A 213,554-nucleotide genomic window follows, 5' to 3' on the forward strand; every position below is an offset into this window, starting at 1 on the left:
GTCACGACCGGGAACACGGCGTCGCTCCTGGCCCGCCACAACAGGTCCGCACCGGTGCCGGTGGCGGCCCGCCACAGGTCGAACCCGCGAAAGCCTCGGTCGGCCAGCAGCAGCATCCCCCCGGACAGCGAAGTGAACAACTGCCGGGCCAGCACGGTCTCGTGGACCGCCGGCGGGGCGGCCTCGGCCGCGAACACCGCATGGGTGCCGCACTCGACCAGGGCCGCCACCCGTGCCTGCGGGTAGGCGCTCCTGCCCTGTCCCCGGCAGGTGCCGGGCCGGCCGAAGAACTCCGCGTTCGCCGCCGTGTCCGGCAGGTCGAAGGTGGTGCCGTCCACCGCGACCAGCCGCCAGTCGCGAAACCACGCGCCGACCGTCCCCTTCGTGGCCACCGGGTGGCAGACCCGGTCGAACAGGGCCCGCAGCGGCTCCGGACCCAGCCGCAGCCGGGCCCGACCGATCGCCGCCGTAGTCGGCACCCGCCAAGCCCCTCGCCCGCCCTCCCGCTCCAGGCCCTGGGTCAGCAGCCGCGCGACCTCCTCATAGCCCTGCCCGCAGAACAGGCACATCGCCAGGACGAAGTACACGACCACCCGTGCAGGCAACAGCCGATGACGCCGCTCGACCCGGCCGCACCCAGCAACCACCTCATCAACCAGCTCGGGCGGGAACGCCCGCGTCAGCACTCCCAGCGCGATCCGGTCCGAGAACCGCTCACCCGCCGACGACTTCACCTGTCCAGGCCTTGGCACAACCAGCCCAACGACCAAAGCCACACAAAGTCACCGGTATTGGGCCTAGCAGACCGGAGGCTGGACGAAAATCAGCAGGGCGCGCAACGGCGTGGCACGCGCAACGGCGTGGCACGCGGGACGGCGTGGCACGTGGAACGGGGAAGCGTCCGGGACGGCGGCGCCAGGTGCGCCGCTACTCGGCGAGGCGCCAGTCGCGCAGCTCGTCCGAGGCGTCAAGTGCCCTGGCACAGATGGATCGTGCGCTTTGGCGGGCACCGCTCTGCTCGGCGGCGAGGAGGAACAGTGCCACCCCGATCCGGCCGGGTGCGACGCGCACCCGCACGTGCTCCAGGCGGTCACCCGCCCGGGCGTGGCACCACAGGTGGCCGGTCAGCCACTGCGGAGCGACCACGGTGGCGGAAGGCCCGACGAGTTGAGTCAGCGTCAGGCGCAGCAGCATCGGCTCGTCCGCCGTCCGCCGTCCGCCGTCCGCCGTCCGCCGTCCGCCCCAGCCGTCGCCGGAACCGTCACCGGAGCCCGCGGCGAAGCCGACGCGGCGTGCGGCGTCGCCGACCTGGCCCGGGACGCGGGGATGACGGACCAGCAGATACGTTCCGCCCTGGACGAGTTGGTGGACCTGGCCCTGCTCAAACCCTCGGCCCAGGCCGACGGGACACTCTGGCCGGTCAGGCCGGCAGTCGGCCTGTCGGCGCTGCTGGCCGCCGCCGAGGACGAGGCCGCCGCCAGACAGCGCCAGATCGAGGCGGCCCGGGCGGCGATCGCCGCACTCGCGGCCGAGCACGAAGAACACCGCCAGCACCGCGCCGACACCGCCGTCCGCCTCGACGGAATCGACTCCGTCCGCGGCCGGCTGGAAGAACTCGCCGCCAACGCCGCGACCGAATGCCTGTCCCTCAACCCGGGCGGCGCACACCGACCCGACGCGCGGGCGGCCTCCGCACAGATCAACGAACAGGCACTGCGCCGGGGCGTCGGCATCAAGGCGATCTGCCGGGACAGCTTCCGCAACGACCCCGACACCCTGGCCCACGCACGCTGGCTGACCGACCTCGGCGGACAGATGCGCACCGTCCCGATCGTGCCCACCCCGCTGGTGATCGTCGACCGCGCAGTCGTCATCGTCCCCCTCGATCCGACCGACCCGGGCGCCCTGGAGATCAACAGCCCCGGCATGCTCTCCGTCGCGTGTGTCCTGTTCGACCAACTCTGGTCCACCGCAACCCCGTTCGGCGCGGCCGTCCCCGTGGACGGCCAAGGCCTCACCTCCGCCGAACGCACCCTCCTCGAACTCGCCGCCGCCGACCACACCGACGAAGCCGCAGCCCGCAAACTCGGCATCTCCGCCCGCACCGTCAAACGCCAAATGGCCGACCTGATGGCCCGCCTCGACGCCGACAGCCGCTTCCAGGCCGGCGTCCGCGCCGCCCATCGCGGCTGGCTCTGAAGCCCACAGCAGCCAACCCCTCCGCCGTCCACGGCACAGCCGCCCGCGACCTCCGGGAGCGCACTCGGCGGAACCCGACAGCCCCGGCGCAGCCGCTGCGACGAGGGCCACGCCAGTGAACGCACCGAACCAGCCGCGCCACCCATTGACGATCACACGGGGGGCTCCGCGCCAGCGGCCGGACCGTTTCAGCCACCACCCCCGCCGCCGGGCGCAGCCCCGGTGACGGCCTGCGTCTCCCGCTCGATGATCTCCTGCAGCGGCACGCCGTCGCAGTTGCCGAGGACGACGCCGACCCAGCCGGTGTACGGGTAGACGTTCCAGTTGGCGTTGACACCGGGGTTGGCACCGCCGCGCCCGAACACCCACTGGCCATTGGCGATGCGGACCGGCATGTCGTAGGCCCCGAACGACGAACCGCTGTGGGGGATCTTGGCCCCGGTGAGCAACTCGGCCCAGGGCCGGTCCAGCACCGTCCCGTCGCCCAGCGCGTGCGCGAACCGGACCAGATCCGGCGCGGTGGCGAAGCCGCCGTCCCCGGGGGCGTCGATGAAGCTGCGCCCCGGGTTCTTGCCGAGCATGCCCGGGTACGGGCTGCCCTTGTCCAGGTTGCGGACCGCGTCCACCTGGCTGCCGTCGGCCAGCGTCATGTACGGGTGCGCGAGGTGCTCGTCGGTGAGCCACTGCGGCCTGGTGCGGAACGCCGAGCCGGTCATGCCGCAGCGCCCGAAGATGTTCTCCTGCACGTAGTCCCAGTACGTCTCGCCGCTCACGGCCTCCACGATCAACGCGGGGATGCCGACATCGGCGCCGGAGTGGCTGGTGCGAGTGCCGGGGGCAGCCACCAACGTGGACTGCCGGACCCACTGACCGTAGTACTCGTGCACCTCCTCCCGGCTCCGGAAGACGCGTTGCACGTCCTCCTCCGGAGTGTTCAGCCCGGAGGTGCCGGAAAGCAGGTGGTGGACGGTCACCTGCTCGGCGATGTCGGTGGCGAAGCCCTTCAGGTGGGTGCCCACCGTGTCCGACAGGCTCAACCTGCCCTGCTGCGCCAGCTGCAGGACGGCCACCGCGCCGAACGGCTTGCCCGCCGAGCCGAGGCTGAACGCGATGCCTTCGTGCTGGCGAATCCCCTTCTCCCGGTCAGCCATGCCGTAGCTGCGGGACAGCACCGTCCTGCCGCAGTGCGACAGCAGCACCACGCCGGAGAACCTCCCCTCCGCGGCCAGCTCCGCCACGTACTGGTCATAGGCTCCGCCGGGCCGGGTGGCTGGAGGGATGCCGGAGTCGGCCGGGGCCGGGCCGGTCGGCGCCGGGTCGGTCGGCGCCGGGTCGCTCGGGGCCGGGTCGGCCTGGCCGGGTCGGGCGCCCGCCGGCGGCGCGCCGACCGCCACCAGGCCGGCGGCCGCCAACCCGCCCCACCCCAGCAGCCGCCGCCGATTGATGCCACGTACGGAATCCGAGTCCGAGTCCATGATCACGGTCCTTTCCTGATCGACAAATCGACCGTGGCAGGTTCACCGGCCCGTGCCGTCGGCAACCGATCACCCACCCCTGCGGTCCCAGTGCCTCCACTGAAGCCGGAAGGCTGTTGCCGTGGCGTAGGCGATTTTCGACAAGCCCGCGATACACCGAATCCCCGGCATCAAGAGACCGGAGCAGACCGGCAGCACGACGGCCCTGCCGCCGGCGATCGCGTCAGCAAGCAGCCCGAACTCCCCGAATCCGCGCAGCGGACGATCCGTCATCGCCGCTGCGCCACCGGCGAGGTCCTCCCTCGCGGAGCCGGTCAACGGTTTACTGGGCCCCGCGCGGAGCCGGTGCCTGCGGCGTGCGGGGGAGCCGAACCGTGACGAGGAGTCCGCCGGCGGGGCGGGGTGCGAGGTCGATGCTCCCGTCGTGTGCTCGCACGATGCTGTGCACGATGGCCAGACCGAGGCCGACCCCGGCATGTTCGTCGGTGCGAGTGCGTTCTGTTCCCCGCTGGAAGGGTTCGGTGAGGGTCGGCAGGAGTTCCGCCGGGACCCAATGGCCGGTGTTCTCCACCCGCAGCACGCTCGCGTCGTGCTGCGACTCGGTGTGGACCGTCACGGTGCCGCCGGAGGGGAGGTTGTGGACGATGGCGTTCTGGACGAGGTTGGTCACCATCCGCAGAATGAGCGCCGCAGAGCCGAGGATCTCCGCCCTCTCGCCGGTGACGTCGAGCGTGATCCGGCGCTTTTCGCCGAGGGGAAGCAGCGTTTCGGCGGCTTCCTCGGCGACGAGGGACAGGTCGACCGGCTCGCGGTCGAAGCTCCTGCGGTCGGCGCGGCTGAGCAGCAGCAGGGCCTCGGTGAGGCCGATCGCCCGCGTGTTGACGCTGTGCAGGCGTTCGATGAGTTCGCCCTGGTCGCGTGTGGGGTCGTTGCGGGCGAGGTCGAGGAGGGTCTTCGAGATCGCCAGCGGGGTGCGCAGTTCGTGGGAGGCGTTCGCAGCGAATCGTTGCTGTTCGGCGACGCGGGATTCGAGTTGTTCAAGCATGAGGTCGAACACATCGGCGAGTTCGCGGAATTCGTCCCGGGGGCCTTGCACCCGGACTCGGTGGGACAGCGATCCGCTCGCGGCCATCCGTGCCGCGTCCGCGATCCTGGTGAGTGGGGCGAGCATCCGGCCGGCGAGCATCCAGCCCCCCAGGAGACCGAACGCCAGCAGGAAAACCAGTGCCATGGCCGCGGCGGGGGCGAACATGCGCACGAGGAGGTAGCGGTTCGGCGCGACCCCGAGAAGGCCCTGCGGGCTGTCGGGCACGTAGCGCAGCAGGAACACCCACACCACGGCCAGCAGGAGAACGCCGGCGAGGAGAAGGAATCCGGCGTAGCTGATGGCGAGTTTCAGGCGGGCGCTGAGTCCTGGGCGCCTATTCACGTGTGCTGCCGGGGCGGGTGGTGTCCACGCCGGTGTCGATTCGGTAGCCGATACCGAGCACCGTGGCGATGAGCCACGGTTCGCCGAGCCGTTTGCGCAGCGCGGAGACGGTGATGCGGACGGCGTTGGTGAAGGGGTCGGCGTTGGCGTCCCAGGCCCGCTCCAGGAGTTCTTCGGCGCTGACGACACCGCCTTCGGCCGCGACGAGGACTTCCAGCACGGCGAACTGCTTCCGGGTCAGCGCGACGTAGCGTCCGTCACGGAAGACCTGCCGCCGAAAGGGGTCCAGCCGCAGGCCCGCGATCTCGCTGACCGGGGGTCGGGCGTGCGCGCGCCTGCGGTCCAGCGCCCGCAGCCGCATGACCAGCTCCCGGAGCTCGAACGGTTTGGTGAGGTAGTCATCGGCGCCGAGCTCGAACCCGGACACCTTGTCGTCGATCCGATCGGCAGCGGTGAGCATGAGGATCGGGATGCCACTGCCGGACGCGACGATCCGTCGGGCGACCTCGTCACCCGAGGGGCCGGGAATGTCGCGGTCGAGAACCGCAAGGTCGTAGGAGTTGACGCCGAGCAACTCCAGAGCGCAGTTGCCGTCGCCGGCGATGTCGGCCGCGATCGCCTCCAGCCGCAGCCCGTCCCGGACGGCTTCGGCCAGCCACGACTCGTCCTCCACGATCAGCACGCGCATGCCCGGAGCCTAAGCGGCACGGCATATCGCCGACATATGCTTCCTCACCGAACCCGAACCCGAACCGGACGCGGGCCCGAACCGGACGCGGGCCCGAACCGGACGCGGGCCCGAACCGGACCGGAACCCGACCCGGACCCAGCCCCGCCGTCGCGCGCCGCGACAACCAGAGCCTCGGGCTGTACCCCGTCGAACCCGGCTCACTCTGCGAAACCGGCTCCGCACACTCTGAAGCAGGGCCCCGCCACGACCACCACCGGTGCCCGTTCGCATGACACCCAACAGCGGAAAGGGCGTCGGGACCGGCTGCCGTGTGCCGCCCACGATCAGCACCCCTCCCGGGTCGGCCAGGTGCTCGACCACGTACGCGCACCCTCCCGCCGCTTCGCAGCCGATCCGGTTCAGCAGCCGCTGGATCCGGGCCGGACCCGTATGGCCGGCTTCCTCGGCCACCGTCCAGCCGTTCTTGCGCTCCAACGGCGCCGGCAGACCCCGCATGTACGCCAGCGCCGACTCCCGCGACTCACTCCGCGCGAACCGCTCGTGCAGCTCCGCCGGCCCGTCCGGCCCCCACAGTCACTACAAGCGGCAGTCCCCTCCCCGCCGCGTGATCCAGCCCAACCCGGCGAACCCATGAGGCCAGGGCCCCTGGGTGTCCTCACAGAGCCTCTTGGCGCCCGGAACTCTGAGCCCCGGCGACCTCGCGCGCAAATTTGATCCATGCGTCGGCTGCCGCCGCATACGCCTGCAGCAGGTTCCCCAGCTCGGGAGACATGAATGTCGGGGTCTTGCCTTTTTCCACCTTGGAAGCGTGGTCGAGAACCCGGAGATGGGCAGCTGCCTGCCCCATGGCGTAGTTCCAGTCCGGCAGTTGGGAATAACTGGACATGTAGACCTCCAGACCGCAGGCGAGCATGCGCGTCCTGTCAGTCTCGGGCGCCCGTGATCGAGCCGCCTGTCCGCGTGGGCAGGTCGGGTGAAGCGCTGCGCGAACAACGTCCTCGTGGTAGTGACCGAGACCTGCTCCGGCGAGGGCCCCAACGTGATCACCGACGTGGCCACGGATCCCCGTTCACGCGAGAGTCGAGCACCTGGGAAGTGGAGCCTGTGCGTCCACGGTCATGAGTCCGGAAAGTCTGCTCCGCCGGCGCGAGTGGGCGGTTAGGGTCGCACGGACATGTGGTGCCGTCGGGGGAGGGCGTGGCATGGCGATCGAACTGCCCGGCGAGGTAGTGGAGTTCTTGTCGTTCATCGGTATCAACTGGCCGACGGTGAACGAGGACAAGGTGCGTGAGTTCGGCTCGCACGTGCGGGAGTTCGCGCAGAACGTGGAGTCGGAGGACGCGGGGAAGGCGCTGAAGTCCTTCTACCGCAAGGCCGGCGACAACATGAAGAGGCAGCCGTGGAGACCGAACCCGACTGCCGGGAGAACATCCTGCACGCATTGCCCATCAAGCATCTCGACCCGAACACCCTGGACAAGAACGAGCGGGAGTACGTCGACGCCCTGCTGGAGCTCGACTTCTGATGGGACGCCCAGAACCGGTCGACGGACCCTGACCGTGGTCGCGCAGTGTCGCCGGCGGGCGGCTGAGCACGGTGATCCTCCCCATTCACCGGTGGGTGGCGCACAGGGCGGGCAGTACGGCACGGGGCCGCGCCCAGGTGGCTGTCCCGGGCGCGGCCCCGCTCGGCTGAGGCGCTGTCGTCATCGCGGTCAGCAGCAGCCACCGGTCTCGGCGGATGCCTCGGTCTCGGCGGGCGCGGAACAGCAGCCGACGGTCCCGGCGGACTCCTCGGTTCCGAGAGTGAGGAGCCGCGAGGCGGTGCCGAGGGTGACGACCCCGGGCTCGGCCGCGGGGACGGAGCAGCAGCCGCCGCCCTGGGTGGCGCCGGGGTCGTCGAAGAGGCCGGCTCCGCCGCAGACTCCGGTCTCGGGGAGGGCCAACTCGACGCGGGCGGCGGCCTCGTGGTCGCCCGCGAGGGCGGCCGCGATGGAGCGGACCTGCTCGTAGCCGGTCAGGGCGAGGAAGGTGGGGGCGCGGCCGTAGGACTTCATGCCGACCAGGTAGACGTCCTTCTCGGGGTGGGCCAACTCGCGCGCGCCGTGCGGGTGGACGGTGCCGCAGGAGTGCTGGTTGGGGTCGATCAGCGGGGCGAGGGCGAGCGGGGCCTGGAGACGCTCGTCGAGTCCGAGGCGCAGCTCGTCGAGGAAGGAGAGGTCGGGGCGGAATCCGGTCAGCACGATGATCTCGTCGACGACTCCGCTGCGTCGGCCGTCCTCGGCGATCAGGACGAGCTGCTCGCCGTGCGGCTCGACGGCGACGGTGCGGAAGCCGGTGAGGGCGGTGGCGTGGCCGTCCTCGACGGCCTTCTTGGCGCGCAGGCCGAGTGCGCCGCGCTCGGGCAGCTGGTCGGCGGTGCCGCCGCCGTAGGTGGAGCCGGAGATACCTCGGCGCAGGATCCATTCGGCGTGGGTGCCGGGGGCGTCCTGGGCGAGGTCGGCGAGCAGGGCCAGCGCGGTGAACGCGGACGCGCCGGCGCCGATGACGGCGGTGCGCCTGCCGGCGTACCGCTTGCGCGTCTCTGGGGCGCTCAGGTCGGGGACGTAGTACGAGATCTTCGCGCGCGCGGCGCCCTCGCCGAGAGCGGGCAGGCCGTTGCCGCCGGCCGGGCCGGGGGTGGACCAGGTGCCGGAGGCGTCGATGACCGCGCGGGCGAGGATGCGCTCCTCGGAGCCGTCGGCGTGCTCGAGGTGGACGGTGAAGGGCTGCGCCTCGCGGTCGGCATCGACGATCCGGTCCCGTCCGGCCCGGGCCACGCCGGTCACCCGTGCGTCGTAGCGGACCCGGCCGCCGAGAACATCGGCGAGCGGCTGCAAGTACGTGGCGACCCAATCGCCGCCCATCGGGTAGACGTCGGCGCCGGGGCGGACCCAGCCGGTCGGTGCGAGCAGCTTCTCGGCGGCCGGGTCGATGACCTCCGCCCACTGCGAAAACAGCCGCACGTGCGACCACCCGCGCACCGCCGTGGCCGCGCTCGGCCCGGCCTCCAGCACCACCGGCTCGGTGCCGTACTCGATCAGGTGGGCGGCAGCGGCCAGGCCGACCGGTCCGGCACCGATGACGACGACGGGCAACTGCTCGGCGGCGGAGGCGTTCACGAGGTTCTCCTTTGTTTCGACGCTTGTCGATGAGGTCGTGCGGCTCCAGCATGGCATTTGCTTCGATGGATATCAACATAGACACTTGTCGAAGAAGTGCCTCGCCCGAGTGATTCGATGTATGTCAACATAGATGCATGTCGAACGTGAAGGCGCTGCCGCTGCTGGAGCCCGAGGCCGTCGTGCCGTGCTGCCCGCCGTTGACCGCCGCGCCGCTGTCGGAGGACGACTCGGTGCGGATGGCGGCGATGTTCAAGGCGCTTGCCGACCCGGTGCGGCTGCGGCTGTTCTCCCGGGTCGCCTCGCACGAGGGCGGGGAGGCGTGCGTGTGCGACATCCAGGACGTCGGCGTCTCCCAGCCCACCGTCTCCCACCACCTGAAGAAGCTGCGCGAGGCCGGCCTGCTGACCTCGGAGCGGCGCGGGACGTGGGTCTACTACCGTGTCGAGCCGTCCGTGCTGGCCGCCATGGCCGGCCTGTTGAGCGCCGCCGCCCGCTGACCCGCCCTTCTGGAGCCCGTTCACGTGTCCACGCCCACCATCACCGTCGAGCCGATGGCCGCCGACCACGCCGAGCAGGTCCTGGCGATCTATCAGGCCGGCATCGACGGCGGAAACGCCACCTTCGAGACCGGCGTGCCCAGTTGGGAGCAGTTCGACCGGGCCAAGCTGACGGACCACCGCTTCGTCGCCCTCGACGGGGACGGCCAGGTGCTGGGCTGGGTGGCGGCCGTCGCGGTCTCGGACCGGTGCGTGTATGCCGGGGTGGTCGAGCACTCCGTCTACGTCCACCCCGAGGCCCGGGGGCGCGGCGTCGCCCGCCTGCTGCTGGACGCGCTGATCGCCTCGACCGAGGCGGCGGGGATCTGGACGATCCAGTCCGGCGTGTTCCCGGAGAACGCGGCCAGCCTCGCCGTCCACACCAGGGCGGGTTTCCGGGTCATCGGCACCCGCGAGCGCATCGCCCGCCACCACGGCGTCTGGCGCGACACCGTGCTGATCGAACGCCGCAGCCCGGCGATCGGCTGACGCCGCTCCGCCGCGGATCGCGGCGGCCCCGCCCCGTCCGGGTGTGAAGGTCCGGACGGGGCAGGTTCGGTGAAGGCCGGTCAGGTGAGGAGGGGGACCAGGCCGATGGCGAAGACGGCGTAGAAACCGGCGGCGACGGCCAGGCGGGCGGGGGTGAGCCGGTGGGCGCGCATGGTCAGCAGGAGGTAGACGATCGCGGCCATGGTTATCAGGCCCGACCAGATCAGCGGGCCGTCGAAGTGCCAGGTGGTGAACAGCAGGCCGATGCCGCTCGGGACGGTCGCCTGGATCATCATCGCGCCGGAGATGTTGGCCAGCGCGAGCTTCACCTTGCCCTGGCGGACCCAGATGATCGCGTTCATGATCTCGGGCAGCTCGGTGGCGATCGGCGACAGCAGCAGCGCGGTGACGGTCGCGGACAGGCCGAGCATCGGGCCGATGACGTCGAGCTGGGCGACGAACCAGTGTGCGGCGAAGAAGATCACCACGAGGGTGGCCAGGGTCTGGACGACGACCGCCCAGGTGTCGGGCGAGGCCTTCTTCGGCTGGAGCTTCAGCGCCTCCAACTCCTCCTCGTCCTCATCGCCCTCGCCGTCGGCGGCCTCACCGGCCCGGCTGGAGCGGATCTCGCGCCAGAAGTAGGCGGCGTACGCGGCGAAGAACAGCACGCCGAGCGCGGGCTTGAAGGCGAAGGCGACCAGGCCGAGTGAGACCTTGACGAAGAAGATCGGCAGGAACCAGCTCTGGTCCTTGGCCAGGTGCTTCATCTCCTTCTCGGTGCCCAGCGCCTCCAGGGGCGTAGGCACCGCGGCAGCGGTGACCGCGGAGACAGCGCGGTCACGTCGGCGCTTGATCAGCAGCGCCGCTCCGGTGACGCCGTAGGCGACGGTCGCCAGCGCGAGGGGGCCGCCCATCGCGGCGCCGACCGCGAGGTCCTTCTCCCCGGCGGTGCCACCGGTGGTCGCGGCGACCAGGGTGACCACCGACTCGGGCAGTGCGGTGCCGAACGCGGCCAGGATCGTGCCGACCGCCATCTTCCCCACGTTGAGGCGCTCACCCAGCCACTCCACCGCGTTGACGAACCACTCGCACGAGAGGTAGATCGCCACCGCGCACACGATGAGCAGAACGAAATGAATCACGAAACTCGTCAGGCCTTCCCGCACCGGCGGGAACCCGAGAGGCGAGCGGCACACGGGCAGCACGACCTCGGCCCGCCGACGCGTACAGTCGTCGACAAATGGGCCGAAGGTCTCGCCCGCCCACCACCGTCACCGACGGCGGGCCCGGCCACCGGGAACCCGGCAGCGGGTTCCAGTGTGTCGACGACCGGTTCGCGGGGCTACTCCCCTTCGCAGCCGCACATGCTACCCGACGCCAACCGTAGGGGACTTCACGGCCACCGGCCCGGCGCTGGTCGTCGCCGCACCGCCAACCGGGCGGTCGAGGCCGCGAACAACAAGCTGACCTGCCAGGCGATCGTGGTGGTGGCGATCACGGGCAGCGGGTGGTGCACCCCATCTGCGGTCGGGGGCGGGTCGTTCACCGCCAACGGCGGTGCCGGATGTCGATGACGTCCATGCCGGCGGCGCTCGCCGCGAGGACGCCTTCGTCGGTGTCCTCGTGGGCGAGGCACGCGCCGGGGTGCACGCCGAGCAGGCCGGCGGCGTGCAGGTAGGGGTCGGGGGCGGGTTTGGTGCGTGGCACGTCCTCGCGGCCGACGACGGTCCAGGGCAGGTCGTCGAGATGGATGACGGACAGTCCGTGGCGGACGACGTCGGCGTAGTTGGCGGAGACGACGGCGATGGCGGCGTGGTCCGCGGCCGCGCGGGCGGCGGCCGCGGCGGCGGGGATCGGCCGGATCCGGTCGGTGTGGGAGAACCAGTAGGCCCGGGCGGCCTCGACGAACGTGTCCTCGGGCAGGGCGTCCGGGTCGAGGTGGAGCCGTCGGCGCAGCTGGGGGGCGGTGAAGGCGGGGTCCGCCGCCAGCCGGGGGAGGGGGACGGTGATGCCGTGCGCGGCCAGGGAGGCCTGTACGGCTCGCAGGTTGACGTCGGCGGTGTCGGCCAGGGTGCCGTCGAAGTCGAAGGCGTAGGCGGCGTAGCTGCGCCCGGCGGCGGGTGTCCCCGTGTGGTCGCTCACGAGAAGTCCACGGGCAGTTCGGCTACGCCGTGGACGACGCGCTGGTCGTGGGCGGGGATCGTCCCGGGGTCGGTGGCCAGCCGCAGGTCGGGGAAGCGGCGCAGCATGGTGGTGAGAAGGATGCGCAGTTCGATGCGGGCGAGTTGTTCGCCGAGGCAGTGGTGGGGGCCGTGGCCGAAGCTGAGGTGCCGGTCGGCGTCCGGGCGGTGCGGGTCGAACCGGTCGGCGTCGGTGAAGCGGTCGGGATCGCGGTTGGCGGAGGGCAGGTGGAGGACGACGCGGTCGCCGGGCCGGATGTCCTGGCCGGCGATGGTCAGCGGCTCGCGGGCGACGCGCAGCAGCCCGAACTGCAGCACGGTCGCGTAGCGCAGCGTCTCCTCGATGACGCCGTCCACCAGGTCGGGCCGCTGGACCAGGGTGTCCCACAGGCGAGGCGGCCGCAGCAGCAGGAGGGCGGCCAGGCCGATCACGTTGGCCGTGGTCTCGTGGCCGGCGATGAGGATGAGCTGCCCCAGGGCGGCGATCTCGTCGTCGGTCAGCGGAGTGCCGGCCGCCTGCGCCTGGACCAGGCCGCCCAGCACGTCGTCGGTCGGGGCGGCTCGTTCGGCGTCCACCAGGTTCAGCAGGTAGGCCTTCAACTCCGCCTTGCCGGCCAGAAGTTGGTCGCGTGTGCGGTCGAGGGAGAGGAGTTCCCGGGTGAGCCGGTAGTACAGGTCGCGGTCGCTGAAGGGGACGCCGAGGAGTTCGCTGATCACCAGGGACGGGACGGGCAGGGCGACGGCCCGGATCAGGTCGGCGGGGCGGGGGCCCGCGGCCAGGGCGTCGAGGTGGTCGTCGACGACGGCCTGGATGCGGGGGGTCAGCCGGTTCATCCGGCGCGCCGTGAACTGGCGTGCCACCAGCCGGCGCAACCGGGTGTGCTCGGGCGGGTCGCTGGTGAGCAGGTCGGAGGGACGCAGGGCGGCCATCTCCGCGGCGGAGATGAGGCCGGCCCGCACGTGGGAGTTGAGGTGGGGGCGCCGGGAGCTGAGCCGGGGGTCGGCCAGGCCGGCCCGCACGTCCTGGTAGCGGGTGACGAGCCAGCCGGGCGGCCCGTCGGGGAAGGCCAGCGGCGCCACGGGAAGCTCCTCGCGCAGCCGGCGGAAATCGGCCGGCAGGTCCAGCGGACCGGACCGCTCGACGGGCAGCGCCAGCGGCGCACCGGCCGTGCCGCCGGCGGCGGCCGCGTCTGTCTCGTTCACCGTCGTTCCCCGTCTGCCGCTACCAGTTCCAGTCGCTGTCGCAGCCGGCCAGGGCCAGCAGGGCCCAGATGTCGCCGAAGACCGGAGCGTCGAACAGCAGGGGGCGGGGAGCGACCTGGTCGGGCGGGGCGGTGAACCCGCCGTCGGAGTCCTGGCAGGACAGCAGGTGTTCCACTCCGGCGCGTACGACCGGGTCCTGGTCCACCCGGCGGCCCATGGCGGACAGGGCGAGCAGCGAGTAGCAGGTGCTGGCGATGTCGCTGGGGTCTTTGGGGCGGAAACCCCAGCCGCCGTCGCTGTTCTGCGCCTCGATGAGGAATCGCTCGGATGCGGCGCGGGCCCGCGCGATCCGGTCTCCTTCGGTGGTGCGTACGGGCTCGGGCATCGAGTGCAGGGCCCACATCCCGCGCCAGATCGTGTTGGCCTCGCTCACGCTCCAGCTCCGTTCGAAGGTGCCGTCCGCGCGCTGCGCATCGAGCAGCCAGCGGGCCGCAGCCCCGAGGAGGTCGGCGTGGCCGGGGCCGTTCCAGGCCAGGGCGCCGACCGCGCCGCCGGTCATGCCGACCTCGGAGGGGTCGCCCTTCATGTAGGTGGGGAAGCCGCCGTCCTGGCCCGCGATGCCCCGGAAGTACCCGGCGGCGCGGGTCAGTGCGGCCCGGTGGCGGACGGGGTCCACGGTGGCGAGGCAGGCCGCCGCGTACGAGCTTGCGTCCACGTCGCTCTGTCCCATGTCCGCGCCGAACGCCCAACCGCCGTCCGGCATCTGCTGGGCGACGAGGTAGTCGCACATGCGGTCCAGCAGCTGCGGATCGGCGTTCGCGCGGGCCAGGGCCAGCCCGGCGGGCCCGGTGCTGAACACGTCCAGGTTCGACATGCTCGGCGCACCGCCGTCCGGGTTCACCGCGCCCAGCAGCCCGGCGACGCCTTCGTCGAGCAGCGGATGCCGGGGAGCGAAACGCTGAACGGCCAGCAGCGCGAGCAGGTGCGCGGCCGTGTAGTTCTCCCACACCGGTGCCCGGCTGGAGCCGAGGAGTTCCAGCAGCCGCTCCCGCTCCGCCTCGGTGATCTCCGCGCCCCGGCCCAGGCCGTACGCGACGAGGACCCGGGCACTGAGCATGATCATCTCGATCCAGGTGACCGTGTTGTCCTCGCCGGCAGCCGCCTTGCGGACCGGTCGGAGCATCGACGGTTCGAACGCCACCGCGCCCACGGCCGCCAGATAGGTGTCGAAGAGCAGGCGCTTGCGCGCCACGGAGAAGTGGTCGAAGCCGGCGAGCAGCTCGGCCGCGACCACGTCGGTGCCGACCGTCGTGCCGTGCAGGACCGCCTGCGCCAAGGCCGCGTCGAAGCCGGTGGACTGGGCCCGCGGCGTAGCCAGATAGGCCAGCAGGCGGTCCACTTCCCGGGTGTGGCCACCGCGTTCGCGCAGCAGGACGACCAGCAGCGCCGACTCCAGCGCCCGGCTCGCGCACGGCTGCCGAACCCCGCCGTCGGCTTCGACGAAGGCGCTCAGGTGCGCGGTGACCCGGGCCCGAGCGGTCGCGAGCCCGGCCGGCATCCCCTCGGACGCGGCTCCCGGGCGCGGTCCGGGCGCATCGGTCCTGTACGTCGTCATTGCGCCGCTCCCTGCTTCGGGGCCACCCACCGTGGCGTTGGAAGAATCGTTTTGGCCAACCGGCTGACCGCGCGCCGAAGTTACCCAGCCGCCATCCCGGATACGCAGAACCGGACGTTCGAGCCAGAAGTACGGCCGAAACCCTGCATCCCCAGGCCCTCCGATCACCCGGGCAGGCCGCACCTGCGGCGCGCAATGGCCGGAACACACCCAGGCGCCCGGCCGGCCCGCATACCCGGAAGGCGGCACCGGGTAGGGACACCGCGCCACCCCGGGCCAAGGACGCGCAGCTGCGCGAAGCGGCCCGCGCCGCGTGGCTTTCCCGACGAAAGGAGCGCCGTATGTCGTCCTCGCCTGTTTCCAGGTGTCCTGTGCTCGACCCTTCGGGGCGTGCGTTGCTCGCGGAGGCCGCGGTGCTGCGGGCGCAGGGGCCGGCCGTACTGGTCGAGCTGCCCGGGCCCGTCCACGCGTGGTCGGTCACCCGCCACAGCGTGATCGAGGCGCTGACCACCGACCCGCGCGTCTCCCGCGACTTCCGCAGGCACTGGCCGGGCCGGACCGAGGTGCCCGAAGGCTGGCCACTGGCCGCGATCGCCTTCCAGGAGAGCTTCCTCAACGCCTACGGTGAGGAGCACCGCAGGCTGCGGCGCCGGAACGCCCCGGCGTTCTCGCCCCAGCGCGTCGAGCGGATGCGCCCGAACGTCCAGGCGGCTGCGGACCGCCTCGTCGCCGCCCTCGCCGCGCTGCCGCCCGGGACGAGCGCCGATCTGCGGGAAACCGTCGCGAAACCGCTGACCATGACCGTCATCTGCGACCTGTTCGGCGTCCCCGACCACCTGCGCACCCCGCTCATCGACGCACTGGAGGCCATTCGGGACTACTCGGTCAGCCCGGAGCGCGGGCGAGTCATCCAGGCCGAACTGCTCCACCGGCTCACCGAGTTGCTGCAGTACAAGAGGGAGCACCCGGCCCCCGATCTGACCAGCGACCTGATCCTGCCGTCCGAGTCCGACCAGGAACCCATGTCCGAGCCCGAGCTGATCAGCACCCTCTTCAGCCTGATCGCCGCAGGGTACGAGGCCCCCATCGACCTCATCGCCAGCGCGGTTCATTTCCTGCTCACCCACCCCGACACCCTGGCCGGCATCCGCCAGGGAACCCTCGACTGGGACGACGTCATCGAAGAAACCCTGCGCATCGACGGCCCCGTCATGCACGTCCCGCTGCGCTACGCCGTCGAGGACATCGACCTGGGCGAGGGCGTCGTCATCAAAAAGGGCGATCCGATCATCATTGCCTTCGCCGCCGCCGGACGCGACCCGGAACTGCACCCCGAGAACCCGGACCGGTTCGACCCCGCACGGGCCGGCAAGAAGCACCTCGCCTTCGGCCACGGACCCCACTACTGCCTCGGCGCGTACCTCGCCAGGCTGGAAGCCAGAATCGCCCTGACCACCCTGTTCGCGGAGCTGCCCGACCTCGCCCTCACACACCCCGGACAACAACCGCCCCGGGTCACCTCGATGATCGTCAACGGCCCCGAAAACCTGAACATCATTCCGCGCCCGGCCACTTGAAGCCCGACTCCGTCGGGGATCCGGGAAGAACGGCCGAGGCTGAGCGCGGGAGTCGACGCGATCACGACGGCGCCGACCGATGGGCGCCGATTGGCCGGGATGATCAATGAGCTGATACTCCTTGTCATGCCTACGAAGGCAATGGGGGTATGGGCATGACGGGACTCTCCGACCCGGACGTGGTCGCGGCACTGGCGCGCGGCAGCACCGAGACGCAAGTCCGAATCCTGGAGCAGTGGCCGGACCGGATAGCCGACGAGATGGCCGACGGCTTCACCCGCCGGCACCCGGACCTGGCGGCCAAGTCCGGCTTCGCCCGCTGGCAGCTCGTGGCACTGGCCATCGGCGCGGCCGGCGCAGTGATCGGTGTGGCGCTCGTACCGCTGCTCGCGCTCGCGCTGCTCACCTTGATGGTGACGGGCTACAGCCTGCTGCACGCCGTGATCGCGCTGACCGGCCTGCTGGCGGCGGGTCGCCCCGGCGGCAGGCCCGCGGATCCACCCCTGCCGGAGGCGGAACTCCCGTCCTACACCGTGCTGGTGCCCGCCTACCGGGAGGCCGGGGTGATCGGCGGACTGGTGCGGCACCTGGCCGGGCTGGACTACCCACCCGACCGGCTCGAGGTACTGATCCTGCTGGAACAGCACGACCCGGACACCACCCGGGCGGTGCTCGCCGCCGACCCGCCCCCGTTCGTCCGCGTCGTCCAGCTCCCACCCGGCCCACCCCAGACCAAACCCCGCTCGGTGAACCTGGGCCTGATGCTGGCCCGCGGCGAACTCCTGGTGATCTTCGACGCCGAAGACCGCCCCGACCCCGCCCAACTGCGGTACGTCGCGGCCCGGTTCGCCGCACGCGACCGGCGACTGGCCTGCGTCCAGGCCCAACTGCTCTTCCACAACCCCACCGACAACTGGCTGACCAAGCAGTTCGCCATGGAGTACGCGCTGCGGTTCGGACTCTCCCTCCCCGGACTGGCACGGCTGCGGATGCCGATCCCCCTCGGCGGGACCAGCAACCACTTCCGCACCGACACCCTGCGCAAGCTCGGCGGCTGGGACGCCTGGAACGTCACCGAGGACGCCGACCTCGGCATGCGGTGCGCCGCACACGGCCACCGCACCGAAACGGTCGAAACGGTCACCTGGGAAGAGGCCCTCGACACCATCGGCCCGTTCGTACGGCAGCGCACCCGCTGGTTCAAGGGCTTCCTGCTGACCACGACGGTGCACACCCGCAACCCCCGCCACACACTGCGCCGGTTCCACGCCCCCGGCATCCTGACCCTGCTCGGCATCGTCGCCGCCGCCCCGGTCACGGCCCTGGTCCAGCCCGTCATCACCGCCCTCACCCTAATCGCCGTGCTCGGCTGGAGCTGGTCCTCGACCGGATCCGGCCTGGTGCTTCCAGCGGTGGCCGCGCAAGCCGGTTCGGCCGCCCTGTGGATCGCCATCACCTTCGCCGCCGCCAGGCGCGCCCGACTGACAGCCCCCTGGCACGCGGTGTTCGTACCGCTGTACTCACTGCTGTGGTCCATCGCCGCCTGGCGCGCGGTACACCAGCTGGCAGTCGCCCCCTTCACCTGGGAGAAGACCCCGCACGGCACCGACCACGCCGCCGGCACACCGGAGCAAGCCGTCTGCTCCCGCTGAGCGCACGCAGCCGGTCGCCGGTCACTGGCGTCCCACTGGGGGATGCCCCGGTACTGGCGGGCCATCAGCAGGACGTGGGGCCCGGAGGGTCAGTTGGTGGGCGGTTCGGCGGTGGTCGGGGCAGCCAAGTCGCTGCGGTGGCTCGGACCGGCGACAGCACTGCGCCAGAGCGCGGTGCCGCTCGGCGGTGTGCGCGGCTTCGAGAGGGTTGAAGCCGGCCTCAACGCACCAGCTATAGGCGGCGAGAGCGCGGGCGAGCTGCTGACAGGCCACGCCGTTCGGGCGGCGAGCACCTCGACGGTGTGGCCGGCGGGTGGGATGACGGCCTTGCGGTCGCGCATCGCGGTGTGCTCGCCCCGGGCGATCGGCGCGAGCCGCTCGATCATGAGCTGTGCGCGGGCGGAGAGTTCGAGGTGGAGGCGGTCCACATCGCGTGAGGCGGCACTGACCTCCTGACCGAGAACAGTCATGGGGCTATCGTCGGGACGACCGGCGTGCAGGAGGCGGAGGTCGTTGGTGCTGGGCTGCTCATGGACAGGGTGGGCGCCGGGGCCCACCCTGCGCGTCCTCGATCAGGCCGCTGCTGATCTCCATGCAGGCGCCGGTGATCGCGGCGGCGGCCCGCAGGGCGTCGGCGAGGACGTCGACGTAGGCGTCCGGCTCCATCCCGGCTGCGTCGGCGGCGGCGCGGACTGCCGCTGGCTTTAATCACGAGTTGTGACGTCAGTTGTTCACGAGCTTGGGAGGCACCCCGAACCACGGACGAGTGATGTTCATGAGTTTCGACGTCACCGGGGTTACTTGCCAGGGCAGCAGCGGGGTGCTCCTGGTGAAAGGCGCTGGTCATGCCGAAGATGTCGAAGGTCGAGCTGTACGCCGCAGACTCGCACTCGGTACTCTCCGGGGCGGAGGGCACCGTTGATGCGGATCCGAAAGCGCTTGCCCGGAGCTGCGTGATCGGTATCGACGAGCAGGTGTCCGCGCATCAATCGAAGGCGACGACGAGCCGAACTTCCTCCTCGCCGAAGCGGCCCGCCAGCGCCTTCATCACGGCGAAGACGTGCGGCCATTGGGAGGCACTGCCCAGGAGGCAGCCAGCGGTCAGGGGCTCGTAGTGGCAGCGCAGGTCTCCGGTGCTCCATTCAGTGGGGTGAGTGGAACGGTCGAGGCCGAGAGGTGGCGGGCCTACAGCGTCGAGTACTTCCGGAGGCCACTGGTCGGGTACGAGTTGCTGATGCAGGAGTGAAGACAGGGATACCGTCGACCAGGTCAACCGGCCGGTGTAGTGGTCGGGCGTGGAAGCAGGGTCGAGCCGGGTGATCTCCGCCCAGCTGACCCAGGTAGCGCCGTGGAGGTCCCCGGCCTCCACCCACGGCTCCAGTTCGGCCCGCAGACCACCCGACAGGTCAGGAGGAAGGCCGCGGTCGGCGGCGAGAGGACGGAAGCCTGCGTAGTTGCGCACTCCGAAGAGGCAGCCGAAGGCTGCGTAGTCGCTCTGGTCGTACAGCGGCCACAGGTCCGTCGCCATGACCCACGGCTCGCCGTCGTAGTAGCCGGCGTCGACGCCGGGATGGCGGAATTCGATGCCGCCGTGGATATTCGTGCTCACGGCCGCTCAGGCTAGTGCTCCTCGGGCCGACAGACACCCGGTTAACGCGATCAAGATCGCTGCTGGATGAGGACTCGGATGGCCGGCATCCCGTCCCCACGCAGCCGAGTTCAGCCGTTGCGTGACGTCATTTCTGGTGAACATCCGCAGCGTTCAAGATCGCCAACTGCTGCCCAAATCGCTGATCACTCGCTGCTACTTCACGTGAACGAAGGCGTTGCCGCCAAATCCGTGTTGCTGAAGGAGTAGTCGAAGCCCTCGTCGTCCTCGGTCGGGACGAGCACGGCCTCCGTGTCGGGCTCCAGCGAAGGGATGCCGGCGCGGGTGCAGATCGCGTCCACTGCCGCGGTCAGCTCGGCCAGCGACTCGGTCAGCCAGCCCAGGGCGGAGGCGTAGGAAGCCAGGGCGAACAGACCGACGGGGGTCGTCGGCAGCGGTTCGTCGAGCAGGTCCTCCAGCCGCTCGTTCAGCTCGCCGACCACGCCGGGCCCGGCGGACAACGGACCGAGGACCGGCGCGAGGTAGCAGCGGGTGGCCAGGGTGGCGTGCGCGGCAGTGAGGATCCCGGCGACGGCCTGGGCGGCATCGGTGAGCCGCCCGGCGAGGTCGGAGCGGCTGGGCAGGGCGGTCGTGGTCATCAGCGGGCCTATAGGGGAGTGGCGGTGGGGGGCGAAGCCGGACGAGGCGGTGCTGTACGCGGCGCCGCTCTGGCCTCGGGCTCGCACCGTTCGGGTGGAGCGGGAGCGGGCCGCCTGGACCCGGGCCCCCTGGGCGGCCCGGACGCGGGCCTCCAGCGCCGGATCGGAGCCGGGTGGCGGCGTGTTGAGTCCGGTTCGGCCCAGCCGGTTCTGGGCGGAGCGGTAGACCTCGTACTCGAACCGGTGGCCGGCGGCGACGAGGCAGACCTCGCGGGAGTGCTTGGAGGTGGGCGGCGCGTCGCGGAACTGCACCACCACGGTGGGTGGTCCGCTCGTCGCCGGTGCCGAGGACGATCTTGTGGCAGCCGTCCGGTCGGTCGCCGAGCTGGGAGGCGACGCGCTCGCCATGGACCAACTGCTGCAGGTTCAGCAGCGCCTGGTCCCGGATGGGCGCGGGGAGTTGACGCAGGTCGGCGATGGCGTCGGGGTGCGCGGCGAAGGCGAACTGGGCGCGGCTCACCGCGACCGCCCCCGATCCGGCTGCGCGACGACGGCCGTCGCGGGTGCGGAGGCGATGGGTGCGACGCTCGGCGTCGCCTGGGCGGTGCTGCGGGCGAGGGCGGCGCGAGTTCGTTCGGCCTCGGGCCGGCGGTCTTCCGGTGCGGGCGGCAACGGCCCCGGTTCCAGCCGGTGCCACTTGCAGGCGGCATCCTCGTGGGGAACGCGCCTTCGCGCAGCGTGTAGGTCTCGCGGTCGGGCTGGATCTCTTCGACGAACAGTCCGACCGGGAGTTCGGCGGCCTCCCGGTCGACGACCATGGTCCACGCGTGGGTGTCGTCGCCGTCCAGGCGAAGCCCTTGCGGATCTCGTAGCGGTCGCGGCTGCCGAAGATCCGGTCCTCCTTTTGGCGCGTCAACTCGTTTGCAGTGAAGGCCTGTTCCAGGCGCAGGGCGTCGGGCGGGCAGCCGCGGTCGATCAGCCGCTTCTGGGTGAAGGCCATGGTCGCGTGCCGGGACTGACGCAGGCGGAACGTCCTCTGCTCTCGGTGCCGGACGACAGCGAAGGCAGCGAGGTTGTCCCGCCCCGGGCGTGATCCAGGTCGCCGGGGTGTCGTGCGCCAGGACGTACGAGCGGCCTGCGCCGGCGTCGTGCCACACGAGCAGCGCGAACTCGTCGTGCAACGCCTCCGCGATCTCCGCGGACGCGTTGTCGGACGGGCGGAGACCGTCGAGTTCCAGGTCGAATCCGAACGTCTTTGCCGCGAGCCCCATCTGGTCCGGGCTGGACAGCAGCCGATGGGCGGGCGGGCGGAGTTGGTGGTGCACGCGGCGAACGGGCCGTCCGGGGAACGCAGTTGGGCGATGGCGTGGTCGAGGTGGTCGCGGTGCCATGTCGAAGGCCCGGTGAGGTCGGCTTCCGTGTCGGTGAGCTGCTGCCACGCGAGCCAGAGCCCGTGGAGCCGGGCCACGGCCTCCTGATGCTCGTACCAGCGCGAGCACCAGGGGCGGGTGGAGCTGAGCTCGCGCCCGTGGACCGGCCGGAGCACGTGGGCCACCCAGTCGCCGAGGGCGGTCAGTTCGGCGGCGTACGCCGCGCCGTCCATGGCGAGGATGAACACCGAGGTCGGACCGTCGGGTTCGTCGTCGGGGCCTGTCTCCGGCTCCTTGCCCTCGGGTTCGGCACCGAGGCGGTCGAGAAGGACACCGTGCTGGCGGACTTCGGCGATGGGGCGCGCGAGAGTACTGGCGAGGTCCTCGTCGGGGATGCGGATCGTTCGGGCTCGGGGGTGCCCGTGGTCGGGTCGGACATGACATATCCAGGTGGGTCAGGCGGATGGGGTCGGTTGGCGTCGCGGGTCTTCTGCTGCGGCTCACGGGTGGCCTCCTGTCGTGCGGGCGGGAAGAGAATCTGCGGATCCGGCGGTTTGGTACGGCCGCCAACTCGTGGTCCGCCGAGGACGGTGGCGCGGATGCCCGGTGGCCTCGGTGTCGAGGACGGGCACCGGGTGAGGGAGGTGGGGACCGGCCCGGGCTTCAACGCCGCGTTCCTGGCGCACCGGCTGGGTGTTGGCTCGAGATTGACGAGGCGGTCGCCGGCCTCGCGCGCGGGAATCCGGCCGCCGCAGGGGTGGGCGGTGTTCGGGTGCTGGTCGGGGACGGTGCCGACGCCGTATCGGGGGTGACCGGGTCGATTGGTTGACCGCCACTGCTCGAACCTGGTGACTGCTGTCCCTGTCGCCTGGGTCGGCCAGACCGTGCCCGGGTGGGGTGGTCGTCGCCCCCTCCGCCACCGGCTCACCGGGGCGTCGGACTTCACGCGGATACGTCAGCAGCGCTACCAGGCTCAGCCGGTGGCTGGCTACCCGCCCGGCGACGCCCAGGCGTCGCTCACCGAGCTCAACCCGAAGGTCATCGGGCCCTCCCGGCGGGCCCAGTTCGCCGTCGGCACCGCCCTGTTGGACGCCTGCTACCGGCGCGCCTTATGGGGACATGGCGACGTGGTGGTTCTTCGACACCTGCGGTGCCGTCCTGGGCGACGGTTGACTCCGTGCTGGGTCGGCACGAGTTCGACGTACGCCAGAGTGGACCTGGTGGCTGTGGGAGGATCTACACCGCCCGGCACACCTGGGCTCACCGTCACCACGACCGGCTCCCAAGCGGTGTGGCTCGACGACCCCGACCATCCTTGATGCCCGCCCGCATACTGACGCCGGCGCTGGAGACCGAACCCGAACCGGTGGCCGGCCGCAGCACCGCGCTGGCCGCCAACCCCGCGATCACCGGCTTGCAGGCCCCGCAACAGCACTGAAGCCGGTTATCGGAACGTCCCGGTAGCCGGCTTCACTGTGGATCAGTGGCGATCGATCCATCACATGACCAGGGCGAAACAGTCGTTTCCTGCTCCAGTGGAGGCGCTCTTGACCTCGTGTTCCACGGCCTGCCGCGCGAGCCGGCGGACCCGGCCGGGCTGCGTATCCGACGCTGTCCTTGTGCACGCGGGATAATCCGTTCTTGCCTCGAACCAGTGGCTGGCCCGGTAGCCCGAGGTGCGGGACGAACGCGCCCTTTGTCTCCGGCGTCCGCGAGGCGCGTTCGCTGGCAGGGACGGGGGGCGCCCTCTACTGAAGATGGCCTGGATTCCGTGCCCAACGCCGCCTGGCGGACCACGGGCGCCGGCACCTACCGGACGCGACGGGGTAGACGGTCGAGAGGAGACGCTTCGGCCGCTATGTCTGGTCATCGCCATGGGGGCCACGGGCGAGCGGAACTCAACGGGGAAACAACGGAGTTGACTCCCCATATGTGAACCAGGAGATCTCTGGCCGCCCTCGCCGCGTGTCAGCCGCTGCGGCGACGACGTCCTGGGCGCACGGAGAGCCCCCCGCGAAGCCCAGGAGGAGGCGGACCGAAAGAGGCTGCTCCCCGTGCACACGGGCGTCGCGCCGCCGTGGGAGCATTCATCCACACGCCACCGCCCTTGCCACACCTTCACGGCACCGTTGATCTCTGAGCGCGGCGGCATCGGCACCACCGCGCTTGAACACTGTCAGCCGAGAGTTGGCCCACACAGCCGCAACCCCAGAAGGAGAAGAAAGTTACTTATGCCTGAATCACAGGAAGTGTGTCATTTTCGGGTCGACGGCATGTGACACCGCAGGTCAACGAGCCTGCTCCCCGCCCGCGCGGGGATGGTCCCGGGTCGCGGAGTGGCGGGAGCTCCACAAGGAACTGCTCCCCGCCCGCGCGGGGATGGTCCCAAACAAGCGGAGTGGTATATGTGCCTTGCGCTCTGCTCCCCGCCCGCGCGGGGATGGTCCCGAGGTGCACACGATGCTGGCCGCCGGCACCATCTGCTCCCCGCCCGCGCGGGGATGGTCCCAAACCCATGCAGGGCCTTCCGGCTGAGGAAGCCTGCTCCCCGCCCGCGCGGGGATGGTCCCCCGGCACCGGGGACGGGCAGTTCACCCGGGACCTGCTCCCCGCCCGCGCGGGGATGGTCCCCAGGGCACCCTGAGCGGCGCTTTGGAGTCCTGCTGCTCCCCGCCCGCGCGGGGATGGTCCCCAGGGCACCCTGAGCGGCGCTTTGGAGTCCTGCTGCTCCCCGCCCGCGCGGGGATGGTCCCCCGGATCCCACTGGCTGAGCCCCATTCACTGTCTGCTCCCCGCCCGCGCGGGGATGGTCCCTTCCCGGCCAGCCTCCAGGCCGCGCGCTCCGACTGCTCCTCGCCCGCGCGGGGATGGTCCCGCCGATGAAACCGACCGCCAGCGGTTCCGCAACTGCTCCCCGCCCGCGCGGGGATGGTCCCACCCGCCCTGGGCAGACCCGTTGACCGGCTCCCTGCTCCCCGCCCGCGCGGGGATGGTCCCGCTTCGGCGGGGGGACTGCTCCCGCCGTCGCGCTGCTCCCCGCCCGCGCGGGGATGGTCCCGCTGCTCTCGCCCTCGCCCGTGGCCTTGCGCACTGCTCCCCGCCCGCGCGGGGATGGTCCCCGGTCGGCGTGGAAGCCGGAGCCGTTGTGTTTCTGCCCCCGCCCGCGCGAGGATGGTTCCCTCTTTGGACCGGGCCCGGATCGCGGAGAACATCTGCTCCCCGCCCGCGCGGGGATGGTCCCGCGACCAACTACGGCAAGCTCGCCTGGCGCTACTGCTCCCCGCCCGCGCGGGGATGGTCCCAACCTCGGGCTGGCGCAGGCCGCGTTCCAACACTGCTCCCCGCCCGCGCGGGGATGGTCCCCAGGCCACCGCGTCAACGCAGTGGCTGAGCGTCTGCTCCCCGCCCGCGCGGGGATGGTCCCCACATCCTGTCGGTGGGCCAGATTTACATGGACTGCTCCCCGCCCGCGCGGGGATGGTCCCGAGCGCACCTACAACACCGACATCGGCGCCATCTGCTCCCCGCCCGCGCGGGGATGGTCCCGGCGTCCTCACCCTGCCCGGGGACTGCGACGGCTGCTCCCCGCCCGCGCGGGGATGGTCCCACCGCCGCGCTCGGCCTGTTCGGAACGAAGAACTGCTCCCCGCCCGCGCGGGGATGGTCTGTGGTGCTGTTCCTGCGGGAGCACGGGAAGCCTGCTCCCCGTCCGCAGGGGTGCTCTCTCCCCGGGCATGCGGCAGTTGTGCTGGCGGCTGCTTCCCTCTTGTGCGGTTCTTCGGTGTTGGTCGGCGGAGGGGTACTGGGCTGTTGCGCTCTCTATGATCTGCCATCAAGTCGGGGACTTTTCAGGTGGTTTGGGATGAGAGGGGACAGTGCTTGTGGGCGGCGGTCTGCGTGCACGGTTGTCGGCTGAGGCTCGGAGTGTGTGGGCGAAGCATGATGTGCGCAGCGAGGGGTGGCTGCCGTTGTGGTGTCACATGCAGGACAGTGCTGCTGTGGCGGGGCTGCTGTGGGACCACTGGGTGTCGGCCAGGGTCTGGGCCTTGGTTGGTGGGGCTCTGCCCGGTGGGGAGGGGGACGGGCGGCGGTTGGCGGTGTGGTTGGCGGGGGTCCACGACATCGGGAAGGCGACGCCGGCGTTCGCTTGTCAGGTGGACGGGCTGGCGGATCGGATGCGGGCGGCCGGATTGGAGATGCCGTACCGGGCCGGATTCGGGGTGGACCGGCGGCTGGCGCCGCATGGTCTCGCGGGTCAGGTGCTGTTGCAGGAGTGGCTGGAGCGGCGGGGCTGGCCGGGGAGGGTGACGGGGCAGTTCGCGGTGGCGGTGGGCGGGCATCACGGCGTGCCGCCGGAGCATCCGTCGCTCAGGGATTTGGACGGACGGTGGGATCTGCTGCGCACGCCGGGCGGGAGCGGGAGCGGGAGCGTGTGGCGGCGTGTGCAGGAGGAGTTGCTGGATGCGTGTGCCGCCGAGTTCGGGGTGGAGGAGCGGCTGGCGGGATGGCAGCGGGTGAGGTTGCCGCAGCCGGTGCAGGTGGTGCTGTCCGGTCTGGTGATCATGGCGGACTGGATTGCCAGCAATCCGGACCTGTTTCCGTATTTTCCGGTGGCGTCGGGGTTCGACGGCGGCCGGCGGGTGGCTGCGGCGTGGTGGGACCTGGATCTGCCGGGGCCGTGGCGACCGAAGGTTCCGCAGAGCAGCACGGAGGAGTTGTTCGCGGCGCGGTTCGACCTTCCGTCGGGGTCGGTGGTGCGGCCGGTGCAGGTGGCGGCGGTGGAGAGCGCCCGGGCGATGCCGGAGCCGGGGCTGTTGATCGTCGAGGCGCCGATGGGGGAGGGCAAGACGGAGGCGGCGCTGGCGGCGGCGGAGGTGCTGGCGGCGCGGGCCGGTGCGGGTGGGGTGTTCTTCGCGCTGCCGACGATGGCGACGAGCAACGCGATGTTCCCGAGGCTGCTCAGATGGTTGGACCGGCTGCCGGCCGAGGGAGGGGATCGCCTGTCGGTGCTGCTGGCGCATTCGAAGGCCGCGTTGAACAAGGACGCCGCCGATCTCCGGGCCGGATCGCGGCAGCGGCTCGCGTCGGTGGATGCCGACGGTACGGAGCGGGCACCAGGGTTCGGCGCGGAGACGGCGGCACCGGCGGAACTGGTGGCGCACCACTGGCTCGCCGGCCGAAAGAAGGGGATGCTGTCGTCGTTCGTGGTCGGGACGATCGACCAGTTGCTGTTCGCCGGCCTGAAGGCCCGTCACCTGGTGCTGCGTCACCTGGCGGTCGCCGGGAAGGTCGTGGTGATCGACGAAGCCCACGCGTACGACACGTACATGAACACGTATTTGGACCGGGTACTGGGCTGGCTGGGAGCCTACGGGGTTCCGGTGGTGGTGCTGTCGGCGACACTGCCGGCTGCGCGGCGCCGGGAGCTGGCACAGGCGTATGCGGGTGTGGCCGGGGACGACGAGCGGTTCGCGCGGGTGGAGCAGGCGCGGGAGTATCCGCTGCTGACGGCGGTGAGCCGGGGGACAGTGCCGGTGCTGGAGCGGCCGGCGGTGTCCGGTCGTGGGCACAAGGTGCGGCTGGAACGGCTCGACGACGGCCTGGACGCGCTGGGGGAGCGGCTGGAGACGGAGGTCGCCGACGGCGGGTGCGTGCTGGTGGTCCGCAACACCGTGGACCGGGTGCTGGAGACGGCGAAGGCGTTGCGGGAGCGGTTCGGGGACGGGGCGGTGACCGTCGCGCACGCCAGGTTCATCGACGTCGACCGGGCCGAGAACGACCGTGACCTGCTGGAGCGGTTCGGCCGGGACGCCGCCGCGCGGCCCGGGCGGCACATCGTGGTGGCCAGTCAGGTGGCGGAGCAGTCGCTGGACGTGGACTTCGATTTGCTGGTGAGCGACGCGGCGCCGGTGGACCTGCTGCTGCAGCGGATGGGCCGCCTGCACCGGCATGCGCGGCCGGATCGGCCCGCGGCGCTGCGGGAAGCGAAGTGCCTGATCACGGGCGTGGACTGGTCGGTTGCGGTGCCGAAGCCGGTGCGCGGGTCCGAGGCGGTGTACGGCCGGCACGCGCTGCTGCGCTCGCTCGCGGTGCTGCTCCCGTTCCTCGACGGGGGGCGGCCGGTGGATCTGCCGGGGGACATCAGCGTCCTGGTGCAACAGGTGTACGGGGGCGGCCAGTTGGGGCCGGCGGACTGGGCGCCGGCGCTGGAGGAAGCGCGGCTGGTCCACGAGAAGCTCCAGGCCGAGAAGACCGCCAGGGCGGAGCAGTTCTGCATCGGGGAAGCGGGGAAGGACGGGCGGCCGCTGATCGGCTGGCTGGCCGGCAGTGTGGGGGACGCGGACGACACGCGGGCCGGGCGGGCGCAGGTGCGCGACAGCGAGGAGAGCGTCGAGGTGCTCGTGGTGGAGGAGTTGGAGGACGGTTCGCTGGCGACAGTGCACTGGGCGGGGGAGGGGCGCGGCGGGCTGCCGTTGCCGACCGGGGCGGTGCCGTCGCCGAGGGCGGCGAAGGCGGCGGCGGCCTGCGGGCTGCGGCTTCCGGCACGGCTGGCCAAGCCGTACATCGTTGACCGGGTAATCGCTGAACTTGAGCAGTTCTGTGTCGAAAGTTGGCAGAGTAAAGAAAGCCCTTGGCTGGCAGGGCAGTTGATTCTTCCGATCAGGCCCGGCTGTCACATCTCTCTGGCAGGGTTCCGACTCATGTACACCCGTGAGAACGGACTCGAGGTGTCGAGCGCCGATGCATGACCGCCTCCAACCACCGGTCGAACAAGGGATGTTCGACCTGACGGAGCAGCCGTGGATTCCCGTACTGCTGACCGACGGCCGCGAGAGCGAGCTGTCGCTGCGGGAGGCGTTCGCGCAGGCGGGCCGGATCAGACGCTTGGCCGGTGATCTCCCCACCCAGGACTTCGCGCTCACCCGCCTGCTCCTGGCGATCCTCCACGACGCTCTGGACGGCCCGGGCGACAGCGACGACTGGGCCGAACTGTGGGAGGACCCGGACGCCCTGGCCCCGGCCCTGCCCTACCTGGAGGAGCACCGGGACCGCTTCGACCTGCTGCACCCGCACACGCCGTTCTTCCAGTGCGCCGGGCTGCGGACGGGCAAGGACGAGATCTTCCCGCTGAACCGGATCGTGGCGGACGTGCCCAACGGCAACGCGTTCTTCACCACCCGCTTCCCGGGCGCCGAGCGGATCACGTTCGCCGAAGCGGCCCGCTGGGTGGTGCACGCCCACGCCTACGACACCTCGGGCATCAAGACCGGGGTGGAGGGCGACCCGCGGGCCAAGGCCGGCAAGGCCTACCCGCAGGGGCCGGCGTGGGCGGGCAATCTCGGCGGCGTGCTCGCCGAGGGCGACACCCTGCGCGAGACGCTGCTGCTGAACCTGATCGCCGCCGACCAGTGGAAGACGAAACGGCCGGACCTGCCCGCCTGGCGGCGCCCGCCCATCGGCCCCGGCGCGGCCGACGACCTGGCCTCGCGCCCCGCCGGTCCCCGCGACCTCTACACCTGGCAGTCCCGCCGCATCCGCCTGCACGCCGACGCCGAGGGCGTGAACGGCGTCGTCCTCACCTACGGCGACCCCCTCGCCCCGCGGAACATGTTCGACGCCGAGCCCATGACCGGCTGGCGGCGCAGCCTCGCGCAGGAGAAGAAGCTCGGCCGGTCGCCGGTGTACCTGCCCAGGGAGATGGATCCGGCGCGGGCCGCGTGGCGCGGTATCGGGTCGCTGATCGCCGCCTCCGCTCCCGACCGGGGCCCGGCGGGCGAGCCCGTGCCGGAGCTGCGGCCGGGCCTGGTCCACTGGCTGGCCCGGCTGGAGACGGAGCGGATCCTGCCCCGGGGCCGGCTGATGCGGCTGCGGACGTTCGGCGCCGTCTACGGCACGCAGCAGTCCGTCGTCGACGAGATCACCACCGACACCGTGGCATTCGCGCTGGTCGTGCTCAGCGAGCGGGACCCGAGCCTGGGCCGGGCCGCGCAGGACGCGGTCACCGACGCGGACCTGGCCGTACGCGCCCTGGGAGACCTGGCGTCGGACCTCGCGCGGGCCGTGGGCAGCGAGTCCGACGCCCCACGGGCGAGCGCGCGGGACGCCGGCTTCAGCGCCCTCGACGGCCCCTACCGGCTGTGGCTGGCCGGCATCCGCGACGGCGACGACCCGGCCGAGCTGCGGGCCCACTGGCAGCGCCAGGCGCGGCAGACGGTCGCACGCCTGGGCGACGAGCTCGTCGCCCAGGCCGGAGAAGTCGCCTGGCAGGGCCGGGTCGTGACGGGCAACAAGGGCGAGACCTGGCTGAACACCTCGTCCGCCGACCTGTGGTTCCGCGCCCGGCTCCGGCGCGCCCTGCCGCTCGCCGTGCCGGACACCACCGCAGAGGGAACCGGCCCGGGTCTCATCCCGCCGCAAGCCGACGCCGGCCAAGCCGACGCGGAAGCAGCGGAAGCCGCAGACTTCGACACCGCACCCGACCCTGAAAGGGCGACCGCATGACCACCGACCCACCGGCCCCCGCGCACCACCGCCGCCGGGCCCTCGGCCCGGTCGGCACCCTCACCGGAAGCGAGATCGGCCGCCTGCAGAAGGGCTACCTGGACGACCGCCCCGCCGCAGTCGCCGCCCTCGCCCGCCTGCGCCGCGCAGCGGGCAAGGACGTCGCCACCGTCCCCGACCTGTGGGGCCTGCTCGACACCGAGCCCCTGTACGGCGACCCAATGCTGCGTCAGGACGCCGCGCACACCGCCCTGTACACGGCCGCGACCCTGTACGCCGTGCACCAGCAGTCCCGGCGGCCCGCCCGGATGCACAAGGCCGGCGGCGACGAACTCGGCACCGCCGTACGCAGGCTCATGCCCGGCAACGACATCGACGAGCCGACCCGCAAACGCTTCGTGCGCGCCGGAACCGCACCCACGATCGCCGTCCTGGCCACCCGCCTGCGCGAGATCGTCCTGCTGCTGCGCCGCGAGGAGCTGTCCCTGGACTACGCCCTGCTCGCCGACCAGCTCTACCAGTGGCAGCAGCCCCCGTGGGGCCCGGACGGCGTCCGGCGCTCCTGGGGCCGCTCCCTCCACGCCCACCGCACCACACCGTCCAACCCGGCGGGCGACGACGCCCCCACCGACACGCAGAAGGACAGCGCCCAGTGACGAGCCGCATCATCCTCGACGTGCACGCCCTGCAGAGCGTCCCGCCGAGCAACCTGAACCGCGACGACACCGGTGCGCCCAAGACCGCCGTGTACGGCGGCGCCACCCGGGCCCGGGTCTCCAGTCAGGCCTGGAAGCGCGCCACCCGCCGCTACTTCGACACCATCCTCGACCCGAGCGAGCTCGGGGTGCGCACCAAGCGGGTGGCGGAACTCCTCGCCGAGCGCATCACCGCCCTGACCCCGGACATCGGCGAGGCCCAGGCGCTGGCGCTCGCGGCGGAGGTGCTGCAGACCGCGACCGGCTCCAAGATCGAGCCGCCCAAGCGCAAGGTCGAGCAGGCGAAGAAGAACGGCGACGCCGAGCCCGCGCCCGAGTCGTCGTACCTGATGTTCCTGAGCTCCCGTCAGCTCGACAACCTGGCCGCCCTCGCGGTGGAGGGCGCCGGCGACCTCAAGGCCTTCCTGAAGGACAAGGACAACAAGGCCCGCGCCAAGAAGATCGCCGACGGCCGGCACTCCGTAGACATCGCCCTGTTCGGCCGGATGGTCGCCGACTCCACCGACATCAACGTCGACGCCGCCGCCCAGGTCGCCCACGCCCTCAGCGTGCACCGCGCCGAGACCGAGTCCGACTACTTCACCGCCGTTGACGACCGCAACAGCGACGCCGAACCCGGCGCCGGCATGATCGGCACCGTCGACTTCAACTCCGCCACCCTCTACCGGTACGCGGCGCTCGACGTCGATCTGCTGGAGCGCAACCTCGGCCAGGGCCTCGACGAGAACGAAGCCCCCGCCACCCCGGTACGCCGCGCCGTCGAAGCATTCCTGGAGGCCTTCGTCTCCTCCCTGCCCACCGGCAAGATCAACACCTTCGGCAACCACACCCTCCCCGACGCCGTCATCGTCACCCTGCGCACCGCCCGGCCGATCAGCTTCGTCTCCGCCTTCGAAAAGCCCATCGCCCCCGACGCCGACGGCGGCCACCTGGAGCCCGCGTGCGCCCGCCTCGCCGACTGGGTCCCCGAGATCGAACGGGTCTACGGCGACGACAACGCCCAGACCTGGGTGCTGCGCGTGGGCCCCTCCACCGCCAAGCTCACCTCCCTCGGCGCCGAGGCCCCCCGCCTCACCGGCCTGGTCTCCACCGTCGGCGCCGCCGTGGCCGAACGCCTGGAGCGGCGCGGATGAGCGTGCTCGCTCTGCAACTGGCCGGCCCCCTGCAGTCGTGGGGGGCCTCCTCGCGCTTCGCCAGGCGCACCACCGAGAACGCCCCCACCAAGAGCGGCGTGATCGGCATGCTCGCCGCCGCGGCCGGCATCGAACGCGGCGACGACGCCCGGCTCGCCGAACTCGCCGCCCTGCGCTTCGGCGTGCGCGTCGACCAGCCCGGCACCCGCCTGCGCGACTACCAGAGCGCCCAGCACTTCGACACCGACGAGTCGATGCCGCTCTCCGAGCGCTTCTATCTCGCCGACGCCGTGTTCGTCGCCGCCGTCGAAGGCCCGGCCCCACTCATCGCCCGCCTTTCCGAGGCTGTGCGGGCCCCCGCGTTCCTGCCCTACCTCGGGCGCCGCTCCTGCCCGCCGGCCCGGCCCCTGGAACTGCGTGACGGCCTGTCGGTCCACGACGACGGCGACCTCGACACCGTCCTGGCCCGCCTGCCCTGGCAGGCCTCCGACTGGTACCAGCGCCGGCAGCGGCAGCAGCCCACCGTCGAGCTGGCCGTCCTCGTCGAGACCCCGCCGAGCGACGACGCGCCCGTCCGGGGCGACACCCTGCGCGACCAGCCGCTCAGCTTCGACCCCCGCCACCGCCGCCACGGCCTTCGCACCGTCCGAACCGGCACCGTCACCGTGCCCAACCCGCACGGCCGGCCGCGCACCCCCGTCCCCGTCCCTGCCCACGACCCGACCGCAGCCCTGGAAATCGCCTGATGTACCTCACCCGCTTCCGCTTCAACACCGCGCGGCAGGGCGCCCGGCGACTGCTGTCCTCGCCGCAGAACATGCACGCCGCGGTCATGTCCGCCTTCCCCGAACTCCTGCCCACCGCGCCGGGCACACGCGTCCTGTGGCGAACCGACCACAACGCCACCGCCGAAGTGCAGCTGTACGTCGTCAGCCCGTCCCGGCCCGACCTCACCCACCTCGTCGAACAGGCCGGCTGGCCCGCCGCGGCCGCCACCGGAACAGCCGGCTGGCAGACCTACGCCTACACCCCGTTCCTGGAACGCCTCGACAAGGGCACCTGCTGGAACTTCCGCCTGACCGCCAACCCCGTCCACCACGCCCGCACGAAGGACGGCGCCCCGACCAAACGCACCGCGCACGTCACCGCCCGCCACCAGATGCAGTGGCTGCTCCAGCGTCAGGAAGCGGGTGGCTTCCGCATCGCCGCCAAACCGGAGGAGCGCCGGCACACCGAACACGGCGACGAACACCAACTCGCCGTGCACGGCCAACGCAACGTGACCTTCTCCAAACGCGGCGCCGGCGGCAGGGTCACCCTCACCGCCGTCACCTTCGACGGCCGCCTGGAAGTCACCGACCCCGACGCCCTCCGCCGGGTGCTGACCGGCGGCCTGGGCAAGGCCAAGGCCTACGGCTGCGGCCTGATGACCCTCGCCCCGATCGGCTGATCCGATGAGCACCGTCAGCCGCCGGCCCGTCAGCAGCCCGCGGGAACTGGCCCGCGCCGCCGATCGGGTCTCCTTCCTCTATCTCGAACGCTGCACCGTCCACCGCGACTCCAACGCCCTCACCGTCGAAAGCGCCGAAGGCACCACCCACATCCCCTCGGCGACCATCGGCACCCTCCTGCTCGGCCCCGGCACCCGCATCACCCACCAGGCAATGAGCGTCCTCGGCGAAACCGGCGCCGCCGTGGTCTGGGTCGGCGAGCACGGCGTGCGCTACTACGCGGCGGGCCGAGCACTGTCCCGCTCATCGGCCCTCGCCGAAGCCCAGGCCTCACACTGGGCGAACCGGCGCACCCGCCTGGACGTGGCCAGAGCCATGTACCGGCTCCGCTTCCCGGACGAAGACCCGGCCGGTCTCACCCGGAAGGAACTGCTCGGCCGCGAGGGCACCCGGATGAAGGAGTGCTACCGCGCCCACGCCACCCGAACGGGCATCCGGTGGAGGGGCCGCAACTACATCCCCGGTGACTTCACCTCAGGAGACGCGGTCAACCAGGCCATCACCGCAGCCGCACAAGCCATGTACGGCGTCTCGCACGCCGTCGTCACCGCCCTCGGATGCTCACCCGCCCTCGGATTCGTGCACTCCGGCCACGAACTGTCGTTCGTGCTGGACATCGCCGACCTCTACAAGACCGAGGTCGGAATCCCCGTCGCCTTCGACGTCGCCGCCGAATCGGACGAGGACGTCGGCGCGCGCACCCGCCGAGCACTGCGGGACCGCATCCACGAACTGCGGCTCCAGGAACGGATCGTCGCCGACATCCACCGACTCCTCCGCACCGGAACGGCGGCCGGGGACAAGGACACCGTTACCCTCCAGTCCGACCACGGGCAACAGGTCGCATCGGGCGTCAACTACTCGGAGGGCAACTGGTGACCGTCATCGTCCTCACCAACTGCCCCATCGGCCTGCGCGGATTCCTCACCCGATGGCTCCTCGAGATCTCCGCAGGAGTGTTCATCGGATCCCCGTCGGCACGCGTTAGAGACGCCCTCTGGGACGAGGTCCGCCAGTACGCGGGACAAGGACGAGCCCTCCTGATCCACACCTCCAACACCGAACAGGGCTTCACCTTCCGCACCCACGAACACTCCTGGACCCCCGTGGACCACGAAGGCCTCACCCTCCTCCAACGCCCGAACAACACCCCCACCGCCACCCCGGGGCCGGCCAGGACGGGCTGGAGCAAAGCCTCCCAACGGCGCCGCTTCGGCAACCGATGAGAGCTGGCAAATATGTCCTTTATGCCGGAGTCGATGAAAGCGGGTAACTCCCGCGCCAACGGCGTGTAACGCCCCAGGTCAACGAGCCTGCTCCCCGCCCACGCGGGGATGGTCCCCACCCGCCATGGACACCACCGCACAGCCCGAGCTGCTCCCCGCCCACGCGGGGATGGTCCCTGCGGCGGGCCGTATCCTCCGGATGCCGTCACCTGCTCCCCGCGCGGGCGGGGATGGTCCCACCGCAGAGGGCAGGTCGCCGACCGCCGTGAACTGCTCCCCGCCCGCGCGGGGATGGTCCCCTGGTGAGGCCCAGGAACTTGCAGAGGTAGTAGCTGCGCCCCGCCCGCGCGGGGATGGTCCCGTCGTCTCCACCGTAGCGATCGCGCAGGGCACCTGCCCCCCGCCCGCGCGGGGATGGTCCCTCGGCGACATCGCACAGCCGATGGACGACGCCTGCTTCCCTGCGCCCGCAGGGTGGCTCTTGGTGAGGTCCTGTCAGCTGCGGGTGCTGGAAGGCTTCCAGCTGCGTGGCGGGGGCGGAGCAACTTGGCCAGAGACAGGCCATGGAAAGCCAGATGTGGCGTCCGACCGCCACTTGCCGTGGCAGCATCATGTTTCCTTGGGCGTCCAGCAACCTGTGGGCGGCATTGCCTGGATCCCTTTCGCCGAGGCAGTCCTGACCGACGACGGGCTGACCGTACCGGCCGTACAAGAACTCCGCGCAGCCCGTGCGAAGGCTTCCACCCGCAAGAGCCCCGCCCCTGTCCAGCCGGAACCAGCGCAAGAAGAGAACGCTCCGCGCGAGTTGGCGGGTGACGATCTCGTCGTCGCACTTCGCGAAGCCCTGCACCTGCATGCCCGATGGGGCACCCGGCCGATCTGGAATCGTCTGATGCAGACCGTCGGAACAGACCTCTCCGATCGCAGCGAGGAAGAGCTTCGCACCGTTCTCGCGGCCGTGGACCAGGTCTTCCACCATGACGATCCGGTCCTGTCCGCCCTCATCAAAACGGACACCGGCGAGCCGCTGTCCTGCCTGCAGCAGGTTCTGGAGGACCTCGGAATCGGCCGGCCCTCGTCGAAGGCCCAGCTGAAGCGGTGGTGCCAGCGGGAGGCCGATCGCGCGTTCGCCATGTACGGAGTTCCGGCGCGCATCATGCCGCCCGCACTACCGCTGGACGCGGCGATTCCTGAAGTCACGGCCTTTCTCGACGCGCCGCTCTTCTCGCGACGGCGACGACCGTTCACACGAACGCGCGCTGCCGGGACAACGCCCCACACTGACCGCACCGCATCCGACCGTTCCCGACTGGAGGAACTGGTGGCGGAGGGCCGGGCCTTGGTACGGGCCGCAGCTGGCAAAGCAGCAAGGAAGAGGCTGACCAGCGAAGTCCGCACCGCCCGCCGCTACCTCGAAGGCGTCCGGCAGACGAAGCTCGACAAGCGCGGCAGCCAACTACCGCGGCGCTTGAGGCGCTTGATCGCAGACCTTGAAGCCATCATCAAAACCGAGCGAGGCAATCAGGCACCGAGCTCGAAGCCCGCGCAGTCGGCCAAAAAGCCAACCACAACCGCACCCCCAGCCCGAACCACCACGTCCCCTGCCGCCGCTTCACTTCAGCCCGACCGCCTGCAGGATCAACTGACCGCTGTTGCACGGAAGGGCGGCACAGTCGGCTGGCTGCTCCTGGAAGGCACTGCGAGGAACACGAGCGACACGGAACGCCGTCGTCTGCTGGTGGCTGTCGAACGGCAGGCCGGCCAAGCAGACTCCCCACTGCTGTCGGCCCTCGTCACGGCCGCCGGAGGCCCGCCGCCCAACTTCCGGGGAATCCTGGAAGATCTCGGGTTCGCCGTTCCGACATCCGACGAGGTCCTGCTGAGAATCTGGCAGCGGGAACAGGAACGTGCCCACTCCGCCTGTGCGACACCACCAAGGGCCGTTCCAGCCCGGCTGGTCCCACGCGCCTCCGCCACCAGACCCGTACCACCCATAACACCCGGTGCGAAGACGTGGCACGGTGCCACAAGTCGTTGCCCACGCGGAGATGATCCCTCGGACGAGTCCATCGCGAAAGCGCTTGGCACCCGCTCCCCGTGTACGCGATGATGCTCCCCGCGTACACGGGGATGGTCCCCAGGCTTGATTGAACCAGGCTATTCCATTGCCAAGATCGCGCTTAGGCGACGCTTAGCATCCCGATTCAAGCTGTATACCCCGCACTCGGAGATGCCCATTGCTTTCGCGGCCTTTCGCCCATCATAGCCGAGTACATGAATCAGGATAATTGCCTGATATTGCCGCTTCGGCAGCTGTTTGATTGCGTCAAATAGGCCTGACGGGCTCTCCAGTGTGTCGAATCTGCCGCGGGCCTCCTGCATTGCCCGGTCTAGCATCTTCGACCTGTGCCGTTCGACCAGGGCTGTATCTACGGTAGTGGCCAGAACTTTCCAACAAAAATGCTTCAAGCTCTCCTGCTGTACGGCGATGCCCCAGTGCGCGGCCAGGTCTGCGAACACGTCATCGACCAGCTCTTCCGCTGCGTCCGCGTCACCCAACTTCAGGAAGGCGTACTCCCAGTACGCCTGTCCATGCGTCCGCATCAGCTTAATCAGCTCCCTCGGGAGTCGCAGACTCGTCTCGGCGGGTACGTCGGCAGGGCCTTCAATTGGAACCTGTCGCCCCTCCATGTCGAACTGATTGGCGACGCCCTCTTGTACTTCATCCACTTGAACGATCACATCCACGGTCGCAATATCTCCTTGCCTGATGTTCACTTGATTCTCGAAACGTCGACAATCAAGCACCCTCATGTCAAGCAAACTCGGCAACATTGCAGAACCTGCAGGCTCGGCTGTCGGTGTCAGATATTGTGCATAGATTGATCAGTAAAGTTTCTAGAGTGATCCTGTCAGAGCCTTTATTTGTCCATCCCGGGGCGAGTTAATAGAAACTTGAACAATGCGCTAGTGGTGATGCACTCGCGCTCCTTGCCTCCGGTCTGGAAATCCCATTGATTCCAAGTGGCTGGCGCCGCCGCAGCGTCATGGGATGATTTGCTGAAGGTTCTGCTGCAGGCTCGGTGCTCCCCGTGTCTGCGGGGATGGTCCCATTGCCGAACCGGCAGGCCTGATGCTCCCCGCACGTGCGGGGACGGTCCCCACTTGATCTCGTTGAAGGGCCGGCGGACGTTCTGCTCCCTGCATGCGCGGGGATGGTCCCTCGATGTGCCCAGCCATCTTGAGGAACAGCTCCTGCTCCCCGCCCGCGCGGGGATGGTCCCTCCGAGGGTCACGACAGGTGGCCCTGGTCTGTTTCCGGTGCTGCCACCGGTTGGGGCGGTGCGGTCTTGTGTCCGGCCCTGGGTGCGCGTCACGGTGGCGGTTTCTTTGCGTGAGAGGGGATTGACTATGGGTGAGGAGGGCAAGGGTGGGGTGCAGGACGGTGAGGGTGGGGCGCACGCGAAGCCGGGTGGTCCGGCGATCGGGCCGAAGCCGAGTCCGGATGGTCAGGGTCCGGAGCCGGCCCCCAAACACAAGAAGTGAGCGGCGACGTGGCGGCGGGTGGCCGGGTGGCGCTGGCCGATCGGCTCGCGGGTGCGGGTGTGCTGGACGCCGGGTGGCGGGGGGCGTTCGAGGCTGTCTCGCGGAATCTGTTTCTGCTGTCGGTGTATTGGGAGTTCGTCGACGGTGGTGCGGTGCGGCGTGATCGGGGCGCCGATCCGGAGGAGTGGTTGACCGGTGCTTACCGGGACACGGCGGCGATCACGCAGTGGGACGACGGCGACGAGGCCGGTGGGCGGCGGGACTTCACGTCGAGTCTGAGCATGCCGACGATGGTGGCTCGGATGCTCGGTGACCTCGGTGTGGAGGACGGGAACCGGGTGCGGGAGGTGGGGACCGGGCCGGGCTTCAACGCCGCGTTCCTGGCCCACCGCCTCGGCGCCGACAGGGTGGTGAGTGTCGAGATCGACGAGGCGGTCGCCGGTCTTGCGCGCGGGAACCTGGCCGCTGCGGGGCTGGATGAGGTGGAGGTGGTGGTCGGGGACGGCGCCGACCCCGCGGTCGGAGCAGACGGGCGGACCGATCAGCTGATCGCCACCTGCTTGAGCCTGGTCACCGACCTCCCGGTCGCCTGGGTCGGCCAGACCGTGCCGGGCGGAGTGATCGTCGTCCCCACCGCCACGTTGTTCGGCGGCGGTGCCACCGCTCGCCTCCGGGTCGCCGACGACGGGCAGAGCGCCGGCGGGCGGTTCACCGGGGCGTCGGACTTCATGCGGATGCGTCAGCAGTGCTACCAGGCCCCGCCGGTGGACGCCTACCTGCCCGGTGACTGGCCCGGCGACGCCCGGGCGTCGGTGACCGACCTGGACCCGGAGACCATCGGCGACTCCTGGCTCGCGCAGTTCGCCGTCGGCACCGCCCTGTCAGACATCTACTACCGGCGCGCGCCGTGCGGGACATAGTGACGTGGTGGTTCTTCGACACCGCGGTGACGTCCTGGGCGACGGTCGACTCCGTGCCCGGTCGGCACGAGTTCGAGGTATGCCAGAGCGGACCCCGTCGGCTGTGGGAGGAGATTCCACACCGCCTGGAACGCCTGGGACAAAGCCGGCCGGCCCGGCTACGAACGCTTCGGACTCACCGTCACCATGACCGGCACCCGCACGGTGTGGCTCGACGACCCAGGCCATCCCTGGCACCCGCCCGCACACTGACGCCAGTGCTGGAGACCGAAGCAAGGACAAACGTGAGACCTGCTCCCCGCGTCCGCGGGGATTGTCCCCACACTCCGCATTTCACCGGCAACGGCCGAGGCCGCTCCCGTCCGCGGGATTGTCTCGCTGTTGGCAGACCGTCGGGCACCATGGCCGGCTGCTCTCCGTGCACACGGGCGTCGTACTGTCGTGGGAGCATCCACCCATGTGCTATTGCTCCTTGACACCTCCACAGCACCACTGACCCCCGAGGGCGCGACCCGCCCCAGATAGGGAAGAAAGTCGCTTATGTCTGAATCTGTGGAAGTGGTTCATTTCCGGGTCGATGGCGTGTGACGTCGCAGGTCAACGAGTCTGCTCCCCGTGCACGCGGGGATGGTCCCGGGTGGATCGTCACCTCGCTCGGTGTGTCGGCCTGCTCCCCGTGCACGCGGGGATGGTCCCGGGACATCCTCGAGGTCAACCTCCACAAGGGACTGCTCCCCGTGCACGCGGGGATGGTCCCGGGGCAGCGCAGCACCCGGAGAAGCGCAGAGGCTGCTCCCCGTGCACGCGGGGATGGTCCCGCCGCGTCCACCTGGAAGGTGCGGATCACCCTCTGCTCCCCGTGCACGCGGGGATGGTCCCGATGTGACCGTCGCTCGTTCCGGCGGTTCGTTCCTGCTCCCCGTGCACGCGGGGATGGTCCCAGCTCGGCTGGGCACTCGACCGGCAGGCCCGGCTGCTCCCCGTGCACGCGGGGATGGTCCCATCGGGCTGTTCGGGTGCAGCAGCTTGCCGGACTGCTCCCCGTGCACGCGGGGATGGTCCTGGCTTACGCGGAGAAGGTCTACAAGATCAAGACTGCTCCCCGTGCACGCGGGGATGGTCCCTCGACCTACTACCCGGCGCCGCTCCAGGATTCCTGCTCCCCGTGCACGCTGGGATGATCCCCGTATGTCTCGGACGGCCCTACGCCGCGCCAGGTTGCTCCCCGTGCACGCGGGGGTCAGCCGGCGACGATGGTGTCGTTGACGGTCATGGCGTGGACCACACGGCCCTGCGGCCGCTGCCCCGCACGTCCTACGTGGTCGCGCAGCGGCACGTGCGGCACGTCGGCAAGGACTGCCTGGTCGCCTTCGACGCGAACCTCTACTCCGTGCCCGCCCGAAAGGTCCGCCCGCGTCAACTGGTCGAGATCCGGGCCACAAGGTCCCAGGTCGTGCTCCACTCGACCGTCCCCGACTCGGCCGGCACCACCTTGCTCGCCGTTCATTCAAGGGCGGTGGGCCGCGGTGCCCGCATTGTCGACGAGCGGCGCTGGGACGGCCTACCCAAGGGCGACACCAGGCGCGTCACCACGGGCGACGGGCTTCCCCAGCCCCGCCGCGAACAGGCCCCGGCCGGCGAGGACAGCCCGCTGCGGGCCCTGCTCAACCGGGCCGCCGCCGCCCGTGTCGAGGTCGGCCGCCGCCCGCTGTCCGTCTACGACGAACTGACCGGCACCCGCCCGTTCACCACCAATTACCCGACGAAGGGCGCCCGTTGAGCCAGCTCGTCAGCAACCGAATCCGCACCATGGCCGGTAAGCTCGGCCTGCCCCACCTCGCCGACGGCCTGAACCAGTACGCCAAGCGCGCGGACGAGGCGAAGACGGGCTACCTCGACTTCCTCGACCTCGTCCTGAGCGAAGAACTCGGCGTCCGTGACGACCGGCGCTTCCGCCAGGGCCTGCGGCTGTCGAAGCTGTCGCACTACAAGACCCTGGACGACTACGACTTCTCCTTCCAACCCGAACTCGACCCCCGCAAGGTCAAGGACCTCGCCACCCTGTCGTTTGTCGACGCCAAGGCGAACGCCGCCCTGCTCGGGCCTCCCGGAGTCGGCAAGACCCACATCGCCCGTCGCCCTCGCGGTCGCCGCCTGCCGGGCCGGCTACTCGATCTACTTCACCAGCCTCGACGACATGGTCCGCCACCTTCGCACCGCCGAGGCCACCGTGCGCCTGACCAGCAAAATCCGTACCAACCTGCGGCCGAGCGTTCTCGTGGTCGACGAAGTCGGCTACCAGCCCCTGGAACGCGCGGAGGCGAACCTGGTCTTCCAGGTGATCTCCAAGCGCTACGAGAAGGGCTCGATCATCCTGACCTCGAACAAGGCATTCAGCGAATGGGGCCAGGTCTTCGGCGACGAGGTCCTCGCCACCGCCATCCTCGACCGGCTCCTGCAGCACTGCGAAGTCGTCTCGATCAACGGCAACAGCTACCGCCTCAAGAACCGCCTCCAGGCCATCGACCGAGCCACTGACGTCGCCTGAGCAGGTTGACCCGTCCCCACCGAAGTTTGCCAGCCGTCTGAGCCTGTCAACGCCTTCAGACCGTCACTGGAGTACGGAGGCCGCGTCGTCGCTCTGGGCCTGGTAGACGGTCACGATCGATGCCACGGCATCGACTTCGAGTGGTCCGGTGATCCTCAACCAGACCAGTTCGGGCAGGTCATCGGAGCGTTCGAGTCGGTCGACGGCCTCGGCGGGCCAGGGCGACGGCAACTCGGGCAGGTGGATCAGCGAGACCCCGTCAATGAAGACGGGGGCCAGTTCGGGTTCCCACGGGCGGACCGAGTAGAGGCCGGACAGCGAGATCACCACGTCAGGCTTCCACGGCCCCTCGCACAACCACACGTCCAGGGTGTTGTCCTTGCGGTCCGCGCGGGACTCGTCCAACGAGATGCGCTCGATGGAGTAGCTGATGCAGGACTCCAACGTCCGCGCAGCATTCGTGCATCGGTTCTTGAAGGCGTCGGTTGCCCCATGTTCGTCGACCACGGCACGAGACTACGGTGAACAGAACGGTCCATGAGAGCGACTTCGCCGAGACGGGTCAGTGGTGCACACAACTCGGTACGCGCTGGAGCATTCAGATCAGTACGCGGGCAAGGAGGCGAAGTTCCCGGAGGAGTTCAGCCATCTCCGCCTTGCAGCGCGCCGCGAAGTGAACCCCCATCAAACTGAGCCGCTTCACGACCGTCTCGACGGTAGCCGCGTAGCCGAAAGCCGTGCTCATGTCACCGTCTTCGATGTCCTCCGCGTACTCCTTCCATACCGGCGCGCCCTCGTATGCCTCCGGCGGGGCCCTGATCCAGTCAGCAGCGTCAGCGTCCAGGTTGTGGTCCCCCGCGTTCGCCGCGTCGACCTCGCTCGCCCACCGCGCATCCATGTACTTGTCGTGCTCTCGGAAGATGGTCATGAGCTTTGTTGGAACGTGGTTCCTTCCCCCCACTGATCTCATCCTCGCAGAGATAGAAGAACCACCTGTCGCCCACTCAACTCCCCGATCCGCGCTCCATGAATCCGCCTGGCGAGCATCACGGTTTCGTGCCCGGCAGGCAATGGGGATCACCGTTGCCGGGCTTCGAGGAGCTCGGCCTCGAAGGCAGCGACCCGCTTGTAGGCGAAACGGAGGTTGGAGCGGGCGCCCTCAAGCCGCTCTTGCCGGGTGTGGTGCTCACGGGTGAGCTGCTGAACACGGTGCTTGAGGGTGGTGTTCTCGGTGACGAGTGCCTGCACGGACTCGCTTGGGACTATCGCACCGCCCCGCCCCCGGAGGAGGAGGCGGGGCGATGCGCGCGCTCAGGCAGGGCAGCGCGGCGTCTCAAGCGCCGTAGCTACGGAGCGCTTTACCCGCCCCACTGGCCGACTTCAGGAACCCGTTCTCCGCCAGCAGTTCGACGATCTTCGCCGCCTGCCGGCTGTTGATGGACTCGAGGCCGCCGATCTTCAACATCAGGCTGCCAAGTTCCACCTTCCGAACGAGGAGTGCGGCACCGGCAACCGCAAGGCCGGCACCTACCGCCCCCATGGCCACGCCCCTGATGAGCGCGCCCCGAGCGGACCTGGCCTCAGCCGCCTCGCTGCTGCTGGCGTGACCCGTCTGCTGCCAGTGCTTGTGCAGGTCAGCGAGGTCACTGGTCCCGTATGGGCATGACTCGCATTTGTAACTGATCATCGAGCGATAGTCCCACCCTGAGGCAGAGCGGGCAGGGTGGACGGCGAAATAGCCCCGCCGATTGGCGAGTTGGCCAGCTTGGGTGGTAGTGAGGAGCGCGACTGCTACCCGCCCCACGCGTCGAAGCCAGCGGCGCGTCTTCTTCGCGCGAGCGGGGATGGTCCCTCGACGATGTTGAGGTGGCGGACCTCGGTGGCCTGCTCCCCGTGCACGCGGGGATGATCCCCCGTCAGTAGACCGTTGGGCACCACGGTCGGCTGCTCCCCGTGCACACGGTCGTCATACTGCCATGGGAGCATCCACCCACACGTCGCTGCTTCTTGACACCTTCACAGCACCGCTGAAGGGCGGCGCCACCGCGTTCGAGCGGCGTCGGCCACGAGCCGACCCGGGCCGGCAACGATCCCAGAAAGAGAGGAAAGCCGCTTATGTCTGAATCTCTGAAAGCGCGTCACGCCCGGGTCGTCGGCGCCTAACGTCCCAATGTCAACGAGTCTGCTCCCCGCCCGCGCAGGGATGGTCCCCGCGTACTGCTCGCGCACCGCATGCCATGGCTCTGCTCCCCGCCCGCGCGGGGATGGACCTGACTGTGCCAAGTCCTACATCGTCGGCGCCCCCTGCTCCTCGTGCCCGTAGTGGGATTGTCCCCGCAGGTGCGGGGAGCGGGCGCTCGTGGGTGTTGTCGAGGGTGCCGTCGTGGGTATCGACGCGTAGCCAGCCGCCGTAAGTTGACCGCTACAGGTTGGCACGCCCGGCGCACGACCGGGTGAAGGGCTCACTGCATGACTTCGAGATGTGGATGGTCGAACGAGGTCGGGCAGATGTAGATCTGCATGTTGTAGCCCCTGCCGATCTCCACCATTGGCGGATCGGAGGGGCTGCGCAGGCCGGTGCGCTCCGGGGGGACGCGATCTTCGAGGGGGATCCAGCTGCGGCTTCCACCGTCCCACTCACCGCTGCTGACGGTGAGCAGGGGTCGGTACCCGGTTTCGCAGCTCGGGCAGTGCATGGGCGAGGGGTCGCGGAAGCTCCACGGGCCCCAGCCGCCGATCTTCCAGCCGGGGGCGACCGAGAGCTCGTACTGGTAGTAGGCACCGCCAGGTCCTGCGTCCGGGTCGTCCTCCTGCTCCTCTCCCCAGTCGTAGAGGCGGTTGACGAGTTCTTCCGGGAGTTCGTGCGGTGCGGGGAATTCGGTGACAACCTCAGGGTGCAGGACGCAGGGTTCGGGAACGTAGTGGCCGTAGTGCTCGACGTCGGCGGGCTCCGGGGGGTCAGTGAGCAGCTCGCCGACACTCGCGGCGTTCCGCCAGACGAGGCGGGCCGCGGGAAGCGCTTCGCCGTCGTGGTGAAGGGGGCACCACAGCACTTGCAGGAGGTCGGCCCCCGCCGGGCCCGTGAGTCCGGGGACGTCGCGGAGGTAGAGCTGGGCGACTGGCAGCAGGGCGTTGGGCTCGGTGTGAGGCGGGTGTCCGGCTTGGAGCTCGTCGAGGTACGCGCGCTGGTCGGGGGTGAGGAGGTCCTCGCCCGACTCGCGGTGGCGGAGCCAGGCGGCTTCGAGCAGCGCCCGCCTTCGGCGGACGTCATCGAGCGAGACGGGCGGCTCCCAGTGATGGTGCTCCTGCGCGCAGGTCGGCCACTCCTCGTCCGACGGCCACAGGAGCGGCCCGCCGACGGAGCTGTCGTGGACGGATGGCACACCGGCACGCGGGTGCAGGCGGACGGATTGCCGGGCCAACGGCGCCAGCTCCGGGAACAGGGACACGATGTCCACAGGCCGGGGCGGGGTTGTTCTCGACACCTGTGCTCCTTCAGCAGCAACCTGCGAGTTTGGGGCGGACTCTATACGCGGGATGTGACAGTCCGATCGACTGTCTGGCCAGGCGGCTTTCGCCGACGCCGACGTCAGCGCCGAGTACCAGCGGCCGACGTGCATGCCTTCGCGATCGGTCAAAGTGACAGAGGACATCAGCGTCGGGCGTCGTCGGGCGCGAGGAGGCTCGTCACCTCGGCGATGGCCTCGGGTAGACGGCTTGAAGTACCGACGGACGTTCTCCACCTTCTTGTGCCGGGACTTGGCCATCAGCATCAGCTCGGACGCGCCCCGCTCGCCGAGGTGGGTCAGGGAGGAGTGCCAGTAATCGTGGAGGTCCCAACCGGTACCCGGGCCGGCCAGTGCGGTGTGCTGGTCGAGCAGCGCGCGGGCCTGGCCGTAGGAGAGCGGGGCCAGCATCCACGCACGCGCCACTGCTCCTTGACACCCTCACAGCACCACTAAGGTCTCGAAGGTCGGCATCACTGGCGCCGGTACGCTCGAACGGCCGCGAGCTGGCCCGCACCGGAAAAGTCCCAGAAGAGAGGAAAGTTGCTTATGCGTAAATCTCTGCAAGTGGGTAATTTCCGAATCGACGGCGTGTGACATCGCAGGTCAACGAGTCTGCTCCCCGCCCGCGCGGGGATGGTCCCTCGATCGGCAGCAGCAGCCGCACCATCGCGCCCTGCTCCCCGCCCGCGCGGGGATGGTCCCTACGACGAGAACCAGTGGAAGCGGATTTTCGGCTGCTCCCCGCCCGCGCGGGGATGGTCCCGCCACCGGCCGGAAGTACGTGTGGCTGGACCTCTGCTCCCCGCCCGCGCGGGGATGGTCCCTCACCATGCGGTGGGAGCAGTTCAAGAAGGACCTGCTCCCCGCCCGCGCGGGGATGGTCCCTCGACATGCCGGCGCCCGTCCGTGAACCGGCCCTGCTCCCCGCCCGCGCGGGGATGGTCCCTCGTGGCAGTAGTCCTCCACGAACACGCTCTTCTGCTCCCCGCCCGCGCGGGGATGGTCCCCAGCCGGAGGGGATCTCCTGGGGAACGTTCTCCTGCTCCCCGCCCGCGCGGGGATGGTCCCTCCTCGGGGGCGCGCTCGGAGTCGTCGGTGGCCTGCTCCCCGCCCGCGCGGGGATGGTCCCACGTACCGGCTCAGCATCCAGACCACGAACCCCTGCTCCCCGCCCGCGCGGGGATGGTCCCCAGGCCGACGAGGCCCTGCGGCGGATGCGCGACTGCTCCCCGCCCGCGCGGGGATGGTCCCCCACCCACGAACTCGTGGAGGCCCTGGACGGACTGCTCCCCGCCCGCGCGGGGATGGTCCCACTGTGAACGCTGCGGCCACACTCGGTCGTCTCTGCTCCCCGCCCGCGCGGGGATGGTCCCGAGATCCGGCAGTTCATCGAGTGGCGACTCGGCTGCTCCCCGCCCGCGCGGGGATGGTCCCGGGAGTTGGACCGCAGCAGGCTGACCGTCGCTCTGCTCCCCACACGCGCGGGGACGGTTTCAGAGGGCGTTCGACCAACGAGAACGAGAGTGGACTGGACGCCGACCTGAAGGGTGTCCTGGAACGCGTCGCCCCGCTCTCCGACCACCACCACTACTACGCCCACGACAAGACGCGCACCCCCGACGAACGGCTGCTGCACGGCGAGCGTGACAACGGGCACTCCCACGTCCGTGCCCTGGTCTCCACCCATCCCGAGCTGCACATCCCGATCACCGGTGGCGCCCTGTATCTGGGCCGGTGGCAGACCATCAGGCTGGCCGAGTTCGACGGACCCGGCACCCGGGAGCTGCTGGTGCGCGTGTATCGCGCCTGACCCTCCCGCCCTCCGCCGTGCGCGAGGAGCGCGTACGGCGGAGGCCGCGTACGCTGCGCCCGCCAGTTGGGTTGCACGGGATGCCGTGGGACGGAAGTGGGACGGAAGAAAGAGCGCCGCGTCCCGACCCTGTCTTCTCTTCGCCCGGGTCGGAAGCAGGCCGCTTTCGGCGTTCTCCACGGCGGCGAGCTCGGTGGCGGACTCGGCGGTGACGAGCTCGGTGAGTTCAGGGGGGCCGAGGCCGTGGAGGGCGCGGCCGACCTGGTGCGCGGATTCGAGCGGGCGGCTGTAGAAGGCGACCGTCGCACTGCCGCTGGCAGGTTCGGCTTGGCGATCGCGCCGGTGACCTCGGTGAAGCGCCTGCGCTCCTCCGCGTGGCGCCAGCCCTCGGGGTTGGGCCTCAGCGAGCCGGCCGCACTGGCGGGGTGGGTGTAGGTGCGCCATGCGGCTTCCGACAGGTGGCTGAGCGTGCGGGCCAGGCCCAGAAGCGTGGAGGTGGCGGCTTCGGTGGGAAGGGCGGCAATGCGGGCGGCGAGGTCGCCCTACCCCGACCCTCAGGTGGCGATCAGTTCGCGTCGTACGGGGTCGACGCTGTGGCGGGTCACGAGCCGAACCTCCAGGACCGACACAGTGTCCGTCGCTCTGCTGTGCCCCATTCTGGCCGACGCCGGGTACAGCTGCGAGGAAGTGATGGCACCTCAGGTCCCGTTCGCCGGTGCCGTGTTGGAAAAGGCGGCAGGCGGGCCGCAGCAAGGCGGGTTCCGACCGGGTCTGGGGCTGTCGGGGCGGCCGCGACCAGGATTTTCGCTGGTCAGAGACCGATCTGTGATCAGCTCCGCAGAAGGGTGGCGCGTCTGCGGCCCCTGTCCGACGCTCCCAGCTTGGACGCACGGACACGTACACCGTATTTGCGGGCGTTCGTCCCGTGGACAGCGAAACCGTTGCGGAGATCGAGACGATCTCGACCGAGCTGCACATCGCGGCCATCGGCCTGTCACGGCGTCAATGAGCCGTGCGACCGAGACGCTCAGTGTTGTCCGGGCCTCCACTGCAACCTCGACAAGAACACGTGCGTGAAGTGAGGCTCCCTGCGGGGTGGTGGCGGCTGATCTGGGCGAGGGCGGGGTTCTGCTGGACACGGCACGGCCCGTCGCGGCGTTCGTCAGCCCCACCGTCCTGGAGTACCTCGCCGGCCGTCCGCCGGCCGTTGAGCACCGGGAGCAGTACGCCCGGTGCCTCGACGGCTGGCGGGCGGCCGGTCTCGTCGCGGACGCCGACGGGGCGCCGGCCGGCGGCGATGGGCTCGACGGCCTGCGGGTCCGTGCGGACGAGGAGGCGGTTCAGCGCCCGGTTCTGACGGTGACCATGGCGAAGTCCTGCGGGTTCTGCGCCCAGCTGTCCGCCGACCTGGCGGCGAACGCCGCGGTGTTGCGCGCACTGGAGGCGAGCGTCCTGCTGGTAGAGGACGGGCACGAGAGGGTCCTGGGCGCCCCGCTGGACCGCCGGACGCGGGTGCGGCTGGCTGAGCTGGGCCGTGCGGCGGCGAAGACCGGCACGCCGTCGGCACTGCTGTGCACCCCGGGCCGTCCGGCGCGGAGCCGGCTGGGTTTCCTCGAAGTCAGTGCCGTGTTGAGCGAACTCAGCGGTGCCGACCCGGATGTCACGGTGATGGAGGCGCCCACCACCTGCTCGGTGAACGTCGCGGCGAAGCCCGTGGATGCGCTGGTGGCGGCGCGGGTCGGCGGGCGCAGGGTGGGGATCGCGGTTCGCGGCGCCGAGGCGCTGGAGGCGGTGCGGGGGGTGACGGGTGGCGGCGACGAGTTCGGGTATACGCCCGCGACGTTGACGGTGGAGCGGCCCGGCTCGATGTTCCTGCTCTTCCGAGGCGGTGAACTCCTCGCGCGGGCCCGCAACGCGGACGCCCTGCGCGCGGCCCTGGGAGTTGTTCTGGCGGGCTACGCGCCGTCCGGGCCGGCCGGGCTGAGGTTGTTGGCCGGAGCCGCTGTCCATGAGGGCGGCGAGGCTGTCCTGTTCCCCCGTAACTGGGTGACCGACCTGGTCACTCACGGAACCCGGCTGGAACGCGGCGGCTGGCGGGTGTGTCTGGAGCCGTTCAGCACCGTGCGCCCCGACTCCCGTGGCGGGCTGGTGTTGCTTTCCTGTTCGCCCGAGGGCTCGTCGGCGGTGTCCCCGGTGGCCGGTGTCCTGACGCAGGCGCTCGAACGGCCGGGGCCGCTGTCCAGGGCCCGGCTCCTGGCCCAGGTCACCAACTGGATTGCCCGCCCGACCACTGCCGGTGCGGTGGACACGCTGGCGGCGTCGTTGGGCGAGCTGCCCGTGCACGCGGGTACGTGGCGTCAGGCCGTCGCCCACCTCACTGGCGCAGCCCCGCAGGGGCGTTGAGGATCCGGTGCTGCGGCCCGTCAGGAATCGGGGGCCGCTCGCCTGCCCTTGCCCTTGTTCGTCCCCTTCCGTGACGCGGCCCGCGGGGGAGGCGGGGTGACGACGGGCGTCGGCTCACCCCAGCGGGTGAGGCCGGGCTCGGTCGGGTGCGGAGCGGGACAACTCTCCGACGGCAGACGCGACTTGCGCGCCAGCAGGCACCCGCACAGACCGCACACGGACTTGTCCCGGAGGCCGAGGCCGGCCACGGTCTGGAGCAGAGCGGTGCCCTTGCCCTGAGGACCGGGCCGCAGATGGGGGCAGTGCCCGCAGACGGCGAGCCTGCGAAGCCGGGTCTCCTCGTCCACCTCGACGAATCCGGCGCGGCCCCATCGGGCCAGCGCCTTCGCGCCGTGCGCGATCAGCGCCGCCGCCGACAGGTCACTGCCGGGGACAGACGGGGGATGCCTGAGGAGATGCTGCAGCCGGGTGGGGTCCCGGCAGGTCAGCAGGGCGCGCGCGTAGTCCTCGTCCGCCAGGGCCGCGGTCCACATGCCTTCGGGCACCGGGCCGTCCAACCCGAGAATCCGCCCCAGCTCACTGCGCCCCTGCGGCATGTCCACGCTGTCGGGCGAAGCCTCGTTCATCGTCGCCTTCCCGTCGGTCACCGCGCCGATCGGGCGGTTCGCCAGGCGGATGCCGATCCCGGCGACTCGAACCGCGAACCGCAGTGCGAATGCGAACAAACCTGGTTCGCGGACATGGTCCACCCAGGAGCACACCGAGCCCGGTGGACACGCCTGCATGCTGCGGAAGTCAGGCTCAACGGCGATCTGTTCGGTCGTGTGGGCTGATGGCGGTATCGGCAAGCGCAAGGTCGTGATTCTCTCCGGGCCGGCCCCGGTCGGGCGGATCCACCTTCGTTCCTGCTCTGCGGAGGCGGGCATGGTGCTCCGCGGTTGACGCTTCGACGCGGGCGCGGCCCCTGGCCGGAGGACTGGCCTCGACCTGTGAAGAAGTCCGGTCGGTCACCGCCGGAGGTCTTCCGAGGTTGAGTCGTTCAGTCGGCAATCGCACGGAAACGGCGCATCCCGCCCGGCGCCCGGGGCCTCCCGCCCGCTCGGGTGAATGTCGGCTGCTGGGGCACCGCTCCCATTCGGTCGCTCGGGATGGGGAACCAACCCCTGTGAGCTGTGCCGATCTCCACCTCGCGATCCGGAACGGTGGCCGCGCCGGCCTGCGGGCCGAGCGGGCGGCGGGTGCCCGTACACGCTAGGAAGAGAGGGAAGAACCTTCGACCCAAGGAGTGCACATGAGCGGGATCGGAAACTTCCTGGAGCTTCTCTCCGGAGGGCAGTTGCAGTGGTTCCGACAGCAGTCACCGGCGAAGCAGGCGGCGATTGTCGCGCAGTGGCAGGGCAGCGGCAAGAGCCCGGAGGAGGTCGTCGAGGACAACGGAGGCCCCGCGGCCGAAGGCGGACGGGAGGCCATTCCGGAGGTCGAGCCGGGCGTGGAGCTTTAGAACTCATCTCATTTGGAGAGTTTCGGGGTGCAGATGAGGGCTGTGGCGGCGCGGGCCAAGGCGGCGAAGGGGCCGGCTTTGCGCCCGTAGCGGCGGTGGAGCCGACGGAAGCCGCCGAGCCGGGCGACGGTGCGCTCGATCACCCAGCGGTGTGGGCCCGAGGCGCTGGGAGGAGTCGATCCCGCGACGGGCGAGCCGAGCTGTTCCAGTACAGAAGCCTCGGCCGCGCCTGGCAGTTCAGCCCGTGAGGGTGCTGAGCGAGCCGGTCAGTGGACGGTTGACCTCCAGGGCGGCGACGGGCGTCGCTCACGCCAGCGGGTGAGACCGGGCTCGGTCGGGTGCGGAGCCGGACAACTCTCCGACGGGAGACGCGACTTGCGTGCCAGCAGGTACCCGCCAGGATCGCACATGGACTTGTCCCGGAGGCCGATGCCGGCCACGGTCTGGAGCGGGGCAATGCCCTTGCCCCGGGGCCGGGCCGCAGCCAACTACGGGGGTCAGCCGACGAATCGCATGGAGAAGCAGCCGGGGTTGCCCGCTTGGGCGGCGTAGGAAGTGACGTAGGAAGTGACCTTCGACTGGGCGACTTTGGGGGGCCGCGCAGGTCGCGGATCCGGACGATGCCGGCGCTGTCATCGGCAGTCAGGTTGCCCGAGAAGGCGGCGTCCCCTGCGACTGTGACCGTCCTTCATCACCACCATGGAGCGCAACGGCGTCGGCCTGGCCACCCAGTCCAACGGGTCAACCAGACCACCGGAGCCTACGCGCCGCTGAAGCACCGCAAGGAGGGCGAATACCGCGACGTCCCGCTGCCGGCCCGGACCAAGCACACCATCGAGTGGTACGCCGACACCTACGGCACCGTCGACGGCTACCTGCTGCGCCACCCGCGCGACCTGTTGAAGCCGATGCCGGCCTACCACCTGCAGAACCAGTGGCAGCGGCTCACGCCTGACGGGACGTTCGAGATACAAGAGGGCATGGTGCTGTACGGCTTCCGACACTTCTTCGCCTCGAACTGCCTCACCCACAACACCCCGATCACCGATGTCGCGGAGCGGACGGGCCACCGCAGCATTATTCAGGCCTGGATCTCAGACACCTTGAACCGTGTCCTGGCGTTTCGGCCGCGTCCGAACCGATACCCAAGCAACCCAACCTTCGGCGCCTCTCGGTACAACCACGCCAAGGAGACGTTCAAGTACTCGGCCGTTGCTGGGCTACTCGGCCGGCGGGAGCAGGGGCCCCAGTGGTCCCAGGTCGAGGTTGAGGTCCTGCATTGTCAGTCCGTACCGGGCGCAGAGTTCGGTCATGCGGTCGTGCAGGGCCATGAGGGTGGCGCCCAGGTTCTCCTCCTGGTTCTCGGTGAGATCGCCGGCCTCGACACGGTGGAGTGCCTGGCGTTCCATGAGCTGTCGCAGGAGTTCGACGATGGTGAGGACCAGTCTCATCAGGTCCCGTTCCACGCTCTCAGGGTCGGTGGAGATCCTGTGCGGGACCTGCTGCGGGGAGCCGCGATCCAGGGGCGGGCTGTCATGTGGGGTGGCCGGCAGGATCCGGAACGCGCGGGTGGCGGCTTGGGAGACTTCGTGGTAGCGGTCGGGGTGACCGGGGCGGCCGGCGGTCATGGTGGCTCCGTCCGCCTGGCGGTGTCGGCAACGCTCCAGGGGGCAGGATTCTGTTCACTGATCGACACGATGAGGGCGCGCAGTGAGACTCGGACGAGGTCTATGTCGGCGATGGACAGGACGAGGTCGCCGGTAAGGACCACCCCGCCGCTGAGCAGTCGGTCCAGCAGGTCGATGAGGGCGACCTGCTGCTGTGGTAGGGCAGTCCTGGGTCTGTCCGGGGCGCGGTCGGGGTTCACGGTGTGCTCGTGCCTGCATCGGGCAGGGTGGCGAAGGAGTAGGGGGCCCAGGGGCCGGTGACGTCGACGCGGACGCCGGTGAGGCCGTCGGTGGCGCGCATGACCTCCGCCCGGAAAGCGTCGACGTGGGCGGCCGGCACGAGGTAGGCGTCGTTGCTGACGTTGATTCCCGGTCCGGTTGCCAGCTCGCCTTCCTGGATGCGGTGGCGGGCCCGCTCGACGGCATGAAGGCGGGCGATCGCCGTGATCCGTGCTGCCGCCTGCTCGGCTGCCTGGCGGGCGTCGTTGCGTGAATCCTGCTCCGCGCGGCGGTGGCGCAGGTAAGCGCGCCCAGGGCTGAGTGCCGGTTCAGGAGAAGTCACCTCCGCGGTCGGGGTGTTGTACGCGGGGTCGACGTAGAGCTTGACGCCCATTTCCACGTGTCCGTCCAAGTGCTCCAGTCTTTCCAGGAACAGCGCCTGCCGGTCGTGGAGCATGGCGCGTACCCGGCCCTCGTCGAGATAGACCGTCGCCAGGCGCAGTGGGAGGACGGTGGCGCGTGCCGCGAAAGCCTCGATGACGCCGTGGTGTGCCCGGGCGAGTGCTTCGAGCCAGCCGAGGTCCTCGAGGTGCTCGCGCAGTGCTGTCTCGTTGAAGTCGCCCTCGGGGACGGGGCTGACCACTGCCACCAAGTCGGCGCCGTGGTTGGACGGCACGAGGCGGACGGGTGCGTCGGAGACACCGGTGATGGGCTTCGTCGCTCTCAGTCGGGCGCAGTTCCGGGCAGCGGCATAGACGTAGGTGAGCGACCCGGCGGTCATGTGTCACCTCGGGGAGACCGTGGGCGAGTGGTGGCGCGTGTCGTACGGCGCGGCTGGGACTTCTCGTGAGGCGTGTCGGCGGGAGGCAGTGCCGCGTCGGCACGCATCGTCTCGATCTGTTCGCGCAAACGTCGGTTCTCCTTTTCGAGGGAGGGGCTGTTCCCGGCCCGGGAGGACAATGAGGGATCGTGTTCCCACCAGTCGATGCCCATCTCCTTGGCCTTGTCCACGGAGGCGATGAGCAGGCGCAGCTTGATGGTGAGCAGCTCGATGTCGAGGAGGTTGATCTGGATGTCGCCGGCGATGACGATGCCCTTGTCCAGGACTCGTTCCAGGATGTCGGCGAGGTTGGCTGACGAGGGCTGGTCGTAGGGCGAGGCGGCTCGGGAGGGGAGGGAACCGAGGCGATTGGCCAGGGAGTCTGTCATGGTGTGCTGCCCTCCTCTGCTCGTTGGGTGGGCGCGCGGTCACTGCGCTGAGCGCTGGGCGTGGGCTCTGATCTCGTCGAGACGGTCCAGGAGTTCGTCCTCGCGGCGGTTGAAGGTCTCCTCGTCGATCTGCCCGGCCAGCAGGTCCCTCTCCAGCGCGGCGAGTTCCTTTTCCACGGGAGCGGGATCGTAGTACTCGTTCTCGGCGGTCTCGACGACCCGCTCGACTATCCAGATTGTGCCGCGCACGGGTGCCAGCGGGAGGGTGAGGATCTGGGTGATCAGTCCCATGGTTTCGGCCTCTCAGACGAAGCTGTAGGCGGGCAGGGGGCCGTTCAGCCGGAAGTCGCAGTCAGCGCCCAGTTCACTCGCAATGCCCTTCTCTGCGGCGAGGAACAGCTCCTGATGCGCTTCATCCACCAGGAAGGAGATGTTCAGGAAGTCTTCCCCGGTCGGATCGGACGCCCGTTCCTGTCGGGCGTGGGGGCGCAGTGCCTCGGCAATTCCGGAGGCCAGGACTTCCTGGCGGGCGAGGACTTCGTTGGCGACGAGCTCGCCGAGGGCGAGCGGCAGATCAGGGCTGCCGGTGCCGGCCTTGATGGCGTCGTTAAGCTGTCGGGCCTGGGGCGATTCCTGCAGGATCTGTCGCAGCAGGACATCCTCGTCGATGGAGACCTTGAGGTGGTACTCGGCGCAGTCTTCCAGCTCGGCCAGGCGCTGGATGTACTCGTCGCGGCGCTGTTCAAGAGCGGCGCGCACAGCGTCGTCGTCGGAGGCAGTGAGGCCGAAGCGCAATGGCAGGACCGCACCGTCGGCCATCAGACGTTCCTGGACGGCCTGATGAGCCATCAGGTCGCGGCGTTTGGGGCGCAGTTCCTGGGGCGCGTCGCTGACGACGGCGCACAGCGGGCCCGCACTGACGGCGCGAAGTGCGGTGGGATCGGGGCCTACGGCATCCAGGCCTTCAAGGTTGCGGGCGTGGTCGGCGGCGACGATGGAGTAGACGTAGACGGTCATGTCACTCCTCCCGCCGCTTGCTGGCCCGGCGCGTGGGCCTGGTGCGCTTCGGGGCGGGCTCCGCCTCCTCCTCCTGGTCCTCGTCCTCCTTCTCCTTCTTGTCGCCCCCGAGGTGGAGGGTGTCGGTGACGGCCTCGGCGGCGCCGCTGATTGCGCCCTTGCTCTTGCCGTGTGCGCCGCCCTCGGTGACCTCCCCGACGATGTCGGTGAGCTGGGTGGGGGCCTTGCGCCCGGCTTCCAGGTCGAGGCGGTTGCAGGCCTCAGCGAAGCGCAAGTACGTGTCGACGCTGGCGACGACGATCCGGACGTCGATCTTGAGGATCTCGATGCCGACCAGGGAGACACGGATGAAGACGTCGATGACCAGGCCGCGGTCAAGGATCAGTTCGAGGATGTCGTAGAGATTTCCAGTATTCCCGCTACGGGACACACTGGCTGCGCCTTGCGGCACCACAGTCACGGTGCCTCCCTTCGCCGGGCCCGCCGCCGCGGTGGACTGCGGATGCGTCCGCTTCGTCGCGGCACGGGGTTTGTCAGGTGCGGCGGTCGATCTGTCCACGGGTGTAGCGGCGGATCCGCTCGTACGACTGCAGTTCGCCCGCCTTGTCGAGCGCCACCCGGTAACTGGCCAGGACACTGGTCGTCTCGGGAATGCGTTCCAACTCCACCACCTCTACATCGGCCTGCCAGCCTTCTTCGGTGGGTTTGAGTGCCGACACCGACTCGGGGGCGCGTCCGAGGAGCTCCGCCAGTTGCTCGGAGGCGTTACGCATGGCGCGCCTTGCCGAAACGGGCCTGCCGACCGCATGCCTCGGCGGCTGGCTCGGTGCGCCCTGGGCGGTACCGCGCGAGCGGGTCGAGTGTGCGCCGGCCTTTCTCGGCCTCGCGTCCTCCTGCTTGCCTGCGGCCATGTTCTCGCTCCGGATCGGAGACGACTGCTGGGCCAATCAGGTGCTCATATGCCCGATTTGCCCCAATCCTATCGGTTGGTCGCTCCTGAAGGAAGCTCACCGCACCTGGGGGCGGTGCCACGATCACTGCCACCCTCACGGAAGCTCGCCGCCACTGAGCGTGGGCTTCCCGTTGCTTGGAGCCGTGCCGTGTGCGGGACTTCGCGCCCCAGGGTGCGCCAAGCCGGTGTACTGCCAGACTGGGAAAGGCGGGATGCCGTCGTCACCAGAGCCTGCGACGCGGGCGCGGGACTCGCGGTCCAGGGAGCGGGATCTGGCCCAAGGCCCGAATACTGGCGCGGGCTGCCGCAATTGACGCACTGCGGGAGGGTGCCGCCCGGTGGGGCGAGCGCCGCCGGGCGGAAGTCCTTGCGGTCCTGCGCCCAGCAACGACATCACAAGGGCCCCTTCGTTGGTAACCGATCCCTCCAGAAGGGGCGAGTGCTGGAAAGGGATGACCCATGAACGACGCCACCAAGGTTGCCCTGGCAGCCGCTGTCGCAGGCGGATATGTGCTCGGGCGCGCGAAGAAGGGGCGCCTGGCGTTCGCCGCCGCCACCTACCTCGCAGGGCGCAGGTTCGGACTGGGCCCGCGCCAGCTGGCCGCCGAGGGTCTGCGCAGGCTCAGCGACATCCCGCAGGTCGCCGAGCTGAACGAACAAGTCCGCGGCGAGCTGGTGAACGCCGGCAAGAAGGCGCTCGCCGCAACCGCCGACCGCCGCATCGGCGAGTTCGCCGACACCCTGCGGAAGCGCACCCTCAGCATCGGCACTCCGAAGGATGAGGAACCGGAGCCCGACGAGGAACTCGAGGAAGAAGAAGAGCCGTACGAGGAGTACGAGTCGGAGGAGGGCGAGGAGGAACCGGAGGGCAACGGGCCCGAGGACGAGGAGCCGGAGGAAGGCGAAGAAGTCGACGACGAGTCGGAGGAGGAGAAAGAAGCCCCCAGGAAGGAGCAGCGTCCGGCCAGGTCCGCACGTCGACGCGGGACCACAAGCAGCGACGACGGGCGGCCGCGGGCCTCCCGTGCAGCAGCCGGCAAGTCCGCGCCCAAGGCTGCTCGCAGGCCGGCCAAGAATGCCGCGTCGCCGGCCAAGAAGACGGCCCCGGCGGCGAAGAAGGCATCTGCCAAGAAGGCTCCGGCGGAAAAGAAGGCCGCGGCGAAGAAGGCATCCGCGAGCAAGAGCGCCGATGCCAAATCGTCTACACGTACCCGGCGGAGGTGAGCCATGGCCGCCACGAAAGAGAAGTCCAAGGGTGACAAGTCCACGGACACGTCGGGCGTCGACCGACTGCGCGAAGAAGTCGTCAACTACGTCGGTGCTCAGCTGGAGCACCTGGTGGAGAAGGCCGGCGCCAAGGTCTCCGACCTCACCGACACCCTTGGCGATGTCGCCGAGAACGGTGGCGTTCTGCCCAAGGTGGGTGCCCGTGTCCTGCAAGGCGACTCCCCTGCCAAGGCTGTCATCGGCGAAAAGGCCAAGAGCGCCAAGGACAACGTCGTCAAGAAAGTCAAAGAGACCTTCGGCAGCGGCGGAAAGCCCGGCCGCAAGGCCGGCAAGAAGACCATGAACATCATTGAGACCCTGGACGTCGGTGTACCGCTGCGGACCGCCTATGACCACTGGACCCAGTACGAGGACTTCAGTGACTTCGCCAAGGGCGTTCAAAGCGTCTCCCAGGGCGACGAGGTGACCACCGACTGGAACGTCAAGGTCGGACCCTCGAAACGCAGCTTCAAGGCCACCGTCCAGGAGCAGATACCGGACGATCGCATCGTATGGACCTCCGAAGGAGCCAAGGGCAGCACCCGCGGGGCCGTCAGCTTCCACGAGATCACCCCGAACCTGACCCGCATCGTCCTCGTCGTGGAGTACTACCCCAGCGGCTTCTTCGAGAAGACCGGCAACCTCTGGCGTGCACAGGGCAGGCGCCTACGCCTGGACTTCAAGAACTTCCAACGGCACGTCTCCCTCACCAACGAGGAGGCAGAGGGCTGGCGCGGAGAAATCCGCGACGGCGAGGTCGTCCGCACCCATGACGAAGCCATGGAAGAGGAGGAGGCCGCCCAGGAACGGCCCGAGGACGACGAGTACGACGAGGGCGGCGAACCCGAGGGGGAGTACGACGACGGTGAGGAACCGGAGTACGAGGAAGACGAAGGCGAGGAACCCGAGGACGAGTACGAGGAAGGCGACGAGGGAGAACACGAGGACGACGAAGGACCCGAGGAAGAGGAAGAGGCCCCCGACGACGAACGGGGGTAGGTAGAACGGCGCAGGAGGACCGCATGAGCGCGGGAAAGAAGGCCAAGCACACGGCCAAAACCGCAAAGGGCAAGGTCAAGGAGGCTACCGGCAAGGCGGTCGGCAACGAGAGCCTCGTCGTGAAGGGGAAAGCCGAGCAGGTCAAGGGCGACATGGCGCAGGCCGGCCAGAAGACCAAGGATGCGCTGAAGCACTAGGCCACCAGCGCCTGACCGCGGCGGCACAAGCCGCCGCGGGAGCTCGACCGAATGTGCGAGACGCCGGCGCCACCCTCCAGCAGGCCGATCGCACTCAGCCAGACCCACCACCCAACTGAGGGGACCCGACATGACCACCGACGCCATCGTCCTTCTCAAGGAGGACCATAAGGAAATTCGGCGGCTCTTCCGGGCGTTCGAGTCTGCCGCCGACGATGACGGGGCCGTCAAGGCCGACCTCGCCAGCAGGATCGTGGAGGCCTTGACTGTTCACACCTACATCGAGAACGAGGTCATGTACCCCACCGTCCGCGATCTCGTCCCCGACCTTGAAAGCGACATCCTGGAGTCTCTCGAGGAACATCACGTCGCCGATGTCCTGTGCGCAGAACTGGACGCAATGGACGCGGACGACGAGCGTTTCGACGCAAAGACCACAGTCCTCATCGCGTCGGTCGGCCACCACATCGAGGAAGAGGAGGGCGAGTGGTTCCCCAAGGTACGGGAGGCCCTTGGTCGTAAGGAGCTCCAGGAGATCGGCGCACGCATGCTCGAAGTTCGTGCCACCGCACCCAAACGGCCACAGCAGCCCAGCTCGTTGAAGAAGGCCGCCGACGCCCTCCTGGGATAAGCGCCCGCACCGATCGCGAGCGAAAGCGCCCCCGGAGTTCGCCGTGATCGTCCTCGGAGCTGTCTTGCTCGTCACCGGGCTGCGCCCGGCCCCGTTCCGGCGCCTGGTCCAGGCGGTGAAGTATCGCGGTGGCCGGGCGCTGGACCCGTCCAGGCCCGGCCGGCCGTGGGCCTTGTCCCTGGAGGACAGGCTCCTGCTGGTCGCGGTCTACTACCGGACGAACCTGACGAGGCGTCGGCCGGCGCCGCTGTTCGACGTCTCGTCGGCAGCCGCCCATCGGATCATCGATCGGCACAGCCCGGATTGCCGCCGCAGTTCGCCCACCTGTACACGCCGCTGTTCGCACGCCAGCTGCTGGTGGCCGCCGTCGAGCTGACCGGCCGCCTGAGCGGCTACCCGTCCGCACGTCCTTCACGCACGGTCCGGTGCACAAGGTGGGGCCCGGAGCGCCCGAGAGCAGAGCGCGGGTGAGAGGTGAGTTCGGCAGGCCGGGGTGGTCGTCGTTTCCCCGGGAACGGGTCGGGCAGACGCCTGTTCGGGCGGCAACTCGTGCTGCGCTGTCGCCTGCCATCCCACAGCGGGAGGAAGCCATGACTCAGAGGACCTGCGGCATCACGAGAGCGTGGTCACCGTCGGCGAGCACACCACCATCCACGACACGGCGATCCGCATGCGCGACGCGGACATCGGTGACGTCCTGGTCACCGACGACGACACTTGCGCGGCCTGGTCACCGACCGCGACCTGGTCGTCCGGGCTCTCGCAGACGGCAAGGACCCCGACCACGGGGCCGGGTAGCCGTACCCATGGAGTCCATGCACGTTCGGACATTGCAGGGGAGCGGTGATCGTGGGAACACCACCGAATGACCCGGTACCTCCCAGTCCCACACCGGTTCCGGGGCCGGGCCCGGCGCCGGGTCCCTCGCCCGGCCCGGTGCCCGCGCCCGGTGGTCCGGATCCGGTTCCGCCCGGGCCGCCTCCGCCGGAGCCCGACCCGCAGCCACCGCCCGCGCCGGGGCCGGAACCCCGCCCGGAGCCGGGACCGTTGCCCGGTCCGGGACCTGCTCCGGAACCGGTCACCTGAGCATCTGGACACACTCCGAGGACCGCAGGGGTGAAGCCGTGAAATCCCAGTTCCTGCATCGTCTCTACGAGCCGGACTCTCCGGTCGCATCTGTGTACCTCGACACCTCTCGCGACATCGACGACCCGGACCGGGCGATCGAGCTGCGCTGGCGGCACCTGCGGGAGAACCTGCTGGCCCACGACGCGGACCCGGACACCGTCACGGCGATCGACACCGTCGTCGCGGGTGCCGGCATGGACCGCGGCGTCGTCGGCCGGCACGGACAGGCCGTGTTCGCCGCGGCCGGACGGATCCTGCTGGACGAACGCCTTGCGGAGCCGCCCACGCGGGACACCGCCCGGTACGGGACGCTGCCCGACGTCCTCCCGCTGGTCCTCCAACGCGCCCCGGACATCCCCTACGCCGCCCTCTCCCTCCACCGGGTCCACCTGCCGGGCGGCGCGGGGAACGGTGAGGAGCTCGAGATCGACCACGACGTGGGGCGCTGGCCGGCCAACCGCGTCAACTCCACCGCCGTGCACCGGCGGATCCCGCTCACCGGCTGGGCCCCGGAGGCCGAGCGGATTCTGGGCGAACTGGCGAACGCCGCCCCGGACGACGCCCCCGAACTCGTCGTGATCGCGGGAGACCCATGGGCCGCGAACACGATGATCCGTCTGGCCCCCGGCCACCTGGGGCGCCGCATCGTCAGGCTGCGCGACACCGATCGCCACCGGCCCGAGCCCGGACGGGCGGCCCTGGAACACGAGGTGGCCATGCTGATGGCGGACCGGCTGGCCGGACGTGACCAGCACCGGCTCGACGCCTTCCTCGCCCGGCGTGCCCGCGACCAGGACACGGCCGAGGGACTGGCCGACACCACCCTGATCCTCCAGCGCGGCCAGGCGGCCGCCCTGCTGATCAGCCGCTCACTGCCATCGCTGCCGCCGCTGTGGGTGGGTGCGGCGCCGACCGACGTCGCGCTGTCCGCCGCGGACCTCGCAGCCTTCGGCGTCGGCTACTCATGGGAGGCGGATGCGGCAGACGCTCTCGTCCGCGCCGCCGTGGGGACGAACGCGGACCTGATCGTGGTCCCCGCCGACCAGGCGGCCTTCGCCGAAGGGATCGCCGTGCTGCTCCGGTACCGCGACGCCGGGCACGATCACGAGGACGGGCAGACCGCCGGGAGCGCCAGGAGGGGATGAAGCGGATCACGACGCACCCGAAGACCGACCAGTCGTCCCCGTCTCGAAGGCCATTGCCGGTTGGTCTCGCCTACGCCGATCAGCACCCGATAGTGAGCCGGGGTGCATGAGGAGGCCGACCATGGTTCCGCGCTTCACGAACCGGTACGAGGCCGGGCGGCGGCAAAGGCTCAATCCGAGCCCACGCAGCATCCGTTATCGCTCACCGACCCACCACAAGATCAAATGAGATACGGCCCAGTATCGGAGAGCGGGACGTCTCCTCCGTCCTGGCCGCCTTCGAGTCCCTCGGCGGCGAGCGGCTCACCGACCGCCTCCTTGCGCACCTGCCCCGCGGCTACGCTCTGCTGTTCGGCCGCGCCGACCTTGCCGCCGCTGCTTGAACCCCGGTCGGCCCGGGGCGTTGGCCAGGCGGCGGGCCCCCGACGTCACTGGCCGCGGGCCCGGTCCAGGTCGGCCTCCAGCTCCTCCACCCGGGCCTGGAGTTCGAGCACCCGGCGCGCGCCTTCCGGGGTCAGTCCCTCGCTGATCAGTTTGACCCGGGCTGCGACACGATTGATCTCTCGGCTCGAGCAGCGGCGCCGGCCGCCCGCCGAGCGGATGGGCACGACCACGCCCAGCTCGTCCAGTCGCCGCAGGAAAGCGACCTGGACATGCAACATCGCGGCGACCCGAGACTCACGTTTCATTCCTCCTGCTGAGGCAAGACGGAAGGGATAAGCAGAAGAGGAGGCCCGGCAATGGCACGCGCAGTCGGAATTGACCTCGGGACGACGAACTCGGTGGTCTGCATGCTGGAAGGCGGCGAGCCGGCCGTCACCGCCAACGCCGAGGGTGCGCGCACGACCCCGTCGGTGGTGGCCTTCGGCAAGGGCGGCGAGGTACTGGTCGGCGAGGTCGCCAAGCGGCAGTCCGTCACCAACGTGGACCGCACCGCCCGCTCGGTGAAACGGCACATGGGCGAGAGCGATTGGCGTTTCCCCGAGAAGGGGGACGTGAACGGCAAGCGCTACACCGCGCAGGAGATCTCGGCGCGGGTGTTGCAGAAGCTGAAGCGGGACGCGGAGGCGTATCTGGGTGAGGACGTGACGGACGCGGTGATCACGGTGCCCGCCTACTTCAACGACGCCCAGCGCACTGCGACCAAGGAAGCGGGCGAGATCGCCGGCCTGAAGGTGGCGCGGATCATCAACGAGCCCACCGCCGCCGCGCTGGCGTACGGCCTGGACAAGGAGAACGACCAGACGGTGCTGGTCTTCGACCTTGGCGGTGGCACGTTCGACGTCTCCCTGCTGGACATCGGCGAGGGCGTGGTCGAGGTGAAGGCCACCTCCGGCGACACCCACCTGGGCGGTGACGACTGGGACCAGCGGATCGTCGACCATCTGGTCAAGCAGTTCAAGAACGGGTACGGAATCGACCTGTCCAAGGACAAGATGGCCGCCCAGCGGCTCCGGGAGGCCGCGGAGAAGGCGAAGATCGAACTGTCCGCGGCGACCGAGACGACGATCAACCTGCCCTACATCACGGCCTCCGCCGAGGGCCCGCTGCACCTGGACGAGAAGCTCACCCGCGCCCAGTTCCAGCGGCTGACCGCCGACCTGCTGGAGCGCTGCGAGGGCCCGTTCCACCAGGCCGTCAAGGACGCCAAGATCGAGGTCTCGGACATCGACCACCTCATCCTGGTCGGCGGCTCCACCCGGATGCCGGCCGTCACCGACCTGGTGAAGAAGCTCACCGGCAAGGACCCGCACAAGGGCGTCAACCCGGACGAGGTCGTCGCCGTCGGCGCCTCCCTGCAGGCCGGTGTGCTGAAGGGCGAGGTCAAGGACGTCCTGCTGCTCGACGTCACCCCGCTGTCCCTGGGCATCGAGACCAAGGGCGGCATCATGACGAAGCTGATCGAGCGCAACACCACGATCCCGACCAAGCGCTCCGAGATCTTCACCACCGCCGAGGACAACCAGCCCTCCGTGCAGATCCAGGTCTACCAGGGCGAGCGCGAGATCGCGGCGTACAACAAGAAGCTCGGGATGTTCGAGCTGACCGGCATCGCGCCGGCCCCCCGCGGCCTGCCGCAGATCGAGGTCACCTTCGACATCGACGCCAACGGCATCATGCACGTCGGCGCGAAGGACCTCGGTACCGGCAGGGAACAGAAGATGACCGTCACCGGTGGCTCCTCGCTGCCGAAGGACGACATCGACCGCATGATCCGGGAAGCCGAGCAGCACGCCGAGGAGGACCGCCTCCGCAAGGAGGCCACCGAGACCCGCAACCAGGGCGAGCAGCTCGTCTACAGCACCGAGAAATTCCTCACCGACAACCAGGACAAGGTCCCGGCCGACGTGAAGAGCGAGGTGGAGACGGCCCTGGCGGAGCTGAAGGAGAAGCTCAAGGGCGAGGACACCGCAGCGATGCGCGCGGCGATTGACAAGGCCGCCCAGGTCAGCCAGAAACTGGGCCAGGCCATCTACGCCCAGAACGCCGCTGGTGCGCCAGACGGCGGTGCGACCGGCCCGCAAGGCTCGGAAGAGGAGGTCGTGGACGCCGAGATCGTCGATGAGGACGAGCACAAGGGAGGCGCCGCATGACCACCCCGTCCAAGCTCAACCACGACAACTGAAGCAGCGCCCGCCTGTGGCCATCCGCGACAGGCGGCGCATCGACCCGGACACCTTGAAGCTTCGGCCCGACAGCGAGGAACGGCCCGCCAAGATCACTGACCAGCAGGGCACCGGCGGCCCCGCCAGTGCCCTGCTCGGGGATCACCTGTTCGGCGCGACGGGCGCGCAGGGCGGTGCCACCTCGATCCGCGCGCACCACCACCGCGGCCGGCGCCTGTCGAACGGCGCCGGTCCTCAAAGGGAGCGCCGCGCGGGCGGTCAGAACGCTCAGGTGTGGACGGAATTGTTCAACTGCCTGGCGGTGGTGGGGCGGCCGGCGAGGCCCTCGGACGGTCTCGGAGCGGCCACACGACCAAGATCCACCTGAGCGCTGAAGGCCGCTGCCGGGTGTTGTCCCTGGTCGTCACGCCGGGACAACGCGCCGACTGCACCCAGGTCGAGCGCCGCCGAGACCAGATACGACAAACGCGTCTACGTCTTCCCCGGCACCGTCACGCTCGCCGCACTGACCATCTGGCTCCGCTCGTGATCGCGCGGACGGAACCTAATGCGCCGTCTGGGTGGCGGTGCTGACGGATCGTCGTGCCGTCGCAGCGACACGGGCGTCGATGAGGCGAGGATCGACCGCAGGCCCATCGCCCGGATGGGCCATGAAACGGAGTAGATGGCCTGTGTTGGAACGCGCTCGCGACAAGGACCAGGAAGCGGTCACATTCGTCCTGCCCTCGGACCACCCCGCAGGAGACACCAGTGTGGTCGGGGATTTCAACAGCTGGCGACCCGGTATCCACCGGTTCAATCTGCGCCGGGACGGCTCCCGCGCGGTCACCATCGACCTTCCGCTGGACAGGCAGTTCGCCTTCCGTTACCTGTCCGCGGACGGCTGGTGGTTCGACGAGGAGACCGCCGACGGCCACGACGGCCGCAACAGTCTCCTGCACACCTGAGACTCCTGGCGACCACCTCGGGGTGCCCATTCGTCTCCGGGGTCCGTGGTGGTAGTTCGACGCGCCCCCGAGTAGGGCACGCCAGCCAGGATCCGCGCCGTGGCTTGGCCCCGCTCAAGCTGGAGTATTCCTCGTTGAGGGGCCCGCCTCCCCGCCCTCCTGGGTCGCGTACGCCTCGGGGCCGCCGGCGGTTTCCGGGGCCGGCCCGGTGGGGGCGGAGGCGGTGGTGGTGGGCGCGGGGGCGATGGCGCCGTCCGTCGGTGAAATGAGACGGATGCTGGCGGCGGTCGTCTTGTAGAGGGGCTGTTTGGAGGCCGGGTCCCAGCGGGTGGGCGTGGTCTCGTTGGCGGCTCGCGCGCCCGTCGGGTCGGCCGGCCGGTATCCGGCCGGCGCGTCGAAGTAGCCGTAGTGGAACGGCACGAAGATCATCCCGTCGCGCATCGCGGTGGTCCGGAGTCGGCCCCGAATGGAGCCGCGTGCGGTGGACACCTCGACCAGGTCGCCCTCTGTCAGGCCCCGGGTGGCGGCTTCGGTGACGGACAGTTCCACCCATACCTCGGGAGCGGCGTTGTTCAGCTGCGGGGCGCGGGCGGTCTTGGTGCGGGTGTGGAAGTGGTAGAGCGTGCGGCCGGTGGTCAGTTGGAGCGGGTGCTCCTCGGTGGTGTCTTCGGTCAGCGGCTCGAACGAGGCCGCCCGTAGGACAGCTCTGCCGTCGGGGTTGAGTGCGCGGTAGGCGGATTCGCCGTCGGGTTCGCCGGTGGCCATGTTCTTTCCGTACGACTCACAGGTGTCAGGGTCTGCCCAGGTGATGCCATCGGTGTAGAGGCGTTCGGTGCCACTGGGTGCCTGCCAGTTGCAGGGCCACTGGATGCCACTGGCGGCGGTGCGCAGCAGTCCGTGGCTCAGGCCGGTGTAGTCGCAGGGCCGCCCCGCACTGCACTGCTTCCACGCCTCGAAAGCGCTTGGGGCGTCGTACCAGTGGACGAGCCGGTTGCCGTCTTTGTCGCGGAAGTCCATCCGGTGGGCGTAGTCGAGCAGGATGTCGAGGTCGGTGCGGGCTTGACCGGGCGGTTCGACGGCCTTGTCGGACAGGTGGACGGTGCGGTCGGCGTTGGTGAAGGTGCCGGTCTTCTCGCCCCAGGTGGCCGCGGGCAGGACGACATCGGCGAGCTGGGCGGTCTCGGTGAGGAAGAGGTCCTGGACGACGGTGAACAGGCGCTCGTGTTCGAGGATGGCGCGGATGCGGGGAAGTTCGGGGAGGGAGACGGCCGGATTGGTGGCGCTGATCCACAGCATCCGGAGTCGGCCTTGTTCAGCGAGGCTGAAGATCTCCATGACGTGGGTGGAGGGACCGTCGTGCGGGATCCGGTCGGTTTCGACGTTCCACACACGGGCGAGATCGGCGACGTGCTGTTCGTTGGCCCAGTTGCGAAAGCCCGGCAGGTCACCGTTGGCGCCGCACTCGCGGGTGTTCTGCGCGGTGGGCTGGCCGTTCAGTTGCAGGATCCCGCAGCCGGGGCGGCCGAGCGCCCCGCGCAGCAGGGCGAGGTTGTTGACCTGGACCGCGGCGGCGGTGGCCTGGTGCGACTGGTAGAAGCCCTGCAGCACGGTGCACAGCAGCCGGTGGGACCGGCCGAGGAGTTCGGCGGCCTCACCGATCCGTGCGACGGGAATGTCGCAGATCCGGGCGGCCCAGTCGGGCGTGCAGTCCGCGACCGCGGCGGCGAGCTGCTCGAAGCCGACCGTGTGCTCGGTGAGGAAGTCGTGGTCGATGCGGCCGGTGCGGATGGTCTCGTGGAGCAGGGCGTTCATCAGCGCCAGGTTGGTGCCCAGGCGCGGGGCGAGGTGAACGGTGGCACGTTCGGCGACCTTGGTGCGGCGCGGGTCCACGCACAGAAGGCGGGGAGGATCGATGCCTTCGAGCCGGTCGAGGATGCGCATCCACAGCACGGGCTGGGTCTCGGCCACGTTGTGGCCGAACAAGGCGATCGTGTCGGCGTGGTCGACGTCGGTGAAGGAGGCGGGTTGGCCGTCGCACCCGAAGGTCTGCTTGAGGGCCTCGGCGGCGGTCGCGGTGCACAGGCGGGTGTTGCCGTCGATGTGCGGGGTGCCGATACCGGCACGGGCGATCACGGCCAGCGTGTAGTACTCCTCCAGGAACAGCTGGCCGGAGGTGTAGAAGCCGATCGACTCGGGGCCGTGCCGGTGCAACAGGTCCTTGCTGCGGGAGACGATTCGGTTCATCGCGGTGTCCCAGTCGGTTTCGACCAGGTGCCCGCCCTCGCGGACCAGAGGGGTGGTGAGCCGGTCGCCGGTTGCGGGGCCGGTCCGTGCTGAAGCTCCTATAGATCGTCAAGTGGTCTGGAGGAGCGGTTTCGGTGCGGTCGATGGGCGGGTGAGGTGCTTGTAGACCTCGCGGGCGATGAAGCGTTTGAGGCAGCGCAGGATGTCTTTCTTGGACATGCCTTCGGCGGTGCGGCGTGCGACGTAGTCCTTGGTCCGGTCGTCGTAGCGCATGCGGACCAGTGCGATGGTGTGGAGCGCGTTGTTGGCCTGGCGGTCGCCACCGCGGTTGAGGCGGTGACGGTTGGTGCGGCCCGAGCCGGCGGGGATCGGGGCAGCCGCGCACAGGTGCGCGAAGGACGCCTCGGACCTGAGTCGCTCCGGGTTGTCACCAGCGGTGATGAGGAACTGGGCGGCGGTCTCGGTGCCCACCCCCGGCAGAGCGATGAGCTCCGGGGCCGCCCGGGCGACCAGGGGCTTGAGCCCGGCATCGGCTTCCGCGATCTCCTCGCTGAGGTACTGGTAGCGGCGGGCGAGACGTCGCAGGGCGGTTCTGGCCGCCTGGGCGGGGTCGGCGGCGTCGCCGGCGGGCCGGGAGCGGGCGAGTGTCCTGATCAGCTCGGCCGTGGGCAGTTTCCGCAGTTTCTCGCGGACTTCACCCGGTGCGGTGACGATCAGGGTGCGGATCTGGTTGATGGTCTGGGTTCGGGACTTGACCGCTGAACGGCGGACGACGCGCAGGGAGCGGATGGCCTCCACGATGCCGTCGCGGGTCTTGGGCCGACCGCCGGCGCGGCCGGACAGGACGGCGGTTGCGGCGGCGTAGGCGTCGACGGGGTCGGACTTGCCGTTTGCGCGGCGGGCCCTGCGGTCGGGGCGGTCGACGTCGACCACGGTGACCTTCTCGGCCCTTAGGTGGCGGGCGAGTTCGGCCCCGTATGCGCCGGTGCCCTCGACGCCGACGGCCATCAGGTCGCCGTGCGAGCGCAGCCAGTCCAGCGGTCGCCGGTAGCCGTCGGGGGTGGTGGGGAACGACTCGGTGGCCAGGTGGCGGCCGATGGAGTCGATGACGGCGGCCTGGTGGAAGTCGGTGTGGGTGTCGACGCCGCCGACGACCGCTGTGTGGTCTGCCATGCTTGGTCCTGTTGTCCTTCCGTATGACGGGCGAGGGATGGCACGCGCCGGTCGGGCGGCAGGACAAGACTGTGATGGGACCTTTGGCCGGGCTCCTATGAAGTCACAGGCGCCCGACCGGCCGCGTGCATAGTGACACCGCTCGAACGGTCGACGATTCAACCCAAGGACAGCCGAAGCGTCAGTCAGGCAACGAGTCAGACCCCCAAGCGGTGCCACCTACATCCTCACAGTCAGGCATTTCAGATCCACCGACCGCGGTCACGCGGGCAGGCGAGCGCCCCGTTTCGCTCCGAGCTGCGAGGGCAAGCGCCGGGCATGGACCAGTCTCAGGCACCGGTACTGGAAGCCCTGGCCACCTACCACGTCAACGGCTACACGGCCTTCACCCCACCCGGGCACAAGCAGGGCCGCGGTGCCGACGAGCGGGTGCTACGCACGCTTGGCGAGGACGTGTTCCGCGCCGACGTGCTGGCCGCTGGCGGCCTGGACGACCGCCTGGCGACAAGGCACGTCCTGGAGCACGCGCAGCAACTGATGGCCGAAGCGGTCGGCGCCGAGCACACCTTTTTCTCCACCTGCGGCAGTTCGCTGTCCGTGAAGGCGGCCATGCTGGCCGCTGCCGGTCCGCACGAGCACCTGGTGGTCGGACGGGACGCGCACAAGTCCGTCGTGGCGGGCTTGATCGTGGCCGGCATTCGGCCCCTGTGGGCAGATCCGCAGTGGGATCCCGATCTGCACCTGGCCCACCCTCCTTCCGCCGACGCCTTTGCCCGGGCGCTGGCGGAACATCCGGAGGCGCGCGGCGCCCTGATCACGTCACCCACCCCGTACGGCACCTGTGCGGACCTGCCGGCCACAGCTGCAGCCTGCCACAGCGCGAACCGCCCGCTGATCGTCGACGAGGCATGGGGCGCGCACTTGCCTTTCCATCCCGATCTGCCGAGGTGGGCGATGGACGCCGGCGCGGACGTGTGCGTCACTTCTGTGCACAAAATGGGCTCCGGGCTGGAGCAGAGCTCCGTCTTCCACCTCCAGGGCGACCGGATCGACCCTGCGGTGTTGAAGCAGCGCGAGGACCTGCTCGGCACCACGAGTCCCTCCACTTTGATCTACGCGGCCCTCGACGGCTGGCGCCGTCAGATGGTCCAGTACGGCCGAGCCCTCTACGACCGGACCCTGGCTCTCGCCGCCGAGGCCCGTGAAAGTATCGAGCACCTCGACGGGTTGCACGTCCACGGACGCGAGGAATTCTGCGCCCCGCACCGTGCCGCCGACCTCGACCCCCTTCAGATGATCATCGACGTCGCCGGGCTCGACATCACCGGCTACCTGGCCGGCGACTGGCTGCGCTCCCATCGCCAAGTCGACCTGCACATATGCGACCACCGCCGCATCAGCGCCCAGCTCACCCACGCCGACACCCCCGAAACCGTCGGCCGGCTGCTGACCGCCCTGGCCGAACTGACGACGATCGCCGACACCTTGCGTCCCGCCGCGCAGGTCGACGTACCCGACCCCACTGACCTGCGGCTGGAACAGGTACTGCTGCCCCGCGACGCGTTCTTCGGCCCCACCGAGCAAGTCCCCACCGGCACCGCCGCAGGCCGGATCGCGGCCGAGATGCTCACCCCCTACCCACCCGGCATCCCGGCCGCAGTACCGGGCGAGCGCCTCAACGAAGCCGTCATCGACTACCTTTCCAGCGGCCGAAGGGCCGGCATGCTCATCCCCGACGCCGCCGACCCGGGCCTGGACAGCATCCGCGTCGTCATCGAGGGCTGATGTTGTCCGGCGCCTGCGATGCCCGCCGAGTTGATGACGCGCCTCCGAGAGACCTGACCTCCAACGGACCGGGGTGAACGGAGTCCCTGGAACGGCAGGGGACCTCGCCGGAACGGAAGCCAGCCTGTTCGCAGTAGCCAGTGACGGCCTATGGCCGGGGTGTGCTGTGCCGGCGGTGGCTGGTGTCGCACAGCGGATAGCGGCGGCTGCGGCGGCAGGTGCAGACAGCGACCACCGGGCGGTCGCAGTGCAGTGTGCTCCCGTCCGGCAGCAGCAGCTCCACCGGGCCGTCGATGAGCAGCGGTCCGTGTTCGGTGAGGCGCACCCGGGGCGTCTGCGGATCGTGGTCAGTGGCGGACACCGCGCACCACCGCCAACTCTTCGGTGCGGACTCCCGGTTCGATCAGCCCGATGTCCTCGAACCACTGCGCCCTGGCGGTCATCACCGGGCCGAAGCGCTGCGACTTGCGCGCGATGACACCGACTTGCAGCCCTGCGGCGCGCAACTGCCGCACAGTGGCGTCGGGTTGGGCCAGTGAGGACTGTACGAGCAGAAGTACCCCGCCCGGCGCGAGCAGCAGTGGGACCTGGCGGCACAGCCGGTCGAGCAGCTGCCGCCCGTCCGGCCCGGCGTCCCACGCCACAGCCGGCCCGCGGCCGGGCGGCTGCGAGTCCCGGGCGGGGACGTACGGCGGATTGGACAGCACCAGGTCGAACTGCTCATCGAGGACAGGCCCCGTCAGGTCGCCGCGCCGCAGTCGCACGGGCAGACGGTGCAGGTGGGCGTTCAGCCACGCAGTGGCCAGTGCTCGGCGGGACAGGTCCACAGCGGTGACCCGACACCCACGACGGGCCGCCGCCAGCGCGAGGACCCCGCAGCCGGTGCCGAGGTCCAGACACCGGGCCCCGGGCCTTACGGGCTCGCATCCGAACGTCTCCAGCAACAGCGCGGTGTCTCCTTGCACGGGGTACACACCGGGTGGCCTGAGCAGCACCATGGCCATGCGTATGCCCAGCGAGTGGGTGGCGACACACCCCATCCGCAGCCTCAGCTTCCACCTGCCTGGTCCAAGGTCGGCGATGGCCGCTGCTCGGCGAGGTGAGCAGGCTCGGGGACGAACGGCGGCGGATCACTCGGTCGACTCCTCAGGCAGCGGGGCGCGAAGCGAACTGGCGCCGGTGCGCCAGGCGTTGAGTTGCTGGGCAGCGAGCCGATCCTCGGTGAGGGCGTAGGCGAGCGCGCCGAACGCGATGTCCTCGGCTGGGCATCCGGGTTCGGCGATCAACGGGTCGATGACGGTGCGCCGTACGAGCTGCTCGTGGACGGCGTCGGCGACGACGTGCTCGCGGTAGAACAGGGTGCCGCGCGGCGACGCGCCGAGCCGTTCGAACGCGGCGGCGAGCCGAGCCGCACCGGGCGGCGAGGTGATCTCCAGCGCCGCGAACTGCCCCACCAGTGCGCCCCGCAGCGCCCGGTGCAGTCCGAACAACGACATCGTGTTGACCACTGCGAGTGCCGACCCCGGCACCGCGTCCAGGTACGCACCGTACGCCGGGTCGAGCCCGAAGTCCGCCATCATCGCCGCGAACAGCTCGGCGTGCGCCCGCTCCGGCCGACCCGCACCGTACTCGTCGTACTGAACGGCGACCAGCGCGGCCTTCGCCGGGTACGGCAGCCGCGGCACCGCCCACATCTGCGGGTCGGCCTCCTTCAGGTGGTACAGCGAACGGTGCGCCAGGTATTCGCGGGCCTGCGCCCTGGTCCCGGACGCCAGCAGATGGTGCGAAGGCCCGTCGCCGTTCGGTGGCTCCACCAGCAGATCCGCCAGCACCTCGGCCAGCGGCGCGGGCCGGCCCACCTCGCGGCGCAGCCCGGCCAGGAACACGTCCTCCAGGGCGGCCCGCAGGGCAAGCAGCTCCGGCGACCACTCCCAGTCGTCGTCCACGCCCGCGAATCCTCGGTAGTGCAGCTCGTAGCAGATGTACAGGGCGAGTTGCAGGTCGTCGCCCCACGGACCGGCGGCGGGCTCCGGCGCGGGCAGCGTGTACCGGGCGGAGCCGCGCAGGGCCGCCAGGACCGCAGCCGAGAGCGGGCCGCGCGAGGCCGGCAGCCGCGGGGCGAGGATGCCTGCGGGGGCGGAGGCGTGTATCACGGTGACCTCATTCCGAACGCAGCTCCAGGACGCGGCACTTCGGGCCGCCTCCGGCCTTCCGCAGCTCCGGCACGGCGACCGGCACCGGCCGGTACCCAGCAGTGCGCAGCTGCCGCACCAGTTTCCGGGCGGCTCCGGGCAGTACCACGTGGCTCCCGTCACTGACGGCGTTCAGGCCGAACGCGGCGGTGTCCGCGGCGCGGGCGAGGATCGCGTCCACCGCGAGGGCCTTCCACTGCCGCAGCGCCGCCGTCCGATCCACCGGCTGGGCAGGATCCATCCGCGGGTTGATCGCGTACTCCACAGCGAAGTGTTCCGGCGGACACAGCAGGTACCGCCGTGGGCCGGCACGGCTGTGCGTCCGGGCCGACGCCGCGGACGACGCAAGGGACGACGGCGTGGAAGCAGTTCGTAGCAGGGCCATGGGCGGCGTCTGTCCTGCCCCACCGCCGATGAAACGGCTCCGAACCGACACGGGCTGAACACCGAGCGGTCACCGCGAACGCCCGACCAACCCGCGGCACCGCACCAACAGTGCCCCGGCCCTACGGCTGACCTTGCCCCGGTATGGCGCTCACCGGTCCACACCACCCATCACCGGGTCGATGCTCGCCACCGCGACGACGACGTCCGCGAGCATGCCGCCCTCGCACATCGCGGCCATCGTCTGGAGGTTGGTGAAGCTCGGGTCGCGGAAGTGCACCCGGTAGGGCCGGGTGCCGCCGTCGGAGACGAGGTGCACGCCCAGCTCGCCCCTGGCGGACTCGACCGCCGTGTAGGCCTGCCCCGGCGGGACGACGAAGCCCTCCGTCACCAGCTTGAAGTGATGGATCAGCGCCTCCATGGACTCACCCATGATCTTCCGGATGTGGTCGAGCGAGTTGCCCAACCCGTCCGGGCCGACGGCCAGTTGGGCCGGCCAGGCGATCTTCTTGTCGCCCACCATCACCGGGCCGGGGGCCAGCCGGTCCAGGCACTGCTCGACGATCCGCAGCGACTGGCGCATCTCCTCCAGCCGGATCAGGAACCGGCCGTAGGAGTCCGCGGTGTCGGCCGTCGGGACGTCGAACTCGTAGTTCTCGTACCCGCAGTACGGGTCGGTCCTGCGCAGGTCGTGCGGCAGCCCGGTGGCACGCAGGATCGGGCCGGTGGCGCCGAGCGCCAGGCAGCCGGCCAGGTCCAGGTGGCCGACGTCGACCAGCCGGGCCTTGAAGGCCGGGTTCTTGGTCGCCAGTTTGTCGTACTCGTGCATCCGCGAGCGCAGCAGCTTCACGCCCTCGCGGATCTTGTCGACGGTGCCGGCAGGCAGGTCCTGCACCAGACCGCCCGGCCGGACGTACCCGTGGTTCATCCGCAGGCCCGTCACCAGCTCGAAGATGTCGAGGACGACCTCGCGGTCCCGGAAACCGTAGACCATCAGCGTGGTCGAGCCGATCTCCATCCCGCCGGCGGCGAGGGCCACCAGGTGCGAGGAGATCCGGTTCAGCTCCATCATCAGCACCCGGATCACGCTCGCCCGCTCCGGGACCTGCTCGGTGATCCCGAGGAGCTTCTCCACCGCCAGGCAGTAGGCGGTCTCGTTGAACAGCGGCGTCAGGTAGTCCATCCGCGTCACGAACGTGGTGCCCTGCACCCAGTTGCGGAACTCCATGTTCTTCTCGATGCCGGTGTGCAGGTAGCCGATACCGCAGCGGGCCTGTTTCACCGTCTCGCCGTCGATCTCCAGGACCAGGCGCAGCACGCCGTGCGTGGACGGGTGCTGCGGGCCCATGTTGACGATGATCCGCTCGTCGTCGGCCTGCGCGACGGCCTCGGCGACCTCGCCCCAGTCGCCGCCGGTGACGGTGTAGACGCGGCCCTCGGTGGTGTCCCGCGCTTCTGCCGACTCGTGCTCGCTGCCACTCATCAGTCGTATGACCTCCGCTCGGGTCGCCGGTCGCGCCTGATGCGTCCGTGTCGCGGCGCGTGATCGGGCACGACGGGACCGCGGCCGTCCGAGCGGGCCGACCCTCGGGCCTGCTTCACGGGCGCGAATCGGCAGCTCGGGCTCCTCAAATCCAGGATCGCGTACATCTGCCACGAGCACCCGGCCGGACCGGTGCATCACACCAGCCGCGGCCGTACCACGGAAGAGTCGGGAGGTATACGTGGGTGCCCTCATTCGGGCGTGGCTGCCCGGATAGCCTCACCGTTTCGTGGGCAGGTCCCCACATGGTCATCCCACGGCGTCACGGCGGCTTCCGCCGGTACCGGAGAGCGTCGCGCCGGCCCGGCGGTTCGTCCGCTCGGCGCTGGACGGTGCACAAGCGGGTCTGGCGCGTTGTCGATCGCCGCCGCCTCATGACTGCGCACCCCCGCGGTCAGCGGCCCGGTTGCGCCTCGGCTCCGCCGACCGTTCCAGCGTCTGCCTGTGGACGTGCCTGGATGTCGTCGCGTCGCTCCCGGCGGATGCGAAGGCGTCGGAAGCCGTGGAGCCACGCGATGGTGTGCTCGACTACCCAGCGATGGACGCCGAGCCGTGATCCGTGGGGTACTCCGCGGCGGGCAATCACGGGCTTGACGCCCCGCTTCCACGCAAGGCGCCGGTAGTTGTCGTGGTCGTAGCCCCGGTCGGCCAGCAGCACGTCCGGACGATGCCGTGGCCGACCGACCAGGCCGGCGGCGAGTGGGATCTTCGCCAGCAGGGGCAGGAGCTGGGTGACGTCGTTGCGGTTGCCGCCGGTCAGAGACACCGCGAGCGGGATGCCCTGGGCGTCGACAAGGACGTGGTGCTTGCTGCCCGGCCGTGCGCGGTCGACCGGCGAAGGTCCGGTGTGAGCCCCCCTTCAGCGCCCTGACGTGCGAACCGTCGATCGCGGCATCGTCCATCTCCAGCAGCCCTGCGGCCCGCAGCTCGGCGAGCAGAACCTCGTGCAGGCGCGGCCACACGCCCGCTTCGGCCAAGTCCCGCAACCGCCGCCAGGCCGTCACCCCACTGCAGCCCACCCGCTCGGCCGGAACGTCCCGCCGGCTCACACCCTTGCGCAGCACGTACACGATGCCGCGCAGTGCAGCCCGGTCGTCCGCCGGCAGCCGCCCGGGACAGCGGTGGCGTCGCGGCGGACGTGGCGGCAGCGGCGGAGCCACCCGCTCCCACAGGTCATCAGGCACAAGATCATCCGACACGTGCAGCACTCCGCCGCCCGGACGCCTCAACTGCCAAGCCCCTGAGCCGAACTCATTTTGAAATGATCAGTAAGGCGCAGGGTTTCAGCGCCTGACGGACCGTCAGAAAAGTCAGCAAAAAGTCGGCATTCATCCACCCACAGCCTGCAAAACCTGCCCACATGTGAGAATCGGCGAGGTGTTGGCGATCACTCCCGAGGCCGTGGCCGACGATGCCCGCCGGGGCCATACCGGGTGCCAGCGGCGGTCGCGGAGCGCCGTTCAGGGCTGATCGTTGCGATCGCCACCCCGGTGGCATCGGCGCAGGTCAGAGGCGGTTTCCGCGCGCCTTGAGGGCGACGTTCGGCAGCTCCGGCGCGGGCAGGCGGTCGCCCGGGTAGCCCTGGACCTCGCCGAAGCGCTCCCCCTTCTCCCGGTCGAGTCGTGCTTGCGCGATCTCCTCACTGGACCGGCCGATGAAGTTCCACCACATATCACGTGGTGAGCGTTTCATCCCAGCTCAGAGGCTTGTTCGACCATCCAGGGTCAGCAAACGGTCAGCAAACCTGCCTGGGGGTCAGCAGCAGTGGCAGCGATCAGACTCATCCGCGGCATGGGCAGCTTCTTCAAAACGTGCGAGGACTCCGAGAGCCGGTGGCCGCGGTGCCCGCACGAGTGCACGATCCGGTACCGCAACGCAGCCGGCCGCCAGGTCGAGGAGTCCGGGTTCGCCAACTCGGAGAAGGCGAAGACCCGGCTCGCCGAGGTCCACAAGGAGCGCAAGTGCAACCTGCACAACCAGCGGGCAAGTAGGCGAATGCCGTGCCGGGTTGCGCGACTGTCGATCCAGGAGCGGCCCGTATTCCGAAGAGGACTGTCGGGATTGGCCGTTAACTGCCCGCCTGGCACAATGATTTGCAGAAGAACTTTGCGGTGCGTCCGGTCCAGCTGATGGCTCCGGGACTTTCCGATGGCGCCACCGCCTCCGCGCGTCTTGCCGACGACGCCGCGCTCCATCGCGCCATGCGTGAGACGCCGTCATCATCAATTTCCCACCTCCGTCGAGGAGGACATCATGAACCAGCCCAGCGTGGGCGCAACCCAGGCGGCCGGCGAGCTGGCCGGCGCACTGCAGGCGATGCTCAGCAGCCTCGTGGCGAAGGCCCTGGGCTCACAGGCGTTGACCAAGGACGGCCAGCCGTTGCGTCAGGTCTGTTACATGCAGATGCCGAACGGCACGCCGATCAATCCCAAGGACTTCGCCGATCCGTGGTCACCCGTAGGCACGACCACGGTCGCCGGGGCGGGGAGCCAGGCGGGGATACCCCCCGATGTGGCGGCCGCCGTACCTCCCCCCGGCCCGGTGGGTCCGGCCGTGGCGGCCAAGAAGCCCCCGGTGCCACCGCCGCCGACGGAGAATCCACAACTGGTCCAGTCGCTGAAAGCGGCGTTCAACACGGCAACGCTGGTCGACCAGCGGCTGATGGTCACCACGGACGGCAGCTACCTTCCGTTCCAGGGCTCGGAGATCCTCAGCACCGCCTACGAGGGCCTGGTCATGAAAGCGCAGGGCCTGTCGGCACCGCCGCCTCCCAAGGACGTCCAGGACCGGATCGACAAGGCGCGGCAGGTACTCCACAAGTTCGACGCCAAAGGGAATGACACCGGAAAGATGTCAGACGCGTACATGGCGTACAAGGACGCCGCCCAGAAATGGGCGGATGCTCGCAGCGACTTCGCGACGGCGGAGGCCGAGGCGATGACCGATCCGGTCAAGGGCCAGGTCTGGCCGGTGACGTCGCAGTCACTCCAGCAGAAGGTCGACACCGCCTGGGACGAATGGCGTGCGGGCGGCGATGCCGACACCATCGAGAGTGCGCTCGACACTCTCGAATCGGTGGGCGGAAGTGTCGGGGCATTCTTCGTCAGCCAGGCCCGCACCCTGTACAAAGCATGGAATCTCGGGCTGACCGGTGTGCCCGTGCCCTCGCCCTACTCCGAAGTGATGCCGAGCACCTGGTACGACCCGAACGACCGGGAGAACGGCTTCACCGAACTCGACATCGCCGCCAGCCAGTGGGATTCGTCCGGTGCCACGCAGTCCTCCCAGCTCGCGAACAGCTGGTACCAGGGCCACAGCCAGTCGGTGGGCGGCGGAGGCGAGGCGATGGTGTTCGGGGTCACCTTCGGTGCGGATGCCACCAGCACCTCCAGCAGCGACTCGGCAGGGAGCTCAGCCTCGGGGGGCACCAGTATCAGCTTCAGCAACAGCACGTCGGACGTCGAGATCCACTTCGAGTACGGCCTGTGCACCATCTACCGTCCATGGCTGCTCTCGGAGCTGTTCCTCGTCGACGGCTGGTACCTCCCCGGTGAGCCCCCGAAGTCGATCAGCGACGGAACCATCGGAGGAGCGGTCAAGGCACAGGACGCGCAGACCCAGGACCAGAGCGCGGCTGAAGCACTGCCGATGATCACGACTCAGTTCATGGTGGTCCGGAACGTCGTCATCACGGCAAGCAACTGGGGGGATGCCGGTGACCGGATGAGTTCGTGGTGCCAGAACGCGTCCAGTTCCGACCAGAGCAGCGGCACCAGCGTCAGCGGGAACGTCGGCTACCTGGGCTTCGGCGGCGAGGCCCACGAGGGCAACGTCGACTGGTCCGGCTCGGAGTCCGAATCCGCTGCGGCAAGCGGTAGTTGGTGGTTCGACGGCAACTCCCAGCACGGAAAGCTGTCGATCAACGGTTGCCAGATAGTCGGCTGGATCGGCGAGATCCTGCCCGCCTCACCACGGGTCGACGGGGTGAACCCCCCGGCCGTCGTCGGCGCAACCGACAGCACGACCTCGTCGACCACGACCACGCCGACGGCGGGCGGCTGAGACGGTGATGGTGGACACCTCCAGGCTCGACCAACTCGGCGCGGCACTGTACGACTTCATCGACAGCCAGTTCGCCCAGCCGAGCGACGGGCCGACCACGGTCGCGTTCCTGCCCGGTGCCGTCGCCGTCCGCCCGGACACCTTCTACCAGAACGGAGTGGTCAACCCGGCACTGGTCGGTACCTGGTTGACCACGGTCGTCGACCGGGTCGCCCCGGTGCTCAACAGCCAGTTCAGCGCGGGCGGCGCCACCGCCGGCGACATCATGACGGCAGTGACCCAGCTCGCGGCCCCGGCGGCACCCGTCGGCAGTGACACGGCGAACGCCTTCGTCCGACTCAAGGAGGAGTCCGCCCAGGCGATCGGACCCGTCGGAGCGCCCAAGGAGATCAGGACGGCGCCGCTCGACTGGTACGCCCCCGACAGAGTGGCGAGCTGGCCCGGGTACCAGTCCACCCGCTCCGTCACCGCCCCCGGGCCGGACGCCTCCGACCAGCCCCCGTCCGATGCCGGACCAGATGCGGGGAACCAGTCCCTGTGGTCGTGGCGCCGTGACGACGGATCCCAGAGCGACCAGGCGGCTGCCGCGCCCGCCACCAACGGCTCGGACAGTGACGAGAATCCTCCCGCGGCCTCGCCGACCCCCGTCGGCGCCTCTGCCCTCACCCTGACCATGAACTACTTCCAGGTCGCAATGTCCCGGTCGGGCTGGTGGAACGACGTCCTGCTGAACAGCCCACTGTGGTACCTCCCTGGCGAGAGGGCCGGATCGCTGCTGCCTGGCAGCCTCCCGGTCGGCACGCCGTTCGGTCTGCCGGTGACGATGATCCTCACCGCGAACGTCGAGGTGTCCGGGCAGTGGACAGGGGACGACCTGGCGGCGGCGACCACCAGCACGCACTTCGGACCCTGGCAGTTGCCGACCGATCCGTTCGGGCCCGGTGAGGTGTCCGCGGAGAGCGCGGTGCTGAGCATTCCCGACATGCAGGTGATCGCCTTCGTCTGCCAGATGCTGCCCGTACTCCCGCCGGTGAGCGACCCGGCCCTGCCCGCTGCGCCGCCCCGGCAGTACCAGCCGTTTCCCGGAACTGACTTCTTCTCGCCCGGTCGCCGCAGTTCGGTCATCGCGGCCATGCACAACCGCCTCGTCGCCGTCGGCTGCGGCCGTTACCGGAGCACTGTCGGCGAGGACATCTGGGGGAGCGGGGACCAGGCGTCCTACCACTCCTGGCAACTCACTCTCGGCTACCAGGGCTCCGCCGCCGACGGCATTCCCGGCCAGGCGAGCTGGGACAGCCTGCAGGTGCCGTTCGTCACCCTCTCCCCCTAGCCGACACCTCACAAGGAGGAAGCCCGATGGCCGCACGCAGCGTCCAGATCACCCTGCACAACCACAGCGACCAAGACCTCACCCTCACTTCCAACGACCTCCCGGGTGGCGAGTGGACCACCCAGCCACCGGACAACGTCGGCCCGCAGGCCGACACCACCTGGGCCTCGGAGTCCGACGGCATCGCCACCGGCACCCAGGGCAGCGCGGTGTACGCGATCGGCGGCGACGGCTCCTCCCTGAAGATCGCCTGGGACAACCCCTTCGCCGGAACCAACAAGTACGCCACCGACGTCAGTCCGGGCTTCGCGCTCTACCAGAGCGGATGGTCCGGCGACAACGTGAGCGTGGACTACGTGCTGGAGCCCTCCACGCCGCACAACACCACCTTCCGGCCCTCCCAGCACGGCTTCCCGTTCGACAACAGCTGGACCAGCGCCCCGCTCACCTCGATCGACCTCGGGGTGGCCACCATCCCCATCGGCAACGCCGAGTACGGATTGTGCGGCGGCATGGTCTACGCGGCACTCGACTACTGGGCGGCGTCGCTGCCCGTCCCGCAGGACCGGCCGGATCCGGCCGCCCCCGGGACACCGCTCTACGACTACCTGGTCAGCCGGCTCTTCGACAGCTTCGACCTGCCCTCACTGCCCGTGACCCTGCTCACCATCGGCAACCCCGCGTACCCGGACACCGGAAGCGCCGGAAACCCCTTGGAAGGCCGCTCCCCGATCATCATCAAGGATGCCTGGCCACAGATCCGCACCTGGATCGACAGCGGATTCCCCGCCCCGATCTGCCTGGTGAAGGCTCTGTCCGCCAACCCGATGGACCTGCAACACGACCACCAGGTAGCGGCGTGGGGCTACCAGATGAGCGGCAACCAGGTGACGCTCTGCCTCTACGATCCGAACCTCCCCGGGCGTGACGACCTCACCCTCCAGTTCGACGAGGCCGACATCCTGAACCCGCCCAACATCTCGCCGTCCGACCCGGCTCAAGGCCAGATCTTCTGCTTCGTCACCACGGCCTACACCCAGAAGACACCACCGTCCTGACCCCGCGACGTCGAAAAGAACGCCCTGGAGGCTGCCATGCTCCGACTTCCGCTCCTGGCCGCGTCCCCAGCCGATACGCCTTCGCCGTCCCCCAGTCCCACGCCGGGAGGCTCGGCCGTACTCACCTGGGGGCAGACCCTCGCCGCCCTGCTGATCATCGCCGGAGTGATCATCGCCATCGGCTTGGTCCTCTGGGGAGCCTCCGCCGCGAAGGGCGTGATGGGCAGCGTCGCGCGCAGCTGGATCGCGCTCGCCCTGATCGCCGGACTCCTGTCCGCCACCGTACTCGCGTTCGCGGTCAACGACTCCACCACCCGCAGCACCCTCATCGGCGCCCTCGGCGCAGCCGTCGGCGCGGCCACCGCGTTCTACTTCTCCTCAAAGTCGACCGACCAGGCCCACGACCTGCTCACCACCTCCGTGGGCACCGAAACCGTACCGGATCTGACCGGACGCACCGCGGACGACGCCATGCGGGTGCTGAGCACGACCACGCTGAGACTGATGACCGACCCGACCTCACCCGCCCCTGCCGTCGGCGAAAACGTCGTGAAACAACAGCCCCCCGCCGGCACGGCGGCGTCCAAGGGAACCACGGTCCTGGTGATCTACGGCTGACACGGCTCCTGGGTCGGGCTGTGGGGGCGTGTACGACGGCCGTCTCGGCAAGCACACCGAGGGATGTCGAAGGCGGTACCGTCCACCGCGACCAGCCGCCAGTGGCGAAACCACGCGCCGACCGTCCCCTTCGTGGCCACGGGGTGGCAGACCCGGGCGAACAGCGCCCGCAGCGGCTCCGGACCCAGCCGCAGCCGGAAGCCACCTCATCAACCGGCTCGGGCGGGAACGCCCGCGTCAGCACTCCCGGCGCAATTCGGTCCGAGAACCACTCCACCCGCCGACGACTTCACCTGTCCAGTTCAGCAAGGAGGCACCATCATGCTGAAGGGAATCGACGTTTCCAGCTACCAACCGGCTGCCCTCAGCACCAATGGCCTGTCGTTCGCGTTCGTCAAAGCAACCGAGGGCACCGACTACGTCAACCCCAAGCAGGCCGCCCAGTCGCAGTCGGCCCGCGGCTCGGGGCTCGTCGTCGGCTTCTATCACTTCCTGAGGCCGGGTGACGTGCAGACACAGGCCCAGTGCTTCGTCGAACGCTGCCTGAGCCTGCCGAACGACATCCTCGCGTGTGACTGGGAGGCCGAGGGCGGTACGGCGCCCACCTGCGCGGAGAAGGACCAGTTCCTGGCGGCGGTCAAGCAGTTGCGACCGAACCACCGGATCGTCCTGTACTGCGACGTGGACTTCTGGCACAACCGTGACAGCACGTCGAACTGCGGGGACGGTCTGTGGATTGCCGATTACAGCCATCCGGCGGGGCAGCCCGCTGTTCAGCACCAGTGGCTCTTCCACCAGTACAGCCAGGCCCCCGTTGACCAGAGCGTCGCGAACTTCGAGACCGCTGGCCAGTTGAGGCAGTGGGCGGGGCAGTAGGCCGCCCGCCGGTGTGGCGGGCGGGTTCGGCCCCCGTGTGCGCCGGGCCCTCGGCGCCGACGGCCATCAGGTCGCCGTGCGAGCGCAGCCAGTCCAGCAGTCGCCGGTAGCCGTCGGGTGCAGTCAGGCGTACCTGGCAGCTCGGCAGCGGTCGCTCCGCCGCCGCCACCTTGGCCTGCGTCTCGGCCCGGTCACCCACGCCGTGATCGACCACGCACATGCCCCGGTCGCCGTCGTGCCGCACGGCCGAGACGGCGCAGTGCCTTCCCGGGGATCAGGCACAGGACATCACCGCGCGGATGCCGCGTCCACCTGGTGGGGACACGGCATCCGCGCGTCCGGCCTGCTCCCGGTGCATGGGAAGCGGTGGTCGGTCGTTGGCATGCTGGGTCCGCCCGGTAACATCAGCGCGGACGGGACCGCAACGTCGCCCGTGGATGCCCAACCCGGGCCGTATGAGAGGGGAGACGGGGCCGACTATGACGACGCCATCGATAGGTGAGCAGGAGCCCCAGGCGACTGTGCGTGAGCTTGAGTCGATGCTGGACGCGGTCACCGATCAGGCTTTGATCAAGATCAGCCCAAGTGGGCAGGTGGTTCGCTGGAGCCGCGCTGCCGCGTCGATGACGGGTTACACCGACGCCGAGGTGGTGGGGCGGTCGGTGTCGGTGCTGCACACCGCGGAGGACCGCGACGCCGGACTGCTGGATCAGGAACTGGCCGCGGCGCGCAAAGAGCGTCGGTGGAGTTTTGAGGGCTGGCGGATCCGCAAGGGGGGCGAGCGTTTCCTGGCCAGGGTCGCTCTGACGCCGGTTCTGGGCGAAGAGGGCGCAGTGACCGGCTTCATTCTGGCCCTGCGGGATGTCACTGAAAGTGCGCGGGCCGAGTCGCTGTTCCACGGTCTGCTGGAGTCGGCCCCGGACGCCATGGTGATCGTGGGCCCGGACGGGCGCATCGTACTGGTCAACCGACAGACCGAGACGCTGTTCGGCTTCGAACGCGGGGAACTGGTCGGCCGGGAGATAGAGGTGCTGGTACCGCCGCGGTACCGCGACCGCCACGTAGGCCACCGCAACGGCTTCCTCACCGGGCCCCGGCTGCGGCCGATGGGCGAGGGACTCCAGCTGTCCGGAATGCGCAGGGACGGCACGGAGTTCCCCCTCGAGATCAGCCTGAGCCCGCTCCAGACGGCCGAGGGTCTGCTGGTTGCCGCAGCGATCCGCGATGTCACCGAGCGCAGGGAGACCGAGCAGCGGCTGCAGCGCCAACGCGACGAGATCCTGGAGCTGTCCACGCCGGTGATCCAGGTGTGGGACAAGGTACTTGCGTTGCCGATCATCGGGACCTTGGACACCCTGCGAGCCACCCGGCTGACCGAGGGCCTGCTGGAGAAGATCGCCCAGACTCAGGCGGAGGTGGCGATCCTGGACATCAGCGGGGTGCCCACCATCGACACCCAGGTGGCTCAGCATCTGCTGAAGACCGTCCAGGCGGCTGCGCTGATGGGGGCGGTGAGCATTCTGAGCGGGGTGCGGCCGGAGACCGCGCAGTCCATGGTGCACCTGGGCATCGACATGGGGCGCCTGCGGTCGCGCAACACCTTGCAGGACGCGTTGCAACTGGCACTGGCGCTGCTGGCCGAGCGGGCCGGGACCGCCGAGACCGCCACCCGGGCGCTGTCCATGGGGGGTTCGCTGTGAGCGACGACGTCGTACCGGTGATGCGGATCGGTGACACGCTGCTGGTGGCGTTGCAGGGCGACCTGGACGACACGACCGTGGTCCAGATCGAGGAGCAGCTCACCCGGGAGGTCGCGCGCACCGGTGCATCCGGGATGTTGATCGATGTGAGCCGGCTGAGCATGGTCGATTCGTTCATCGCACGGGTGCTGGCGCGAATCGTGGCGATGATCCGGCTACTGGGAGCCCAAGCCGCGATCGTGGGAATTCAGCCCGCGGTGGCCATCACACTGGTGGAACTGGGTGTCCCGATGGGCCATTTGGACACGGCGCTCAACGCCGAGCAGGGCCTGGCACTGCTGCAGCGGCTGCGCCGCGCCGAGAACGGTGCGGTCCGGCTGTGACCTGGAACACCACAACGGACGCGGAGCCGGCCGTCTTCGCGATCGCCCATGAGGCCGATCTGATCCGGGTCCGCAAGGTCCTGCGTGCCGAGGCCGAGGCAGTGGGTCTGGGCCTGGTCGACGCGACCAAACTGATCACGGCCGGAAGCGAGTTGGCTCGTAACATCCTCAACTACGCCACCGGGGGCCGCGGCCGGATCCGCGCCGAGCAGGTGTACGAGCAGGGGCGCCGGGGAGTGCGAGTCACCTTCGCCGACGACGGTCCGGGCATCGCCGACATCGAGGCGGCGATGACCGACGGCTTCAGCACCAAGGGCAGCCTGGGCCTGGGCCTGCCGGGGTCGCGACGGCTGGTGGACGACCTGACCCTCACATCGGGCGCCGACTCGGGCACGACCGTGGTGATCGTGAAGTGGCAGCGGTGACCGGGGTGCGGCAATGAGCGAGAACGAACACCGCCTCCACGCAATCGAGGCAGAGGAGGACGTGGGCGCCCTGCGCCGGGCGGTCGCCCGGATGGCAGTCGGCCAGCACGGCCTTCCTGCGGGCGTGGCCGAGTTGGTGGCCACCGAGCTCGGCACCAACCTCGTGAGGCATGCCCACCCCGGGGGATACGTGCTGGCCCGCAGGGCCGCAGACGGGATCGAGCTCATCTCTGTCGACCGCGGCCCGGGAATGACCGCGGCGTCCCTCACTCCCCCGGTGGACCTGGTGCCGTCCTCGAATCGTCGTGGCGGTCTGAATGCCGGGTTGGGCGTCGTACGGCGCAACTCCGTCGAGTTCGACTGGTACTCCACCCGGGGAGGCACGGTCGTCTACGCCCGGCTGGGCGCCAACCCCTCAGGCACAGCAGGTCGTTGGTGTTTCGGCGGAGTCAATGTCCCGCTGGGCGGTGACGGCGAGTCCGGAGACGCGTGGTCGGTCACGCCTGGCGAGCGGCTGACCGCCCTGGTCGTCGACGGCCTCGGCCACGGCGCCGGTGCTGCCTTGGCGGCGAGCGCCGCGATCACCACGTTCGAGCACGGCCCGGTCACCGCCCTCGACCACTTCATCCAGCGAGCCCATCAGGCGATGCGCGCCACCCGGGGCGGTGTCCTGGGCGCGTGCGTCATCGACCCCGAGGACGGCGAGCTCAGCTATGCGGCGGTCGGCAACATCACCGGACGGATCATCACCAACGGTCACCGCTCGGTCCATCTACTGGACCGCCCGGGCACCCTCGGTACCCATCTCCCCGTTCCGCGCACACACCTCCAGCACTGCCGCTGGCAACCCGGCTCGACCCTGGTGCTGACGTCCGACGGGATCCGCTCCGGCTGGAACCTGGAAGACCACCCCCGCCTGCTGGAGCACCACCCGGCGATCATCGCCGCGGTCGTGCACCGCGACCACGCACGGCCCTCTGACGACGCCACCGTGCTCGTGGTCCGCGACCGCAACGGCATGTCATGATGATGCCCGGCATATGACGGACGACGGAGGACAGTTGGCCATCGGAGAGCTCCGCGACACCCAGCCCGCCGACAGCGCGGAGCTGATCGCCGACCTGCGCCAGGAGCTCGACGACACCAACCGGGGCCTGATCGCGCTGCACACCGAACTCGAGGCGGCCCAGCGCGCGGCGTCCCGGCTCGCGGCCATCGTGACGTCTTCGAACGACGCCATGATCTGCGTCGATCCTGCGCCCACCCACCTCGTCCAGACCTGGAACCCGGGCGCTCAACGCCTGTTCGGCCATACCGAGCAGCAGATCGTCGGGCAGCCGGCCGACGTACTCCTGCCCGGTGGGGCGATGGACGCCCTCCACGCCGCAGTGGCGGAGATCCGCGCCGGTGGACGCGCCGAGCCGCACGAGACCCGGTGGCGCCGATCGGACGGCACCGAGGTCGATGTGGCCGTCACCGTCTCGGCGATGTCCGGCGCCGACGGCACGTTGATCGGCTTCTCCACCGTGGCACGGGACATCACCGCGCAGCTCGCCGCCCAGGCCGAGCTGGCCGCCGCCCGTGCCGAACGCGAGGTACAGGGGGATCGCGACCGTATTGCCCGCGACATGCACGACCTCGTCATCCAGCGGCTGTTCGGCGGCGCCTTGACACTGGAGTCCACCCTGGGCCTGCTTGCCGACCGGCCGCAGGTGGGTAACCGGGTCCGGCGGGTCAGAGACGACCTGGACGACACCATCCGGGTCATCCGCTCCATGATCTATGCCCTGCGCGAGCAGAAGCAGGACAGGGACGGCAAGGGTCTGCGCTCGCGACTGGTGGCAACCACCGACCGGGCCACCGAGACGCTCGGCTTCGCCCCGGCGCTGCGGATGACCGGCCTCCTGGACACCGACGTGTCCACCGAGTTCGCCGACCAACTGCTGGCCGTGCTGGGCGAGGCCCTTTCCAATGCGGCCCGGCACGCCCACGCCACCGCCGTCGACGTCAGTGTCGAAGTCACCGCCGCGGATCTGTGCCTGCGAGTGAGCGACAACGGCCGGGGCATCGACCCGGCCGTCACGCGCCGCAGCGGACTGGCGAACCTGCGCTCGCGTGCCGAGGAACTGGGCGGCACCTTCGCCCTCGTCGCGAACCAGCCGGCCGGCACCGTTCTCGAATGGATCGTCCCCCTCAGCGGCAGTCACAGCTGACCGGACGTCCCTGACGCGACCGGCACTCGCTGACGATGTGCCGACCACCATCGCGCAACGGCGTATGTTCGCGCACGACGGGGATGCCTCCAGCTGATGGCCCGCAACAAGGGTGGGCACGTCCACCCGCCGCCTACCTAGCCGCTGTTGGTGCGCTGGAAGGTGAGTTCGGACCGCTCGGAATCCGCCCCACCGCGGGCAACTGCTGGGCCGGACAAGGCAGGCCGGATCGGCTGCCGGTGACCGCCGGCAGTCCCCCTTCCCGGGCCTTACATCCCGGCGGCGGGCGGTGGGCCGGGGCCGTTCGAGTGAGGCACAGGACGGGCAGGGACCACCGGCCCGTTCCCCTTGCAGAATGTGGCCTGTTCGGCCCTGCGGAGGATCCGGCCGCGGGGCGACGATGAAGGCCGACCGCCCGCCGGCGGTCGGTGAAGCCGGCAGACTCCGAGGAGAGCGCAGCCATGTCCGACACCCCCAGTTCGGCCCCCGGTGGACCGTCCGACGAGGAGGTCTGGGCGCTCGACGCCCACTGGCGGGCCGCCAACTACCTCGCGGCGGGCCAGATCTACCTGATGGCCAACCCGCTGCTGCGCGAGCCGCTGCGCCCGGAGCACATCAAGCCCCGCTTGCTGGGCCACTGGGGCACCTCGCCCGGCCTGAACCTGGTCCACACCCACCTCAACCGCGTGATCAAGGCCCGGGGCCTGGACGCGGTCTGCGTCTGGGGACCCGGGCACGGCGGGCCCGCCGTGCTGGCGAACTCCTGGCTCGACGGCAGCTACACCGAGACCTACCCGAGCGTCACCCGGGACGCGGACGGCATGGCCCGGCTGTTCCGGCAGTTCTCCTTCCCCGGCGGCGTGCCCAGCCACGTCGCCCCCGAGACACCGGGTTCCATCCACGAGGGCGGAGAACTCGGCTACGCGCTGTCGCACGCCTACGGCGCCGCCTTCGACAACCCAGGCCTGCTGGTCGCCTGCGTCATCGGCGACGGCGAGGCCGAGACCGGACCTCTGGCGGCCTCCTGGCACGGCAACAAGTTCCTCGACCCGGTGAACGACGGCGCCGTCCTGCCGATCCTGCACCTCAACGGCTACAAGATCGCCAACCCGACCGTCCTGGCCCGGCTGCCCGAGGCGGAACTCGACGCACTCCTGCGCGGCTACGGCCACGACCCGCTGTACGTCACCGGCGAGGACCCGCTCACCGTCCACCGGGCGATGGCCGAGGCCATGGACACCGCACTGGAGCGGATCGCCGCCCTCCAGCACGAGGCCCGCGCCGAGGGCAGCACCCGCCGACCGTACTGGCCCCTCATCGTGCTGCGCACCCCCAAGGGCTGGACCGGCCCGGCCGTGGTGGACGGACTGCCGGTCGAGGGCACCTGGCGCGCTCACCAGGTCCCGCTCGACCAGGTCCGCGACAACCCCGCGCACCTGCGGCAGTTGGAGGAGTGGCTGCGCTCCTACCGGCCGGAGGAACTCTTTGACGAGAACGGCCACCCGGCGGCGCCGGTCCTCGACTGCGTCCCCGAAGGCCAACGTCGCCTCGGCGCCAACCCGCACGCCAACGGCGGCCTGCTGCTGCGCGACCTGCCGATGCCGCCGCTGGAGCGCTACGCCGTACCCGTGGACAAGCCCGGCGCCACTCTGCACGAGCCGACCCGGGTCCTGGGCGACCTGCTGGCCCAGGTGATGGCAGACACCGCCGAGCGCCGCGACTTCCGTCTGGTCGGCCCGGACGAGACCGCCTCCAACCGGCTCCAGGCCGTCTACGCGGCCACCGGCAAGGCCTGGCAGGCGCAGACCCTGCCCGTCGACGAACACCTCGCCCCCGACGGCCGGGTCATGGAGATCCTCTCCGAACACACCTGCCAGGGCTGGCTGGAGGGCTACCTCCTCACCGGCCGCCACGGCCTGTTCTCCTGCTACGAGGCCTTCGTCCACATCGTCGACTCCATGGTCAACCAGCACATCAAGTGGCTGCGCACCACCCGTGCCCTGCCCTGGCGCGCCCCCATCGCCTCGCTCAACTACCTGCTCACCTCGCACGTATGGCGCCAGGACCACAACGGCTTCTCGCACCAGGACCCCGGCTTCGTCGACCACGTCCTCAACAAGAGCCCCGAAGCCGTCCGGGTCTACTTCCCGCCGGACGCCAACACCCTGCTCGCCACCGCCGACCACGTCCTGCGCAGCCGCGACTACGTCAACGTCGTGGTCGCCGGCAAGCAGCCCTGCTTCGACTGGCTCACCCTCGACCAGGCCCGCGTCCACTGCGCCCGGGGCGCCGGGATCTGGGAGTGGGCCGGTACCGAGGACGGCACCCGCGAACCCGACGTCGTGCTCGCCTGCGCCGGGGACGTTCCCACCCAGGAGGTCCTCGCGGCCGCCCAGCTGCTCCGTAGCCATCTGCCCGACCTGGCCGTCCGAGTGGTCAACGTGGTCGACCTGGCCCGGCTGATGCCCTCCGAGGAGCACCCGCACGGCATGCCCGACGCGGAGTTCGACGCCCTGTTCGGCCGCGACCGACCGGTGATCTTCGCCTATCACGGCTACCCGTGGCTGATCCACCGCCTCGCCTACCGCCGCGCCGTCCACCCCCACCTGCACGTGCGCGGGTACAAGGAGTCGGGCACCACCACGACGCCCTTCGACATGGTGGTCCGCAACGACCTCGACCGCTACCGGCTCGTCATGGACGTCATCGACCGGGTGCCCGGCCTCGCCGTCCGGGCCGCCGCCCTGCGCCAGGAGATGGCCGACCGGCGCTCCCGCCACCACGACTGGATTCGGGAGCACGGCACCGACCTGCCCGAGATCACCGACTGGACCTGGTAGGGCTGACGTGGAACCAGGGGGGCCGACCGTCAGGAGACCAGCACCGTGGACCTACCCGTCGCCGTCGGAGTGGACGGCTCCGACCCCAGCCTGGCCGCCGCCGACTGGGCCGCCCGCGAGGCGCTGCTGCTCGGCCGCGCGCTGCGCGTCCTGCACGCCCCGCCCCTGACGCCCCAGCTGCTCCCCGGCCGGCCCGCCGGGCGCCTGCCGGACCCTGATGCCCTGTTGCACGAGGTCTGCCATGTTCTGGCGGTGCGGTACCCCCGGTTGGAGATCCGCTCCGACGAGGTCCACGACCTCGCCCCCGCGGCGCTGCTGGCCGCGGGGGAGGACGCCGAACTGCTCGTCGTCGCCGCCCGCGGTACCGGCGGCTTCCCGGATCTGCGGGTCGGGTCCACCGCCCTGCACCTGGCCGCCCGGGCCGGCTGCCCGACCGTGGTGCTGCCGGTGGACCCGCCGGGCCCGGATCCGCGCGAGCAGATCGTGCTCGGGCTGGACGCCCGCCGACCCGCCGAGGCGGCCCTGGAGTTCGCCTTCGCCGCCGCGCACCGCCACGGACTGCCGCTGCGGGTCGTGCACGCCTCGGCCACCGGCCTGCCGGACGACGAGGCCGGACTCCTCGCCCGCGTCCTCGCACCGTGGCAGGCCGCCCACCCCGAGGTCGAGGCCGTCCCGGAGAGCACAGGCGCGGGAGCGGGCCCGGCACTGGTGGAGGCGTCGGCCAAGGCCCGACTGCTGGTGCTGGGCAGGCGGCCCGTGCTCCTGGTCGGCGCGCTCGGCCCGGTCGGCCACGCCGTCCTGCACCACACGCTCTGCCCGGTCGCCGTCGTCCCGGACGCGTGAGCGGGACCTTCGGGCCGTACCGGAGGGCTGCTCGGCCTCTGTGACCGCCCCGGGGCGACCGCGAGTCCGTTCCGGAGACCCCGGGTCGCTCGCAGCCGTGCCGCGGCCGTCGAACGAGGAAGAAACGTCGTCATGACGCACGCCGTAGTGGTCGGAGTCGACGGATCGGAACCGAGCAAGGCCGCGGCCGCATGGGCCGCTCAGCAGGCCGGCCGCTGCGGATGATCCACGCCGGCGCGGCGGAGGCGTTCGCACCCAGGGAGCCCGACGGCGGCGGTGAGTCCCTTCCGCAGCCGGTGCTCGCCATGCGGGACCACATCGCGCGCGTGCTGCCGGGCCTGGAGATCACCTGTCGGCACGTCCCCGGCAATCCGGCGTACGCGCTGGTCGCCGCCGGCGGGCGGGACAGCCTGCTGGTCGTCGGCTCACGCGGATCGGGCGGGCTCACCGGCCTGCTGGTCGGCTCGATCGCGCTGCGCACGGTGGCGCGTGCCCACTGCCCCGTGGTTGTGGTGCGAGCCGGGGCGGACGGAGCGGCGGGCGACTCCGGTGATGTGGTGGTCGGGCTGGACAGCGCTCCGCCCAGCGGCGAGGTACTCGCCTTCGCCTTCGAACAGGCCGCCGCGCGGGCCGCGACGCTTCGGGCGCTCGAGAACCGCACGCTTCCTGCCGGGCCCTACCTGACGGAGGCCTCGGTGGGGCAGCCTGAGATCAGGGACTCCCTGGCGGCGGCGGAGCCGGTGCGTCGCCAGGACGCGCTCGCGCCCTGGCGCGAGAAGTTCCCCCAGGTGCGCGTCGAGGCCGAGGTGACGGCCTGGCCGGCCGGACGGGCGCTGGTGGAGGCGTCGCGGGGAGCCTCGTTGACGGTGGTGGGCCGTCGGACGTCGGGGCTGCACCCGGCCGCACCCTGGTCGGGCGGTGTAACGCATACCGTCCCGCACCACGCGCACTGCCCGGTCGCGGTCGTCCCGCACGACTGATCCGTCCGCACCGAGGTGGCCGTGGTACCGACGCTGGGCGTGGGCGCGGGCAACGTCCCGGCGTACGTCGAGCCGAGCGCGGACCTGAAGCGGGCGGTGAACGACGTCGTGCTGTCCAAGTCCTTCGACAACGGCATGATCTGCGCCTCCGAACAGGCCGTCGTCCTGGATGCGGAGATCCGCGACGCCGCGCTCACCGAGTTCCGCAGGCTCAAGGCGCACCACGCGAGCGCCGAGGAGAAGGCGCTGCTGGAGCGGTACCTGTTCGGCGCCGGCGACGGGACGGCCTGTGCGGGCGGTCGGCTGAACGCGGACGCGGTGGGCCGCTCGGCGGCACAGGTGGCCTCGGCAAGGACCTCCACCTGCGCTTCGTCCTCGTCCCCGGCCTGACGGGGCGCGCTGAGCCGGAAACCGCCGGAGCCGGCGACACCTGCCCCGGCGGGGCGGTGCCGCCGGCTCCGGCAGCGGGGCCTCGGCGTGCGGTGCTTCCGGGACGGCGGTGGGGGCTCAGCGGAGCCAGGCGTGCTCGCGGACGACCGGGAGAGCGGCCCAGCGGCGCCCCAGCCCCCAGGTGTCGCCGGCGCCGAGGGCGGCCAGCGCGAGGAGCAGCAGAGCGTAGACGACGTGGTAGTCGACGAGGGGGTTGTTGGAGCCGCTGGCGGCGCCGTTGGCGAGGTGGCGGGCGGGCGGCCACTCGGCGGCCCACATCAGGGCCAGCAGCAGGGTGCCGCCACCGGCGGCGACGCGCATCCCGACGCCGCCGACGAAGGCGAGGCCGATGCCGAGCAAGCCGAGCATGAACAGCCAGTCGGCCCAGTCCTGCCCGGCCCAGGCGTGGAAGGTGGACTGGAGCGGACCGGCCGAGACGTGGCTGAGGAAGCCCTTCGTCGGGGAGCCGCCGTTGAGCCAGGAGCCGGCCTCTCCGGTGGCGTAGCCGAGGCCGAACGTCTTGTCGAGGAAAGCCCAGAGGAAGACGGAGCCGACGGTGATCCTGGCGCCCGCGACCGCGAGCCCCGCCCCGGTGGTCAGGGCGACGGTGCCTGATGCCTCCCCGGAGCGCCGGGTCGCGACCGGGCGCCGGCCCGTGGTGAGACGGTGGGTGAACCGGGGGAGGTGCGGGTGGTGGACGGCCATGGCGAGCTCTCCTTGTCGATTTCCACGGTGGATCGGTCGTTTTGTGGTGCTGGGACAGGACCATCGGCCAGGCCCCGAGGTGCCGGAGCCGGGTCGTGCGGGTGGATCGGAGAGGCGGTCGGTGCCCGCCTCTCCGGTGTGAGCCGGTCGGGCTACTTGCGGTGCATGGTGTGCAGGGCCTGGCCAAGGACGTGCGGGTCGTGGTCGCCCTTGTAGACGGCCGGGGGCTGCCGGTCGAGGTCGAGGAGCTGTGCGACGGCGGTCCAGGCGGTGCGTACGGAGTACTCGACGGTGAAGACGACATCGTCGGGTACCTCGGCGTACTGGCCGATGAAGGCGAGGTTGGTGGAGCCCTTCGGGACCACCTGGGGCCGGTCGCCGTTGCTCCGTACCAGGAACTGGCTGGTGATGTACGGCATCAGGCAGGGGACGGCGGTCGAGGTTCCCGCGATCTTCTCGGCAGTGTCGGGATCGACGGCCAAGTGCTGGAGGACCTCCTGGAGGATCTCCGCGCCGCTGCACTCCCGCATCGGCTTCTGGACGAAGGTGCCGGGCTTGTCGGGGAAGAGGCCGTAGCCCCACCACACGGATACGTCCTCGGGCTGCTGCTGGTAGACCGGCTGGCGGTTGACGACGACGGTGAGCAGCCACGGGGAGTCGGTGAGGGTGAGCAGGCCGCCGCGGCCGGTCGGGCGGCCGGTGAACGTCTCCATCCAGTCGAGGAAGGCGGGGTCCTTGGCAGTGACGGTGAAGGACTCCCAGGTGGAGTCCTTGGGGCTGCGGTCGAACACCTCGGGGTGGCCGAAGTCCTCGCGCCCGCGGGCGATCCGGTGCCACAGCAGGAAGGAGTCGGGGCTGAGGGAGGTGTCCGGACCGTGCGGCGGGGCGGTGTGGGAGCCGAGGACGGAGTCGGCGGTCATCGAGCCGTTGGTGACGAACACGAGGTCGTCCTCGGCGACGGGGAGGTCGGCGTGCGCGCCTGCGAAGTGGATGCGCTCGACGCTCGTGCCCGGCCCGCTCCGGAAGGCCAGGTCCGCGACCCGGCGGCCGATGTGGATGTGGACCCCCTGCTCCAGGAGCCAGGCCGTGAGCGGCCGGATGATCGAGTCGTACTGGTTGTAGCGGGTCCGGTAGATCCCGGACATCGTCTCGAACTCCGGGAAGAGGTGGACGAAGCGCTTGAGGTAGCGCCGGAACTCGATGGCGCTGTGCCACGGCTCGAACGCGAAGGTGGTGCACCACATGTACCAGAAGTCGGTGGTGAAGAAGCCCTCGTCGAAGCAGTCGGTGATGCGCTTGCCGTCCAGCAGCCGCTCGGGCGTGGCCAGGCACTTGACCAGTTCGAGCCGGTGGTGTTCGGAGAATCCCATGGCGTGTCCGTCGCAGATCTCGCCACCTGCGCGCACCAGGCGGGCGGTGTCGTCCCAGGGGGATTCGTCGTGCGAGTCGAAGATGTCCTGGGTGGCCGACTTCGACGGGTCGTCCAGCGACGGAATGCCGGACAACAGGTCGAACGTGCAGCGGAACTGCGCCTCGAACATCCGGCCGCCGCGCATCGTGTACCCCGCCTCCGGCGTACCGCCCGCGTCCAGGCTGCCGCCGACTTCCTCCTGCCCCTCGTAGACGTGGATGTCGCCGCCGGCGAAACCCGCGTCCCGGATGAGGAAGGCTGCTGCGGACAGGGCGGCGATGCCGCCTCCGACCAGATGGGCCTTGGGCATCGGATGTCTCCTCAACTGTCGTGCACTGAACCGCCATCGGCTGGATGAGTGGCGATCCCGGCGATTGGCGCCGGGCGATCGAGTCCGTCGATCGGGGGTGCGGACGACAGCTTGCCCCCGGGCCGGCCGACGGGTCGTTGGGCCGTTGGGCGCCGGTGGTGGAACGACGGTCCCGATGGCGTCCCGGATTCACGGGACCGGCGGACCGTGACCTTCGGGCCCTACCGCTGGGCAACGTGGACCCTGCCGAACCTCAGTGCGGGAAGGAAGGGCTGATCGGGCGGACAGCTACCTCAGGAGCCGAGGAGGAGACCGATGAACAGTCCCGGACCGATCCTTGCCGTACCCACGCCCGTGCCCGTGTCCGTGCCCACGCCCGTGCCCACGCCCACGCCCGTGCCCACGCCCACGCCCGTGCCCGTGTCCCAGTCCCCGTCCGGGCCTGTGGTCGTCGGCCTCGGTCGCTCCGCGGCCGGCCGAGGAGCCCTGACCTGGGCGGCGGACGAGTCCGCCCGCACCGGCCGGGTGCTGCGGCTGGTCCATGTCCTGGAGCGGCCGCAGACCGATCCGGACGAGGACACCCCGCGACCGCTGGACGATCACCTCCGGGTCGGGGCCACATCGTCCTGGCACAGGCACGCAAGCTCGTCGAGCAGTGGCACCCCTGCCTGGAGACCGGGACCCGCGCGGTCGACGGGCCGCGGGCGCGCGGGCTGCTGGAGCAGGCCGCGGACGCCTCGCTCCTGGTCGTCGGAGCCAAGCGCAGGCCGGTTGTCGAGCAGGTGCTCTCGCTCCCGCCGATCGGCGTCCCGCTCAGCTCCCACGCCCCCTGCCCGGTGGCGGTCGTCCGCGAGACGGCGGACACCGCCGCGAATGCCCCCAGGCCGCTGGTCGTCGTCGGAGTGGACGGATCGCCGGACTCCCCGGCGGCTCTGGAACTTGCCTTCGCGCAGGCCGGGGCACACGGTGCCGTGCTGCGCGGTCCAGGTCTGCCGGGCCCGGTCGGGGCGGACCTCCGCCACGCGCACGGCGGATCCGGGCCGGGCTGAGGCCGAACTGCACCGGGCAACCGGCGAGTTGCGCAAGGGTGATCGAGTCGAGGTCGAACACGAGGTGGTGTTCGGACATTCTGTGGGAGCACTGCTGGGCGAGGCCGCTCGGGGCCTGTGTCTCGTCGTCGGCTCGCGGGGCCTCGGCGGCCTCCGGGGGCTGCTCCTCGGGTCGGTGAGCCACGCTCCGGTCGAGACGCGGAGTGTCCACTGATCGTCGTCCCCCCGCGCAAGGGGCGCTGAGGGGCATGGCGCGGATTCCGGCCTCGGCCGCACACGCGGTCCGGGCGGGACGGCGGCCCCCAGACCGCACCGCACGGCATTCCCTTCGGCAAGGAACTCACGGCCCTGTGCCGGGCAAGGGCCGGCCTGAAGGTCCCGGCCTCCGGACCCGTTCGGTCCTTCGCAACAGTCGCTGCAATGCCGATGGTTGAGACCGACGAGAATACGAAGGAGAAGACACGTGAGCGAGCAGACCGGACCGGAACAGCGGATCGTGGTCGGTGTCGACGGATCGCCGGCATCGGTCGACGCGCTCCGGTGGGCCGTCGGCCAGGCCGCCTGCGGGGCGCCGTGGTGGAGGCCCTGATCGCGTGGCAGCATCCGGTGGCCACCGGGTGGACGGTGCCGATCGAGTCCTACGCGGACTTTCCGGGCATCGCACGGAAGACCCTCGACGACAGCGTCAGCGAGGCGACCGGTTCCGACGCCCCGGTCGAGATCAGGACCTGGGTGCAGGAGGGGGGCGCCGCCGAGCGCCTGCTGGACGCGGCCCGCGGCGCCGAACTCCTGGTCGTCGGCAGCCGGGGCCACGGCGGTTTCACCGGCGCCCTGCTCGGCTCGGTCGGCCAGCACTGCGTCCACCACGCGCCCTGCCCGGTCGTCGTGGTCCGCCACCCCAAGGACTGACGCGCACACCCCGTAACCGCCGCGCGGCCGTGCCGCCGACCTGAAAGGAGCGAACCGACCATGCGACACCGGATCGGGGAGAACTGATGACGTCGGCCGTCGCACGTGAAGCCCGACACCGGCTTCAAGGAGATCGCCCGGCTGCTCGCCGAGCACGACATCACCGCCGTGCCCGTCCTGGACCACGAGGACCGGCCGCTCGGCGTGGTCTCCGAGGGCAACCTGCTGCTCAACGAGGCGGCCCAGGAGGACCCCGCAGGACTGCCGCTCACCCCGGACCCGCCGCCCCGCGAGCGCGCCCGCAGCCGGGCGACCACCGCTGTGGGCCTGATGACCGGCCCGGCCGTGTGCGCGCGCCCGGAGTGGACGGTCGTCGAGGCCGCCCGACTGATACAGAGCGAGCGCGTCAAGCGTCTGCCCGTTGTCGACGAGGCCGGCCGCCTGGTGGGCATCCTCAGCCGCAGCGACCTGCTCCGCGTGTTCCTCCGCCACGACGGGGCCATCCGCGAGGAGATCCGGGCCGAGGTCCTGCGCCGCACCCACCTGCCGGGATCCGGCACCGGCCGCCGTCGAGGACTTCGACGGCGGCCGACCGGTACGTTCGCGCCCGGAGGAAGATCATTTTCCCGAGCCGCCCTCCAAGCAGCACCGATCGGTCGGGGTCCCTCTGTCGCAACTGCCCGAGCGCAGGGCCTCGATTGCTGGAGAAAGCCACCGGCGGGAGGATCGCCCCCAGGCTCGCAACCTGGCCCGACAGTGCCCGGTGTCGGCCTGGCGGGCCGTCAGAAAAGTCAGCAAAAACTCAGCATTCATCCGCCCGCAGCCTGCAAAACCTGCCCATACATGGGAATCGACCTGTGCTGGCAAGCTCTGCGGAGGTCCCCGTCCCCGGTACCCGTCGGCGCTGACGGCCGCGCCGAAAGCGGTCGCGGAGCACCCCCTCGTGGACTGTGTCCGCGACCGTCTGTAGGAGGCGTTTTAGCAGGTCAGAAGCGGTTTCCACGGGCCTTGAGGGCCACGTTCGGCAGCTCCGGAGCGGGCAGCCGGTCGCCCGGGTAACCCTGGACCTCGCCGAACCGAACCCCCTTCTCCCAGTCGGTTCGTGCTTGGACGATCTCCTCACCGGATCGGCCGATGAAGTTCCACCACATGACGATCTGTTCGTCGAAGGGGGTGCCGCCGAGGAGGATCAGGCGGGCGGGGGTGGGGGAGGGGTTGGTGAGGCTGAGGGTGGTGGCGCCGGGCGGGAGGTAGCCGAGGTCGGCGGGGTGCAGGGGGGTGCCGGCGAAGGTGATGTCGCCCTGGTCGACGAGGAGGCCGTGCTCGAAGGCGGGGTCAACGTCGAGGGTGAGGGTGGCGCCCGGGTCGAGGACGAGTTCGGCGCCCAGGAGCGGGCTGAAGGTGGGAACGGGGGAGGTGTCGCCGGCCAGCGTGCCGAGGAAGACGCGGGCCTCGGCGCTGTCGAGGGCGACGGGGCTGGGGACGTGGTGGTGGAAGTCCCGGGCGGTGTGGCGGTGTTCGTCGGGGAGCGCGACCCACAGCTGGACGCCGTGCAGAACGCTGGTGGCGGCCGTGGAGGTCTCGGAGTGGGCGATGCCCCGACCGGCCGTCATGAGGTTGAGCTCGCCGGGGCGGACGAAGGCGTGCACGCCAAGGCTGTCGCGGTGCTCGATCTCGCCGCTGAACAGCCAGCTGACGGTCTGCAGGCCGATGTGCGGGTGAGGGGCGACGTCCATCCCGCCGGTGGTGGCGACGTCGTCGGGGCCGTAGTGGTCGATGAAGCACCAGGCGCCGATCAGGGTGCGCTCGCGCTGGGGGAGAGTGCGGCGGACGGTCATCGCGCGCGGCCCGCCGAGCGGGACGTCCCGCGGCGGGAGGACCCGGACGGTGGCCGGGCGGGGCCCGTTCTCGGTGGTGCTCATGGTGGTGCTCCCTCCCGTGCCGTCCGGAGACCGGAGTCTCCGTGCGGCCCGTTCCACAAATCGTTTCAGCTTCAACTATTATGGAGGGTATCGTCAGACAAATGCCAGCACGCAGGCGGAGGAGCTCCAGGTGACCGAGGTGGCGAACACCACGACCAGCACAACCGGCCGGCGGGTCTACATCGACAAGCAGCACCCGCAGGCCTTCCGGGCCCTGCGGTCCACCGCCGAGACGGTCCGCGAGGTCGCCGCCGAGGCCGGACTCGACCGCCGCCTCGTCGAACTGGTCAACCTGCGGGTCTCGCAGCTCAACGGCTGCGCCTACTGCCTGGACGTGCACACCAAGGCCGCCCTGCAGGCAGGCGAGAGCGTGCAGCGGCTCGGCGTGCTGAGCGCCTGGCGCGACACCGCGCTGTTCGACGAGCGCGAGCGGGCCGCACTGGCGCTGGCCGAGGCGACCACCCACCCCGCCGACGCCACCGCCCAGGACGTGGCGTACGCGCAGGCCCGGGCGGTGTTCGGGGACGAGCAGATCTCGGCCGTGATCTGGGTGGCCGTGACCATCAACGCCTTCAACCGCGTCTCGATCCTGAGCAAGCACCCGGTCCGACCCACGCGCGCGGGCGCGCCCGCCGCTGCGAACGGGCAGGTGCTCATCAAGGGCTGACGTCGCGTCAGCGCTGTCGCTGTCGCTGTCGCTGTCGCTGTCGCTGCCGCTGCCGCTGTCGCCGTCACTGTCGCTGTCGCCGTCGTGGCCGAGGGCGGCGGGTCGGCCGCCGGAAAATGCGTGGCCGGCAGGACCGGGCGGGTGGCAGGGTCGGAGGATGGCCCAGCAGCACAGCTCGCCCCGCCGTCCGTCCCGCCAACCGCTCCGCGGGCCCGTCGCGCCCGGGCGGGTGTCCGAACTGCACGCCGTGCGCGCCGACTTCGACGACAGCACGATCGTGGTCTACCAGGCGTACGCGCCCGCGATCGCCGAACCCGCGCTGCGGGCCGGGCGGTTCGTCGCGCCGTTCTCGTTCCGGCGGATGACCTGGATCAAGCCCTCGCTGCCCTGGCTGCTGCACCGCAGCAACTGGGGCACCAAGCCGGGGCAGGAACGCATCCTGGCTGTCCGGATCACCCGACAGGGCTGGGAACGCGCGCTGGCAGCAGCCGAGTTGACCACCGGGGACCAGCAGCGGCTGGCGGCGGCCCAGGTGCACGTCCAGTGGGACCCGGAGCGGTCGCTGCGTGGCGCGGCGCTCAACCACTACAGCATCCAGGTCGGCCTGGGTCGGGAGACCGTCCGCGCGTACGCCGAGGAATGGATCGTCTCCCTCACCGACCTCACCCCGCAGATCCGGCGCGCCGCCGAACTGGTCCGCACCGGCCGCACAGAACAGGCCCGCCGCCTGCTCCCGGACGAGCGCCGCTACCCGCTGCCCGCCGAACTTGCCTCCCGCCTCTGCCGAGTGTGAAACCCCGCCGGTGCAACGGCCGCCCGGGGGCGGAACGGGCGCGGGTGCGGGGATGGGCGTGGGTGAGGGTGAGCGCTGGCGGGGATGGGCGTGGGTGAGGGTGAGCGCTGGCGGGGATGGGCGCGGGTGAGGGTGGGCGCACCGGGGATGGGCGCACCGGGGATGGGCGTGGGCGGGGAGGTGAACGGGCGGGGCGGTCGGCGCAGCGGCCGGGGGATGGGGAAGGGGAGGGGGAGGGGGGTCAAGCCAGGTCGGAAGGGCGGATCCGGTAGACCTGAAGGTTCAGGTCGTAGTACTTGGTGGTCTCGCCGACCCAGCGCATCCCGAGCCGCTTCGCCACCGCGTGCGCCCGGTCGTTCTTCGGCCGGGCCACCGCGAACACCTCCTCGACGTCCTGGGTGAACGCCCAGCGCAACAGCGCCCGGCCCGCCTCCGTCGCGTACCCCTGGCCCCAGGCGTGCGGGGCGAGCTGCCAGGTGATCTCCAGGTCCTCGTCGTAGGGAGGCAGCGGCCGGATGCCCAGCCCGCCGACCACCTTCTTGTCCTCCCGGCGCTCCACCGCCCACCGCCCACGCGGGGGCAGCAGCCCGGGCTGCTCCTGCGCCCAGGCCTGCAGCACCGAACGCATCGCCTCGACATCGGAGACCCGGGACATCGCCGGTGTCAGCCAGCGGGCGACGTCCGTGGAGCCGTACACGGCCAGCGCGTCCTCGGCGTCGTCGGGCGTCCAGTCGCGGACGACGAGCCGATCAGTGGTCAGGCTGATCCCCATGGCCGGGTCCTCCCTCATTCGATTGGCGGACGTCTCCTCCCCGGAGTGTGCGCCCCCGGCCCGCCCCAGTCGAGCCGAAGAGTCGGCCCTCGCTGTCCGTTGCTGATCGGCTACGCGGCAGGCCCTCGGGCCGGGTGTCCAGCCGTTCGCGGTCCGTTCCTCGGGGTGGGCGGGGCGCTGGGGGGTGGGGTGGGTGGGTGGTGCGGGGGCCGAGATGATCTACGCAGGGATAGTCTCTGCGGGGATGGTTTTCGTCGGGAGGTTTCGAAGGCGATCGGCCGTGGAGTTCATCCCTGCGGAGATAGTCTCCGCAGGGATGAACTCCCCGCGCCGACCGGTTCGGCGGAGACGGCCCACAGCGCAGGTTCAGCGGCGGCCCGCCAGCGGAATGCACAGGCCGTCCGCGCCGCCACCCTCCAGGGCCAGCGCGGTGCCGATCTCCTCGGGCAGCGCCGCCAGGCCCAGCAGAGCCAGCGCCAGTCCGGCGGTGGTGCGGTGCCAGTCGCCGGCCCGGCGCATCAGGGTGTGGCCGCTGCCGAACACCCGGTAGCCGGCCACCCGCGCTCCGTGGTCCCGGGCCCGCAGGGCGAACAGGTCGGTGTCCGCGGGCGGGGTCACCCGGTCGCGGTCGCCGTGCAGCATCAGCACCGACCGGCCCCGGAGGTGTTCGGTCGGCTCGTCCTGCGGGCACCACGGCGCCAGCGCCACCACCCCCTGCACGCACGGGTGCGCGGCTGCCCGCAGCGCCGCCCGGCCGCCCATCGAGTGCCCGATCAGCACCGTCGGCACCGGCCCGAGCGTCTCCGCCAACTCCGCCATCGCCGCCTCTGCGTCGCGGGCCGCGTCCGCGCGCTCACCGTTCCACCCCCGGCAGCGGTAGTGCACCGTGCCCACCGCCAGCGACCGTCCCGCAGCCCCGTCCGCACCGCGCTGCGCCGAGCGCCGCACCGCGCGCTCCACGGCCCGCGCGAACGGGCGCATCCGCAGGCCCGGCAGGTTCAGCGCCGGCACCGGCTCCGGGCCGAACTCCCGCCCACCGTGCAGTACCAGCACCGCCGCGTCCGGCGCCGCCGGCCGTACCCGCCAGGACAGTGCCCGGTGCGCCACCCTCGTCCCGCCCTCGCCGGAGTGCACCGCCAGCCGCCCGTCGTTCATCACACCGTCCCGTCACCGCGCCGACCTGGGCTGCCACTGTACGCGGACGCCACCGCCGACCGGGAGCCCAAAGATCGCCCGGTGCCCGAGTGCGGCAGCCCGAACCGCACAGGTCCGGTGAGGGACACCGGACCTGACTGCTCGTAGGGTGGCAGCATGCCCACGGCGGGCCGCACCGTCCGCCGGTTGGCACCCCAGTCGCAGCCCCGCCGCGCCCCTCGGGCCGTGGCGGGCCCGCGTCCCACCGGTAGAGCCGAGGAGAGCCATGGCCGACGTCCACCCGCCCCGCACCGACGGCACCCCGACCGCCGAACTCGGCGTCATCGGCGGATCCGGACTGTACGCACTGCTCGAAGACGCCACCGAAGTGCACGTCGAAACGCTCTACGGGCCGCCCAGCGACGCCCTGCTCATCGGCGAGGTGGCGGGCCGGCGGGTCGCTTTCCTGCCGCGTCACGGTCGCGGCCACCGGCTGCCGCCGCACCGCATCAACTACCGCGCCAACCTGTGGGCGCTGCATTCGCTCGGGGTGCGTCAGGTCCTCGGCCCGTGCGCCGTCGGCGGCCTGCGTCCCGAGTTCGGCCCGGGCACGTTGCTGGTACCCGACCAGTTCGTGGACCGCACCTCCTGCCGGGTGCAGACCTACTACGACGGCCGGAGCCTTCCCGACGGCTCGATGCCCGAGGTGGTGCACGCCGCGATGGCCGACCCATACTGCCCCGACGGCCGGCGCGCCACGCTGGCCGCCGCCCGCTCACTCGCCTGGGAACCGGTTGACGGCGGCACCCTGGTGGTGGTCGAGGGCCCGCGCTACTCGACCCGCGCCGAATCCCGCTGGTTCACCGCCAACGGCTGGTCCGTGGTCGGCATGACCGGCCACCCCGAAGCCGTGCTGGCCCGCGAACTCGGCCTCTGCTACACCTCGTTGGCGCTGGTCACGGACCTGGACGCCGGAGTGGAGACCGGGGAGGGCGTCACCCACGCCGAGGTGCTGGAGGTCTTCGCCCGCAACATCGACCGCCTGCGCGCCGTCCTGTTCAAGGCCCTCGAATCGCTGCCCGCCACCCGCGACTGCCTCTGCTCGCACGCCCTGGACGGCCTGGAGACCGGTCTGCCCGGCGTCTGACCCGGCGGCCCGGTTGCCCGGGCTGTTCCGTGGCACCGACCGCTCCCGGGGCATCGGCCCGGCGACGCCGATCGGCCGGCGCCCGCCGTCCTCCGACGGTGCGCCGGCCGAACGCGCTCCCTGCGCGGGCGGGTGAGCCCGCTATCGATTCCGCCCGCGCCGGCAGAAGTGCGCCAGCGCCAGCAGGGCCGCAAGCGCCGTGCCCCAGGCCGCTACCACGGCGACCAGCAGCATCGGCGCCCGCAGTGCCACCGCCAGTCCCAACAGTCCGAACGACATCACCAGACAGCATGCGATCACCACGACCACGGATCGTGGGCGGGCGGCCAGTGACCGCCGAAGCCGTGCCAACCGTGCTGGTCGCATCGTGCGCAGCTCGCGCTCCAGCTCCAGATCGCTCCCCAGCTCGGCCTCGATCTGATGAAGGATCAGGAGCTCACGCGGGGAGAGTGCCGGTCCGTCCATCAACCACCTCCGCGCCGCCAGGCAGGCGCGCTCGGCCTTCCCCGCCGGCGCGTCCCTACGTCCCAGGTAGCAACACATCTGCCCGCTGCACGCCGGTTCTAACATGCGAACGTCGTGCCGAACTGCCCTGCTGCGACCGGCGTTTCGTCCCCCCGACGACCCAAAGGACCCGCGCGCCGCGCCCACCCCACCGGCCCCGGGCGCACTCCTTCGGGCGGCGGCCGCACGGCCGCTGCGACGGCGCGCGGCGTGCACGGGAAGAACCGATTCGCCACCGGGCCCCACCCCTACGGTGGTTCGCGCCGGGACGGACCCGCCGCCCCCGGCGTTCGATCGGAAAGGCCGTACTACCCCCATGCACCTGCGTCACACGGCTGCCGCCGCCGTCGCCTCGCTCGCCCTGCTGTTCGCCACGCCATGTCCCGCCGCTGCGGCCGTCGGTGAGTTCCGCTACAGCTACTACGACGACTTCGGCAACCGTGCCGAGGGTGTGCTGATCGATCCGGACAGCCGGGTCTGCCACACCCTCCCCGAGGTCGCCGACCCCGACGCCACTGAACCCGCCTTCGCCCCACGGAACATCACCAACTCGACCGTCACCGTCTTCACCGGCCCCGACTGCGACGGTGACTACTACTCGCTGCGCCCCGGAGGCCGCGCCAGCGACCGCCTCAAGCTCCGCTCCGCCGTCTTCTCCTGACCCACCCTCCATCCGCACACACCGCCGTGCGGCCCCGCCCCAACCGGGGCCGCGCGTCATCGGCAATCTCGGGGCCATGGTGGCGGAGCGTGGGTGTCGCGGAGGTCGCGCAACTCGCAAGCGCCATGGGGGACGCGGGAGTTGCGCGACGGACGAGAGCCGCGGGACTCGCCGGAGTGAGGGGACGTCAGGACGCCTTGCGAGGCGTGCTCTTCTTCGTGGCGGCCTTCTTGGCCGGAGCCTTCGCGCTCTTCTGCGCCGCCGCCCCGCTCCTTCTTGTCGATGTGGACCGGGCCCGCTTCGCGGCACCGCCGCCGGACGCCGCGCCCGACCTCGTGTCCGACCCCGTGTCCTGCCCCGCTTCCGTTTCCTCGGCGTCCGCCGATCCCGCTGCCCGACTGCCCTTCGCACTCCGTCCGTGCCCGCCCTTGGCGGCCTTCACGCTGCTGCGCAGTACCGCCATCAGGTCGATCACCTCGGCCTCGCCGCCCTCGGCCTGCTCCTCCAGGTGCGGTGCCTCGGCCCCGGCCAGCTTGGCGTCGATCAACTCCTGGAGCGCCAGCTGGTACTCGTCGTGCAACGCTGACAGGTCGAAGTCCTCCGACAGCGTGTCCATCAGCGAACGCGCCATCTTCAGCTCCTGCGGACGGACCGTCACCTTCTCGTCCGGCGCCATCCCCTGCGCCGAGCGAACCTCGTCCGGCCACAGGCAGGTCTGCAGCACCAGGGTGTCCTCGTGCACCCGCAGTACCGCCAGCGACTCCCTGGTCCGCATGGTCACCTTGGTCACCGCGATCTGCCCCGACGCGCGCAGCGCATCCCGCAGCAGCACGTACGGCTTCGCCGGGGCCTTGTCGGCGGTGGCCACGTAGTAGGCCTTGGAGTACATCAGCGGGTCGATCGACTCGGCGGGGACGAACGCCAGCACGTCCACCACCTTCTTGCTCGGCAACGGCAGTTCCGCCAGATCCTCCTCGTCGAGCACCACCTGGCGACCGTCCGGGGACTCGTGCCCCTTGGCGATCTCGCTGTACGGAACCTCCTTGTCCTCCGCCTCGCAGAACCGCTTCAACCGGATGCGTGAGCCGTCCTTCGCATGCACCTGGTGCAGGGCAGGCCCGCTGTGCTCCTCAGTGGCGGCATACAGCTGGACCGGTACGCTGACCAGCCCGAACGTGATGACGCCTTTCCAGGTGACCTGTGGCATGGCATGGCCCTTTCGCGGGGATTTCCCACGGTATGCCCGAGCGACAGGTCACGGAAGTCGAGGGCCGCCGCCTGGTCCTCTCCCACCTCGACAAGGTCCTGTGGCCCGCCACCGGGTGGACCAAGGGCGAGGCCCTCTACTACTACGCGCAGATCGCCCCCGCGATGCTCCCGCACCTGCGTGGCCGCGCCGCCAGCTTCCTGCGCTTCCCCTCCGGCATCGGCGAGGAGGGATTCTTCGCCAAGAACCCGCCACCCGGCCTGCCCGACTGGGTGCGCACCGTGACCGCGCCCAGCCACGAAGGCCCCAAGCAGCGCGTCGCCGTGGACGACCTGCCGACACTGATGACCGTCGCCAACGGCTACGCCCTCGAACTGCACGTCCCGCAGTGGACCTCCGAGAGCGGACCCGACGCCCACGACCGCCTGGTCGTCGACCTCGACCCCGGACCCGGTGCCGACCTCACCCACTGCTGCCTGGTCGCCCTGCTGATCCGCGAAGCCCTCGCCGCCGACGGGCTGGTCTGCCGGCCCAAGACCTCCGGCAGCAAGGGACTCCACCTGTACGTCGCGCTGCGCCCCGCCCCCGCCCGGCAGGTCAGCGACTACGCGCGCGCCCTTGCCGAACGCCTCGCCCGCGAGCACCCCGCCCTGATCGTGTCCCGGATGACCAAGGCGCTGCGCCGGGGAAAGGTGTTCGTCGATTGGTCGCAGAACGCGACGGCGAAGACCACCGCCGCGCCCTACACCCTGCGTGCCACCAGCATTCCGGGGGTGTCGGCCCCGGTGAGCTGGAGCGAGGTGGAGCAGTGCACCGACCCGGCCGAGCTGAGGTTCAGCCCGGAGGAGGTGCTCGACCGGTTCGCCGAACAGGGCGACCTGCTGGCCGATCTGCTCAGCGACGACCAGACGCTGCCGGAGCCTGACGGCTGACCCGAGCGACCGGCCGGTCGGCGCCGGGGAGGTTCGGCAGTGGGGCGGTGGTGCGGCTATCAGGATGTGGTGGCCTCCGCGGCAGGCTCGGCGATCAGGGCGGTGGCGATGCGGCGGAAGCCGACGCTCTCGTATATTCGCGCCACGGCGTCGTCGCTGGCGGACAGGAAGACCGTGCGTATCCCGGTGGCCCGGGCGTGCTCGACCAGCTGCGCGGTGACCCGGCGCGCCAAGCCCTGCCGCCGCAGGGACGGGAGCGTCGCCACTGCAACGATCTCGCTGACGTCGCCGATCGGCTGGTGGCAGCCGGAGGCGCCGGCCAGTCCGTCCGGCCCGACGGTCGCGGCGACGACCGTGCGGCCGGCCTCCATGCGGGCTGCCATCCGCGTCACCTGGCCGTCGGCGATCGCCGTCCGGGTGGCGTCGGCGAGCTGTTCCGGGCCGGCTGTGCCGACCTGGGTACCCGGGTCGGCGAAGGCGAGGTGCGGGACGGCGACGGCGCTCGCCAGCAGCGGGTCGTCGATCGTCAGCACCCGGACCTCCGGGTCGCCCTCCGTTGCCGGCGCGGTAGTTGACGGGCCGTCGAGCTCCAGGATCAGCAGCGGGTGCTCGTGCACCTCCAGGCCGGAGGCCTCGATCGCGGCGCGCAGACCCGGCGTGGTCTCGTGCACCCACTCGAAGCTCTCCGGTGCGCCCAGCTCGCGCTGGCGGGCCCGGACCCGCTCCACGTCCGCCGCGGTGAACTGCCCGTCGCCGCCGAGCTGCGGGCGTCCGTAGTAGTGCCAGCCCGACCCCGTGCGGACGAACAGGGTGAACGGGCCGTGCTCCTCGGCGGTGGCGGAGAACCGGGGAACGGCGTCGAAGAACTCCTCGAGCCGGGCCAGGACGGCCGACGGCCCGCCTGCCCCCGGGGTGGGGGTGCGGTCGCTGTCGTGCTGGATGTCGTGCATCGTGCCGTCCAAGGGTGTGGTGCGTCCTCTCGTGGAGGTTGATCACGCGGAATCAAAGCAGGGCGATCGGACGCGTGCACCTGCTTTTTCGAACCCTGCCCACCAGCTGTTCGACCAGGGTGGCCTGCTCGGACCTGCGCCGGCGTCGAATGCCGAATCGGTTCTGCGAGGAGGCAAGAGCCCTGTTGGGGCCGAAAAAGTGAGGTGTATTCGCCTCCCGCGGGTGGTGGTGAGTGGGCCCAGGGGGTCGAACAGGATGCCGACATTCACCCGGAAGAGGGAATGTGAAGGGGGTGCCGCTGACGTTCCGCGTCAGGCCTTCCACACCGTGGCGAGGTGGGCGATCAGCAGCTCGGCCACCTCGGCCGGGCGCTCCAGGGCGGGCAGGTGGCCGGCCCAGGGCAGTTCGCGGTGCTCGCCGGAGGGCAGCACGGCTGCCGTCTCGACGGCGATCCGGCGGAAGTCGTCCACGTCGTGCCGGCCGCCGAACACCAGCGCGGGAGCGACGGCGTTGCGCAGGTCCACCTCGATCTCGGTCGGGTGGGTCTCCTCCACGGGTGCGAGCTGCACCTCGTACGCGTTGCGCTGCATCACCCGGACCTTGGCCTTGGCCGCCTCGTCCGCGTCGGGCCCGAGCCAGGTGTCCACCATCAGCTCGACCGCCTCGTCCAGCCGGCCGGACTCGACCAGCTCGACCTCCCGCTCGCCCAGTTTCACCAGCTCGGCACTCGGCTCGTGCGTGGAGCTGCCGGGGCAGAGCAACGTCAGCGAGTGCACCCGCTCCGGACGCAGGGCCGCGAACTGGGCCGCCATGTTGCCGCCGAAGGAGGCGCCGATGAGCGAGACGCGGTCGATGCCGAGTTCGTCGAGCAGTTCCTCCAGGTCGGACAGGTTGCTGTACGGCGCGTCCGCGCAGGGGGTCTCCCCGAAACCGCGGAAGTCGCAGCGCACGACCCGGTACCCGGCCTCGCGCAGCGCGTCCCACTGGCCGTCCCACATCCGGCGGTCGCAGACGGAGGAGTGCAGCAGGAGTACCGCGGGGCCGGAGCCGGCCACCTCGTGAGTGATCGTCATCGCGCCAACCTAGAACAGCGGCTCACGACCTGACCAGGGGATTACCTGTCAGCAGAGGCAGCGGGGGCAGGCCGGGCGGTGTCCGTGGCGGACGGCATGATGGGGGAGTGCCCGAAGGAGACAGCATCTTCCTGGTCGCCACCCAGCTCAACCACGCCCTTGCCGGCGGGGTGCTGACAGTGGCGGACCTGCGCGTGCCCGCCCACGCCACCGCCGACCTCACCGGCCGACGGGTGCTGGAGACGGTGCCGCGCGGCAAACACCTGCTGACCAGGTTCGAAGGCGGCGTGACGCTCCACACCCACTTGCGGATGGACGGCCGCTGGCAGGTGTTCCGGCCCGGTGAGCGCTGGCGCAGCGGGCCGGCGTTCCAGATCCGGGCGATCCTCGGTACCGAGCAGGGCACCGCCGTCGGCTACCGACTGCCCGTGGTGCAACTGCTGCGCACCGCCGAGGAGGCCCGGGTGGTCGGCCACCTCGGCCCCGACCTGCTGGGCCCCGACTGGGACGTCGCCGAGGTCCGCCGCCGCCTGCTGGCCGCCCCGCAACGCCCGGTCGGCGCGGCCCTGCTGGACCAGCGGAACCTGGCCGGCCTCGGCAATGTGTACGCGAACGAACTGAGCTTCCTGGCCGGAGTCACCCCTTGGCTGCCGGTCGCCGAACTGCCGGACCTGGACCGGCTGCTGCACCGGGCGCACCAACTACTGGACGCCAACAAGCTGCGGCACGGCCACATCACCACCGGCGACACCCGGCCCGGCTGCCAGCACTGGGTGTACGGCCGGGCCCGTCGCAACTGCGTCCGCTGCGGCACGCCGATCCGTACCGGCACCCACGCGCAGGACCGCACCGCGTACTGGTGCCCGCGTTGCCAGCGCGGCCCGGCGCCGACCGGCTGACGGCGGCAGGCCGGTGGTGGACGGCCGCGGGCGCGGTGATCGAGGGCGTCAGTCCGGCTCGACCAGCGCCGGGTGGCGGGGGTCGTCCACCCGGACGGTGAGGTCGGCCAGTGCGGCCGGGTCGGTCTCGGTGCGGTAGCGCTCGTGGGCGGGCAGCGTCCAGTGCTGGTCGGCGGGGGTGCGGCGGGCGAGCGCAGCGGGAGTCTGGGTGAGGTGCACGGTGAGTTCGAACGGCAGCCAGCGGCCGAGCAGGAACGGGCCGTCCAGCAGCAGGACCCCGCGCGGCGGCAGTTCCCGGTAGCGGGCCCGGGTGGAGCGATCGGTGACCGGATCCCAGAAAGTGGGCAGTATCCGGCCGTCCGCGCCCGGCTCCAGCGGGTCGAGGACCTCGCGCAGCAGCGCGCCCTCGTCCAGCCACAGGTCGTGGAAAGCGTCCGGATCCTGCTTGCCGTACTCGAAGCGGACCGAGGCGGGGCGCAGGAAGTCGCCCGCCGAGACCCGCTGTACCGGTCGGCCGAGCAGTCGCAGCGGCTCCACCAACGCGTCCGCCAGCTCGTTCGGGCGGGCGGCGGCCGCGCCGTCGATCGCGACCCGCAGGCGGCGGTCCGGATCGTCGGGCAGCCGGTGGATCCGCTCGGCGAGCAGCGTGACCAGGCGCTCCGGGGAGATCGGGGTCACCCGCACCGGACGATCACATCCTTTCCGTCAACCGGACTATATTTTTCGGCACCTGATCGTCGCTCATCCCAGGGGGACCTAGCCGTGCCTTCACCGACCCTCGCCGAAGTCGATGCCCTCGCCGCCCGCGCCCACGCCGGACAGCACGACCGGATCGGTGCCCCCTACATCGAACACGTCCGCGCGGTGGCGGCGGGCGTTGCCGCGTTCGGTACCGGCCTGCAGATGGCCGCGCTGCTGCACGACGTGCTGGAGGACACCCCGACCCGCCCCGACGACCTGCTCGCCGCCGGGATCCCCACCGGCGTGGTCGCCACCGTCCGAAAGGTCACCAGGGAACCCGGGACGGACTACCGGGCGATGCTGCTCGACATCGTCACCGACCAGGCCGCCGCCCTCGTCAAGATCGCCGACAACGCCCACAACTCCCGTGCCGACCGCTCCGCCCAGCTGCCCGAGGCGGACCGCGTCCGGCTTGCCGAGCGCTACCGGGACGCCCGCGCCGTGCTGTGGCCCGCCGTCGCCGAAGCCGACCTGCGGACCGTCCTCGCCACTGTCAACCCCGCGTTGCTGGCCGAACTCGACTGAAGCGTTCGGCGGGAGCAGGCTGGAAGGAGCAGTGGGGGCCTGACAGCGAGGAGCCGAGAATGTCCGAGATGAACGACAGGCTCAACGACAAGGCGCAGCGCGACGAGGACGATGTTCGCGCTGCCGACCCCGAGGAAGGCATCACCTCCTACCAGAACATGCACGCCTGGGAGGAGTCGCAGGCGGAGGGCGACCGGATCGCCGAACCGCCCCAGCAGGAGGAGAAGCGGTGAACGCCCGAGCCGCGGTGCCCGAACCGCACATCTCCGACTGGAACGTGCGTCTGCGGCTGGTCGAGGTCGGTGACCTCACCCAGGCACACGCCGTCCTGGACACCGGCGTCAACCTGATCGAAGTCGACGCTGAGGCCCACCGCAGCGCCCAAGACCCCGCCGATCCGGCGATCGGCGACGAACTCGCCGTCGGACGCGCCCTGGCAGCCCTCGGGCAGCAACTGATTCACCGCGGCTCGACCGCCGCCGAAGCCGCCGAATCCGCCCGCCGTCGCGACACACCGTAATCTCCGACCGGCGGGGCGGGTGTCGAGGCGGGCCGGGGTGTGGCCGCTGGGCTCTCCCTGCGTCGCGTCGCCGGTGCGTTGCGTTGCCGCTGCGTCGCGTTGCCACGTGGCGTCGCCTCTGTGCGTCGCGGCCTGCGCGGAGCTTCGGGGCCCGGACAGGCCGCCCGGACAGGCCGAAACCCGGGCCGTCGCGCACCTGACCGTGCAGCGGCCCGGGTTCGGGGGGTCAGGCCTGCGGAGCGGTCGCGCCGCCGCCCGCCTTCACCGCCTCCACCATGCGCTGGTGCACCTCGCGCGCCGCCGCCTCGTCCGCCGCGGCCACCGGGCTGCCCTCCACGGTGAACCAGTCGAGCGCCCCGCTGTACTGCACCGTCAGCCGCGCCTCGCCCTCGATCCACATGGTGTGCACGGTCAGATCCCCGGTGATGACGCCGATCTCCACGGTCTTCACACCGCCGTGGCCGGACAGAATGCCCTGCGTGGTCCAGGTTGCCCAGGTGTTCACAAACCCGCTCCCATCCGCCGCCCTATGGGCCGCTCGGTCCCGACCCCACAGGTACCCAACCCATGGCGACCGTCTTCCACTGTTACCCGGAAGGCCGAAAACCGCCCCCCGGGCGGGTGCCCGCCCCCGGAATGGCATCGACGTACGGGAGAGCGAGAGGCGGCGCTCACCGGGCCGAAACTGGTCCTCGAAACCGGCGGCGACTCGACGGTCATCACCCCGAGCCGCACCTACTCCCTGGGCTGCGACCCCGCCGGCGACATCGTCCTCACCGACTCCCAGGTGTCCTGCACCATGCGCGACTGCACGTCGGCGACGGCCACTGGACCGTCGACGACACGGGCTCCACCAACGGCACCTGGGCCGGCAGGCGGCGCATCATCCACCAGGAGACCGAACCCGGCACCGTGCTCTGCCTCGGCAGCCCCGCCGATGGGCCGCGCTGCACCTTCAGTGCCCTGCCGCAGCCGACCGCCGTCCACCCGCTGCCCGGCGGCGGACCGTCGCCTGAAGGCTGACCGTCCGCGCTGACCGCCATCACCGGCTCGCGCCGACCGCCGTCCAGCGTCCGGCCGCTGCCGACCAGAGTCGTTCGGATCGGGCGGATCCCGGGCAACGACCTGGTGCTCGGTGACCTGTCCGTCTCACGGCACCACGGCTAACTGCGGGCCCGCCCCGGAGGCCGTTACGAGATCGCCGACCTGGGCAGCCACAACGGCACCTACCTCAACGGCCGGCCCGTGCTGCGGGCCTCGTCGGGTCCGGCGACTTGGTCGGCATCGGCCACTCGGCGTTCTGCCTGGTCAACGCGCTCACCGGGCTGCACCCCGCCGACCGGGGCACCGTCAGCTATGACGGCCGCGACCTGTACCGCGACTACGCCGAACTGCGGCAACGCCGTCGGCCTCGTCCGGCAGGACGACATCCTGCACGCCCAGCTGGCCCTCCGAAAGGCCCTGTTTTACGCCGCCGAACTGCGCTTCCCCGACGACACCGCGCCTGGCGAACGCGCCGCCCGCGTCACCGAGGTGATCGACGAACTCGGTCTCGCCGGGCGTAGCGACCAGGTCATCTCCAGCCTCTCCGGCGGCCAGCGCAAACGCGTCAGGGTCGCCCTCGAAGTGCTCACCAAACCGTCCCTGCTGTTCCTCGACGAACCCACCAGCGGCCTCGACCCCGGCATGGACCGCTTCGTCATGCAGATGCTGCGCGCCTCGCCGACGACGGGCGGACCGTCATCGTGGTCACCCACAGTGTGCTCAGCCTCGACCTGTGCGACCGGCTGTTGCTGCTCGCCCCCGGCGGCCGGACCGCCTGGTGCGGGCCGCCCGGCGAAACCCCCGACCGCTTCGGGTACGCGCACTGGCCCGAGGACTTCGAGGCCCGTCAAACCCGGCAATGTGCTGATCGCCCAGGGCACCGACCCCGACCATCCGGAACATGCCTGCCTCACTGGTTTCGGGCTGACCAAGAAGTCGCTGTCGCTCACCGGCCTGACCAGCGTCGGCCAGTTCGTCGGCACGCTGGACTACGTGGTCCCCGAGTAGATCTCCGGTAAGCCGGTGGACGGGCGCTGCGACGTGTACAGCCTGGGCTGCGTGGTGCACGAAGTGCTCACCGGCAGCCCGCCGTTCCGCCGTGACGACGGACCTCGCGCTGCTGTGGGCCCACCTCAACGACCCGCCGCCGGACGTGCTGCGGCATACCTCTCCGGTGAGGTGAGTGCCGTCCTGCGGCGGGCAATGGCGAAACGGCTGGAGAGCTGGTGCGCCGGTTGTCTGGAGTTCGTCGCGGCACTGCGGGCTGCCTCCGACGCCCGGTCCGGACGGCTGCGGCAGGTACCGCCGTTGCCCCCGGTGTGGGTACGGCCGGTGTTCGACGCGGACGGGACGCGCTGACGGGTGCGTACGGTGTGCCGATGATGGCGGGTGTCGTAACGATCGATGGCATGGACCTATCAATCCTGGGAGTTTGCTGGCAATCTGCCCCTCGGCCAGGGCCCCCACAGACCCTGGCAACCGAGAGGAGCACTGATGAGCGACAGACTCCGCGTCCTCGCCACCCGCGCTGCCGCGCTGCTGAGCACCACCGTGCTCGTGGCCGCCGGCACCGCGGCCCTGGCCGCCCCCACGGCCCAGGCCGTCCAGGACAACAGCGGTACCGCGGCCGCGAGTTGCACGGCGACCCAGGTGGTGGCGAACGGCGGATTCGAGTCCGGCACCTCGCCGTGGACCTCGTCCAGCAGCGTGGTCAGCAGCGCGGCAGGCCAGAGCGCCCACAGCGGAACGTCCTTCGCCTGGCTGAACGGCTACGGGTCGGCCCACACCGACTCGCTGGCGCAGACCGTCACCCTGCCCGCCGGCTGCACCAGCGCCAGCCTCAGCTTCTGGCTGCACGTGGACACGGCCGAGACCACCACGACCACGGCGTACGACAAACTCACCGCCAAGATAGGCGCCACCACCCTCGCCACCTACTCCAACCTGGACGCGGCGGCAGGCTACGTGAAGAAGACCTTCGACGTTTCCGCCTACGCTGGACAGACCGTCAGCGTCTCGTTCAGCGGCGTTGAGGACTCCGGACTGCAGACCAGCTTCGTGCTGGACGACGTGGCGCTCGACGTCTCCGCCGGCGGCACCACCCCGCCGCCGACCACTGACGCCACCCGTACCCCCGCACCCACCGGATACACGGTCAACCTGACCAGCGACACCAGCGGCGCCAACTGGTCCGGCCATCAGAGCATCGGCTTCACCAACCCCTCGGCAACCCCGCTGACCGAGGTGTACCTGCGGCTGTGGGACAACTACCACGGCAGCTGCCCCACGACGCCGATCACCGTCAGCAACCTGACCGGTGGCACCGCCGCGCCGCTCACCGTCGGCTGCACCGCGCTCAAGGTCACCCTGCCCGCACCGCTCGCCCAGGGCGCGAGTGGCAGCGTCGGCTTCGACGTGTCCATCGCTGTCCCCTCCGGCGCGGACCGGTTCGGACGCGACGGCGCATTCAACTTCATCGGCAACGCGCTGCCCGTGCTTGCCGTCCGTGACGCGGCCGGCTGGCACCTCGACCCGTACACCAACAACGGAGAGTCCTTCTACACGCTGGCGTCCGACTACACGGTCACCCTCGACCACCCGAGCAGCCTGCTCGTCCCCGCGACCGGCACCTCGGTGGACACCCCCGGCAGCAGCGGACGGACCGTCACCACCGCCACCGCCAAGAGCGTCCGCGAATTCGCCTGGGCGGCCGGGCCGTTCAGCAAGATCTCCGGCACCTCGCCGGGCGGAGTCGCTGTCAACGTGTACTCCGTCAGCGGCATCAGCTCCTCCAGCGCGCAGTCCATGCTGACCACCGCCAAGTCCGCCGTTGACTCGCACGCCGCGCGCTTCGGGGCCTACCCGTACGGCGAACTCGACGCGGTGATCGACAACAACTTCTGGTTCGGGGGCATGGAATACCCCGGCTTCGTGCTGGACCTGGTCTCCACCACCGCCCTCACCCACGAGATCGGCCACCAGTGGTGGTACGGCATCGTCGGCGACGACGAGTACAACAGCCCCTGGCTGGACGAGGCGTTCACCGACTACGCCACCGACCTTGCACTCGGCGGCACAGGCACCAACTGCTGGAGCAATGTCTCCTGGGCATCCTCCGCCGAGAAGATCACCAACTCGATGGCCTACTGGGACGCCCACTCCTCCCGCTACTCGACGGTCATCTACAACTACGGCAAGTGCGCCCTGCACGACTTGCGCCGTACCATCGGTGACAGCGCGATGACCAAGCTGCTGCACGACTACGCGGCAGCGCACTGGTACGGGGTGTCCACCACGGCCGAGTTCAAGGCCGCTGCGCAGGCCGCGACGACCGTGGACCTGACCTCCTTCTGGACCCAGCACCGCATCGAAGGCTGAGCACCCGCCGCCGGCCCGCCCCGCCCCTCCCGGACCATCGCCGGGCGGGCCGGGACGGCGCGCCCCGCTGGAACAGCCCGTGTTGCTGTCCCTGCTTCCGCTTCTGCGTCGGTTCTCGGTCAGTGTGGTGCCCCCTCTTCGTGCGACTTCGGGTGACTCTGCGCCTGCGTGCCGCGCCGCCGCCCGGCGAGGCGTGGCGCGAGGACGCCGCCGAGGAGGCCCGCGAGGGCGCCCCAGCCTGCGGCCAGCGGGACCAGCGTGAGCAGATCCGGGCCGAGCACTGTTGAACCCGCACCCCCCAGACCCAGCAGCGACAGCCCGTACACGGCCGACACCCGCGTCAGTAGGCCGACCGCGAGCAGCGCCAGGGCCAGCACCACAGCGAGTTGGAGGGCTGCTCGCCACACTGGGAGCGGTGGACGCGAGCGGGCCGCCACCGCCACGCCGGTTGCCAGGACCAACACCGCCGCCAGCGGCAGCAGGAACCATGCCCAGCCGTTCTGCTCCGCCAGCGACCCGAGGTCCAGCGTCACGTTCTTTCCGGAGTGCAGCACCGCCGCCAGCGGTTGTGGGAACGGCAGGCCCAGGCTGCCGTTCACATGCCCGTGCCAGGACCCGCCCATTCCGATACCCAGCCCGAGCCAGGCCAGGTTCGGCAGGCCCAGACACAGCACCGCGAGTGTCTCTCGCGGCTCACTGCCCGTTGCCGTCGCGACCAGCCCGCAGACCAGGCCCAGCCCGACATACAGCAGCAGCAACGACACCACCGCGTGCACCGTCGGATGCAGAGTGCCGCGCCAGCGCACCCAGCGGGTCGGCAACGGTGCGCGGTGAGAGGCGGCCAGCGCCAGCACGACGACCACCGCCAGCCACAGCAGTCCGAAGCCCACCGCCGGGCCGGGTTCGGCCCGGAACCCCACGACCGGGGCGGCGCCCAGTGCGCCGCCGAGCTGGTCGATCAGGGGGTCGCCTGTTGACACCGTGAAACTGTGCCGCGCCGCCCAGGAGAGCAGCAGCACCATGACCGTCCAACACCCTGCCAGTGCGAGAAATCGTGCCAACAGGGCCCGTGCGCCCACCACGGCGTGTCGGCGCAGTGGGCGCAGGAACAGGAATGCCGCACTGAGCGATCCCGCCAGCGTGACCGACAGCGGGACGGCAGTGATCCCGCCCTGCGCGGTCGCCACGAAGGCCGCGCTGCCCTCGAGGCGAATCGGTGCCCCCATCGACATCAGGACCGTTGCGGCCAGCACCGCACCGAAGCCGCCGCCGGGCAGTTCGTCTGCGTGCGCCAGCCACAGCCCGAGTGCGGCCACGGCCGCCATTGCCACCAGCGCGCCCACGGCGGCCACCACGGCGGAGACCAGCACGGCGACCCAGCCGGGCAGCGCCGAGCGGGGCCCGAGACCAGGGTGCGGGGGAGCAGGAGCAGGGGGCACGCGTCTCACCGGCCCTTCGAATGGAGCCCCCCGTGGGCGGCCGACCAGGACCGGCCGACCATTCCAGCTTCGGACACCCCACGAGGCCCGGCGAGTCGCGGCTCCACTCCGACGCGAAACAGCGAGTTCGGCGATGCTGGCAGACAGTAGTGGCCGCGCAGTGTGGTCTCGGGGGAGTCCGACCGGGAGGCAGTCCCGTGGCTGAGCAGCCGACACCTCGGCAACCCGAAGAACCGGCCAACGAGAACAACGCCAACGAGAACAGCGCCAACGAGAACAACAACGCACCGCCGCCGCCTCACCGCCCCACCGAGGTGGTGGGCGAGTCGGGCGGCTCGCCGACGGAGGTGGTGGCAGACACATTCGGGGCCCCGACAGAGGAGGTTGGCGGCCCTGAGCCGGGCCGGACAGATGCGCAGCGCCTTCGGAAGGACGTACTGGAGACAACGGGCGGGCCGGACGCAGCGGGTGACGGTGCCCCGGGCACCGGCCCGCCGACGGAGCTGATGGACGGAACATCTGGCCTCCTGCAGGGGGGAGTTGGTGACTCAGGGGCGGAGCGACCGGTGACTGCGCAGGACGCGCAGGGCACCGCGGGTGCAGCGGGCTCCTCGCGGCCCGAGCGGCCCGGGCAGGGGCCGCGGAGTCATGATGCGTCAGGTGGGGAACCTCCGACCGAGGTGGTGAGCGGGGCAGCTGGCCCTCCTTCAGGGGTGGACGGCGGGGCGACGCCCGGGCAGATGGATGCGCAGACAGCCGGTCTGAGCGCGGAGAGCGGCCGGTCGTCGAGTAGCGGACCGGGCGGGTCGAGGCCGGGTACTGGTACCGGTAGCGGGTCCGGGGGCCGAGGCCGGGCGGCCGTCGTCCTCGGGGCGGAGCGGAACCTGCCGGGCCGCCGTCCGGTCCGCTGTCGGCGGGTGGCGCGCGCCAGTCGGACGGGGAGCGATCGACTGATGCGTCGGGTGGTGGGGAGCCGCCGTCGAGTGGCGGTGGGTGAGTGCTGGTCGGGGGCGGTGACGGGGGTGGAGGGAGGCCATGGTGGCGGAAGGGGCCGATGCTGGCAGCCGCGGTGGTCGTCGTTGGTCTCGGTGTCGCGTTGGGTGTGGTGTTCAGCAGCGTTCGTCCGGTGGCGGGTCTGCTCAGAGCGTGGCCCTCCAGCCCGCCGGGGCGGTCGGCCAGGAGCCGTTCACCGACTCCGTGGCCTACGCCCACGGGACTGGCACCGGTGGATCGAGGGGGTACCCGACCGGTGGGGCAGGGGCGGCCACCCCGTCCCACGCCGGCGGCACCGTGAAAGGTGACGAACCCGGTCTGTAGGGAGGCACGCGGGAGGTCGCCAGCTGCGACGTGCCGAAGCTCTCCGGCTACCTGGCCGACCACACCGACAAGGCCCGGGCCTGGGCCGGTGTCGAGGGCATCGACAGTTCGCAGATCAACGGCTATCTGCATGGCCTCACCCCGGTGGTGCTGCGGGAGGACACCCGGGTGACCAACCACGGTTACTCCAACGGCCAGGCGACCTCCCACCAGGCCGTTCTCCAGGCTGGCACGGCCATTCTGGTCGACAACCAGGGTGTGCCCCGGGCACGGTGCGAGTGTGGCAACCCGCTGCTCACGCCGAACGGCACGGGTGGCACCTATACCGGCACGGCTCGGACCTCCTTCCAGGCGAACGATGTGGTGACAGTGCAACCGGCGGCCACACCGGTGACGCAGATGGTGTTGGTGGACCAAGCGACGGGCAGCCAGTTCGACCGGCCGGTTGGCGGGACGGGCGGTTCGGACAGTTCGGCCACGCCCGGCACGTCCAGCTCTGGACCGTACACAAGCCGGCCAGGCAGTGCCTCGCCGTTCGGCCCTTCGTCCTCCGGTGGCGCAGTCGGGGACACTGTCGTCGGGAGCTTCGGGATACTCCGGGACGAGTACTTCGGGATCGGGACCGGGTTCTGGACCTGCCTCGTCGTACGGCGCCGGGACACCGGGATAGGCGAGATCGAGTACAGCCGGGAGTTGATCGGTCGGTGGTGCTCCGGTTGGTGGAGCGGCGGTGGTGCCGGGTATACCGCGGCCCAGCGTCAGGTGTCAGTGGCGCAGGTATCGGAGCATGGTGACACCGCTTTCGAAGGTGTGGGTCTCGGCGAGGATCAGGTCGGTTCGTGTGTCGGACGATGGAAACAGCGGTCGACCACGGCCGAGTACCACGGGGTGGACGTAGAGGCTGTACTCGTCGATCAGGTCGAGCCGGCGGAATTCGGCGGCGAGGTCGGCGCCGCCGACCGCGAGGTCGGATGCGGAGGCGGCCTTGAGGGAGGCGATTGCCTGCGGGTCGACGGTGCGGGCGATCGTGGTGTTCCAGTCGGCGTGGGTGAGTGTGCGGGAGAAGACGGTCTTCGGCATGTCGCGCCAGATGCGGGAGAACTCGACCATGGGCGGGGTGGCGGCCGGATCCTGGTCGGCGGTCGGCCAGTATCCCGCCATCAACTGGTAGGTCACACGCCCGTCGAGGAAGCCGCTCATCGCTGCCAGTCTCCGATTGAAGTGCTCGTGCAACTGGTCGTCGACCAACTGCCAGCCGAGATCGCCGTCCGGGCCCTCGAAGTAGCCGTCGAGGGACACCGACATCATCAGGACGAGCTGGGACATCAGTGCCTCCTGGGACATATGGCAATCAATGTGGTGTTCGCCAAGGTACCCGGGTGATTGGGCGTCATAACTGGGCAGGGAAGCTCGCGATCGCGAAATCTCTCTTCGGTGGACACCGGGGTCAACCGATCGGTTGATGGGCCATCAACTGATTGGCAAGAAAGGGGTATCCGATCGGCTCGAGAAGGCGCTGAGGTGGCCGGGCACACTCCAGACAACACCGAACGGAAGGTGCGAAGGTGGCACCAGAGCCGAAAGGGGAAAAACATGCGCGAACTGCAGAGCATGCTGGAGCGCCGCGTCGAGGATGGCACGGTACCGGGTGCGGTGGCGTTGGTGGCCCGAGGAGGTGCGGTGGAAGCCGCTGCGGCGGGCGACTTGACCAGGGATTCCCTGGTGCGGATTGCATCGATCGGGAAGCCGATGATGGCCGCCGCGGCACTTCAACTGGTCGACGACGGCGTCTTCGGCCTGGACGATCCGGTGGAGCGCTGGTTGCCGGAGCTGGCCGATCGGCGGGTGGTGCGAACACCGCAGTCGCCGGTCACGGACACCGTGCCCGCCGACCGGCCAATCACGGTGAGGGACCTTCTCGAGTCCCGGGCGGGGTACGGCTTTGCGGCGGACTTCTCCCTGCCTGCGCTGGCGCCGTTGGTCGGCGAACTACTGCAAGGGCCGCCCCAACCGCAGAAGGTGATGCCACCGGACGAATGGTTGGCAGCGCTGGCCCGCATCCCCATGCTCCACCAACCCGGTGAGGCATGGCTGTACAACATCTGCTCAGACATTCAGGGCGTGTTGGTGTCCCGAGCGACCGGGCAGTCGCTCGACGAGGTGATGGCAGAGCGGTTGTTCGAGCCACTGGGGATGGCCGACACGGGCTTCTCCGCACCATCCGGCGAGGCCGACAGGCTCAGCCCGCTGTACCGGCTGAATTCGGACGGGACGCCGGCGGTGGTGGACCCGCCGGGCGGCCAGTGGAGCACTCTGCCTCCGTTCCCCTCGGGGGCAGGTGGTCTGGTGTCGAGCCTGGACGACGTGCTCGCGTTCCAGCGGATGCTGCTGTCCGGCGGCCGGGCCGAAGACGGGCGGCACGTTCTGTCCGAGCGTGCGGTCTGGCAGATGACCACCAACTACCTGACGGAACAGCAGCGTGCGGACAGCGAACTGTTCCTGGAGGGCCAGGGGTGGGGCTTCGGCGGATCGGTGGACGTGACACGGCGCGATCCATGGAACGTGCCAGGTCGGTACGGCTGGGTGGGCGGCACCGGGACGGCGGCCCACCTGGTTCCGACGACCGGGCTGGTGACGATTCTGCTCACCCAGCAGGAGATGACCAGCCCCACCCCGCCGCCGCTGATGCGGGAGTTCTGGCGCTACGCGGCAGGGGGCTGAGCACTCGGCTCGGCGGCAAGGTCAGCGCGGCGGTAGCTGGACCCGTCCCGGGTGCGGGTCAGCAACTGGGCCTCGATCAGATAGCGACGAAGCATGGAGGTGTCGGAGTGGACGATGAGTAGCACGTCATTGACCTCGCGCTCGCTGTAGGAGCGGTCGGGCTCGAACAGGGACCGCGCGAGGTGGTCGAGGAGGGCGGTGCGACGAGCCGGCTTGCGCGGGATCGACGTCAGACGGCCCTCGGTGAAGAAAGCGGCAAGGGCGGCCGGCGTTTCGTTGGCGGACATGACACGAAGCCTCGCAGGGCGGCTGCCAGGCGGACAACCGGATTTCGACGCGGGACGCCGGCCACGGGCCGGCGTCACCGACAGAGGAGGACATGCATGCGAATGGCGAGCGTACCGAGCGGACGGTGGGCTGCACTGCGAGCACTGGTGCCGCTGTGCCGGCGGGGCAGCGGATCAGGCCAGGCCGAACCAACCGAGGACGGTCTGCACCAGCAGGATGGTGGACATCAGGGCCACCCCGACCACCACCGTGGTCGCGGCGATCCGGTACCGGCGGCCATTCGCGGCGTCGCCGAGCAGCGAGCGGCGGTTGGTGAGCACCAGCAGGTACACCAGCACGATCGGGCTGATCAGTCCTTGGAGCACCTGAGTACCGATCAGCAACCGAATGACGTCCACGGGCGTCAAGGCCACGATCGCACCCAGGGCGAGCTGCGCAGTGAACACACCGAGGAACAACGGCGCGTCGCGGAACCGCCGGGAGACCGAGCGTTCTACTCCGACGGCCTCGCCGATCGCGTAGCCGGCGGACAGCGGAACCACGGCGCCGGCCAGGGCGGAGGCCCCCAGCAAACCGAAGGCGAACAGCAGTTCCGCGCTCGGGCCGGCCACCGGCTCCAGAGCCCCGGCAGCCTCGGCTGCGGACTGCAGTGGACCGGTCCCGCCGATCGCCGACGCGGTGGCCACGATGATGGTCAGACTGATGACACAGGCGAACACCGCGCCGAGTACGGCGTCCGCCCTGATCAGCTTGTACTCCTCCGGCTTCGCTCCGCGGTCCACCACCCCGGCTGCGGCGTAGAACTGCATGTACGGGCTGACGGTTGTTCCGATCAGGGCCACCGCGAGGAGAATGAAGTCGCTCGACGGTTGGAGGTGCGGAACTATCAGGTTCTTGCCGACCTCGCCCCAGCGCGGGTGGCCGAGGATCATGGCGACCGGGTAGGCGAAGAATGCCAGCGACATCACCAGGAAGATCCGCTCGGCCCACCGGTACGAGCCGAACAGCACGAGTGCCCACAACAGTACGGCGGCCGGCGGGACAACCGCCCACTTCGGTACGCCGAGCAGTTCGAACGCCGCGCCGATTCCGGCAAATTCACTGACCACCAGGCCGGTGTTCGCCAGCAGCAGGCAGCCGACCGCCAGGGCGGTCAGCCGGAGACTGAACTGCTCCCGGATCAGGGCGCCGAGGCCTTTGCCGGTGTACGCCCCGAGACGGACGGCCATTTCCTGCACCATCACCAGGGCGATGGTGACCAGCACCATGAAGAACAGCGTGCCGTAGGCGAATTGGGATCCGGCCGAGGCGTAGGTGGCAATGCCAGCGGCGTCGTTGCCCGCGTTGGCGGCGACCAGGCCGGGCCCGGCGACCATTGCCAGGGCGGCGATCCGGCGCAGCCCGCGCCGACGGCCCGGTGGCGGTGCCGGTTCGGCGGTCGGTCCGGAGAGCGTTGCGGTGACGCCGAGTTCGGCCGCTGCAACGCCGGTCGGGGCCGAAGTGACCTGCGGCGCGGTGGACTCGGCAGTGATCGGGTCGAGGTGGGCGTTCACTGGCGGAACCTCCGGAGGTGCAGGCGGCCACGTTCGGGCAGCAGGGCGTCGAGGATGTCGTCGGCAAGGATGCGGCCCAATGGCCGTCCGTCCTCGCCAACCACCAGGAGGGAGGACTTGCGGGCGGCCATCAGCCGGTCGGCGGCCTGGGCGAGCCGGGTGTCCGGGGTGAGCGTCACCGGCGCGCCGAACTGGGCCAGCCAGTCCGCCAGATCGGAGATTCGGGTGGAGTCCTCGGCCACCGCCAGCTCGAACAGCGGCACGTCGGCGACCAACCGTCCGGCGGCGTCGAGCACCACAACGGCGTCGATCTCGGCGCGGTGCTCCGCCTGGGCAGCGAGATCGGCCCGGACTTCCGAGACGCTCTGCTCCAGCCGGGCGGTGACCAAACGGGTCGTCATGGCGCCACCAGCAGTGCCCTCGCGGTGGGAGAGCAGGTCGCGGAGCTCGGCGGCCTCCTCGCTGGGCATCCGCTCCAGCAGACTCTCCCGTTCACGGGGTGCCAGATCGCGCAGCGCGTCGGCGGCTTCGTCGGGCTCCATCGCATCGACCAGCCGTGCGGCATGCTCCGGCTGGGTCTCGCGGAGCAGGTTCTCGAGCTCGGCCGGCACCATCTCCTCAAGAGCGTCCGCGGCGTGCTCGGGCTCCAACCAGCCCAGGAGCTGCTGGCGTTCGCTGCGGCCGAGGTCCTCCAGGATGTCGGCCAGATCAGCGGGGCGGAGCCGGTTCAGGGCGGACCGAGAGGCCCGCAGTCGGACTTCCGCCGGCCCGTCGGTGGCCTGCTCGCCGAACGGAGCGACGGACTGCCAGTCCAGGACGCGCTCCGGCGTCGGCCGGACCTGCCAACGGCGCGGACCAAGTCGGCGCAGCAGTGTCGGCAGCGAGACGTCCACCCCGACCAGGACCACCCGGCCCACCAGCGGGGCCAGATACAGATCGGCGGCCCGGGTCACCTGAACGCCGTCCACATCGACGAGTTGATGGTCCAGCACATCACGGGCCAACAGCACCTCACCGGGGCGACGCTGGAAGTCCCGCAGGTCGACCCGGGAGGCACGCAGCCGGACCTGCCCGGCCGTGAGACGTCCGATCGCATCGGCCGGGAGGAAGGCCCGGCGACGTCCGATCCGCAGGATCAGACCGGTCATCGGCGGATACGGGTCTGGGCCGTACAGCCGTGCGACCACGTCGGCGAGCCGTCCGACCTCGGCACCCGCCTGGTTGGTGACGGACGCCCCGATCAGCCCGGCCAAGGAGACAAGGGAGGAACGCACCGCACGGCCGGCGGTGGCACGGTGGTCCAGGTTGGTCCGGCGATCGCGGAGCCTGGAGGAGGTCGAACTGAAGAGTGTGTTGGTGGCCATGGCGAACACCCCTCTGCCCCGGCGAGGCGGGGCCGACGGGCGATTCGGGACAGCTCCTCATGAGCTCCGGTCGACTTCCGTGACCCGGCCGCAGCTCGGCCTGGCGGGAAGACCCGGCCAGGGTGCGGGGGTTGGTTCCGGCGTGGTCCGGTCGTGGACGGTCCACCGAGCGGGCCGACGGCAGCGGGCCGACGACAACAGGCTGCCGATCGCCCTACGGCAGGCGGCACGAAGCCGAGGCGGAACACCGTGGCGGAGCCAGATTCGACCGGGCCGCAGCCAGACGCAGCCGCAGTCTGGGACATGCCGGAGAGCGGCGGCGCTGCCGGGTTCCGGCGGCGCTCGGCCGAGCGGGGTCACGGAATCAGTGAAGGAGGAACCGTCTCGAACCGCAGAACAACGGCGAGGACGAATCGGGAAGGGGCTGACTATGCCCCGGACTACTGCAGTCCATCTCGCCTCCTCCCGATTTTGACCAGCGAGTCCCACTCGCGGCCGCGCGGCAGGCGACCGGCCAGGACGGCCCGGCGCACCCCAACTCGTCAGAGCTCTGGCACTCCACGGCGTGTCCCCAGGTCAGGGGAAGCCACTTGGGATCACCCCTTGGGCCGGGGAGACCTGTCCTGATCCGGAGCTTCTCTCGACGGGTGGGATCAGTGGCCTGTGTCCGTGAAGACGCCGCACCGAACGAGGTGTCTGTCCTTGTGCGACCAGGATAGGCCTACCGCCACCCCCACAACCCCATGCTTGACCAGGGTTTGACTCCAAGCTGGTCGGACTTGGGTCAACGACGCGCCGCGGGCCCCGCGGCCGAAGGGAGAACCCGGGGCGCGTGCGGGGGCGGTGGAGGAGACGGCCGTGCGGGCGGGGGTTGTGGCTGAACCGCAATGCGCCGAGCGGGACAGGGGTGAATCGGGACAGGGGTGAATAGGGCCTTGCCCGGGACGGATCGCCGGACCGGCCGACGGTGCTGGCGTTCGCCGCAGGGGCGACACTGGCCGGCGCCGCCGCCACCCGGTGGGTCGCGGCGGAGACGACGGAGAGATGGCTGCGCGGGCCGGGAACCGATCGGGGTCAGGAGTGGAACGAGAGGCGGAATTCGATGGAGCGGTGCGTGGTGCGGTAGCCGAGGGCCTCGTTCACGGCGATCATGCCGACGTTGTGGTCGGCGGTGTCGGTGAGGAGGCCGGTGATCTCCGGCTGCTCGGTGCGTGCCCAGCGGATGGTCTCGGCCTTCATGGCCCGGGCGAGACCCCGTCGGCGATGGGTGGGCATCACGCCGGTGCCGTAGTGCTGGGCGTCGCCGGAACGGCTGGCCGGGAGGACGAGTTCGGTGAAACCGACGATGCTGCCGGTGGCTTCTTCCACCGCGGCCACGGTGTGCAGGAGTTCACCCCGGTCGGCGACGGCCTTCGCGGCCGCGAGGACTCGCTCCTCGTCCCAGGCGACCACGCCGAAGTCGGTGTCACCCATCGGCGTGTCGTCCATGGCGGTGCGCGAAACGGTGAAGGTGGCCAGCCATTCGTCCGGGCAGCTGCCGAGCCACGAGATCAGTCGGTACCCGGGGCTGATCGGCACCTCGACTGCGGCCGGCGCGGCGGCGGGTGCGGTCAGGTCGAGCCGGGCGAAGTCGAGGACCAGCGCCCGGTCGAAGCCCCGCGCGGTGAGGAAGGCATCGCCGGGGGAGCCCTCGACCGCCTGGACGAGCATGGCCTGGCGGCCGTCCTCGGCAGCCGCCGAGGCGGCAGCGGACAGCAGGGCCGAGGCGATGCCGCGCCGGCGTTCGGCGGGGTGGACGTTCAGTGTCAGGGAGCACAGGTGAGCCTGGCCGGGAGAGGTGAACAGTCCCAGAACGGCGGTTCCGAGTGGAGTGCCGTCAGAGGCGGACGCCAGCCAGGTGAGACGGTGCGTGAACGGCGACGGGGCGGCATCGGTGAGGGCGGTCAGACGGAATGTCACGGGTGATGGACTCCAACAGGAGGGGCGGGCGAGCGATGATCGTGCATGCGGCACCGAAGCAGGTGCATCCGGCAGGTGCAAGCGATTTCCGGGGCACTGCGGGTTGTCGGCCAGGCACGGGGGGTTGTTGGCGTGTGGTGGTTGGTGTGGGGGATGTCGCCGGGTTGAAAGAGGGGCGGTGGAAGGAAGAAGGGGCCGATGAAGCGTCATATCGCTTGGAAACGTGATGATCTGACGATGAATCAGTTCGGATCGACACGCGCGCAGCCGCTGGTGCGGGCAGGTTCGGGGCGGGATCATCGTCGCTGTGGTGGTCGGCGTCGCGGCAGCCGCACACGGCTGCTGGGACGCACGCGGGGTGGCGAAGGTGGAGGGCGGATGACCGACGTGCGACTCACGGTGGAGCGCCTGCGCAGTCTGGTGGCCGAAGGCGCCGTGGAGACCGTGGTGTTGGCCGTCACCGACATGCAGGGTCGGTTGCAGGGAAAACGGCTGGCGGCGGAGCACTTCCTGAACGAGGTGCTGGCCGACGGCGCCGAGGGCTGCGGCTACCTGCTGGCAGTGGATGTGGAGATGAACACCGTGGACGGCTACGAGGTGTCCTCCTGGGAGACCGGTTACGGCGACCTGGTGTTCCGGCCCGACCTGACGACCCTGCGGATGGTGCCGTGGCACCCGGCCACCGCGATGGTGCAGTGCGACCTCGCCGACCAGGACGGCAGCCCGGTCGCGGTGTCACCCCGTCAGGTGCTGCGCCGCCAGCTGGAGCGCCTCGCCGGGTACGGATGGCAGGCTTACGTGGGCACCGAGTTGGAGTTCATGGTGTTCCGCGACAGCTACGAGCGGGCCTGGGAGAAGCACTACCAGGACCTCACGCCCGTCAACCAGTACAACGTGGACTACTCGATCCTCGGTACCGGACGGATCGAGCCGCTGCTGCGCAGGCTGCGCACCGGAATGGCGGGCGCCGGGCTGGCGGTGGAGTCGGCGAAGGGCGAGTGCAACCTCGGGCAACACGAAATCGCCTTCCGCTACACCGACGCGCTGACCTGCTGCGACGACCACGCCGTGTACAAGACCGGAGCGAAGGAGATCGCCGCTCAGGAAGGCGTCAGCCTCACCTTCATGGCCAAGTACGACCAACGGGAGGGCAATTCCTGCCACATCCACCTGAGCCTGCGCGACCAGCAGGACCGGCCGGTGTTCCCCAGGAGCGGTGAGGACGGAACCGGCGGCGGGCCCGGGCAGCCGGGAGAGTTCTCCCGGACGATGGAGCACTTCCTGGCCGGGCAGCTCGCCTGCCTCGGCGAGTTCGCGCTGCTGCTCGCGCCGACCGTCAACTCCTACAAGCGCTACGTGGCAGGCAGTTTCGCCCCGACCGCGATCGCCTGGGGCCGCGACAACCGGACGTGCGCGCTGCGGGTGGTCGGACACGGCGGCTCGCTGCGGTTCGAGAACCGGGTGCCGGGCGGGGACGTCAACCCGTACCTGGCGGTGGCCGCCCTGATCGCCGCCGGACTGCACGGAGTGGAGCACCAACTGCCGCTGGAGCCGGAGTTCACCGGCAATGCCTACGCCTCCGACGCCCCACGCGTGCCCGCCACACTGCGAGAGGCGATCGAGCTGTTCGACCGTAGCGAGGCCGCCACCGTGGCGTTCGGCAAGGACATGGTTCGGCACTACGCGCACGCGGGTCGGGTCGAACTCGCCGCCTACGACGCCGCAGTGACCGACTGGGAGCGCCGTCGCAGCTTCGAACGGCTGTAGGGCGCGGACGCCCGGCGCCGCCACACCAGCGCCACCACCGGACACCAGCGCCGTCACGGGACACCACCGCGCAGGCACCAGGGTGCCGATGCCGCCGCGCGGACACCGCACACGGACACAGCGGATACGGACCAGCAACACGGACACCACACCACAGGAGAGCGCCGTGACCGACCAGCCCGATCCGTACCAGGTGGTCAACCCCGCCACCGAGGAGGTGATCGCCACCGTCGAACTCGCCGGCATCGAGGCCGCCGATGCCGCGATCGCCCGCGCCAAGGCCGCGTTCGAGAGCTGGCGGGCCGTCGGCCCGGAAGACCGGGCCCGGCTGCTGCGCCGCTTCGCCGCCGAGGTGGACGCCGACCGTGAACACCTGGCCGCGCTGGAGGTCGCCAACGCGGGGCACACCATCGGAAACGCCCGGTGGGAGGCCGGCAACGCCCGCGACGTCATCGAGTACTACGCAGGCGCGCCCGAGCGGCTGTTCGGCCGGCAGATCCCGGTCGCCGGCGGCCTCGACGTCACCTTCCACGAACCGCTCGGCGTGGTCGGCGTGATCGTCCCGTGGAACTTCCCGATGCCGATCGCCGCCTGGGCGCTCGCACCCGCCCTCGCCGCAGGCAACACGGTGATCGTCAAACCCGCCGAGGCGACCCCGCTGACCGCGCTGCGCCTCGGTGAACTCGCCCTGCGCGCGGGGCTGCCGGAGGGCGTGCTGCAGGTCCTGCCGGGCCGCGGGCCGGTGGTCGGGCAGCGGTTCGTTAGCCACCCGGACGTCCGCAAGGTGGTGTTCACCGGCTCCACCGCCGTCGGCAGGTCCGTGATGGCCGGCTGCGCCGCTCAGGTCAAGCCCGTGACGCTGGAGCTCGGCGGCAAGAGCGCCAATATCGTGTTCGCCGACGCCGACCTGGACAGGGCCGCTGCCACCGCCCCGTACGCGGTGTTCGACAACGCGGGGCAGGACTGCTGCGCCCGCTCCCGGATCCTGGTCGAGGCGAGCGTGTACGAGGCGTTCATGGCACGGCTGGAGAGCGCGGTGCTGGCGGTGCGGGTCGGCGACCCGGGTGACGAGAAGACCGAGATGGGGCCGCTGATCTCGGCCGCGCACCGGCAGCGGGTCGCCTCGTACGTGGACGGCGACACTGAGGTGGCGTTCCGCGGCAGCGCCCCGGAAGGGCCCGGGTTCTGGTACCCGCCGACGGTGCTCGCACCGATCGCGCCCGACCACCGGGCGTTCACCGAGGAGGTGTTCGGGCCGGTGGTCGCGGTGGTGCCGTTCCGTGGCGAGAGCGACGCGGTGCGGATCGCCAACACCACCGAGTACGGACTGTCCGGCTCGATCTGGACCCGCGAGGTGGGCCGGGCGCTGCGCGTCGCCCGCGCCGTCGAGGCGGGCAACCTGTCCGTCAACTCGCACTCCTCGGTGCGGTACTGGACGCCGTTCGGCGGTTTCAAACAATCCGGTCTGGGCCGCGAGCTCGGCCCCGATGCCCTGCACGCCTTCACCGAGACCAAGAACGTCTTCATCGCGACGGAGGAATGAACCCCATGACCAAGCGACTCGACGGCCGGGTGGCCGTCGTCACCGGCGCGGGCAGCGGCATCGGCCTGGCCACCGCACGCCGGTTCGCCGCCGAAGGCGCGAAGGTGGTGTGCGCCGACATCGACGAGGAGACCGGCGCCAAGGCCGCCAACGAGGTCGGCGGCCTGTTCGTGCGCACCGACGTGAGCGACGAGGAACAGGTCCGGGTGCTCTTTGACACCGCCGTCGAGCACTACGGCAGCCTGGACGTGGCGTTCAACAACGCCGGCATCTCGCCGCCCGAGGACGACTCGATCCTGGTCACCGGGCTGGAGGCGTGGAAGCGCGTCCAGGACGTCAACCTGACGTCCGTCTACCTGTGCTGCAAGTACGCGATCGGGCACATGCGACGCCAGGGCAAGGGCTCGATCATCAACACGGCGTCCTTTGTGGCGGTGATGGGCGCGGCCACCTCGCAGATCTCGTACAGCGCCTCCAAGGGCGGGGTGTTGTCGATGAGCCGGGAGCTGGGCGTCGAGTTCGCCCGCGAGGGGATCCGGGTCAACGCGCTGTGCCCGGGGCCGGTCAACACCCCGTTGCTGCGGGAGCTGTTCGCGAAGGACCCCGAGCGGGCCGCCCGCCGCCTGGTGCACATCCCGCTCGGCCGGTTCGCCGAGCCCGAGGAGATTGCCGCGGCCGTCGCCTTCCTGGCCAGCGACGATTCCTCGTTCATGACCGCCAACACCTTCCTGGTGGACGGCGGCATCTCCGGCGCTTACGTCACCCCGCTCTAGCCGCCGGGGGCCAACGGGACGGCCGGACGGGTCGTGAGGACACCGTCCGGCCGTTCAGCCCTGAGTCGATCTGTCGTGGGCCGGCCCGCCCGGCAGGGCAGCACCGGCGCTGTTCACTCCGCGGAGAAGGCGTCCCCGTCGATCGCGAGTGCGCTGCCGTCGCGGGCACCCGCGTCGCCCTCGACGGCGAGTGCGTCGCCGCCCGTGGCCCAGGCGTCACCCCCGAGCGCGGCGGCGCTGCCGTCCAGCGCGACCGCGTCGCCGTCGACGGCCAGCGCGTTGCCGCGCACGGCCCAGGCGTCGCCCTCGATCGCCACCGCGTCGCCGTCGATCGCCACCGAGTCGCCGCCGAAGGCGATCGCCCCGTGCGGGTGCTCGTGCTCATGCTCGTGCTCGTGCGCGGACGCGGTGCCCGCAGCGCCGAACAGGGCGAGCCCGGTGAGGAAGGTGGCGGTGGTGAGCTTGGCAATGCTGAAAAGCATCAATTCCTCCATGGTTGGCGCCGAACGCGACCGATCGCGACCGATCCTGGAGGAGGGCCGACCCGTGGCGTGGGCCTCCGGCCGTGTCGTCACCCGTCCGGGGCAACTCCACTGCCGTGACGGGTGAGTGAGGTACCGCCGGATGCCGTACCGGGTGCCACGAGCACCGATTGGCTTGGCAGGTACGGAAGTTGAGACACCGGGTGGTATGACGATCGGATCAGCGTGCCGGGAGTTCCATCTCGAACCAGACCACCTTGCCGTCCCGGGTCGCCCGGCTGCCCCAGCGGTGCGCCAACTCGTTGATCAGCTGCATGCCCCGGCCGCCCTCGTCGTGCGGACCCGACGGCCGCAGCCGCGGCTCCCGGCTGTCCGAGTCCGACACCTCCACCGTCAGCAACGCGCCGCGGAACACCCGCAGTTGCAGCGGCGAACCCGCGTGTATCAGGGCGTTGGTCAACAACTCCCCGGTCAGCAGCACCACCGGCTCCACCAGCGAGGTCAGGCCCCAGCCCGTCAGCGTCCGCCGGGTGAACTCCCGGGCGTGCCGCAGCAGCGCCGGGTCGCCGGACAGCGGCAGCGTCGCCAGCCGGTCTTCGCCGACCGGCCCAGCGTGCGCCATGATGACCGCCACATCGTCCTGCCCCAGCGTCGCCCCGAGTGCGTCCAGCACCACGTCGCAGCCCCGCTCCAAGGTGCCCTGGCGGTGCGTCACCGTCTCGCGCAGCAACTCCAGGCCCTCGTCCAGGTCCTGGCCGCGCCGCTCCACCAGCCCGTCCGTGTACAGCACCAGCAGCCCGTCCTTGCGCAGCGGGAACCGGATCGACTCGAACGGCACCCCGCCCACACCCAACGGCGCCCCCGGCGGCGGCTGCACCAGCCGCGCCTGCCCGTCGTGCTCGGACACCACCGGCGGCAGATGCCCCGCCGAGGCGAGGATGCACTCCTCGTCCACCGGGTCGAACACCGCGCACACACAGGTCGCGAACTGGCCCTCGCCGAGCTGCGCCGTCGCATCGTCCAGCCGGCGCAGCACCCGCGCCGGATCCAGGTCCAGCGTCACCAGCGTGCGCGCCACCGTTCGCAACTGGCCCATGGTGGCGGCCGCCCGGATGCCGTGGCCCATGACATCGCCGACGATCAGCGCCACCCGGCCGCCGGTCAGCGGCACCACGTCGAACCAGTCGCCGCCGATCTCGTCGCCCACCGTCGAGGGCAGATAGCGGTGCGCGATCTCCAACCCCGGGGTGTGGTGCACGTCCTGCGGCAGCAGGCTGCGCTGCAGGGTGAGCGCGGTGTCCCGTTCGCGCCGGTACAGCCGCGCGTTGTCGATGCACACCGCCGCCCGCGCCGCCAACTCCTCGCCGAGCGCCAGGTCGGCCGCCGTGAACGCCTCCGGATTGGTCATTCGCGCGAACTCCACCCCGCCCAGCACCTGCCCGCGCGCCAGCAGCGGCACCATCAGGTACGAGTGCAGGCCCGCGTCCAGACTGGGCTGGATCCGCTCCGGGTAGGTGACGATCCGGCGCAGCGCGAACTCGTCCACGTGCGGCACCAGCACCGACCGGCCGGTGCGCATTGCCTGCGCGTACAGGTGGGCCGAGCGCGACGACCCGCCGACCTCGTCCGCCGCGTTCACCAGCTTGGCGCGGGAGCTCCCGTCGTCGTCGGCCCGCTCGCCGACCGCGACCGCACGCAGCAGCACCGAACCCGACTCGGGCACCGGCTCCGGGTCCTCGTCCGCCATCACCGCCTCCCGGATGTCCACGGTGACGAAGTCCGCGAACCGGGGGATCACGACGTCCACCAGCTCCTGCGCGGTCAGATGCAGGTCCAGCGTGGTGCCGATCCGGGTGGACGCCTCGTTCAGCAGGGCCAGCCGCTGCTGGGCGGTCTCGGCGGCCTCCAACGCGTGCTGGCGCTGCTCGGCGGCGTCCCGCTCCCGGGTGTACAGCAGCGCGTTGTCGATCGCCACCGCGGCCCGCCCCGACAACTCGGCCGCCAGCGCCACGTCCGTCTCGTCGTACCGGGCCTCGGTGCACGAGCGCATGAACGTCGCGGTGCCGATCGCCGAACCGCGGGCGATCAGCGGCACCACCATGAACGACCGCACCCCCTGCTCGCGGATCGCGGCAGTGCGCACCGGATCGTCGGCGAACCACTTCATGGTCGGAGCACTGGCGTCCGCCACCAGTACCGACCGGCCGTGCGCCAGCGCCCACGCGTACGGGCTGCTCGGGCGGTAGCGCTGCACCGCGCCGACCGGGCCGATCGACCACATCCCGCTGCCCGGAACGGTGTGGAACGCCAGCCGGCGCAGCACCGCGGACCGGTCGGAGCGGTCCGGCAGCACCGCGGCCTCGCCGCGCACCATGGACTCCAGTACCTCGACCACCACGGTGTCGGCCAGCCGCGGTGTCGCCGTCTCGGCCAGCTCCCGGGCGGTGGTGGCCAGATCGAGCGTGGTGCCGATCCGGGCGGACGCGTCGTTCAGCAGCGCCAGCCGCTGCTGGGCGGCCTCGACGGCGGTCTCCGCCTCGAACCGGTCGGTGATGTCCACGACCGTCACGCAGACCCCGAGCACCGTGCCGTCCGGCTCGTCCAGCCGGAAACACGCCACCGACCAGGCGTGCTCGCGCTCCGGGTCGGCCGGCGTCCAGCCGTGTGTGCGGGCGTCCAGCACCGATTGGCCGTCGGCCAGCACCTTCATCATCATCGCCTCGACCTGCTGGCCGTCGATGGCCGGCAGCACCTCGGTCAGGCGCCGCCCCATACTCTCCTGCCGAGGCACCCCGTTGATCCGGGCCAGTGCGTCGTTCAGGCGGACGAAGCGCAACTCGGTGTCGAACACCGCCATGCCGACCGGGGACTGGGTGAAGAAACCGTCCAGTACCGCCAGGTCGGAGGCCAGCCGGCGCACCGCGCTGACGTCCGAGGCCACCGCCAGCACCATCGGGGCCCCGTCCGGACCGAGGACCGGAAACGCGCGGAACTCCAGTCGCACCAGGTGCCCGTCGCGGTGCCGCACCGGGAAGACCCCCGAGAACGGACGGCCACTGAGGATCCGGGAGAACAGCTCCAGCACCTCGGGGCGCCGCTCCCCTCCCACCAACAGGTCCGCGGCGCGGGCGCCCACCGCCTGCGCGGCGGGAAAACCGAGCAGCGTCTCCGCGTCCGGACTCCAGTGCAGGATCCGGCCGTCCGACGCGACCAGCGCCGTCGCCACCGGAATGGCCAGCAGGCCGTCGGGCAGCTCCGCACCGCCCTCCGCCAACGGAGAGGTGGGGCGGATCCGGTGACTACCCTGCTTGTCGGTGTCCATCTGGCCACCTGCCGTTCCGGGGGCGGGTACCGCTCTGCCATCCTCGCACGCCGGGCCGCCCGCGCCCAGACGGGTGAGCGCCCGCTATTGTGGACCGGATGGACACCCGTCGGACCGACCCCCAGGTGGCGCCCGGTGGCGCGTAGGCCCCCCGCACCTGTGAGCCCGCTGCCGCAGCGCGACGGCATCGACCCGGTCCACGTGCGGCTGCCCCTCGAAGGCCCCTGGCCGACCGTCCGCGCCTACCTGGAGGAGCGTTACGGCGCCGCCGCCGGCCCCGGACGGATCGCGGCGATGCTCGACGCCGGCGAATTCGCCGGCCCCGACGGGCCGATCGCCCCCGATGCCCCCTACCGGCCCGGCGGCCACGTGTGGTTCCACCGCGAACCCGGGCCGCCCGAACCCGTGGTGCCGTTCCCCGTCGAGGTGCTGTACCGCGACGAGCGGATCGTGGTCGCCGACAAGCCGCACTTCCTGGCCACCACCCCGCGCGGCAGCCACGCCACCGAGACCGCGCTAGCCCGGCTGCGCCGCGACCTCGGCCTGCCCCGGCTCAGCCCCGCGCACCGCCTGGACCGCCTCACCGCGGGCGTGGTGCTGTTCATCGCCGACCCCACCCGCCGGGGCGCCTACCAGGGACTGTTCGAACGGCGGGAGGCCGTCAAGACCTACGAGGCGATCGCCCGGCACAACCCGGCCGTGCCCCTGCCGACCACCGTGCGCAACCGGCTCGTCAAGGACCACGGCCGGCTGGACGCCTACCAGGTGCCGGGGGAGCCCAACGCGGAGAGCCGGGTCGAGCTGCTGGAGGCCCGCGACGGCCTGGGCCGCTACCGGCTCGCCCCGCACACCGGCCGCACCCACCAGCTGCGGGTGCACATGAACGGGCTCGGCCTGCCGATCCTCGGCGACCCGATCTACCCCGAGCTGCTGCCCGAACAGGACCCCGAGAACTACCGGCGTCCGCTCCAACTGCTGGCTCGCTCGCTGGAATTCACCGACCCCGTGGACGGCACGCCGCGACGTTTCGTCAGCGGACGGGTGCTGGCGGCGTGGGCCGATCCGGCCGACTGGCGCGGCTGACGGACCCTCGGAGCGACGGCGAGCGCCTCCTTGTGCGCAGTGTATTGACGGACAGTCTAATAACTTCTACCTTCGCGGCAGTGGCACCAGTCCACCCTCGACCACGCCCCCACCGCGAAGGAGCCGGCATGCCGCCCCACCCTGCCGCCACCCCCGGCGCCCCTGACCGCGAGCGCACCGCCCCCGACCGGGAACGCACCGCCGAACGCCTGCTCGCCTCCTCCGCGAAGCTCTCGTTCAACCCGCTCAACGACATCGACTGGGACGCCGACCCCGTCCCCGGCGCCTACTACTGCCCGCCCCGCCACCTCTCCCTCTACGGCACCGACCTGTGGGAACGGCTGACCGAGGCCGAGCGCATCGAACTCTCCAAGCACGAGGTCGCCTCGATCGCCAGCGTCGGCATCTGGTTCGAGGAGATCCTCATGCAGATGCTGCTGCGCCACGCCTTCGACCGGGACCCCACCAGCAACCACGTCCAGTACGCGCTCACCGAGATCGCCGACGAATGCCGGCACTCGGTGATGTTCGCCCGCATGATCGCCAAGATGGGCGTCCCCGCGTACGGCGCCGGATTCGTCGCCCACAACCTCGGCCGGCTGTTCAAGGCGATCTCCACCCACAGCCAGACCTTCGGCGGCACCATGTACGTCGAGGAGATCCTGGACGCCTTCCAGCGCGAAATGATGAACGACGACACCGTCCAGCCGCTCACCCGGCAGGTCTCCCGGATCCACGTCATCGAAGAGGCCCGGCACATCACCTACGCCCGCGAGGAACTCGTCCGCAAGCGGCTCGGGCCGCTGCAGCGGCGGTGGGAGCAGTTCCTCCTCGGCGTGGTCATCTACTACGCCACCACCGCGCTGATCCACCCCCGGCTCTACGCCGCCGTCGGCATCGACCCGAAGATCGGCAAGGCCGTCGCCCGGGCCAACCCGCACTGGCGCAACACCAGGATCGAGATGGCGCAGAAGGTGATCGGCGTGCTGGACCGGGCCGGACTGGTCGGCCGCGCCAACCGCTGGCTGCTGCGCGCCGCCGGTGTGATCGCCTGAGCGGTTCGACGACGGCGCGGGTCGCAGAGTTGTGATCATCCGGTGTCGAAGTGGTCTTCCGATGATCGAGTGGCGCGGATACAGTGCGAAGCATCGAACGATCCGGGGGGATCCTCATGCGTCGCGCGCCACTCGGCACTGCCGCTGCTGCCGTCCTGCTGCTCACCGCCGTCGCCGGATGCGGCGGATCGACGCCACCCGAGGGCGGTGGGACGGCGGCCACCACCCCCGCCGGGGACTCCGCCGGGGGCACGGCATCCGGCAGCCCGGGGACGGCCGGTGCTCCGAGCGCGGGCCCGAGCGATACCGCTCCGAGCGGCGCGGCCGGCAGCATCACCGTGGCCTTCGCCGGGGACGTCCACTTCGAGGGCCGGACCGGCTCCCGGCTGACCGCCCCCGCCACCGAAACCGCACTCGGGCCGATCGCCAAGACCCTGTCCGCCGCCGACCTGGCGGTGCTCAACCTGGAGACCGCGATCACCGGCCGCGGCAAGCCCGAACCCAAGACCTACACCTTCCGGACCAGCCCCAAGGCGCTGACCGCGCTCAAGGACGCCGGAATAGACGTGCTCTCCCAGGCCAACAACCACGCCGTCGATTTCGGCGCCGACGGCCTCGCCGACACCCTCGCCGCCAAGGCCAACTCCCCGATTCCACTGATCGGCATCGGCAAGGACACGGCCGAAGCCTTCGCGCCCCACATAGCCACCGTGCACGGCACGAAGGTCGCCGTCCTGGCAGCGAGCCAGGTCGACGAACTCACCAACCAGAAGTGGCGGGCCGGCGAGCACAAACCCGGCATCGCCTCCGCGTTCGACGAGAAATCCCTGCTGCGCGCCGTCACCGAGGCCAAGGCGCAGGCTCCCGTGGTGCTGGTGTACCTGCACTGGGGCGAGGAAGGCGTGGCCTGCCCGACCGCCGCACAGAGCGCCCTCGCCAAGAAGCTCGCCGCCGCCGGCGCCACCGCCGTGGTCGGCACACACGCCCACACCATGCTCGGCGCGGGCATGCTCGGAAACACCTATGTGGCGTACGGCTTCGGCAACTTCCTCTGGTACGGCACCTCGAACTACACCGCCTCCGACGAGACCGGCGTCACCACGCTCACCATCAGCACCGACGGACGGGTCACCGGCGAAACGTTCACCCCCGCCCACATCGACGGGCGGGGCGTGCCCGTTCCGCAGACCGGCGGCGCGGCGAAGGCCGCCCAGCAACGCCGCGACGGCCTGCGCGGCTGCACCGGACTGGCCGCCGTCCCGAAGTGACGGCGGCCGGGCCGGGCGGCCGTCAGCCCAGGTTCAGCACCTGGCCCGGGTGGATCAGGTCCGGGTTCTCGCCCACCACCTGCTGGTTGCTCTGGTAGAGACCGGTCCAGCCGCCGTTCAGCTCGTGGGTGCGGGCGATCTTCGCCAGCGTGTCACCCGGGCCGACGGTGTACGGCTGCGGGGACGGGGTCGTGGCGGACGGGGTTTCGGTGGACGGGGGTACGGGCGCGTTGCCGGGGGCGGAGGTGCTCGGGGACGGCGGGGTGGTGGGCTGATCCGGGGTGGACGGTGTGGGCTGCTGGTTGCCGCTGTTGCCCTTGCCGTCCTGGCCCTGGCCCTGGTTGGTGCCGTTGCCGGGTTCGGCGCCGTTGCCGTTGCCGGTCTGGTCGCCGGTGGGCGTGGTGGGGTTCGGGCTCGGGTCGGTGCTCGGGTTGGTGCTCGGGTTGGTGCTCTGGTCGCTCGAAGGGGCCGGGGCAGTCGGAGCGGTCGGAGCAGTCGGGACGGTCCGGCCGTCCGGGGTGGCGGTCGGAGCCGGTGTGGCCGCAGGCGGCTGGGGGTGCGTCAGCTGGATGTAGCGCTCGTACAGGCTCTGGTGGCTGGTCCAGAACCAGCCGCCGTTCTTCTCGTACCAGTACACGTGGTACACCGGGTCGTAGCCGGGCAGGCCGGAGAACACCGGAGTGGCGTTCCGCGGCGCGACGGTGCCGTCCGAGGCGGTGTTGACGGCCGCGATGCCGCGGGCGCCGCGCAGCGAACCCGCCTCGTCCGCCGAGTCGTTGTCGTCCACCACACCGGGGGCGCTGACCGTGCGCAGGCCCGCCGAGTCCGCGCACGAGGCCCAGGGCTGCGGGCCTTCGGTGGCCAGGATGCGTTCGGCGACCGCGATCTGCTGGCTGCGGGTGGCCCCGCTGGGCAGCTCGGCGTACTGGGTGCCGCCGTAGTCGAGCCAGCGCTGGGCGGTGATCTGGAGGCCGCCGTACACGCCGTTGCCCGGGTCGGAACTCCAGTTGCCGCCGCTCTCGCAGTCGGCGACCCGGTCCCAGACCGTGCTCGGTGCGGCCTGCGCACTTGTCACGGCGAGCAGCGGCAGTGCGAGGCCGACGCCGGCGACGCCGGCTGCGGCGATCGCCCGCTCGGCTGCCTTCTCCGCCTGGCTCTGCCGACGATGGCGCCCGGAACCCGTGAAGAGCATGCCCGATCCTCTCCGCACGCCTGCGAGGTGAGCTGTCGGGTTCGGACCGGGAGGAAGGCCCGGCCGCCGCGTACCGGTCGGAGCCGGTGCGGGCGGCTTCACCCCTAGCCGTGGGGGACGGCGACGTACCTGGTTCCCCCGTCCCTGTCCAAGGGTTGTGGTGGTCGACCCGGCAACGCGGCGGACAGGGTTCGGCGTTGCCGCGCGTGGGGCCCGGCGGTGCGGGCCGGATCGAGCCTAATCACTCGAACGGAGTAATCACAAGCTCATCGCGCCTATGTCACGGCCGAGTTGCGTCAGCCCGGTGGTCGGGCAGCCGGGCAGCCGGGCGGGCGGTCGGCCGGCCGGGCGATGGGTGGTCGGGCAGTCGGGCGATGGGGTGATCGGGTGGTCGGCTGCGAAAGTCTGGCCGATCGGTGGGATTGGGGGAGCGGGTGGAGGGGAAGGCGGACAGCCCCGCTTGGGCGGTTGGGTGTCGAGGGTTCCTCAAGTGGCTTGAAAAGCGAGGCAGTTGAGCGAAATCGGCGCATTGGGGGCGTTGTGGATAAATCGCGCGACAGCCACTTCGGAGGCTTCCTACCATCGCGGTGATCGCTGTTCCCCGACCCGCTGTGGAGGTGCCCATGGCTGTGCTGATTCCTGAAGTGCTCCGGGTGGAGCGTCAGTTCGCCCGTCTGTTCGTCGGTCAGTCGTTGTCCGTCCTGGGCGACAGGGTGTCGTTCGTGGCGCTACCGTTCGCCGTGCTGTCGATCGGCGGGTCGGCCGCCGATGTCGGCCTGGTGGCTGCGGCCGGCCTGCTGCCGATGCTGGTGTTCGTGCTGGTCGGCGGCGTGTGGGCGGACCGGATGCCAAGACAGCGGATCATGCTGGCCTCCGATCTGGTGCGGTGCGCGGTCCAGGCGGCCGTCGCGGTGCTGCTGCTCACCGGGACGGCCCGGGTCGGGGTGCTGGCGCTGCTGATGGTGGTGTTCGGGGTGGCGGACGCATTCTTCCTGCCCGCCTCCACGGGGCTGATCCCGCTGCTGGTGTCCGGTGAACGGCTTGGCGAGGCCAATGCCTTGCGCGGGCTCGTCCACTCCGTGGGGTTGGTGATCGGGCCGGTGCTGGCCGGCGCGTTGGTCGCCGTCGCCGGGCCTGGCGGTGCCCTGCTGATGGACGCCCTGAGCTTCGCGGCCAGCGCCGCCGTACTGGCGAGGCTCGGCACAGTGGGCGGGCAAGCCGTCGCGGAGCGCGCCGAGCGGCTCGGATTCCTGGCCGAACTCCGGGTCGGCTGGCGGCAGGTGTGCGAACGGACCTGGGTGTGGTCGGGCATGCTCGCGATTGCGATCTACCACGTGGTGGTGCTGCCCTCCGTGTTCGTGCTCGGCCCGGTCCTGGCGGATCGCGAGTGGGGCGGGGCCGGCGCCTGGGCCGTGGTGGTCACCGCCTTCGGCCTCGGCTCGATCGTTGGTGACGTCTGCGCCTACCGCCTGAAACCGGCCCGACCAATGGCGGTGGCGGCCGTCGCGATGGCGGTTGCCTCCTGCCAGGCGCTGATCATCGGATCCGGCGCTCCGGTCGCGGTGATCGCCCTGCTGGAGGCCTGTACGGGAGTCGGCGTCTCGCTGTTCTTCCTGCTGTGGGAGACCTCACTCCAGGTGCACATACCCGAGCAGGTGCTGTCCCGGGTCAGTTCCTACGACCACCTGATCGCAGTGGCACTGATGCCGCTCGGCCTGGTGCTCGCAGGACCGCTCTCGGACGGGATCGGCGTGCACCGGACGCTGTTCGGCATGACCGCGCTGGCAGTGCCTGCCGCCCTTGTTCTCCTTGCTCTGCCGGCCGTCCGGAAGCTGCCTGCGCGACCCCCGGTCGATGCACTATCCGATAATCCATGAAAGATTGGAATACGCTTTGGATGGTACGCCTCGCCCGGTCAACGCCCGCGGAGCATCGCACCACGCACCACCACGTCCCACGCACCACCCCGTCCCACGCACCACCCCGTCCTACGCACCACGACGTCCCACGCACCACCCGGGAGCCATCCATGTCCGTCGAGGCCCAGCGCCCACTGCCACCCCCGGCAGCCGCGCCGACCGCCGCTGCGCGCACCACCCCGCCCGGCGGGCCCGGTGGCCGGCCGATCCGGCTCGGGCTGCGCGCCAACCTCGCGCAGTTCGGCTTGCTGGTGGCGGTCAACGCCCTGGTCGGCGGCATGCTCGGTCAGGAGCGGACGGTCCTGCCGCTGCTTGCCGACAAGGTCTTCCACCTGTCCGCCTACACAGGTGCGCTGACGTACATCCTGGCGTTCGGCGCGACCAAGGCGATCACCAACTTCTTCGCCGGCACCCTCTCCGACCGGTACGGGCGCAGGCCGGTGCTGATCGCGGGTTGGCTGGTGGCCCTGCCGATACCGGCGATGCTGGCCTGGGGCCCGACCTGGGGCTGGATCGTCGCGGCGAACGTGCTGCTGGGCGTCAACCAGGGCCTCACCTGGTCCACCACCGTGATCATGAAAATCGATCTGGTCGGCCCGGCCCGGCGCGGCCTTGCGATGGGCCTGAACGAAGCGGCGGGCTACCTCGCGGTGGCCGTCACCGCGACCGCCACCGGCGCCATCGCCGCCCACTGGGGCCTGCGCCCGCAGCCGTTCCTGCTCGGCGCGGCCTACGTCGCGCTCGGCCTCGGCCTGACGGTCGCCGCCGTCCGGGAAACGCGCGAGCACGCCCGGGCGGAGGCCGCCGCCCACCGGGCCACGGCAGACGCGTCACTGGAGGGAGCAGCCGCTGGCGCCACGTCGGAGGGCGTGGTCGTCACCGCCAGGTCGGAGGACGCGGCCACCGGTACCGCGTCGGAGGGAGCGGCCGCCGGCGCCGCGTCGGAGGGCACGGTCACCGTCCGTGCGAATGCCGGGGGCGAGGGCGACAGCCAGGCGAGGCTCAGCACCGCCCGAATAGCCCGCACCACCAGCCTCGGCGACCGGGCGCTGTCCAGTGCCAGCTGGGCAGGCATGGTCAACAACCTCAACGACGCCCTCGCCTGGGGCATCTTCCCGTTGCTGTACGCCGCGCACGGGCTGGAGATCGGTCGGATCGGCATCCTCGCCGCGCTCTACCCGGCGGTCTGGGGCGCGGGGCAGATGCTCACCGGCTGGTGGTCCGACCGGATCGGTCGCAAGCACCTGATCACGGCGGGCATGCTGCTGCAGGCCGTCGCCCTCGGCCTGGTCGCGGTCGGGACGACCTTCCCGGTGTGGGCCGCCGCCCAGGCCCTGCTGGGTGCGGGCACCGCCATGGTCTACCCGACGCTGCTGGCCGTCATCGGTGACGTCGCCCACCCCGCCTGGCGGGCGCGTGCCGTTGGCGTCTACCGGCTGTGGCGTGACGGAGGCTTCGCGGTCGGAGCGCTGGTGGCGGGCATTCTCGCCGACGCGTACGGCGTGACCACCGCGATCTGGGCGGTTGCCGCGCTGACCGCAGCGGCCGGTGTCACCGTGGCGGTGCGGATGTACGAGACCCACCCGCGCCGCTGACCAGCCTTCAGCGGCGGGTGTTGCCGCCGGCGGGTCCTGCCGCCGGTGGCGAGGGGCAGCGGCCTCGGGGTCGCCCTCGGGGTCGGACCCCGGGGTCGGGCTCAGGGGAACTCGGCGCGCAGGGCGGCGAGTTCGGGCGTCCGGGCGCCGTGGGTGCGGAGGTGCTCGTCCAGCGTGCCGTGGTGGGAGCGGAGGGAGAGTATGGCGCGTCGCAGGTGGACGGCCGCGACCGGGCGGGTGGCGTGGCCGGGGACGTCGGGGTCGGGGTCGGTGAGTCCCAGCGCCGTGTTGGAGTGCAGGAAGTCGGCGAGGATCTCCGGTTCCCCGGCGCCCAGCAGCGACTGCACCAGCGCGACCACCACTCCGGTACGGTCCTTGCCGGACGCGCAGTGCACCAGGACGGCCCGGCGCTCGGCGGCCAGCAAGGTCCGGACTGCCGCGACGGCTGGGCGCCCGGCGAGTTCGGCCATCAACGGGTACAACTCGGCCTGCTCGTCCGGCCAGTGCTGCTCGGCAAAGACCGGGACGTGCAGGTATCGGATGCCGCTGTCGCCGAGCGCGTCCGGACGGGCGGTGACCTCCGGCGGGCTGCGCAGGTCGAGGACGGTGCGCACACCGAGGCCAAGCAGCGTCCGGGTACCCTCGGGCGTCAAGCGGTCCAGCGCACCGGAGCGGTACAGCACCCCACGGGGCAGCGCCCCGATCCCGCCAGCGTCCCGGAAGTTGCGCAACCCGGGAACGGCGGATACGTCCACTTCCGGTGCTGTCGGTTCGTCCGCGATCATGGCGGCCATCCTAGGCGGCACTGGCGTACGGTCTGCTGCGGGGATCGGGGGTTCGGGTGGGGCCGACGGTCAGGACCACCGCGGTGTGCTCGCGGATGGTTTGGTCGTCTACCTCGACCGCCGCCCGGGTCGATTCGGTGCCGGTGGCGGGTTTCAGCGGACCGCGACCACAGGAAGCTTTGCGGTGCTGCCGCCCAGGCCGGGTGGTCCACCACATTGCCGTGCTCGTGAGCGCCGCCGTCCAGGTGGGCCACCTGGACGGCCGTCAGGCCGTGCCGTTTCGCTCCAAGTAGTCGGTCATAGCGGCGCGGGTACTGCGCAGCGCCACCGCAAGGTGCAGCCGGCCATTCTCCGGGTCGAGACGGGCGAGGTGGCGGAGGTCCATGGCCTCGCTCGGCAGGTCGAGTCCGTAGGAGGCCGTCGCCTGGTCCAACGGCAGCCCGGCGCCCCTGCGGGCCCACCGGTCGCCGACCGGCGGCCCGCCGTCGGTGACCAAGTGCGCCACCCACCGACCCGTCAGGGCCAGGGCGGCCAGCAGGGCAAGGCCGATCGTCCATCGCACTGCTGGCCCCCTGCGGTGCACACGCGCGGTGCGCGGGACGTCAGCAGAATCGCCCGCGTCACCGTTGGCCTTGACGGGCAAGGGACTTGGCCAAGGCCCGCGAGCCCGGGCCGCGGCAGGAGATGGCAGCAGAGATGGCAGCAGAGAAGGCAGCAGAGAAGGCAGCAGGCCCGGGCGGGGAGCGTCCGAAGGGGGCGCAGGGGGAGGTGGTCAGGAGAGGGTGACGCCGGGGTAGAGAGGGTGTCCGGCCAGCAGGTCGGCGGCGCGCTTGGCGACCGCGTCGCGGACGGCGGGGTCGAGGACGTACTGGGCCTTGGAGGAGCCGGCGGCGGAGGTCGCGGACAGGACGGTGTGGATCAGGTCCGCCACCTCGTCCAGCTCCGCGGTGCCGAGGCCGCGGGTGGTGAGGGCGGGGGTGCCGAGCCGGATGCCGGAGGTGTACCAGGCGCCGTTCGGGTCCTGAGGGACGGAGTTGCGGTTGGTGACGATGCCCGAGTCCAGCAGCGCCGCCTCGGCCTGGCGGCCGGTCAGACCGTAGGAGGAGACGTCCGCCAGCACCAGGTGGTTGTCGGTGCCGCCGGTCACCAGGCGGGCACCGCGCTTCAGCAGGCCCTCGGCCAGTGCGTGCGCGTTGTCCACCACCTGCCGGGCGTACACCTGGAACTCGGGACGCCGGGCCTCCGCGAACGCCACGGCCTTCGCGGCCATCACGTGCGACAGCGGGCCGCCGAGCACCAACGGGCAGCCCCGGTCGACGTGCTCGGCCAGCTCGGAGGTGCACAGCACCATGCCACCGCGCGGGCCGCGCAACGACTTGTGCGTGGTGGTGGTGACGATCTGCGCGTGCGCGACCGGGTCGAAGTCGCCGGTCAGCACCTTGCCCGCGACCAGACCCGCGAAGTGCGCCATGTCGACCATCAGGGTCGCGCCGACCTCGTCCGCGATCTCCCGCATCTTCCGGAAGTTCACCAGTCGCGGGTAGGCCGAGTACCCGGCGACCAGGATCAGCGGCTTGAACTCGAGGGCGATCCGCCGGACTTCGTCGTAGTCGACCAGCCCGGTCGCCGGGTCCGTTCCGTAGCTGCGCTGGTCGAACATCTTGCCGGAGATGTTCGGCCGGAAGCCGTGCGTCAGGTGCCCGCCCGCGTCCAGCGACATGCCGAGCATCCGCTGGTTGCCCAGCTCGCGGCGGAGCTCCGCCCACTCCTGCTCGCTGAGGTCGTTGACGTTGCGCACCCCGGACCGCCGGAGCGCCGGGCTCTCCACCCGCTGCGAGAGCACCGCCCAGAACGCCACCAGGTTGGCGTCGATCCCGGAGTGCGGCTGTACGTACGCGTGCTCCGCGCCGAACAGTTCCCGGGCGTGCTCGGCGGCCAGCAACTCCACCGTGTCGACGTTTCGGCAGCCCGCGTAGAAACGGCGGCCCGGGGTGCCCTCCGCGTACTTGTCGCTCAGCCAGTTGCCCATCGCCAGCAGCACGGCGGGCGAGGCGTAGTTCTCGCTGGCGATCAGCTTCAGTGAGGCGCGCTGGTCCTCGATCTCCGCGCCGATCGCCCCCGCGATCCGCGGTTCGACGGCGCGCACCACATCCAGTGCGCTGCGGAAGGCGGTGTCGGCGGCGGGGCTGCCGAAGGTGTGCGGGGTAAGGGACTCGGCCAAGGCGGTCTCCTCGTTCGGAACGGCGACGATTCGGACGGCCCAGGCGCTCGGCTACAGCACGTCGGAACCCGCGGGTTCCGTGCGGAGCCGCTCCCCGATGGTGAAGTCCATCCCAGCGCGCCAGTCACGGCTCACCGCGATGCTACCAACCACCCGCGCCCCGTCCGGACGCGCAGTCCTGCCCCGGCGGCGGAAAACTCCCTGGTACGCCCGCCCGAACGTTCGGCATGATCGTGCACATGACCTGGACCGTCCCCGCCCTCACCCGCACCGGCGGCTCGCTCACCGCGCCCGAGACCGAGCTGCTCCCGGACTACCTGGCCTGGCACCGCGCCACCTTCCTCTACAAGTGCCAGGGCCTGACCGGCGAACAGCTCGCGCTGCGCCCGCTGCCCGCGTCCTCGCTCTCGCTGCTCGGCCTGATGCGGCACCTGGCCAAGGTCGAACGGACGTGGTTCCGGATCCGGTTCGCCGGTGAGGACGTCCCGCCGCTGCATGCCGTCGAGGGCCACAAGGACGCCGACTTCGACCTGCTGGACCCGGCCCGCGCCGAGCAGGAGTACCGGCAGCTGCTGGAGGAACAGCGCCTCGCCGACCTCGCGGTGGCCGGCGCCCCGCTGGACGCCACCCTGGCCGCGTACGGCGAGCAGCAGTCGCTGCGGATGACGTTCCTGCACGTCACGACCGAGTACGCCCGTCACAACGGCCACGCGGACCTGCTGCGTGAGCACATCGACGGGGTCACCGGCGCCTGAGAGGTGCCGAAGTGCCGTGCGGGGCAAGGGGGATGGAGTGACCCTGATCGAACGGCCCGTCAGGTGACCGGATAACATACTGAGTATGGGACCTCTCGAACCGAATGTGCCCGAGCTGATCCTCGGCCTGATTGTCTTCTTCCTGCTGTTCGCGGTGCTCGGCAAGGTACTGCTGCCGCGCATCGAACGGACTCTCGCCGAACGCCACGACAAGACCGACGGTGGCCTGGCCCGCGCCGAGGCCGCCCGGGACGAGGCCGAACGCATACGTGACGAGTTCCAGGCGGAGCTGTCCGCCGCCCGGCACGAGGCCGCCGCGATCCGGCAGACCGCCGCCGAGGAGGGCGCGGCCCTGATCGCCGCCCTGCGCGCCGAGGGTCTCCAGCAGCGCGAGCAGCTGGTGGCCGAGGCGCACGTGCAGCTGGCTGCCGACAAGGTGCTGGCCGAGGCCGAACTGCGCGAGGACGTCATCAAGGTGGCGACCGAGCTGGCCTCCCGAGTGGTCGGCGAACCGCTCGCCGACCTGCCCTCGACCCGCGCCATCGCGGAGGAGTACCGCAACCGCGCCACCGTCTGACGTACTGCCGCACCGGCAGTCGCCAGACGCGAACGGGCCGTCCGTTCCCAGGAGTTCCCGGGAACGGACGGCCCGTTCGGCGTTGCGGAAGCCGGGGCTCAGCCTATGGGCCTCGCCGGCCCATACGCCCGCTGGGTGCTGCTGCCCGGGTTCTCGTCCAGGGTCCACCACTGTGGCGAAGTTCAGCACGGTCCGGCCCGTCGGCCAGATCTCCACGGTTCTCCGACCGTTGACCCGCGCGTGCATGCGCTTTCCGGGTGCCTTCTCGCCGTGGGACGCCAGTGGTCCCGGAAGCCGGTCAGCGAGTGGAGGGTCAGGGCGTGCGCAAAGATACCCGTCGGCGGCAAGGGCGTTCTTGGCCTCCTGCGCCATCGCGGCGATCGACTCGGCGGTGAACGACTGCTCGCGCAGGTGGCGGAGGAGTCGCGGGTGCACGCGCTGGGGTGCGGTGAGTCCTCGCACAGCGTCCCCGAGGCCAGGGAAGTCCTCCGCCCATCGGGCCGGCCTCCGGGCGGTGGTGCGGGACTGGAATCAGGTGGTCCACCCGGCGCTTCACCCGTGCGGCGCCGAGGAGTTGGGGTTGGCCCGGCCTAGCAGCAGCGCGACCCGGTCGAGTGCGGCCTGCGTGGACCCGACCAGTTCCGGGTTGCCCTTGGCGATCCGCAGCCGCAGCGCCTCCTGCAAGCAGGTTTGGGCCTTCGTGAGGTCGCCGAGCTCCATGAGGTGCTTGCCGAAGTGCTGGAGCGCGAAGTCGAGGAGCTCCGGGTGCCGGCTTCGTGCGGTGGCCAGCGCGCTGCGATAGAGCGCGTCCGCGGCCTGCACGTCGCCGGCGTAGCGGTGCGCGTCGCCGAGGTTGATCCCGGACGCGACGACGGACCGGGTGTTGCCGTCGGCGGCGGCCATGTCGAGCGACTTCCGCAGGAGCGTTCGGGCCTCGTCATGGTTGCCCAGGGTCATCTGGGCGATGCCGATCTCCCTGGTCAGGAGCCGAGTCCGGGAAGGATCGGTGGTGACGTCCAACTCCTGGCGGAACCGGCTGACGACGGTGATCAACTCGCCCCGGTCGATGGGGACCATCCGCAGATGGTCGTCCTGGGTGATGAGGTGCTGGAGCACGTGGCCTTCCCTCGTTCGAGTGCGCTCAGCGTCGCACGACAACTGGTCGGTCTGGCGGAACAGGTCGGCCAGCAGCTCCACCCCGTGGGGGAGAAGTGCCCACTCAGGAGCTCCAGTTCGCGCGTCAGGTAGCGGACGGCCGACAGCCCCGCGTTTCTCCAGGACATAGCGGCGGACCTCGTCGCGCACCTCGGCCACATCCCAGCGGGCAGTCCGCAGCAGCCGCTGCATCGGTCGGGGACGGGCGTGGCCTGCGTGCTCCGCGAGCTGCCAGCAGTTCTTGCGCTCGGTGCCGGACAACAACCCGAGCAGACGGGCGCGGGCGGTTGCGCGAGGTTCCACCCGCCCGAACACGCCCGCGATCCGAGCCACGGCCTGGTCGAACAAGGCCCGCCATCGAGCGGGGTCTACGCTACGGCTCGCGGCCACCGCACGATCTTCAAGAGCCGACACGACCCTTGATCATCTCGCGGTGGCCGTACGAGTCAGGCGTCGTAGCCCATGGTCAGCCAGGGTGGAGCGGGAGGGTTTTCACCAGCGTGAAGTAGGGTCTGGCCCAGCTTATGTGTCCGGTGACACTGGGTGATGGATCCTGGGCGGTGGCGGGGCCTGGAGATCGTCCAGAACTGGTCGGCCGAGTCACCCGGCTGGCTGACATTCGGCGGCTGTGTCGCAATCGTGGTCGTGGCTCCGCGAGTTGCTGTTCCCGTCGCTGCCCCAGGTGGAGGCCTTCGGTGTCGAAGCGTCCGGTGCGGTGGACCAGCGTGCCCGACCTGTGGTGGATCGAGGGCGTCGCCGAGTACGTCTCCTGCACCTACCGCGGCGTCACCGTCACCACCCAGTACTGACCGGCGCGTGAGCCCGGATGCCCTGGCTCACGCATCCCGGGGACGCGTGAGCCAGGGCATCCATGTGGGCCTCTGCGGCGGACGAGGTCCATGCGGGCCGCCGCGGCGGCCGAGCCCAGGATGCTGACAACTTCCGGGCTCGGCGCTCACATTGATGAGGCGTCAGCAGGTCACCGGAACTTCCACCACCGGCCGAGTGCCCCATGGGCCGCTTCCCTCCACCGAGAAGGTCGCACGCACTGTCGAACCGCACGGGGCGGTGGCGGTGAAGCCGTTCACCTGCACCGTGGTGGAGTGGAACGCCGTGGTCCCGTTCACGGAGCCGAGCGAGTTGCCGCCGACCACCTCGGCCGACAGATTGGTGTACAGGGTCTGCCACGACACCGGCCCGTCGGGCGGGCCGGCAAGGCCGATCTTCCCGTAGATCACGATGCTGCTGCCGGTGACGTCCGCGCAGACGGAGGTCGCCAACCCGGCCTGGAGGCTGGACTTGCAAGTCGTGACCGTGGCGGTGGCGGTGTCAGCGCCGGTCGCGGCGGCGAAGGCCGGCACGGGCGCCGTGAGCAGGGCGGCGGCACCGGCGGCGCCCACCGCGATGCGAGTGATGCGGTTCATGGTCTTCTCCTTCAGACGATGTGAGAAACCGTTCGGAGAGAGGCACTGTCAGCCATGTGACATTTCACGTGTGCCATGACCCAATTTTGCCATGCGATTCCAAGGCTCCGGCCCACTTTTGCCTTCGAAGTGCCAGCCAGTCTCAAAGTGCATCCTGGGTGACGTAAATCCGCCTGGCTGGGCCAATGCGGCTACCACCTCGGGCGAACCCGCGTCTAACGCCGGGTGAACCACCTCCCCGCCGTCCGACTCGCGGCCTCCGCCGTCGGCCGGGCCGCCAGGCTCGACGTCTCCCGGTCGGGCAGCAGGTCCACCGGCCGGCGGGTCTCGGCGTCGGCCAGCACCGTCCCGTAGGCGCGGCTCTTGCGCGTCGCGTACTCGTCGACGCCCACCACCCGAGGGGCCGACGGCACCGGGTCGGGAAGCTCCTCGACCAGACGCAGCACCGTGCTCCGGCTCACCGACACCCCGAACACGGCGGCCAGCCGGGCACCCGCCCGCCCGGCAAGCCGCCAGGCCGACCGAGGCGACTGGGGCCCTAAACTGCTCGGTCCACCGGCCGTGGCGTCGTGCCGGCCCTTCGATCCGCTCGGCGAACGTCCGCCGCCCGAACGACGGGTTGCCGCATACGAAGTGCCTCACCCGCAAGCTCAACCGGACCCGTCTGCCCCCGACCGGACCGTCGACAGGAAACCGCAGGTAGGAGCTGTGCACCCGGGTCGACCAGTCCCCGCACCCCGGGCAGCTGTGCCCCACCGCCGAGCACTCGACCTGCACGTTCACCGACTCGACGTCCACGTCGACCGACAGCACCCTGACGCCCGCGACCGACGGAAACAGCAACCCCTCCAACCGGGGCACCAGATCATCCACGGTCGGGGCCCGGGCCGCGAGGACGCCGGCGCCCTCGTGCAGGCACCGGTAACCGGTGGCCCGGGAGACGCCGGCGTCACGCGCCGGACAGTGCACACAGCCGCGCTTGCGAAACCATCGCCGGACCATCACCGCCTGCCGAAACGGGCCGAGCGCCCTCGAGCCCTTCGGACTGCGGATCCGGCGCTGGTGGGCCACCAGCAGACGGGCGAGGAACGCGACGACGTGGCGCGGGCCGTCGAGCGTGACAACAGGTGAAGCCTTTGGTTGCCCCGGACATGACCTTGGCGGACCTGCCCCACCAGCGGCTTCACGCCTGTCCTCGCCCACGGCCCACGACCCTGTCGACCGGCCTCTACCGGACCTGCACCACGACGTCGGCTGTCGCACCGGTGCGAACGCAGGCCGACCCCGTCACTCACACCCCTTGCCCAGCCCTGTCTTCCCCGACCCCGCCCGGCTGCTCCTGCCTCGCCGAGTCGCCGGACTCATCAGGCGCCGGACGGCCCGGGAGAGCGGATTTCCTCGTTGCCGATGCCAGGACAGAGCGGGTGCCACGGCGGCAAGGATGAAGAAGACACCCGCGGCGATCACGTACGGTTCCGTCCGCCCGTGAGCGAGCATGTACAACCCGCTCGCCGAGCCGCCGACAATGAGGCCCAGCGCGGGCGGCCAGCGGTCAGCAACCAATCCCATGATCACCACGACGAAGGACGGCATCGCCATGAGAAAGAGCACCCAGCCGTGCCACTCATAGCCGTCCGCGGCAACGCAGCCGCCCCGAGGCCCGCGTCTGCAGCCACCCTCGATCAGCCCGCCAAGACCCCAACTCACGGCCAGCATGACGACGGGCGTGAGCGGGATCCACCACCATCTCGACCAGCTCCCCTCCGCGTCGAAAGAGCTCTTGGATGAACTCACGTTCGCCCTTCCCCTCCCCTGCGCCTCACCGCCGCACGATCATAGGCCGCTGGGGGCCAGGGCACCGCTGACAACAAGACGTCCCTGGACGGCATGGGCCACAGCCTGCCCGGTCCGTCGCGGCTTCGTAGAGATCATTCCCACTGAGGAAACCTCAGTGCCACACACTCTCTTCGGCATTAAACCGTTTCTCCTAAAGTGGGAATTGACTACTTATCAATTTCTCCAAGATTTCGAATCGCCGAGCCATTACTATGCAGACGACTCACCTTCGCCCCTGCGAACGCAAGGATGTGCATGCGTACGTCAGCGATTCATCGTGCGGCCGTCACCACAATGCTCCTGCTGGCCGCTACTCTGCCAGCGATTTCGTCGCCCGCCCACGCGGCCAACGAGGTCTGCCCAAACGTCGGGATGTGTTTCTGGTCCGAGACCGACTTCCAGGGCCAGTTCAGGCGGGAGGGGCTGCCCATGGGCAGGTGCTTCGAGTTCCAGTCCAACTGGCCCGACGGAACCCGCTCCAGGACCTTGTCCCTCTGGAACCAGACCCGCTTCCAGCTTGAGGCATACAAGAACACCGACTGCTCCGGTCCTGCCAACGCCGTCTACCCGCCCGATACCGGAACGGGAAATCTCAGCTCGGATCTTCTGAGATTCCGGCTGGCGCCGGTCTGCCCTTTCAACAAGACCTGCTTCTACCAGAACAGCGACTACACCGGCAAGATGTGGACCCGGGCACCCGAGTACTTCGGCCGCTGTATGGATGCGGCCAGCCCCGACGAAGTGCCCGCCCGCTCCGTCTACAACTTCCGCGGCTGGCCGATCGAGGTCTTCAAGGGCGACCACTGCATCGTCACGTATGTCGATGTGGCCAAGTGGTCGTTCAGGTCGACTGGGTTCGACGCCGGGGCCTTCAAGATGCTCGACGGATAGGACCAACCCCACCACCATGACGGCCGATGCGGGTCAAGCGCACTGGGCTTTGTCGATCTCCACCACCGACCTGCCCTGGACGCCAGCAGCACCGTCCGTGGGCGAGTGTGACCTGCTTCGGGGAGGAGAGGGGGAGAGTCATGCGCCTGTCCGAGATTCTGGACCGCCTGGAGGAGGCGACGCGGCCCCGGCCGTCGGCTGTGCGCAGAGGTTTCGGCCTGGCGGGGGCTGAGCAGGAGCGCCTGGGCCTGCGCTGGTGGCCGGGCAGCCGTGTTCCGACCTCGTTCGTCCGTTATCCCCGGTCTTGCTGATGCACGACCTTGTGGGGGTGGCGAGGGGCGCCCAGGGCCGGGACCTGTCGGGCGCTGCCCCGGCCGGTGGATCTCGCGGGCCAACCCCGACGGGTTCGAGTGGCAGCGGTTCGGGGCGTTCCCCGGCCCGGACCCCGGCGCGCCGTGGGTCGTGGCGGAGGGTCTCCCGGACCCGTTGGCGGTCGTCGCAGACGGCTACAGCGCCATCGGGGTGCGCGGGGCGGGGATGTTGAGCAACGACGACGCCGGGCTGGTCGGTCGTGCCGTGCGGGTGTGTGGCGACCGGGACCGCGCCGGGCGGGAGTTCGCCCGGACCGTCCTGGCCGTGCTCCGCCAACGGGATTTGCCTGCCCGGCAGTTGACGCTGCCCGAAGGCTTCAAGGACTACGTTGGCGGCGGCTTACGCCATTGACAGTCGGATCACCCTGTACGAGCCGGACCGGCCGTCGCTGCGGCGGCCTACCGTGAGGCGGCGTCCCGGTACGGGGAGTGCGACATCGTCAACGCCCACGCCCCTCTCGCTGGTTCGCGTGTGTTGCAGGGCTGGTGCGCGTCGCTTTTCGAGCACCAAGCCCGCGCGGAGTCGTATACGACACCGTAATGCCCTCGCTGACGTCGCTGGTGCAGAAGAGAAGCTCATCGATTTCCTTGCCGATATTGGTGGCACGGAGGCTGCGGTGAACGTCTCGCAGCCAATGTCCATGCGCCGAGCACCTTCGACGGCGTACCCCTGACCACACTGTTCCCCCAGCTGTCTGCTGCTGGCGTTGGATCACTGCAGCGCGCGGCTCGCAGTGGTGGCGCGGCTCACAGCTTCAGGTGGGTTGGACGGACCAGGGTCAGCATGAGGTGACTGCCTCGGTCAACGTGGGCTGCTGGTGCGAGACCGACCACGGCACCCACGACGTCGACGTCCTCAAGTTCGCCGTCGGTGAGGAGATCTCGCTGCCCCAGGCCTTCGAAGCCTGTACCGAGCGCATGACGAGGTGGCTGGCCGACCCTCGCGACGCAGACTTCTGGCGAGCCCGAGAGGGTTTGCCAGCGCGCCGTATGTAGGGCCTCGGTCGGGCCGATTCGGCCTCTTGCGCGCGGCGGCGCCAGGATTGTTGCCCGATCGCCAGGCTGAGCACATTCATTCAGCTGCCAGTTGGACGACGGGGAGGGCACCGCTGGGGCGGGTGGGGGTTTCAGCGAGGGGGCGTTGGGCTGTGGCGCGGATGGAGTCGCGTTCGAGCACGCGGGTGTTGGTCCGGACTGACCACCCGTTTCAGGCGCGAGAACTTCTTTGCTACCGGCCGACCTTGCTGCTGTTGCTGGCCTTCGACCACACCCCCGACTTCCGCTTGCGGGACGAAGGGCTCTGGCGCCGCGTCAAGCTGATCACGTTCGACCGGTACTTCATGCCGGAGGAGCGGGACCACGGCATCTTCGCCGAGCTGGGCACCGAGGCCGAGGTGCCCGCTGCTCGGATCGGGAGTCGCCGGGGTATATGAGGGTGCGAAAGATCTGACCATTTAGGCCGATTGGGGGTGGTGGGTCCGATTCGGTCAACGAGGCGGGCTGCCGGTGTGGATGATCTTGGTCGAGGTGCTTCCGTCCGGGGGCATGTTCCGGCCCCGGGCGTCTTTGGCAGATCCTGGAGGATCCATGCGCCACCCTGTTTCCCGCCTGCGCGCGCGAGCACTGCTCGTCGGGCTCGCATTGGCCGCGGCCACGCTTGTGCCGTCGGGCCCCGTCGGCGCGGCCGATCAGTACCAGTGGGCCGCGTTGGGCGACTCGTACACCGCCGGCGCCTTCGTCGGGGACCCGCAGCCCGCGTTGGGGGATGCGTCGCGGGACGGCTGCGACCGCACCTCCAACGCCTACCCCGGCCTCGTCGATCAGGAGCTCGCCGAGTTCCCGCCGGGCAAGCCCGTGCGCCTGTCCAATGCCAGCTGCGGTGGCGCCACCATCGCCGACATCGCCACGGCCAAGCAGACACCGATCAGCTCGGTCCAGCCCCCGGCGGGCGGCTGGCCTGCGGTGGACCCGCAGACCCAGCGGGCCGGCCTCAACGAGGACACCGACGTCGTCACCGTCGGCGTCGGCGGCAACAGCCTCCCGTTCGGCGGCATGCTCCTCAAGTGCCTCGCGCTGGGCCACAGCGGGAAGTCCTGCCGCGACCACTTCACCAGTCCCCCCGAGGGGGAGGAGAGCATCCAGGACAAGCTCGCCCGGGTCCAGGACGAGTACATCGAGATGCTGGCCAAGGTGCACCAGGCCGCGCCCAACGCCAAGGTGATCACGGTCGGTTACCCGACCATCCTGCCGAACCAGGGCAGCGCCTGCGGCAGCGGCGACCTGACCCAGCTCGGTTCGATCACCCCGGCGGATATCGACTGGCTCCGCGACGATGTACTCAAGCAGCTGAACACCACGATTCAGCGGGTCACGGAGTTCTTCGGCGACCGCTACCTCGACGTCTACTCCTCCAGTGAGGGGCACGACGCCTGTCAGCCCGCAGAGACCAAGTGGGTCGAGGGAATCTGCGGCGATGCCGCGGACTACTGGCCGTCCGAGCTCCCCGGCACGCCGGTGGACTGCACCGCCCTCGACAAGCGCGCCACCTTCGTCCACCCCAACGCCGCAGGACACGCCAACACCGCCGCCCACGTCGAGCGGGCCATCCGCATCGCCCTCCTCGAACGCTGACCACGAGTCCAGCCCCCTCGCACCCGGGCCCCGGCACGCGGCATACAGGCGCGGCCCGGGGCCCTGGTGCCGTGGACCGCGATGGCTGTCCCATGTTCAAGATCCACTTTTGATGGACGACAGGAAGAGAGCACACGCGGGTACACCCGTACCGGCTGGCCGGAGAGCCGGTCGAGATCAAGGCCCCCGAACGAGCGGACGACCTGCGGGAGTTGCCACCTGGCGGACCGCCCGCGCGGAGGCCGGCACGCTGATCGGCTTCGACGCCGAGACCACCGGGCTCGGGTGGACCGGCCGAATACGGCTCGCCCAGCTCGGCGACACCCACACTGTACGGGGGGGATCCCCGTCGAACTCGGCGGTCCGTTTCGCGCCGCTGCGATCGAGGCGCCGGCGAAGCTGCCCAGCCAGGTGGCCCACAACTTGGCGTTCGACGCGTTGATGGTGGACAACGAGCTGGGTGTCCGTCTCGAAGACTCTCGAAGACCTCTGACTCGGCAGGAGGCGGCGAGGACGGCGGACCGGGGCGCGAAGTGGGGGCGTGCGGCCGGGTCAACGGTCGGGTCAATGGTCGGGTGCCAAGCCGAGGTTGACGTGACTTTACGCTGGTACGGGCCTGTTCCCGATCGCGGTCAACCCTTGCCGGCGTCCGAGGAGCCGGACGCCCGGCAGTCCTGGTGTTCCGTCAGCTGCCGGTGCCGCCCGTCCCGCCCGACGGGCCGTGCCAGGCGTGTTCGTCGGACGCCGGGCCGGCGGGGGCGGGTGCTGCGGCGGGGGCGGGTGCGTTCGCCGGAAGGAAGGACTCGAGGCCGCGCAGGAAAACCTCGATCTTGAATGCGTACCGCTGGTCGCCGTCGCCCGCCACCATGGTGCCCGCCAGGCGCTGCAGGACCGGGAAACGGTCGGTCGGCAGGTCGTGCAGGTAACCGCGCAGCTGGTCGAAGTAGGCGCCGAGGTCGGTGCCCCGGGCCAGCCGCTCGGTGTACACCCAGGACTCGTACGCGTCGGTGTCGATGATCTGGCCGAGCCCGTCCAGGGCCCAGGCCGCCACCTGCGGCGGCAGGCCGACCTGGAGCAGCAGGTCGAGCATGAACTCGGTGATCCGCAACTGGCTCTCACCCACCGGGATGGTGCCCAGCGACACCAGCGACACATCCCGATGGGACGTCAGCACCCGCTGCGCCTCGAAGCAGATCTCGGTGATCTGCTCCTTCCAGCGTTCGGGCTCCGGCCGGAGCGGCAGCCGGATCTCCGACACCACCCGCTCCAGCATCAGGTCGAACAGCTCCTCCTTGTTGGAGACGTGCGCGTACAGCGAGGCCGGGCCGGTGCCGAGCTCCTGGGCGACCCGGCGCATCGTCACCCCGGTCAGACCCTCGGCGTCCAGCACCCGGACGGCTGTCTCGACGATCACCGTGCGGCTTAGCGGCTGACGCGGATCGGCCTTGCGTGGCTTGTGCCACGGAATCGCGGGCATCTGCGCGGGCATCGGGCCACCTGCTTTCGCTGAACATACCAATGTCGATCATCGTACTCGGGGCGAACGCCGTTCGACCGGTGGGCGAAGCGTCAGGCTCGACGCCGGGTCGAGGGGTCCTCGCGCGGCGGGTCAGGATGGGTCACGGGCGGGCCGGGGGCAGGTCATTGGCAGGTCACACGCGGGTGTGGGACAGGCCGGGCGCGGGTGTGGGACAGGTCAGGGGCAGGTCCGGGGCGGACTCGGGGAGAAGTCGGGGTTAAATCGTTTGACGGGAACGTCGCTCGACTCGTAGAACAGTGTTCGTTCGAAGAAACACCGTTCACTGCGCGGCCCCTGTCCACCGCGCCCTGGCATTCAGCAGGAGTTAGCAATGACCGATGCGGTCGGACTTTCCACCTCGGCGAAGCCGCCCGGCGCGGGCACGGCCGAGCCCTACCGTTGGCGCTGGGTCGCGCTGTTCGTCATCCTCGCCGCCGAGGTGATGGACCTGCTCGACTCGGTGGTGACGAACATCGCCGCGCCCGCGATCCGGGAGGACATCGGTGGCGGCGAGTCCACGGTCCAGTGGCTCGGCGCGGGCTACACGCTGGCGATGGCGATCGGCCTGATCACCGGCGGCAGGCTCGGCGACATCTTCGGCCGTCGCCGAATGTTCATGCTCGGCGCGGCCGGGTTCACGCTCGGCTCGCTCGCCTGCGGTGTGGCGCAGGAGCCGTGGCAGCTGATCGTCGCCCGGATCGCCCAGGGCCTGCTCGGTGCGGTGATGCTCCCACAGGGCCTCGGCATCATGAAGGAGATCTTCTCGCCGAGCGAGCAGGGCACGGCCTTCGGTCTGTTCGGTCCGGTGATGGGCCTGTCCACGGTCGGCGGCCCGATCCTGGCCGGCTGGTTGATCGACGCCGACTTCGCCGGCACCGGCTGGCGGATGATCTTCCTGATCAACATCCCGCTGGGCCTGTTCGCCTTCATAGGCGGCCGGGTCTTCCTCCCCGCTCAGTCGGAGGGGCGGACGGTCCGGCTCGACCTGGTCGGCGCGCTGCTCGCGGCCCTCGGCGCGGCCACCGTCATCTACCCGCTGGTGCAGGGCCGTGAGCACGACTGGCCGCTGTGGGCCTTCGTGCTGCTGGCGGTCGGCGTGGCGGTGTTCGGTGTGTTCGGCTGGTACGAGTCGCGGCGCAAGGCCACCGGAGCGGACCCGCTGGTCGAGCCCAGCCTGTTCGCCAAGCGCGGCTTCAGCGGCGGCATGGTGCTCGGCCTGATCTTCTTCACCGCCATGACGGGCTTCTGGCTGACGTTCAGCCTCTACACCCAGCTAGGTTTGCACTACAGCCCGCTGAAGTCCGGTCTGGCCGGGGTGCCCGCCTCGGTTGGCATGGTGATCGCGTTCGTCACCTCGCAGGCGCTGCAGCGCTTCGGCCGCAAGGTGATGCACGCGGGTCTGCTGGTGATGGTGGCCGGCGTGCTCGGCCTGATGTACACGCTGCACAGCCAGGGCGCGGGCGTCACCCCGTGGCAGACGGTGCCCGCGCTGTTGGTGACGGGCCTGGGCATGGGCCTGGTGATGGCACCGTTCTTCGGCATGGTGCTGGCCTCCGTGGACACGCACGAGACCGGTTCGGCCTCGGGCACGCTGACGGCCATTCAGCAGCTGGGCGGCGCGCTCGGCAGCGCCATCCTCGGCACGGTCTTCTTCGAGCGGCTGAAGACCGCCGGCTTCGCCAGCGCCGAGCAGCTCACCCTCTGGTTCGAGATCGGCATGATGGCCGTGGTGTTCGCCGCGATATTCCTGCTCCCCAAGCACGCCCGCCCCGATGGCGGCGAGGGCGCGGACGAGGGGAGCACCGAGGTCGCGGACGCGCCCGGCCTGCGCAAGGAAGGGGAGCACCAGCCAGTGTGACGATCTGTCAGTGACATCCGTGCGGCCGACCGGTCGCCCTCGGGCATCAGGTGCCAAGGGCGACCGGCTGGCCGGCCACACGGATCTGTTCGACTGCCGGCCGACGGCCAGCAACCCTCGGCCAGCAACCCTCGGCCGTCAACCTTCAACGTCAGCCGTTGTGCGCGGCGAAGAGCTTCGAGAACTGATAGGGGGTCTGCGGAATGTTGGTGCACTTGGGTAGCGAGCCGGTGCAGGCGTTGGCGTCCCGGGTCATCTCCCAGAAGGCCAGCTCCCCGAGGTGGTTCTGCTGGGCGAAGGTGAGCAGCTGCTGGGCGTCGGAGATACCGAACACCTCGGAGGTGGTGTCGTTCTGGCCGAGCATCGGGGTGACGCCGACCATGGCGTACGCCTGAGCGTCCGTCAGGTTGGTCCACACGGAGCGGATCTGCGCCTGGGTGGACTGGGCGGACTGGATCGCGTAGGCGCCCATCTTGCCGGCGGGGCTCGGGGCGGCCCAGTCACCGAAGTCCATCGCCATGACGTTGACCAGGTCCACGGCCAGGCCTGCGTTCTTGGCGGACTGCAGGATGTAGACGCCGTCGGCGGTGAGTCCGCCAGGCAGCACCGGCAGGGTCAGGCTGACCTTCAGGTCGCGGCCCTTGGCGCGCTGCGCGGCCTGTACCTGGGCGAGGGCGGCGGAGCGGCGGTCCACGGAGGCACGGTTGTGGGCGGTTCTCCTCGAGGGTCTCGGGGAGTGGGTGGTGCGCCGGTGCGCCGGTGCGCGGGAGGCGCGGGGTGCGCTGTGGTGTTGGGGGTGCACTCTAGGTGGTCCAGACCAATTGGGGTCGTCAAGGTGGAAGCCTGCGGTTTTGTGAAGAGTTGACGGTTCCTCAGGGCGCGGACGGGGTGGTAGGGCAGGCTGCGCAGGGCCGGTTGTGGGCTGGTTGCGGGCCGGTACCGGGCCGGTTTGGGGTCGGCCCTGGGTCTTTCGGGCCAACTGCGGGCAGCCTCAGGCCAGTTCTGGGCCGCTTCGGGCCGCGACGACAGGCCGCGGCGGCAGAAGGCGATGGCGACGGCAGGTCGTGACGGTAGAAGGTGATGGCGACGGCATGGCGTGGCGGCAGGCTGCGGCGACGGAGTGCGGGGGCTCCGGCCGGCCGGGGTGACGGAGGGCGCGGCCCCGGAGCTGTGGGGGATGGGGCCGCGCCACCCGCCTGACTCGCGTCAGGCGTTCATGGGCCGTCAGGCGGTGACGGCGGTGCTGCGCATCCGGCGGGCCAGGTGGACGCCCGAGGCGGTGGCCGACAGCAGGCCGGCGCCGGCCAGGCCGAGCAGGGTGTTGGTGGTGTCGCTGTTGTGCGCCGACGAGGCGGTGCTGGTCGCGGCGGTACCGGCGGCAGCCTCCTGGGCGGTCAGCGCGTCGCCGCCGTGGCCGGTGTGGGAGACGGAGGAGTGGTCGGCGCCGGCGGCGATCTGCGCCTCGGTGGGCGCGGACGGAGTCTGCGCGGCGAACGCGCCGGCCCCAGCCGTGGTGGCCGAGCCGAAGTCGACGTCCGAGCAGCCGAAGAACGCCTCCGGGCTGTCGGTGCGCTGCCACACCATGTAGACGATCTGGCGGCCGGTGCGCTGCGGCAGGTTGACGTTGACGTTGTAGTAGCCGTTGTCCGAGGTGCGCGGGCTGGCGAAGGTGGCGATCGGGTTCGCCAGGTCCAGGTTGGACCACTTCAGCGGCTGGGTCGGGCTGTAGCTGTTGTTGGTGAGGTACAGCGTCATGACGCCCTGGTGGGGTGCGGTGACGCGGAAGTTGAAGGTCTTCGCGCCGGCCGTCACCGAGGTGGCGGGCCAGTCGGTGCGGGCCCAGTCCAGGGTGCGGTACTTGTCGCGGTTGGCGGAGCAGAGGTGGCCGTCGGGGATGATCTGCTGGGCCTGCCCGTTGGCGTTGGCGATGTTGACCTCGTTCCAGTCGTACAGCGGTTGGGTGCCGCTGTCCGCGACGAGGTCCTTGCAGACCTGCGACTTGGGGGTCTCGGGGCCCTCCGCGTAGCAGGCGGCGACGCGGCTGGCGGGGCCGAACATCGCGCCGTGGGCGCCGGCGGTGCCGGCGGCGAAGGTGGTGGCGACCAGGGCGCCCGCGCCCACCGCGGACGCGGTGAGCAGACGACGGGACCAGGACATGGTTCTCCTCGGAAAAGTGCCGGGCCGATGGTGGGGGAAAGGGGCGGACGCGCGTCTGCCTGACGCCCAGGGAGCGACCCAGGGGCGGCGCGGTGTGGACCCGGCACACCGCGAACGGACCGAAGGCTACGATTGGCCTATACCAATTGACAAGTGTCTGCCACGTCCGGCCGTGGCCCGATGGCGGCATTCGGCCACCCGCAACGCCGTTGGCGGGTCGCCGACCTGGCGTTGCGTCAGAAAACATCGGCCGCGCGCTCGGCGAAAAGCACCAGCGGAATCGGCCCCCGACCAGCCCCGGGACCTACCGTCGCCGTACCCGCCCGGCTACGTCCGCCTGTCTGCGCGGCTGGCTTCGCCCTCTCGCGTACGGTGTGCGAGGCCTCCGGCAGATAAGAAGGTCATAAGCCACCGATAACCCGGAGCCAACCCGCAGAGGCCCGGTCCCCCGGGTTCCGAGCCCCGGTCCGAGCCCGGGCCGGGGTCCAAGCCCGGGCCGGGGTGGTCCAAGCCCGGGCCGGGCCCCGGTCCGGGCCCGGGGCCGTTCAGCTCGCCGGACGGCCCGTCAGCCCAGGGGTGCGGTCAGCGAACTGAGCAGGCGTGCCGTGCCGAGACCGGTCTCCAGGTATGCGGCGAACAGTTCGTTGTGCAGCGCCCACGGCGAACGCCGCGTCCGTACCTGGCGGATCGCCTCGGTGGTGTCCGCGCCCAGCTCGATCAGCGCCTGTGCCACCACCAGCCCGGACCGGTTGTAGCCGGACCGGCAGCGCACCAGCACCCGGCGTCCGGACGCCACCGCTTCCGCCGTGCGCTCGGCCGCGTCCTGGACGGCGGCCAACTGCTCGGCGTCCAGCGGGCCGTCCGGCACCTCGGCGAGCAGGTGCTCGACGCCTGGCGCGGGGCCGTGGCGGGGGGTGGTGAACAGGCTGACCACCAGCTCGAATTCGGCGCCGACCCGCACCGGGTGGCGCTCTCCGGCAGGGTCGCGCCAGTGGTGGCCGCCCATCCACAGCCCGGGTGCCACCTCGTTCCACGGTGTTTCGGGCTCCGGTGCGCCGTCGTTGCCCTTCCGGCGGGTCTTCATGTCCGTGCCTCCCCGCCCGACAACGCGGATGGTCCGGGGGCGGGTTCCCGAAGCGCCGTGGCCGGGGGTGGGCGGGTGCGGGTTCGCCTGGCGTTCATGAAGGGAACAGGTGGCGGTGGGGCTTCGTTGGGGCGGGGTCGGGAGCTTTGTCGGCGTCATGTTCACGCTGAACCGAGGGAGGGAACCGTGACCGAACCGCGCGCCCCCAAGTGGCGTCGTCGTCTCTCGCTGCTGCTGGCCGTCGTCGCTCTGCCGGCCGTCGGCGCGGGAGTGCTGACCACCTCGCCCGCCGCCGCCGCGCCGACCGGCGACATCCGGATCAACGAGGTGGTGACGACCGGGTCGGTGAACGACTCGATCGAGCTGTACAACAAGGGCACCGCGACGATCGACCTGTCCGGGTGGATCCTCAAGGACGACAACGACAGCAACAAGTACCGGATCGCCTCCGGCACCAGCCTGGCCCCCGGCGGCTTCAAGGCCTTTGACGTGCACGGCAGTTTCGGCCTCGGATCCGCCGACAGTGCCCGGCTGTACCTGGCCGACGGCACCACCCTGGTCGACTCGTTCAGCTGGACCTCGCACTCCAACCCCTCCTGGTCGCGCTGCGCCGACGGCACCGGCGGCTGGACCCAGGCCGCCACCCTGACGCTCGGCGCCGCCAACAACTGCGGCTCCGGCAGCGGCGGTTCGACGACCCCCGTGGCCTGGCCCGGCGGCTCGTCGGTCGCCACTGCCGACGCCTCGAACGTGTTCGGCGCCGACCTGTCCGGCCTCTACCAGGAGGGCGGCGTGATGTGGGGCGCGCAGAACTCCGGCAAGCTGTGGCGGCTGGTCCGGGACGGGTCCGGAGGCTGGACGCCCGACACCGCCAACGGCTGGGGCTCCGGCAAGGCGCTGCGCTTCCCCGGCGGCTCCGGCACCCCCGACGACGAGGGCGTCACCCTGACCGGCGCGGGCTCGGCCGGCGGCGTTTACGTCTCCAGCGAGCGCAACGCCGACTCCTCGTCCACCAGCAGGCTCTCCGTACTGCGCTACGAGGTCTCCGGCACCGGAAGCACGCTGACCGCCACCCGCGAGTGGAACCTCACCCCCGACCTGCCCGCCACTGGCGCCAACCTCGGCCTGGAGGGCGTCACTTGGGTGCCCGACAGCTACCTGACCGGCGCGGGCTTCAAGGACGCCTCGACCGGCGCCGCCTACGACCCCAGCCGGTACGCCGCGCACACCGGCGGCGTGTTCTTCGTCGGCGTCGAGGGCTCCGGCACCGTCTATGGTTACGTGCTGCTGGAAGCCGGCGGGTTCACCAAGGTCGCCACCGTCAGCAGCGGCATGGCCGGCGTGATGGAACTCCAGTGGGAGCCGCAGGCCAACCGCCTCTGGGTGGTCTGCGACGACACCTGCTCCGGCCAGCACCGCACCTTCCAGGTGAACGCCACCGGCGCCTTCGCCGTCACCGCCGTTCACAACCGCCCGGCCGGCATGCCGAACATCAACAACGAGGGCTTCACCCTGGCCGGCGCCGAGGAGTGCGTGGGCGGCAGCAAGCCCGTTTACTGGTCCGACGACAGCAACACCGGCAATCACGCGTTGCGCAAGGGCAGCATCGCCTGCTGACCGGGCCGACGTTCATGAGCGGCCCCCGGCGGGGGCCCGAACCCCGACCGACCGCGGATCCGCAGAAGGGGTCGGTCGGTCGGCTCTGCCGGGGAGCCGCTCGTGCGCCGTGCTGGTGATGGAAGTCCGGGGGCCCCTGGCCAGAGTGTGTCAACGGGCCGACGTGGCAAGGCAGGTGGGAGAGCTGGCGGCCGCGCTGCGGAGCCGGGCGGTGTCAGAGGTCGGCGGGCGGTCCGGTCTCGGCGGCAGGGCCGTATTCGGTGAGGGTGGTGGTGGAGCGGAGTTGATAGCCGTTGGCTTCGCAGGTCAGGGTCAGCTCGGACAGGCGGCCGTCGGCGTCGATCAGTAGGTCGGTCGTGCAGTCGGGGACCTGGTGCTGTGCCAGTTGTTCGCGGATGGCGGCGTCGAGCGCTTCGGCGACCGTCGACCGCGGGAGCCGGCCGACCAGGTGGAAGCCGAGGCCGCCGCGGAGTGTTCGGAGCTTCGTCTTGCCGTGGAAGGACGAGGGGTCGCTCTGCAACAGTGCCTGCGCCAGCGGGCGGTGGTCGGTGAGCAGGGGCTCCGGTGGGTGCGGCGACCGGACCCATGCGTGGTCGGCGGCGCGGGTGTAGGTGGCCTGCCGGGTGATCGTCAGATATGCCTGGGTTTCGCCCTGTTGGTGCATCGGGGCAGAGGCAGAGGCAGAGGCAGAGGCAGAGGCAGCGGCAGGCGCAGAGGCAGAGACAGACGCCGACGCCGACACCACGCTGAGCGAAGCGGTCTGGAGGCCGTCCGACACGTTGACCACGCCTTGCCGCCGAACGGTGAGCGTGCCGTCCGTGACCTGCACCTTGAGCACCGCGGAGAACGGCTGCGCCGGCGCCGCGAGCGCCGCCCGGAACTCGGCCAACTCCTGGGCAGGATTGGCCAGTCCGAACCCGGACGCGGTGGCCGGCGCCGGTGACCCGGACGGCACGGGCATCGGTGTCGGAACGACCCCTGAGCACCCCGTCAGCACGGCCGCCAGCACCACCGCGAGCACTACACCGTCCCTGCGCGTCAGCACGGATCCACACCCCCTGAGTTGATCGACGTCCGCCACGTTGTCGCAGCTCAGGGGTGGAACGCAAGGGATTTCACGGGGGGTCTCAGGAGGTGAACCCGGCGTGCACGTGGTCGTGGTGGGTCGGGTCGGTGAAGAACTGGTTCGCGGTCTGCCCGCCGGACAGCAGGCGTGGGCCGCCCACGTTGTAGGAGCCGGCGGCTGCGGCGGCGCGCATGAAGGAGTCGACCAGGTCGGTGGGGGTGGCCGGGTCGACCACCGGGTGGCCGTCGATCTGCCAGGTGTCGAAGGCCTTGCCCAGCGGGTGGTCGCTCGGGCGGTCGGTGCCGAACACCAGCAGCGGGTGGCCGGAGCGCACCACGCTGACCTGGAAGCTGTAGGGGCCGGCCAGCGTCAGCATCGCGTTCAGGACCGAGTCGTGGACCTGTCCGCTGCGCACGTCGGCCGCGGCGGCCGGGGGCAGCAGGATCCGGGGCTGGGCGAGGACGCGGGTCGCCGGGTCGGAGAGGGTGGCGGCCGGTGGGCCGGGGTCGGCGGGGTGCAGGGCGGTGACGTCCCATCGGGGGTCGGCCCGGGAGAGCCGCACGTCCACCGTGGTGCCTGCGGACTGCGGGGTGCCGTCCGGTCCGGCCAGCCACTGGCGGCACACCACCAGGACGCTCGCCGAGTCGCTCAGCAGCCCGCCGTACTGGGCGTCGATCACCTCGACGGCGGCCTGCGAGGCGTCTGCCAGCAGCGGTCCGCCCTGTGTGGCCAGCCCGGCCGGCAGTCCGAGTGCCGCCACCCGCTGCCCGGCCGCCGCCGCGCCCTGCCCGCCCGGCGGCCAGCTGCCGATCGCCTCCACCACCTGCACCGCCCGGAGTTTGACGTCCGGTTGGAGCTCGCCCGGCCCTGGCTGCCAGGCGGCAGGGGACGGGAACGCGGATCCGGCCGGGGAGGGGGACGGTGAGCCGAAGGAGTGGGCGATGGGGTGGGAGGCGGAACAGGCCGTCAGCGCGGCGCAGCCGAGTCCGGCCAGCAGGGCGGCCCGGCGGGGGATACCAGGTGTGCTCATCCGCCCACTATCGGCGGAGGCCCGGCGCGGGCGGGAGGTGACCCGCCGTCAGCTCAGCAGACGGCCGAGGTACCCGGCGGCGGCGATCGTCCCGGTGAGGAAGCAGTACGCCCTGGCGAAGCGGGCCAGGCGGGGGTCATGGAGGAATGCGCCACGGGCGGGCGCGAACAGGCGGATGCCTCGGCGCAGCGAACCGCCGAGGCCGGCGCCGAGGCCCAGCAGGCCGAGAGCGATCAGCGCGCCCCGCCCCGCGTAGTTGCGGAAGGAAACGGCGGTGCAGGTGCCGTCGGCGGCGCAGCGGACGTTCACCACGGCGCCTGCGGCGAACTTCCGGGGCGCGTCGGACAGTTGCACGGGGGAACCGGCGACGGTGCCGTGGCAGGTGGTGATGACGAGGCGGAGGCCGCGGGCGGTGCCGCAGGAGGCGACAGTCATCGTCACCTCGGGCCGGCGGCGGGCGTCCGACAGCTCCTTGAACAGGGACACGCCGGTCACCAGGAGGGCCGCGCCGACGGCGGCCAGGACCAGCGTCGCCAGGAGGCCGACCACGTTCGACCGGACCGACCTGCGCCGGCGCGCTTCGGCGTGCTGTTCCTGGGACATGACGGTCCCTCACCTTCCTTTCTGCGGCTGCGCAGGCACAACCTACCGCCTCGAACGAGGAGCGCTGCGAGGGCTTCCCAGGATACCCCCAGGGGGTATACGTTTCAGTCATTGCGAGGGCGGGAACCCCCGGCAGCGCAGTAACCACTCAAGGAGATGTCATGAGCAGCCACGCCGGACACGACCGCCACGCCACGCACGACCACGCTGTCCACAACCACGCTGCCCACAACCACGGCGGCGCCCGGGCCGGGGGCCTGTCGGTGTCCGAGAGCGGGTACACCCTGGAGCTCGACGCGACGATCCTCGGCGCCGGTCCGCAGACCATCACCTTCCGGGTGACCGGCCCCGACGGGCGGCCGGTGACCGAGTTCGTGCCCGAGCACGAGAAGGAACTGCACTTCATCGCCGTACGGCGGGACACCACCGGGTTCCAGCACGTGCACCCGGTGCGGGACGACCACGGCGTCTGGACCACCGAACTGACCCTGACCCCGGGCGACTGGAAGTTCTTCACCGACATCCACCCGGCCGCCCACACGGGAACCCTGACGCTGGGCGCCGACGTCGCGGTGGCCGGCGCCTACGACCCGCGCCCGTTGCCGGAGGCCACCGGGGTCGCCCGGACCGGCGACTACGCGGTCACGCTCGACGGTGAACTCCTGGCCGGCGAGGCGAGCGAACTGACCCTCACCGTCAGCCGCGACGGACAGCCCGTCACCGACCTGGAGCCCTACCTGGCCGCCTACGGACACCTCGTGGCGCTGCGGGTCGGCGACCTCGGCTACCTCCACGTGCACCCGGAGGGCGCCCCCGGCGACGGCACCACTGCGCCCGGCCCGGAGATCTCCTTCATGGCCGTCGCGCCCTCGGCCGGCACCTACCGCCTGTTCCTGGACTTCCAGCACGCGGGCACCGTGCGGACCGCCGAGTTCACGGTGCGCACGGCCGCGAGGGCGACCGCCACCGCGGCGGAGCACGAGCACCACGGACAGCACGAGCACCACGGACAGCACGGACAGCACGGACAGCACGGCCACGAGGGTCACGAGGGCCACGAGGATCACGAAGGTCAGCACAGCCACCACTGATGGTGCGGAGTACGCACCCGCACGATCTCAAGGAAGGAGCAACAGAGTGCCCCGCCTCCCCGCCCTGACGCCCGACACGGCGGTCGGCGCCTCGCGCGACCTCCTCGCCGAGCTGGTCTCCCGGCACGGCAGCGTCGGCGACATGGTCTCCACCATGGCCCACTCGCCGGCCGTGCTGGGCGGTTATCTCCAGCTCAGCCGGGCCATGGGCCGCGCCAAACTCGACCGCAGGATCAGCGAACGAATCTCCGTCGCCGTACAGGTGCAACAAGGGTGCGGCCGCTGTCTCGACGCCCATGTCGGCGCCGCCCGCGCGCTGGGAGTGGACGAGGAGGAGATCGAGCGGGCCCGCAAGGGCACCTCGGCCGATCCCGCGATCGCGGCGATCATCGCCCTCGCCCTCCAGGTCCACCGCGAACCGGCGTCGATCACCGACGAACAGGTCACCGCGCTGCGCGCGCACGGGTACAGCGACCGCGCGATCGCCGACGTCGTCGGCGTTGTCGCGCTGAACGTCCTCACCGGTGCCTTCAACCTCCTCGCCGGCCTCACGCCGGGAAGCGAGCGTGACACCGGTGCGTAGCGAAGGCACCCCTGCCTGTATGCGCGGGGCACGGCCGCCGCCCGGGGCCGTGTCCGGCCGCATGAACCCGGAAGGAACCCGTCATGCGACTGTTCGCCATCCGCGACTACCGCCATCTGTTCGCCGCCCAGGTCATCGCGCTCTTCGGCACCGGGCTGACCACCGTGGCCCTCGGCCTGCTCGCCTACGACCTCGCCGGCCCCCGCGCGGGCGCGGCCGGGCTCGCCACCTGGGCCGGGACGGCGGTCATCTGGACCGCGACCGGGGTCGGCATGGCGCTGATCATCACCCCGACCGGCAAGGTCCTGCGCGCCTCGGTCGAACGCAGCGCGATCCCCGAGCTGTTCGCGGCCCAGTTCTCCCTGTCGCACCTGGCCTGGCTGATCACCTACCCGATCGCGGGCCGGCTCGGCACGATCGCCGGGTTCTCGCTCACCTGGAGCGTGCTGGCGGCCCTCGCCGCGACGGGAGCCACCGGCGCGCTCGTCCTGTGGCCGCGCCGCGACGGGCAGGCAGACGTGGTGGCACTCACCGGGCTCGCCGCCGGCAAGGACCCGTCCACCCTGGTCAAGGCCGCGTGAGGCCGGCCGCACCCGCACCGAGGAGATCGGGCCCGGACCGCCGCCGCGGTCCGGGCCCGCACCATGGCGGGCGGCCCGGTGCGGGGCGAACCGGTCGACGGCGTGCACGGTGGTGGCGGTCAGGCCGGCGCCCGCCATCAGAAGGCCGCCGAGGGTGAGGACGAGGACGTGGTGGCCCACGGCGAGGACGTCGCACACGCTCTCGCTGGTGCAGCAGACCTTCACCACCGTGCCGGCCGGGTACCGCCCCGGTGCCGAGCGCAACTGCCAACGCGCGCCGGTGACTTCGCTGCTCATCCCCCGAGCGTGCTGCGCCAGGTGCGGGTGCGCGGCCACAACCTGCGCCCGGGGACGAGGTGGTGGATAGGATCACCGGATGACCGAGTTCCGCATCGTGGAAGCAGTGGGGCTGTCGCCCGGCGAGACCTGGCGGCGCGTCACCGACTGGCCCCGGCACGGCGAGGCGGTGCCGTTCACCGTCGTCACCGGCGACGCCCGGACGGTGGTGGCGCGCACCGGGATCGGGCGGTTCGGGTTCGTGGACGTGATGGACGTCGAGCGGTGGGAGCCGCCACGGGGCAGTGACGGGATCGGCCGGTGCCGGCTGGTCAAGCGGGGGCCGGTGGTGACGGGGTGGGCCGAGATCGAAGTGCGGCCCTACCGGGGCGGCAGCGCCGTCCGGTGGCGGGAGGAGCTGCGGATCGCCGTGCTGCCCGGCGCGTTCGACCGGCCGACGGCGTGGTGCGGCCGGGTGGTGTTCCGGCGGGCGCTTCGCGCGCTGCTGCGCCGATGAGAAGGGCCCGGACCGCCGTCGCGGTCCGGGCCCGCTCGGTGACAGGCGTCAGATCAGGCCCTGGGCGAGCATCGCGTCGGCGACCAGCTCGAAGCCGGCGATGTTCGCGCCGACCACGTAGTTGCCGGGGCTGCCGTACTTCTCCGCCGTGGTGAAGCAGGAGTCGTGGATGTGCTTCATGATCTCGCCGAGGCGGTTCTCGGTGTGCTCGAAGGTCCACGAGTCGCGGGAGGCGTTCTGCTGCATCTCCAGCGCGGAGGTGGCGACACCGCCCGCGTTGGCGGCCTTGCCGGGCGCGAAGGCCACGCCGGCCTCCTGGAACACCCGTACCGCCTCCGGGGTGGTGGGCATGTTGGCGCCCTCGGCGACGGCCTTCACCCCGCCGCGGACCAGCGCGAGCGCGTCCGTCTCGTGCAGCTCGTTCTGGGTGGCGCAGGGCAGCGCCACGTCGCACGGGACGTTCCAGACGCCGGTGCCCGGCACGTACTTGACGTGCGGGCCGCGCGCCTCGGCGTAGTCGGAGACCCGGCCGCGACGGGTCTCCTTGACCTCCTTGAGCAGCGCCAGGTCGATGCCCTTCTCGTCCACCAGGTAGCCGGTCGAGTCGGAGCAGGTGACCACGGTCGCGCCCAGCTGCTGGGCCTTCTCGATCGCGTAGATCGCCACGTTGCCGGAGCCGGACACCACCACGCGCTGCCCGGCCAGGCTCTCGCCGCGCACCCGCAGCATCTCCTCGGTGAACATCACACAGCCGTAGCCGGTGGCCTCGGTACGCGCCTGCGCGCCGCCCCAGCCCAGGCCCTTTCCGGTCAGGACGCCGGACTCGTAGCGGTTGGTGATGCGCTTGTACTGGCCGAACAGGTAGCCGATCTCGCGGCCGCCGACGCCGATGTCACCGGCCGGGACGTCGGTGTACTCGCCGAGGTGGCGGTGCAGTTCGGTCATGAACGACTGGCAGAACCGCATGATCTCGGCGTCCGAGCGACCCTTGGGGTCGAAGTCGGAGCCGCCCTTGCCGCCGCCGATCGGCATGCCGGTCAGGGCGTTCTTGAAGATCTGCTCGAAGCCGAGGAACTTGACGATTCCGAGGTTGACGGAGGGGTGGAAGCGCAGTCCGCCCTTGTACGGGCCAAGAGCGCTGGAGAACTCCACCCGGAAGCCCCGGTTGACGTGGATGTCACCCTTGTCGTCGGACCACGGCACGCGGAAGATCAGCTGCCGCTCGGGCTCGCAGACCCGCTCGATGATCCGCGCGTCCACGAGTTCGGGGCGCCGCAGCAGAACCGGGCCGAGCGTTTCGAGGACCTCACGGACCGCCTGGTGGAACTCGTTCTCGCCCTGGTTGCGCCGCAGGACTTCCTGGTACAGCGGCTCGATCAGGCGGGCGCCGGCGTCGGTGGACGCGGCAGAGCTGTGGGTGGCCGGCATCAAGGCACAACCTTCCGTGAATCGGATGGCGCACGAGGACGCCCCCGCGACGGGGAGCGCCCTTGGTCCTCCTCGCCGTTGAGGATCGCCGCTCCGGCGTGCCTGACACGCGCCGTGCGACGGGGTGGGACCTATGGTCCACACCATTGTCACAGTGCTGACCTGTATTCATCGACAGCGTGTCCAGCATGTGAACACCTGATCAGGTGATTCCGGCCTCCCGGCGGGAACATCCACTCGACCTCAAAGATCCGGGAGTCGTCGTGCTCGTCGCCGATCAGTTCGCCGCCGATGCCGTGACCCGCCAAGTTCCCTCCCCGCTGCGTGTGTTCGGGGAGGGTACCGGGCGGGCCGGGCCGGCGGGGGGTCAGATGCGGGGTTGGAGCCACCAGGCGGTGGTGGCCGGGGGGAGGGTGTCAGGGGGGCAGGGGGTGGAGGAGAGGAGGGGGGTGCCGGTGACGGGAGCGGGGGCGGGGGTGGTGCCGAAGTTGGTGGCGACCACGATGCCGTCGCCGCGGGTGAAGGCGAGGACGTTGGGCGGGGTTTCCAGCCAGCGGAGGGTGCCCTCGCCGAGTTGGGGGAGCAGGCGGCGCAGGTGGAGGGCCTCGCGGTAGAGGTGGTAGGGGGAGGTGTGGTCGGTGAGGGCGCGCTCCGCGGTGTGGGCGGCGAAGGAGGGGGGCTGCGGCAGCCAGGTGGGGGCGGAGTCGGCGGGGCTGAAGCCGAACGGGGCCTCGGCGTGGGACCAGGGGAGCGGGACGCGGCAGCCGTCGCGGATGCCCTTGCGACTGCCGGTGCGGAAGAAGATCGGGTCGGTGATGACGTCGTCCGGCAGGTCGTCCACCTCCGGCAGTCCGAGTTCCTCGCCCTGGTACAGGTAGGCCGCGCCGGGCAGCGCCAGCATCAACAGGGCTGCGGCGCGGGCCCGTTCGGGGCTGCCGAAGCGGGTGGTGGTGCGGACCTGGTCGTGGTTGTTGAGCACCCAGGTGACGGTGGACCCGGTGGCGGTGATGTCGCGCACCGCCGCGTCGATCACCTGGTGGAAGTGCTCGCTGTCCCACGGCGCGTGCAGCAGGTGGAAGAAGAACGCCTGGTGGAGTTCGTCCGCCCGGACGTACTTGGCCTGTTCGGCGGGTGTCGGCACGGACGCCTCGCCGACCAGCAGCCGCTGCCGTCCGTCGAGCGCCGTGTACTCCTCGCAGATCGCCCGCCAGGCCCGCCAGATGTCGTGCACCTCGGGCTGGTTCCAGGCCAGCGGGTTGACCGAGTCGCGGGTGCGCTCGTCGGCCTCCGGGTCGGGGGAGTCGGGCAGTTCGGGGTGCTTGAAGAGGCCGGCGGCGACGTCGATGCGGAAGCCGTCCACGCCGCGGTCCAGCCAGAAGCGCAGGACCTTCTCGAACTCGGCGGGCACCTCGGGGTTGCGCCAGTTCAGGTCCGGCTGCTCGGGGGTGAACATGTGCAGGTACCACTGGCCGGCGGTGCCGTCCGGTTCGGTGATCCGGCTCCAGGCGGGGCCGCCGAACATCGCACGCCAGTTGTTGGGCGGCAGTTCGCCGTCCGTGCCGCGGCCGTCCGCGAAGTGGAAGCGTGCCCGCTCGGGGCTGTCGGGGGCGGCGAGCAACGCGTCCTGGAACCACGGGTGTTCGGTGGAGCAGTGGTTGGGCACCGTGTCCAGGACCAGGCGCAGGCCGAGCTTGCGGCAGTCCTCGACCAGCAGGTCGAAGTCCTCCAGGGTGCCGAACATCGGGTCGACGCCCTTGTAGTCCGCCACGTCGTAGCCGTGGTCGTGCTGCGGCGACGGGTAGAACGGGTTCAGCCAGACCCCGTCCACGCCCAGGCGCTTCAGGTACGGCAGGCGGGCCCGCACGCCCGGCAGGTCGCCGAGGCCGTCGCCGTTGGAGTCCTGGAAGCTGCGCACGTACACCTGATAGATCACCGCGTCGCGCCACCACAGCGCGTCGGGCGCGCCCGGTGCCGTCTGTTCGGCCGGGAGTCGGCGTTCCGCGGGGGCTTCGGCGGACGGGCCGGGGACCTGGGCGGGGCGCGGCGGATCGCCGGGGACGACGGACGTGATCATGCGTCACCTTCACGGGAGCGCGCGAGGGAGGTCGCGCTGGCAGGCGTGGGAACCGGCTGACAGGCCGTCAGTTCCTCGGGGATACCTGCATGTTAGGTATACGCCAAAGAGTGTGTCCAGGAGACTGGGGGGACGTCTGTCACTTCCTGCGCCACAGGGTGCCACCACTTGGCGGGTTTCGGGTCGGGTTCCGGACGAATAACCGGGCGCGCTCGGGGGTAGGGCACGCCCAGGAGCGCCGCCCGGCGCGCGGCCGAACACGGTACGACCGCCCGGCGCACCCCCCCCCGAAGTTCAAGGAGGCATCCGCGTGCGGCTACCCCTGCTCGCACTGCTCGCCATGGGCCCCGCGCACGGCTACCAGCTCCGCCGCGCCCTGGAGAACACCTTCGGCCCGGCCTGGCCGCGCACCAATGACGGGCAGGTGTACATCACCCTGGGCCGGCTGGAGAAGTCCGGCCTGATCGAGGGGCAGGACGTCGCCCAGGACGGCCGCCCCGCCAAGCGGGTCTTCGCGCTGACCGAGGCCGGGCGGCGCGAGCTCGCCGACTGGTTCGCCCGGCCGTCCGAGGGCGCCAAGGTCCGCGAGGAGTTCTTCCTGAAACTCGTGCTCGCCCCGCAGACCCGGCTCGCCGACCGGCGCACCCTGATCGACCTCCAGCGCTCGCACTGCCTGGCCACCCTGCGCGGCCTGAACGCCAGCGCCGACCGGTCCCGCGAACACGGCGCCTCCCGGCTGCTGATCGAGGGCGCGGTGCTGCAACTCAAGGCCGAGCTGGACTGGTTGGAGCGCTGCCAGCAGGAGTTCACGTAGCGGGCCCCGCGACCCCGGCCGCCATGCCGGCCAGCATCCAGTCCAGGGCGCGGTGGAAATCCCGTTCGCGCAGCAGCTTTTCGGGTTCCTCCGGCCGCTCCAGCAGCGCGCCCGACTCGGCGATCTCCGGAACCCCCCGCACCGCCTCGGTGATCTCCTCGATCAGCCCGTCGGTGGTGGTGCCGACCGCGGCCGCCTTCTCCTGCCAGTTGACCTCGATGGCAGTGAAGCCGTACGTGTACTGGAAGATCGCCGACAGGGCGGCCACCGCGTCGGACTCCGGCAGCGGCGAGTTGCGCGCCACCTCCACGGCGCAGGCGGAGTAGCGGACCGAGTTCGGCCCGATGTTCAGGTAGTCGTTGTAGATCCGCACCGCCCACGGGTGCGCCAGCATCGTCGCCCGCCAGGTGGCCGCCAGCGCCCGCAGGCCGTCCTGCCAGCCGAGCCCGTCGCCGGGCCGGGGCAGCTCCATCTCGCCCGCCACCACGTCCAGCGCCAGCTCCAGCAGGTCGTCCTTGTCGGCGACGTACCAGTACAGCGACATCGGCGTGACGTCGAGCCGGGCCGCCAGCGCGCGCATCGAGAACTTCGCCTCGCCCTGCTCGTCCAGCAGCCGCACCGCCGCCGCCACGATCACCTCGCGGTCCAGGCCGCCCGCGCCGCCCGCGGCCGCCCCCGCCGCGCGGGTGCCCCGGCGGCCCCGGGCGGGCTGCGGGGTGAGCCAGACGCTCTTCTTGACCTGTGAGGCGCGCTTGACGGCCACGCTGCTCCTTCGCGTTCGGGGGGCCGGGCTTGACGGCCCCCACCGTACGCGTTCGGGCCCGCGCGCGGTGCGCGGACCCGGGTGCTCGGTGCTGCTAAGCCGCAGGTGAGGGCTCCGGCGCCGGGGCGGGCGCGGTCGACAGCTGCGCGCGGCGCAGCAGCGCCGCCGAGATCAGGCCGCCGAGCAGGATCGCGGCCGCGCCGATCAGCTGGCTGGAGGTCAGTCCGTCGGAGAACGCCGTCCGCACCGCGGCGCGGACGCCGTCGTCGGGCGCGGCGGCCAGTGCGTCCGGCAGCGACTTCGCGGCCGAGTCGGGCACCTGGGCGGGCAGGCCCGCCGCGAAGCGCGAGCCGAGCACCGCGCCCAGCACGGCCACGCCGAGGCCGCCGCCGAACTCGGTCGCGGTGCCCTGGACGCCCGCTCCCGCGCCCGCCCGCTCCGGCGGGATCGCGCCCATCAGGGCCGAGGCCATCGCCGGGTTGGCGACCGCGATGCCCGCGCCCATCAGCAGCAGGCCCGCGAGCAGGCCGGTGTACCCGTGCGCCGAGCCCGTCACGGCGATCAGCGCGAGGCCGCCGGACAGCAGCGCCATGCCGAGGGCGACCGCCCCCGCGAAGCCGAGCTTCGGCAGCAGCCGGGCGCCGACACCCGTCAGGTTGAGCACCACGATCACCAGCGCCAGCGGGGTCATCCGCAGGCCGGCCTCCAACGGGCGGTAGCCGAGCACCAGTTGCAGGTACTGGGTGAGCAGGAACAGCGAGCCCGCCATGCCGAAGGCGACCAGCACGCCGCCCGCGGCCGCGCCGTTGAACTGGCGGTTGCGGAAGAAGCCCATGTCCAGCATCGGCGTCGGAGTGTGGAACTCCCAGGCCACGAAGCCGGACAGGGCGGCCACGCCGACCGCCGCGGACAGCAGCACCTTGGCCGAGCCCCAGCCGTCCACCGGGCCGGAGATGATCGCGAACACCACGCCGACCATGCCGATGGTGGACAGCACCGCGCCCGGAATGTCGGGCCGGCGCCCGGCCGGGTCGCGGCTCTCCGGCAGCAGGCGGGCCACCGCGAACAGGCCGATCAGCGCCACCGGAAGGTTGATCAGGAAGATCGAGCCCCACCAGAAGTGCGCCAGCAGGACGCCGCCGAGCAGCGGGCCGCCCGCGAAGCCCAGCGAGCTGACGGCGCCCCAGACGCCGATCGCCTTGGGCACCTCCTCGCCCTGGAAGACCTGCATCACCACGGCGAGCGTGGTGGTCATCAGCAGGGCGCCGCCGATGCCCATGCCGGCCCGGGCGGCGATCAGCTGGCCGGTGGACTGGGCGAAGGCGGCCGTGGCGGAGCCGAGACCGAACAGCGCCAGCCCGGCCAGCAGGGCGCGCTTGCGCCCGTACCGGTCGGCGAGGCTGCCGGCCGTCAGCAGCAGGCCGGACTGCACCAGCGAGTAGGCGTTGATCATCCACTGGATATCGGCCGTGCCCGCGCCCAACTCCTCGGTCAGCGACGGGATCGCGACGTTCAGCACGGTGTTGTCGAGCAGGACCACCAGGGTGGCGAGACACACCACCGCCAGGATCACCCAGCGGCGCGGGTGCGGGGTGGTCGCAGGGACGGACGTTTGTGACAAGAGGGCTCCCCCAAGCGGACGCGGACGAAGGCACCCGGTGGTGGCCGGGCGTTCCTTGTACACCGTAGAGGAATCCTTCTACGGTGTACAACGACTATGCGTGACGGGGGGTCGGGAGGGTTGACGGCTAACGCTAATAGCCTTAGCTTCGGATGGGTGGAGCGGCGGAAGGAGCAGTGGCCGTGGGGGAGTTGACGGACCGGCGGCAGGCCGGGCCCGGCCCGGTGAGCCGGCTCGGGTGGGCGGCCCTGGCGCTGTGCTCGGCCGCCTTCGCGGTCTTCGAGGCCGCGGTGCACGGCTGGTGGACGGGCCTGGCGGGCGCCGCGCTGCTCGTCGTCCCGCTACTGGTGCGCCGTGCCACCCGCCGCGCGCTGCCGCCGATCGTCGTGCTGGTCGCCTACAGCCTCTCGCCGCTGGACCAGCCGTGGATCTTCACCGCCGCCCTCGGGTGGCTCACCGCCGTCGCGGTCAGACGTGCCAGCGCTGGTCGGCCGCGTCGTTGCAGTACCACTGAATGATCGGGGTGCGGTTCGCGGAGTTGCCGCCCTGCACACTGACGCACAGGCCCGAGTTCTTGTTCTTGAAGCGCATGTTCGAGCTGTCGATCATGTAGTTGTCGATGTAGAAAGTCTGGTTCGCCCCGCCGTGGCACTCCCACTGGCCGAGCTGCGCGCCCGGCTGGGTGGTCCAGCCCGGCGCCTCCAGGCACAGGCCCCAGCGGTTCACGATCTCGCAGGCGCCGCCGCCCGTGTTCTCGAACGTCCACTGCTGGTCGTTGTTGCCGTTGCAGTCCCATTCGAACGCCGGGAGGCCGTTGCCGTCGCCTCCGCCGTCCAGCGCCAGGCACTTGTTGGTGGCGTTGCTCTTCAGGTTCCCCTGGAAGTCGCTGGCGGCCGAGGCGGAGCCCGCCGAGGTCAGCGAGAGCGTCACGGTCAGCGCGGTGACGGCGCCGGCGGCGGTGAGCAGACGGCCGAGGCCGGTCCTGCGGGTCATGGATCCTCCAGATCAGTGCTGCTGGTGCGGTGCCCCGGGTGTGACGTCCGGGCGCGGCGCCCCGGTGCGTGCCCCGGGTGCGGTGCCCCGTCAACCTAGGCCGACGCCGCGGCCGGCCGGGTGTGACGGTGCCCAGCGAGCCCGGCCGGACGGTGTCGAACTGCACACCGAGCGTGTTGATCTTCCGCGCGGGGCGCGGATAGCCTGGGGACGAATCGACTTCGGATGTCACTCGGGGGAAGCGGCATGCGCGAGACGCCCCCGCCGGGAAGTCGGACCGCCCAGCGCCTGCGCCGCGCCGACGACGTCCTCGACCTCCAGGCCGCCGGCCGCCGCGGCGGCACCCCCGCCGTCCTGCGCCGACTCGCCGCCCGCGCCCGGGTCGGCGTCCTGCTGCTGCACCCCACCGGCACCGACGCCAGCCCGCCGCCCGCACCCGTCGGCACCGCCGAACGCGCCCTGGCCCGCAGCGCCGTCCGCGAAGCCGTCACCCGCGGCACCGGCTCCGCCGCCCTCGGACAGGCCACCCTGACCTGCCTGGTCGTCACCCTGCCCGGCCCGCCCGGCACCCGGCCGCCCGTCCTCGCCGCCGTCGCACCCCGACCCGCCCCGCCCGACCTTCCCGTGCTGCTCGCCGACGCCGCCACCGTCCTCAGCCTCACCTGGGACGCCGAACGCGGCCGCCGACAGGCCCACCGGGCGCAACTCGCCGCCACCGGCACCCGCGAAGCCGTCCTGCACCTGCTGATGGACGGCCAGGTCGCCGTCGCCCGGCGGCTCGCCCGCACCCTGCGCCGCGAACTGCCCGACACCGTACGGATGTACGCCGTCGAAGGACCCGCCGCCGCCCGCCGGGACGCCGCCGACTGGGCCGCCGAAGGCGCCGCCTGGGTCGGCCGCGAACCCGGAGGCGCCCACCGCACCCTCGTCCTGGAACCCGCCGCCGGCACCCGCCGGCTCGCCGCCTGGCTGCACCACCCCGCCGTCGCCGACACCTGCCACGTCGGCATCAGCGACCCCGTCCCGCTGCGCGACCCCGCCCTCGCCCACCACCAGGCCCGCCAGGCCCTCACTGCCGCCCGCCGACACCCCGAACGCCGCGCCGCCCACGCCCGACCCGGCGACCTCGCACCCGTCCTCGGCCCGGACGGCGCCGCCTGGGCCGCCGCCACCCTCGCCCCCCTGCACACCCACCGACCCGCCCGCCCCCAGGACCCCGACGGCCCCGCCCTGCTCGCCACCGCCGCCGCCTGGCTGCACCACCCCACCGACGCCGCCGCCCGCCTCGGCATCCACCGCAACACCCTCGCCGCCCGCCTCGCCCACCTCCACCACCGCCTCGGCCTCGACCCGCACCGCCTCGCCGGCCGGGCCACCCTGGCCCTGGCCCTGCGGATAGGCACTGACGGTCAGTCAAGTGACTTTGGCGGCACCGGACTTGACACGATCCTGGGCCGGCCCCAGGTGATCGACTGGGCCCTGAGCAGACTCCACCCGCTGCACGCCCCCGACGCCCCGACCGCGCTGGCGGACACCCTCAAGCGCTGGCTGCGACACGACGCCCGGATCGGCCCCACCGCACAGGAGACGGGCCTCTCACCGTCGGCAATCCGCAAACGCCTCGGCCGGATCGAAACCCTGCTCAACTGCGCACTGCTGCGCCCGCCGAGCGCCGTCCACGACCTGTGGCTCGCCAACCGCGCCCTGGAACGGGCCGACCGCCCTTCGTGAGCGGCCCGTGTCGGCCCGGGGTCAATTGGCGGAACCGGCAAGCGGCGCGCCGAGCGGGGTGCTTAGCGTGGCCTGCCGGGGGGCAGTTCATCGCACGTTCACGGGTCGGGACCGCCGGTTGCGCAGGTCCGGCCCGCTCCTCAGGAGGCAGTACATGAGACTTCGGGCATGTTTGAGCGCGCTGGCGACCGCCGCGCTGACCGTCGGCCTGACCGCCGCTGTGCCCTCGACCCACGGGACCGGCCCGCGGCCGTTCCTGGACCGGCTGAACACCGTCACCCTCGTCGCGTCCACCGTGCCGGCGAACGGCGACCAGAACCCGTACGGCACGTTCACGATCAAGGAGAGCGTCGGGGACCTGCACCGCGGCAGCGTCCTGGTCAGCAACTTCAACAACTCGGCCAACCTGCAGGGCACCGGCACCACCCTGGTGCAGGTCGCTCCGAACGGCGCCGTCACCACCTTCGCCACCATCGACCCGAGCCATCTGCCCGGCCCCTGCCCCGGCGGCGTCGGCCTCACCACCGCGCTCACCGTGCTGCCCGGCGGCTGGGTCGTGGTCGGCAGCCTGCCCACCGCCGACGGCACGGCCGACACCGCCCAGGCCGGCTGCCTGCTGGTGCTCGACCGGCACGGCACCGTCCGTGAGACGATCGTCGGCGGCGGCATCAACGGCCCCTGGGACATGACCGCCGTCAGCCACGGCCGGCACAGCGAACTGTTCGTCACCAACGTGCTCAACGGCACCGTCGCCGCGGGCGGCGCGGAGATCGACGCGGGCACCGTGCTGCGGATCACCCTGAGCATGAACGGCGACCAGCCGCCGCAGCGGGAGAACACCACCGTGATCGGCTCCGGCTTCCCCGAACGGACGGACCCCGCCGCGCTGGTGGTCGGCCCGACCGGCGTCGGCCTCGGACACGACGGCACGCTCTACGTCGCCGACACGGTGCTGAGCCGGATCACCGCCATCCCGCGCGCGCTCACCCGCGACAACAGCGCCGGCATCGGGCGGGTCATCAGCTCCGGCGGGAACCTCAACGGCCCGCTGGGCATGGCCGTCACACCCAAGGGTGACCTGCTGACCGTCAACGGCCAGGACGGCAACATCGTCGAGACCACCCCCGGCGGGGAGCAGGTCGCGACCAAGCAGATCAACGACGAGGGCACCCCGCCCGGCGCGGGCGCGCTCTTCGGCCTCGCCCTGGACCTCGACTGCGACGCCGTCTACTTCGTCAACGACGCCGACAACACACTGGAGCTCCTGCACTGAGGCTGCCGGCGCCCGCTCAGGCGCCAGCTCAGGCGTGCGGCGACGGTCTCCACCGTTGCCGCGCGCCGAAGGAACTTCCGTGGTGCGGTGGGGCGTTGAGCCCGGCATGGTGGCATTGGTGGCGGTGATGGGCAGCCTGGTGTTCCCCGCGGCGCTGGTACTGCTGGGGTTCGCGGCCTCGGCGGCGCGACGCGCGGCGGTGCGGTGGACCGGCCCGGCGGAGGCCGGGCGCGGGGTCGGGGCACAGGCGGGGGAGGAGTTGCACGCGCTGCTGTACGCGGGCAAGCGGGTGCAGCTGGAGCAGCGGCGGATCGAGCTGGTACTGCGCGACGACGAGCACGACGGCGCGCCGCCGCGCACCGGGATCGACTTGGCGGCGGGGACAGCGCGGATCCGGCGGTAACCGGCGTGGTTCCGGGGTGAGTTGACGGTCGTGCCGGTGGTTGTCAGTGCACCGGGATCGACTTGGCGGCGGGGACAGCGCGGATCCGGCGGTAACGGGCGTCGTGCGGGGGCGAGTTGGCGGTCGTGCCGGTGGTTGTCAGTGCACCGGGATCGACTTGGCGGTGGGGACGGCGCGGATTCGGCGGTAACGGGCGTCGTGCGGGGGTGAGTTGACGGTCGTGCCGGTGGTTGTCAGTGCACCGGGATCGACTTGGCGGTGGGGACAGCGCGGATTCGGCGGTAACCGGCGTGGTTCCGGGGCGAGTTGACGGTCGTGCCGGTGGCCGTCAGTGCGCGGCGATCCGCAGGTGCAGGCGGCGCGGGCGCAGCACGGTGGCCAGCGGGACGGGCCGCAGGTCGGCGTCCGGCTCCGGGACGAGGCGCCGGCGGGAGAGCAGGGTGCCAGGACGAGGACGCGCTCGGTGCGGGCGAACAGGTCGCCCACGCACTTGCGGGCGCCCGTCCCGAACGGCAGGAACGCCCGCCTGGCCGCCCGGGTGACCCGCTCGGGCCGCCAGCGGTCGGGGTCGAACTGGGCCGGTGCCAGGTACGCGGCCGGGTGCCGGGACACCGCCGCCGGGGAGAACACCAGCGTGGTTCCCGCCGGGAGGGTGCGGCCCGCCAGGTCGGTGGGCGCGGTGGTCACCCGGGTGAACAGCCAGCCCGGCGGGTGCAGGCGCAGCGTCTCCGACACCACCCGGTCCACGGAGCCCAGGTGTGGCAGGTCCGCCCACCCCGGGGCGCGGCCGTCCGGCAGCACCTCCGCCAGTTCCGCCCGTACCTGCTCGGCCGCCGCCGGGTGCTGGGACAGCCACCACAACGCCCAGGTGAGGGTGGCCGCGACGGTCTCGGTGCCGGCCGCGAGCAGGGTGATCACCTGGTCGTGCACCTCGGTGTCGGTGAGCCGCGCCCCGTCGTCGTGGGCGGCGAGAAGTGCGGTCAGCAGGTCGGGTCCGGCGCCGAGGGTGTGGGGCGGTGCGGTGGGTGTGGGGCGGCGCCGAGGGTGTGGGGCGGCGCGGTGGGGTCGGGCTGGCGCGGTGGGGTCGGGCGGCGCGGTGGGGTTCGGCTGGGGGAGGTGCGAGCGGTAGGTGGCGATCAACTGCCGGGTGGCGTCGCGCAGATGGGACAGCGCCCGGCGGTAACGCAGGATGCCCGGCAGCGGCAGCTTGCGCACCTGCGCGGGCAGGAACATCTGCCGGAACACCCCGTTCAGCACGGTGTCGAACGCCTGCTCCACGCTGCGCGCCAGCTCCGCGTCGATCGCCGTCGCGCAGAGCGTCCGGCCCAGGGTGCGCAGCGCGATCCCGTGGAACGTGGGGAAGGCGTCGATCACCTTGCCCGGTTGCCACCCGCCCGTGGCGAACTCGATCTCGGCCTGCATGACGCGCGAATACCTGGCCAACTGCGGGCGGCGGAAGGCGGACTGGACCAGCCGGCGCTGGTGCGGGTGGTCGCGGTACGGGCAGTGACCAGGCCGTTGCCCGCCACGTCCCGCGCCCGGTCGTAGAACGCCCCGCCCTTGTCGAACAGCCGGTGGTCGGCCAGCATCTGGTTCAACAGGTCAGGATGGCACGGGACTTGAACGGTCATCGGGCCGAGCCGCACCGCCACCAAGTCGCCGTGCAGATGCAGCGAGGACAGGTACCCCGCCGACCCGCGCAGCAGCCGGTGCCCATGCCCGAGCAGCGGCAGGGCGCCCGGCGCGACGGCGGCGGAGTAGGGCGGGGGCTGCGACGGTTGCGGCATCTCTCCACGGTAGGCAGCCCAGGCGGGTGGCGGGCCGTGAGCTGCGGCTCGCCGCCACGGCGGGCCGGGCGGGCGGCGGGCGCGGCGAGGCGAGGGCGAACGTGGACTCGCAGGGTGGTTGGCCGTGCGTCGAGTTGACGGTGCGTCATAGGAGTCATCGCCGGTCCCAGGGGGAGTGGTTGGCGCGGTCGGGCCGGTGGACGCGGTCTGCGCGGTCTGCGTGGTCGGATCGGTGGAGGCGGTCGGCTCAGTTGGCGCGGTCGGTGCGATCGGATCGGTGGACGCGGTCGGTGTGGTCTGCGTGGTCGGATCGGTGGAGGTGGTCTGCGTGGTCGGATCGGTGGAGGTGGTCGGCGTGGTCGGCGCGGTCGGTGCGATCGGATCGGTGGAGGCGGTCGGCGCGGTCGGCGCGGTCGAGGCCGAGGAGTGCGGACGGGCTGCGGTGTTCCGGTGCGAACGGGATGCCGGAGGTGAGGCCGCGCAGGCCGACGGCCACGGCCTCGCCCAGGAAGCCGACGCCGATGGACAGTTGGACCGGGCGGGCGTCGGCGGGCAGCCCGGCGTGTTCGGCGAGGAGCGAGAACGCGGCCATCACTCCCAGCGAGCCTGCGGCGACCAGGAACGTCCAGCCGGTGTAGCGCTGCCAGAGCACGCCCTGGCGCGCTTCGACCCGGACGGTCGCACCGCGCAGCGCGCCCGTCGCGAGACCGAGCACGATGCCCGCCGCGATCCAGGCCCAGTCGGCGGGGCCCAGGCCGTGGTGCAGGCCGTGGTGCAGTTCGTGGCGCTGCCAGAGCGACCACGTGCCGAGTGCCGTGAGGACCACCGGCGGTCCGAACAGGTCCCGTGCGTTGAGCGGTTCGCTGCGCAGTCGCCGGACCACCACCACGACGACCACTGCCGTGATCAGGGCGGCGCTCAGCCATCCGTGCATCGTTCTGTTCCCCCGGAATCTTTTTAGCTCGACTGTGCCAAAACGCAATTTAGCTCGCCCGTGCTATAACGGCAACGTGCCGAAGATCGTGGACCCCGAGGAGCGTCGCCAGGCCGTCGCAGACGCCGTACTGCGCGTCGCGGCCAGAGAAGGCCTTGAGCATGCCTCGCTGCGGAACGTCGCCGACGAGGCCGGACTGGCGATCGGCTCGGTGCGGCACTACTTCGCCGGCAGCTCGGAGCTGATGATCTTCGCGATGGGGGAGCTGGCCCGCCGCATAGAAGCCCGGATCCGGACCCGCGCGGCCGCCCTGCTCGACCCTGCCGCGACCGGCGACCGGCGCGAACTCACCCTTCAACTCCTCGCCGAGACACTCCCGTTGGACGCCGAACGTCGCAACGAGTCCGCCGTCTGGCTGTCCTTCGTCACCGCCGCCCGCACCCGCCCCGAACTCCGGGGCCGCCTCGCCACGATGCAGGCGGGCCTGGACGAACTCATCCACCGCGTCCTGGTCGAGACCCGTCGCGCCGGCGCGCTCGCCCCCGGCCTCGACCTCGGCGTGGAAACCCGCCGCCTCTCCGCCCTCCTCGACGGCCTCACCCTCCAGGCCGTCCAACACCCCCTCCTGGTCGGCCCGGACGAACTCTGCGCCGTCCTGCGCAGCCACCTTGACTCACTGGCCGGGCGCCGAGGCGTCCAAGACTGAGCCGGCGGGCCGCCCGCAAGGGACTTGACGTCCGTCGCCCCGAGCCGTCGCCCCGAGCCGTCGCCCCAGTGGCCGCGTCGGAGCGGCGCGGCGCCCCGCGCGAACCCGCCACCACCGGCCTACCCTTGGCAGGCACGGAAGGACGTGGCGAACGTGGCACACCGGCTCGACGGCAGCGCGGGGGACGTTCTTATCGCACGCCTGCGTGAACAGACCGCGAAAATCGTCGCCCTGGAACCCGACGTCCGTGCCGACCGACCCGACGCCGTCCACCAGATGCGCGTCGCCGCCCGCCGCCTGCGCAGCGCCCTGCGCACCCACCGCCGCCACCTGGCTGGCGACCACACCGAGCTGGAGAACGAACTGCGCCGACTCGGCCGGGACCTCGGCCAGGCCCGCGACGCCGAGGTGCTCGGCGAGCGCCTCCTCGCCCAGGCCCGCGAACTCCCCGACGGTGGCGACCGCGACCGCGTCATCGCCGAACTCACCACCTGGAGCAGCCGGGAGGCCCGCGAAGGCCGCGCCGCGACCCTCGCCGCGCTCGACAGTCAACGCTTCCGCGACCTGCTCACCGCCCTCACCGAACTCGCCGACAACCCCCCGCTCAACGCCCGCGCGACGCGGCCCGCCGGACCGGAACTCACCCGCATCCTGCGCCGCGAACACCGCCGCACCGCCGAACGCCTCGCCACCGCCGAAGACACCCCCGAGGGCCCGGCCCGCGAACGCGCCCTGCACGACGCACGCAAGGCCGCGAAGCGCGCCCGCTACGCCGGTGAGACCGTCGGCCGCCCGGCCCGCAGCTTCACCCGCCGGATGAAAGCGCTGCAGGACGTCCTGGGCCGCCACCAGGACGCGATCGTCGCTCGCGCGGCGGTGCGGGGGCTGTCGGACGGGGGTTTCGGGTACGGGGTGTTGTTCGGTCGGCAGGTGGGGGAGGCGGTGTTCGCGCGGGAGTTGTTGCCGGGGGTGTGGGAGAGGGCGGGGCGTCGGCCGAAGCGGATTCGGTGACGGGGGGTGTCGGGCGGGGCGGATGGGGTGGATGGGGTGGAGCGGGGTGCGATTCGTCGCTCGCGCGGCGGTGCGGGGGCTGTCGGACGGGGGTTTCGGGTACGGGGTGTTGTTCGGTCGGCAGGTGGGGGAGGCGGTGTTCGCGCGGGAGTTGTTGCCGGGGGTGTGGGAGAGGGCGGGGCGTCGGCCGAAGTGGATTCGGTGACGGGGGGTGTCGGGCGGGGCGGATGGCAGCTGCACCGTGCTTCCTCCGGCGATCCGTCCGTCGCCTTCCGGGCGCTGGCCCCTCACCGATCAAGCGGTGAAGCGGGAGCGATCGCGGGAACTTGATCACGGTGTCCGGCCGTGGTTCAGTGCGCAGCAACACGTGGGCGGGGGAGGAACGATGGCGCGCGGAGGGACCCGGGTGGCCGGGTGGGCGGCGGTGCTGAGCGGCGTGTTCGCGGCCGGGCACGGGGCGGCAGTGGCGCTGCTGCCGTCCGGGCAGCGGGCCGGGACGGCGGAGCGGGTGCTGCCCACCCTCGTCGCGGTGCTGTGTGCGCTCGCCTGGCTGGTGGCCGCCGTGCTCGACCGGCGGCGGGCCGAACCGCGCAAGGAGACCGGGTCGCGGCGCCCGTCCTGGCTGCTGGCCGGACTGCTCGGTGTCGGCATGGTGCTCACCTCCGTCGCGGCGCTCGCCCAGGCCAACGGGCCGGACGGGGCCGACGGGCGGCAGCTGCGGCGGATCGCGCAGGCGGGTGAGGTGGAGCGGAAGGTGTCGATCGTCGCGGTGCGCTCCGAGCCGAAGGCGCTGGGGCGGGTGAACCGCCACCAGGTGTTCCGCACCACCGTCGATCTGGAAGTGCCGTACGAGGCCGGCCCGCGTACCGTCACCACCCAGGTGGAGACGCGTGGCACGCCGTACGCGGGTGAGCAGGTGGCCGTCCAATTTGCGCCCACTGCACCGGAGTTGGGCGTCCGTGCCGAACGTGAGGTGGCGGTGGACGGGCTCGGGCTGATCTGGATCCTGCTGCTCGGGGCGGTCGCGCTGGTCGTTGCCCCGATCGTGCTGATCGTCCGGCGGGCAAAGGTGCACGCCTGGCGCCGCTACCGCCCCGGCGTCCACCTGCCCGCCCTCGCACTGCTGTTGCTCGGCGCCGCCACCGCCGGATACGTCGGGCTCGCCCTGCCGTCACCGTGGCTGGGCTGGCCACTGGCCGTCCTCGCCGCTGCCACGCCCTGGCTGTGCCTGGCATTCGCGACCCGGCCCGACGCCGGGCGCGCGGCGATCGACCGGACGGCGCGCGGGCTCGGCCGAGCGTTGATCAGCCGTCAGGGGCGGTGAGTTGGGACCGGGTGGTGGTGTCCGGTGGCGGGTTGTGCAGGGTGAGGGTGGCTTGGTCCGGGTGGGCCGGCGGGGTTGGTGAGCGGGATGTCGCGCGGTCGGACGGCTGGTGATCAGCCGCCACTCGCGGCGACGTATCGGCCAGGTCACGCAGCGCCAGGGCAGAGAGGTGTGGACTACCTGATGGCGGCGGGCAGCGGGCGGGCGAGCGGGGTGGCGCTCAGGCTGCTGGCTGCCGATCGGCCGTCAGGTGCGGTGGGCTGTCGGCGGGGACGGAGCCCGGCGTGGCTCGGCCCGGTGGACGGCGGTGAGTTGGGGCGAAGGCGTTGGGCAAGCACAGTTCCCCAGGGGTCAACTCGGCCTGCCCGGTGAGGGGATGACGACCGTGAGGAGTGCCGCAAACCGCTCGCGCCGGGGCCGACCTGGGCGGGGTACGGGTGGTTTCGTCGCCCACCCGGTCGATGCGCGACCGACCTCTACGGACTGCTCCGCCAGGCCGGACTCGTCCCCGACCGGATTCCGCACCTCTGACCGGACTGCACGGGATCGCCCCGCCCGGGGCGACCTTCGAACGGGCAGGCGGGTGACGGTCGTCAGTAAGGCGGCGGGGCAGTCGGGTTCAGGCCGGCGGTGGTGGCCGCGGTGTGGAGGAGGGCGTCGACCATGGTGGGGGTGAGTCGGCCGGTGTAGGTGTTGCGGGGGCTGACGTGGAAGCAGCCGTAGAGGTTGAGGGGCGGGCCGCCGTCTTTGGCGGGGAGGACGGCGTGGGCGCCGTGGGTGAAGGCCGGGCGGGGGCGGGGGATTTGCCAGCCGGCGGCGGCGAGGGCGGGGAGGACCGCCTGCCAGGCGAAGCCGCCGAGGGCGACCACGGCGCGGACGGTGGGGCGGAGGTACTGGAACTCGCGGACGATCCAGGGGCGGCAGGTGTCGCGTTCCTCGTTGGTGGGCTTGTTCTCCGGCGGGGCGCAGCGGACCGGGTCGGTGATGCGGACGCCGAACAGTTCGAGGCCGTCGTTGCGCCAGGTGGAGTGCGGCTGGGAGGCCAGGCCGAGCCGGTGCAGTGAGGCGTACAGCAGGTCGCCGGACGGGTCGCCGGTGAAGATCCGGCCCGTTCGGTTCCCGCCGTGCGCGGCGGGGGCGAGTCCGACCAGGACCAGGCGGGCGTCGGTCGGTCCGAAGCCCGGGATCGGCCGCGCCCAGTAGTCCTGGTCCTGGAACGCGCGGCGCTTCACCCGGGCCGCCTCCTCCCGCCACTCGACCAGCCGCGGGCAGGCCCGGCAGCCGACCACCAACTCGTCCATCTCGGCCAGCCCGTGGACACGTTCGACCAGTTCGGAGGGCAGTTCGGAGGGCGGTTCGGAGGGCGGTTCCATGGCCCCGATCGTAGGCCCGCGCACCGGCCGGCCGGTGGGACGGCCGGACGGAGACCCAACGGGAAAGCGTTTTCCGGCCGGGTCTCCAGCAGCCGGGCCCGTGGGGCGGGTCCGGAGTAGCGTGGAGGTACAAGTGTGCGTGCCGTACGGGTCGAGGTGACGGCGATGATCGCGGTTGACGTGGTGATTGCGCTGCTGGTGCTGCTGGCCGTGTTGGCCGGGCTGAGCGTGCGCATGGTGCAGCAGTACCAGCTCGGGGTGGTGTTCCGGTTCGGGCGGGTGCTGGACGAGGTGCGGCCCCCGGGGCTGGTGCGGATCATGCCGATCGCCGACCGGCTGCGCCGGGTGAACGTGCAGATCATCACCATGCCGGTGCCCGCGCAGGAGGGCATCACCCGGGACAACGTGACCGTCCGGGTGGACGCGGTGGTGTACTTCAAGGTGGTCGATCCGGTGAAGGCGATCGTCAACGTGCAGGACTACTCCTTCGCGATGTCGCAGGTCGCGCAGACCTCGCTGCGGTCGATCATCGGCAAGAGCGAATTGGACGACCTGCTGGCCAACCGCGAGCCGATCAATCAGGGCCTGGAGCTGATGCTGGACAGCCCCGCGCTGGGCTGGGGCATCCAGATCGACCGGGTGGAGATCAAGGACGTGGCGCTGCCCGAGTCGATGAAGCGCTCGATGGCCCGGCAGGCCGAGGCGGACCGGGAGCGGCGGGCCCGGATCATCACCGCCGACGGCGAGTACCAGGCGTCCGCGCGTCTGTCGGAGGCCGCGAAGGTGATGGCCGCGACCCCGGCCGCGCTGCAACTGCGGCTGCTGCAGACCGTGGTGGAGGTCGCCGCGGAGAAGAACTCCACACTCGTGCTGCCGTTCCCGGTGGAGCTGCTGCGCTTCCTGGAGAGCGCCACCGAACGCAACTCCGCACAGGCCGTCGAGGCCACCGAGGTCGCGGCGCAGCTCGCGGAGAACGAGATCGAGGGGACGGAGCCGGAGCCGGACGTCGAGCAGCTGGAGCTGCCGCAGGTCGCGGCGGCCGTCGAAGTCGGGCTCCCGGAGCACCCGTTGGACGTCGCCCCGCGGCACGCGGCGTGACCGGCCGGACGGGCGGCACGGGTGCGGGCAGGACGGCCAGCGGTGGCGGGCGGTCCGGTGGCGGGGCCAGCATGGAAGACGGCCAGTGGACACAACCAGCTCGGGAGGTCCGGCCATGACCACCGCGAAAGAGATCATGCACCCGGGAGCGGAGTGCGTCACCGGCGAGCAGACCCTCGGCGACGCCGCCCGGATCATGCGCGAACGCGGCGTCGGCGCGCTGCCGATCTGCGACGAGAACAAGAAGCTGCTGGGCATCGTCACCGACCGGGACATCGTGCTCAGGTGCGTCGCCGACGGACGCGACCCCGGCACCGTGAAGTGCCTCGAACTCGCCCTCGGCCGTCCGATGGTGATCGAGGAGGACGAGGACGCGGACCTGGTGCTGGAGGTGATGGAGGACCACCGGGTGCGCCGGCTGCCGGTGATCAACCACCCCGACCACCAACTCGTCGGCATGATCAGCGAAGCCGATATCGCCCGGCACCTGCCGCAGGAGCGCGTGGCGGAGTTCGTGACCGCCGTCACCGCCCGCTGAGGCCCCCACCGCCCGCTGAGGCCCTACCGCCCGCTGAGGCCGCGCGCCCGCTGAGGCCCTCAACGCCGCGGAGCCACCCCGCCGCGCCACGCGCGACGGGGTGATGGTGCGTCAGTGCAGGTACTGCTTGGGCAATTTGGCGAGGAACGCGTCCGCGATCACCTGGTAGCCCGCGTCGTTGGCGTGAATGTCGCCGCGCGCCATGTTGGTCCACTGCATGACCCGGGCCACGTTCAGCGGCACCTGCTGGCCGCCCAGCGGCACCAGCGGCGCGAACGAGGTGGTGGAGAACGCCCCCGCCACGTCGGCGGTCGGGACGCGGTGGCGCTCGTCCACCGTCTCGATCACCGAGTTGAGGGCGTTCGCGAGCAGCACCGAGGCGGTGGCCAGCTGCTTGCCCTTGTCGCCCGTCATCCAGGCCGCCAGGAACGGGTCGTACAGGTTCATGCCGACGATCCGGGTGTGCGGGCCGGCCGCCTGCTGGAGCTCGCCGAGGATCCGGTCCAGCCCGGTGCGGACCTGCTCGATGCCGTTCATCGCGCACGGCAGGTCGAGCGAGCCGCCGGCCGCGCAGCGCTGCACGTCGTTGGCGCCGATGTCGATCGTCACCAGCACCTCGTCCTTCCAGTGCGCCTTCAAGTAGGCGACCGCGGCCTCCAGTTGGGAGCCGCCGAAGGAGTGCGGGTACGGGCAGCCGCCGTTCGCCATGGTGCCGGTGGTCTCGCCCGGGCAGCCCAGGTCGGTGAACTCGAACGGGCGGCGGTCGTCCGCCGCCCGCTCGCCCAGCGTCCGCGCCAGGTCCTGGGCGTAGCCGCGGCCCACGACGTGGCCGCCGGTCGGCGTGGACTGGTAGCCGGCCGCCAGCGAGTCGCCGATCGCCAGGTAGTACGCCGTGGCATGCTGCCCGCCCGGCGCCGCCGAAGCGGGAACGGCCGCCGCGCCGGTGAGCGTCAGAGCGGCGAGCGCGGCCGCAACGAGCGTGCGGCGGCGGGGGATTGGGCGCATGGAGCCTCCAGGGCGAATGATCGCGATCAGACGGATCAGAGGAGGCTACTGCTCGGTACACCCTCGGGAACAGGGGTGTGCAGGTACGTGATCGACCGACTCGCGGAACGCCCGGGCGCAAGGGGAACACGACGGCTCAGCCCGGCAACGAAACGGCTCAGCCCAGGAACGCGAGGGCTCAGCCCGGCAACGAGACGGCTCGGCCCAGGAACGAGACGGCTCAGCCCGGCAACGCGACGGCTCAGCCCGGGAACGCGTAGACCGTGGTGGCGTGCGCGACCGGGTCGTCCGGGGCGTCCGGCGTGGCGAGGGTGATCTCGGCGAACGCGATCCGGCGGCCCAGCTTGGTCAGCCGCGCCGTCACCAGCAGATCGGTGTCACGCGCCGCGCGCTGGAAGGTGATCGACTGCTGGACGGTGGTCATTGGCGCGAACCCGCCCAGCGCGGAGGAGACCGCGACGACCGTCGCCGTGTCGGCCGCCGCCATCATCGCCTGCCCCGACAGCCCGCCGCCGTCCCGGGCCAGCTGGTCGGACCACGGCAGCCGCAGCACCGCGTGCCGCGCACCGGTCTCCAGCACCGAGAGCCCCAGGGCCCGCACCCACGGCGCGAAACGCTCGGCGAGGATCAGGTCGCCCTCGGCGGGCTCCAGGGGGCCCTTCGCGGGCGCGGCGTCGGCCGGTGCGGCAGCCTTCGGCGGGGTCGTCATGGCGTGATCGTAGGGGCCGCCGGTGACGCGGCGCCATACCCCGGACGCGGAGGGTCCACCGGTCGTGGGCGACCCCGGGGCGAGGCATGGTGGTGGGGTGGGAGTGCGGCGGAGCATGGCGGAACTGCGGAGCGAGTGGCGTACCGAACACCTGCTGGTGCTGCTGCCGCTCAGCCTGATCGTGCTGATCACCGCCATCGACATCTCGATCTCCCCGAACATCCACCTCGGCCCGCTGCTGGTGGCCGCCCCCGCCATCACCGCCTCCTTCGCCGGCACCCGCCTGACCGCCCTGATCGGCGTCCTCGCACTGATCGCCCAGACCCTCATCGCCGTCCTGCACGGCGGCCTGTTCACCGCCAACCACCAGGCCCAGATCGGCGCGCTCGCCCTGGTCACCGCCGTCGTCGTCGCGTTCTGCCGGGTCCGCGAACGCCACGGCCGCGAACTCACCCGGGTCCGCACCGTCTCCGACGCCGTCCAACGCGTCCTGATGCGCCCGCTGCCCGAACAGGCCGGCCCGCTGCGGATCGCCACCCGGTACCTCGCCGCCGACGACGAAGCGAACGTCGGCGGCGACCTGTACGCGGCCGTCCGCACCGGACACGCCACCCGCCTGCTGATCGGCGACGTCCGCGGCAAAGGGCTCGACGCCGTCGGCGACGCCGCCGCGCTGCTCGGCGCGTTTCGCGAGCTCGCCCACCGGCACCAGGACCCGGCCCGCCTGGCCGACGCGCTGGAGACCTCCTACCAGCGCCACCTCGCCGAAGTCGCCGACGCCGGCCAGGACGTCCGGGAGAACTTCGCCACCGCGCTCGTGCTCGACCTGCCCGACGACCGCCCCGTGATCCGGCTCGCGGACTGCGGGCACCCGCCGCCCCTGCTGCTCACCCCCGGCCACGCCCAGCCGCTCCCCCTGCACCGCAGCGGCCCGCCGCTCGGCATGGGCGACCTGGCCCCCGCCGACCGCCGCACCGAGGAGTTCGCCTTCCCGCCCGGCAGCACCCTGCTGCTCTACACCGACGGCGTCACCGAGGCCCGCGACCGCGAGGCCGTCTTCTACCCCCTGCCCGCCCGCGCCGCTCACCTCGCCCCGGCCCCGACCGCACCCCCGGACTTCCTCGACCGCCTCCGCCGCGACCTGCTGGCCTACGTCGGGGGACGGCTGCTGGACGACGCGGCGCTCGTCGCGGTCGGACGGGAGGGGTGAGGAGGGAGGCTACTCGGAGGACTGGCCGGACTGCTCGAGGGCGCGGAGCAGGACTTGGGCGAGGTGCAACGGCCGGGCGGAGGGCTCCAGTTGGGTGAGCTGGGTGCGGCAGCTGAGGCCGTCCGCGAGCAGCAGCGTGCCGGGCCCGGCGGCGCGGACGGCGGGCAGCAGGGCGCGTTCGGCGGCCGCCACCGACACCTCGTAGTGGCCGCGCTCGAAACCGAATGCGCCAGCCAACCCGCAGCAACCGGCGTCGAGTTGACGGTTCGTCAGGCCGAGCCGGGCGGTGAGGCGCTGATCGGCGGCAGTACCCAGGACGGCGTGCTGATGGCAGTGCACCTGGGTCATCGCCGCCCCCGTCAGCTGCGGCAGAGCGACCTCGCGCTCGTCCAGGAACTCGGCCAAACTGCGGACCCGGGACGGGAGTTCGGGTTCGTCGAGAAGTTTGGGCCAGTCACCGCGCAGGGTGGCCGTGCAGGACGGCTCCAGGCCCACCACCGGCAGGCCGGGCGGCAGTTGGCGCGCGGTGTGCCGGATCACCCGGCGCGCTGCGCCGAGTTGGCCGCTGGCGATCAGCGTGAGCCCGCAGCACACCGGCCCGGTCGGCAGCTGCACCCGGAAGCCGAGCCGCTCCAGCACCTGGACGGCCGCCACCGCCGGTGCGGGGTCCAGGAGTTCGGACATCGAGTCGGGCCACAGCAGCACCGCGGGGGCGGCCGGGTCGGCGGGGTGGGCGGCGCGGTAGGTGCGGAACCAGGCGGAGAAGCGACGCTCCGGGAGGGCGGGGAGCGCGCGCCGGGAGTCGATGCCGCCGAGGCGCTTGAGCAGGGCGCCGCTGAACCGGCCGCGCAGCGCGGCGTTCGCGGCGCACGGCGCGAGGTGGGCGAGGCGGAGCCACAGCGGCAGCAGCCCGAGCGAGTAGTGGGTGGCCGGGCGGGGCCTGAACCGGTAGTGGTGGTACAGGAATTCGGACCGGTAGGTGGCCATGTCCACCTGCACCGGGCAGTCGCTCGCGCAGCCCTTGCAGCCCAGGCAGAGATCGAGCGCCTCCCGGACCTCCGGCGAACGCCAGCCGTCGGTGACCAGTTCGCCGCGCAGCATCTCGCCGAGCAGCCGGGCCCGGCCCCGGGTGGAGTGCCGTTCCTCCTTCGTCACCATGTAACTCGGGCACATCACCCCGCTGTTGGTGTCCACGCACTTGCCGACACCGACGCAGCGGTGGACGGCGTTCAGCAGGCTGCCGCCGTCCCTCGGATACGCCAGGGTGAGTGGCAACTCCCGTCCGGGGAAGCGCAGATCGGCGTCCAGTGGGCGCGGGGCGACCAGCAGGCCGGGGTTGAGCAGGCCGTCCGGGTCCCAGATCTGCTTGAACCGGGCGAACAGGTCGATCACCTGCGGCGGGAACATCCGGGGCAGCAGCTCGGCCCGGGCCTGCCCGTCGCCGTGCTCGCCGGACAGCGAACCGCCGTGCGCCACCACCAGATCCGCCGCCTCGGTGAGGAACTCCCGCATCACCTGCGGCCGTTCCCGCACCGGGAAGTCCAGACGCAGGTGCACGCAGCCCTCGCCGAAATGCCCGTACGGCACCCCGCGCAGGCCGCGGCGCTTCAGCAGGGACCGCAACTGCCGCAGGTAGGAGCCGAGTTGCTCGACCGGGACGGCCGAATCCTCCCAGCCCGGCCACGCCGCGCCACCGGGCCGGCCGTCCGGGCCCGGCGGCAGGCGGGTGACGATTCCCGCGCCGGCCTCCCGGATCGACCACAGTGCACGCTGCTCGGCCGGATCGGTGACCAGCGCGACCGTCGCGGTGCGCTCCCGCCGTACGGCGTCGGCGAGTTGATGGGCCCGGTCGGTGGCCTCGGCGGCCGTCGCGCCGCCGGTCTCCAGGAACAGCCAGCACGCACCACCGGGCAGCCGGTCCAGCACGGGCGGGCGCGGCCCGGCCGCGAGCAGCGCGGCGACCAGGTCGGCGGCCATGCCCTCGCAGGTCAACGGCTCCAGCGGCAGCAGCGCGGGCACCGCGTCGGCGGCGGCCGTCTCGTCCGGGTAGCCCGCCACCACCAGGGCGCGGTACGGCGGTTCGGGCACCAGTCGGACGGTGGCGCCGAGCAGCAGGGCGCATGTCCCCTCGGTGCCGGTGACGGCCCGCACCAGGTCGTGGCCGCGCTCCGGGAGCAGCGCGTCCAGCGGATAGCCCGAACCGCGGCGTGGTAGCACCGGCATGGCGCGGCGCAGCAGCGCCAGGTTGTCGGCGGCCAGGGCCTGCAACTCCCGGTGCAGACGGCCGAGTCGGCCCGGAGCGGCGGCCAGCGCGGCCCGTTCGGCCGGTGGCAGCGGGCCGGTGACGGTCAGCTCGGTGCCGTCGGCGAGCAGCAGATCGAGGCTGTGCAGGTTGTCGGAGGTGCGGCCCCAGGCGAGCGAGTGCGAGCCGCAGGCGTCGTTGCCGATCATTCCGCCCAGCGTGCACCGGCTGTGGGTGGACGGGTCCGGCCCGAACCGCAGCCCGAACGGCCGGGCGGCGCGCTGGAGTTCGTCCAGGACCGTGCCCGGTTCGACCCGTGCGGTGCGGGCCTCCGGATCGACCGCCAGTACCTTGCCGAGATGCCGCCGAAAGTCCAGCACCACCGCGCCGGGCCCGATCGCCTGCCCACCGATACTCGTCCCCGACCCGCGCGCCACCACCGGCACCCCGAACTCCCGGCACACCGCGAGCGCGGCCCGCACATCGTCCGTGTCGGCGGGCTTCACCACCCCGCGCGGCACCTGCCGGTAGTTGGACGCGTCCTGCCCGTACACGGCCCGCTCCGCGGTGTTGAAGCGGACCTCGCCACGGACGGCGGCGGCGAGAGCACGGGCGAGATCGGAGGCCATCCGCCGATCATCCCAGCCCTGGGCGGCCGGCACCCGGCGCAGACCCACGAACGGCGGGTCGGGGAGTGCGGCCGGAGGCTGGTCAGGCGGTGGCGTCGATCTCGGCGATCAGAGCTTCGACGCGGGTGCGGATCGCGTCGCGGATCGGGCGGACGGCTTCGATGCCCTGGCCGGCCGGGTCGTCGAGGGGCCAGTCGCGGTAGTGCTTGCCGGGGAAGTACGGGCAGGCATCGCCGCAGCCCATGGTGATGACGTAGTCGGAGGACTGGACGGCCTCGGGGGTGAGGATCCTCGGCTGCCGGTCGGAGATGTCGATGCCGATCTCGGCCATCGCGGCGACGGCGGCCGGGTTGACCCGGTCGCCGGGGGAGGAACCCGCGGAGCGGACCTCGACGCGGTCCCCGGCGAGGTGGGTGAGGAACCCGGCGGCCATCTGGGAGCGGCCCGCGTTGTGGACGCAGACGAAGAGCACGGAGGCGGCGGTCATGGGGATGGTCCTTCGGGGCGGGGGATGGGGCTCTCGGCCGATATGAAAGTATCAGCGCATGGTGATGTCAGTCGACACTGAACTGTTGCGGGTGCTGTCCGACCCGCTCAGGCTGCGGATCGTGACCCTGCTGGCCCGCGAAACCCTGTGCACCACGCACCTGGTGGAGGAGACCGGCGCCCGGCAGACGAATCTCTCCAACCACCTCAGGGTGCTGCGGGAGGCCGGCGTGGTGGACACCGAACCGTGCGGCCGTTTCACGTACTACCGCCTGCGGCCGGAGGTACTGGAAGCGCTTTCCGGGCAGTTCGCCGACCTCGCCGCCACCGCCCGCGCCAACGCCGACACGAAGAGGTCCTGCTGGTGACCGCCCCCCTCGCGCCCGCCCCGAGACCGTCCGAACCGTCGGTGGTCGCCAAGCTCTCCACCCTCGATCGCTACCTCGCCGTGTGGATCCTGGCCGCGATGGCCGTCGGCCTCGGCCTGGGCCGCCTGATCCCCGGGCTCGGCGACGCGCTGGCGAAGGTCGAACTCGGCGGGATCTCGCTGCCGATCGCGCTGGGCCTGCTGGTCATGATGTACCCCGTGCTCGCCAAGGTCCGCTACGACCGGCTGGACGCCGTCACCGGCGACCGGCGGCTGATGGTCTCCTCCCTGGTGATCAACTGGCTGGTCGGCCCGGCGGTGATGTTCGCCCTGGCCTGGATCTTCCTGCCGGACCTGCCCGAGTACCGGACCGGTCTGATCATCGTCGGACTCGCCCGGTGCATCGCCATGGTGATCATCTGGAACGACCTCGCGTGCGGCGACCGGGAGGCCGCCGCCGTGCTGGTCGCGTTGAACAGCGTCTTCCAGGTGGTGATGTTCGGCGTACTCGGCTGGTTCTACCTCGACCTGCTCCCGGGCTGGCTCGGCCTCGGCGACGGCCAGCACCTCGACATCTCCATGGGGAAGATCGCCCTCAACGTCGTCGTCTTCCTCGGCATCCCGCTGGTCGCCGGGTTCCTCACCCGCCGCCTCGGCGAGCGGCGGCTCGGCCGCGACCGCTACGAGGCGAAGCTGCTGCCGAGGATCGGCCCCTGGGCGCTGTACGGGCTGCTGTTCACCATCGTGATCCTGTTCGCGCTCCAGGGGAGGACCATCACCTCCCGGCCGCTCGACGTCGCCCGGATCGCCCTCCCGCTGCTCGCCTACTTCGCCGTCATGTGGTTCGGCACCTTCGCCCTCGGCAAAGCGCTCGGCCTCGCCTACGACCGCACCGCGACGCTGGCGTTCACCGCCGCCGGCAACAACTTCGAACTCGCCATCGCCGTCGCCATCGGCACCTTCGGCGTCACCTCCGGCCAGGCCCTGTCCGGCGTGGTCGGCCCGCTCATCGAAGTACCGGTGCTGGTCGCCCTGGTGTACGTCTCGCTGGCCTGGCGCAAGCGGTTCCGCGCCGTGTCCGGCTGAGAGCCCGGCCGGGCGGACACGGCGTCCGGCTGAGAGCCCGGCCAGCCGCCGCCACCTGCCGAAATGCGGTGGGGGCGGCGGCCGGACGGTGGCTACCGTGCTGGGCATGGAAACCGAACACCCCCTGGCTGCCTCGATCTGCCCGCCGCGGAAGGCATGGTCGTCCTGGACGTGGTGGACGACCGGATCAGGTACGTCGAACTGATCGACCACCCACCCCTGCGGGACGCACGCACCCGCGAGAAGTAGCCCCCGGCCGGGCGGACGCGCTCCCGCCGTCGGCGCGGGCCGGTGGCGACGGCCGTCCGGTGGCGGCGGGCCGTCAACTACCGGTGGTCCGAGCGGATTCGGAGGCCGGGTTCGCCTGCTTCGGGATGCTGGCCACGACCGGTTCGGCGGGCTGCGGCTCGGACGCGACGGGTGCGGCCGGGGAGGTCGGTGCGGCCGGCGCGGGCGCGGGCGCGGTGGGCGAAGTCGGGGCTGTGGGCTGGATCTTGTCGTCGCGCTCGTCGTCGCCGGCCCCGTCGCGGGTGGTGAGGACGGTGTCGAAGATCTCGCGGAGCTTGTCGGTGGCCTGCTTGGAGAACAGGCCGCACAGGCCGGCGATCCCGGCGAAGCCGTACGGGTTGGTGGCGGTGCCGTCGGTGCCGTTGGCGAACAGGCCGCCGCGCAGCAGGAAGTAGACCAGCAGTGCGAGCGCGCCGCCGATCGCCGTGCGCAGCAGGTACCAGGGCAGCCAGCTCGGCAGCAGCTGGCGGTTGCCCGCGTAGGTGGCGAAGGACGTCGCGGCGTGCACGAAGCTGCCGAGACCGCTGGCGGCCAGGACGGCGATCAGCATCGCGGTGTTGGACGTCAGGTTCCAGGGGCCGAGGCCGAGCATCGTCCAGGTCGCGGGGGCGCCGGACGGGGCGCGTTCGGCGGTCAGCGTGGTGAGCGGCGTCCAGACGCTGAGCAGCGCGGCCACGCAGACGAACGCCTCGGCCAGCAGCAGCACGCCGAGCAGCAGGACCGCCCAGCCGGCCATCTGCTGCTGGGGCGGGAGTTGGCCGACCGGCCCCGGCGTGGGGCCGCCGTCGGCGGGCGAGAACGCGTCCGCGGCGGGATCGGCCGGCGGGGAGACAGGGGAGGTCATCGAGAGTTCGCCTTCCGGTCCGGTGGTGCACGGAGGTGGCGCGGCAGAGGTTGGCGCGGGGAGGGACTCTACCGCCAGGCCGGGCCCGACGGTTCGTCAGGACGCCCGGCCCAGCAGCGGCGGGACGTCCGATCGGCGGTTCAGGTGGCCCGTCCGGCGGTTCAGGTGGCCCGTCCGGCGGTTCGGGTGGCCCGCCCGTCCCGACGGTTCGTCAGGAGCTTGCCCGAGGGATCGTCAAGGCACTCGGCCGGGGCGGGAGAATTCCGAGTCCCTGCCGCAGGCCGAGGTGCGCCCGCACGGTCGCCGTGCGCCGCCGCCGTCACCGGCGCACGCCTGCCAGGCGGGAGAACTTGGCGACCTCGAAGGTGGCGTACGAATTCGACGCCAGCAGCGAGAACTTGATGCCCTCGCGGCCGTCCGGGCGCCGGTAGCCGTCCGGGAGGAAACGCTTGTAGTGCTCGGCCGCACGTTGGAAGAACTGCGGGCGCTCGGCGCGGGTCAGGGTCCCCGGCAGGTCGAAGACGAACAGGTAGTGGCGGATCATCCGGGTGAACAGGTGGGTCCGCACCTCGGGGTTGACCGGCGGGGCCTCGGCGGGCTGGGTGTCCAGCAGCTCGAAGGTGCCCTCGTAGCGGTCGAACAGGTCGAAGTGGGTCGCGCCTTCGCTGCCCGCCGGGTGCAGGGTGTGACGGCGGCGGATGGTGACGCACTCGCGGTTGAGCACCGCGATCCGGGAGGCGGCCAACAGCGAGCGGTGCACCGCCGGGACCTCCTCGTAGAACCCGTCGGGGAAGGTCGGAACGGTGCCGCTGCGCACCAGCCGGTCCCAGATCAGCGGCGGGGCGCCGAACAGTTCCGGGTGCTCGCCCGGGGTGAACACCTCCGGGCCGACGGCGTCCAGCAGTTCGGCCGCGTTGCCCGGCCACACCTTGCCCCGGTACTCGCGGTTGTGGCCGAACAGCAGCAGATCGACCTCGCCGGTCTCGGCGAGCCGGGCGGCCATCGCCTCGAACGCGTCCGCCGGCAGCAGGTGGTCGGCGTCCAGGAACAGCAGGTACTCGCCACGCGCGTGCGCCGCGCCCGCCATCCGGACCCGCCCGATGCCGGTCTCCGTGTCCAGCCGCAGCACCCGCACCCGGGCGTCGCGCAGCTCGTACGCCTCCACCAGCCGCTCCTCCGGACAGTGCGGGGAGGGCGTCCGGACCACGATGATCTCGAACTCGCGGAAGGACTGTCCGAGCAGGGAGTCGAGACACTCCTTCAGTTGTTCCTGCTCGTCGTAAGCGGGGAGCACGACGGTGATCAGTGGTGGGGCCATGGGCGGGAGGCTAGGGGCGGGGACAGCCTCAGGCAAAGGTCGGAAGCCGCTCTAAAGCGGCTATTCCGGACAGCGGACATGGGAAGTTCGCTGAATCTTCACCAAATGAACACGGTCGTGCGATGAAATGTCCGGATAGAGGGCGGAACGCCGCGACTTGCTGACGTATCGTCAGATGTACGCATGGTGGTGGAGCTGCGCACACACCGTGCCGAACGTCCCCCGGAGGCCGGGACCAACAGCCCTCAGTACCAGTTGTGCGCCTGCCAGAACGACCACGCCGCACACGGGCTGCCGTACGTCTGGTTCATGTACTGCAGGCCCCACTTGATCTGGGTCGCCGGGTTGTCCCGCCAGTCCGCGCCCACCGAGGCCATCTTCGAACCCGGCAGCGCCTGCATCAGCCCGTACGCACCCGAGGACGGGTTGGTCGCGTGCACATTCCAGCCGCTCTCGCGCTCCACGATGTTGTTGAAGCACTGCAACTGCCCGGCCGGAACGAGCTGCGCCGCGATCTGCTGCGGCGTCCCGCTGAGCGCCTTGGCGACGGCCGACGCGGACACGGACGGGGACGCGGCGGCGGACGGCTTGCTGCTTGCCAGCGCCTGGCGCTGCTGCGACCGGGACGCCGCCTCGGCGTCCGCCCTGGCCTTCGCCTCGGCGCTCGCACTCGCACTCGCGCTCGCACTCGCACTGGCCGCCGCGTCCGCCTTGGCCTTCGCCTCCGCCTCGGCCCGGGCGGACGCGCTGGCACTGGCACTGGCGCTCGCTTCGGCGGCGGCCTGCGCGGACGCGGCGTCCTGCGAGGGGAGAGCGTCCGCCGCGAGCGGCATGCTGCTCGCCGGCCGGGCCGAGGCGCCCGCCGGGGTCGAGTGCTGCGGAACCACGACGGCCAGCGCGGTGGCACCCGCGACCGCGACGGTCGCCACGCCCGTCACCACGGCATGGCGGTGGCGGCGGAGCGTCTTCGAAAGACCGAGCACCTTCGAAAGGCTGGACGGGCGGCGGCGATGCGACGGCATGGCGATCTCTTCTTGTACGGGCCGGACGGCCGGTGGGACACGGCGGCCCGCCGACCGGCACGCACGGCACCGGCGCCGCACCCTGGAACACGGCGCAGGAACACGGTGCAGTGCGGCAATCGGACGAACGTGGCAGCGGACGGCGGCCGGGGAGGCCGGCCGGACTGCCCGGCGGACGGGGGACATTCTTGGCAGATCGCGGAAAGTGGCTCAAAGAGGCCGGAAACTACGCCCCGTAGTAGCGGGCGGGCCGGAGGACGGACGGTCACGCCGGCTGCGACGGCTCCGGGCCGGGCCGGGACCGAGCGTCGGCCGGCGGCCACCGGGGCGCCTCTGACCTGCGAAGTCGCGGTAGGCTCCGGCGAGCGGACGGGGGAGCGCCGGCGGCAGCCCGGCGGACCGGTCCGCACACCGACTATCGAGGATCGTAGAAGCCCACCGCGATGTGGGAGGGCTCACAGGAACCGCACCCGCACCGGCACGCCCCGCACCCGGACGACCACGCCCGGTCGAACAGAACGGCACCCCGGTCACAGCCCGCGATCACGGAGCCCCGATACTTGCCCGCATGGTGATCGCGGTGATGGGGGTGGCGGCGGCGCTCGGCCTGCTCGGGGTGGCGCACTGGTACGTGTGGCGGCGACTGGTCCGCGACGTCTCCCGCCCCGGCAGCCGGTACCGGCGAGCAGGCAGCGTGCTCGCCGTCCTGCTGCCCGTCCTGTCCCTGCTGGCCCTGGTCGGCGGCCGGGCCTTCCCGCTCGCCGTGGAACGCTGGTTCGCCTGGCCCGGCTACCTCTGGATGGCCGTCCTCCTCTACCTCCTGCTCGCCCTGCTGGCCGGCGAACTGCTGCGCCCCCTGCTGCTCCGCCTCCCGCGCCGCGAGGGCCGGCCGGCGGCGGTGCGGGAGGCGGAGGCTGCCGCCGAGGTGGGGCCCGCCGAGGGTGAGGCGCCCGCCGAGACCGAGACGCCCCGGCAGGTTGGGACGCCCGGGGAGCCCTCGCGGCGGCTGTTCGTGTCCCGGGTGGTGGCCGGCGCGGCCGCCGGAGTCGCCGTCGGCGTGGTGGGCAACGGCACGTACGGGGTGCTGCGCGGGCCGCAGGTCAAGCAGGTGACGGTGCCGCTGGCGAAACTGCCGCGCCCCGCACACGGCTACCGGATCGCCGTGGTCAGCGACATCCACCTCGGCCCGATACTCGGCCGGGCGCACACCCGGCGGATCGTCGACACCATCAACGCCACCCAGCCCGACCTGATCGCCGTCGTCGGCGACCTGGTCGACGGCACCGTCCCCGAACTCGGCCCCGCCGCACGCCCGTTGGCGGATCTGCGGGCCAAGGACGGCGCGTACTTCGTCACCGGCAACCACGAGTACTTCTCGGGCGCCGCACCGTGGATCGACTTCGTCCGCGAGCTCGGCGTCCACCCGCTGGAGAACGCCCGCGCCGAACTGCCCTGGTTCGACCTCGCGGGGGTCAACGACATCGCCGGCACCTCGCAGGGCCAAGGCCCCGACTACGTACGCGCCTTGGGCGACCGCGACCGCAACCGGGCCGCCGTCCTGATGGCCCACCAGCCGGTGACCATCCACGACAGCGTCCGCCACGGGGTGGACCTCCAACTCTCGGGCCACACCCATGGCGGCCAGCTCTGGCCCGGCAACTACCTCGCCGAACTGGCCAACCCGACCGTCGCCGGCCTTGAGCGCTACGGCGACACCCAGCTCTACGTCACCCGCGGCGCCGGCGCCTGGGGTCCACCGGTCCGCGTCGGCGCGCCGTCCGACATCACGGTGGTCACGCTCGCCTCGCTCCAGGCTTGAGACTCCTCCTGGCGGGGCGTTGGCCAGTGTGCGGACGAAAACCGTTGGCACGAACGGTCGTTGGCCCGGAAGGATCTCCGGCATGGAACGAGAGCCGCAGCAGACAGCGGAAGTGCCCGTCGCCGCACTGGCGTTCACCGCCGAGCAGTGCGTGGCGCTGGTCGCCGACAACCACCGCCGACGGCTGGACTGGACCGTCGCCAGCCTGGCCGAACTCGACGCGGTCTGCGCCGAGTTGAACGCCGACGGGCCGCTGAGCGACTCGCGGATGGCGATGTGGTGGTCGCTGGTCGGCGCCTACACCGGCGAGGTGATGGTCCGCTGCTACGGCGGAGAGTGGACCGACGCCGGCGGTGACTCGGCCGGCCACGCCGTCCGGGTGCTCGGGCTGACGTCCTTCCCCTTCAACACCGCGTACCGGGTGCTCAGCGGCGAGGAAGGGAAGAGCCTGGCGTCCTCCGTCGGCATGATCCCGGGGATCTCCCGCCACCGCGGCCTCTCCGACTGACCCGGCTCTTCCGGGTCATTGGTGCATGCGCGCGCCCTTCCCCCCCCGCACCAGTACCTCACCGCGCGCCGCATCGACCGCAGGCCGACGCCACACGTCGCGGGCGGGTGCGCCGGGGCCGGGACCAGGCACTGCGGAGATGCGGCCGCATAGTATCCCGCTGAGCGAGACACTCGCCCGGCGAGAGAAATCCTGTCCGTGGAGGCTGCGTCATGGCGTTCGACCGTTCCGCCTTCCTGTCCGCGTACGACACCCTGCTGAGCCGCTGGCCCGTCCCGGTCGAGACGATCGATGTCGAGACGCCGTACGGCACCACCCGGGTCAACGCCGCCGGACCGGCCGGCGGCCCGCCGCTGGTGCTGCTCCACGGCGGCGGCGCCACGGCGGCGAGCTGGTGGGCCAACGCCGGTGAACTCGCCCGCGAGGCACGGGTGTTCGCGGTGGACCGGATCGGCGAGGCGGGCCGCTCCGCGCGCGGCGGGCGACAGCCGGTGCGCCGCGTCGAGGACCTGCACGGCTGGCTGGACGCCGTCCTGGACGGGCTCGGCCTGGACCGCATCGACCTGTGCGGGCATTCCTACGGCGGCTGGATCGCGCTGAACCACGCCCTGAGCCGCCCCGACCGGATCGAGCGCCTCGCGCTGCTCGACCCCACCGGCTGCTTCACCGGCTACGCGCCCCGCTACCTCCTGCACGCGGCGCCCATGCTGGCCCGCCCGAGCGAGGCCCGCGCCCGGGCGTTCCTCGCCTGGGAGACCGGCGGCGTCCCGCTCGACCCGGACTGGACCCGCCTGCACGGCCTGGCCGCGACCTTCCCCGCCGCCCGCCCCGTCACCGGTCCTCGCCCCACCCCCGAGGCGCTCGCGACCCTCCGCGCCCGCTGCCTGCTGCTGGCCGCCGCGAACAGCCGCTCCCACAACCCGCGCACCCTCACCGCACGGGCCGAACGCCTGCTCCCGCAGGCCGTGATTCGCACCCTCGACGGCGTCTCCCACCACGCCCTGCCGTACACCCGGGCGGAGCAGGTGAACGCGGAGCTGGCACGGTTCCTGAAGCGGTGAGGGCGCCCGTCACCAGCCGGTGCGCAGGCGGTAGGACGGGCTGAGGTCGCGGACCTCGGCCGAGCGGACCACCTCGCGGCCGAGGACGGGCCGCAGGTGCTTGTCGAGCAGGCGCAGCACCTCCTCGGACAGGCGCGCCTTCAGCCCCTCCGGCCGACCCGGCAGCAGGCCGATGGCGATGTGCACGAAGGCGGTCAACTGGCCGTCCGCGTCGCCCACCCAGGTCTCCGCGGCCTGGCGGAAGAAGGTCTTGCACACGCCCCGGGAGGCCACCCACTCACGGACCAGCGGGTGCAGCTCGCGGACGAATCCGGGGCGGTCGAAGGAGTCGGCCAGCTGTGGCGAGTAGTCGACGGTGATGTGGGGCATGGCGGGACCTTCTTCGCGCAGATGCTGATGCTTGGCTTCTACATCCGCCATCTAAACCCCGCCCGCCTCCGCCCCCGCGCCCGGGGTCCCACATGCTGGACACGGGGGAGGCGTCAGTCGGCGGCGGGAGGCGTGTCGCGGATGCCCAGGCGCAGGTGCTCCACGTGGTAGAGCGCCTGGTCGAGCAGCTCGGCGACGTGATTGTCGTACAGCGCGTAGACGATCGAGCGGCCGTGGCGCTCGCCGGTGACCAGGCCGAGGTTGCGCAGCAGCCGCAGTTGGTGCGAGCAGGCGGAGGCCTCCAGGCCGACGGCCTCGGCGAGGTCGCCCACCGAGCAGGGGCCCTCCTGGAGCCGGGCCAGGATGTGCAGGCGGGAGGGGGTGGCCAGGGCCTGGAGGGTGGCCGCGACATCGGCGGTTCCGACGGCGTCCAGGCGTTCGCGGGTGGTGGCGCTGCTGGCGGTGTCGATTCCGTGGCCCATGGCCTCATCATACCGGTTACACATGAAGACCTGTTCAGATGTTCCGGTATGGTGGAGGGGTTGTCGTCCCGCCCCGCGAAGGGTTGCCCCGCCCATGTCTTCCGTCCTGGACCGGCGGCCCGCGCCGCCCACCGCCGGGCCCCGCCCGGCCCCGCCGAAACGGCGCACCCGCGTCCTGGCGCTGCCCGAGGCCCGGTGGGCGCTGGCCGCGCTGCTGCTGTTCCTGGTCGCCCTCCCGCTGGACCTGGCCGGCGCCCCCGCCTGGGCATGGGGCCCGCTGTACGCCCTCGCGTACGCCACCGGCGGCTGGGAGCCCGGCTGGGCCGGACTCCAGGCACTGAAGGAGAAGACCCTCGACGTCGACCTGCTGATGATCGTGGCGGCGCTGGGCGCGGCGGCCGTCGGCCAGGTGCTGGACGGCGCCCTGCTGATCGTCATCTTCGCCACCTCCGGCGCACTGGAGGCGATCGCCACCGCCCGCACCGCCGACTCGGTACGCGGCCTGCTCGACCTGGCCCCCGCCACCGCCACCCGGCTCACCGACGCGGGCGAGGAGACCGTCCCCGTCGAGCACCTGGCCGTCGGCGACACGGTGCTGGTCCGGCCCGGCGAGCGGATCGGCGCGGACGGCCGGGTCCTGGACGGCGCCAGCGAGGTCGACCAGGCCACCATCACCGGCGAGCCCCTGCCGGTCGCCAAGCACACCGGCGACGAGGTGTTCGCCGGCACCCTGAACGGCACCGGCGCGCTGCGGGTGCGGGTCGAACGGGACGCCGCGGACTCCGTGATCGCCCGGATCGTCGCCATGGTCGAGGAGGCGTCCGAGACCAAGGCCCCCACCCAGCTGTTCATCGAAAAGGTCGAACAGCGGTACTCGCTCGGCATGGTGGCCGCCACCCTCGCGATCTTCGCGGCGCCACTCGCCCTCGGCGCGGCCTTCACCGGGTCACTGCTGCGCGCGATGACCTTCATGATCGTCGCCTCGCCCTGCGCGGTGGTCCTCGCCACCATGCCGCCGCTGCTGTCCGCCATCGCCAACGCCGGCCGGCACGGCGTCCTGGTGAAATCCGCCGTGGTGATGGAACGCCTCGGCCAGATCGACGCCGTCGCCCTCGACAAGACCGGCACCCTCACCGAGGGCACCCCCCGCGTCACCGACATCCGCCCACAGGCCGACTCCGGCCTGACGGAGGACCACGTCCTCGTGGCGGCCGCCGCCGCCGAGCACCCCAGCGAACACCCGCTCGCCCGCGCCGTCGTCGAGGCCGCCCGCAGCCGCCGGCTCACCCTCGCCACCGCCGCGGACTTCAGCTCCACACCCGGTGTCGGCGTCACCGCCACCGTCGGCGGACACACCGTCACCGTCCGCGCCCCCGAACGCGACTGCCCGGCCACCGGCGCAGCCGTCGCGGAACTCGAGGACGCCGGGCGCACCGCCGTCGTGGTCGCCATCGACGGCACCCCCGTCGGCGTCCTCGGCATCGCCGACCGGCTGCGCCCCGACGCCGCCGCCACCGTCCGCGCACTGACGGCACTCACCGGCGCCGCCCCCGTGCTGCTCACCGGCGACAACCCGCGCGCCGCAAGGCAGTTGGCCGAGGAAGCCGGCCTCGGCGAGGTCCGGGCCCGGCTGCTGCCGCAGGACAAGGCCGCCGCCGTCAAGGAGTGGGAGACCGCCGGGCGGAAGGTACTGGTGATCGGCGACGGCGTGAACGACGCGCCCGCGCTGGCCGCCGCGCACACCGGCATCGCGATGGGCCGGGCCGGATCCGACCTGGCCCTGGAGACCGCCGACGCCGTCATCGTCCGCGACGAACTCGCCACCGTCCCGGCCGTGGTCGCGCTCTCCCGCCGGGCCCGCGCGCTGGTGGTGCAGAACCTGGCGATCGCCGCGACGTTCATCACCGTCCTGGTGGTGTGGGACCTGGTCGCCAACCTCCCGCTGCCGCTCGGCGTGCTCGGCCACGAGGGCTCCACCGTCCTGGTCGGCCTCAACGGCCTGCGCCTGCTGCGCGAATCCGCCTGGACCCGGGCCCGGCGAGCGGGGAGCACCGCATGAGCCACCCCCGCCAGGACGCCGCGCGCTGCACCGTCACGGTCTGCCGCGGCTGCTGCTGCGGCACCGCCGCCAAAGTCCCCCGCCTGGACCACGAGGCCCAGCTCGTCGACCTGCGCACCGCACTGGCCGGCATTGCCGCGATCCGGCGCACCGACTGCCTCGACGCCTGCGAGCGGGCCAACGTCATCGTCGTCCAGCCCTCCGCCGAAGGCCGCCGGGCCGGCGGACGCCCGGTCTGGCTCGGCCAGGTCAACGACCGCGCCGCCGCCGCCGACATCACCGCCTGGGTCGCCGCCGGAGGCCCCGGCCTGGCCGAACCACCCGACGTGCTCGACCTGTACGCCTTCCAGCCCTCCCGCCGGGTCCGCGCCGAACTGGAACGCCAATGAGCCGCGCGCGGCCGCTGACGAGAGGCGTAAGGGCACGTTAAGGGCGGCACATCGGCGGGCGAAACCCGGGCGCCGCCGTTGGCCCGGTCGGAGCGGGGAGTGTAGGAATGGGCGTATGACCCGGTTTCGGGCAGCACCCGGCGGACAGCGCGCGGCGGGCCGGACCTCCCCGCGCCGGACGTCCACGAGCCCCCGCTTCGGCCCGCCGGCCCCGGTGACCTCCGCGCAGACCGGACGGCACGGATGAGCGACGACACGCCCGAAGCGCACCGGGCGCCCCGCCGGGCGGACCCCGAACCGGCCGTCGTCCGCGAAGGCCTGCTGCTGATCGACGCCGACCGGCACCTGCTGTACGCCAACGACGAGGCCCGCCGACTGCTCGAACTGCCCACCGACTGCGAGAGCCGCCCCGTACGCGCCCTCCGCCTCCCCGACGAACTGCTCACCCTGCTGGACGGCGGCGCGGACCTCACCGACACGCGCATCACCGCGCACGGCCGCACCCTCGGCCTCGACCTGCGCCACACCGACCGGGCCGGCGGCCCGCCCTGCCTGCTGGCCACGCTGCGCGACACCGCCGCCCCCGCCAACCCGGACACCGCCCGCCGCCGCCTCGAACTGCTCTACCGGGCCGGCGGCTCCATCGGCACCACCCTCGACATCACCCGCACCTGCGAGGAACTCGCCGCCGCACTCGTCCCCGCCTTCGCCGACTTCGCCTGCGTCGACCTCTGCGAGGGCGTCCTGGACGGCGGTGAACCCCGCCCCGGCCGGCACGGGGCGCTGCACCGGGCCGCACTCGCCGGCATCACCGCCCGGCCCCCGCTGCTCCTTCCGGGCTCGGCCGTGCCGCTCGTCCCCGGCACCCCGCGCGCCCGGGCCGTCGCCACCTCCCGCTCCGTGGTCGAACCCGACCTGTCCGCAGCGCTCGACGTGTGGGACGAAGTCCGCCCCGGCACCGTCGACGCCATGCGCGACGAACAGGTGCACACCCTGATCGCGGCGCCGCTCAGCGTCGGCGACACCCTGCTCGGCGTCGCCACCTTCTGGCGCGCCCGGCCCCGGCCCGCCTTCGACGACGAGGACGGCACCCTCGCCGAGGAACTCACCGCCCGCGCCGCCGTCCTGGTCGACAACGCCCGCCGCTACACCCGCGAACACACCATGGCCGTCGCGCTCCAGCACAGCCTGCTGCCCGCCGGCCTGCCCGAACAACAGGCCCTCGAAGTCGCCTCCCGCTACCTGCCCGCGCAGGCCGGCGTCGGCGGCGACTGGTTCGACGTGATCCCGCTCTCCGGCGCCCGGGTCGCCCTGGTGGTCGGCGACGTGGTCGGCCACGGCGTGCACGCCGCCGCCACCATGGGACGGCTGCGCACCGCCGTGCACACCTTCTCCTCGCTCGACCTGGCCCCCGCGGAACTGCTCGGCCACCTCGACGCCCTGGTCAACCGCCTCGACCAGGAGAACCCCCGCCCCGACGGCGGCGAACGCCCGATCACCGGCGCGACCTGCCTGTACGCCGTCTACGACCCCGTCACTCGGCGCTGCACCTTCGCCCGGGCCGGCCACCTGCCGCCCGCCATCGTGCACCCCGACGGCCACGTGGAGATCCCCGACCTGCCCGGCGGCCTCCCCCTCGGCGTCGGACAACTGCCGTACGAGACCGCCGAGTTGGAACTCCCCGAGGGCACCCGGCTGGTGCTGTACACCGACGGACTGGTGGAATCCCGGGCCCACGACCTCGACCACGGCATGAAACTGCTGCGCGCCGCACTCGCCCACCCCGGCCGCAGCCCCCGTCAGACCTGCGACGACCTGCTCGACGCGCTGCTGCCCGCCAGCCCCGCCGACGACATCGCCCTGCTGGTGGCCCGCACCCGGGCAGTGCCCGCCGACCACGTCGCCGACTGGGACGTCCCCGCCGACCCGGCCGCCGTCGCCCGGGTACGGGCCGCCGTCACCCGCCGGCTCGACGAGTGGGGCCTGACCGAGCAGGCGTTCGCCGCCGAACTCGTGCTCAGCGAACTGATCACCAACGCGATCCGGCACGCCAGCGGGCCGATCCGGGTCCGGCTGCTGCGCGACCGCGCGCTGATCTGCGAGGTCTGGGACGGCTCCGCGACCTCCCCGCACCTGCGGCACGCCACCGACACCGACGAAGGCGGGCGCGGCCTGTTCCTGGTCGCCCAGCTCGCCGAACGCTGGGGCACCCGCTACCCCACCAGCGGCAAGGTCATCTGGGCCGAACTGCCGATCGGCGCGCCCCCCGGTGGCGCCGCCGGTGGCGCCGAGCCCTCGATCACTCCTCGCACAGCTGCTTGAACAGCTCCAGATCGGTCCGCACCGCCTCCTCCACCGCCTTGCTCTGCGCGAACCCGCGCGGACCGCCGACCGCCTCCTTCAGCTCGTCCGGGTCGTACTCCAGGCGCACCTGCACCTGGGTGTGCGCGGCGTCCAGCGGGCGCAGCGCGAAAGTGCCGCGCAGCGGCGGGCCGTCCACGGTCTCCCAGCTCATCACCCGGCCCCGGCCGTGATCGGTCAGCTCCGCGTCCACCCGGTGCCGCTCACCGGCGATCTCCACGTCCAGATCCGCGTGCCGCCGCCCCCGCGCGGTGGCGTGCACCACCCCGCCGACGAACTGCGGATACTCCGCCACCCGGTGCAACTGCGACCACGCCGTCCCCATCGGGGCGGTCACCTCGATCTGCTCCTCCAACGTCCGCATCGCGCGCACCTCCGCATCCTCGACGCCCCCCTCCAGCCTGACAGGGACGCCCGCCGAGCGCCGACAGCACGGCGCCCCCCGACAGCACGCCGCCCCCGGCGGGCGGGAACCCGTCGGGGGCGGCGTGCTGTCGGGGGCGTCAGTCCTGCGGGAAGGTGCCCTCGAACGCGGCGGCCAGGCGCAGGTACGGCACCGCTTCGGCGTGACGGCCCTGGCGCTCCAGGACGCGGCCGAGGACGAGGTGCGCGTAGTGCTCCACCGGGTCGCGCTCGATCACCGCGCGCAGCTGCTCCTCGGCGCGGCGCAGCTGGGCGGAGTGGTAGTACGACCGGGCCAGCAGCAGCCGCGGGCCGACCTGCTCCGGGGCCTCCTCGACCAGCTCGGCGAGGATCCGGGCGGCGTCCGCGTACGCCTTGGAGTCGAAGAACAGCTGGGCGCGCGCCCAGCGTTCGGCGACCGTCCCCTGGTGGAGGCTCGCCTGCTCGGTGGGCAGGCCGGTGGTCCGCTGGCGGAAGTCGGTGGTCATGCCGTGCTCCTTGCCGTTCTCCGGTTCCTCTGCCGGACCTCCGTGGCCCGACAGGTGGTTGAACGTTCACCCATCGGCCGCTATTCCACGGGTGTCGGCTCGGCTCAGCCCTCCGCCGCCAGCTCCAGCAGCCGCAGCATGAACGGCACCGGCAGCGCCGGATTCGCCGCCGCCGCAACCGGCTGCGCGCCCGGCTCCAGCAGCCCCAGCAGCACGTCCAGCGGCAACCGCGGATCGCCCGCCGCCGCCCGCGCCACCGTCTCGTCCGCATCCTCCGCCAGCCGCGCCAGCACCTCCGGCGCCAGCTCCGGATCGCGCAGTGCCGCCAGCCGCAGCGCCGGCTCCGGCCGCTCCGCCCACCGCGCCAGCCCCGGCGCGGCGAACCGTTCCAGGCCCGGCAGCGAGGACGGGCCCAGCAGCTCCGCGTACACCGATCGCAGCAACTCGCCCGGCGCGTCCGTACAGTGCTCCGCCAGCGCCAGGCGCACCGTCAGCTCCGGGTCCCGCGCCAGCAGCGCCACCACCTCGCCCGGCAGCCGCTCCAGCGCCGCCACCGCGCGCCGCACCAGCGGATGCCCCGAGCGGGCCAGGCGCAGCAACTCCGCCGGATCCTCGGCCCTTTCGGCCACCCAGGGCAGCTCGGGCGGCGCCGCGTCCGGCACCTGGTAGACGACCGCGGAACGCTGCCGCTCGGTCAGATCCGGCCGCAGCGACACCGCGAGACGCACCGCCGCGTCCGGGTCGGCCGCCAGGGCCAGCGCCAGGTCCGTCGGCAACCGGGGATTGCCCGCCGCCGCCCGGCGGATCCGCGGGTCGTCGTCCAGCACCAGCCACTCGCCGAGCGCCCGCTCCAGGGCGGCCCCCGCCGCCGTCCGCTCCCGGCGCACCGGGTCGCTCTCCGCGATGTACCCCGCCAGCGTCACCGGCAGCGGACGCTCCACCCGCAGCGCGCGCTGCACCGCCGCCCGCACCGCCGGATCGCGGTCCGCGCGCAGCGCCGTGCGCACCCGGGCCGGCAACCGGGCCCAGCTGTCCGCCGCCACCGCCGCGGCCCGCACCAGCGGCGAATCGTCCTGCGCGAGGTGCACCAGCAGTTCCTCCGGCAGGCCCGCGCACCCCGGCACCCGGCGGCGGGTGTCCGGGTCGCGGTCGGCCGCCAGCGCCGCCAGTGTCCGCTCCGGCAGCAGCACCGAGTGCGCCGCCGACGCCGCGGCCCGGCGCACCCGGCGCTCGCGGTCCGCGGCCAGTGCCGCCAGCACCACCGGCGACAGCCCCGGACGCTCCGCCAGCGCCGCCCGGACCCGCCAGTGCGGGTGCCGCAGCGCCGCCTCCACCACGCGGCCCGGCAACTCCGGCCGCTGCGCCGGCCAGCTCGGGCCGTCGCCCTCGGCCATGCCGTCCAGCAACCGGCACAGCACCTCGGCCGGGGCCGCCGGGTTGGCCGCCAGACCGGCGCGCCACTCCCTTCCCGGCGGTGGGCCGGACAACGGTCGCCAGACGGTGGCCGGCTGATGGGCGCTCAGATCGAGCACGTGTAGTACCTCCCCCGGAACGGCAAACGTCACCGACCCTACCCGCGTGGTGGCGCTCCGTGCACGGGATCGGGCCACGCCCGCACCCCCGGATCGAAGGATGGGCGAAGTGCGTGCGTCCTGCGGCCTGTTGGGGCGGAGGGAGGCCCCGTGCGGCGGGGGTCGGTGGCACTCGGTGCCAGGTTGCGGAGGCGGCGGCTCGTCAGGTGCGGGGGACCAGGCGGAAGGTGAGCACCCGGCCGCCCTCCTCGCTGGTCACCAGCTGCACCCTGGCGCCGATCGGCACCGCGCCCGGCAGCCCGCCGAGCACCGACGCCTGCACGGTGAAGCCCTCGTCCAGCACGATCAGATACGGGCGCCCCAGGTGCGGGCCCCGGCGGGTCGGACGCAGCAGGCGCTGCACCGTCCCCTGCCCGGAGGCCACCGCCGGCTCCAGGTCGGCCGACCCGCACACCGGGCACAGCAGGCAGGTCACCGCGCTGGCCGAGTGGCACCAGCGGCAGCGGCGGTAGTGCAACTCGGTCTCGGCGTCCGGGCGTTCGGGCTGCTGCCGGAAGCCGGACGGGACGAAGTGCGGGCCGAGCGGGTCGGCGGTCGGGGTGGTGGTGGTCGGGGCCGTCGTCGGTGCGGCCGGGGCGAGCGTGAGGGTCATGGCCGTCTCCTTGGCTGAGCCGGTGTGCGCCGCCGTACCGCCGCCCGGGCGGGCGTGCGGTCGGGGCGGTCTGCCAGAAGGACGGTATGGCACTCAGTGCCCCGTGTAAAGGTACCGAGTGCCAGTCGGGTCATCGGATCATCGGTGTGACGAGTGAGGCCTGCGAGGACGCCCGGGGGAGCGCCCCGGGAGCCCGGTCACGGCTCCAGCGCCGCCTCGACGCCCTGCACCACCCGCCACATCGGGGTACCCCGGCGGGCCACCATGACGACCACCTCCTCGTCCTGCGACTCCGCCCGCCCCTCGGCCGCGCCGTCGCCCCAGGTGTCGATCACCAACTGCAGCGCCTCGTCCACCGCCGCGCCCACGTCGCCCTCGCCGCCCGAGCGCAGCCAGGCCCGCAGCGCGTAGTTGTGCGCCGCGACCACCGCCGCCGCGATCACGTCCGCGCGCAGCGCGCCGTCCGCCCGGGCCGCGTACCGGGTGCGCAGATGGCCCGCCAGGGTGCGCTCGTAGCGCCACACCACGGAGAGCTCATGGGTGCGCAAGTTCGGTACCTTCTTGGTCAGTTGATAGCGCCCCACGGAGAACGCCGGGTTCCCCGCGTACATCCGCAGCACCAGCCGGGCCGCGTCGCAGACCTGCCCCACCGGGTCGCCCGCGGGGTCGGCCTGCTCCAGGAACGCCGTCATGTCCGCCAGGCAGCCGTCGTGGTCCGGGAAGACCACCGCCTCCTTCGACGGGAAGTACCGGAAGAACGACCGCCGGCCGACCCCCGCGAGCGAGACGATGTCGTCGACCGTGGTCTGCTCGAAGCCCCGCTCCGAGAACAGCTCGAACGCCGCCTCCACCAGGGCGTCCCGCATCGTCGGCCGGGTCGCCGTGGTTCCGCCCTGCTCATGCACCTCGCTCATACCCCGGACGGTAGCACCGACCCGGACCGGAAGGCTGGGCGAGGCGATACTCAGTGTGCATAATCGGGGGTACTGAGTGCCATCACCGAGGAGACTGCCATGACCAAGGACTTCGACCTCTACCGGCTGAGCGAGGAGCACGAGATGCTCCGTGAGTCGGTGCGTTCGCTGGCCGAGGCGAAGATCGCCCCGTTCGCGGCGGCGGTGGACGAGGAGGGGCGGTTCCCTTCGGAGGCGCTGGAGGCGTTGCAGGCGAACGATCTGCACGCGGTGCACGTGCCGGAGGAGTACGGCGGTGCGGGGGCGGACGCGCTGGCGACGGTGATCGTGATCGAGGAGGTGGCGCGGGTGTGTGCGTCCTCCTCGCTGATTCCGGCGGTGAACAAGCTGGGTTCGCTGCCGGTGCAGCTGTCGGGTTCGGAGGAGCTGAAGGCGAAGTACCTGGGTGCGCTGGCCCGGGGCGAGGGCATGTTCTCGTACTGCCTGTCGGAGCCGGAGGCGGGCTCGGACGCGGCGGGTATGAAGACCCGGGCGGTGCGGGACGGGGACTTCTGGGTGCTCAACGGTGTGAAGCGGTGGATCACCAACGCGGGTGTGTCGGAGTTCTACACGGTGATGGCGGTGACGGATCCTTCGCTGCGGTCGAAGGGGATCTCGGCGTTCGTGGTGGAGAAGGGCGACGAGGG

General features: G+C 71.3%; 192 protein-coding genes, 14 pseudogenes, 3 CRISPR repeat arrays and 3 riboswitches. Of the genes and pseudogenes, 104 read left to right on the forward strand and 102 right to left on the reverse strand.

Going from position 1 to position 213,554, the window contains the following annotated elements:
• On the reverse strand, nucleotides 1-776 hold a 776-nt coding region (locus tag ACFV18_RS13975), incomplete at its 3' end, for an IS4 family transposase (protein ID WP_380482790.1).
• Between the two features lie 151 nt (nucleotides 777-927).
• Nucleotides 928-1,194, reverse strand: a complete 267-nt coding sequence (locus ACFV18_RS13980; RefSeq protein ID WP_380482792.1) for a hypothetical protein — start codon at nucleotides 1,192-1,194, stop codon at nucleotides 928-930.
• On the opposite strand from ACFV18_RS13980, the gene ACFV18_RS13985 reads away from it, so the two are divergent.
• Entirely contained in the window at nucleotides 1,168-2,199 is a 1,032-nt protein-coding gene (locus ACFV18_RS13985) for a LuxR C-terminal-related transcriptional regulator (RefSeq protein WP_380482794.1), read from the forward strand. The genes ACFV18_RS13980 and ACFV18_RS13985 overlap by 27 nt on opposite strands.
• A 188-nt stretch (nucleotides 2,200-2,387) precedes the next feature.
• Here the strand turns inward: ACFV18_RS13985 and ACFV18_RS13990 are convergent, their stop codons facing one another.
• The 5 genes and pseudogenes from ACFV18_RS13990 to ACFV18_RS14010 all read right to left on the reverse strand — a co-directional run bounded on the left by ACFV18_RS13990 (nucleotide 2,388) and on the right by ACFV18_RS14010 (nucleotide 6,680).
• Nucleotides 2,388-3,674 (reverse strand): serine hydrolase, encoded by a 1,287-nt coding sequence (locus ACFV18_RS13990; RefSeq protein WP_380482795.1) that lies wholly within the window; start codon nucleotides 3,672-3,674, stop codon nucleotides 2,388-2,390.
• A 322-nt stretch (nucleotides 3,675-3,996) separates the two neighbouring features.
• Complete coding sequence (locus ACFV18_RS13995) at nucleotides 3,997-5,103, reverse strand: sensor histidine kinase (protein WP_380482797.1); 1,107 nt, start codon at nucleotides 5,101-5,103, stop codon at nucleotides 3,997-3,999.
• Nucleotides 5,096-5,791, reverse strand: coding sequence for a response regulator transcription factor (locus tag ACFV18_RS14000; RefSeq protein ID WP_380482799.1), 696 nt, complete (start codon nucleotides 5,789-5,791; stop codon nucleotides 5,096-5,098). The genes ACFV18_RS13995 and ACFV18_RS14000 overlap by 8 nt, the downstream gene beginning before the upstream one ends.
• 312 nt (nucleotides 5,792-6,103) lie before the next feature.
• Nucleotides 6,104-6,367: pseudogene (locus ACFV18_RS14005) on the reverse strand (IS701 family transposase); the annotation flags it as partial.
• Between the two features lie 82 nt (nucleotides 6,368-6,449).
• Complete coding sequence (locus ACFV18_RS14010; RefSeq protein WP_380482801.1) at nucleotides 6,450-6,680, reverse strand: hypothetical protein; 231 nt, start codon at nucleotides 6,678-6,680, stop codon at nucleotides 6,450-6,452.
• Between the two features lie 513 nt (nucleotides 6,681-7,193).
• Between ACFV18_RS14010 and ACFV18_RS14015 the strand changes: the two genes are divergently transcribed.
• Nucleotides 7,194-7,319 (forward strand): hypothetical protein, encoded by a 126-nt coding sequence (locus ACFV18_RS14015; RefSeq protein ID WP_380482803.1) that lies wholly within the window; start codon nucleotides 7,194-7,196, stop codon nucleotides 7,317-7,319.
• Nucleotides 7,320-7,508: 189 nt separating this feature from the next.
• Here the strand turns inward: ACFV18_RS14015 and ACFV18_RS14020 are convergent, their stop codons facing one another.
• Nucleotides 7,509-8,954 carry an NAD(P)-binding domain-containing protein gene (locus ACFV18_RS14020; RefSeq protein WP_380482805.1) on the reverse strand — a complete coding sequence of 482 codons (1,446 nt, stop codon included), beginning with the start codon at nucleotides 8,952-8,954 and terminating at the stop codon, nucleotides 7,509-7,511.
• 137 nt (nucleotides 8,955-9,091) lie between these two features.
• On the opposite strand from ACFV18_RS14020, the gene ACFV18_RS14025 reads away from it, so the two are divergent.
• A complete protein-coding gene (locus ACFV18_RS14025) occupies nucleotides 9,092-9,454 on the forward strand; it encodes a metalloregulator ArsR/SmtB family transcription factor (RefSeq protein ID WP_380482807.1) in 363 nt (120 codons plus the stop codon).
• Nucleotides 9,455-9,508: 54 nt separating this feature from the next.
• The gene (locus ACFV18_RS14030) at nucleotides 9,509-9,982 is read left to right on the forward strand and encodes a GNAT family N-acetyltransferase (protein WP_380483143.1); all 474 of its coding nucleotides are present in this window, start codon (nucleotides 9,509-9,511) and stop codon (nucleotides 9,980-9,982) included.
• Nucleotides 9,983-10,062: 80 nt separating this feature from the next.
• Here ACFV18_RS14030 and ACFV18_RS14035 read toward each other — a convergent pair whose 3' ends face one another.
• From ACFV18_RS14035 to ACFV18_RS14050, 4 genes are all read right to left on the reverse strand, one after another.
• Entirely contained in the window at nucleotides 10,063-11,124 is a 1,062-nt protein-coding gene (locus tag ACFV18_RS14035) for a sodium:calcium antiporter (protein WP_380482809.1), read from the reverse strand.
• A gap of 400 nt (nucleotides 11,125-11,524) precedes the next feature.
• Complete coding sequence (locus ACFV18_RS14040; protein ID WP_380482811.1) at nucleotides 11,525-12,124, reverse strand: HAD family hydrolase; 600 nt, start codon at nucleotides 12,122-12,124, stop codon at nucleotides 11,525-11,527.
• Nucleotides 12,121-13,365: a cytochrome P450 gene (locus tag ACFV18_RS14045; RefSeq protein ID WP_380482813.1), complete on the reverse strand. Its 1,245-nt coding sequence runs from the start codon at nucleotides 13,363-13,365 to the stop codon at nucleotides 12,121-12,123. Before ACFV18_RS14045 ends, ACFV18_RS14040 begins: the two co-directional genes overlap by 4 nt.
• Nucleotides 13,366-13,384: 19 nt before the next feature.
• Nucleotides 13,385-14,980, reverse strand: a complete 1,596-nt coding sequence (locus ACFV18_RS14050) for a prenyltransferase/squalene oxidase repeat-containing protein (RefSeq protein ID WP_380482815.1) — start codon at nucleotides 14,978-14,980, stop codon at nucleotides 13,385-13,387.
• Between the two features lie 371 nt (nucleotides 14,981-15,351).
• On the opposite strand from ACFV18_RS14050, the gene ACFV18_RS14055 reads away from it, so the two are divergent.
• Nucleotides 15,352-16,557, forward strand: a complete 1,206-nt coding sequence (locus ACFV18_RS14055; RefSeq protein WP_380482817.1) for a cytochrome P450 — start codon at nucleotides 15,352-15,354, stop codon at nucleotides 16,555-16,557.
• A 155-nt stretch (nucleotides 16,558-16,712) separates the two neighbouring features.
• Nucleotides 16,713-18,209 (forward strand): glycosyltransferase, encoded by a 1,497-nt coding sequence (locus tag ACFV18_RS14060; RefSeq protein ID WP_380482819.1) that lies wholly within the window; start codon nucleotides 16,713-16,715, stop codon nucleotides 18,207-18,209.
• An 89-nt stretch (nucleotides 18,210-18,298) separates the two neighbouring features.
• On the opposite strand, the gene ACFV18_RS14065 is transcribed toward ACFV18_RS14060, so the two are convergent.
• The 5 genes and pseudogenes from ACFV18_RS14065 to ACFV18_RS14085 form a co-directional block, all read right to left on the reverse strand.
• A complete protein-coding gene (locus tag ACFV18_RS14065) occupies nucleotides 18,299-18,679 on the reverse strand; it encodes a hypothetical protein (protein ID WP_380482821.1) in 381 nt (126 codons plus the stop codon).
• 58 nt (nucleotides 18,680-18,737) lie between these two features.
• Complete coding sequence (locus ACFV18_RS14070; protein WP_380482823.1) at nucleotides 18,738-18,875, reverse strand: hypothetical protein; 138 nt, start codon at nucleotides 18,873-18,875, stop codon at nucleotides 18,738-18,740.
• A 319-nt stretch (nucleotides 18,876-19,194) separates the two neighbouring features.
• Nucleotides 19,195-19,818 carry a hypothetical protein gene (locus ACFV18_RS14075; RefSeq protein WP_380482825.1) on the reverse strand — a complete coding sequence of 208 codons (624 nt, stop codon included), beginning with the start codon at nucleotides 19,816-19,818 and terminating at the stop codon, nucleotides 19,195-19,197.
• A 200-nt stretch (nucleotides 19,819-20,018) separates the two neighbouring features.
• The gene (locus tag ACFV18_RS14080; protein WP_380483151.1) at nucleotides 20,019-20,774 is read right to left on the reverse strand and encodes a hypothetical protein; all 756 of its coding nucleotides are present in this window, start codon (nucleotides 20,772-20,774) and stop codon (nucleotides 20,019-20,021) included.
• Between the two features lie 938 nt (nucleotides 20,775-21,712).
• Nucleotides 21,713-22,265: pseudogene (locus ACFV18_RS14085) on the reverse strand (DUF4913 domain-containing protein); the annotation flags it as partial.
• A gap of 1,858 nt (nucleotides 22,266-24,123) precedes the next feature.
• A CRISPR array of direct repeats spans nucleotides 24,124-25,553; the repeat unit is 29 nt; unit sequence CTGCTCCCCGCCCGCGCGGGGATGGTCCC.
• A gap of 253 nt (nucleotides 25,554-25,806) precedes the next feature.
• Between ACFV18_RS14085 and cas3 the strand changes: the two are divergent.
• From cas3 to ACFV18_RS14130, 9 genes are all read left to right on the forward strand, one after another.
• The gene (cas3, locus tag ACFV18_RS14090) at nucleotides 25,807-28,575 is read left to right on the forward strand and encodes a CRISPR-associated helicase Cas3' (protein WP_380482827.1); all 2,769 of its coding nucleotides are present in this window, start codon (nucleotides 25,807-25,809) and stop codon (nucleotides 28,573-28,575) included.
• Entirely contained in the window at nucleotides 28,568-30,328 is a 1,761-nt protein-coding gene (gene casA / locus ACFV18_RS14095; protein ID WP_380482828.1) for a type I-E CRISPR-associated protein Cse1/CasA, read from the forward strand. Before cas3 ends, casA begins: the two co-directional genes overlap by 8 nt.
• Nucleotides 30,325-30,984, forward strand: a complete 660-nt coding sequence (casB, locus tag ACFV18_RS14100; protein ID WP_380482830.1) for a type I-E CRISPR-associated protein Cse2/CasB — start codon at nucleotides 30,325-30,327, stop codon at nucleotides 30,982-30,984. The genes casA and casB overlap by 4 nt, the downstream gene beginning before the upstream one ends.
• Nucleotides 30,981-32,177, forward strand: a complete 1,197-nt coding sequence (gene cas7e, locus ACFV18_RS14105) for a type I-E CRISPR-associated protein Cas7/Cse4/CasC (protein ID WP_380482832.1) — start codon at nucleotides 30,981-30,983, stop codon at nucleotides 32,175-32,177. Before casB ends, cas7e begins: the two co-directional genes overlap by 4 nt.
• On the forward strand, nucleotides 32,174-32,923 hold the full coding sequence (gene cas5e / locus ACFV18_RS14110) for a type I-E CRISPR-associated protein Cas5/CasD (protein WP_380482834.1): 750 nt from the start codon (nucleotides 32,174-32,176) through the stop codon (nucleotides 32,921-32,923). The genes cas7e and cas5e overlap by 4 nt, the downstream gene beginning before the upstream one ends.
• On the forward strand, nucleotides 32,923-33,627 hold the full coding sequence (gene cas6e / locus ACFV18_RS14115; protein WP_380482836.1) for a type I-E CRISPR-associated protein Cas6/Cse3/CasE: 705 nt from the start codon (nucleotides 32,923-32,925) through the stop codon (nucleotides 33,625-33,627). The genes cas5e and cas6e overlap by 1 nt, the downstream gene beginning before the upstream one ends.
• 4 nt (nucleotides 33,628-33,631) lie before the next feature.
• Complete coding sequence (gene cas1e / locus ACFV18_RS14120) at nucleotides 33,632-34,567, forward strand: type I-E CRISPR-associated endonuclease Cas1e (protein ID WP_380482838.1); 936 nt, start codon at nucleotides 33,632-33,634, stop codon at nucleotides 34,565-34,567.
• On the forward strand, nucleotides 34,564-34,914 hold the full coding sequence (cas2e, locus tag ACFV18_RS14125; protein WP_380482840.1) for a type I-E CRISPR-associated endoribonuclease Cas2e: 351 nt from the start codon (nucleotides 34,564-34,566) through the stop codon (nucleotides 34,912-34,914). Before cas1e ends, cas2e begins: the two co-directional genes overlap by 4 nt.
• 619 nt (nucleotides 34,915-35,533) lie before the next feature.
• Nucleotides 35,534-37,024: a hypothetical protein gene (locus tag ACFV18_RS14130; protein ID WP_380482842.1), complete on the forward strand. Its 1,491-nt coding sequence runs from the start codon at nucleotides 35,534-35,536 to the stop codon at nucleotides 37,022-37,024.
• Between the two features lie 47 nt (nucleotides 37,025-37,071).
• Here ACFV18_RS14130 and ACFV18_RS14135 read toward each other — a convergent pair whose 3' ends face one another.
• A complete protein-coding gene (locus tag ACFV18_RS14135) occupies nucleotides 37,072-37,662 on the reverse strand; it encodes an RNA polymerase sigma factor (protein WP_380482844.1) in 591 nt (196 codons plus the stop codon).
• A gap of 794 nt (nucleotides 37,663-38,456) precedes the next feature.
• On the opposite strand from ACFV18_RS14135, the gene ACFV18_RS14140 reads away from it, so the two are divergent.
• The 3 genes and pseudogenes from ACFV18_RS14140 (at nucleotide 38,457) to istB (ending at nucleotide 41,928) form a co-directional block, all read left to right on the forward strand.
• Nucleotides 38,457-39,380 (forward strand): methyltransferase domain-containing protein, encoded by a 924-nt coding sequence (locus ACFV18_RS14140; RefSeq protein WP_380482846.1) that lies wholly within the window; start codon nucleotides 38,457-38,459, stop codon nucleotides 39,378-39,380.
• Nucleotides 39,381-39,986: 606 nt separating this feature from the next.
• Nucleotides 39,987-40,627: a CRISPR direct-repeat array (repeat unit 29 nt; unit sequence CTGCTCCCCGTGCACGCGGGGATGGTCCC).
• A gap of 29 nt (nucleotides 40,628-40,656) precedes the next feature.
• Nucleotides 40,657-41,160, forward strand: coding sequence for a hypothetical protein (locus ACFV18_RS14145; RefSeq protein WP_380482848.1), 504 nt, complete (start codon nucleotides 40,657-40,659; stop codon nucleotides 41,158-41,160).
• A pseudogene (istB, locus tag ACFV18_RS14150) lies at nucleotides 41,157-41,928 on the forward strand (IS21-like element helper ATPase IstB). The gene ACFV18_RS14145 and the pseudogene istB overlap by 4 nt, the downstream one beginning before the upstream one ends.
• A 63-nt stretch (nucleotides 41,929-41,991) precedes the next feature.
• Here the strand turns inward: istB and ACFV18_RS14155 are convergent.
• The 6 genes and pseudogenes from ACFV18_RS14155 to ACFV18_RS14180 all read right to left on the reverse strand — a co-directional run.
• A complete protein-coding gene (locus ACFV18_RS14155; protein WP_380482850.1) occupies nucleotides 41,992-42,435 on the reverse strand; it encodes a hypothetical protein in 444 nt (147 codons plus the stop codon).
• Between the two features lie 91 nt (nucleotides 42,436-42,526).
• On the reverse strand, nucleotides 42,527-42,856 hold the full coding sequence (locus ACFV18_RS14160) for a hypothetical protein (protein WP_380482851.1): 330 nt from the start codon (nucleotides 42,854-42,856) through the stop codon (nucleotides 42,527-42,529).
• A gap of 149 nt (nucleotides 42,857-43,005) precedes the next feature.
• A complete protein-coding gene (locus ACFV18_RS14165; protein WP_380482852.1) occupies nucleotides 43,006-43,176 on the reverse strand; it encodes a hypothetical protein in 171 nt (56 codons plus the stop codon).
• An 85-nt stretch (nucleotides 43,177-43,261) separates the two neighbouring features.
• On the reverse strand, nucleotides 43,262-43,615 hold the full coding sequence (locus ACFV18_RS14170; RefSeq protein WP_380482854.1) for a hypothetical protein: 354 nt from the start codon (nucleotides 43,613-43,615) through the stop codon (nucleotides 43,262-43,264).
• A gap of 775 nt (nucleotides 43,616-44,390) precedes the next feature.
• Nucleotides 44,391-45,413 carry a hypothetical protein gene (locus tag ACFV18_RS14175; protein ID WP_380482856.1) on the reverse strand — a complete coding sequence of 341 codons (1,023 nt, stop codon included), beginning with the start codon at nucleotides 45,411-45,413 and terminating at the stop codon, nucleotides 44,391-44,393.
• 167 nt (nucleotides 45,414-45,580) lie between these two features.
• Nucleotides 45,581-45,842, reverse strand: a pseudogene (locus ACFV18_RS14180) (site-specific integrase); the annotation flags it as partial.
• A 207-nt stretch (nucleotides 45,843-46,049) separates the two neighbouring features.
• Nucleotides 46,050-46,932: direct repeats of the CRISPR family, unit length 29 nt; unit sequence CTGCTCCCCGCCCGCGCGGGGATGGTCCC.
• Between the two features lie 24 nt (nucleotides 46,933-46,956).
• On the opposite strand from ACFV18_RS14180, the pseudogene ACFV18_RS14185 reads away from it, so the two are divergent.
• Nucleotides 46,957-47,247 (forward strand): annotated as a pseudogene (locus ACFV18_RS14185) (YjbQ family protein); the annotation flags it as partial.
• A gap of 1,098 nt (nucleotides 47,248-48,345) precedes the next feature.
• Nucleotides 48,346-49,650, forward strand: coding sequence for a hypothetical protein (locus tag ACFV18_RS14190; protein ID WP_380482857.1), 1,305 nt, complete (start codon nucleotides 48,346-48,348; stop codon nucleotides 49,648-49,650).
• A gap of 20 nt (nucleotides 49,651-49,670) precedes the next feature.
• Here the strand turns inward: ACFV18_RS14190 and ACFV18_RS14195 are convergent, their stop codons facing one another.
• On the reverse strand, nucleotides 49,671-50,504 hold the full coding sequence (locus tag ACFV18_RS14195; protein WP_380482859.1) for a hypothetical protein: 834 nt from the start codon (nucleotides 50,502-50,504) through the stop codon (nucleotides 49,671-49,673).
• A 437-nt stretch (nucleotides 50,505-50,941) separates the two neighbouring features.
• Here ACFV18_RS14195 and ACFV18_RS14200 point away from each other — a divergent pair, with 437 nt between their 5' ends.
• On the forward strand, nucleotides 50,942-51,151 hold the full coding sequence (locus ACFV18_RS14200) for a hypothetical protein (protein ID WP_380482861.1): 210 nt from the start codon (nucleotides 50,942-50,944) through the stop codon (nucleotides 51,149-51,151).
• Between the two features lie 8 nt (nucleotides 51,152-51,159).
• Here the strand turns inward: ACFV18_RS14200 and ACFV18_RS14205 are convergent, their stop codons facing one another.
• From ACFV18_RS14205 to ACFV18_RS14245, 9 genes are all read right to left on the reverse strand, one after another.
• The gene (locus tag ACFV18_RS14205) at nucleotides 51,160-51,294 is read right to left on the reverse strand and encodes a hypothetical protein (RefSeq protein WP_380482863.1); all 135 of its coding nucleotides are present in this window, start codon (nucleotides 51,292-51,294) and stop codon (nucleotides 51,160-51,162) included.
• A 1,077-nt stretch (nucleotides 51,295-52,371) separates the two neighbouring features.
• Entirely contained in the window at nucleotides 52,372-52,779 is a 408-nt protein-coding gene (locus ACFV18_RS14210; RefSeq protein WP_380482865.1) for a gas vesicle protein K, read from the reverse strand.
• Complete coding sequence (locus ACFV18_RS14215) at nucleotides 52,776-53,018, reverse strand: gas vesicle protein (protein WP_380482867.1); 243 nt, start codon at nucleotides 53,016-53,018, stop codon at nucleotides 52,776-52,778. The genes ACFV18_RS14210 and ACFV18_RS14215 overlap by 4 nt, the downstream gene beginning before the upstream one ends.
• The gene (locus ACFV18_RS14220; protein WP_380482869.1) at nucleotides 53,015-53,818 is read right to left on the reverse strand and encodes a GvpL/GvpF family gas vesicle protein; all 804 of its coding nucleotides are present in this window, start codon (nucleotides 53,816-53,818) and stop codon (nucleotides 53,015-53,017) included. The genes ACFV18_RS14215 and ACFV18_RS14220 overlap by 4 nt, the downstream gene beginning before the upstream one ends.
• Nucleotides 53,815-54,246, reverse strand: a complete 432-nt coding sequence (locus tag ACFV18_RS14225; protein ID WP_380482871.1) for a gas vesicle protein — start codon at nucleotides 54,244-54,246, stop codon at nucleotides 53,815-53,817. The genes ACFV18_RS14220 and ACFV18_RS14225 overlap by 4 nt, the downstream gene beginning before the upstream one ends.
• A gap of 39 nt (nucleotides 54,247-54,285) precedes the next feature.
• Nucleotides 54,286-54,537, reverse strand: a complete 252-nt coding sequence (locus tag ACFV18_RS14230; protein WP_380482873.1) for a gas vesicle protein GvpG — start codon at nucleotides 54,535-54,537, stop codon at nucleotides 54,286-54,288.
• 12 nt (nucleotides 54,538-54,549) lie between these two features.
• Nucleotides 54,550-55,263, reverse strand: a complete 714-nt coding sequence (locus tag ACFV18_RS14235; protein WP_380482875.1) for a GvpL/GvpF family gas vesicle protein — start codon at nucleotides 55,261-55,263, stop codon at nucleotides 54,550-54,552.
• Nucleotide 55,264: 1 nt separating this feature from the next.
• Nucleotides 55,265-55,723, reverse strand: coding sequence for a gas vesicle structural protein GvpA (locus ACFV18_RS14240; protein WP_380482877.1), 459 nt, complete (start codon nucleotides 55,721-55,723; stop codon nucleotides 55,265-55,267).
• A gap of 73 nt (nucleotides 55,724-55,796) precedes the next feature.
• Nucleotides 55,797-56,174 carry a gas vesicle protein gene (locus tag ACFV18_RS14245; protein WP_380482879.1) on the reverse strand — a complete coding sequence of 126 codons (378 nt, stop codon included), beginning with the start codon at nucleotides 56,172-56,174 and terminating at the stop codon, nucleotides 55,797-55,799.
• 500 nt (nucleotides 56,175-56,674) lie between these two features.
• Here ACFV18_RS14245 and ACFV18_RS14250 point away from each other — a divergent pair, with 500 nt between their 5' ends.
• The 6 genes and pseudogenes from ACFV18_RS14250 to ACFV18_RS14275 all read left to right on the forward strand — a co-directional run bounded on the left by ACFV18_RS14250 (nucleotide 56,675) and on the right by ACFV18_RS14275 (nucleotide 61,581).
• Nucleotides 56,675-57,439, forward strand: coding sequence for a histone protein (locus tag ACFV18_RS14250; RefSeq protein WP_380482880.1), 765 nt, complete (start codon nucleotides 56,675-56,677; stop codon nucleotides 57,437-57,439).
• A 3-nt stretch (nucleotides 57,440-57,442) separates the two neighbouring features.
• Nucleotides 57,443-58,480: an SRPBCC family protein gene (locus ACFV18_RS14255; protein WP_380482882.1), complete on the forward strand. Its 1,038-nt coding sequence runs from the start codon at nucleotides 57,443-57,445 to the stop codon at nucleotides 58,478-58,480.
• Nucleotides 58,481-58,503: 23 nt separating this feature from the next.
• Complete coding sequence (locus ACFV18_RS14260) at nucleotides 58,504-58,677, forward strand: CsbD family protein (RefSeq protein ID WP_380482884.1); 174 nt, start codon at nucleotides 58,504-58,506, stop codon at nucleotides 58,675-58,677.
• A 130-nt stretch (nucleotides 58,678-58,807) separates the two neighbouring features.
• Entirely contained in the window at nucleotides 58,808-59,308 is a 501-nt protein-coding gene (locus ACFV18_RS14265; RefSeq protein WP_380482885.1) for a hemerythrin domain-containing protein, read from the forward strand.
• Nucleotides 59,309-59,351: 43 nt separating this feature from the next.
• Nucleotides 59,352-59,609: pseudogene (locus ACFV18_RS14270) on the forward strand (transposase family protein); the annotation flags it as partial.
• Nucleotides 59,610-60,432: 823 nt separating this feature from the next.
• A complete protein-coding gene (locus ACFV18_RS14275; protein WP_380482887.1) occupies nucleotides 60,433-61,581 on the forward strand; it encodes a hypothetical protein in 1,149 nt (382 codons plus the stop codon).
• 428 nt (nucleotides 61,582-62,009) lie between these two features.
• Here the strand turns inward: ACFV18_RS14275 and ACFV18_RS14280 are convergent, their stop codons facing one another.
• Nucleotides 62,010-62,270, reverse strand: coding sequence for a MerR family transcriptional regulator (locus ACFV18_RS14280; protein ID WP_380482889.1), 261 nt, complete (start codon nucleotides 62,268-62,270; stop codon nucleotides 62,010-62,012).
• Nucleotides 62,271-62,321: 51 nt separating this feature from the next.
• On the opposite strand from ACFV18_RS14280, the gene dnaK reads away from it, so the two are divergent.
• From dnaK to ACFV18_RS14295, 3 genes are all read left to right on the forward strand, one after another.
• Nucleotides 62,322-64,175, forward strand: coding sequence for a molecular chaperone DnaK (dnaK, locus tag ACFV18_RS14285; RefSeq protein ID WP_380482891.1), 1,854 nt, complete (start codon nucleotides 62,322-62,324; stop codon nucleotides 64,173-64,175).
• Between the two features lie 46 nt (nucleotides 64,176-64,221).
• Nucleotides 64,222-64,575 carry a hypothetical protein gene (locus ACFV18_RS14290; protein WP_380482893.1) on the forward strand — a complete coding sequence of 118 codons (354 nt, stop codon included), beginning with the start codon at nucleotides 64,222-64,224 and terminating at the stop codon, nucleotides 64,573-64,575.
• A gap of 304 nt (nucleotides 64,576-64,879) precedes the next feature.
• Complete coding sequence (locus tag ACFV18_RS14295; protein WP_380482895.1) at nucleotides 64,880-65,155, forward strand: isoamylase early set domain-containing protein; 276 nt, start codon at nucleotides 64,880-64,882, stop codon at nucleotides 65,153-65,155.
• A 114-nt stretch (nucleotides 65,156-65,269) separates the two neighbouring features.
• On the opposite strand, the pseudogene ACFV18_RS14300 reads toward ACFV18_RS14295, so the two are convergent.
• Together ACFV18_RS14300 and ACFV18_RS14305 are read right to left on the reverse strand one after the other, a co-directional pair.
• Nucleotides 65,270-67,474, reverse strand: a pseudogene (locus ACFV18_RS14300) (molybdopterin oxidoreductase family protein); the annotation flags it as partial.
• A 33-nt stretch (nucleotides 67,475-67,507) separates the two neighbouring features.
• A complete protein-coding gene (locus tag ACFV18_RS14305) occupies nucleotides 67,508-68,572 on the reverse strand; it encodes an IS110 family transposase (protein ID WP_380482897.1) in 1,065 nt (354 codons plus the stop codon).
• Nucleotides 68,573-68,890: 318 nt separating this feature from the next.
• Here ACFV18_RS14305 and ACFV18_RS14310 point away from each other — a divergent pair, with 318 nt between their 5' ends.
• Nucleotides 68,891-70,357, forward strand: a complete 1,467-nt coding sequence (locus ACFV18_RS14310; protein ID WP_380482899.1) for an aminotransferase class I/II-fold pyridoxal phosphate-dependent enzyme — start codon at nucleotides 68,891-68,893, stop codon at nucleotides 70,355-70,357.
• A gap of 148 nt (nucleotides 70,358-70,505) precedes the next feature.
• On the opposite strand, the gene ACFV18_RS14315 is transcribed toward ACFV18_RS14310, so the two are convergent.
• From ACFV18_RS14315 to ACFV18_RS14345, 7 genes and pseudogenes are all read right to left on the reverse strand, one after another.
• Nucleotides 70,506-70,718 (reverse strand): CDGSH iron-sulfur domain-containing protein, encoded by a 213-nt coding sequence (locus ACFV18_RS14315; protein WP_380482901.1) that lies wholly within the window; start codon nucleotides 70,716-70,718, stop codon nucleotides 70,506-70,508.
• Nucleotides 70,705-71,397: a HemK2/MTQ2 family protein methyltransferase gene (locus tag ACFV18_RS14320; RefSeq protein ID WP_380482903.1), complete on the reverse strand. Its 693-nt coding sequence runs from the start codon at nucleotides 71,395-71,397 to the stop codon at nucleotides 70,705-70,707. The genes ACFV18_RS14315 and ACFV18_RS14320 overlap by 14 nt, the downstream gene beginning before the upstream one ends.
• 90 nt (nucleotides 71,398-71,487) lie before the next feature.
• Entirely contained in the window at nucleotides 71,488-72,510 is a 1,023-nt protein-coding gene (locus tag ACFV18_RS14325) for an iron-containing redox enzyme family protein (RefSeq protein ID WP_380482905.1), read from the reverse strand.
• 7 nt (nucleotides 72,511-72,517) lie between these two features.
• Complete coding sequence (locus ACFV18_RS14330; protein WP_380482907.1) at nucleotides 72,518-72,790, reverse strand: hypothetical protein; 273 nt, start codon at nucleotides 72,788-72,790, stop codon at nucleotides 72,518-72,520.
• 294 nt (nucleotides 72,791-73,084) lie between these two features.
• On the reverse strand, nucleotides 73,085-74,416 hold the full coding sequence (locus tag ACFV18_RS14335; RefSeq protein WP_380482909.1) for an NADH-quinone oxidoreductase subunit D: 1,332 nt from the start codon (nucleotides 74,414-74,416) through the stop codon (nucleotides 73,085-73,087).
• Between the two features lie 454 nt (nucleotides 74,417-74,870).
• A protein-coding gene (locus tag ACFV18_RS14340) for an IS5 family transposase (RefSeq protein WP_380482911.1) occupies nucleotides 74,871-75,675 on the reverse strand; the annotation gives its coding sequence in 2 pieces (ribosomal slippage) (nucleotides 74,871-75,336 and nucleotides 75,335-75,675; 807 coding nt in all).
• A gap of 307 nt (nucleotides 75,676-75,982) precedes the next feature.
• Nucleotides 75,983-76,147: pseudogene (locus ACFV18_RS14345) on the reverse strand (pirin family protein); the annotation flags it as partial.
• A 582-nt stretch (nucleotides 76,148-76,729) separates the two neighbouring features.
• Between ACFV18_RS14345 and ACFV18_RS14350 the strand changes: the two are divergent.
• The 15 genes and pseudogenes from ACFV18_RS14350 (at nucleotide 76,730) to ACFV18_RS14420 (ending at nucleotide 92,194) form a co-directional block, all read left to right on the forward strand.
• Nucleotides 76,730-78,538, forward strand: a complete 1,809-nt coding sequence (locus tag ACFV18_RS14350; protein WP_380482913.1) for a hypothetical protein — start codon at nucleotides 76,730-76,732, stop codon at nucleotides 78,536-78,538.
• Between the two features lie 7 nt (nucleotides 78,539-78,545).
• Nucleotides 78,546-79,868: a peptidoglycan-binding protein gene (locus tag ACFV18_RS14355; RefSeq protein WP_380482915.1), complete on the forward strand. Its 1,323-nt coding sequence runs from the start codon at nucleotides 78,546-78,548 to the stop codon at nucleotides 79,866-79,868.
• A 26-nt stretch (nucleotides 79,869-79,894) separates the two neighbouring features.
• The gene (locus ACFV18_RS14360) at nucleotides 79,895-80,926 is read left to right on the forward strand and encodes a hypothetical protein (RefSeq protein ID WP_380482917.1); all 1,032 of its coding nucleotides are present in this window, start codon (nucleotides 79,895-79,897) and stop codon (nucleotides 80,924-80,926) included.
• Between the two features lie 36 nt (nucleotides 80,927-80,962).
• The gene (locus tag ACFV18_RS14365; RefSeq protein WP_380482919.1) at nucleotides 80,963-81,544 is read left to right on the forward strand and encodes a PASTA domain-containing protein; all 582 of its coding nucleotides are present in this window, start codon (nucleotides 80,963-80,965) and stop codon (nucleotides 81,542-81,544) included.
• A gap of 321 nt (nucleotides 81,545-81,865) precedes the next feature.
• On the forward strand, nucleotides 81,866-82,420 hold the full coding sequence (locus tag ACFV18_RS14370) for a GH25 family lysozyme (protein ID WP_380482921.1): 555 nt from the start codon (nucleotides 81,866-81,868) through the stop codon (nucleotides 82,418-82,420).
• 521 nt (nucleotides 82,421-82,941) lie between these two features.
• Nucleotides 82,942-84,120 (forward strand): PAS domain S-box protein, encoded by a 1,179-nt coding sequence (locus ACFV18_RS14375; RefSeq protein ID WP_380482922.1) that lies wholly within the window; start codon nucleotides 82,942-82,944, stop codon nucleotides 84,118-84,120.
• Between the two features lie 20 nt (nucleotides 84,121-84,140).
• On the forward strand, nucleotides 84,141-84,503 hold the full coding sequence (locus tag ACFV18_RS14380; RefSeq protein WP_380483145.1) for an STAS domain-containing protein: 363 nt from the start codon (nucleotides 84,141-84,143) through the stop codon (nucleotides 84,501-84,503).
• Nucleotides 84,500-84,928: an anti-sigma regulatory factor gene (locus ACFV18_RS14385; RefSeq protein WP_380482924.1), complete on the forward strand. Its 429-nt coding sequence runs from the start codon at nucleotides 84,500-84,502 to the stop codon at nucleotides 84,926-84,928. Before ACFV18_RS14380 ends, ACFV18_RS14385 begins: the two co-directional genes overlap by 4 nt.
• A 13-nt stretch (nucleotides 84,929-84,941) precedes the next feature.
• Nucleotides 84,942-85,955: a SpoIIE family protein phosphatase gene (locus tag ACFV18_RS14390; protein WP_380482926.1), complete on the forward strand. Its 1,014-nt coding sequence runs from the start codon at nucleotides 84,942-84,944 to the stop codon at nucleotides 85,953-85,955.
• A 34-nt stretch (nucleotides 85,956-85,989) separates the two neighbouring features.
• On the forward strand, nucleotides 85,990-87,141 hold the full coding sequence (locus tag ACFV18_RS14395; RefSeq protein WP_380482928.1) for a PAS domain S-box protein: 1,152 nt from the start codon (nucleotides 85,990-85,992) through the stop codon (nucleotides 87,139-87,141).
• Between the two features lie 164 nt (nucleotides 87,142-87,305).
• Nucleotides 87,306-87,386: pseudogene (locus ACFV18_RS14400) on the forward strand (IS630 family transposase); the annotation flags it as partial.
• Between the two features lie 216 nt (nucleotides 87,387-87,602).
• Nucleotides 87,603-89,981 carry a phosphoketolase gene (locus ACFV18_RS14405; RefSeq protein ID WP_380482930.1) on the forward strand — a complete coding sequence of 793 codons (2,379 nt, stop codon included), beginning with the start codon at nucleotides 87,603-87,605 and terminating at the stop codon, nucleotides 89,979-89,981.
• A 45-nt stretch (nucleotides 89,982-90,026) separates the two neighbouring features.
• Nucleotides 90,027-90,824: a universal stress protein gene (locus tag ACFV18_RS14410; RefSeq protein ID WP_380482931.1), complete on the forward strand. Its 798-nt coding sequence runs from the start codon at nucleotides 90,027-90,029 to the stop codon at nucleotides 90,822-90,824.
• Nucleotides 90,825-91,015: 191 nt separating this feature from the next.
• Nucleotides 91,016-91,804 carry a universal stress protein gene (locus ACFV18_RS14415; RefSeq protein WP_380482933.1) on the forward strand — a complete coding sequence of 263 codons (789 nt, stop codon included), beginning with the start codon at nucleotides 91,016-91,018 and terminating at the stop codon, nucleotides 91,802-91,804.
• 21 nt (nucleotides 91,805-91,825) lie between these two features.
• Nucleotides 91,826-92,194, forward strand: a complete 369-nt coding sequence (locus ACFV18_RS14420) for a hypothetical protein (protein WP_380482935.1) — start codon at nucleotides 91,826-91,828, stop codon at nucleotides 92,192-92,194.
• Between the two features lie 117 nt (nucleotides 92,195-92,311).
• On the opposite strand, the gene ACFV18_RS14425 is transcribed toward ACFV18_RS14420, so the two are convergent.
• Both ACFV18_RS14425 and ACFV18_RS14430 read right to left on the reverse strand, forming a co-directional pair.
• On the reverse strand, nucleotides 92,312-92,938 hold the full coding sequence (locus ACFV18_RS14425; protein ID WP_380482936.1) for a hypothetical protein: 627 nt from the start codon (nucleotides 92,936-92,938) through the stop codon (nucleotides 92,312-92,314).
• Between the two features lie 152 nt (nucleotides 92,939-93,090).
• Nucleotides 93,091-94,659, reverse strand: coding sequence for an oleate hydratase (locus tag ACFV18_RS14430; protein ID WP_380482938.1), 1,569 nt, complete (start codon nucleotides 94,657-94,659; stop codon nucleotides 93,091-93,093).
• Between the two features lie 44 nt (nucleotides 94,660-94,703).
• On the opposite strand from ACFV18_RS14430, the gene ACFV18_RS14435 reads away from it, so the two are divergent.
• From ACFV18_RS14435 to ACFV18_RS14450, 4 genes and pseudogenes are all read left to right on the forward strand, one after another.
• A complete protein-coding gene (locus tag ACFV18_RS14435) occupies nucleotides 94,704-95,708 on the forward strand; it encodes a universal stress protein (RefSeq protein ID WP_380482939.1) in 1,005 nt (334 codons plus the stop codon).
• Nucleotides 95,626-95,922: a universal stress protein gene (locus ACFV18_RS14440; RefSeq protein ID WP_380482941.1), complete on the forward strand. Its 297-nt coding sequence runs from the start codon at nucleotides 95,626-95,628 to the stop codon at nucleotides 95,920-95,922. The genes ACFV18_RS14435 and ACFV18_RS14440 overlap by 83 nt, the downstream gene beginning before the upstream one ends.
• Nucleotides 95,923-96,171: 249 nt before the next feature.
• A pseudogene (locus ACFV18_RS14445) lies at nucleotides 96,172-96,617 on the forward strand (universal stress protein).
• Between the two features lie 105 nt (nucleotides 96,618-96,722).
• Nucleotides 96,723-97,676, forward strand: coding sequence for a CBS domain-containing protein (locus ACFV18_RS14450; RefSeq protein ID WP_380482943.1), 954 nt, complete (start codon nucleotides 96,723-96,725; stop codon nucleotides 97,674-97,676).
• On the opposite strand, the gene ACFV18_RS14455 is transcribed toward ACFV18_RS14450, so the two are convergent.
• Nucleotides 97,604-98,539, reverse strand: a complete 936-nt coding sequence (locus ACFV18_RS14455) for a pirin family protein (RefSeq protein ID WP_380482945.1) — start codon at nucleotides 98,537-98,539, stop codon at nucleotides 97,604-97,606. The two genes, ACFV18_RS14450 and ACFV18_RS14455, sit on opposite strands and share 73 nt — an antisense overlap.
• A gap of 130 nt (nucleotides 98,540-98,669) precedes the next feature.
• Here ACFV18_RS14455 and ACFV18_RS14460 point away from each other — a divergent pair, with 130 nt between their 5' ends.
• Both ACFV18_RS14460 and ACFV18_RS14465 read left to right on the forward strand, forming a co-directional pair.
• Entirely contained in the window at nucleotides 98,670-99,206 is a 537-nt protein-coding gene (locus tag ACFV18_RS14460; protein ID WP_380482947.1) for a carboxymuconolactone decarboxylase family protein, read from the forward strand.
• A 229-nt stretch (nucleotides 99,207-99,435) separates the two neighbouring features.
• Entirely contained in the window at nucleotides 99,436-99,999 is a 564-nt protein-coding gene (locus ACFV18_RS14465; protein ID WP_380483147.1) for a DUF4291 domain-containing protein, read from the forward strand.
• Nucleotides 100,000-100,240: 241 nt separating this feature from the next.
• On the opposite strand, the gene ACFV18_RS14470 is transcribed toward ACFV18_RS14465, so the two are convergent.
• Together ACFV18_RS14470 and ACFV18_RS14475 are read right to left on the reverse strand one after the other, a co-directional pair.
• Nucleotides 100,241-100,771 carry a GNAT family N-acetyltransferase gene (locus ACFV18_RS14470; protein WP_380482949.1) on the reverse strand — a complete coding sequence of 177 codons (531 nt, stop codon included), beginning with the start codon at nucleotides 100,769-100,771 and terminating at the stop codon, nucleotides 100,241-100,243.
• 366 nt (nucleotides 100,772-101,137) lie between these two features.
• On the reverse strand, nucleotides 101,138-101,926 hold the full coding sequence (locus tag ACFV18_RS14475; RefSeq protein WP_380482951.1) for an alpha/beta fold hydrolase: 789 nt from the start codon (nucleotides 101,924-101,926) through the stop codon (nucleotides 101,138-101,140).
• 265 nt (nucleotides 101,927-102,191) lie between these two features.
• On the opposite strand from ACFV18_RS14475, the gene ACFV18_RS14480 reads away from it, so the two are divergent.
• On the forward strand, nucleotides 102,192-103,052 hold the full coding sequence (locus ACFV18_RS14480; RefSeq protein WP_380482953.1) for an S-methyl-5'-thioadenosine phosphorylase: 861 nt from the start codon (nucleotides 102,192-102,194) through the stop codon (nucleotides 103,050-103,052).
• A gap of 141 nt (nucleotides 103,053-103,193) precedes the next feature.
• On the opposite strand, the gene ACFV18_RS14485 is transcribed toward ACFV18_RS14480, so the two are convergent.
• The gene (locus ACFV18_RS14485; RefSeq protein ID WP_380482955.1) at nucleotides 103,194-103,517 is read right to left on the reverse strand and encodes a hypothetical protein; all 324 of its coding nucleotides are present in this window, start codon (nucleotides 103,515-103,517) and stop codon (nucleotides 103,194-103,196) included.
• Nucleotides 103,518-103,872: 355 nt separating this feature from the next.
• Here ACFV18_RS14485 and ACFV18_RS14490 point away from each other — a divergent pair, with 355 nt between their 5' ends.
• On the forward strand, nucleotides 103,873-104,217 hold the full coding sequence (locus ACFV18_RS14490; RefSeq protein WP_380482957.1) for a hypothetical protein: 345 nt from the start codon (nucleotides 103,873-103,875) through the stop codon (nucleotides 104,215-104,217).
• Nucleotides 104,218-104,404: 187 nt separating this feature from the next.
• Here the strand turns inward: ACFV18_RS14490 and ACFV18_RS14495 are convergent, their stop codons facing one another.
• The gene (locus ACFV18_RS14495) at nucleotides 104,405-105,424 is read right to left on the reverse strand and encodes a Ku protein (RefSeq protein ID WP_380482960.1); all 1,020 of its coding nucleotides are present in this window, start codon (nucleotides 105,422-105,424) and stop codon (nucleotides 104,405-104,407) included.
• 32 nt (nucleotides 105,425-105,456) lie between these two features.
• Here ACFV18_RS14495 and ligD point away from each other — a divergent pair, with 32 nt between their 5' ends.
• Complete coding sequence (gene ligD, locus ACFV18_RS14500; RefSeq protein WP_380482962.1) at nucleotides 105,457-106,356, forward strand: non-homologous end-joining DNA ligase; 900 nt, start codon at nucleotides 105,457-105,459, stop codon at nucleotides 106,354-106,356.
• A gap of 59 nt (nucleotides 106,357-106,415) precedes the next feature.
• On the opposite strand, the gene ACFV18_RS14505 is transcribed toward ligD, so the two are convergent.
• Both ACFV18_RS14505 and ACFV18_RS14510 read right to left on the reverse strand, forming a co-directional pair.
• A complete protein-coding gene (locus tag ACFV18_RS14505) occupies nucleotides 106,416-107,318 on the reverse strand; it encodes a GNAT family N-acetyltransferase (RefSeq protein ID WP_380482964.1) in 903 nt (300 codons plus the stop codon).
• Nucleotides 107,319-107,618: 300 nt separating this feature from the next.
• Complete coding sequence (locus tag ACFV18_RS14510) at nucleotides 107,619-108,380, reverse strand: alpha/beta fold hydrolase (protein ID WP_380482966.1); 762 nt, start codon at nucleotides 108,378-108,380, stop codon at nucleotides 107,619-107,621.
• 107 nt (nucleotides 108,381-108,487) lie between these two features.
• Here ACFV18_RS14510 and ACFV18_RS14515 point away from each other — a divergent pair, with 107 nt between their 5' ends.
• On the forward strand, nucleotides 108,488-109,279 hold the full coding sequence (locus ACFV18_RS14515) for a DNA-formamidopyrimidine glycosylase family protein (protein ID WP_380482968.1): 792 nt from the start codon (nucleotides 108,488-108,490) through the stop codon (nucleotides 109,277-109,279).
• 48 nt (nucleotides 109,280-109,327) lie between these two features.
• On the opposite strand, the gene ACFV18_RS14520 is transcribed toward ACFV18_RS14515, so the two are convergent.
• Nucleotides 109,328-109,963 carry a uridine kinase gene (locus ACFV18_RS14520; RefSeq protein WP_380482970.1) on the reverse strand — a complete coding sequence of 212 codons (636 nt, stop codon included), beginning with the start codon at nucleotides 109,961-109,963 and terminating at the stop codon, nucleotides 109,328-109,330.
• Nucleotides 109,964-110,041: 78 nt separating this feature from the next.
• Here ACFV18_RS14520 and ACFV18_RS14525 point away from each other — a divergent pair, with 78 nt between their 5' ends.
• From ACFV18_RS14525 to ACFV18_RS14535, 3 genes are read left to right on the forward strand one after another with little or no spacing between them, the layout of a single operon-like run.
• A complete protein-coding gene (locus ACFV18_RS14525; RefSeq protein WP_380482972.1) occupies nucleotides 110,042-110,545 on the forward strand; it encodes an HD domain-containing protein in 504 nt (167 codons plus the stop codon).
• Nucleotides 110,546-110,604: 59 nt separating this feature from the next.
• On the forward strand, nucleotides 110,605-110,778 hold the full coding sequence (locus ACFV18_RS14530; protein ID WP_380482974.1) for a hypothetical protein: 174 nt from the start codon (nucleotides 110,605-110,607) through the stop codon (nucleotides 110,776-110,778).
• On the forward strand, nucleotides 110,775-111,065 hold the full coding sequence (locus ACFV18_RS14535) for a dsRBD fold-containing protein (protein ID WP_380482976.1): 291 nt from the start codon (nucleotides 110,775-110,777) through the stop codon (nucleotides 111,063-111,065). The genes ACFV18_RS14530 and ACFV18_RS14535 overlap by 4 nt, the downstream gene beginning before the upstream one ends.
• 226 nt (nucleotides 111,066-111,291) lie before the next feature.
• Here the strand turns inward: ACFV18_RS14535 and ACFV18_RS14540 are convergent, their stop codons facing one another.
• A complete protein-coding gene (locus tag ACFV18_RS14540) occupies nucleotides 111,292-111,570 on the reverse strand; it encodes a hypothetical protein (protein ID WP_380482978.1) in 279 nt (92 codons plus the stop codon).
• Nucleotides 111,571-111,887: 317 nt separating this feature from the next.
• Between ACFV18_RS14540 and ACFV18_RS14545 the strand changes: the two are divergent.
• The 3 genes and pseudogenes from ACFV18_RS14545 to ACFV18_RS14555 all read left to right on the forward strand — a co-directional run.
• Nucleotides 111,888-112,987, forward strand: a pseudogene (locus ACFV18_RS14545) (FHA domain-containing protein); the annotation flags it as partial.
• Nucleotides 112,950-113,468, forward strand: a pseudogene (locus ACFV18_RS14550) (serine/threonine protein kinase); the annotation flags it as partial. The pseudogenes ACFV18_RS14545 and ACFV18_RS14550, both read left to right, overlap by 38 nt.
• A gap of 135 nt (nucleotides 113,469-113,603) precedes the next feature.
• Entirely contained in the window at nucleotides 113,604-115,487 is a 1,884-nt protein-coding gene (locus tag ACFV18_RS14555) for a M1 family aminopeptidase (RefSeq protein ID WP_380482980.1), read from the forward strand.
• Nucleotides 115,488-115,606: 119 nt separating this feature from the next.
• Here ACFV18_RS14555 and ACFV18_RS14560 read toward each other — a convergent pair whose 3' ends face one another.
• Nucleotides 115,607-116,857, reverse strand: a complete 1,251-nt coding sequence (locus ACFV18_RS14560) for a streptophobe family protein (RefSeq protein ID WP_380482982.1) — start codon at nucleotides 116,855-116,857, stop codon at nucleotides 115,607-115,609.
• A 1,398-nt stretch (nucleotides 116,858-118,255) separates the two neighbouring features.
• Here ACFV18_RS14560 and ACFV18_RS14565 point away from each other — a divergent pair.
• Nucleotides 118,256-118,681, forward strand: a pseudogene (locus tag ACFV18_RS14565) (DUF6777 domain-containing protein); the annotation flags it as partial.
• Nucleotides 118,682-119,008: 327 nt separating this feature from the next.
• Here ACFV18_RS14565 and ACFV18_RS14570 read toward each other — a convergent pair.
• Nucleotides 119,009-119,569: a dihydrofolate reductase family protein gene (locus tag ACFV18_RS14570; protein ID WP_380482984.1), complete on the reverse strand. Its 561-nt coding sequence runs from the start codon at nucleotides 119,567-119,569 to the stop codon at nucleotides 119,009-119,011.
• A 267-nt stretch (nucleotides 119,570-119,836) separates the two neighbouring features.
• On the opposite strand from ACFV18_RS14570, the gene ACFV18_RS14575 reads away from it, so the two are divergent.
• Complete coding sequence (locus ACFV18_RS14575; protein WP_380482986.1) at nucleotides 119,837-120,964, forward strand: serine hydrolase domain-containing protein; 1,128 nt, start codon at nucleotides 119,837-119,839, stop codon at nucleotides 120,962-120,964.
• Here ACFV18_RS14575 and ACFV18_RS14580 read toward each other — a convergent pair.
• The 4 genes from ACFV18_RS14580 to ACFV18_RS14595 form a co-directional block, all read right to left on the reverse strand.
• Nucleotides 120,946-121,251 carry a DUF2087 domain-containing protein gene (locus ACFV18_RS14580; protein ID WP_380482988.1) on the reverse strand — a complete coding sequence of 102 codons (306 nt, stop codon included), beginning with the start codon at nucleotides 121,249-121,251 and terminating at the stop codon, nucleotides 120,946-120,948. The two genes, ACFV18_RS14575 and ACFV18_RS14580, sit on opposite strands and share 19 nt — an antisense overlap.
• A gap of 174 nt (nucleotides 121,252-121,425) precedes the next feature.
• The gene (locus ACFV18_RS14585) at nucleotides 121,426-122,805 is read right to left on the reverse strand and encodes an NRAMP family divalent metal transporter (protein WP_380482990.1); all 1,380 of its coding nucleotides are present in this window, start codon (nucleotides 122,803-122,805) and stop codon (nucleotides 121,426-121,428) included.
• Nucleotides 122,802-124,169: a magnesium transporter MgtE N-terminal domain-containing protein gene (locus tag ACFV18_RS14590; RefSeq protein WP_380482992.1), complete on the reverse strand. Its 1,368-nt coding sequence runs from the start codon at nucleotides 124,167-124,169 to the stop codon at nucleotides 122,802-122,804. The genes ACFV18_RS14585 and ACFV18_RS14590 overlap by 4 nt, the downstream gene beginning before the upstream one ends.
• Before the next feature lie 526 nt (nucleotides 124,170-124,695).
• A riboswitch (M-box (ykoK) riboswitch) is annotated at nucleotides 124,696-124,868 on the reverse strand.
• A gap of 375 nt (nucleotides 124,869-125,243) precedes the next feature.
• Nucleotides 125,244-126,128, reverse strand: a complete 885-nt coding sequence (locus ACFV18_RS14595) for a GNAT family N-acetyltransferase (protein WP_380482994.1) — start codon at nucleotides 126,126-126,128, stop codon at nucleotides 125,244-125,246.
• Between the two features lie 378 nt (nucleotides 126,129-126,506).
• On the opposite strand from ACFV18_RS14595, the gene ACFV18_RS14600 reads away from it, so the two are divergent.
• The 3 genes from ACFV18_RS14600 to ACFV18_RS14610 all read left to right on the forward strand — a co-directional run bounded on the left by ACFV18_RS14600 (nucleotide 126,507) and on the right by ACFV18_RS14610 (nucleotide 130,211).
• Complete coding sequence (locus ACFV18_RS14600) at nucleotides 126,507-127,895, forward strand: glutamine synthetase family protein (RefSeq protein ID WP_380482996.1); 1,389 nt, start codon at nucleotides 126,507-126,509, stop codon at nucleotides 127,893-127,895.
• A gap of 166 nt (nucleotides 127,896-128,061) precedes the next feature.
• Nucleotides 128,062-129,438: an aldehyde dehydrogenase family protein gene (locus ACFV18_RS14605; RefSeq protein ID WP_380482998.1), complete on the forward strand. Its 1,377-nt coding sequence runs from the start codon at nucleotides 128,062-128,064 to the stop codon at nucleotides 129,436-129,438.
• Nucleotides 129,435-130,211, forward strand: coding sequence for a 3-oxoacyl-ACP reductase (locus tag ACFV18_RS14610; RefSeq protein ID WP_380483000.1), 777 nt, complete (start codon nucleotides 129,435-129,437; stop codon nucleotides 130,209-130,211). Before ACFV18_RS14605 ends, ACFV18_RS14610 begins: the two co-directional genes overlap by 4 nt.
• A 113-nt stretch (nucleotides 130,212-130,324) precedes the next feature.
• Here the strand turns inward: ACFV18_RS14610 and ACFV18_RS14615 are convergent, their stop codons facing one another.
• Together ACFV18_RS14615 and ACFV18_RS14620 are read right to left on the reverse strand one after the other, a co-directional pair.
• A complete protein-coding gene (locus ACFV18_RS14615; RefSeq protein ID WP_380483002.1) occupies nucleotides 130,325-130,693 on the reverse strand; it encodes a hypothetical protein in 369 nt (122 codons plus the stop codon).
• A gap of 220 nt (nucleotides 130,694-130,913) precedes the next feature.
• A complete protein-coding gene (locus tag ACFV18_RS14620) occupies nucleotides 130,914-134,015 on the reverse strand; it encodes a SpoIIE family protein phosphatase (RefSeq protein WP_380483004.1) in 3,102 nt (1,033 codons plus the stop codon).
• A gap of 135 nt (nucleotides 134,016-134,150) precedes the next feature.
• On the opposite strand from ACFV18_RS14620, the gene ACFV18_RS14625 reads away from it, so the two are divergent.
• The 3 genes from ACFV18_RS14625 (at nucleotide 134,151) to ACFV18_RS14635 (ending at nucleotide 137,421) form a co-directional block, all read left to right on the forward strand.
• Nucleotides 134,151-135,098 (forward strand): pseudouridine synthase, encoded by a 948-nt coding sequence (locus ACFV18_RS14625; protein WP_380483006.1) that lies wholly within the window; start codon nucleotides 134,151-134,153, stop codon nucleotides 135,096-135,098.
• Nucleotides 135,099-135,226: 128 nt separating this feature from the next.
• The gene (locus tag ACFV18_RS14630; RefSeq protein WP_380483008.1) at nucleotides 135,227-136,153 is read left to right on the forward strand and encodes a diiron oxygenase; all 927 of its coding nucleotides are present in this window, start codon (nucleotides 135,227-135,229) and stop codon (nucleotides 136,151-136,153) included.
• 116 nt (nucleotides 136,154-136,269) lie between these two features.
• Nucleotides 136,270-137,421 (forward strand): CapA family protein, encoded by a 1,152-nt coding sequence (locus ACFV18_RS14635; RefSeq protein WP_380483010.1) that lies wholly within the window; start codon nucleotides 136,270-136,272, stop codon nucleotides 137,419-137,421.
• Nucleotides 137,422-137,443: 22 nt separating this feature from the next.
• Here ACFV18_RS14635 and ACFV18_RS14640 read toward each other — a convergent pair whose 3' ends face one another.
• The gene (locus tag ACFV18_RS14640) at nucleotides 137,444-138,613 is read right to left on the reverse strand and encodes a transglycosylase family protein (protein ID WP_380483012.1); all 1,170 of its coding nucleotides are present in this window, start codon (nucleotides 138,611-138,613) and stop codon (nucleotides 137,444-137,446) included.
• A 3-nt stretch (nucleotides 138,614-138,616) separates the two neighbouring features.
• Nucleotides 138,617-138,786, reverse strand: a riboswitch (cyclic di-AMP (ydaO/yuaA leader).
• Nucleotides 138,787-139,200: 414 nt separating this feature from the next.
• On the opposite strand from ACFV18_RS14640, the gene ACFV18_RS14645 reads away from it, so the two are divergent.
• The gene (locus tag ACFV18_RS14645) at nucleotides 139,201-140,490 is read left to right on the forward strand and encodes an MFS transporter (RefSeq protein ID WP_380483013.1); all 1,290 of its coding nucleotides are present in this window, start codon (nucleotides 139,201-139,203) and stop codon (nucleotides 140,488-140,490) included.
• 152 nt (nucleotides 140,491-140,642) lie between these two features.
• Nucleotides 140,643-142,127, forward strand: a complete 1,485-nt coding sequence (locus ACFV18_RS14650) for an MFS transporter (RefSeq protein WP_380483015.1) — start codon at nucleotides 140,643-140,645, stop codon at nucleotides 142,125-142,127.
• Nucleotides 142,128-142,228: 101 nt separating this feature from the next.
• Here the strand turns inward: ACFV18_RS14650 and ACFV18_RS14655 are convergent, their stop codons facing one another.
• The 3 genes from ACFV18_RS14655 to ACFV18_RS14665 all read right to left on the reverse strand — a co-directional run bounded on the left by ACFV18_RS14655 (nucleotide 142,229) and on the right by ACFV18_RS14665 (nucleotide 145,133).
• Nucleotides 142,229-142,912 carry a tyrosine-protein phosphatase gene (locus ACFV18_RS14655; RefSeq protein ID WP_380483017.1) on the reverse strand — a complete coding sequence of 228 codons (684 nt, stop codon included), beginning with the start codon at nucleotides 142,910-142,912 and terminating at the stop codon, nucleotides 142,229-142,231.
• A gap of 265 nt (nucleotides 142,913-143,177) precedes the next feature.
• Nucleotides 143,178-143,474, reverse strand: coding sequence for a hypothetical protein (locus tag ACFV18_RS14660; RefSeq protein WP_380483019.1), 297 nt, complete (start codon nucleotides 143,472-143,474; stop codon nucleotides 143,178-143,180).
• Between the two features lie 210 nt (nucleotides 143,475-143,684).
• Nucleotides 143,685-145,133, reverse strand: coding sequence for a glycine hydroxymethyltransferase (locus ACFV18_RS14665; protein WP_380483021.1), 1,449 nt, complete (start codon nucleotides 145,131-145,133; stop codon nucleotides 143,685-143,687).
• A gap of 30 nt (nucleotides 145,134-145,163) precedes the next feature.
• Nucleotides 145,164-145,271, reverse strand: a riboswitch (ZMP/ZTP riboswitch).
• Nucleotides 145,272-145,372: 101 nt separating this feature from the next.
• Here ACFV18_RS14665 and ACFV18_RS14670 point away from each other — a divergent pair.
• Nucleotides 145,373-145,888 carry a DinB family protein gene (locus ACFV18_RS14670; RefSeq protein ID WP_380483023.1) on the forward strand — a complete coding sequence of 172 codons (516 nt, stop codon included), beginning with the start codon at nucleotides 145,373-145,375 and terminating at the stop codon, nucleotides 145,886-145,888.
• 85 nt (nucleotides 145,889-145,973) lie between these two features.
• A complete protein-coding gene (locus ACFV18_RS14675) occupies nucleotides 145,974-146,465 on the forward strand; it encodes a hypothetical protein (RefSeq protein ID WP_380483025.1) in 492 nt (163 codons plus the stop codon).
• Between the two features lie 552 nt (nucleotides 146,466-147,017).
• On the opposite strand, the gene ACFV18_RS14680 is transcribed toward ACFV18_RS14675, so the two are convergent.
• The 5 genes and pseudogenes from ACFV18_RS14680 to ACFV18_RS14700 all read right to left on the reverse strand — a co-directional run bounded on the left by ACFV18_RS14680 (nucleotide 147,018) and on the right by ACFV18_RS14700 (nucleotide 150,838).
• Complete coding sequence (locus tag ACFV18_RS14680; protein ID WP_380483027.1) at nucleotides 147,018-148,034, reverse strand: tetratricopeptide repeat protein; 1,017 nt, start codon at nucleotides 148,032-148,034, stop codon at nucleotides 147,018-147,020.
• Between the two features lie 557 nt (nucleotides 148,035-148,591).
• Nucleotides 148,592-149,044 carry a hypothetical protein gene (locus ACFV18_RS14685; RefSeq protein WP_380483029.1) on the reverse strand — a complete coding sequence of 151 codons (453 nt, stop codon included), beginning with the start codon at nucleotides 149,042-149,044 and terminating at the stop codon, nucleotides 148,592-148,594.
• Nucleotides 149,045-149,259: 215 nt separating this feature from the next.
• Nucleotides 149,260-149,505, reverse strand: a complete 246-nt coding sequence (locus tag ACFV18_RS14690) for a hypothetical protein (RefSeq protein ID WP_380483153.1) — start codon at nucleotides 149,503-149,505, stop codon at nucleotides 149,260-149,262.
• A gap of 223 nt (nucleotides 149,506-149,728) precedes the next feature.
• A pseudogene (locus ACFV18_RS14695) lies at nucleotides 149,729-150,046 on the reverse strand (hypothetical protein); the annotation flags it as partial.
• Nucleotides 150,047-150,331: 285 nt separating this feature from the next.
• Nucleotides 150,332-150,838, reverse strand: coding sequence for a hypothetical protein (locus ACFV18_RS14700; protein ID WP_380483031.1), 507 nt, complete (start codon nucleotides 150,836-150,838; stop codon nucleotides 150,332-150,334).
• A 297-nt stretch (nucleotides 150,839-151,135) separates the two neighbouring features.
• Here ACFV18_RS14700 and ACFV18_RS14705 point away from each other — a divergent pair, with 297 nt between their 5' ends.
• The 4 genes from ACFV18_RS14705 (at nucleotide 151,136) to ACFV18_RS14720 (ending at nucleotide 154,773) form a co-directional block, all read left to right on the forward strand.
• On the forward strand, nucleotides 151,136-151,771 hold the full coding sequence (locus ACFV18_RS14705; protein ID WP_380483033.1) for a peptidase inhibitor family I36 protein: 636 nt from the start codon (nucleotides 151,136-151,138) through the stop codon (nucleotides 151,769-151,771).
• Nucleotides 151,772-152,257: 486 nt separating this feature from the next.
• Nucleotides 152,258-152,494, forward strand: coding sequence for a hypothetical protein (locus tag ACFV18_RS14710; protein ID WP_380483035.1), 237 nt, complete (start codon nucleotides 152,258-152,260; stop codon nucleotides 152,492-152,494).
• A gap of 889 nt (nucleotides 152,495-153,383) precedes the next feature.
• Nucleotides 153,384-153,575, forward strand: coding sequence for a hypothetical protein (locus tag ACFV18_RS14715; RefSeq protein WP_380483036.1), 192 nt, complete (start codon nucleotides 153,384-153,386; stop codon nucleotides 153,573-153,575).
• Nucleotides 153,576-153,729: 154 nt separating this feature from the next.
• Nucleotides 153,730-154,773 carry an SGNH/GDSL hydrolase family protein gene (locus ACFV18_RS14720; protein WP_380483038.1) on the forward strand — a complete coding sequence of 348 codons (1,044 nt, stop codon included), beginning with the start codon at nucleotides 153,730-153,732 and terminating at the stop codon, nucleotides 154,771-154,773.
• A 685-nt stretch (nucleotides 154,774-155,458) separates the two neighbouring features.
• Here ACFV18_RS14720 and ACFV18_RS14725 read toward each other — a convergent pair.
• Entirely contained in the window at nucleotides 155,459-156,262 is an 804-nt protein-coding gene (locus tag ACFV18_RS14725) for a TetR/AcrR family transcriptional regulator C-terminal domain-containing protein (RefSeq protein WP_380483040.1), read from the reverse strand.
• Between the two features lie 361 nt (nucleotides 156,263-156,623).
• On the opposite strand from ACFV18_RS14725, the gene ACFV18_RS14730 reads away from it, so the two are divergent.
• On the forward strand, nucleotides 156,624-158,150 hold the full coding sequence (locus tag ACFV18_RS14730; RefSeq protein ID WP_380483042.1) for an MFS transporter: 1,527 nt from the start codon (nucleotides 156,624-156,626) through the stop codon (nucleotides 158,148-158,150).
• A 151-nt stretch (nucleotides 158,151-158,301) separates the two neighbouring features.
• On the opposite strand, the gene ACFV18_RS14735 is transcribed toward ACFV18_RS14730, so the two are convergent.
• The 3 genes from ACFV18_RS14735 to ACFV18_RS14745 form a co-directional block, all read right to left on the reverse strand.
• On the reverse strand, nucleotides 158,302-158,844 hold the full coding sequence (locus tag ACFV18_RS14735; RefSeq protein WP_380483044.1) for a hypothetical protein: 543 nt from the start codon (nucleotides 158,842-158,844) through the stop codon (nucleotides 158,302-158,304).
• A 530-nt stretch (nucleotides 158,845-159,374) separates the two neighbouring features.
• On the reverse strand, nucleotides 159,375-160,307 hold the full coding sequence (locus tag ACFV18_RS14740; RefSeq protein ID WP_380483046.1) for a lytic polysaccharide monooxygenase: 933 nt from the start codon (nucleotides 160,305-160,307) through the stop codon (nucleotides 159,375-159,377).
• 565 nt (nucleotides 160,308-160,872) lie between these two features.
• On the reverse strand, nucleotides 160,873-161,391 hold the full coding sequence (locus ACFV18_RS14745) for a protein phosphatase (RefSeq protein ID WP_380483048.1): 519 nt from the start codon (nucleotides 161,389-161,391) through the stop codon (nucleotides 160,873-160,875).
• A gap of 186 nt (nucleotides 161,392-161,577) precedes the next feature.
• Here ACFV18_RS14745 and ACFV18_RS14750 point away from each other — a divergent pair, with 186 nt between their 5' ends.
• On the forward strand, nucleotides 161,578-163,008 hold the full coding sequence (locus tag ACFV18_RS14750; protein WP_380483050.1) for a lamin tail domain-containing protein: 1,431 nt from the start codon (nucleotides 161,578-161,580) through the stop codon (nucleotides 163,006-163,008).
• Between the two features lie 214 nt (nucleotides 163,009-163,222).
• Here ACFV18_RS14750 and ACFV18_RS14755 read toward each other — a convergent pair whose 3' ends face one another.
• The 3 genes from ACFV18_RS14755 to ACFV18_RS14765 form a co-directional block, all read right to left on the reverse strand.
• A complete protein-coding gene (locus tag ACFV18_RS14755; protein ID WP_380483052.1) occupies nucleotides 163,223-164,029 on the reverse strand; it encodes a hypothetical protein in 807 nt (268 codons plus the stop codon).
• 106 nt (nucleotides 164,030-164,135) lie between these two features.
• Nucleotides 164,136-165,104 carry a hypothetical protein gene (locus tag ACFV18_RS14760; protein WP_380483054.1) on the reverse strand — a complete coding sequence of 323 codons (969 nt, stop codon included), beginning with the start codon at nucleotides 165,102-165,104 and terminating at the stop codon, nucleotides 164,136-164,138.
• A gap of 48 nt (nucleotides 165,105-165,152) precedes the next feature.
• Nucleotides 165,153-165,707 carry a hypothetical protein gene (locus tag ACFV18_RS14765; protein ID WP_380483056.1) on the reverse strand — a complete coding sequence of 185 codons (555 nt, stop codon included), beginning with the start codon at nucleotides 165,705-165,707 and terminating at the stop codon, nucleotides 165,153-165,155.
• Nucleotides 165,708-165,868: 161 nt separating this feature from the next.
• On the opposite strand from ACFV18_RS14765, the gene ACFV18_RS14770 reads away from it, so the two are divergent.
• The 4 genes from ACFV18_RS14770 (at nucleotide 165,869) to ACFV18_RS14785 (ending at nucleotide 168,755) form a co-directional block, all read left to right on the forward strand.
• Nucleotides 165,869-166,798, forward strand: coding sequence for a hypothetical protein (locus ACFV18_RS14770; RefSeq protein ID WP_380483058.1), 930 nt, complete (start codon nucleotides 165,869-165,871; stop codon nucleotides 166,796-166,798).
• A 46-nt stretch (nucleotides 166,799-166,844) separates the two neighbouring features.
• Nucleotides 166,845-167,381 carry a carboxymuconolactone decarboxylase family protein gene (locus tag ACFV18_RS14775; RefSeq protein WP_380483060.1) on the forward strand — a complete coding sequence of 179 codons (537 nt, stop codon included), beginning with the start codon at nucleotides 166,845-166,847 and terminating at the stop codon, nucleotides 167,379-167,381.
• Between the two features lie 83 nt (nucleotides 167,382-167,464).
• Nucleotides 167,465-167,962, forward strand: coding sequence for a hypothetical protein (locus tag ACFV18_RS14780; RefSeq protein ID WP_380483062.1), 498 nt, complete (start codon nucleotides 167,465-167,467; stop codon nucleotides 167,960-167,962).
• A gap of 376 nt (nucleotides 167,963-168,338) precedes the next feature.
• A complete protein-coding gene (locus ACFV18_RS14785) occupies nucleotides 168,339-168,755 on the forward strand; it encodes an SRPBCC family protein (protein WP_380483064.1) in 417 nt (138 codons plus the stop codon).
• 48 nt (nucleotides 168,756-168,803) lie between these two features.
• Here ACFV18_RS14785 and gdhA read toward each other — a convergent pair whose 3' ends face one another.
• Nucleotides 168,804-170,183, reverse strand: coding sequence for an NADP-specific glutamate dehydrogenase (gene gdhA / locus ACFV18_RS14790; RefSeq protein ID WP_380483066.1), 1,380 nt, complete (start codon nucleotides 170,181-170,183; stop codon nucleotides 168,804-168,806).
• Between the two features lie 367 nt (nucleotides 170,184-170,550).
• Entirely contained in the window at nucleotides 170,551-172,257 is a 1,707-nt protein-coding gene (locus ACFV18_RS14795) for an alpha-amylase family glycosyl hydrolase (protein ID WP_380483067.1), read from the reverse strand.
• A gap of 310 nt (nucleotides 172,258-172,567) precedes the next feature.
• Here ACFV18_RS14795 and ACFV18_RS14800 point away from each other — a divergent pair, with 310 nt between their 5' ends.
• Nucleotides 172,568-173,071 (forward strand): helix-turn-helix transcriptional regulator, encoded by a 504-nt coding sequence (locus ACFV18_RS14800; protein ID WP_380483069.1) that lies wholly within the window; start codon nucleotides 172,568-172,570, stop codon nucleotides 173,069-173,071.
• On the opposite strand, the gene ACFV18_RS14805 is transcribed toward ACFV18_RS14800, so the two are convergent.
• Together ACFV18_RS14805 and ACFV18_RS14810 are read right to left on the reverse strand one after the other, a co-directional pair.
• Nucleotides 173,064-173,834 carry a TetR/AcrR family transcriptional regulator gene (locus tag ACFV18_RS14805; RefSeq protein ID WP_380483071.1) on the reverse strand — a complete coding sequence of 257 codons (771 nt, stop codon included), beginning with the start codon at nucleotides 173,832-173,834 and terminating at the stop codon, nucleotides 173,064-173,066. The two genes, ACFV18_RS14800 and ACFV18_RS14805, sit on opposite strands and share 8 nt — an antisense overlap.
• A 94-nt stretch (nucleotides 173,835-173,928) precedes the next feature.
• Complete coding sequence (locus ACFV18_RS14810) at nucleotides 173,929-175,455, reverse strand: MFS transporter (RefSeq protein WP_380483073.1); 1,527 nt, start codon at nucleotides 175,453-175,455, stop codon at nucleotides 173,929-173,931.
• 182 nt (nucleotides 175,456-175,637) lie between these two features.
• Here ACFV18_RS14810 and ACFV18_RS14815 point away from each other — a divergent pair, with 182 nt between their 5' ends.
• Nucleotides 175,638-175,973 (forward strand): hypothetical protein, encoded by a 336-nt coding sequence (locus ACFV18_RS14815; protein WP_380483075.1) that lies wholly within the window; start codon nucleotides 175,638-175,640, stop codon nucleotides 175,971-175,973.
• On the opposite strand, the gene ACFV18_RS14820 is transcribed toward ACFV18_RS14815, so the two are convergent.
• A complete protein-coding gene (locus ACFV18_RS14820) occupies nucleotides 175,924-176,448 on the reverse strand; it encodes an RICIN domain-containing protein (protein WP_380483076.1) in 525 nt (174 codons plus the stop codon). The genes ACFV18_RS14815 and ACFV18_RS14820 overlap by 50 nt on opposite strands.
• Before the next feature lie 246 nt (nucleotides 176,449-176,694).
• Here ACFV18_RS14820 and ACFV18_RS14825 point away from each other — a divergent pair, with 246 nt between their 5' ends.
• The 3 genes from ACFV18_RS14825 to ACFV18_RS14835 all read left to right on the forward strand — a co-directional run bounded on the left by ACFV18_RS14825 (nucleotide 176,695) and on the right by ACFV18_RS14835 (nucleotide 179,855).
• The gene (locus tag ACFV18_RS14825) at nucleotides 176,695-178,179 is read left to right on the forward strand and encodes a helix-turn-helix domain-containing protein (protein ID WP_380483078.1); all 1,485 of its coding nucleotides are present in this window, start codon (nucleotides 176,695-176,697) and stop codon (nucleotides 178,177-178,179) included.
• Between the two features lie 154 nt (nucleotides 178,180-178,333).
• Nucleotides 178,334-179,452, forward strand: coding sequence for a hypothetical protein (locus tag ACFV18_RS14830; protein ID WP_380483080.1), 1,119 nt, complete (start codon nucleotides 178,334-178,336; stop codon nucleotides 179,450-179,452).
• An 82-nt stretch (nucleotides 179,453-179,534) separates the two neighbouring features.
• Nucleotides 179,535-179,855, forward strand: a complete 321-nt coding sequence (locus ACFV18_RS14835) for a DUF6191 domain-containing protein (protein WP_380483082.1) — start codon at nucleotides 179,535-179,537, stop codon at nucleotides 179,853-179,855.
• Between the two features lie 138 nt (nucleotides 179,856-179,993).
• Here the strand turns inward: ACFV18_RS14835 and ACFV18_RS14840 are convergent, their stop codons facing one another.
• The 3 genes from ACFV18_RS14840 to ACFV18_RS14850 form a co-directional block, all read right to left on the reverse strand.
• Nucleotides 179,994-181,298: a cytochrome P450 gene (locus ACFV18_RS14840; protein ID WP_380483084.1), complete on the reverse strand. Its 1,305-nt coding sequence runs from the start codon at nucleotides 181,296-181,298 to the stop codon at nucleotides 179,994-179,996.
• Nucleotides 181,226-181,642, reverse strand: a complete 417-nt coding sequence (locus ACFV18_RS14845) for a hypothetical protein (RefSeq protein WP_380483085.1) — start codon at nucleotides 181,640-181,642, stop codon at nucleotides 181,226-181,228. Before ACFV18_RS14845 ends, ACFV18_RS14840 begins: the two co-directional genes overlap by 73 nt.
• A gap of 247 nt (nucleotides 181,643-181,889) precedes the next feature.
• Entirely contained in the window at nucleotides 181,890-182,576 is a 687-nt protein-coding gene (locus ACFV18_RS14850; RefSeq protein WP_380483087.1) for a hypothetical protein, read from the reverse strand.
• 76 nt (nucleotides 182,577-182,652) lie between these two features.
• On the opposite strand from ACFV18_RS14850, the gene ACFV18_RS14855 reads away from it, so the two are divergent.
• The 3 genes from ACFV18_RS14855 (at nucleotide 182,653) to ACFV18_RS14865 (ending at nucleotide 185,617) form a co-directional block, all read left to right on the forward strand.
• On the forward strand, nucleotides 182,653-183,282 hold the full coding sequence (locus ACFV18_RS14855) for a TetR/AcrR family transcriptional regulator (RefSeq protein WP_380483089.1): 630 nt from the start codon (nucleotides 182,653-182,655) through the stop codon (nucleotides 183,280-183,282).
• Nucleotides 183,283-183,435: 153 nt separating this feature from the next.
• A complete protein-coding gene (locus tag ACFV18_RS14860) occupies nucleotides 183,436-184,293 on the forward strand; it encodes a CHAD domain-containing protein (RefSeq protein WP_380483090.1) in 858 nt (285 codons plus the stop codon).
• Nucleotides 184,294-184,678: 385 nt separating this feature from the next.
• Entirely contained in the window at nucleotides 184,679-185,617 is a 939-nt protein-coding gene (locus ACFV18_RS14865) for a hypothetical protein (protein ID WP_380483092.1), read from the forward strand.
• Nucleotides 185,618-186,210: 593 nt separating this feature from the next.
• Here ACFV18_RS14865 and ACFV18_RS14870 read toward each other — a convergent pair.
• Nucleotides 186,211-186,990, reverse strand: a complete 780-nt coding sequence (locus ACFV18_RS14870) for a uracil-DNA glycosylase (protein ID WP_380483094.1) — start codon at nucleotides 186,988-186,990, stop codon at nucleotides 186,211-186,213.
• Nucleotides 186,991-187,155: 165 nt separating this feature from the next.
• On the opposite strand from ACFV18_RS14870, the gene ACFV18_RS14875 reads away from it, so the two are divergent.
• On the forward strand, nucleotides 187,156-188,088 hold the full coding sequence (locus ACFV18_RS14875; RefSeq protein WP_380483149.1) for a slipin family protein: 933 nt from the start codon (nucleotides 187,156-187,158) through the stop codon (nucleotides 188,086-188,088).
• Nucleotides 188,089-188,203: 115 nt separating this feature from the next.
• On the forward strand, nucleotides 188,204-188,626 hold the full coding sequence (locus tag ACFV18_RS14880) for a CBS domain-containing protein (protein WP_380483096.1): 423 nt from the start codon (nucleotides 188,204-188,206) through the stop codon (nucleotides 188,624-188,626).
• Nucleotides 188,627-188,737: 111 nt separating this feature from the next.
• Here ACFV18_RS14880 and ACFV18_RS14885 read toward each other — a convergent pair whose 3' ends face one another.
• The gene (locus ACFV18_RS14885) at nucleotides 188,738-189,631 is read right to left on the reverse strand and encodes an SGNH/GDSL hydrolase family protein (protein WP_380483098.1); all 894 of its coding nucleotides are present in this window, start codon (nucleotides 189,629-189,631) and stop codon (nucleotides 188,738-188,740) included.
• Nucleotides 189,632-189,872: 241 nt separating this feature from the next.
• The gene (locus ACFV18_RS14890) at nucleotides 189,873-190,340 is read right to left on the reverse strand and encodes a PaaI family thioesterase (RefSeq protein ID WP_380483099.1); all 468 of its coding nucleotides are present in this window, start codon (nucleotides 190,338-190,340) and stop codon (nucleotides 189,873-189,875) included.
• A 115-nt stretch (nucleotides 190,341-190,455) separates the two neighbouring features.
• Between ACFV18_RS14890 and ACFV18_RS14895 the strand changes: the two genes are divergently transcribed.
• Nucleotides 190,456-191,550: a PP2C family protein-serine/threonine phosphatase gene (locus ACFV18_RS14895; RefSeq protein ID WP_380483101.1), complete on the forward strand. Its 1,095-nt coding sequence runs from the start codon at nucleotides 190,456-190,458 to the stop codon at nucleotides 191,548-191,550.
• A gap of 9 nt (nucleotides 191,551-191,559) precedes the next feature.
• Here the strand turns inward: ACFV18_RS14895 and ACFV18_RS14900 are convergent, their stop codons facing one another.
• Nucleotides 191,560-194,421: an FAD-binding and (Fe-S)-binding domain-containing protein gene (locus ACFV18_RS14900; RefSeq protein ID WP_380483103.1), complete on the reverse strand. Its 2,862-nt coding sequence runs from the start codon at nucleotides 194,419-194,421 to the stop codon at nucleotides 191,560-191,562.
• 82 nt (nucleotides 194,422-194,503) lie between these two features.
• Complete coding sequence (locus tag ACFV18_RS14905; protein ID WP_380483105.1) at nucleotides 194,504-194,908, reverse strand: arsenate reductase ArsC; 405 nt, start codon at nucleotides 194,906-194,908, stop codon at nucleotides 194,504-194,506.
• Between the two features lie 58 nt (nucleotides 194,909-194,966).
• Here ACFV18_RS14905 and ACFV18_RS14910 point away from each other — a divergent pair, with 58 nt between their 5' ends.
• Together ACFV18_RS14910 and arsB are read left to right on the forward strand one after the other, a co-directional pair.
• Nucleotides 194,967-195,275: an ArsR/SmtB family transcription factor gene (locus ACFV18_RS14910; RefSeq protein WP_380483107.1), complete on the forward strand. Its 309-nt coding sequence runs from the start codon at nucleotides 194,967-194,969 to the stop codon at nucleotides 195,273-195,275.
• Entirely contained in the window at nucleotides 195,272-196,360 is a 1,089-nt protein-coding gene (gene arsB, locus ACFV18_RS14915) for an ACR3 family arsenite efflux transporter (RefSeq protein WP_380483109.1), read from the forward strand. Before ACFV18_RS14910 ends, arsB begins: the two co-directional genes overlap by 4 nt.
• Before the next feature lie 322 nt (nucleotides 196,361-196,682).
• Here the strand turns inward: arsB and ACFV18_RS14920 are convergent, their stop codons facing one another.
• From ACFV18_RS14920 to ACFV18_RS14930, 3 genes are all read right to left on the reverse strand, one after another.
• The gene (locus tag ACFV18_RS14920; RefSeq protein ID WP_380483111.1) at nucleotides 196,683-197,492 is read right to left on the reverse strand and encodes a hypothetical protein; all 810 of its coding nucleotides are present in this window, start codon (nucleotides 197,490-197,492) and stop codon (nucleotides 196,683-196,685) included.
• A 319-nt stretch (nucleotides 197,493-197,811) separates the two neighbouring features.
• Nucleotides 197,812-198,810, reverse strand: coding sequence for a glycosyltransferase family 2 protein (locus tag ACFV18_RS14925; protein WP_380483113.1), 999 nt, complete (start codon nucleotides 198,808-198,810; stop codon nucleotides 197,812-197,814).
• A gap of 245 nt (nucleotides 198,811-199,055) precedes the next feature.
• Nucleotides 199,056-199,832, reverse strand: coding sequence for a transglycosylase SLT domain-containing protein (locus ACFV18_RS14930; RefSeq protein WP_380483114.1), 777 nt, complete (start codon nucleotides 199,830-199,832; stop codon nucleotides 199,056-199,058).
• Between the two features lie 568 nt (nucleotides 199,833-200,400).
• Here ACFV18_RS14930 and ACFV18_RS14935 point away from each other — a divergent pair.
• The 3 genes from ACFV18_RS14935 to ACFV18_RS14945 all read left to right on the forward strand — a co-directional run bounded on the left by ACFV18_RS14935 (nucleotide 200,401) and on the right by ACFV18_RS14945 (nucleotide 203,220).
• A complete protein-coding gene (locus ACFV18_RS14935; protein ID WP_380483116.1) occupies nucleotides 200,401-201,651 on the forward strand; it encodes a metallophosphoesterase in 1,251 nt (416 codons plus the stop codon).
• 82 nt (nucleotides 201,652-201,733) lie between these two features.
• Nucleotides 201,734-202,159, forward strand: a complete 426-nt coding sequence (locus tag ACFV18_RS14940) for a hypothetical protein (RefSeq protein WP_380483118.1) — start codon at nucleotides 201,734-201,736, stop codon at nucleotides 202,157-202,159.
• A 212-nt stretch (nucleotides 202,160-202,371) separates the two neighbouring features.
• Nucleotides 202,372-203,220, forward strand: a complete 849-nt coding sequence (locus tag ACFV18_RS14945; protein WP_380483119.1) for an alpha/beta fold hydrolase — start codon at nucleotides 202,372-202,374, stop codon at nucleotides 203,218-203,220.
• Between the two features lie 9 nt (nucleotides 203,221-203,229).
• Here the strand turns inward: ACFV18_RS14945 and ACFV18_RS14950 are convergent, their stop codons facing one another.
• Together ACFV18_RS14950 and ACFV18_RS14955 are read right to left on the reverse strand one after the other, a co-directional pair.
• A complete protein-coding gene (locus ACFV18_RS14950; RefSeq protein ID WP_380483121.1) occupies nucleotides 203,230-203,589 on the reverse strand; it encodes a 5-carboxymethyl-2-hydroxymuconate Delta-isomerase in 360 nt (119 codons plus the stop codon).
• Between the two features lie 113 nt (nucleotides 203,590-203,702).
• Nucleotides 203,703-204,071 (reverse strand): ArsR/SmtB family transcription factor, encoded by a 369-nt coding sequence (locus tag ACFV18_RS14955; RefSeq protein WP_380483123.1) that lies wholly within the window; start codon nucleotides 204,069-204,071, stop codon nucleotides 203,703-203,705.
• Between the two features lie 94 nt (nucleotides 204,072-204,165).
• Between ACFV18_RS14955 and ACFV18_RS14960 the strand changes: the two genes are divergently transcribed.
• The 3 genes from ACFV18_RS14960 (at nucleotide 204,166) to ACFV18_RS14970 (ending at nucleotide 208,841) form a co-directional block, all read left to right on the forward strand.
• Nucleotides 204,166-206,130 (forward strand): heavy metal translocating P-type ATPase, encoded by a 1,965-nt coding sequence (locus tag ACFV18_RS14960; protein ID WP_380483125.1) that lies wholly within the window; start codon nucleotides 204,166-204,168, stop codon nucleotides 206,128-206,130.
• On the forward strand, nucleotides 206,127-206,519 hold the full coding sequence (locus ACFV18_RS14965; RefSeq protein ID WP_380483127.1) for a (2Fe-2S) ferredoxin domain-containing protein: 393 nt from the start codon (nucleotides 206,127-206,129) through the stop codon (nucleotides 206,517-206,519). Before ACFV18_RS14960 ends, ACFV18_RS14965 begins: the two co-directional genes overlap by 4 nt.
• 243 nt (nucleotides 206,520-206,762) lie before the next feature.
• Entirely contained in the window at nucleotides 206,763-208,841 is a 2,079-nt protein-coding gene (locus ACFV18_RS14970) for a SpoIIE family protein phosphatase (protein ID WP_380483129.1), read from the forward strand.
• On the opposite strand, the gene ACFV18_RS14975 is transcribed toward ACFV18_RS14970, so the two are convergent.
• The 5 genes from ACFV18_RS14975 to ACFV18_RS14995 all read right to left on the reverse strand — a co-directional run bounded on the left by ACFV18_RS14975 (nucleotide 208,819) and on the right by ACFV18_RS14995 (nucleotide 212,868).
• The gene (locus tag ACFV18_RS14975) at nucleotides 208,819-209,244 is read right to left on the reverse strand and encodes an SRPBCC family protein (protein WP_380483131.1); all 426 of its coding nucleotides are present in this window, start codon (nucleotides 209,242-209,244) and stop codon (nucleotides 208,819-208,821) included. The two genes, ACFV18_RS14970 and ACFV18_RS14975, sit on opposite strands and share 23 nt — an antisense overlap.
• A 139-nt stretch (nucleotides 209,245-209,383) precedes the next feature.
• Complete coding sequence (locus tag ACFV18_RS14980; protein ID WP_380483133.1) at nucleotides 209,384-209,770, reverse strand: tetratricopeptide repeat protein; 387 nt, start codon at nucleotides 209,768-209,770, stop codon at nucleotides 209,384-209,386.
• A 104-nt stretch (nucleotides 209,771-209,874) separates the two neighbouring features.
• Nucleotides 209,875-211,302, reverse strand: coding sequence for a hypothetical protein (locus ACFV18_RS14985; protein ID WP_380483135.1), 1,428 nt, complete (start codon nucleotides 211,300-211,302; stop codon nucleotides 209,875-209,877).
• A 202-nt stretch (nucleotides 211,303-211,504) separates the two neighbouring features.
• Nucleotides 211,505-211,954 carry a Zn-ribbon domain-containing OB-fold protein gene (locus ACFV18_RS14990; RefSeq protein WP_380483137.1) on the reverse strand — a complete coding sequence of 150 codons (450 nt, stop codon included), beginning with the start codon at nucleotides 211,952-211,954 and terminating at the stop codon, nucleotides 211,505-211,507.
• A 197-nt stretch (nucleotides 211,955-212,151) separates the two neighbouring features.
• Complete coding sequence (locus ACFV18_RS14995) at nucleotides 212,152-212,868, reverse strand: TetR family transcriptional regulator (RefSeq protein WP_380483139.1); 717 nt, start codon at nucleotides 212,866-212,868, stop codon at nucleotides 212,152-212,154.
• 99 nt (nucleotides 212,869-212,967) lie between these two features.
• Between ACFV18_RS14995 and ACFV18_RS15000 the strand changes: the two genes are divergently transcribed.
• Nucleotides 212,968-213,554 (forward strand): acyl-CoA dehydrogenase family protein (locus ACFV18_RS15000; protein ID WP_380483141.1); only part of this gene is annotated, 587 nt, incomplete at its 3' end.

The organism is Kitasatospora sp. NPDC059673 (assembly GCF_042734215.1).
Taxonomy (GTDB): Bacteria; Actinomycetota; Actinomycetes; order Streptomycetales; family Streptomycetaceae; genus Kitasatospora.

Excerpts from the sequence above, each read along its gene's own strand:
- ACFV18_RS13980 (WP_380482792.1), bottom strand. The coding sequence starts at position 1,194 with ATGCTGCTGCGCCTGACGCTGACTCAACTCGTCGGGCCTTCCGCCACC.
- ACFV18_RS13990 (WP_380482795.1), bottom strand. The coding sequence starts at position 3,674 with ATGGACTCGGACTCGGATTCCGTACGTGGCATCAATCGGCGGCGGCTG.
- ACFV18_RS14000 (WP_380482799.1), bottom strand. The coding sequence starts at position 5,791 with ATGCGCGTGCTGATCGTGGAGGACGAGTCGTGGCTGGCCGAAGCCGTC.
- ACFV18_RS14010 (WP_380482801.1), bottom strand. The coding sequence starts at position 6,680 with ATGTCCAGTTATTCCCAACTGCCGGACTGGAACTACGCCATGGGGCAG.
- ACFV18_RS14025 (WP_380482807.1), top strand. The coding sequence starts at position 9,092 with ATGTCGAACGTGAAGGCGCTGCCGCTGCTGGAGCCCGAGGCCGTCGTG.
- ACFV18_RS14030 (WP_380483143.1), top strand. The coding sequence starts at position 9,509 with ATGGCCGCCGACCACGCCGAGCAGGTCCTGGCGATCTATCAGGCCGGC.
- ACFV18_RS14050 (WP_380482815.1), bottom strand. The coding sequence starts at position 14,980 with ATGACGACGTACAGGACCGATGCGCCCGGACCGCGCCCGGGAGCCGCG.
- ACFV18_RS14060 (WP_380482819.1), top strand. The coding sequence starts at position 16,713 with ATGACGGGACTCTCCGACCCGGACGTGGTCGCGGCACTGGCGCGCGGC.
- ACFV18_RS14065 (WP_380482821.1), bottom strand. The coding sequence starts at position 18,679 with ATGACTGTTCTCGGTCAGGAGGTCAGTGCCGCCTCACGCGATGTGGAC.
- ACFV18_RS14070 (WP_380482823.1), bottom strand. The coding sequence starts at position 18,875 with ATGGAGCCGGACGCCTACGTCGACGTCCTCGCCGACGCCCTGCGGGCC.
- cas3 (WP_380482827.1), top strand. The coding sequence starts at position 25,807 with ATGCAGGACAGTGCTGCTGTGGCGGGGCTGCTGTGGGACCACTGGGTG.
- casA (WP_380482828.1), top strand. The coding sequence starts at position 28,568 with ATGCATGACCGCCTCCAACCACCGGTCGAACAAGGGATGTTCGACCTG.
- casB (WP_380482830.1), top strand. The coding sequence starts at position 30,325 with ATGACCACCGACCCACCGGCCCCCGCGCACCACCGCCGCCGGGCCCTC.
- cas5e (WP_380482834.1), top strand. The coding sequence starts at position 32,174 with ATGAGCGTGCTCGCTCTGCAACTGGCCGGCCCCCTGCAGTCGTGGGGG.
- cas6e (WP_380482836.1), top strand. The coding sequence starts at position 32,923 with ATGTACCTCACCCGCTTCCGCTTCAACACCGCGCGGCAGGGCGCCCGG.
- cas1e (WP_380482838.1), top strand. The coding sequence starts at position 33,632 with ATGAGCACCGTCAGCCGCCGGCCCGTCAGCAGCCCGCGGGAACTGGCC.
- ACFV18_RS14160 (WP_380482851.1), bottom strand. The coding sequence starts at position 42,856 with ATGACCATCTTCCGAGAGCACGACAAGTACATGGATGCGCGGTGGGCG.
- ACFV18_RS14170 (WP_380482854.1), bottom strand. The coding sequence starts at position 43,615 with ATGATCAGTTACAAATGCGAGTCATGCCCATACGGGACCAGTGACCTC.
- ACFV18_RS14200 (WP_380482861.1), top strand. The coding sequence starts at position 50,942 with ATGAGCGGGATCGGAAACTTCCTGGAGCTTCTCTCCGGAGGGCAGTTG.
- ACFV18_RS14210 (WP_380482865.1), bottom strand. The coding sequence starts at position 52,779 with ATGACCGCCGGCCGCCCCGGTCACCCCGACCGCTACCACGAAGTCTCC.
- ACFV18_RS14220 (WP_380482869.1), bottom strand. The coding sequence starts at position 53,818 with ATGACCGCCGGGTCGCTCACCTACGTCTATGCCGCTGCCCGGAACTGC.
- ACFV18_RS14225 (WP_380482871.1), bottom strand. The coding sequence starts at position 54,246 with ATGACAGACTCCCTGGCCAATCGCCTCGGTTCCCTCCCCTCCCGAGCC.
- ACFV18_RS14230 (WP_380482873.1), bottom strand. The coding sequence starts at position 54,537 with ATGGGACTGATCACCCAGATCCTCACCCTCCCGCTGGCACCCGTGCGC.
- ACFV18_RS14235 (WP_380482875.1), bottom strand. The coding sequence starts at position 55,263 with ATGACCGTCTACGTCTACTCCATCGTCGCCGCCGACCACGCCCGCAAC.
- ACFV18_RS14245 (WP_380482879.1), bottom strand. The coding sequence starts at position 56,174 with ATGGCCGCAGGCAAGCAGGAGGACGCGAGGCCGAGAAAGGCCGGCGCA.
- ACFV18_RS14250 (WP_380482880.1), top strand. The coding sequence starts at position 56,675 with ATGAACGACGCCACCAAGGTTGCCCTGGCAGCCGCTGTCGCAGGCGGA.
- ACFV18_RS14255 (WP_380482882.1), top strand. The coding sequence starts at position 57,443 with ATGGCCGCCACGAAAGAGAAGTCCAAGGGTGACAAGTCCACGGACACG.
- ACFV18_RS14260 (WP_380482884.1), top strand. The coding sequence starts at position 58,504 with ATGAGCGCGGGAAAGAAGGCCAAGCACACGGCCAAAACCGCAAAGGGC.
- ACFV18_RS14265 (WP_380482885.1), top strand. The coding sequence starts at position 58,808 with ATGACCACCGACGCCATCGTCCTTCTCAAGGAGGACCATAAGGAAATT.
- ACFV18_RS14280 (WP_380482889.1), bottom strand. The coding sequence starts at position 62,270 with ATGAAACGTGAGTCTCGGGTCGCCGCGATGTTGCATGTCCAGGTCGCT.
- dnaK (WP_380482891.1), top strand. The coding sequence starts at position 62,322 with ATGGCACGCGCAGTCGGAATTGACCTCGGGACGACGAACTCGGTGGTC.
- ACFV18_RS14305 (WP_380482897.1), bottom strand. The coding sequence starts at position 68,572 with ATGGCAGACCACACAGCGGTCGTCGGCGGCGTCGACACCCACACCGAC.
- ACFV18_RS14310 (WP_380482899.1), top strand. The coding sequence starts at position 68,891 with ATGGACCAGTCTCAGGCACCGGTACTGGAAGCCCTGGCCACCTACCAC.
- ACFV18_RS14320 (WP_380482903.1), bottom strand. The coding sequence starts at position 71,397 with ATGGGGTGTGTCGCCACCCACTCGCTGGGCATACGCATGGCCATGGTG.
- ACFV18_RS14330 (WP_380482907.1), bottom strand. The coding sequence starts at position 72,790 with ATGGATCCTGCCCAGCCGGTGGATCGGACGGCGGCGCTGCGGCAGTGG.
- ACFV18_RS14335 (WP_380482909.1), bottom strand. The coding sequence starts at position 74,416 with ATGAGTGGCAGCGAGCACGAGTCGGCAGAAGCGCGGGACACCACCGAG.
- ACFV18_RS14350 (WP_380482913.1), top strand. The coding sequence starts at position 76,730 with ATGAACCAGCCCAGCGTGGGCGCAACCCAGGCGGCCGGCGAGCTGGCC.
- ACFV18_RS14355 (WP_380482915.1), top strand. The coding sequence starts at position 78,546 with ATGGTGGACACCTCCAGGCTCGACCAACTCGGCGCGGCACTGTACGAC.
- ACFV18_RS14360 (WP_380482917.1), top strand. The coding sequence starts at position 79,895 with ATGGCCGCACGCAGCGTCCAGATCACCCTGCACAACCACAGCGACCAA.
- ACFV18_RS14365 (WP_380482919.1), top strand. The coding sequence starts at position 80,963 with ATGCTCCGACTTCCGCTCCTGGCCGCGTCCCCAGCCGATACGCCTTCG.
- ACFV18_RS14370 (WP_380482921.1), top strand. The coding sequence starts at position 81,866 with ATGCTGAAGGGAATCGACGTTTCCAGCTACCAACCGGCTGCCCTCAGC.
- ACFV18_RS14380 (WP_380483145.1), top strand. The coding sequence starts at position 84,141 with ATGCGGATCGGTGACACGCTGCTGGTGGCGTTGCAGGGCGACCTGGAC.
- ACFV18_RS14390 (WP_380482926.1), top strand. The coding sequence starts at position 84,942 with ATGAGCGAGAACGAACACCGCCTCCACGCAATCGAGGCAGAGGAGGAC.
- ACFV18_RS14405 (WP_380482930.1), top strand. The coding sequence starts at position 87,603 with ATGTCCGACACCCCCAGTTCGGCCCCCGGTGGACCGTCCGACGAGGAG.
- ACFV18_RS14415 (WP_380482933.1), top strand. The coding sequence starts at position 91,016 with ATGGGCCGCTCAGCAGGCCGGCCGCTGCGGATGATCCACGCCGGCGCG.
- ACFV18_RS14425 (WP_380482936.1), bottom strand. The coding sequence starts at position 92,938 with ATGGCCGTCCACCACCCGCACCTCCCCCGGTTCACCCACCGTCTCACC.
- ACFV18_RS14430 (WP_380482938.1), bottom strand. The coding sequence starts at position 94,659 with ATGCCCAAGGCCCATCTGGTCGGAGGCGGCATCGCCGCCCTGTCCGCA.
- ACFV18_RS14435 (WP_380482939.1), top strand. The coding sequence starts at position 94,704 with ATGAGTGGCGATCCCGGCGATTGGCGCCGGGCGATCGAGTCCGTCGAT.
- ACFV18_RS14455 (WP_380482945.1), bottom strand. The coding sequence starts at position 98,539 with ATGAGCACCACCGAGAACGGGCCCCGCCCGGCCACCGTCCGGGTCCTC.
- ACFV18_RS14470 (WP_380482949.1), bottom strand. The coding sequence starts at position 100,771 with ATGGGGATCAGCCTGACCACTGATCGGCTCGTCGTCCGCGACTGGACG.
- ACFV18_RS14475 (WP_380482951.1), bottom strand. The coding sequence starts at position 101,926 with ATGAACGACGGGCGGCTGGCGGTGCACTCCGGCGAGGGCGGGACGAGG.
- ACFV18_RS14480 (WP_380482953.1), top strand. The coding sequence starts at position 102,192 with ATGGCCGACGTCCACCCGCCCCGCACCGACGGCACCCCGACCGCCGAA.
- ACFV18_RS14485 (WP_380482955.1), bottom strand. The coding sequence starts at position 103,517 with ATGGACGGACCGGCACTCTCCCCGCGTGAGCTCCTGATCCTTCATCAG.
- ACFV18_RS14490 (WP_380482957.1), top strand. The coding sequence starts at position 103,873 with ATGCACCTGCGTCACACGGCTGCCGCCGCCGTCGCCTCGCTCGCCCTG.
- ACFV18_RS14495 (WP_380482960.1), bottom strand. The coding sequence starts at position 105,424 with ATGCCACAGGTCACCTGGAAAGGCGTCATCACGTTCGGGCTGGTCAGC.
- ligD (WP_380482962.1), top strand. The coding sequence starts at position 105,457 with ATGCCCGAGCGACAGGTCACGGAAGTCGAGGGCCGCCGCCTGGTCCTC.
- ACFV18_RS14510 (WP_380482966.1), bottom strand. The coding sequence starts at position 108,380 with ATGACGATCACTCACGAGGTGGCCGGCTCCGGCCCCGCGGTACTCCTG.
- ACFV18_RS14530 (WP_380482974.1), top strand. The coding sequence starts at position 110,605 with ATGTCCGAGATGAACGACAGGCTCAACGACAAGGCGCAGCGCGACGAG.
- ACFV18_RS14555 (WP_380482980.1), top strand. The coding sequence starts at position 113,604 with ATGAGCGACAGACTCCGCGTCCTCGCCACCCGCGCTGCCGCGCTGCTG.
- ACFV18_RS14570 (WP_380482984.1), bottom strand. The coding sequence starts at position 119,569 with ATGTCCCAGCTCGTCCTGATGATGTCGGTGTCCCTCGACGGCTACTTC.
- ACFV18_RS14575 (WP_380482986.1), top strand. The coding sequence starts at position 119,837 with ATGCGCGAACTGCAGAGCATGCTGGAGCGCCGCGTCGAGGATGGCACG.
- ACFV18_RS14580 (WP_380482988.1), bottom strand. The coding sequence starts at position 121,251 with ATGTCCGCCAACGAAACGCCGGCCGCCCTTGCCGCTTTCTTCACCGAG.
- ACFV18_RS14590 (WP_380482992.1), bottom strand. The coding sequence starts at position 124,169 with ATGGCCACCAACACACTCTTCAGTTCGACCTCCTCCAGGCTCCGCGAT.
- ACFV18_RS14600 (WP_380482996.1), top strand. The coding sequence starts at position 126,507 with ATGACCGACGTGCGACTCACGGTGGAGCGCCTGCGCAGTCTGGTGGCC.
- ACFV18_RS14610 (WP_380483000.1), top strand. The coding sequence starts at position 129,435 with ATGAACCCCATGACCAAGCGACTCGACGGCCGGGTGGCCGTCGTCACC.
- ACFV18_RS14615 (WP_380483002.1), bottom strand. The coding sequence starts at position 130,693 with ATGCTTTTCAGCATTGCCAAGCTCACCACCGCCACCTTCCTCACCGGG.
- ACFV18_RS14620 (WP_380483004.1), bottom strand. The coding sequence starts at position 134,015 with ATGGACACCGACAAGCAGGGTAGTCACCGGATCCGCCCCACCTCTCCG.
- ACFV18_RS14630 (WP_380483008.1), top strand. The coding sequence starts at position 135,227 with ATGCCGCCCCACCCTGCCGCCACCCCCGGCGCCCCTGACCGCGAGCGC.
- ACFV18_RS14635 (WP_380483010.1), top strand. The coding sequence starts at position 136,270 with ATGCGTCGCGCGCCACTCGGCACTGCCGCTGCTGCCGTCCTGCTGCTC.
- ACFV18_RS14640 (WP_380483012.1), bottom strand. The coding sequence starts at position 138,613 with ATGCTCTTCACGGGTTCCGGGCGCCATCGTCGGCAGAGCCAGGCGGAG.
- ACFV18_RS14650 (WP_380483015.1), top strand. The coding sequence starts at position 140,643 with ATGTCCGTCGAGGCCCAGCGCCCACTGCCACCCCCGGCAGCCGCGCCG.
- ACFV18_RS14655 (WP_380483017.1), bottom strand. The coding sequence starts at position 142,912 with ATGATCGCGGACGAACCGACAGCACCGGAAGTGGACGTATCCGCCGTT.
- ACFV18_RS14670 (WP_380483023.1), top strand. The coding sequence starts at position 145,373 with ATGACCTGGACCGTCCCCGCCCTCACCCGCACCGGCGGCTCGCTCACC.
- ACFV18_RS14675 (WP_380483025.1), top strand. The coding sequence starts at position 145,974 with ATGGGACCTCTCGAACCGAATGTGCCCGAGCTGATCCTCGGCCTGATT.
- ACFV18_RS14685 (WP_380483029.1), bottom strand. The coding sequence starts at position 149,044 with ATGAACCGCATCACTCGCATCGCGGTGGGCGCCGCCGGTGCCGCCGCC.
- ACFV18_RS14705 (WP_380483033.1), top strand. The coding sequence starts at position 151,136 with ATGCGTACGTCAGCGATTCATCGTGCGGCCGTCACCACAATGCTCCTG.
- ACFV18_RS14720 (WP_380483038.1), top strand. The coding sequence starts at position 153,730 with ATGCGCCACCCTGTTTCCCGCCTGCGCGCGCGAGCACTGCTCGTCGGG.
- ACFV18_RS14725 (WP_380483040.1), bottom strand. The coding sequence starts at position 156,262 with ATGCCCGCGCAGATGCCCGCGATTCCGTGGCACAAGCCACGCAAGGCC.
- ACFV18_RS14730 (WP_380483042.1), top strand. The coding sequence starts at position 156,624 with ATGACCGATGCGGTCGGACTTTCCACCTCGGCGAAGCCGCCCGGCGCG.
- ACFV18_RS14740 (WP_380483046.1), bottom strand. The coding sequence starts at position 160,307 with ATGTCCTGGTCCCGTCGTCTGCTCACCGCGTCCGCGGTGGGCGCGGGC.
- ACFV18_RS14745 (WP_380483048.1), bottom strand. The coding sequence starts at position 161,391 with ATGAAGACCCGCCGGAAGGGCAACGACGGCGCACCGGAGCCCGAAACA.
- ACFV18_RS14760 (WP_380483054.1), bottom strand. The coding sequence starts at position 165,104 with ATGAGCACACCTGGTATCCCCCGCCGGGCCGCCCTGCTGGCCGGACTC.
- ACFV18_RS14765 (WP_380483056.1), bottom strand. The coding sequence starts at position 165,707 with ATGTCCCAGGAACAGCACGCCGAAGCGCGCCGGCGCAGGTCGGTCCGG.
- ACFV18_RS14770 (WP_380483058.1), top strand. The coding sequence starts at position 165,869 with ATGAGCAGCCACGCCGGACACGACCGCCACGCCACGCACGACCACGCT.
- ACFV18_RS14780 (WP_380483062.1), top strand. The coding sequence starts at position 167,465 with ATGCGACTGTTCGCCATCCGCGACTACCGCCATCTGTTCGCCGCCCAG.
- ACFV18_RS14785 (WP_380483064.1), top strand. The coding sequence starts at position 168,339 with ATGACCGAGTTCCGCATCGTGGAAGCAGTGGGGCTGTCGCCCGGCGAG.
- gdhA (WP_380483066.1), bottom strand. The coding sequence starts at position 170,183 with ATGCCGGCCACCCACAGCTCTGCCGCGTCCACCGACGCCGGCGCCCGC.
- ACFV18_RS14795 (WP_380483067.1), bottom strand. The coding sequence starts at position 172,257 with ATGATCACGTCCGTCGTCCCCGGCGATCCGCCGCGCCCCGCCCAGGTC.
- ACFV18_RS14820 (WP_380483076.1), bottom strand. The coding sequence starts at position 176,448 with ATGACCCGCAGGACCGGCCTCGGCCGTCTGCTCACCGCCGCCGGCGCC.
- ACFV18_RS14825 (WP_380483078.1), top strand. The coding sequence starts at position 176,695 with ATGCGCGAGACGCCCCCGCCGGGAAGTCGGACCGCCCAGCGCCTGCGC.
- ACFV18_RS14830 (WP_380483080.1), top strand. The coding sequence starts at position 178,334 with ATGAGACTTCGGGCATGTTTGAGCGCGCTGGCGACCGCCGCGCTGACC.
- ACFV18_RS14845 (WP_380483085.1), bottom strand. The coding sequence starts at position 181,642 with ATGCCGCAACCGTCGCAGCCCCCGCCCTACTCCGCCGCCGTCGCGCCG.
- ACFV18_RS14850 (WP_380483087.1), bottom strand. The coding sequence starts at position 182,576 with ATGCACGGATGGCTGAGCGCCGCCCTGATCACGGCAGTGGTCGTCGTG.
- ACFV18_RS14865 (WP_380483092.1), top strand. The coding sequence starts at position 184,679 with ATGGCGCGCGGAGGGACCCGGGTGGCCGGGTGGGCGGCGGTGCTGAGC.
- ACFV18_RS14870 (WP_380483094.1), bottom strand. The coding sequence starts at position 186,990 with ATGGAACCGCCCTCCGAACCGCCCTCCGAACTGCCCTCCGAACTGGTC.
- ACFV18_RS14875 (WP_380483149.1), top strand. The coding sequence starts at position 187,156 with ATGATCGCGGTTGACGTGGTGATTGCGCTGCTGGTGCTGCTGGCCGTG.
- ACFV18_RS14880 (WP_380483096.1), top strand. The coding sequence starts at position 188,204 with ATGACCACCGCGAAAGAGATCATGCACCCGGGAGCGGAGTGCGTCACC.
- ACFV18_RS14885 (WP_380483098.1), bottom strand. The coding sequence starts at position 189,631 with ATGCGCCCAATCCCCCGCCGCCGCACGCTCGTTGCGGCCGCGCTCGCC.
- ACFV18_RS14890 (WP_380483099.1), bottom strand. The coding sequence starts at position 190,340 with ATGACGACCCCGCCGAAGGCTGCCGCACCGGCCGACGCCGCGCCCGCG.
- ACFV18_RS14895 (WP_380483101.1), top strand. The coding sequence starts at position 190,456 with ATGGCGGAACTGCGGAGCGAGTGGCGTACCGAACACCTGCTGGTGCTG.
- ACFV18_RS14900 (WP_380483103.1), bottom strand. The coding sequence starts at position 194,421 with ATGGCCTCCGATCTCGCCCGTGCTCTCGCCGCCGCCGTCCGTGGCGAG.
- ACFV18_RS14905 (WP_380483105.1), bottom strand. The coding sequence starts at position 194,908 with ATGACCGCCGCCTCCGTGCTCTTCGTCTGCGTCCACAACGCGGGCCGC.
- ACFV18_RS14910 (WP_380483107.1), top strand. The coding sequence starts at position 194,967 with ATGGTGATGTCAGTCGACACTGAACTGTTGCGGGTGCTGTCCGACCCG.
- ACFV18_RS14920 (WP_380483111.1), bottom strand. The coding sequence starts at position 197,492 with ATGACCTCCCCTGTCTCCCCGCCGGCCGATCCCGCCGCGGACGCGTTC.
- ACFV18_RS14925 (WP_380483113.1), bottom strand. The coding sequence starts at position 198,810 with ATGGCCCCACCACTGATCACCGTCGTGCTCCCCGCTTACGACGAGCAG.
- ACFV18_RS14930 (WP_380483114.1), bottom strand. The coding sequence starts at position 199,832 with ATGCCGTCGCATCGCCGCCGCCCGTCCAGCCTTTCGAAGGTGCTCGGT.
- ACFV18_RS14935 (WP_380483116.1), top strand. The coding sequence starts at position 200,401 with ATGGTGATCGCGGTGATGGGGGTGGCGGCGGCGCTCGGCCTGCTCGGG.
- ACFV18_RS14940 (WP_380483118.1), top strand. The coding sequence starts at position 201,734 with ATGGAACGAGAGCCGCAGCAGACAGCGGAAGTGCCCGTCGCCGCACTG.
- ACFV18_RS14945 (WP_380483119.1), top strand. The coding sequence starts at position 202,372 with ATGGCGTTCGACCGTTCCGCCTTCCTGTCCGCGTACGACACCCTGCTG.
- ACFV18_RS14950 (WP_380483121.1), bottom strand. The coding sequence starts at position 203,589 with ATGCCCCACATCACCGTCGACTACTCGCCACAGCTGGCCGACTCCTTC.
- ACFV18_RS14955 (WP_380483123.1), bottom strand. The coding sequence starts at position 204,071 with ATGGGCCACGGAATCGACACCGCCAGCAGCGCCACCACCCGCGAACGC.
- ACFV18_RS14960 (WP_380483125.1), top strand. The coding sequence starts at position 204,166 with ATGTCTTCCGTCCTGGACCGGCGGCCCGCGCCGCCCACCGCCGGGCCC.
- ACFV18_RS14965 (WP_380483127.1), top strand. The coding sequence starts at position 206,127 with ATGAGCCACCCCCGCCAGGACGCCGCGCGCTGCACCGTCACGGTCTGC.
- ACFV18_RS14970 (WP_380483129.1), top strand. The coding sequence starts at position 206,763 with ATGAGCGACGACACGCCCGAAGCGCACCGGGCGCCCCGCCGGGCGGAC.
- ACFV18_RS14975 (WP_380483131.1), bottom strand. The coding sequence starts at position 209,244 with ATGCGGACGTTGGAGGAGCAGATCGAGGTGACCGCCCCGATGGGGACG.
- ACFV18_RS14980 (WP_380483133.1), bottom strand. The coding sequence starts at position 209,770 with ATGACCACCGACTTCCGCCAGCGGACCACCGGCCTGCCCACCGAGCAG.
- ACFV18_RS14990 (WP_380483137.1), bottom strand. The coding sequence starts at position 211,954 with ATGACCCTCACGCTCGCCCCGGCCGCACCGACGACGGCCCCGACCACC.
- ACFV18_RS14995 (WP_380483139.1), bottom strand. The coding sequence starts at position 212,868 with ATGAGCGAGGTGCATGAGCAGGGCGGAACCACGGCGACCCGGCCGACG.